At 62.9% G+C, this 224,353-nt stretch carries 220 protein-coding genes, 3 tRNA genes and 2 pseudogenes (1 of these 225 cut by a window edge); 103 read left to right on the top strand and 122 right to left on the bottom strand.

Annotated features, from left to right (window positions below; genetic code table 11):
• Positions 1–441, top strand: a pseudogene (locus NKH70_RS07595) (hypothetical protein); the annotation flags it as partial.
• Between the two features lie 115 nt (positions 442–556).
• Here NKH70_RS07595 and NKH70_RS35775 read toward each other — a convergent pair.
• The 8 genes from NKH70_RS35775 to NKH70_RS07640 all read right to left on the bottom strand — a co-directional run bounded on the left by NKH70_RS35775 (position 557) and on the right by NKH70_RS07640 (position 8,453).
• Complete coding sequence (locus NKH70_RS35775; protein WP_502908329.1) at positions 557–1,213, bottom strand: Vgb family protein; 657 nt, start codon at positions 1,211–1,213, stop codon at positions 557–559.
• Positions 1,122–1,496 carry a hypothetical protein gene (locus NKH70_RS07610; RefSeq protein ID WP_353025141.1) on the bottom strand — a complete coding sequence of 125 codons (375 nt, stop codon included), beginning with the start codon at positions 1,494–1,496 and terminating at the stop codon, positions 1,122–1,124. Before NKH70_RS07610 ends, NKH70_RS35775 begins: the two co-directional genes overlap by 92 nt.
• Positions 1,497–2,477: 981 nt before the next feature.
• The gene (locus tag NKH70_RS07615; RefSeq protein WP_353025045.1) at positions 2,478–2,984 is read right to left on the bottom strand and encodes an L-2-amino-thiazoline-4-carboxylic acid hydrolase; all 507 of its coding nucleotides are present in this window, start codon (positions 2,982–2,984) and stop codon (positions 2,478–2,480) included.
• Positions 2,981–3,772: an ATP-binding cassette domain-containing protein gene (locus tag NKH70_RS07620; protein WP_353025046.1), complete on the bottom strand. Its 792-nt coding sequence runs from the start codon at positions 3,770–3,772 to the stop codon at positions 2,981–2,983. Before NKH70_RS07620 ends, NKH70_RS07615 begins: the two co-directional genes overlap by 4 nt.
• Positions 3,769–4,755 carry an ABC transporter ATP-binding protein gene (locus NKH70_RS07625; protein WP_353025048.1) on the bottom strand — a complete coding sequence of 329 codons (987 nt, stop codon included), beginning with the start codon at positions 4,753–4,755 and terminating at the stop codon, positions 3,769–3,771. Before NKH70_RS07625 ends, NKH70_RS07620 begins: the two co-directional genes overlap by 4 nt.
• The gene (locus NKH70_RS07630; protein ID WP_353025049.1) at positions 4,752–5,582 is read right to left on the bottom strand and encodes an ABC transporter permease; all 831 of its coding nucleotides are present in this window, start codon (positions 5,580–5,582) and stop codon (positions 4,752–4,754) included. The genes NKH70_RS07625 and NKH70_RS07630 overlap by 4 nt, the downstream gene beginning before the upstream one ends.
• Positions 5,579–6,565, bottom strand: coding sequence for an ABC transporter permease (locus NKH70_RS07635; RefSeq protein ID WP_353025050.1), 987 nt, complete (start codon positions 6,563–6,565; stop codon positions 5,579–5,581). Before NKH70_RS07635 ends, NKH70_RS07630 begins: the two co-directional genes overlap by 4 nt.
• 277 nt (positions 6,566–6,842) lie before the next feature.
• Entirely contained in the window at positions 6,843–8,453 is a 1,611-nt protein-coding gene (locus NKH70_RS07640; RefSeq protein ID WP_352910506.1) for an ABC transporter substrate-binding protein, read from the bottom strand.
• 365 nt (positions 8,454–8,818) lie between these two features.
• Here NKH70_RS07640 and NKH70_RS07645 point away from each other — a divergent pair, with 365 nt between their 5' ends.
• The gene (locus tag NKH70_RS07645) at positions 8,819–10,006 is read left to right on the top strand and encodes a M24 family metallopeptidase (protein WP_352714077.1); all 1,188 of its coding nucleotides are present in this window, start codon (positions 8,819–8,821) and stop codon (positions 10,004–10,006) included.
• A gap of 11 nt (positions 10,007–10,017) precedes the next feature.
• Here the strand turns inward: NKH70_RS07645 and NKH70_RS07650 are convergent, their stop codons facing one another.
• The 3 genes from NKH70_RS07650 to NKH70_RS07660 are packed head-to-tail and all read right to left on the bottom strand — an operon-like array spanning position 10,018 to position 12,511.
• Complete coding sequence (locus NKH70_RS07650) at positions 10,018–10,437, bottom strand: cupin domain-containing protein (protein WP_353025052.1); 420 nt, start codon at positions 10,435–10,437, stop codon at positions 10,018–10,020.
• A gap of 26 nt (positions 10,438–10,463) precedes the next feature.
• Positions 10,464–11,303 carry a phosphoenolpyruvate hydrolase family protein gene (locus tag NKH70_RS07655; protein ID WP_352714075.1) on the bottom strand — a complete coding sequence of 280 codons (840 nt, stop codon included), beginning with the start codon at positions 11,301–11,303 and terminating at the stop codon, positions 10,464–10,466.
• An 11-nt stretch (positions 11,304–11,314) separates the two neighbouring features.
• Positions 11,315–12,511, bottom strand: a complete 1,197-nt coding sequence (locus NKH70_RS07660) for a Tm-1-like ATP-binding domain-containing protein (protein WP_352714073.1) — start codon at positions 12,509–12,511, stop codon at positions 11,315–11,317.
• 106 nt (positions 12,512–12,617) lie between these two features.
• On the opposite strand from NKH70_RS07660, the gene NKH70_RS07665 reads away from it, so the two are divergent.
• From NKH70_RS07665 to NKH70_RS07700, 8 genes are all read left to right on the top strand, one after another.
• Positions 12,618–13,313, top strand: a complete 696-nt coding sequence (locus NKH70_RS07665) for a TetR/AcrR family transcriptional regulator (protein WP_352714071.1) — start codon at positions 12,618–12,620, stop codon at positions 13,311–13,313.
• A 359-nt stretch (positions 13,314–13,672) separates the two neighbouring features.
• Positions 13,673–14,989 (top strand): ABC transporter substrate-binding protein, encoded by a 1,317-nt coding sequence (locus NKH70_RS07670; protein ID WP_023722314.1) that lies wholly within the window; start codon positions 13,673–13,675, stop codon positions 14,987–14,989.
• 74 nt (positions 14,990–15,063) lie between these two features.
• Entirely contained in the window at positions 15,064–15,969 is a 906-nt protein-coding gene (locus tag NKH70_RS07675) for a carbohydrate ABC transporter permease (RefSeq protein WP_023722315.1), read from the top strand.
• A gap of 1 nt (position 15,970) precedes the next feature.
• Positions 15,971–16,930 (top strand): carbohydrate ABC transporter permease, encoded by a 960-nt coding sequence (locus NKH70_RS07680; protein ID WP_352714069.1) that lies wholly within the window; start codon positions 15,971–15,973, stop codon positions 16,928–16,930.
• Positions 16,927–17,148 (top strand): hypothetical protein, encoded by a 222-nt coding sequence (locus NKH70_RS07685; RefSeq protein ID WP_352714068.1) that lies wholly within the window; start codon positions 16,927–16,929, stop codon positions 17,146–17,148. Before NKH70_RS07680 ends, NKH70_RS07685 begins: the two co-directional genes overlap by 4 nt.
• Positions 17,145–18,248, top strand: coding sequence for an ABC transporter ATP-binding protein (locus NKH70_RS07690; protein WP_352714066.1), 1,104 nt, complete (start codon positions 17,145–17,147; stop codon positions 18,246–18,248). The genes NKH70_RS07685 and NKH70_RS07690 overlap by 4 nt, the downstream gene beginning before the upstream one ends.
• A complete protein-coding gene (locus tag NKH70_RS07695; protein ID WP_352714064.1) occupies positions 18,248–19,351 on the top strand; it encodes an ABC transporter ATP-binding protein in 1,104 nt (367 codons plus the stop codon). Before NKH70_RS07690 ends, NKH70_RS07695 begins: the two co-directional genes overlap by 1 nt.
• A 129-nt stretch (positions 19,352–19,480) precedes the next feature.
• Complete coding sequence (locus tag NKH70_RS07700; protein WP_352714061.1) at positions 19,481–19,762, top strand: hypothetical protein; 282 nt, start codon at positions 19,481–19,483, stop codon at positions 19,760–19,762.
• Positions 19,763–19,774: 12 nt separating this feature from the next.
• On the opposite strand, the gene NKH70_RS07705 is transcribed toward NKH70_RS07700, so the two are convergent.
• The gene (locus NKH70_RS07705; RefSeq protein WP_352518055.1) at positions 19,775–20,755 is read right to left on the bottom strand and encodes an AraC family transcriptional regulator; all 981 of its coding nucleotides are present in this window, start codon (positions 20,753–20,755) and stop codon (positions 19,775–19,777) included.
• 90 nt (positions 20,756–20,845) lie between these two features.
• On the opposite strand from NKH70_RS07705, the gene NKH70_RS07710 reads away from it, so the two are divergent.
• On the top strand, positions 20,846–22,069 hold the full coding sequence (locus tag NKH70_RS07710) for an MFS transporter (protein WP_352469246.1): 1,224 nt from the start codon (positions 20,846–20,848) through the stop codon (positions 22,067–22,069).
• Here the strand turns inward: NKH70_RS07710 and NKH70_RS07715 are convergent.
• Entirely contained in the window at positions 22,066–22,413 is a 348-nt protein-coding gene (locus NKH70_RS07715; protein WP_352714055.1) for a GFA family protein, read from the bottom strand. The genes NKH70_RS07710 and NKH70_RS07715 overlap by 4 nt on opposite strands.
• Before the next feature lie 120 nt (positions 22,414–22,533).
• Between NKH70_RS07715 and NKH70_RS07720 the strand changes: the two genes are divergently transcribed.
• The gene (locus tag NKH70_RS07720) at positions 22,534–23,829 is read left to right on the top strand and encodes an amidase (RefSeq protein WP_352714050.1); all 1,296 of its coding nucleotides are present in this window, start codon (positions 22,534–22,536) and stop codon (positions 23,827–23,829) included.
• A 14-nt stretch (positions 23,830–23,843) separates the two neighbouring features.
• Here NKH70_RS07720 and NKH70_RS07725 read toward each other — a convergent pair whose 3' ends face one another.
• From NKH70_RS07725 to NKH70_RS07745, 5 genes are read right to left on the bottom strand one after another with little or no spacing between them, the layout of a single operon-like run.
• Positions 23,844–24,227 (bottom strand): hypothetical protein, encoded by a 384-nt coding sequence (locus NKH70_RS07725; RefSeq protein ID WP_352714048.1) that lies wholly within the window; start codon positions 24,225–24,227, stop codon positions 23,844–23,846.
• 42 nt (positions 24,228–24,269) lie between these two features.
• The gene (locus NKH70_RS07730; protein ID WP_352910517.1) at positions 24,270–25,250 is read right to left on the bottom strand and encodes a hydroxyacid dehydrogenase; all 981 of its coding nucleotides are present in this window, start codon (positions 25,248–25,250) and stop codon (positions 24,270–24,272) included.
• Between the two features lies 1 nt (position 25,251).
• Complete coding sequence (locus NKH70_RS07735) at positions 25,252–25,968, bottom strand: FadR/GntR family transcriptional regulator (RefSeq protein WP_352714040.1); 717 nt, start codon at positions 25,966–25,968, stop codon at positions 25,252–25,254.
• A 1-nt stretch (position 25,969) separates the two neighbouring features.
• Positions 25,970–27,139, bottom strand: a complete 1,170-nt coding sequence (locus NKH70_RS07740; RefSeq protein ID WP_352714036.1) for a mandelate racemase/muconate lactonizing enzyme family protein — start codon at positions 27,137–27,139, stop codon at positions 25,970–25,972.
• A gap of 55 nt (positions 27,140–27,194) precedes the next feature.
• Positions 27,195–28,082, bottom strand: a complete 888-nt coding sequence (locus tag NKH70_RS07745; RefSeq protein WP_352469252.1) for a sugar phosphate isomerase/epimerase family protein — start codon at positions 28,080–28,082, stop codon at positions 27,195–27,197.
• Positions 28,083–28,473: 391 nt separating this feature from the next.
• Here NKH70_RS07745 and NKH70_RS07750 point away from each other — a divergent pair, with 391 nt between their 5' ends.
• The 3 genes from NKH70_RS07750 to NKH70_RS07760 all read left to right on the top strand — a co-directional run bounded on the left by NKH70_RS07750 (position 28,474) and on the right by NKH70_RS07760 (position 31,950).
• A complete protein-coding gene (locus NKH70_RS07750) occupies positions 28,474–29,529 on the top strand; it encodes a sugar phosphate isomerase/epimerase family protein (RefSeq protein ID WP_352714029.1) in 1,056 nt (351 codons plus the stop codon).
• A gap of 154 nt (positions 29,530–29,683) precedes the next feature.
• On the top strand, positions 29,684–30,871 hold the full coding sequence (locus NKH70_RS07755) for a Gfo/Idh/MocA family protein (RefSeq protein ID WP_352714026.1): 1,188 nt from the start codon (positions 29,684–29,686) through the stop codon (positions 30,869–30,871).
• Between the two features lie 227 nt (positions 30,872–31,098).
• Entirely contained in the window at positions 31,099–31,950 is an 852-nt protein-coding gene (locus NKH70_RS07760; RefSeq protein WP_352714023.1) for a sugar phosphate isomerase/epimerase family protein, read from the top strand.
• 24 nt (positions 31,951–31,974) lie between these two features.
• Here the strand turns inward: NKH70_RS07760 and phnE (NKH70_RS07765) are convergent, their stop codons facing one another.
• The 12 genes from phnE (NKH70_RS07765) to phnG all read right to left on the bottom strand — a co-directional run bounded on the left by phnE (NKH70_RS07765) (position 31,975) and on the right by phnG (position 43,161).
• Positions 31,975–33,342, bottom strand: coding sequence for a phosphonate ABC transporter, permease protein PhnE (phnE, locus tag NKH70_RS07765; RefSeq protein WP_352714019.1), 1,368 nt, complete (start codon positions 33,340–33,342; stop codon positions 31,975–31,977).
• 67 nt (positions 33,343–33,409) lie between these two features.
• Complete coding sequence (gene phnE / locus NKH70_RS07770) at positions 33,410–34,366, bottom strand: phosphonate ABC transporter, permease protein PhnE (RefSeq protein WP_352714016.1); 957 nt, start codon at positions 34,364–34,366, stop codon at positions 33,410–33,412.
• Positions 34,367–34,532: 166 nt separating this feature from the next.
• On the bottom strand, positions 34,533–35,441 hold the full coding sequence (phnD, locus tag NKH70_RS07775) for a phosphonate ABC transporter substrate-binding protein (RefSeq protein ID WP_352714014.1): 909 nt from the start codon (positions 35,439–35,441) through the stop codon (positions 34,533–34,535).
• Positions 35,442–35,530: 89 nt separating this feature from the next.
• Positions 35,531–36,379, bottom strand: a complete 849-nt coding sequence (gene phnC / locus NKH70_RS07780; RefSeq protein ID WP_352714013.1) for a phosphonate ABC transporter ATP-binding protein — start codon at positions 36,377–36,379, stop codon at positions 35,531–35,533.
• Between the two features lie 119 nt (positions 36,380–36,498).
• Positions 36,499–37,209 carry a DUF1868 domain-containing protein gene (locus tag NKH70_RS07785; protein ID WP_352910531.1) on the bottom strand — a complete coding sequence of 237 codons (711 nt, stop codon included), beginning with the start codon at positions 37,207–37,209 and terminating at the stop codon, positions 36,499–36,501.
• 551 nt (positions 37,210–37,760) lie between these two features.
• The gene (locus NKH70_RS07790; protein ID WP_352714004.1) at positions 37,761–38,378 is read right to left on the bottom strand and encodes a DapH/DapD/GlmU-related protein; all 618 of its coding nucleotides are present in this window, start codon (positions 38,376–38,378) and stop codon (positions 37,761–37,763) included.
• Positions 38,375–39,082 (bottom strand): phosphonate C-P lyase system protein PhnL, encoded by a 708-nt coding sequence (gene phnL, locus NKH70_RS07795; protein WP_352910534.1) that lies wholly within the window; start codon positions 39,080–39,082, stop codon positions 38,375–38,377. The genes NKH70_RS07790 and phnL overlap by 4 nt, the downstream gene beginning before the upstream one ends.
• Before the next feature lie 211 nt (positions 39,083–39,293).
• Positions 39,294–40,070 carry a phosphonate C-P lyase system protein PhnK gene (gene phnK / locus NKH70_RS07800; protein ID WP_352713996.1) on the bottom strand — a complete coding sequence of 259 codons (777 nt, stop codon included), beginning with the start codon at positions 40,068–40,070 and terminating at the stop codon, positions 39,294–39,296.
• Positions 40,067–40,978, bottom strand: coding sequence for an alpha-D-ribose 1-methylphosphonate 5-phosphate C-P-lyase PhnJ (locus NKH70_RS07805; protein WP_352713992.1), 912 nt, complete (start codon positions 40,976–40,978; stop codon positions 40,067–40,069). Before NKH70_RS07805 ends, phnK begins: the two co-directional genes overlap by 4 nt.
• Complete coding sequence (locus NKH70_RS07810) at positions 40,975–42,087, bottom strand: carbon-phosphorus lyase complex subunit (protein ID WP_352910537.1); 1,113 nt, start codon at positions 42,085–42,087, stop codon at positions 40,975–40,977. The genes NKH70_RS07805 and NKH70_RS07810 overlap by 4 nt, the downstream gene beginning before the upstream one ends.
• A 1-nt stretch (position 42,088) precedes the next feature.
• Entirely contained in the window at positions 42,089–42,700 is a 612-nt protein-coding gene (phnH, locus tag NKH70_RS07815; protein ID WP_352713985.1) for a phosphonate C-P lyase system protein PhnH, read from the bottom strand.
• On the bottom strand, positions 42,700–43,161 hold the full coding sequence (phnG, locus tag NKH70_RS07820; RefSeq protein WP_352713981.1) for a phosphonate C-P lyase system protein PhnG: 462 nt from the start codon (positions 43,159–43,161) through the stop codon (positions 42,700–42,702). The genes phnH and phnG overlap by 1 nt, the downstream gene beginning before the upstream one ends.
• A 136-nt stretch (positions 43,162–43,297) precedes the next feature.
• Here phnG and phnF point away from each other — a divergent pair, with 136 nt between their 5' ends.
• Positions 43,298–44,041 (top strand): phosphonate metabolism transcriptional regulator PhnF, encoded by a 744-nt coding sequence (phnF, locus tag NKH70_RS07825; protein ID WP_352713977.1) that lies wholly within the window; start codon positions 43,298–43,300, stop codon positions 44,039–44,041.
• 18 nt (positions 44,042–44,059) lie between these two features.
• Here phnF and NKH70_RS07830 read toward each other — a convergent pair whose 3' ends face one another.
• The 5 genes from NKH70_RS07830 to NKH70_RS07850 form a co-directional block, all read right to left on the bottom strand.
• On the bottom strand, positions 44,060–45,076 hold the full coding sequence (locus NKH70_RS07830) for a zinc-binding alcohol dehydrogenase family protein (protein ID WP_352713974.1): 1,017 nt from the start codon (positions 45,074–45,076) through the stop codon (positions 44,060–44,062).
• Positions 45,077–45,143: 67 nt separating this feature from the next.
• Positions 45,144–46,109, bottom strand: a complete 966-nt coding sequence (locus NKH70_RS07835; protein WP_292664616.1) for an ABC transporter permease — start codon at positions 46,107–46,109, stop codon at positions 45,144–45,146.
• Positions 46,106–47,659 carry a sugar ABC transporter ATP-binding protein gene (locus NKH70_RS07840; RefSeq protein ID WP_292664617.1) on the bottom strand — a complete coding sequence of 518 codons (1,554 nt, stop codon included), beginning with the start codon at positions 47,657–47,659 and terminating at the stop codon, positions 46,106–46,108. Before NKH70_RS07840 ends, NKH70_RS07835 begins: the two co-directional genes overlap by 4 nt.
• Positions 47,660–47,763: 104 nt before the next feature.
• A complete protein-coding gene (locus NKH70_RS07845) occupies positions 47,764–48,759 on the bottom strand; it encodes an ABC transporter substrate-binding protein (RefSeq protein WP_352713967.1) in 996 nt (331 codons plus the stop codon).
• A gap of 316 nt (positions 48,760–49,075) precedes the next feature.
• Positions 49,076–50,581: a UxaA family hydrolase gene (locus NKH70_RS07850; protein WP_352713964.1), complete on the bottom strand. Its 1,506-nt coding sequence runs from the start codon at positions 50,579–50,581 to the stop codon at positions 49,076–49,078.
• 256 nt (positions 50,582–50,837) lie between these two features.
• Here NKH70_RS07850 and NKH70_RS07855 point away from each other — a divergent pair, with 256 nt between their 5' ends.
• The 7 genes from NKH70_RS07855 (at position 50,838) to NKH70_RS07885 (ending at position 57,052) form a co-directional block, all read left to right on the top strand.
• A complete protein-coding gene (locus tag NKH70_RS07855; RefSeq protein ID WP_352713961.1) occupies positions 50,838–51,740 on the top strand; it encodes a GntR family transcriptional regulator in 903 nt (300 codons plus the stop codon).
• Positions 51,741–51,859: 119 nt separating this feature from the next.
• Complete coding sequence (locus tag NKH70_RS07860; RefSeq protein ID WP_352713956.1) at positions 51,860–52,216, top strand: DUF2946 family protein; 357 nt, start codon at positions 51,860–51,862, stop codon at positions 52,214–52,216.
• Positions 52,217–52,318: 102 nt separating this feature from the next.
• Positions 52,319–52,855 (top strand): copper chaperone PCu(A)C, encoded by a 537-nt coding sequence (locus NKH70_RS07865; RefSeq protein WP_352713952.1) that lies wholly within the window; start codon positions 52,319–52,321, stop codon positions 52,853–52,855.
• Positions 52,856–52,880: 25 nt separating this feature from the next.
• Entirely contained in the window at positions 52,881–53,399 is a 519-nt protein-coding gene (locus NKH70_RS07870) for a YcnI family copper-binding membrane protein (RefSeq protein ID WP_352456800.1), read from the top strand.
• Positions 53,400–53,451: 52 nt separating this feature from the next.
• Positions 53,452–55,089, top strand: a complete 1,638-nt coding sequence (locus NKH70_RS07875) for a copper resistance CopC/CopD family protein (protein WP_353025056.1) — start codon at positions 53,452–53,454, stop codon at positions 55,087–55,089.
• A gap of 120 nt (positions 55,090–55,209) precedes the next feature.
• Entirely contained in the window at positions 55,210–56,634 is a 1,425-nt protein-coding gene (gnd, locus tag NKH70_RS07880) for an NADP-dependent phosphogluconate dehydrogenase (protein WP_352910549.1), read from the top strand.
• A gap of 187 nt (positions 56,635–56,821) precedes the next feature.
• The gene (locus tag NKH70_RS07885; protein ID WP_095488311.1) at positions 56,822–57,052 is read left to right on the top strand and encodes a hypothetical protein; all 231 of its coding nucleotides are present in this window, start codon (positions 56,822–56,824) and stop codon (positions 57,050–57,052) included.
• Positions 57,053–57,414: 362 nt separating this feature from the next.
• Here NKH70_RS07885 and NKH70_RS07890 read toward each other — a convergent pair whose 3' ends face one another.
• Complete coding sequence (locus tag NKH70_RS07890; RefSeq protein WP_352713940.1) at positions 57,415–59,088, bottom strand: winged helix-turn-helix domain-containing tetratricopeptide repeat protein; 1,674 nt, start codon at positions 59,086–59,088, stop codon at positions 57,415–57,417.
• An 88-nt stretch (positions 59,089–59,176) separates the two neighbouring features.
• Between NKH70_RS07890 and NKH70_RS07895 the strand changes: the two genes are divergently transcribed.
• Positions 59,177–59,485, top strand: coding sequence for a hypothetical protein (locus NKH70_RS07895; protein ID WP_352713936.1), 309 nt, complete (start codon positions 59,177–59,179; stop codon positions 59,483–59,485).
• A gap of 205 nt (positions 59,486–59,690) precedes the next feature.
• On the opposite strand, the gene NKH70_RS07900 is transcribed toward NKH70_RS07895, so the two are convergent.
• Both NKH70_RS07900 and NKH70_RS07905 read right to left on the bottom strand, forming a co-directional pair.
• The gene (locus tag NKH70_RS07900; RefSeq protein ID WP_352713935.1) at positions 59,691–60,119 is read right to left on the bottom strand and encodes a YybH family protein; all 429 of its coding nucleotides are present in this window, start codon (positions 60,117–60,119) and stop codon (positions 59,691–59,693) included.
• Between the two features lie 328 nt (positions 60,120–60,447).
• The gene (locus NKH70_RS07905) at positions 60,448–61,497 is read right to left on the bottom strand and encodes a LacI family transcriptional regulator (RefSeq protein ID WP_023721952.1); all 1,050 of its coding nucleotides are present in this window, start codon (positions 61,495–61,497) and stop codon (positions 60,448–60,450) included.
• Positions 61,498–61,891: 394 nt separating this feature from the next.
• Here NKH70_RS07905 and NKH70_RS07910 point away from each other — a divergent pair, with 394 nt between their 5' ends.
• The 7 genes from NKH70_RS07910 (at position 61,892) to mgrA (ending at position 69,372) form a co-directional block, all read left to right on the top strand.
• Entirely contained in the window at positions 61,892–63,130 is a 1,239-nt protein-coding gene (locus NKH70_RS07910; protein ID WP_352456792.1) for an ABC transporter substrate-binding protein, read from the top strand.
• Positions 63,131–63,239: 109 nt separating this feature from the next.
• A complete protein-coding gene (locus NKH70_RS07915; RefSeq protein WP_352910556.1) occupies positions 63,240–64,133 on the top strand; it encodes a carbohydrate ABC transporter permease in 894 nt (297 codons plus the stop codon).
• Positions 64,126–65,061 (top strand): carbohydrate ABC transporter permease, encoded by a 936-nt coding sequence (locus NKH70_RS07920; protein ID WP_352713926.1) that lies wholly within the window; start codon positions 64,126–64,128, stop codon positions 65,059–65,061. The genes NKH70_RS07915 and NKH70_RS07920 overlap by 8 nt, the downstream gene beginning before the upstream one ends.
• 5 nt (positions 65,062–65,066) lie before the next feature.
• Positions 65,067–66,197, top strand: a complete 1,131-nt coding sequence (locus NKH70_RS07925; RefSeq protein ID WP_352713924.1) for an ABC transporter ATP-binding protein — start codon at positions 65,067–65,069, stop codon at positions 66,195–66,197.
• A gap of 89 nt (positions 66,198–66,286) precedes the next feature.
• Positions 66,287–67,033, top strand: a complete 747-nt coding sequence (locus NKH70_RS07930) for a sugar phosphate isomerase/epimerase family protein (protein ID WP_352713921.1) — start codon at positions 66,287–66,289, stop codon at positions 67,031–67,033.
• 12 nt (positions 67,034–67,045) lie between these two features.
• The gene (locus NKH70_RS07935) at positions 67,046–68,194 is read left to right on the top strand and encodes a Gfo/Idh/MocA family protein (protein WP_352713919.1); all 1,149 of its coding nucleotides are present in this window, start codon (positions 67,046–67,048) and stop codon (positions 68,192–68,194) included.
• A gap of 131 nt (positions 68,195–68,325) precedes the next feature.
• Positions 68,326–69,372 (top strand): L-glyceraldehyde 3-phosphate reductase, encoded by a 1,047-nt coding sequence (gene mgrA, locus NKH70_RS07940; protein ID WP_352910564.1) that lies wholly within the window; start codon positions 68,326–68,328, stop codon positions 69,370–69,372.
• 82 nt (positions 69,373–69,454) lie between these two features.
• Here the strand turns inward: mgrA and NKH70_RS07945 are convergent, their stop codons facing one another.
• Positions 69,455–69,781 carry a DUF2934 domain-containing protein gene (locus NKH70_RS07945; RefSeq protein ID WP_352713912.1) on the bottom strand — a complete coding sequence of 109 codons (327 nt, stop codon included), beginning with the start codon at positions 69,779–69,781 and terminating at the stop codon, positions 69,455–69,457.
• A gap of 180 nt (positions 69,782–69,961) precedes the next feature.
• On the opposite strand from NKH70_RS07945, the gene NKH70_RS07950 reads away from it, so the two are divergent.
• Positions 69,962–70,312 (top strand): hypothetical protein, encoded by a 351-nt coding sequence (locus tag NKH70_RS07950; protein WP_352713911.1) that lies wholly within the window; start codon positions 69,962–69,964, stop codon positions 70,310–70,312.
• 173 nt (positions 70,313–70,485) lie between these two features.
• Here the strand turns inward: NKH70_RS07950 and NKH70_RS07955 are convergent, their stop codons facing one another.
• Positions 70,486–71,580, bottom strand: coding sequence for a S1 family serine peptidase (locus tag NKH70_RS07955; RefSeq protein ID WP_353025058.1), 1,095 nt, complete (start codon positions 71,578–71,580; stop codon positions 70,486–70,488).
• 391 nt (positions 71,581–71,971) lie between these two features.
• Here NKH70_RS07955 and NKH70_RS07960 point away from each other — a divergent pair, with 391 nt between their 5' ends.
• Positions 71,972–73,054 (top strand): trypsin-like serine peptidase, encoded by a 1,083-nt coding sequence (locus tag NKH70_RS07960; RefSeq protein ID WP_352713905.1) that lies wholly within the window; start codon positions 71,972–71,974, stop codon positions 73,052–73,054.
• 149 nt (positions 73,055–73,203) lie between these two features.
• Here NKH70_RS07960 and NKH70_RS07965 read toward each other — a convergent pair whose 3' ends face one another.
• From NKH70_RS07965 to NKH70_RS07975, 3 genes are all read right to left on the bottom strand, one after another.
• Positions 73,204–73,905 carry a DUF4760 domain-containing protein gene (locus tag NKH70_RS07965; protein WP_352713902.1) on the bottom strand — a complete coding sequence of 234 codons (702 nt, stop codon included), beginning with the start codon at positions 73,903–73,905 and terminating at the stop codon, positions 73,204–73,206.
• On the bottom strand, positions 73,902–74,282 hold the full coding sequence (locus NKH70_RS07970) for a hypothetical protein (protein ID WP_352713899.1): 381 nt from the start codon (positions 74,280–74,282) through the stop codon (positions 73,902–73,904). The genes NKH70_RS07965 and NKH70_RS07970 overlap by 4 nt, the downstream gene beginning before the upstream one ends.
• A gap of 101 nt (positions 74,283–74,383) precedes the next feature.
• On the bottom strand, positions 74,384–76,585 hold the full coding sequence (locus NKH70_RS07975) for a caspase family protein (protein WP_352713896.1): 2,202 nt from the start codon (positions 76,583–76,585) through the stop codon (positions 74,384–74,386).
• Between the two features lie 211 nt (positions 76,586–76,796).
• On the opposite strand from NKH70_RS07975, the gene NKH70_RS07980 reads away from it, so the two are divergent.
• Positions 76,797–77,201 carry a Fur family transcriptional regulator gene (locus NKH70_RS07980; RefSeq protein ID WP_023675234.1) on the top strand — a complete coding sequence of 135 codons (405 nt, stop codon included), beginning with the start codon at positions 76,797–76,799 and terminating at the stop codon, positions 77,199–77,201.
• A 142-nt stretch (positions 77,202–77,343) separates the two neighbouring features.
• Here the strand turns inward: NKH70_RS07980 and NKH70_RS07985 are convergent, their stop codons facing one another.
• The 3 genes from NKH70_RS07985 to polA all read right to left on the bottom strand — a co-directional run bounded on the left by NKH70_RS07985 (position 77,344) and on the right by polA (position 81,410).
• Positions 77,344–77,796, bottom strand: coding sequence for a hypothetical protein (locus NKH70_RS07985; protein ID WP_353025061.1), 453 nt, complete (start codon positions 77,794–77,796; stop codon positions 77,344–77,346).
• A gap of 95 nt (positions 77,797–77,891) precedes the next feature.
• On the bottom strand, positions 77,892–78,209 hold the full coding sequence (locus NKH70_RS07990) for a type II toxin-antitoxin system RelE/ParE family toxin (RefSeq protein WP_352713890.1): 318 nt from the start codon (positions 78,207–78,209) through the stop codon (positions 77,892–77,894).
• Positions 78,210–78,461: 252 nt separating this feature from the next.
• On the bottom strand, positions 78,462–81,410 hold the full coding sequence (polA, locus tag NKH70_RS07995) for a DNA polymerase I (protein WP_352714573.1): 2,949 nt from the start codon (positions 81,408–81,410) through the stop codon (positions 78,462–78,464).
• A 442-nt stretch (positions 81,411–81,852) separates the two neighbouring features.
• On the opposite strand from polA, the gene NKH70_RS08000 reads away from it, so the two are divergent.
• From NKH70_RS08000 to NKH70_RS08025, 6 genes are all read left to right on the top strand, one after another.
• Positions 81,853–83,238: a M20/M25/M40 family metallo-hydrolase gene (locus tag NKH70_RS08000; protein ID WP_352713888.1), complete on the top strand. Its 1,386-nt coding sequence runs from the start codon at positions 81,853–81,855 to the stop codon at positions 83,236–83,238.
• 103 nt (positions 83,239–83,341) lie between these two features.
• On the top strand, positions 83,342–83,962 hold the full coding sequence (locus NKH70_RS08005; RefSeq protein WP_352713886.1) for a ribonuclease D: 621 nt from the start codon (positions 83,342–83,344) through the stop codon (positions 83,960–83,962).
• A 43-nt stretch (positions 83,963–84,005) separates the two neighbouring features.
• Positions 84,006–84,257: a hypothetical protein gene (locus NKH70_RS08010; RefSeq protein WP_352713884.1), complete on the top strand. Its 252-nt coding sequence runs from the start codon at positions 84,006–84,008 to the stop codon at positions 84,255–84,257.
• Positions 84,258–84,548: 291 nt separating this feature from the next.
• Entirely contained in the window at positions 84,549–86,801 is a 2,253-nt protein-coding gene (locus NKH70_RS08015; protein ID WP_353025064.1) for a transglycosylase domain-containing protein, read from the top strand.
• 35 nt (positions 86,802–86,836) lie between these two features.
• Entirely contained in the window at positions 86,837–87,241 is a 405-nt protein-coding gene (locus NKH70_RS08020; protein ID WP_352713880.1) for a hypothetical protein, read from the top strand.
• A gap of 157 nt (positions 87,242–87,398) precedes the next feature.
• Positions 87,399–88,151 (top strand): SDR family NAD(P)-dependent oxidoreductase, encoded by a 753-nt coding sequence (locus tag NKH70_RS08025; protein WP_254816795.1) that lies wholly within the window; start codon positions 87,399–87,401, stop codon positions 88,149–88,151.
• A 36-nt stretch (positions 88,152–88,187) separates the two neighbouring features.
• Here the strand turns inward: NKH70_RS08025 and NKH70_RS08030 are convergent, their stop codons facing one another.
• Both NKH70_RS08030 and NKH70_RS08035 read right to left on the bottom strand, forming a co-directional pair.
• Entirely contained in the window at positions 88,188–89,990 is a 1,803-nt protein-coding gene (locus NKH70_RS08030) for a cation:proton antiporter domain-containing protein (protein WP_353025065.1), read from the bottom strand.
• Between the two features lie 225 nt (positions 89,991–90,215).
• Positions 90,216–90,665: a baeRF12 domain-containing protein gene (locus tag NKH70_RS08035; RefSeq protein ID WP_352468331.1), complete on the bottom strand. Its 450-nt coding sequence runs from the start codon at positions 90,663–90,665 to the stop codon at positions 90,216–90,218.
• Between the two features lie 441 nt (positions 90,666–91,106).
• Here NKH70_RS08035 and cysG point away from each other — a divergent pair, with 441 nt between their 5' ends.
• The 6 genes from cysG (at position 91,107) to NKH70_RS08065 (ending at position 96,888) form a co-directional block, all read left to right on the top strand.
• Entirely contained in the window at positions 91,107–92,558 is a 1,452-nt protein-coding gene (gene cysG, locus NKH70_RS08040) for a siroheme synthase CysG (protein ID WP_353025066.1), read from the top strand.
• A complete protein-coding gene (locus NKH70_RS08045) occupies positions 92,555–92,860 on the top strand; it encodes a DUF2849 domain-containing protein (RefSeq protein ID WP_352713876.1) in 306 nt (101 codons plus the stop codon). Before cysG ends, NKH70_RS08045 begins: the two co-directional genes overlap by 4 nt.
• Before the next feature lie 73 nt (positions 92,861–92,933).
• Positions 92,934–94,604: a nitrite/sulfite reductase gene (locus NKH70_RS08050; RefSeq protein ID WP_353025069.1), complete on the top strand. Its 1,671-nt coding sequence runs from the start codon at positions 92,934–92,936 to the stop codon at positions 94,602–94,604.
• Positions 94,579–95,343 carry a phosphoadenylyl-sulfate reductase gene (locus NKH70_RS08055; RefSeq protein ID WP_292664601.1) on the top strand — a complete coding sequence of 255 codons (765 nt, stop codon included), beginning with the start codon at positions 94,579–94,581 and terminating at the stop codon, positions 95,341–95,343. Before NKH70_RS08050 ends, NKH70_RS08055 begins: the two co-directional genes overlap by 26 nt.
• Positions 95,344–95,594: 251 nt before the next feature.
• The gene (locus NKH70_RS08060; RefSeq protein ID WP_352713871.1) at positions 95,595–96,131 is read left to right on the top strand and encodes a DUF934 domain-containing protein; all 537 of its coding nucleotides are present in this window, start codon (positions 95,595–95,597) and stop codon (positions 96,129–96,131) included.
• Between the two features lie 136 nt (positions 96,132–96,267).
• Positions 96,268–96,888: a DJ-1/PfpI family protein gene (locus tag NKH70_RS08065; protein WP_352713867.1), complete on the top strand. Its 621-nt coding sequence runs from the start codon at positions 96,268–96,270 to the stop codon at positions 96,886–96,888.
• Between the two features lie 44 nt (positions 96,889–96,932).
• Here the strand turns inward: NKH70_RS08065 and NKH70_RS08070 are convergent, their stop codons facing one another.
• Positions 96,933–97,955: a fatty acid desaturase gene (locus NKH70_RS08070; RefSeq protein WP_352713863.1), complete on the bottom strand. Its 1,023-nt coding sequence runs from the start codon at positions 97,953–97,955 to the stop codon at positions 96,933–96,935.
• Positions 97,956–98,081: 126 nt separating this feature from the next.
• Complete coding sequence (locus NKH70_RS08075; protein WP_023675249.1) at positions 98,082–98,285, bottom strand: hypothetical protein; 204 nt, start codon at positions 98,283–98,285, stop codon at positions 98,082–98,084.
• Between the two features lie 237 nt (positions 98,286–98,522).
• Between NKH70_RS08075 and grpE the strand changes: the two genes are divergently transcribed.
• Complete coding sequence (gene grpE / locus NKH70_RS08080; RefSeq protein ID WP_023675250.1) at positions 98,523–99,158, top strand: nucleotide exchange factor GrpE; 636 nt, start codon at positions 98,523–98,525, stop codon at positions 99,156–99,158.
• Positions 99,159–99,301: 143 nt separating this feature from the next.
• Here grpE and olsB read toward each other — a convergent pair whose 3' ends face one another.
• From olsB to NKH70_RS08115, 7 genes are all read right to left on the bottom strand, one after another.
• A complete protein-coding gene (olsB, locus tag NKH70_RS08085) occupies positions 99,302–100,177 on the bottom strand; it encodes a l-ornithine N(alpha)-acyltransferase (protein WP_292664606.1) in 876 nt (291 codons plus the stop codon).
• Between the two features lie 149 nt (positions 100,178–100,326).
• Positions 100,327–102,615 carry a PAS domain-containing hybrid sensor histidine kinase/response regulator gene (locus tag NKH70_RS08090; RefSeq protein WP_353025071.1) on the bottom strand — a complete coding sequence of 763 codons (2,289 nt, stop codon included), beginning with the start codon at positions 102,613–102,615 and terminating at the stop codon, positions 100,327–100,329.
• Positions 102,616–102,703: 88 nt separating this feature from the next.
• Positions 102,704–103,693, bottom strand: a complete 990-nt coding sequence (acuI, locus tag NKH70_RS08095) for an acrylyl-CoA reductase (NADPH) (RefSeq protein ID WP_352713854.1) — start codon at positions 103,691–103,693, stop codon at positions 102,704–102,706.
• A gap of 51 nt (positions 103,694–103,744) precedes the next feature.
• On the bottom strand, positions 103,745–104,221 hold the full coding sequence (gene lspA, locus NKH70_RS08100) for a signal peptidase II (protein ID WP_352468343.1): 477 nt from the start codon (positions 104,219–104,221) through the stop codon (positions 103,745–103,747).
• Positions 104,222–104,247: 26 nt separating this feature from the next.
• Positions 104,248–105,111, bottom strand: a complete 864-nt coding sequence (locus NKH70_RS08105; RefSeq protein WP_352713849.1) for a TrmH family RNA methyltransferase — start codon at positions 105,109–105,111, stop codon at positions 104,248–104,250.
• A complete protein-coding gene (locus NKH70_RS08110) occupies positions 105,112–106,173 on the bottom strand; it encodes an RsmD family RNA methyltransferase (protein WP_352713844.1) in 1,062 nt (353 codons plus the stop codon). It abuts the gene before it with no gap.
• Positions 106,174–106,262: 89 nt separating this feature from the next.
• Positions 106,263–106,748: an anthrone oxygenase family protein gene (locus NKH70_RS08115; RefSeq protein WP_352713838.1), complete on the bottom strand. Its 486-nt coding sequence runs from the start codon at positions 106,746–106,748 to the stop codon at positions 106,263–106,265.
• 124 nt (positions 106,749–106,872) lie between these two features.
• Between NKH70_RS08115 and NKH70_RS08120 the strand changes: the two genes are divergently transcribed.
• Both NKH70_RS08120 and NKH70_RS08125 read left to right on the top strand, forming a co-directional pair.
• Positions 106,873–107,556, top strand: a complete 684-nt coding sequence (locus NKH70_RS08120; protein WP_352713833.1) for a helix-turn-helix transcriptional regulator — start codon at positions 106,873–106,875, stop codon at positions 107,554–107,556.
• An 86-nt stretch (positions 107,557–107,642) separates the two neighbouring features.
• Complete coding sequence (locus NKH70_RS08125; RefSeq protein ID WP_353025073.1) at positions 107,643–108,011, top strand: VOC family protein; 369 nt, start codon at positions 107,643–107,645, stop codon at positions 108,009–108,011.
• A 168-nt stretch (positions 108,012–108,179) separates the two neighbouring features.
• Here the strand turns inward: NKH70_RS08125 and lhpI are convergent, their stop codons facing one another.
• From lhpI to sppA, 4 genes are all read right to left on the bottom strand, one after another.
• On the bottom strand, positions 108,180–109,148 hold the full coding sequence (lhpI, locus tag NKH70_RS08130; RefSeq protein WP_352713827.1) for a bifunctional Delta(1)-pyrroline-2-carboxylate/Delta(1)-piperideine-2-carboxylate reductase: 969 nt from the start codon (positions 109,146–109,148) through the stop codon (positions 108,180–108,182).
• Between the two features lie 52 nt (positions 109,149–109,200).
• Complete coding sequence (locus tag NKH70_RS08135; RefSeq protein ID WP_292664966.1) at positions 109,201–109,533, bottom strand: DUF1049 domain-containing protein; 333 nt, start codon at positions 109,531–109,533, stop codon at positions 109,201–109,203.
• A 47-nt stretch (positions 109,534–109,580) separates the two neighbouring features.
• A complete protein-coding gene (locus NKH70_RS08140) occupies positions 109,581–109,865 on the bottom strand; it encodes an integration host factor subunit beta (RefSeq protein WP_023675261.1) in 285 nt (94 codons plus the stop codon).
• A gap of 81 nt (positions 109,866–109,946) precedes the next feature.
• Positions 109,947–110,903, bottom strand: a complete 957-nt coding sequence (gene sppA / locus NKH70_RS08145; RefSeq protein ID WP_352713823.1) for a signal peptide peptidase SppA — start codon at positions 110,901–110,903, stop codon at positions 109,947–109,949.
• A 307-nt stretch (positions 110,904–111,210) separates the two neighbouring features.
• On the opposite strand from sppA, the gene lptC reads away from it, so the two are divergent.
• The 6 genes from lptC to ptsN all read left to right on the top strand — a co-directional run bounded on the left by lptC (position 111,211) and on the right by ptsN (position 116,461).
• A complete protein-coding gene (lptC, locus tag NKH70_RS08150) occupies positions 111,211–111,924 on the top strand; it encodes an LPS export ABC transporter periplasmic protein LptC (protein WP_352713821.1) in 714 nt (237 codons plus the stop codon).
• On the top strand, positions 111,911–112,519 hold the full coding sequence (locus NKH70_RS08155; protein ID WP_292664963.1) for an LptA/OstA family protein: 609 nt from the start codon (positions 111,911–111,913) through the stop codon (positions 112,517–112,519). The genes lptC and NKH70_RS08155 overlap by 14 nt, the downstream gene beginning before the upstream one ends.
• Positions 112,519–113,337 carry an LPS export ABC transporter ATP-binding protein gene (gene lptB / locus NKH70_RS08160; protein WP_352713819.1) on the top strand — a complete coding sequence of 273 codons (819 nt, stop codon included), beginning with the start codon at positions 112,519–112,521 and terminating at the stop codon, positions 113,335–113,337. Before NKH70_RS08155 ends, lptB begins: the two co-directional genes overlap by 1 nt.
• Before the next feature lie 197 nt (positions 113,338–113,534).
• On the top strand, positions 113,535–115,061 hold the full coding sequence (gene rpoN / locus NKH70_RS08165) for an RNA polymerase factor sigma-54 (RefSeq protein WP_352713817.1): 1,527 nt from the start codon (positions 113,535–113,537) through the stop codon (positions 115,059–115,061).
• Between the two features lie 291 nt (positions 115,062–115,352).
• Entirely contained in the window at positions 115,353–115,937 is a 585-nt protein-coding gene (gene hpf / locus NKH70_RS08170; protein WP_023675267.1) for a ribosome hibernation-promoting factor, HPF/YfiA family, read from the top strand.
• A 59-nt stretch (positions 115,938–115,996) separates the two neighbouring features.
• Positions 115,997–116,461, top strand: a complete 465-nt coding sequence (gene ptsN / locus NKH70_RS08175) for a PTS IIA-like nitrogen regulatory protein PtsN (RefSeq protein WP_292663270.1) — start codon at positions 115,997–115,999, stop codon at positions 116,459–116,461.
• A gap of 92 nt (positions 116,462–116,553) precedes the next feature.
• Here ptsN and NKH70_RS08180 read toward each other — a convergent pair whose 3' ends face one another.
• Positions 116,554–116,811, bottom strand: coding sequence for a BQ00720 family protein (locus tag NKH70_RS08180; protein WP_352713815.1), 258 nt, complete (start codon positions 116,809–116,811; stop codon positions 116,554–116,556).
• A 63-nt stretch (positions 116,812–116,874) separates the two neighbouring features.
• Positions 116,875–117,300: an Hsp20 family protein gene (locus NKH70_RS08185; RefSeq protein WP_023675270.1), complete on the bottom strand. Its 426-nt coding sequence runs from the start codon at positions 117,298–117,300 to the stop codon at positions 116,875–116,877.
• A gap of 144 nt (positions 117,301–117,444) precedes the next feature.
• Here NKH70_RS08185 and NKH70_RS08190 point away from each other — a divergent pair, with 144 nt between their 5' ends.
• Complete coding sequence (locus NKH70_RS08190; protein ID WP_352713814.1) at positions 117,445–118,386, top strand: nucleoside hydrolase; 942 nt, start codon at positions 117,445–117,447, stop codon at positions 118,384–118,386.
• 9 nt (positions 118,387–118,395) lie between these two features.
• Here the strand turns inward: NKH70_RS08190 and NKH70_RS08195 are convergent, their stop codons facing one another.
• The 6 genes from NKH70_RS08195 to NKH70_RS08220 all read right to left on the bottom strand — a co-directional run bounded on the left by NKH70_RS08195 (position 118,396) and on the right by NKH70_RS08220 (position 123,295).
• Positions 118,396–118,767, bottom strand: a complete 372-nt coding sequence (locus NKH70_RS08195) for a hypothetical protein (RefSeq protein ID WP_352713812.1) — start codon at positions 118,765–118,767, stop codon at positions 118,396–118,398.
• 3 nt (positions 118,768–118,770) lie between these two features.
• Positions 118,771–119,112 carry a hypothetical protein gene (locus NKH70_RS08200; protein WP_353025075.1) on the bottom strand — a complete coding sequence of 114 codons (342 nt, stop codon included), beginning with the start codon at positions 119,110–119,112 and terminating at the stop codon, positions 118,771–118,773.
• A 78-nt stretch (positions 119,113–119,190) separates the two neighbouring features.
• Positions 119,191–119,805 carry a LysE family translocator gene (locus NKH70_RS08205; protein WP_352713808.1) on the bottom strand — a complete coding sequence of 205 codons (615 nt, stop codon included), beginning with the start codon at positions 119,803–119,805 and terminating at the stop codon, positions 119,191–119,193.
• A gap of 104 nt (positions 119,806–119,909) precedes the next feature.
• Positions 119,910–121,370 carry an amidase gene (locus tag NKH70_RS08210; RefSeq protein ID WP_352713806.1) on the bottom strand — a complete coding sequence of 487 codons (1,461 nt, stop codon included), beginning with the start codon at positions 121,368–121,370 and terminating at the stop codon, positions 119,910–119,912.
• A gap of 6 nt (positions 121,371–121,376) precedes the next feature.
• On the bottom strand, positions 121,377–122,285 hold the full coding sequence (locus tag NKH70_RS08215; RefSeq protein ID WP_353025076.1) for a ribokinase: 909 nt from the start codon (positions 122,283–122,285) through the stop codon (positions 121,377–121,379).
• 116 nt (positions 122,286–122,401) lie between these two features.
• A complete protein-coding gene (locus tag NKH70_RS08220) occupies positions 122,402–123,295 on the bottom strand; it encodes a methylated-DNA--[protein]-cysteine S-methyltransferase (protein WP_352713802.1) in 894 nt (297 codons plus the stop codon).
• A gap of 113 nt (positions 123,296–123,408) precedes the next feature.
• Here NKH70_RS08220 and NKH70_RS08225 point away from each other — a divergent pair, with 113 nt between their 5' ends.
• Complete coding sequence (locus NKH70_RS08225; RefSeq protein ID WP_352713800.1) at positions 123,409–124,224, top strand: class I SAM-dependent methyltransferase; 816 nt, start codon at positions 123,409–123,411, stop codon at positions 124,222–124,224.
• 3 nt (positions 124,225–124,227) lie between these two features.
• On the opposite strand, the gene NKH70_RS08230 is transcribed toward NKH70_RS08225, so the two are convergent.
• On the bottom strand, positions 124,228–124,722 hold the full coding sequence (locus tag NKH70_RS08230; protein ID WP_352713797.1) for a DUF2244 domain-containing protein: 495 nt from the start codon (positions 124,720–124,722) through the stop codon (positions 124,228–124,230).
• Between the two features lie 22 nt (positions 124,723–124,744).
• Between NKH70_RS08230 and nth the strand changes: the two genes are divergently transcribed.
• Complete coding sequence (nth, locus tag NKH70_RS08235; protein ID WP_352713794.1) at positions 124,745–125,566, top strand: endonuclease III; 822 nt, start codon at positions 124,745–124,747, stop codon at positions 125,564–125,566.
• Between the two features lie 34 nt (positions 125,567–125,600).
• Here the strand turns inward: nth and NKH70_RS08240 are convergent, their stop codons facing one another.
• The 3 genes and pseudogenes from NKH70_RS08240 to NKH70_RS08250 form a co-directional block, all read right to left on the bottom strand.
• Positions 125,601–127,112 (bottom strand): tripartite tricarboxylate transporter permease, encoded by a 1,512-nt coding sequence (locus NKH70_RS08240; protein ID WP_353025077.1) that lies wholly within the window; start codon positions 127,110–127,112, stop codon positions 125,601–125,603.
• 9 nt (positions 127,113–127,121) lie between these two features.
• Positions 127,122–127,589, bottom strand: a complete 468-nt coding sequence (locus NKH70_RS08245) for a tripartite tricarboxylate transporter TctB family protein (protein ID WP_353025078.1) — start codon at positions 127,587–127,589, stop codon at positions 127,122–127,124.
• 78 nt (positions 127,590–127,667) lie between these two features.
• Positions 127,668–127,766: pseudogene (locus NKH70_RS08250) on the bottom strand (tripartite tricarboxylate transporter substrate binding protein BugD); the annotation flags it as partial.
• Positions 127,767–127,798: 32 nt separating this feature from the next.
• On the opposite strand from NKH70_RS08250, the gene NKH70_RS08255 reads away from it, so the two are divergent.
• Positions 127,799–128,938, top strand: coding sequence for a CaiB/BaiF CoA transferase family protein (locus NKH70_RS08255; protein WP_353025079.1), 1,140 nt, complete (start codon positions 127,799–127,801; stop codon positions 128,936–128,938).
• An 18-nt stretch (positions 128,939–128,956) separates the two neighbouring features.
• On the top strand, positions 128,957–129,808 hold the full coding sequence (locus NKH70_RS08260; protein ID WP_352713771.1) for a citryl-CoA lyase: 852 nt from the start codon (positions 128,957–128,959) through the stop codon (positions 129,806–129,808).
• A 79-nt stretch (positions 129,809–129,887) separates the two neighbouring features.
• Here NKH70_RS08260 and NKH70_RS08265 read toward each other — a convergent pair whose 3' ends face one another.
• The 14 genes from NKH70_RS08265 to NKH70_RS08330 all read right to left on the bottom strand — a co-directional run bounded on the left by NKH70_RS08265 (position 129,888) and on the right by NKH70_RS08330 (position 142,743).
• Positions 129,888–130,397, bottom strand: a complete 510-nt coding sequence (locus NKH70_RS08265) for an NUDIX hydrolase (protein ID WP_352713768.1) — start codon at positions 130,395–130,397, stop codon at positions 129,888–129,890.
• 130 nt (positions 130,398–130,527) lie between these two features.
• Complete coding sequence (locus NKH70_RS08270; protein ID WP_352713765.1) at positions 130,528–130,833, bottom strand: hypothetical protein; 306 nt, start codon at positions 130,831–130,833, stop codon at positions 130,528–130,530.
• 121 nt (positions 130,834–130,954) lie between these two features.
• Positions 130,955–131,647: a response regulator transcription factor gene (locus NKH70_RS08275; protein WP_352713763.1), complete on the bottom strand. Its 693-nt coding sequence runs from the start codon at positions 131,645–131,647 to the stop codon at positions 130,955–130,957.
• The gene (locus tag NKH70_RS08280) at positions 131,644–134,385 is read right to left on the bottom strand and encodes a DUF4118 domain-containing protein (RefSeq protein WP_352713760.1); all 2,742 of its coding nucleotides are present in this window, start codon (positions 134,383–134,385) and stop codon (positions 131,644–131,646) included. The genes NKH70_RS08275 and NKH70_RS08280 overlap by 4 nt, the downstream gene beginning before the upstream one ends.
• A 52-nt stretch (positions 134,386–134,437) precedes the next feature.
• Positions 134,438–135,007 carry a potassium-transporting ATPase subunit KdpC gene (gene kdpC, locus NKH70_RS08285; protein WP_352713758.1) on the bottom strand — a complete coding sequence of 190 codons (570 nt, stop codon included), beginning with the start codon at positions 135,005–135,007 and terminating at the stop codon, positions 134,438–134,440.
• A gap of 12 nt (positions 135,008–135,019) precedes the next feature.
• Positions 135,020–137,113, bottom strand: a complete 2,094-nt coding sequence (gene kdpB, locus NKH70_RS08290) for a potassium-transporting ATPase subunit KdpB (protein WP_352713755.1) — start codon at positions 137,111–137,113, stop codon at positions 135,020–135,022.
• Between the two features lie 213 nt (positions 137,114–137,326).
• The gene (gene kdpA / locus NKH70_RS08295; protein WP_352713753.1) at positions 137,327–139,030 is read right to left on the bottom strand and encodes a potassium-transporting ATPase subunit KdpA; all 1,704 of its coding nucleotides are present in this window, start codon (positions 139,028–139,030) and stop codon (positions 137,327–137,329) included.
• Positions 139,031–139,055: 25 nt separating this feature from the next.
• Entirely contained in the window at positions 139,056–139,145 is a 90-nt protein-coding gene (locus tag NKH70_RS08300; RefSeq protein WP_023675300.1) for a K(+)-transporting ATPase subunit F, read from the bottom strand.
• 17 nt (positions 139,146–139,162) lie between these two features.
• The gene (locus tag NKH70_RS08305; protein ID WP_352713751.1) at positions 139,163–139,432 is read right to left on the bottom strand and encodes a hypothetical protein; all 270 of its coding nucleotides are present in this window, start codon (positions 139,430–139,432) and stop codon (positions 139,163–139,165) included.
• 44 nt (positions 139,433–139,476) lie between these two features.
• Positions 139,477–140,958 carry a hypothetical protein gene (locus NKH70_RS08310; RefSeq protein ID WP_352713748.1) on the bottom strand — a complete coding sequence of 494 codons (1,482 nt, stop codon included), beginning with the start codon at positions 140,956–140,958 and terminating at the stop codon, positions 139,477–139,479.
• A gap of 113 nt (positions 140,959–141,071) precedes the next feature.
• A complete protein-coding gene (locus NKH70_RS08315; RefSeq protein ID WP_352516894.1) occupies positions 141,072–141,254 on the bottom strand; it encodes a hypothetical protein in 183 nt (60 codons plus the stop codon).
• A complete protein-coding gene (locus tag NKH70_RS08320) occupies positions 141,254–141,442 on the bottom strand; it encodes a DUF3606 domain-containing protein (protein ID WP_292657372.1) in 189 nt (62 codons plus the stop codon). The genes NKH70_RS08315 and NKH70_RS08320 overlap by 1 nt, the downstream gene beginning before the upstream one ends.
• A gap of 228 nt (positions 141,443–141,670) precedes the next feature.
• Entirely contained in the window at positions 141,671–141,901 is a 231-nt protein-coding gene (locus NKH70_RS08325; protein ID WP_352713745.1) for a hypothetical protein, read from the bottom strand.
• Between the two features lie 407 nt (positions 141,902–142,308).
• Positions 142,309–142,743, bottom strand: a complete 435-nt coding sequence (locus NKH70_RS08330) for a DUF3597 domain-containing protein (RefSeq protein WP_352713743.1) — start codon at positions 142,741–142,743, stop codon at positions 142,309–142,311.
• A gap of 523 nt (positions 142,744–143,266) precedes the next feature.
• Here NKH70_RS08330 and NKH70_RS08335 point away from each other — a divergent pair.
• From NKH70_RS08335 to NKH70_RS08345, 3 genes are all read left to right on the top strand, one after another.
• Complete coding sequence (locus NKH70_RS08335; protein WP_352713740.1) at positions 143,267–143,875, top strand: YdeI/OmpD-associated family protein; 609 nt, start codon at positions 143,267–143,269, stop codon at positions 143,873–143,875.
• 454 nt (positions 143,876–144,329) lie between these two features.
• Positions 144,330–144,602 carry a hypothetical protein gene (locus tag NKH70_RS08340; protein WP_352516899.1) on the top strand — a complete coding sequence of 91 codons (273 nt, stop codon included), beginning with the start codon at positions 144,330–144,332 and terminating at the stop codon, positions 144,600–144,602.
• 272 nt (positions 144,603–144,874) lie between these two features.
• Positions 144,875–145,282: a hypothetical protein gene (locus NKH70_RS08345; protein WP_352713737.1), complete on the top strand. Its 408-nt coding sequence runs from the start codon at positions 144,875–144,877 to the stop codon at positions 145,280–145,282.
• Between the two features lie 210 nt (positions 145,283–145,492).
• On the opposite strand, the gene NKH70_RS08350 is transcribed toward NKH70_RS08345, so the two are convergent.
• A tRNA-Ser gene (locus NKH70_RS08350) sits at positions 145,493–145,582 on the bottom strand.
• Positions 145,583–145,930: 348 nt separating this feature from the next.
• On the opposite strand from NKH70_RS08350, the gene NKH70_RS08355 reads away from it, so the two are divergent.
• A complete protein-coding gene (locus NKH70_RS08355) occupies positions 145,931–148,366 on the top strand; it encodes a hypothetical protein (protein ID WP_353025081.1) in 2,436 nt (811 codons plus the stop codon).
• Positions 148,367–148,539: 173 nt separating this feature from the next.
• Here NKH70_RS08355 and NKH70_RS08360 read toward each other — a convergent pair.
• Positions 148,540–148,629: transfer RNA gene (locus NKH70_RS08360), tRNA-Ser, on the bottom strand.
• Between the two features lie 428 nt (positions 148,630–149,057).
• Here NKH70_RS08360 and NKH70_RS08365 point away from each other — a divergent pair.
• The 3 genes from NKH70_RS08365 (at position 149,058) to NKH70_RS08375 (ending at position 151,315) form a co-directional block, all read left to right on the top strand.
• On the top strand, positions 149,058–149,381 hold the full coding sequence (locus tag NKH70_RS08365; RefSeq protein WP_352713682.1) for a hypothetical protein: 324 nt from the start codon (positions 149,058–149,060) through the stop codon (positions 149,379–149,381).
• 65 nt (positions 149,382–149,446) lie between these two features.
• Positions 149,447–150,109, top strand: coding sequence for a peptide-methionine (S)-S-oxide reductase MsrA (gene msrA, locus NKH70_RS08370; RefSeq protein ID WP_352709271.1), 663 nt, complete (start codon positions 149,447–149,449; stop codon positions 150,107–150,109).
• 216 nt (positions 150,110–150,325) lie between these two features.
• On the top strand, positions 150,326–151,315 hold the full coding sequence (locus tag NKH70_RS08375; protein WP_292657345.1) for a BMP family lipoprotein: 990 nt from the start codon (positions 150,326–150,328) through the stop codon (positions 151,313–151,315).
• Between the two features lie 83 nt (positions 151,316–151,398).
• Here the strand turns inward: NKH70_RS08375 and NKH70_RS08380 are convergent, their stop codons facing one another.
• Positions 151,399–151,608: a SlyX family protein gene (locus NKH70_RS08380; RefSeq protein ID WP_031211352.1), complete on the bottom strand. Its 210-nt coding sequence runs from the start codon at positions 151,606–151,608 to the stop codon at positions 151,399–151,401.
• A 182-nt stretch (positions 151,609–151,790) separates the two neighbouring features.
• Here NKH70_RS08380 and NKH70_RS08385 point away from each other — a divergent pair, with 182 nt between their 5' ends.
• The 6 genes from NKH70_RS08385 to deoA are packed head-to-tail and all read left to right on the top strand — an operon-like array spanning position 151,791 to position 157,965.
• Complete coding sequence (locus tag NKH70_RS08385) at positions 151,791–153,323, top strand: ABC transporter ATP-binding protein (protein WP_352713676.1); 1,533 nt, start codon at positions 151,791–151,793, stop codon at positions 153,321–153,323.
• Positions 153,320–154,459 (top strand): ABC transporter permease, encoded by a 1,140-nt coding sequence (locus NKH70_RS08390; RefSeq protein WP_352465913.1) that lies wholly within the window; start codon positions 153,320–153,322, stop codon positions 154,457–154,459. Before NKH70_RS08385 ends, NKH70_RS08390 begins: the two co-directional genes overlap by 4 nt.
• Before the next feature lies 1 nt (position 154,460).
• Positions 154,461–155,432 (top strand): ABC transporter permease, encoded by a 972-nt coding sequence (locus NKH70_RS08395; RefSeq protein WP_352516902.1) that lies wholly within the window; start codon positions 154,461–154,463, stop codon positions 155,430–155,432.
• A 6-nt stretch (positions 155,433–155,438) separates the two neighbouring features.
• Positions 155,439–155,831, top strand: coding sequence for a cytidine deaminase (cdd, locus tag NKH70_RS08400; RefSeq protein ID WP_352713673.1), 393 nt, complete (start codon positions 155,439–155,441; stop codon positions 155,829–155,831).
• The gene (locus tag NKH70_RS08405) at positions 155,828–156,646 is read left to right on the top strand and encodes a purine-nucleoside phosphorylase (RefSeq protein WP_352713670.1); all 819 of its coding nucleotides are present in this window, start codon (positions 155,828–155,830) and stop codon (positions 156,644–156,646) included. The genes cdd and NKH70_RS08405 overlap by 4 nt, the downstream gene beginning before the upstream one ends.
• Positions 156,646–157,965, top strand: a complete 1,320-nt coding sequence (gene deoA, locus NKH70_RS08410; RefSeq protein WP_352713667.1) for a thymidine phosphorylase — start codon at positions 156,646–156,648, stop codon at positions 157,963–157,965. Before NKH70_RS08405 ends, deoA begins: the two co-directional genes overlap by 1 nt.
• 110 nt (positions 157,966–158,075) lie before the next feature.
• Here deoA and NKH70_RS08415 read toward each other — a convergent pair whose 3' ends face one another.
• The 3 genes from NKH70_RS08415 to NKH70_RS08425 form a co-directional block, all read right to left on the bottom strand.
• On the bottom strand, positions 158,076–158,636 hold the full coding sequence (locus NKH70_RS08415; protein ID WP_352713664.1) for a TIGR02281 family clan AA aspartic protease: 561 nt from the start codon (positions 158,634–158,636) through the stop codon (positions 158,076–158,078).
• Between the two features lie 100 nt (positions 158,637–158,736).
• Positions 158,737–159,366, bottom strand: coding sequence for a uracil phosphoribosyltransferase (gene upp, locus NKH70_RS08420; RefSeq protein WP_353025082.1), 630 nt, complete (start codon positions 159,364–159,366; stop codon positions 158,737–158,739).
• A gap of 143 nt (positions 159,367–159,509) precedes the next feature.
• Positions 159,510–160,484 (bottom strand): adenosine deaminase, encoded by a 975-nt coding sequence (locus NKH70_RS08425; protein WP_352713663.1) that lies wholly within the window; start codon positions 160,482–160,484, stop codon positions 159,510–159,512.
• Between the two features lie 167 nt (positions 160,485–160,651).
• Between NKH70_RS08425 and ubiE the strand changes: the two genes are divergently transcribed.
• The 3 genes from ubiE to coaBC all read left to right on the top strand — a co-directional run bounded on the left by ubiE (position 160,652) and on the right by coaBC (position 164,603).
• Entirely contained in the window at positions 160,652–161,428 is a 777-nt protein-coding gene (gene ubiE / locus NKH70_RS08430; protein ID WP_352713661.1) for a bifunctional demethylmenaquinone methyltransferase/2-methoxy-6-polyprenyl-1,4-benzoquinol methylase UbiE, read from the top strand.
• Between the two features lie 70 nt (positions 161,429–161,498).
• Positions 161,499–163,073, top strand: coding sequence for a 2-polyprenylphenol 6-hydroxylase (gene ubiB, locus NKH70_RS08435; RefSeq protein ID WP_352713659.1), 1,575 nt, complete (start codon positions 161,499–161,501; stop codon positions 163,071–163,073).
• Positions 163,074–163,139: 66 nt separating this feature from the next.
• Positions 163,140–164,603, top strand: a complete 1,464-nt coding sequence (gene coaBC / locus NKH70_RS08440; protein ID WP_352979049.1) for a bifunctional phosphopantothenoylcysteine decarboxylase/phosphopantothenate--cysteine ligase CoaBC — start codon at positions 163,140–163,142, stop codon at positions 164,601–164,603.
• Here coaBC and NKH70_RS08445 read toward each other — a convergent pair whose 3' ends face one another.
• The 6 genes from NKH70_RS08445 to NKH70_RS08470 all read right to left on the bottom strand — a co-directional run bounded on the left by NKH70_RS08445 (position 164,604) and on the right by NKH70_RS08470 (position 169,877).
• The gene (locus NKH70_RS08445; protein WP_353025083.1) at positions 164,604–166,055 is read right to left on the bottom strand and encodes an MFS transporter; all 1,452 of its coding nucleotides are present in this window, start codon (positions 166,053–166,055) and stop codon (positions 164,604–164,606) included.
• 412 nt (positions 166,056–166,467) lie between these two features.
• The gene (locus NKH70_RS08450) at positions 166,468–166,941 is read right to left on the bottom strand and encodes a DUF992 domain-containing protein (RefSeq protein ID WP_352713651.1); all 474 of its coding nucleotides are present in this window, start codon (positions 166,939–166,941) and stop codon (positions 166,468–166,470) included.
• Between the two features lie 136 nt (positions 166,942–167,077).
• Positions 167,078–167,923 (bottom strand): tetratricopeptide repeat protein, encoded by an 846-nt coding sequence (locus tag NKH70_RS08455; RefSeq protein ID WP_292657303.1) that lies wholly within the window; start codon positions 167,921–167,923, stop codon positions 167,078–167,080.
• Between the two features lie 161 nt (positions 167,924–168,084).
• On the bottom strand, positions 168,085–168,357 hold the full coding sequence (rpsU, locus tag NKH70_RS08460; protein WP_023675331.1) for a 30S ribosomal protein S21: 273 nt from the start codon (positions 168,355–168,357) through the stop codon (positions 168,085–168,087).
• Between the two features lie 265 nt (positions 168,358–168,622).
• Entirely contained in the window at positions 168,623–169,009 is a 387-nt protein-coding gene (locus NKH70_RS08465; protein WP_352713648.1) for an SET domain-containing protein, read from the bottom strand.
• A 109-nt stretch (positions 169,010–169,118) separates the two neighbouring features.
• Entirely contained in the window at positions 169,119–169,877 is a 759-nt protein-coding gene (locus NKH70_RS08470) for an SDR family oxidoreductase (protein WP_352713645.1), read from the bottom strand.
• A gap of 197 nt (positions 169,878–170,074) precedes the next feature.
• On the opposite strand from NKH70_RS08470, the gene NKH70_RS08475 reads away from it, so the two are divergent.
• The 7 genes from NKH70_RS08475 (at position 170,075) to NKH70_RS08505 (ending at position 176,763) form a co-directional block, all read left to right on the top strand.
• Entirely contained in the window at positions 170,075–170,815 is a 741-nt protein-coding gene (locus NKH70_RS08475; protein ID WP_352713642.1) for a hypothetical protein, read from the top strand.
• 128 nt (positions 170,816–170,943) lie between these two features.
• Complete coding sequence (locus tag NKH70_RS08480; protein WP_352709259.1) at positions 170,944–172,197, top strand: sarcosine oxidase subunit beta; 1,254 nt, start codon at positions 170,944–170,946, stop codon at positions 172,195–172,197.
• A complete protein-coding gene (locus NKH70_RS08485; protein WP_352713640.1) occupies positions 172,197–172,619 on the top strand; it encodes a hypothetical protein in 423 nt (140 codons plus the stop codon). The genes NKH70_RS08480 and NKH70_RS08485 overlap by 1 nt, the downstream gene beginning before the upstream one ends.
• Positions 172,620–172,627: 8 nt before the next feature.
• A complete protein-coding gene (locus tag NKH70_RS08490) occupies positions 172,628–172,924 on the top strand; it encodes a sarcosine oxidase subunit delta (protein WP_352713637.1) in 297 nt (98 codons plus the stop codon).
• Positions 172,921–175,914 (top strand): sarcosine oxidase subunit alpha, encoded by a 2,994-nt coding sequence (locus tag NKH70_RS08495; RefSeq protein WP_352713634.1) that lies wholly within the window; start codon positions 172,921–172,923, stop codon positions 175,912–175,914. The genes NKH70_RS08490 and NKH70_RS08495 overlap by 4 nt, the downstream gene beginning before the upstream one ends.
• On the top strand, positions 175,907–176,485 hold the full coding sequence (locus NKH70_RS08500) for a sarcosine oxidase subunit gamma (RefSeq protein WP_352910706.1): 579 nt from the start codon (positions 175,907–175,909) through the stop codon (positions 176,483–176,485). Before NKH70_RS08495 ends, NKH70_RS08500 begins: the two co-directional genes overlap by 8 nt.
• Before the next feature lie 53 nt (positions 176,486–176,538).
• Positions 176,539–176,763: a hypothetical protein gene (locus NKH70_RS08505; protein ID WP_352713630.1), complete on the top strand. Its 225-nt coding sequence runs from the start codon at positions 176,539–176,541 to the stop codon at positions 176,761–176,763.
• Positions 176,764–177,232: 469 nt separating this feature from the next.
• Here the strand turns inward: NKH70_RS08505 and NKH70_RS08510 are convergent, their stop codons facing one another.
• Positions 177,233–177,472 carry a DUF680 domain-containing protein gene (locus NKH70_RS08510; RefSeq protein ID WP_352713628.1) on the bottom strand — a complete coding sequence of 80 codons (240 nt, stop codon included), beginning with the start codon at positions 177,470–177,472 and terminating at the stop codon, positions 177,233–177,235.
• A 188-nt stretch (positions 177,473–177,660) separates the two neighbouring features.
• Positions 177,661–178,302 (bottom strand): TetR/AcrR family transcriptional regulator, encoded by a 642-nt coding sequence (locus NKH70_RS08515; protein ID WP_352910707.1) that lies wholly within the window; start codon positions 178,300–178,302, stop codon positions 177,661–177,663.
• Positions 178,303–178,495: 193 nt separating this feature from the next.
• Here NKH70_RS08515 and NKH70_RS08520 point away from each other — a divergent pair, with 193 nt between their 5' ends.
• Positions 178,496–179,197, top strand: coding sequence for a hypothetical protein (locus tag NKH70_RS08520; protein WP_352713623.1), 702 nt, complete (start codon positions 178,496–178,498; stop codon positions 179,195–179,197).
• Between the two features lie 129 nt (positions 179,198–179,326).
• Here the strand turns inward: NKH70_RS08520 and NKH70_RS08525 are convergent, their stop codons facing one another.
• From NKH70_RS08525 to NKH70_RS08535, 3 genes are all read right to left on the bottom strand, one after another.
• Positions 179,327–179,821, bottom strand: a complete 495-nt coding sequence (locus NKH70_RS08525; protein ID WP_352714571.1) for a MaoC family dehydratase — start codon at positions 179,819–179,821, stop codon at positions 179,327–179,329.
• Between the two features lie 39 nt (positions 179,822–179,860).
• Complete coding sequence (locus NKH70_RS08530; RefSeq protein ID WP_352713620.1) at positions 179,861–180,676, bottom strand: SDR family oxidoreductase; 816 nt, start codon at positions 180,674–180,676, stop codon at positions 179,861–179,863.
• A gap of 522 nt (positions 180,677–181,198) precedes the next feature.
• On the bottom strand, positions 181,199–182,026 hold the full coding sequence (locus NKH70_RS08535) for a MurR/RpiR family transcriptional regulator (protein WP_352713618.1): 828 nt from the start codon (positions 182,024–182,026) through the stop codon (positions 181,199–181,201).
• Between the two features lie 145 nt (positions 182,027–182,171).
• Here NKH70_RS08535 and NKH70_RS08540 point away from each other — a divergent pair, with 145 nt between their 5' ends.
• From NKH70_RS08540 to NKH70_RS08600, 13 genes are all read left to right on the top strand, one after another.
• Entirely contained in the window at positions 182,172–182,996 is an 825-nt protein-coding gene (locus tag NKH70_RS08540) for an N-formylglutamate amidohydrolase (protein WP_352713615.1), read from the top strand.
• 22 nt (positions 182,997–183,018) lie between these two features.
• Positions 183,019–184,581, top strand: a complete 1,563-nt coding sequence (locus NKH70_RS08545; protein WP_352713612.1) for an amino acid permease — start codon at positions 183,019–183,021, stop codon at positions 184,579–184,581.
• An 85-nt stretch (positions 184,582–184,666) separates the two neighbouring features.
• Positions 184,667–186,037: a glutamine synthetase family protein gene (locus NKH70_RS08550; RefSeq protein WP_352713609.1), complete on the top strand. Its 1,371-nt coding sequence runs from the start codon at positions 184,667–184,669 to the stop codon at positions 186,035–186,037.
• Between the two features lie 183 nt (positions 186,038–186,220).
• Positions 186,221–187,609: an aldehyde dehydrogenase family protein gene (locus tag NKH70_RS08555; RefSeq protein WP_352713606.1), complete on the top strand. Its 1,389-nt coding sequence runs from the start codon at positions 186,221–186,223 to the stop codon at positions 187,607–187,609.
• A 42-nt stretch (positions 187,610–187,651) separates the two neighbouring features.
• The gene (locus NKH70_RS08560; RefSeq protein WP_352713603.1) at positions 187,652–188,137 is read left to right on the top strand and encodes a DUF2569 domain-containing protein; all 486 of its coding nucleotides are present in this window, start codon (positions 187,652–187,654) and stop codon (positions 188,135–188,137) included.
• A gap of 38 nt (positions 188,138–188,175) precedes the next feature.
• The gene (locus NKH70_RS08565; protein WP_352713600.1) at positions 188,176–189,348 is read left to right on the top strand and encodes an iron-containing alcohol dehydrogenase; all 1,173 of its coding nucleotides are present in this window, start codon (positions 188,176–188,178) and stop codon (positions 189,346–189,348) included.
• A gap of 242 nt (positions 189,349–189,590) precedes the next feature.
• The gene (locus NKH70_RS08570) at positions 189,591–190,697 is read left to right on the top strand and encodes an ABC transporter substrate-binding protein (protein WP_352713598.1); all 1,107 of its coding nucleotides are present in this window, start codon (positions 189,591–189,593) and stop codon (positions 190,695–190,697) included.
• Positions 190,698–190,761: 64 nt separating this feature from the next.
• On the top strand, positions 190,762–191,676 hold the full coding sequence (locus NKH70_RS08575) for an ABC transporter permease (protein WP_352713597.1): 915 nt from the start codon (positions 190,762–190,764) through the stop codon (positions 191,674–191,676).
• Complete coding sequence (locus NKH70_RS08580) at positions 191,673–192,464, top strand: ABC transporter permease (protein ID WP_352568166.1); 792 nt, start codon at positions 191,673–191,675, stop codon at positions 192,462–192,464. The genes NKH70_RS08575 and NKH70_RS08580 overlap by 4 nt, the downstream gene beginning before the upstream one ends.
• 16 nt (positions 192,465–192,480) lie before the next feature.
• Positions 192,481–193,545: an ABC transporter ATP-binding protein gene (locus NKH70_RS08585; RefSeq protein ID WP_023675358.1), complete on the top strand. Its 1,065-nt coding sequence runs from the start codon at positions 192,481–192,483 to the stop codon at positions 193,543–193,545.
• Between the two features lie 161 nt (positions 193,546–193,706).
• Positions 193,707–195,257: a cation:proton antiporter gene (locus tag NKH70_RS08590; RefSeq protein ID WP_353025089.1), complete on the top strand. Its 1,551-nt coding sequence runs from the start codon at positions 193,707–193,709 to the stop codon at positions 195,255–195,257.
• Positions 195,258–195,346: 89 nt separating this feature from the next.
• On the top strand, positions 195,347–196,261 hold the full coding sequence (locus NKH70_RS08595; RefSeq protein WP_353025091.1) for an endonuclease/exonuclease/phosphatase family protein: 915 nt from the start codon (positions 195,347–195,349) through the stop codon (positions 196,259–196,261).
• A 7-nt stretch (positions 196,262–196,268) separates the two neighbouring features.
• The gene (locus NKH70_RS08600) at positions 196,269–197,114 is read left to right on the top strand and encodes an EamA family transporter (RefSeq protein ID WP_352465875.1); all 846 of its coding nucleotides are present in this window, start codon (positions 196,269–196,271) and stop codon (positions 197,112–197,114) included.
• Here the strand turns inward: NKH70_RS08600 and NKH70_RS08605 are convergent, their stop codons facing one another.
• From NKH70_RS08605 to NKH70_RS08665, 13 genes are all read right to left on the bottom strand, one after another.
• Entirely contained in the window at positions 197,115–197,426 is a 312-nt protein-coding gene (locus NKH70_RS08605) for a Dabb family protein (RefSeq protein WP_352910721.1), read from the bottom strand.
• A gap of 10 nt (positions 197,427–197,436) precedes the next feature.
• Positions 197,437–199,065, bottom strand: coding sequence for a GMC family oxidoreductase (locus NKH70_RS08610; protein ID WP_352713590.1), 1,629 nt, complete (start codon positions 199,063–199,065; stop codon positions 197,437–197,439).
• Between the two features lie 46 nt (positions 199,066–199,111).
• Positions 199,112–199,873: a 3-ketoacyl-ACP reductase gene (locus NKH70_RS08615; protein ID WP_353025094.1), complete on the bottom strand. Its 762-nt coding sequence runs from the start codon at positions 199,871–199,873 to the stop codon at positions 199,112–199,114.
• Complete coding sequence (locus NKH70_RS08620) at positions 199,870–201,384, bottom strand: FAD-dependent oxidoreductase (RefSeq protein ID WP_352713584.1); 1,515 nt, start codon at positions 201,382–201,384, stop codon at positions 199,870–199,872. Before NKH70_RS08620 ends, NKH70_RS08615 begins: the two co-directional genes overlap by 4 nt.
• A gap of 5 nt (positions 201,385–201,389) precedes the next feature.
• Positions 201,390–202,505, bottom strand: a complete 1,116-nt coding sequence (locus NKH70_RS08625) for an ABC transporter ATP-binding protein (protein ID WP_352713581.1) — start codon at positions 202,503–202,505, stop codon at positions 201,390–201,392.
• A gap of 4 nt (positions 202,506–202,509) precedes the next feature.
• Positions 202,510–203,454, bottom strand: coding sequence for a carbohydrate ABC transporter permease (locus NKH70_RS08630; protein ID WP_352713578.1), 945 nt, complete (start codon positions 203,452–203,454; stop codon positions 202,510–202,512).
• Positions 203,451–204,410, bottom strand: coding sequence for a carbohydrate ABC transporter permease (locus NKH70_RS08635; protein WP_352713576.1), 960 nt, complete (start codon positions 204,408–204,410; stop codon positions 203,451–203,453). The genes NKH70_RS08630 and NKH70_RS08635 overlap by 4 nt, the downstream gene beginning before the upstream one ends.
• A 143-nt stretch (positions 204,411–204,553) precedes the next feature.
• Positions 204,554–205,807: an ABC transporter substrate-binding protein gene (locus NKH70_RS08640; protein WP_352713573.1), complete on the bottom strand. Its 1,254-nt coding sequence runs from the start codon at positions 205,805–205,807 to the stop codon at positions 204,554–204,556.
• Positions 205,808–205,866: 59 nt separating this feature from the next.
• Complete coding sequence (locus NKH70_RS08645; protein WP_352910728.1) at positions 205,867–207,378, bottom strand: aldehyde dehydrogenase family protein; 1,512 nt, start codon at positions 207,376–207,378, stop codon at positions 205,867–205,869.
• A 15-nt stretch (positions 207,379–207,393) separates the two neighbouring features.
• Complete coding sequence (locus NKH70_RS08650; protein ID WP_353025096.1) at positions 207,394–208,170, bottom strand: enoyl-CoA hydratase/isomerase family protein; 777 nt, start codon at positions 208,168–208,170, stop codon at positions 207,394–207,396.
• Positions 208,163–209,764, bottom strand: a complete 1,602-nt coding sequence (locus tag NKH70_RS08655; RefSeq protein ID WP_352713564.1) for an acyl CoA:acetate/3-ketoacid CoA transferase — start codon at positions 209,762–209,764, stop codon at positions 208,163–208,165. The genes NKH70_RS08650 and NKH70_RS08655 overlap by 8 nt, the downstream gene beginning before the upstream one ends.
• A complete protein-coding gene (locus NKH70_RS08660) occupies positions 209,761–210,777 on the bottom strand; it encodes a Gfo/Idh/MocA family protein (protein ID WP_353025097.1) in 1,017 nt (338 codons plus the stop codon). Before NKH70_RS08660 ends, NKH70_RS08655 begins: the two co-directional genes overlap by 4 nt.
• On the bottom strand, positions 210,774–211,829 hold the full coding sequence (locus NKH70_RS08665; protein WP_352465863.1) for a LacI family DNA-binding transcriptional regulator: 1,056 nt from the start codon (positions 211,827–211,829) through the stop codon (positions 210,774–210,776). Before NKH70_RS08665 ends, NKH70_RS08660 begins: the two co-directional genes overlap by 4 nt.
• A 242-nt stretch (positions 211,830–212,071) precedes the next feature.
• Between NKH70_RS08665 and NKH70_RS08670 the strand changes: the two genes are divergently transcribed.
• Both NKH70_RS08670 and fcl read left to right on the top strand, forming a co-directional pair.
• Positions 212,072–213,226: a dihydrodipicolinate synthase family protein gene (locus tag NKH70_RS08670; protein WP_352713558.1), complete on the top strand. Its 1,155-nt coding sequence runs from the start codon at positions 212,072–212,074 to the stop codon at positions 213,224–213,226.
• A gap of 162 nt (positions 213,227–213,388) precedes the next feature.
• A complete protein-coding gene (gene fcl, locus NKH70_RS08675) occupies positions 213,389–214,351 on the top strand; it encodes a GDP-L-fucose synthase (RefSeq protein ID WP_352713556.1) in 963 nt (320 codons plus the stop codon).
• A 92-nt stretch (positions 214,352–214,443) separates the two neighbouring features.
• On the opposite strand, the gene NKH70_RS08680 is transcribed toward fcl, so the two are convergent.
• Positions 214,444–214,518: transfer RNA gene (locus NKH70_RS08680), tRNA-Val, on the bottom strand.
• A 104-nt stretch (positions 214,519–214,622) separates the two neighbouring features.
• The gene (gene cpdR / locus NKH70_RS08685; protein WP_006199474.1) at positions 214,623–214,985 is read right to left on the bottom strand and encodes a cell cycle two-component system response regulator CpdR; all 363 of its coding nucleotides are present in this window, start codon (positions 214,983–214,985) and stop codon (positions 214,623–214,625) included.
• 139 nt (positions 214,986–215,124) lie between these two features.
• Here cpdR and NKH70_RS08690 point away from each other — a divergent pair, with 139 nt between their 5' ends.
• Both NKH70_RS08690 and hisN read left to right on the top strand, forming a co-directional pair.
• On the top strand, positions 215,125–216,081 hold the full coding sequence (locus tag NKH70_RS08690) for an N-formylglutamate amidohydrolase (protein WP_352713553.1): 957 nt from the start codon (positions 215,125–215,127) through the stop codon (positions 216,079–216,081).
• Positions 216,082–216,428: 347 nt separating this feature from the next.
• Positions 216,429–217,202 (top strand): histidinol-phosphatase, encoded by a 774-nt coding sequence (hisN, locus tag NKH70_RS08695; RefSeq protein WP_352713552.1) that lies wholly within the window; start codon positions 216,429–216,431, stop codon positions 217,200–217,202.
• Between the two features lie 60 nt (positions 217,203–217,262).
• Here the strand turns inward: hisN and NKH70_RS08700 are convergent, their stop codons facing one another.
• Together NKH70_RS08700 and NKH70_RS08705 are read right to left on the bottom strand one after the other, a co-directional pair.
• Positions 217,263–217,721: a styrene oxide isomerase gene (locus NKH70_RS08700; protein ID WP_352713549.1), complete on the bottom strand. Its 459-nt coding sequence runs from the start codon at positions 217,719–217,721 to the stop codon at positions 217,263–217,265.
• Between the two features lie 138 nt (positions 217,722–217,859).
• Complete coding sequence (locus NKH70_RS08705; RefSeq protein WP_352713546.1) at positions 217,860–218,834, bottom strand: alpha/beta fold hydrolase; 975 nt, start codon at positions 218,832–218,834, stop codon at positions 217,860–217,862.
• A 472-nt stretch (positions 218,835–219,306) separates the two neighbouring features.
• Here NKH70_RS08705 and NKH70_RS08710 point away from each other — a divergent pair, with 472 nt between their 5' ends.
• A complete protein-coding gene (locus NKH70_RS08710) occupies positions 219,307–219,771 on the top strand; it encodes an Hsp20 family protein (RefSeq protein ID WP_023675381.1) in 465 nt (154 codons plus the stop codon).
• A gap of 93 nt (positions 219,772–219,864) precedes the next feature.
• Here the strand turns inward: NKH70_RS08710 and NKH70_RS08715 are convergent, their stop codons facing one another.
• A complete protein-coding gene (locus NKH70_RS08715) occupies positions 219,865–220,917 on the bottom strand; it encodes a threonine aldolase family protein (RefSeq protein WP_352713545.1) in 1,053 nt (350 codons plus the stop codon).
• 476 nt (positions 220,918–221,393) lie between these two features.
• Here NKH70_RS08715 and gltB point away from each other — a divergent pair, with 476 nt between their 5' ends.
• Positions 221,394–224,353, top strand: the 5' portion of a protein-coding gene (gltB, locus tag NKH70_RS08720; RefSeq protein ID WP_352713543.1) for a glutamate synthase large subunit. 1,771 nt of this gene lie beyond the right edge of the window; the window shows 2,960 of its 4,731 coding nt (coding positions 1–2,960); its start codon is at positions 221,394–221,396; the stop codon falls past the right edge of the window.

A 224,353-nucleotide genomic window follows, 5' to 3' on the forward strand; every position in this document is an offset into this window, starting at 1 on the left:
AAGCTCCTCGGCTCCTTGCTTCAGTGTCAGTATGTCTCGCTCATCACCTCAAGCCGCGCCAGATGGGGTCAGCTTGGCGCTTACGGTAGCCCTACGGCGCCGGGTTTTTGTTTTGGGGCGTGCTGCCAAACACCGGAGAGCACCGCGGGCGGGACGGAGTTTCACGTCCTCGCCGGCACCCGAATGTGCTGCATGGATACAGCTCTCTTCTCGTCGATCCATCCTGATTTTGCAGACGCACACGAGGCCGCCAACCGATGGACCTATCCTTTTGCGTGCTGCAAGGGCGATCCTGAGGATGGAGACCGCCAAAGAATTCCTTACGCTGCAGTGAAGACTCGACCGAACGGCTTCGTGGTAACTCTCTACCCTGGCGACCACCACCGGATCACCACGGAGGAAGACGTGAACTGCTTTTTCGCTCCTCCTGAAGGAGTTTGATTTCTAAAGCGGAAGGTCCGGAAGGGGTCGATAGTGTTGAAACCCCATCGGTTATCCGCCAATAACGGACAGAATCGAGTTCGCGCCAAAAGCTCAAGAGCCACGCGGCAACGAACTATTCCGGCGGCTTGATGCGGAAGATCGAGTTGCCGGAGATCCATAGCGAACCATCTCCATAACGGATACCGTCGCCTAGGTACACTCCGAATGGGCGCTTGAACTTGCCACTGAACGAGTTCGTATTCGGGTCAATGCGAATGACCGGGACGAGTATCGTTGATACCCAGACAAAGCCGCCTCCGGCTGCTATATCTCCGCCCTTTCCGGCGGCGTCAGCCTCGATGGTGGCGAGAAGCTCACCGGTTTTGCCATCGATCCGCTGGACGGTTCCGTCGCCCTGATTGAGGACCCAGATCGATCCTTCGCCGGACGTCAGGAACCGCGGCTCTGGGTTGAGAGCAGTTGTCGTAACGATCTGATTCGTTTTCGGATCGACACGGTACAATTCACTCTTCGCAGTTCCTGTAACCCAGACGGACCCGAAGTCTGCGACTACGCCGGAGCTGGCAGATGGCAGCGGTACCTTCGCGACCTCGTTCCCAGTCTGAGCATCATAGCGAGCCAGGATCTGGCCATTGCTACCGGTGACGGCCCATACGGCACCTTCACCGACTCCGATGCTACCTTCGCTGTCGAATAGGAGGGACGGTATTTGCAGGACGATTTTGTTTGCGTGCGGGTCTACCTTGTAAGATTGTCTTGCTGCCGACATCCGGCACCCAGACGGCGCCCTCGCCGACGGAAATCCCGCGGTAACTGCCGACAGCCCCCTCAATGGGAATGTCGGCAACAGAGTTGTCGTCTGGATTGATCCGAACAAGCTTACGGCCACTCATCATCCAGAGAGAGTCAAAACCGAAGGCTAAGAAATCGCCGCCACGCTCTATTGTCGCTTCTATGAGCACCTCAGGGGGTTTTTCGGGAGCTGCCGGAGTTGCCCAAGCCGAAGCTGCTATCGAAAAAGCGATTGCGTATGTTGCTGTTTGGATTCCCATTTGCCCCTCCATCAGGGGAATTCCACCTCGCCGTACTGGCTCTGGTCATTCCAAGTAGCGGCCAACCGCAAGCCCCCCTGGCATCACGGCTACGATGGTTGTGTTCAAGCGTCTTTCGCTTGGTGCGGCCGGCTAGCTAGATCATATACTTTGGACGGCAGCACCGGAAGCCGAAACGCTCCGAGGCCTTGCGGAGGGATCCGACAGCATCCAGCTCTCAGGCGCCAGGACTTTCGAACTCTTTCGGTTTGGAAAGACGCTCCTTCTTGGAAATGAGCATACGTCGCACGCCCTTAGCCAGGCCACTCGGCGGCTGGTTCATAGTACACGTACCGACATCGCCGCTGCTGAAATGAGTGTAAGAAGTACGCGAGAGAGAAGCTCAGCATTTCTTGTCGGTATCTCTTCAGCCGCGCAGTTCCCGATGAGGATCATGGCGCCGATCGCTACCGTGCTTTCAGCCCGGCTTAACGGGCTTACCAAAGGCAGGCCCTCCTTGCTTCTTCTCGCCACCGCTCATCCCTTCCTTTTGAGAGCGAGCGGTGGCTCCAGACGAAGCAGGCGGTGAAGAATTCGGGAGACTTCCGAACGGCGGGAGGAGGGGACTTGTAAACTTCTTTAGGAATCAAGTGGTTACATGGTATAAGAAAACGTGCGTTGGCCACGAATCAGGCGCACAAACTCGCACAAATCTTCGCACAAATATTATGACTACCGATCTTTTGATTTAAATTTCAATTACTTAAGTAATTGGCTGTCCGACTCATAACCTGAAGGTCACGGGTTCAAATCCTGTCCCCGCAACCAAATACGAAAACGGCCCGCCTTGTGCGGGCCGTTTTCGTTTTGATATCGAACCCCGGTAGCCCTACGGCGCCGGGGTTTTTGTTTTGGGGCGTGCTGCCAAACACCGGAGCAGCGCGCGCGGGGACGGAATTCCACAATCTCGCCGACACCTGAATGTGCTGCATGGATGCGGCTCTAGCCGGCATCCCGGTTGGTCAAGGCGATGTGGCAGCAACCGGAACCGTGGCCCGGCGTCCAGGTGACGTTGTCGAAGCGCACTCCGGTGGCTTCGAACATGCCACGGTCGAAGGCGCCGGCGATGCGGCAGAGCGTGGCGAGCTTCTCGTCGCCGACGCCGGCTTCGACCCAAGCGTCCTTCAGCGGACAGCGCCTGACCTTGAAGACGATGCGGTCCGGACCGCGTTCTACGTCGGTCGGATACATGCGGCCGCCATCCGGGCTGACGGCGAGGAACGCCTCGCCGATCGCCGGTGCGTCGTTTGGGCCGAAATCGGCGAAGGCCGCCGCCGCAACCTCCTTGCCGCGCCGTTCGATGGTGCTGATCATGATCGCCTCAGCCTTTTCCGCGCCAACTTCCGCGGTTAGCTCGTCGAGCAACAGACGATAGAGATCGGCGCGGTTGCGGAAGGCGGAATCGAGTTCGCGCGACAGTTTTTCGGCTCGGGCTTCGGCGTCGGTCATGATGCGTCCTGTTCGATCCTCGCCAGTCTTGGCGCCGCCGCCACCAGTGCCTTGCCGATCGCGGATTGCGGCGCGTCGATGATGCTGCGGGCATCGCCGCTCTCGGCAATGCGCCCGGCGTCCAGAATGGCGACGCGGTGGGCTATGGCACGGACGACAGCGAGATCGTGCGAAATGAACAGATAGGCGATGCGCTCCTCGCGTTGAAGGTCGAGCAGCAGCCGCAGGATCTGCGCGCGCACCGAAACGTCGAGCGCCGACACGGCCTCGTCGAGCACGACCAGCGACGGTTTCGTGGCGATGGCGCGGGCGATTGCAATGCGCTGGCGCTGACCGCCGGAAATTTCGTGAATGGCGCGGCCGGCGAGACCGGAGCTCAGGCCGACGCGTTCCAGCAGAGCTGCAATACGGCGCGGGCGCTCGGGGCCAGAGGCAATATGATGGATGCGCAAGGGGTCGTCGAGTACACGCGCCACTGTGGCGCGCGGGTTCAAGGCGGCGAGCGGATCCTGAAACACCATCTGCAGACGGCCGCGCCGGCCGCGCAAGGCAGCGCCGTTCAGCGACAGGAAATCGCTGCCTTCAAATTCGACCTGGCCAGCGTCGGCGTCGATGAGCCGCAGTATGAGCCGAGCTATCGTCGACTTGCCGCTGCCGGAAGGTCCGGCCAGCGCCAGCGTCTCGCCGGGTTCGATGTGGAAGGAAACGTCGTCGACCGCGGCGATGATCTTGCCGCCGCGACTGTATCGTTTGGTCAGGCCGGAAACGGCGAGCAGCGGGTTGGTCATGTTCGCCGCAACAGCGGCTCGGCGTCGAGGCCGAGATGAGCGCCAAGCAGCACACGAGTGTATGCGTGACGCGGCGCACTGACGATTTGGGCGGTCGAACCGAGCTCGAGCAGCTCGCCATGCCGGAATACCGCGATGCGCTCTGCCAGCTCGGCGGCCAGCGCGATGTCGTGGCTGACGAACAGCAGCGTCATGCCGTCCTCGGACACAAGTCGCCGGATCAGCCCGACGATCTCGGCCTGCACGATCGTATCCAGCGCGCTGGTCGCCTCGTCGGCGATCAGCAGTTTCGGACCGGCAGCAATCGCCGCGGCGATCGCCACGCGCTGCTTCTGGCCGCCTGAGAGCTGGTGCGGGAAGGCGCGCAGGGCAGCGTCCGGATCGGGCAGGCGGACGCGCTCGAGCAGGGTTTTTGCCTTGGCATAGGCGTCTCGCCAACTGAGGCCGAGATGGGTGTAGGCGACTTCCGCGATCTGCTTGCCTATTGGCATCACCGGATCGAGACTTGCGGATGGGTCCTGGAAAATGAAGCCGATGTCCAGGCCGCCGAGGGGACCGAATTTAGGTTGGCGTCCCGTCGCACCCCCCTCTGTCCTGCCGGACATCTCCCCCTCAAGGGGGGAGATCGGCAGTTCCGCAGCCGGTTCCTTTCGGCCTGCTTCGGTGATTGGCGAAGGCAGATATGAAAGCGCAATCTCCCCCCTTGAGGGGGAGATGTCCGGCAGGACAGAGGGGGGTGCCTTGGCACCAAACATTGGCGGCGGGCGCAAGAGCCAATCGATGCGGCCTTCGATCCTGGCGGTGGCCGGCAGCAGCCCGGCAATGGTCAGCGCCAGCGTGCTCTTGCCCGAGCCGCTCTCGCCGATGATGGCGAAGCGCTCGCCGGCGGCGACGTCGAAGCTGATATGTCTTAGCGCCGCCACCTCGCTGCCATCGCGGCGATAGGTCACCGTCAAATCGCGGATCGAAAGCAGCGCCGTCACGACAGGCTCCTTCTCACCGCGGTCGTCTCGACGACGCCTTCGCCGGCGAGATAGACGCCGAGCACGGTCAGCACGAGCGCTACGCCGGGAATGATCGACAGGAAGGGCGCCGTGCGCAGCACGGCGCGGCCTTCGGCAATCATGCCGCCCCAGGTCACGCGGTTGGGGTCGCCGAGGCCGAGAAACGAAAGTGCCGCCTCGGTGAGGATCGCGGCAGCGACGATCACCGACGACAATGCCAGCACCGGCGGCAATGCGTTGGGCAGCACTTCGCGAAAGGCGATCTCCAGCGGATGCATGCCGATGACACGGGCGCCGGCGACAAAATCGCGCTCGCGGATCGACAGCACTTCGGCGCGGGCGACGCGCGCCGGTCCGGTCCATGCGCCAAGCGCGATCGCCGCGACGACGACGCCGAGCGACGGCCCGACGACACTGACGAAGGCCAGCGCCAGCAGGAAGCTCGGCACGGTCTGGAAGGCGTCGGTGACGCGCATAAGCACTTCGTCGACGAGGCCGCCGGCAAAGCCGGCCAGCGTGCCGACTATCGCGCCTACGGCAAGGGCTGCGGCTGCCGCCGCCAGCCCGACCGCCAGCGAGGTGCGGGCGCCGTGGAAAAGCTCGGCCAGCACGTCGCGGCCGAGCCGGTCGGTGCCGAGTGGCAGCGACCAGTCCTGGAACGGCGGCAGCAATGCCGGCCCGGCAATCGCCTGCGGATCGCCGGGAAAGAACAAAGGTGCGGCAAGCGCCACGGCAAACAGTGCCGCCAGGATAATCGCGCCGGCGATCGCTTCCCACGTCCGAAGAAAGCGGCGAAGCGGGTTCACGCGCCGGCCTCACTGGCCCCGACGCGCGGATCGAGGAAGGCGTAGGCGATGTCGACGAGAAGGTTGATGATGACGACCAGAACGGCGCTGACGAGAATGATACCGAGCAGCAACGGCGTGTCGCGCGCGGCCACTGCTTCCTGCGCCAGCCGGCCAAGGCCTGGCACGGAAAAGACGCCTTCGATGACGACGCTGCCGCCCAGCATTTGCGCGGACTGCAGGCCGAACATGGTCACCAGCGGCAACAACGCGTTGCTGGCGACATGGGCGAGCACGATGCGTCGGCGGGAAAGTCCCCTGGCGCGAGCGGCGAGGACAAAATCCTGTCGCCAGACCTCGGCCATGCCGGCGCGCATCATGCGCAGATAGAGCGCGAGATAAATGAAGCCGAGCGCCGAAGCCGGCAGGACGAGATGGCGGGCGATATCGGCGGTGCGATCGAGGCCGGTCTTGGCCGAGGCGATACTCTCGATGCCGCCGATCGGAAACCAGCGCAGGTCGACGGCGAAGACAATGATCAGCACAAGCCCGAGCCAGAAGCCCGGCACGGCATAGAGCGCCAGCGAACCGATGGAGAGGAAGCGATCGCGGAAGCTGCCGGGCCTGGCACCGGCATAGATGCCGAGCGCCGAGCCGAGACCGAAGGAGAGCGCGGTGGCGCTGCCCATCAACAGCAGCGTGTTGGGCAGGCGCTCGAGGATGACATCGCGGATCGGCCGCGAAAAGGTGACCGATTGGCCGAGATCGAGATGCAGCAGCGCCCAGAGGTAGTTGGCCAGTCGCGTCAGCTCGGACTGGTCGAGGCCCCAGCGATGGCGCAGCAGTTCGATCATGCCGGCGTCGCCGCCGGTCGACACGATATAGGCATCGACCGCGTCGCCGGGAGCGGCTTCGAGCAACAGGAAGGTGCCGATGACGACAATCAGCAGCACGAAGATGCTGCCGACGAGACGGCGGCGAAGGAAGATGACAGCGCGGGTCATGGCGGCGCCGTCTGCTTAGCGATGCGCCGATCAAGAGAAATGCCGCGCCTGAACACCCCCCTCTGTCCTGCCGGACATCTCCCCCTCAAGGGGGGAGATCGGTAGTCACTCGCCGTGGCGCCAATCGCAAACATCGTTGACGGAAGGGCCAGCGTCAAAGCAAACCAATCTCCCCCCTTGAGGGGGAGATGTCCGGCAGGACAGAGGGGGGTATCGTCGAGCACGGACATTACCAACTTCACCTATTGGCGAAGGTCAATCTCAATCTACCCGCAGCTTACCCCTCCAGCCAAGTGTCCGCCCAGTTCGATACCGCCCAGCGCGGGTTGTTGGCGATGTTCTTGACCGTGTCACGTGCGACGCTGATGAAGCTCCATTCGGCGACGTTGATCAGTGGCAGGTCGGCGGCGACTTTTCTTTGGAACTCCTTGTAGAGTTCGGTGCGGGCGGCGGTGTCGAGCGTCTCCGATGCCTTGGCGATCAGGGCGTCGAGATCGACGTTCTTGTAGCCACCCTGGTTGGAGAAGGGCACGCCGTCGGGAATGCCGCTCTGCACCAGGATGGTGGTCGAGATCGCCGGATCGCCGCGGAACACCGGCGGCCCGACCGCAAGGTCGAAGGCGTGGTCGGTGTAAACAGCCTTGATATGCGCGGCCGAGTCGTTGTTGACCAGCTGGGCGTCGATGCCGATGGCGGCGAGCGCCTGGCGCAGATAGTCGCCGAACTGCTTGGTCTCGTTGAAATAGGGCGCCGGCAGCAGTTTCAGCGAAAAGCGCTTGCCGTCATCGCCTCGGCTGTAGCCGGCCTCGTCAAGCAAGGCGTTGGCCTTGGCGACGTCGAAGGCGTAGGTCGGCACGTCGGCGGTGTAGAACTGCGGGTCGTTTTTCGGCACCGGGCCAGTGGCGGTCGCGGCATAGCCAAGGAATACCGTCTTGACGACGAAATCCTTGTCGATGGCGTGAGCGATCGCCTGGCGTACTTTCAGGTCGGCCAGCTCCTTGCGGCGATGATTGATCTCGACGACGAGCTGATAGGTCAGCCCTTCATAACCCTTGGTGATCACCTTGAGACCGGGCACTTTGGAGATGCGGTCGAGATCGGCCAGGGGCACGGCGGAGAAGGCGGCGAGCTGGATCTCTTCGGCTTCCAGGGCGCTGGCCGCCGACGTGCGGTCCGGCAGCACCTGATAGATGATCTCGTCGAGATAGGGCTCGTCCTTGCCCCAATAGTCGGTGTTCTTCTCCAGCCGGTAATATTCGCCGGGCTTGTATTCGGCAAATTTGAACGGTCCGGTGCCGACCGGGGCGTTGTTGGCCGGGTTGTCCTCGATCTTTCCGGTCTCGTAGATGTGCTTGGGCACCACGCTGCTCAGCGCCGGCAAGGCGTTGCGGATCAGCTGGAACGGGGTCGGCTTGGCGAATTTGAACACGGCGGTGACTTCGTCCGGCGTGTCGACTGCCTCCAGATCCTTGAACACGGTGCGGCCGAGATTCTGCAGCGGCTTCCAGACCTGCAGCGCCGAGAAGGCGACATCGGCTGAGGTGAAGGGCTTGCCGTCATGCCATTTGACGCCCTCGCGCAGTTTGAACGTCACCGACAGGCCGTCGGCGGCACCTTCCCAGCTGAGCGCCAGCCGTGGCTCGAGCCCGTCCTTGCCGCCGAAGGAGGCCTCGGCCAAGGTTTCCACGATCTTGCTCGAAATGAAGAAGACGCCGTTCGAGGCGACAATCGCCGGATTGAGATTGCGCGGCTCGGAATCAGCGGCGACAACCAGTCGTCCGCCCTTTCTCGGCGTCTGCGCCGAGCCGATCGTCGGCATGGCGGTAGAGGCCAGCAGCAATGCCGAACCGGCCAGCATCGTACGTCTGGAAATGGTGAACTCTGGCATGATCGAACTCCGTCCTCTCCGCGGACCCGGCCGGGTCCGCCGTACCCCTCGGACGCTCGTAAGCATCCTGCAAAGCTGATTATGGGCCTTGTCCGGGGTTTCGCCAGAGACGGAATTGGCGCATCCCCACGTGGCTTTGAAATTTCCGTCCGCTGGACCAGTTATACAGAAACGGTTCGATGCGCGGTTCTGGCAAGACCAGACTGGAGTAAAGTGCAGCAGGTGGAGCAGCTTTTGGGGCTGGTTCGCCCGTTCTGGCTGGACCAGATCGGGCAAAATGATGCAGATTTAAGCATAGCCGAGGATCAGAGCCGGAAAAGCCGGTGCCGGCGAGCGGCCGGCTAAGGGATTTCAGGGAGAGAGACATGAACATTGCCCCAGGCAAGAATGCCGTCGGCAGCGTGCCGTTCGACCAGGCCAGGGTGGACGGGCTGATGGAGGAAGCCGGCATCGACGTGCTGCTCGCCACCTCCAAGCACAACACGCAATATCTGCTTGGCGGCTACAAGTTCATCTTCTTCGCCGCCATGGATGCAATCGGCCACAGCCGTTATCTGCCTGTCGTCGTCTATGAGAAAGGCGGGCCGGAGCATGCCGCCTATATCGGCAACCGCATGGAGGGCGGCGAGCACCAGAACCATCCGTTCTGGACGCCGACACTGCATGCCGCCTGCTGGGGTACGCTCGATGCCGCCAATCTGGCGGTCGAGCATTTGCGAAAGATCGGCAAAGACAATGCCCGCATCGGCATCGAGCCCGCCTTCTTGCCGTCCGACGCCTATATGCTGATCCGCAAGGCGCTGCCGGATGCCAAGCTGATCGACGCGACTGATATGCTGGAGCGCATGCGGGCAATCAAAACCGAGGCGGAGCTGGAGAAGCTGCGCATCGCCTCCGAGCTGATCACCGATTCTATGCTGGCGACCATTGGCTGGGCACGCGAAGGCACGACGAAGAGCGAGATCATCGAACAGCTTAGGCGCGAGGAAACCAATCGCGGCGCGCATTTCGAATATTGCCTGCTGACGCTAGGCTCCAGTCACAACCGTGCCGCCTCGCCGCAGGCGTGGAAGAAGGGCGAGGTGATGTCGATCGACTCCGGCGGCAACTACCACGGCTATATCGGCGACCTCTGCCGCATGGGCGTGCTGGGTGAGCCTGACGCCGAACTCGAGGATCTACTAGCCGAGATCGAGACAGTGCAGCAGGCGGCCTTCTCCAAGGTCAAGGCGGGCACGCTGGGCGGTGACATGATTTCTCATGCCGAAGGCGTGCTGAAGAAATCCAAGGTTGCGGCCTACACTGATTTCTTCGCGCATGGCATGGGGCTGATCACGCATGAAGCGCCGTTCCTGATGACCAACCATCCGGTGACCTATGAAGGCACCTATGCCGCAAAGCCGCTGGAGAAAAACATGGTGCTTTCGGTTGAGACGACCATGCTCCACCCGACGCGCGGCTTCATCAAGCTGGAGGATACGGTGGCGGTGATCGATGCCGGTTACGTCATGTTCGGCGATCGGGGCAGGAGCTGGAACAGGGGCGGGGGTTAGGCGCTTCTATCTCACTTCCCGCCCGGCGGGATCAACCCGAAATCCGGCAACTCCCGCAAGGCCAGTTCCGGCCCGGCCGGCGAGTAAACGACGAAAAGCTGCATCGGCCCGTCGCCGGTATTGAGCGTCGAATGGAAGCGGCTTTCCGGCACATAGATGGTGCAGCCGGGGCCGACCTTCTCGACGACCGGGTTGCCCTTCTCGTCTTCAACCATCTGCTCGCCATTGCCTGAGATGACAAAGATGATCTCCTCGGCACCCGGATGGTTATGACGCGTATGGCCCTTGCCTGACGGCAGGTCGACGACACCACCGGAAAATCGCTTTGCGCCGTTCACTTCGGGAGCGACCGTCAGCGACAGCCTGCCCCAGTCTAAGCCGAAGGCGCTGACATCTTTTGGGTATACGAATACCTTGCTGTTGTCGGTCATCGTCCCACCCTTCTTTTTGCTGGTCTCTACGCAGCGCCGAACGTGACGGCCTTGAAATCCGCCGTCTGCCTGGCGATCGAGGCTTCCGCCGGCAGCCGCTCCATCGAACTGGCGCCATAGAACCCGTGCAGGCCCTTGCAGCGCTCCAGAATATATCTGGCGTCGTCCGGCATCGAGATCGGCCCGCCATGGCAAAGCAGGATTATATCCTCGCGCACTGAGCGTGCCGCTTTGGCGATGGCGTCGATCTCGCTGACACAGTCGTCCAGCGATTTAGCCGATGTCGCGCCGATCGAGCCGCCGGTGGTCACCCCCATATGGGCGACGACGATGTCGGCGCCGGCTTTTGTCATGGCGCGCGCCTCATCGGGGTTGAAGACATAGGGCGTGGTCAACAGGTCGAGTTTGTGCGCTTCGGCAATCATGTCGACCTCGAGCCCGAAGCCCATGCCGGTTTCTTCAAAACTCTGCCGCATCTGGCCGTCGAACAGTCCGATGGTCGGAAAGTTCTGCACGCCGGAAAAGCCCATCGTCTTCAACTCGGCCAAAAGCAGCGGCATGATGACGAAGGGATCGGTGCCGTTGACGCCGGCCAGCACCGGCGTCTTCTTCACTACCGGCAGCACTTCGTAGGCCATTTCCTTGACGATCTCGTTGGCGTTGCCATAGGCGAGCAGGCCGGCGGCCGAGCCGCGCCCGGCCATGCGGTAGCGGCCGGAATTGTAGATGATGATCAGGTCGATGCCGCCGGCTTCCTCTGCCTTGGCCGACAGGCCGGTGCCGGCACCGCCGCCGACGATCGGAACGCCGTCCGCGATCATCTTACGGAATTTCTCCAGGATTTTCTTGCGCGGTATGGCGGTCATGTCTTGGTGTCTCACTGTCTGGCGATGTCGAGGAAGGCCGTTGTGGCAGCCCAGGCGAATTCGGGGTCGTTGATGTGCAGCGGCAGGCGCAGCACGCTCCGCGTTTTGGCGGGTTTGATGGTACGCTCGATCGCCTCGAACAAAGCTGCATCGGCTTCAGGGTCGAAGAAGGCGCCGCCTTCGATGTCGAGCGCCGACACGCCTTTCTCCGGAATGAGGAAACGGACCGGACCCTGGCAGAGGCTCAGCCTTGTACCGATCCATTCGCCGATCGTTCTGCTTTCGTCGGCAGTGGTGCGCATCAGTGTGACGTTTGGATTGTGCTCATAGAACAGCCGGCCGCGATAGCGTTCCGGAATTGTCGGCGGCGCCCAGAAATTGACCATGTCGAGCGCGCCGACCGAGCCGACATAAGGCAGCCCGGTGCGGGCGATGGCACCAAATCGATCTTCGGTCGCCGGCAGCACGCCGCCAAACAGCAAGTCGCAGACTTCGGTCGTTGTGATGTCGATGACGCCGGACAACAGGCCGCTGTCGGCCAATTTTTCCATGGTGCGGCCGCCGGTTCCGGTGGCATGAAAGACCATGCAGTCATAGGTGGAACGAAGCTCATCGGCGATCGCGGTCACGCATGGCGTGGTGACGCCGAACATGGTCAGGCCGATCGAGGGTCTGCCGTCGGCCGGCGGCGCCGGCTTTGCCGCCATGCCTGATATCGCCTGGGCGGCATTGTGCAGCACGACACGCGAAAGCCGGTTGAGGCCGGCCATGTCGGTCACCGACGGCATCATGACGATGTCGGAGACGTCGACGTAAGGCGCGGTGTCGCCGGAGGCCAAGGTCGAAACCATGATCTTGGGCAGACCGAGCGGCAGCGTGCGCATGCCTGCAGTGATGATCGAGGTGCCGCCGCCGCCGCCGATGCCGATAATCCCGGCAATATCGCCGCGCGATTGAACAAACCGGGCAAAGGCGGTGGTCATCGCCGCCACCGCGGTGCCGCGATCGTCGATGCCGAGCACGGCACCGCGACCCTCGGGATGGTGGCTGGCGACCTCGCCTGCCGAAACATCGACCGGCACGGTCGCGCCGCGTGTTCCGATGTCGACGCGGACAATCGAAGCGCCGGTAGCCGCGACCGCATCGGACAGAAATGCGAGTTCCTCACCCTTGGTGTCGGCGGTGCCCACCACATAGATGCGCTTCATCGCGTTTCCCCGGTCTTGGGCGTGCTCGGCGCTGCCGCCCCTTTGCCCGGCCGTTCGACGGGCGAAGGGCCATTGCAATTTTTTGAGACGCGCGTATCGTATTGACATGGATGTCTCACGTCAACAAGCGACAGTGAACGACGACGCCGGCCAAGGGCCGAACCCGCGGGTAGAGCGCGGGGCCCGCGCGCGCACCAGGCGTCTCATGCTGGAGACGGCGACAAAGCTGATGCAGGCGGGCGCCACGCCCTCCGTCAGCGAGGTGGCGGAGGCAGCGGAAGTCTCCCGCGCCACCGCCTATCGGTATTTTCCGAGCCAGGCGGCGCTGGTGCAGGCGGTGGTCGATGAGGGGCTTGGGCCGATCCTTACCTGGAAATCGAGCTCTGCCGATCCCGAGCGCCGGGTCGCCGAGCTGTTCGAGACCGCCATGCCGCGCATCGAGGTCTTCGAAGCGACGTTCAAGGCGGCGCTGAAACTGTCGCTCGACCAGTGGGCGCAGCGACAGGCAGGCACGCTTGACGGCGAACCTGCCTTCACGCGCGGCCATCGCGTCGATCTTTTGAAAGATGCGATCGCGCCACTCAAAGGCCGGTTGCCGCCGCGCGAATTCAAGCGGCTCGCGCAGGCGCTGTCATTGATCTTCGGTGTTGAGATGCTGATCGTATTGAAGGATATATGGGGATTGGATAGCCGCAGTATGATGTCGGTTGCGCAATGGGCGGCCGGCGCTCTGGTGCGCGCGGCTATGACCGAATCGATGATTGAAGGAGATGGGATCGCGCCGACGTCGGCCGCTAGATAACGCCAATCTGGTTCGACCAGATTTTCAACCTGACTATTCATACTACTAGCGATGCAGCGGCCCAAGCAAGGCATTCATGTATCAAGGAGTAGGAAAATTCAGAGAAAACAGGCAGATATCGCAGAAACCAACTTGTCTGCGTGTCCGCCACCGTCCAAGAAAGGGCTTGACGTTCGTCTGAAATTGGTAATACCAGATCAGGGCAAATAAAGCGGATCAAAGGGTGAAGGCTAAGATCCGTTTCGGTCGAACGAGGAGGCTCAAAAACCGGAACGGTGCCGTCACGGGAGGACTACCAGGGCCGGCCTCGCCGCCGGCTCGCATGACGCGGTAGAATGCGCACAAGGGAGGAAATCATTATGCGCAAGACAATGACCAGCTTGCTTGCTGGTATCGGCCTAGTGCTCGCCTGCGGAACGTCCGTCTACGCGCAGGAAAAGGAACTTACAATCTTCTGGGCGGAATGGGATCCGGCCAATTACCTGCAGGAACTCGGCAACGAGTACGAGAAGGAAACCGGCGTCAAGATCACGGTGGAAACCACACCGTGGCCCGACTTCCAGACCAAGGCCTTCACCGAGTTCAACGCCCATGGCGACGCCTATGATATGGTCGTCGGCGACTCGCAATGGCTCGGTGCCGGCTCGACCGGTGGCCACTATGTCGACCTGACCGACTTCTTCAATAAGCACAAGGTCGGCGACGTGATGGCACCGGCGACGGTGAAGTACTACGCCGAATATCCGGGCGGCAGCAGCAAGTACTGGGCCATTCCACTTGAAGGCGACGCCGTCGGCTGGTCCTACCGCAAGGACTGGTTCGAGGATCCGAAGGAAAAGGAAGCCTTCAAGGCCAAGTATGGCTACGATCTCGACGTGCCGAAGGATTTCAAGGCGCTGCGCGACATCGCCGAGTTCTTCTACCGGCCGGACCAGAAAAAATACGGCATCGCCATCTACACCGACAATTCGTATGACGCGATGGCGATGGGCTTCGAAAACGCGCTGTTTTCCTTTGGCGGCGAGCTGGGTGATTATAAGACCTACAAGGTCGACGGCTTCATCAACTCCGACAAGGCGATCGCGGCGCTCGACGCCTACAAGGAACTCTACAAGTTCACGCCTCCGGGCTGGGCCAAGTCGTTCTTCGTCGAGGACAACCAGGCGATCACTGAAAACCTGGCCGCGATGAGCATGAACTACTTCGCGTTCTTCCCCTCGCTGATCAACGAGGCGTCGAACCCGAATGCCAAGAACACCGGTTTCTTCGCCAATCCTCCCGGCCCGAACGGCGACCAGTTCGCCGCACTCGGCGGTCAGGGCATCTCCATCGTTTCATACTCGCAGAAGCAGGAAGAGGCGACGAAGTTCCTGGAATGGTTCATCAAGGACGAGACCCAGAAGAAATGGGCAGCGCTTGGCGGCTACACCTGCAGTGCCGCCGTGCTCAAGTCGCCCGAATTCCAGAACGCCACGCCCTACAACAAGGCGTTCTACGAGACCATGTTCAAGGTCAAGGACTTCTGGGCGGTTCCGGAATATGCGGAACTGCTGCAGCAGCTCAACCAGCGCATCTATCCCTACATGATCGGCGGCGAAGGCACCGCCAAGGAGACGCTGGACGCACTGGCAGCCGACTGGAACGCGACCTTCAAGAAATACGGCCGCGGCCAATAAGTTTGAAGTTTCACGGAGGGGGCGTTCGTGCCTCCTCCGTTTCTTTTTCTGATTTTTGAACCGGGAGCAGGGTCTTGGCGACCACGATGATCACCACGCTGGACAGGTCTTCGCGGGCCGCCGCTCGCGGTCTAAGCGACATTTCGATCCGCAATCTCTTCATCATCCCGACGATCCTGTTTCTGATCGTCTTCAACATCTTCCCGCTGATCTATTCGCTGGGCTATTCGTTCACCGATTTCCGCGCCTCGACCAGCGCGGCGGCGAATTTCGTCGGGCTGCAAAACTATCGCGACCTGCTCAGCGATCCCTATGTCTGGTCCAACTTCGCCATCACCGCAAAATACGTCATCATCTCGGTCGCCGGCCAGCTGCTCGTCGGCTTCGGCGTGGCCATGCTGCTCAACCGCGACATTCCGCTCAAGGGCCTGCTGACGACGCTCCTGTTGTTGCCGATGATGCTGTCGATGGCCGTCGTCGGCCTGTTCTGGAAGCTGCTCTACGATCCGTCCTTCGGCATCATCAATTATGCGCTGGGCCTCGGCACCTTCGAATGGCTGTCGGATCCGAAAATGGCGCTCTATGCGGTCGCGCTGACCGACATCTGGATGTGGTCGCCCTTCGTCATGCTGTTGTCGCTGGCCGGCCTGTCGGCCGTGCCCAAGCATCTCTACGAGGCAGCCGCGATCGACAGGGCCGGGCCGTTCTACACCTTCTTCCGCATAACGCTGCCGCTGGTTGCGCCGATCCTGATGATCGCGGTCATCTTCCGCACCATGGAGGCGTTCAAGACCTTCGACCTCGCCTACATCCTGACCAGCCAGCCGACGGCCGAGCTGATCTCGATCCGGCTCTACAAGATGGCGTTCCAGGAATGGCAGACCGGGCGTTCCTGCGCGCTCGCCTACATCGTGCTGATCATGGTGCTGGCGATCACCAACATCTATGTCAAATACCTCAACAAGGTGAAGGAGCGCTGAGATGGCCGCAGTCCGCACTTCTTCCGAAATCAGCTTCAACCGGGTCGCTATCGTCGCTGTTCTGCTGGTGACGATCATCTTCCTGGCGCCGATCTACTGGATCGCCTCGACGGCGTTCAAGCCGCGCAACCTCGCCACCACCATTCCGCCGACGGTGGTTTTCCAGCCGGAGATATCGCCCTTCGTCAAGTTGTTCACCAAGCGTTCGCAGCTGCGCAGTCCGCCGTCGCCGGAGGAGTACGCGGCCGCGCCGTGGTGGGAGCGCGTCGTCTTCAATGGCGGCGAAAAGATCGTGCGCGACGGCAAGGGCCAGGTGCAGTGGTCGGGCTATCCGAGCCGTTTCATGAACTCGCTGATCGTTGCCATAACCTCGACCGTCCTGGCCGTCGGCATGGGCACCTTCACCGCCTATGGGTTCTCGCGCTTCAAGGTAAAAGGCGAGGCGGACCTACTGTTCTTCATCCTGTCGACACGCATGCTGCCGCCGGTGGTCGTCGCCATTCCGATGTTCCTGATGTACCGGGCGGTCGGCCTCAACGATTCCCATATCGGCCTGATCATCCTTTACACTGCCTTCAACCTGTCCTTCTCGGTGTGGCTGATGAAAGGCTTCATGGACGAGATCCCCAAGGAGTATGAGGAGGCGGCCCTCGTCGACGGCTATACGCGCATGGAGGCCTTCTTCAAGATCGTGCTGCCCGAGGCCGCCACCGGCATCGCCGCCACCGCCGTGTTCTGCTTTATCACGGCGTGGAACGAATATGCCTTCGCACTGATCATGACCAGCCGCCGTGCCCAGACAGCACCGCCCTTCATCCCCAGCCAGGTCGGTTCCGGCCTGCCGGACTGGACGGTGATTGCCGCCGGAACCTTCCTGTTCCTGCTGCCGGTGGCGATCTTCACCTTCCTGCTCCGCAACCATCTGCTGCGCGGCATGTCGTTTGGAGCGATCCGCAAATGAGCTTTCGTGCCATCAACCAGAAATATCTCGAACCAGGCTCTCAAGTGCTGATGGTGCTCGGTATCATCGCGCTCTGCCAGCCGTGGAACATGCTGCTGCACAGCTATGGCGTGACCATCATCCTGATCGGCCTGATCGGCTTCAACATCACCTCCAAGATCGCGCCGGAGGAGAAGGCCAGCACCGGGCAAGGGGCAAATCCGGGGGCACAGCATTGACCCAGATCGAGCTTCGCGGCGTCCAGAAATATTTCGGCGCCGTCCAGGTCATCAAGGACCTCAACCTGAAGATCGACGATAACGAGTTCATCGTGCTGCTCGGCCAGTCGGGCTGCGGCAAGACGACGACGCTCAGGGCGATTGCCGGGCTGGAGACGATCGACGGCGGCGACATCCTCATCGACGGCAAGCCGGTCCAGCACCTCAAGGCCGCCGACCGTGACATCGCCATGGTCTTCCAGTCGTTCTCGCTCTATCCGCATATGAGCGTCTATGAGAACATCGCCTTTCCGCTGAGAGCGACGCGCAAGAGCAAGGCCGAGATCGACAGCGAGGTGCGCTCGGTCGCCAAGACGCTGCAGATCAGCGATCTCCTCGCCAAGAAGCCGTCGGCGCTGTCGGGCGGCGACATGCAGCGCGTGGCGATCGGCCGAGCCTTGGTGCGGCGGCCGAAGGCGATGCTGATGGACGAGCCGATCGGGGCGCTCGATGCCAAGCTGCGCGAGGAGATGCGGGCCGAGATCAAGCGGCTGCACATCAAGCAGGGCTCGACCAGCATCTACGTTACCCACGACCAGATCGAGGCGATGAGCCTCGCCGACCGCATCGTCATCATGCATGAAGGTGTGCTGCAGCAGGTCGGCTCGCCGGACGAGGTCTATTCGCATCCAGCGAATCTTTTCGTCGCGCAGTTTGTCGGCAGCCCGGTGATGAACGTCGCCGACGCTTCGGTGACCGAGAAAGCCTCATCGGCCTCGGTCACGGTCGGCGATGCGGCCGCCGGTTTCGAATTCCCGCGCGCCTTGCTGTCGAAGCTCAACGGCCATGCCGGCAGCCAACTCGCGCTCGGCATCCGGCCGGAAGGCGTCCTCGTCCGCCGCGAAGCCGCCGAGGGATTCTTGCCGGTGGAGACGCAGATCGTCGAGCCGCTCGGGTCCTTCGACATCGTCGACCTCAAGGTCGGCTCCAAGATGCTGCGTGCGCGCACCAAGAGCGGCTTTATCGGCGGCCCCGGCGAAAGGGTCTTCGTCAGAATCGATCCCAGCCAGGCGCATTTCTTCGACACGGCGAGCGGCAAATCGCTGGGAGTGAGACTCTGATGGCCCACATCCAGCTCAAGAACATCTCGAAGAAGTTCGGCAACCACACCGCCTTGACCGGGCTTGATCTCGACATCGCCGATGGCGAGTTCTTCGTCCTGCTTGGCGAGACCGGCGCCGGCAAGACGACGACGCTGCGCATGATTGCCGGCCTGGAAAAACCGAGCGAAGGTCAGGTCTTCATCGACGGCGTCGATGTCGCAGACTGGGGTGCGGCCGAGCGCGACGTGGCGCTGGTGTTGCAGCAATATTCGCTTTATCCGCGCTATACGGTGCGCGAAAACCTCGAATTTCCGCTGAAGCCGAAGATCCGCCGGCTGCCCGATGCCGAGATCAAGGATCGTGTCGACCGCGCCGCCAGGACGCTGCGGATCGAGCATCTGCTCGACCGCAAGACCGACAGGCTTTCAGGCGGCGAGATGCAGCGCGTCTCGATCGGTCGCGCCATCGTGCGCAAGCCGCGGGTATTCCTGATGGACGAGCCGTTGTCGGCGCTCGACGCCAAGTTGCGCGAGGCGCTACGCACCGAATTGAAGAACCTGCAGATGCAGCTTGGCGCCACCTTCCTGTTCGTGACGCACGATCAGATCGAGGCGATGTCGATGGGGGACAAGGTCGGCGTGCTCAACCATGGCCGCATCGTCCAGACCGGCACGCCGTACGAGATCTACAACAATCCGCGCGACACCTACGTGGCGAGCTTCGTCGGCTCGCCGCCGATGAATCTCATCGACGGCAAGCTTGTCAACGGACGTGCGGTGATGGCGCCGCTCAATTTCGAATTGCCGTTTGCGGGGGGTGCCAAGACTCCGGGGGGTGCCAAGACGGGCGCGGCGACCGACGGTCGCCCGCTCGTCTTCGGTATTCGTCCCGAGGACGTCTATCTCGAGACCGGCGCGCCGGTCGAGGCGCGGGTCCATGACGTCGAGAACCATGGCGTCGAGAAGATCCTGACGCTGCGGGTCGGCGACGCCATGCTGCGCGCCACCGTGCCGGCCAGGACCGACGTCCAGATAGAGCAGCCGGTGCGCTTTGCCTGGAACCCGGACAAGGTGGTGCTGTTCGACAAGGGCAGCGGAATAAGCCTGCGTCACGCCAGCTAAATGCCCTGGGCCATCCGCATCCCCCGTACGGGGGATGCGGATGCTCCGATTTGTCGAGTAGGCTGATCCTTCGGTCCCAAAAAGGGATTTGCACGCCCAATTTGGAGACCCAAATACGGAGGGTTGGCTATGGGAAATCTGTTACGCAGTTTTGCGACGATCCTGCTTGTCGCCGGTATGGGATTGTCGGCCGCGCATCTGGGCGAGGCGCAGGCAGCCAAGAAAGTTGTCGCCGGCGCGCAGGTCGACGCCAAGAAGATCAAGGACCTCAGCGGCGCGGTCAATCTGTCCACCAGTGACTGCAAACTGTTGTTGAGCGGTACCGTCGTCGAAGTCTCGGATGGCAGGTGCGGGGCTTCCGGCAAATATTGCAAGAGTAGCGCCGGCTCGGCCTGCATCACCGAGCAATAACCCGGCCAATGTTTAGCCGGCCTGGCGGATCTCCGCCTGTTCCTCGGCCCGAAAATGGCTGGGCGGCGATCCGATGACCCGCTTGAAGGCGCGGCTGAAGGAGGCGTCGGATTCGTAGCCGAGGCGCGCCGCGACGACGGAAATCTTGAGCCGGTCACGGACCAGCCATTGCCTCGCCTGGTGCATCCGCACCTGCGTGACGTACTTTGCCGGTGTTTCGCCGACAATGGTCGCGAAGCGCTCGGCGAAACCTGATCGCGAGGCACCCATCATCTTCGCCAGAGCCTCCACCGTCCAGTCGCGGTTCGGTTCGAGATGGATTGCGGCCAGCACCCGGCCGATCTCGCGGTCCCTGACCGCCGCGATCCATCCGGAAGAGTCGCCGCAGCCGCGCTCGACCCATGAGCGGATGACGGTTGCGGCAAGCACATCGGCCAGCCGCGCCAGGATGCCGCCGGAGCCGACGCGTTCCATCGTCACCTCGCGGGCCATCGCCTCCAGCAAATGCGGGATACCTGGCTCATAGACCTCCAACTCATGTGCGCGCATCACGTCCGGCATCATGCCGAGCAAGGGGTGCAAGCCATCGAGATTGAAATACATGCTGCCGAAAAACAGCAAGGTGCCCGGACGGCAGCCGGGCACGCCGTCATTCGACATGCAATAGACATCCTTGCAGATTTCCTCGACCTCATAGCCGTGGATCGGCGCCGCCTCGATACCCGGCTCACTCGCCAGCGTGTGGGCTGAACCGCGTGGCAACAAGGCAGCGTCGCCCGCCTTGAGTTCCACCCATTCGCCGGACGGTTGCAGCAACCAGCAGCCTTTGCGGCCGATGAAATGAAACCGTGCCGCCGCCTGAGCCGGAAAATGGATGCCCCAAGGTTCCTTCATCTCGCAACGGCCGTAATCGACACCTTCGAGACGCAATCCGCGCAATATGTCCGTCAGCGGATCGCCGGTGAGGGGAATTTTGGACGAACTGTCAAACATAATGGTGTTTCTAGCATGGAAACTCCAGCTAGTCACTCCCTATGTTGCATTGCAGCTAGATGCTGCGCTGCAACAGACCGGAGATCCCTCATGACCGAACCCGCGACAGGCGTCATGGACGCCGTTCTCGACCCATCGGAAACCGGCGAACGGTCCGAACCGGCATGGGGGGCGGTGGTCTCCCTGGCGCTCGGAGTCTTCGGCCTGGTGACCGCGGAATTCCTGCCCGCCAGCCTGCTGACGCCGCTTGCGCAGGATCTCGGCATCACCGAAGGCGCCGCCGGGCAGGCGGTAACGGCCACCGCCGTCATTGGCGCGATCGCGGCGCCGACCATGGCCATTGTCACCAAGCGGCTGGACCGCAGGCTGGTCATGTGGGCGCTGACGGTGCTGCTTGTGCTGTCAAACCTGGTGGCCGCGTTTGCATCGTCGCTTCCCGTTCTTCTGATCGCCCGCATCATGCTCGGGATCAGTCTTGGCGGCTTCTGGTCGATGTCGGCAGCCATGGCGATGCGGCTCGTTCCGATGCGGCTGATGCCGCGTGCCATGTCGATCATCCTCACCGGCGTCTCGGTGGCGACGGTCTGTGCGGCTCCGGTCGGCGCCTATGTCGGCGACATCTGGGGATGGCGGACAGCGTTCATGATCGCTGCCGTGGTCGGCGCGCTGGCGCTGCTGGTGCAGGTGGCTACCATTCCGAAGCTGCCGCCGGCAGGTACGGCAGGTTTTCGCACGCTGCTGGAGGTGATGAAGCGGCCGATGATCAGGGTGGCACTGCTGGTGGTGTTGCTGGTCGCCTCGGGACACTTTGCCGGCTTCACTTATGTCCGCCCGTTTCTCGAGAAGGTGCCCACGCTGGACATCGAGACGATCTCGCTTGTGCTGCTCGCCTACGGCATTGGTGGCTTTTTCGGCAATTTCGCCGGCGGCTTTATCGCCGAACGCAGCCTCAAGGCAGCCGTCAGCCTGGCGCCTCTGCTGATCGCGTTTTCGGCGGTGTTGCTGCTGGTGGTCGGAGCCTCACCCGTGGTGGCTGCAATAGCAGTGGCCAGCTGGGGCTTTGCCTTCGGCGCGGTGCCGGTCGGGCTGCAGACCTGGCTGGTGCGGGCCGCCCCCGATCAGGCGGAAAGCGCCGGCGGGCTGATGGTTATGACATTTCAGGTCGCCATCGCGTTGGGCGCCGTCTTCGGCGGCCTGCTGGTCGACAATGCCGGCGTTGCCAGCGCCTTCGCCTATTGCGCGGCGGCGACGTTGCTTGCCGCCCTGGCGGCGTTCTTCCTTGGCCCGAAGCCGATCGACGATCCCAAGGCCTAAACTGAACGGCCGTCGAAGTCGAAGACCGGCACGGCGGCGACGTCCAACGCCTCGATGCAATGAATATTGATATAGGCACTTCGCCCGCTCCCTTCGCCGACATCCTCGGCGAAGGGGTGAATGCCGCAGCTGCGGCAGAAGCGGTGGGCGATGACATGGTTGCCGAAGCTGTAGCGGCCGAGATCATCGCCCCAGGCAAGTACCCGCATGCTCTCATGCGGCACTGCCCATAGCAGTGCACTCTTGCGCGAGCAGATCGAGCAATTGCACCGAACGGCTCCGGTCAACTCGCCTTCGACCTCGAACGCGACCTTGCCGCAGTGGCAGCTGCCTTGGTAGAGCATCGGGCCTTCCTCCTTCGGTTCGACAGGTGCAAATCCGACCGTGCCGGGCTATGTCTCCTGCGGCCAGCTAGTGGCTGCTACCTTAAGACGTTGCAAGTGGGCGGAGTCCGACACCGAAAAATGCAATCAGCCCGTGATCGCCTCGAAGCAATTCTTTCGCGTCTTGCCGCTCGCGTGGGCGATGAGAGCGTTTTCGTAAAGCTCTACCCGGAAGCCGCACGGGCGGCGGCGGACGCCGCCGATGCGCGGCGAAAAGCCGGCGTCACACTCGGGCTGCTCGATGGGGCGACCGTCTCGATCAAGGATCTGTTCGATGTCGCCGGCGAGCCGACCACGGCGGGCTCTCTGCTGCTCGCCACCGCAGCGCCGGCGCTGCGGGATGCCATTGTCGTGCGACGGCTGCGCCAGGCCGGTGCAGTCATCCTCGGCAAGACCAACATGACCGAGTTCGCCTTCACTGCGATCGGCGTCAACCCACATTACGGTACGCCCGGCAATGCAAGCGATGCCAGCCGTATCCCGGGCGGCTCGTCCTCAGGCGCCGCGGTTTCGGTCGGCGAAGGTACCAGCGAAATCTCCATCGGTTCCGATACCGGCGGTTCGGTACGCATTCCGGCATCGTTGAATGGCGTCGTCGGTTTCAAGCCGACGGCGCGGCGCGTGCCGCTCGCGGGTGCGTTTCCGCTGTCGGCCACGCTGGACTCGATCGGTCCGCTGGCCCGCACCGTCGCCGAATGTGCGGCGGCCGATGCAGTGATGTCGGGCGAAAACCTGGCGGCATTGTTGCCGCTGCCGCTGGACGGCCTGCGCATCGGTATTGCGCGCGGCGTGCTGTTCGATGATACGCAGGAAGAGGTCGCGACGACGTTCGACCGGTGTCTGCGCAAGATGGAGCTTAGCGGCGCACGGCTTGCGGAACTGTCGATCGACGACCTGCTTGCCGATCTGCGCGCGGCAACCAAGCGCGCGTCGATCGCGGCGATGGAAGGGGCGGAGATCCATGCCGACCGGCTGGCGACCGGAGTGGCGACGCCGGTCGACCCGCGGGTAAGCGGACCATTGTCGCGCGCCGCCGCCATTCCGGCCACGGTCTATATCAGGGCAATGCGCTGCCGCACGGCGCTGGCCGCCGCAATGGACGACCGACTGGCAGCGGTCGACGCGCTGGCCCTGCCGACCACGCCGGTGACGGCGCCGACGATCGTCTCGATGACCGACGACGAGGCTCTGTGGAACAGGACGGAAGGCCTTCTGCTGCGCAACACGCAGGTCGCCAACCAGTTCGATCTGTCAGCCATCTCGCTGCCGATGCCGGGAATGACGCGCCCGGCCGGGCTGATGCTGGTGGCGCGCAATGGCCATGACCACCACCTGCTGCGCATCGCAGCGGGCGTGGAGGCGCTGCTTGCAAATTGATCCGATAGCGCGTGTCAGCGCGACGAGCAGTGGCCGCGTTCGCTGTCCTTGGCGGCGCGTTCGATGCTGGTGGCAATCAGCCAAGGCAGGGTGTACCGCTTGCCGTTAAAGGTCCGGGTGCGGTTCTCGATCGATCCGACAACAACGACCTTGCCGGCATAGAGTTTGTCCGAAAGATCCAGCGCCTTGTCTCGCTGCGGTAGGCGATCGATGTCGATCGAAACACCTTTGATAAGCTTACCAGTAGCGAGGTCGAGTGCGCTGTTCGATGGACAGGGTGCCGCCACGCAGCGCAAGCCGTTGTCGCAGAACACGTAGCTGCCCTGTCCGTTGGCGAAGGCTTGCGCCGTCGCCACGCAGAAGCCGGCGGTCAGCAGGAATTTTGTGACGTGTGCCATGCCGGTACCGTCGCCGGCGAATTCGGGAAAATTAGGGCGCTCTCAGAAATCGGCAGGGAACCGCCGCCGGTAGTGCTCGACCACTTCGGGGTTGCGCAGATTGACCGGCAATCTGTTGGCCAGCACCAGCAAGGCTTCGCCAGCCGCGCCGACGCCCATGCGCATCATCGACTGTTCGGTGATCCCGGCCATGTGCGGGGTGACGATGACATTGTCGAAGCCGAAATAAGGATGGTTGGGCGGCAGCGGTTGTGTTGCAAAAACATCGAGCGCAGCGCCGCCGATGCGGCCCTTCTGCAAGGCCTCGATCAGCGCGTCGTCATCGATCACCGGCCCGCGCGAAACATTGATCAGCAGCGCATCCGGCTTCATCCGGTCAATGCGCTCGCGGCTGATGAGCCCCCGTGTTTCGGGCGTCAGCGGGCAGCACAGAACGATGATGTCGCTCTGCTCGATCAGCGCATCGATCGACAGGAAGCCGACCTTGTCCGGCGCCGGCCGCATGCTGCGCGTCGTCGCCACCACATTCAGATCGAACCCATGGGCCGCGATATGGCCAACCGCCTGGCCGATCGCGCCGAGGCCGACAATGCCGATCGTCTTGCCCGCTAGCTCACTGGCCACGACGGTGTGTTCGCGGCCGGCCAGCCAACCCTTCGCGCGCAAGTCGCGGTCCAACACACGAAAGCGCCTAAGCAGTGCCAGCGCCGCGAACATTACATATTCGGCGACGGATCGCGCGTTCACCCCCGGCACGTTCGCCACCAACACGCCGGCCGCATTGGCCGCTTCCATCGGTACCATGTCCAGCCCGGCGCCGTGGCGGATCGCGGCCCTGAGCTTCAACGCGCCTTCGAAAAGCGCCGCAGGCAAGGGAGCGCGAACGATGATGACATCGGCGTCCCTTGCCTCGGCGGCCAGCGTGTGCGCGTCGAGGGCGGAAGCAACGACGAGTTCGCCGGCCCCTGTCAGCATGGAAGAGGCACGGGGGTGCAGTCTGTGTGTCGACAGGATCTTGGGCATTTCAGGCCTTTTCGAGCGCTGGGCTTTCGGGTTCCGCCCCACGCCCCTCGATCAGCCCCTTCCAGTAGCTTTCCGCGCCTTGCAGGTGGGCGCTCATCAGCGCCTGGGCGAGATTGCCGTCGCGGCGCAGCAGCGCCTCGTAGATCTGGATATGCTCGGCATGGGAGCGCACGCTGCGTTCGGGATCGTTGAAATAGATCGGCAGGCGCAGCTCACCCATCATGTAGTAGACGCTGCAGATATTGTGGAAGACGCTGTTCTTGGTCGCCCGCACGATCTCGAGGTGGAACTCGCGGTCTTCCCGGGCAAGGCCTTCACCGGCGGCGATGCGATCCTCGGAGGCCTTCAGGATCTCGCGCAGCCGCTCGAAATTCTCCTCGGTGGCGCGTGAACAGGCAAGTTCGGCGGCCTTGATCTCGTGGATCTTGCGCAACTCGACCGTCTCGTAGATCTGGATGGGATCGAGCGGCAGGCCGGCGCGGGCGAACAGCGCCATCGCCTCGACGCTCGCCTGCTTCGTATCGATGTAGATGCCGGATTTCGCCCGTCGCTCGACGATGCGCATGGCCTCGAGAATGGCCAGCGCCTCGCGGATCTGGCCGCGGCTGACGCTGAAATGCTCTGCCAGTTCGCGCTCCGACGGCGTGCGGCCCGTCTCCTTGTCCGAATGGGAGAACAGATAGGCGGCGAGTTCCGCGAGAAGGTTCTTTTCTTTCATGTCAGCCGTGTTGCGCGTGCGCCTCCAGGAACCGCTCCGAAATGGTGAATCCCAGCCCGGGTCTATCAGGGATCGCTACCATACCGTCCTTTGCTTCGACAGTCTCTTCGATCAGATCGTGGATCATCGGATTGGCGCCGAGCGAATATTCGACGGTGAAGCTCGCCGGCGAAGCAGCGCAGACATGCAGCCCGGCAAAGAAGCAGGGCGCACCCGCCCAAAGGTGCGGCGCAAAGCGCAGATTAAAGGCGCTGGCGATGGTGCCGATCTTCATCGCCTCGCTGATTCCACCGCAAAAGGCCGGATCCGGCTGGAAGATATCGGCGGATTTGAGTACGGCGAGGTCGCGGAAGGCATAGCGCGTCGCCTCGCTTTCGCCGGTGGCGATCGGGATCGAGCCGCAGGCGCGCACCTCGGCCATGCCGGGCTTGTCGTCGGCGATCACCGGCTCCTCGAACCAGGCGAGATCGAGGTCGCCGGCGAGATGGATGAAGCGCTTGGCTTCGGCCACCGTGTAAGTGCCGTGCGCGTCGACCATCAGGTCGATATCGGGACCGAGCGCCTGTCTTGCGGCGCGAACGCGAGCGGCCGAGATATGTGGGGCGCCGTCCATGGCGCCGACGCGCATCTTCAGCGCCTTGAAGCCGCCGTTGGCGATGTAGGACTGCAGCTGGTCGCCGATGGCTTCCGCAGTGGCCCAGCCGCCGGAAGCATAGGCCGGCATGCGGTCCAGCTTGCGGCCGCCGAGCAGCCGCCAGACCGGAACGCCGAGCGACTTGCCAAGAATGTCCCACAATGCGATGTCGACGGCGCTGATGGCGGCGATGCTCATGCCCCGTCGTGCCAATTGCGGCATGGCATGGCCGGCGCGAGCGGCGCTGTCGTGGCGCGTGCCATTATAGAGCATCTCCCATATGACGCCGATGTCGGCCGGGTCGCGGCCAACCAGCTGCGGGCCGACCTCGTAGTTTAGCAAATGGACGAGAGCGCCGTAGCTGCCGGCGCTGCCGGCGGCATTCTTGCCTTCGCCCCAGCCGACCAGACCGTCGTCGGTTTCGATGCGCAGGATGGCGGCGTCGAATGTCGCCACCTGACCGAAGTCGCTGCGGTGTTGCTTCGCGGCTTCGATCGGTATGCGAACCCACCAGGCTTGGACCGTCTTGATGCGCATGTTCATCCTCGGCCCGGCCGCGGTGAGGCGGAAGGGCTTTTTCCAAACGGCTCAGCTACTTGATCAGCGGCAGCAGCGTTTCCGCATTGATGCGCATCTGGTCGGTGTAGAATTTTTCCGTAAGCACGCTGGAGCCGTGGTCCTGAATGAATTTCAACTGCTCCGGCGAGATGTCGACGGGGTTGCGTTCGACCATGTCGGGATAGGGGGCAGCCGGCGTGCGGTCGACGGGGGCGACGAATTCATTGGTCAGCGCGCCGTCATAGCCGATCTCCTTCAGCGTGCCGACGATCTTCGGCCAGTCGATCTGCCCGAGGCCGGCGGCGAAGCGGTTGTTGTCGGCGACATGGAAGTCGTATAGGCGCTTGCCGACCTGCCGGATGGCGTCATAGACGTTAAATTCTTCCATGTGGATGTGGTAGGCGTCGAGGCAGACGCCGCATTCGGGGCTGACCGCATCGGCCAGCGCCAGTGCCTGGGCGCCGCGGTTGAACAGATAGGTTTCAAAGCGGTTGAGCGGCTCGACCGCGATCTTGACGCCGACCTTCTTGGCGTGGGTGAAGCATTCCCGGGTGGCGTCGACCACCCATTTCCATTCCTCTTCCTCGGTGCCGTCCGGCACCACCTTGCCGACGGTGGCGGGAACCAGCGTGATGATCTCGCCATCAAGTTCGCTGACCATGGTCAGCACGTCCTTGACGTATTGCACGGAGCGCTCGCGCTGGCCCTGGTTCTTGGCGGCGAGATTGCGCTCGCCCAGCATCAGCGTCACCGCTCCCCAGCAGCGAATGCCGTGCTCCTTCAACAGCGCGCGCGTCTCCTTGGGCTTGTATTGTTCGGGTTCGCCGGAAATCTCGATCGACTCATAGCCGAATTTCTTGATGCGCTTGAGCGTCGTTTCCAGCGGCTCCGCCCGCATCCAATTGTGTGTCGAAAGATGCATGGTCTATCCTTCCCAGAATCGCCTGTACCAGTCGCCTGCGGCGCACTCTGCCGAAGCCTGCCGCATGATTCCTCCCCAAGGCGTCCCAGCATTTTTAGCAAACTGGTTCGACCAATTGGGCTTAATGGGAGGTCTACAGTAATTTCATCTGGACGGCAAGAAGTGCTGCCATCAAGCGTTGGCTCATGACTATGCTATTGATTATACTTAAACATGTGGCTTAACTCGGCATGGTTGCAGGGCTGCGGCAGCGCGTCAAACGGCTTGACCAGATTTCGGCATTTGGTAATACCAGAATAGCGGCGCCGAGCGCGCTGTGCAAAGAGACCAAAGAAGCTGGCCCTGTTTTCAATCGGCGCTATGCTTGGTCGTGAAACATAGGGAGATGCCGATGCCGACGACGATGAAGGGGCCTGGTCTGTTCCTGGCGCAGTTTGCGGGCGACGCCGCTCCGTTCAATTCGCTGGCCTCGATCACCGAATGGGCGGCTGGTCTGGGCTACAAGGGCGTGCAGATCCCGACATGGGACGCCCGACTGTTCGATCTCGAGAAGGCAGCCTCCTCCAAGGCCTATTGCGACGAGGTGAAGGGCGTCTGCGCCGATGCCGGCGTCGAGATCACCGAATTGTCGACGCATCTGCAGGGGCAGCTGGTGGCGGTGCATCCGGCCTACGATGCACAGTTCGACGGCTTCGCGCCGGCTGCGGTGCACAACAATCCAAAGGCCAGGCAGCAATGGGCGGTCGAACAGATGAAGTTCGCCGCCAAGGCGTCGAAGAATCTCGGGCTCAAGGCGTCGGTGTCGTTTTGCGGCGCCCTGGCCTTCCCATACCTCTACCCCTGGCCGCAGCGGCCGGCGGGATTGATCGAGGAAGCGTTTGCCGAACTCGGCAAACGCTGGAAGCCGATCCTCGACGTCTATGACGAGAACGGCGTCGATATCGGCTACGAAATCCATCCGGGCGAGGACGTGTTCGACGGCGCGACGTTCGAAATGTTCCTCGATGCGGTCGGCGGCCACAAGCGCTGCAACATCAACTACGACCCGTCGCACTTCCTGCTGCAGCAGCTCGATTATCTCGAATTCATCGACATCTACCACGAGCGGATCAAGGCGTTCCACGTCAAGGACGCCGAATTCAATCCGACCGGGCGGCAAGGCGTCTATTCCGGCTACCAGAGCTGGACCAACCGCGCCGGGCGTTTCCGCTCGCTCGGCGACGGGCAGGTGGATTTCGGCGGCATCTTCTCCAAGCTCACCCAATACAATTACGATTCATGGGCGGTGCTGGAATGGGAATGCTGCCTCAAGCACCCGGAGGATGGTGCGGCCGAAGGCGCTCCCTTCATCCAGCACCACATCATCAGGGTTACGGAAAAAGCGTTCGACGATTTCGCCGGCGGCACGACCGATAAAAAGGTGCTGCGCGGGATGATGGGGATCTAGCACAGATATCCCTCCCCCTCGAGGGGAGGGTGGCCCGGAGGGCCGGATGGGGTCGGTCCATGCCGAGCTTCATGCCCGGCGACCCCACCCCGACGCTACGCGTCGACCCTCCCCTCAAGGGGGAGGGGTATCTCAGATAACGAGGGAGAAAATCATGGTTGGTGCATCGAAGGCGGAAACGGGGGGCGGTCCGATCCGCTACGGCATGGTCGGCGGCGGACAAGGCGCCTTTATCGGCGCGGTGCACCGCATCGCAGCGCGCATGGATAACGAGTTCGTGCTGGTCGCCGGCGCCTTGTCGTCGGATCCGGAGCGCGCTAAGGCCTCGGCCGCCGAGCTTGGGCTCGATCCCGCACGCAGCTACGGCTCTTATGCCGAGATGGCCAAGGCGGAGGCCAAGCGGCCGGACGGCATCGAGGCGGTGGCCATCGTCACGCCGAACAATGTGCACGTGCCGGCTGCCAAGGCTTTTCTCGAGGCCGGCATCCACGTCATCTGCGACAAGCCGCTGGCGACGACGCTGGCCGAGGCAAAGAAGCTGGCGGCGCTGGTCGAAAAGACCGGCAAGGTGTTCGTGCTGACGCATAACTACACCGCCTATCCGATGGTGCGGCAGGCACGCGAGATGGTGGCCAAGGGACAGCTCGGCGATATCCGCATCGTGCAGTCGGAATATCCGCAGGACTGGCTGACCGAAGATCTGGCCGCCACCGGCCAGAAGCAGGCTGCGTGGCGCTCAGACCCCAAGCAGGCCGGTGCCGGCGGCGCGCTGGGCGACATTGGCACGCACGCCTACAACCTTGCCCGTTTCGTATCCGGGCTGGAGCTCGATTCGTTGTCGGCCGATCTCGATGCCTTCGTGCCGGGGAGGCTGCTCGACGACAACATCAATGTGCTGCTGCGCTTTAGGCCGGTCGGCGGGTCGCACCCCGCCAAGGGCATGATCTGGGCAAGCCAAGTGGCGCCCGGCCACGAGAACGGGCTGAAATTGCGCATCTACGGCTCGAAGGGCGGGCTCGAATGGGTGCAGGCCGACCCGAACTATCTCTGGTACACGCCGTTCGGCCAGCCGAAGCAGTTGATCACCCGAAACGGCGCCGGCGCGCTCCCCGTCGCCGGGCGCGTCAGCCGCGTTCCGCCAGGGCATCCGGAAGGCTATCTCGAAGGCTTTGCCAATATCTACCAGGAAGCCGCGCGGGCTATTCGTGCGGCGCGCCAGAAGGGCGGCAAGCCGGCCAAGGATGTCGTCTTCCCGACCGTGGAGGACGGCGTCGAGGGCATGGCCTTCATTGAGGCCTGCGTGAAGTCGTCGAAGAAGAATGGGGCGTGGACGAAACTTTAATCGCTGCGTCCGGTTAACGGGAAGCCCCCCTCACCCGGATTGCCAGCCGAATTGCAAGGGCAATTCGGGGCAATCCGACCTCTCCCCGAGGGGAGAGGAGATCGCCAGCGTTGGCGTCTGCTTCTTCTCCCCAGCGGGGAGAAGGTGGCCGCGAAGCGGCCGGATGAGGGGGCTTGTGGCGAAGTCGCCAGAGGAGCAAGCCCGGCCGTCAAAGGGAGGGGGCGTCGATGAAAATCGGCATGTGCATGTTGTTGTGGACGACCAGTGTCTCGAAAAAACACGAGCCGCTACTCAGGGACATCAAGGCGACCGGCTTCGACGGCGTCGAAATACCGGTCTTCTCCGGCACGCCGGACGACTACAGGAAACTCGGCGAGCTGCTCGACCGTATCGGGCTGCAACGCACCGCCGTCTCGGCGATGGGCGATCCGGCGATGAACCTGATCTCGCCGGATGCCTCGACGCGCAAGGCCGGCATCGACTACATGAAGTCGGCGATCGACTGCGCTCAGGCGCTTGGCGCGAACACGTTGAGCGGCCCGCTGCATTCGACACTCGGGGCCTTCTCCGGCAGCGGGCCGACGGCGGCCGAGAAAAAACGTTCGATCGCTTCGCAGCGCGCCATCGGTGACCATGCCGGCAACAAGGGTGTCACCATCGGGCTGGAGGCGCTCAACCGCTTCGAATGCTATCTGCTCAACACGATGGACGATTTGTCGGAGCATATCGACGCGATCGACCGGCCGCACATCAAGGCGATGTACGACACCTTCCATGCCAACATCGAAGAGGCCGACCCGATCGGCGCCTATTCGCGCAACCGCAAGAACGTCGTCCATATCCATATTTCGGAGAATGATCGCGGCGTGCCGGGCCGCGGCCACATCCCCTGGAAGGAGACTTTCTCAGCCATTCGCAACAGCGGCTATGACGATTGGCTGACAATCGAGGCGTTCGGCCGCTCGCTGAAGGATTTGGCCGGGGCCACCAAGGTGTGGCGCGACTTTTCCGAAAGCCCGGAAGCCGTCTACCGCGACGGCTACAAGCATATCAGGAATGGATGGAGGAAGGCGCCCTAACCGCACGCCTGCGCAACGCCCCCGTTAATCCTGGCCGGCCTGGATCCGGTTGTAGTCGTGGATCGTCCTGCTCAAGCGGCGGCGCAGGAAATTGGAAATGTTGTCGAAGATGAAAACGACGAGCAGGACCAAGAGCACCATGTAGAAGACATTGGCCCAGTTGGAATTGGTGCGCATCGCCTCCCAGAGCTTCAGGCCGATGCCACCGGCACCGACGGCGCCGATGATCGTCGCGCCCCTGGTGTTGGATTCCCACTGATAGAGTGTCTGGCTGATGAAGACCGGGATCACTTCCGGCAGCACGCCATAGCGCTGCACCAGCAAGCCGTTGGCGCCGGTCGACTGGATGCCCTCGCGTGGCTTGTCGTCGATGTTCTCGAGGCCTTCCGAATAGACTTTGCCGAGCGTGCCGATCTCGGTGAAGAAAATCGCGGCGCTGCCGGCAAGCGGACCCGGGCCGAAGGCGCGGGTGAAGAACAGCGCCCAGATCAGCATGTCGACCGAACGCATGAAATCGAAGAACCGCTTGAGCACCTGGCTAAGCAGGCCGCTCGGGGTGATGTTGCGTGCGGCGAAGAAGGCAAGCGGGAAGGCAACGATGCCGCCGAGCAAGGTGCCGAGAAACGCCATGACGATGGTCTGGAACAGCTTCGTCCAGACATCGCCATGCTGCCACTGGGCGTTGTTCCAGATGTTGTCGCCGGCCAGTGCCAGATTGGATGTGCCCGGCTTGAGCTGGGGTCCGGACATCAGCAACGAGACCACGTCGCCGGGTGACTTGCCGAAGAAGGGCGAGCGTGTGTCGAAGACGAAATTCGCCCAGCCAAGGAAGCGCTTGCGGACCTTGACGCGATCGACGGTCATACGGACCTCGCCGGCAAAGCCCATCCTGGCGACGATTTCGTCGTCATGCACGGTGATCCACTCCGGCACCGGGCCGGATATTACCGGTTTGCCGCTGGCCAACGACACCGGCACCGTCCGGCCAAAGGCGACAAGCGTCGCCTCGGCCTTGTCGAAGGTGACGGATTTGGCTCGGCCGTCGATCAGGATGGTGTAGGAGCCGTTGGCATTGGTGATGACCCAATCGGGATGCGGGTCTTCGCCAAGCGCCGAAAAACGCGGGTATCTGGGTGTGATCTGAGGCTGGTCGAGACGGAATTCCGGCTGCAGATCGTAGCTGATCCATTGCGTCAGGAAGAGCGGCAGGCGCTCCCAGTGCGATTCCCTCAGCACTTGCGGCAGGCTGAAGAACCACAAGGCGTAGAGGAGGTAGAGCAGGATGCCGGTGAACAGGACCAGCGGGCCGAAGCGTTTGTACAGGGGCCGCCGGAACACTTGGGGAAAGCGCTCCTCGATCGACTGCATCTCATCGGCGGTCATTGCGGCCATGGGCAGTCTTCTTGTTGATTTGCCATGATCTTTTCCAAAAACCGGAATCCACTTTTTGGGATCATGGTCAGGCGCCCATCATGAATGCCTGCTCACCGACGAGCTTGCGGCGTAGCCAGGCGGAAAACTGGTCGACGAGGAAGATCGTCGTGAACAGCAGCAGCACCAATGCCAGCGTCTTGGCGCCGAAACCGCGCGAGATGGAGAGCTTCAGTTCCTCGCCGATGCCGCCACCACCGACCGCGCCGATAATGGTCGAGATACGCACATTGATCTCGATCCTGAGCAGCGTGTAGGACATGAAATTGGGCAGCACTTGCGGCAGGCCGGCAAAGCGCACGCGCTCGAACCAGTTGGCGCCGACCGCGCGCAGGCCTTCTTCGGCGCGCATGTCGATGTTTTCATTGATCTCGTAGAAGAGCTTGCCGAGGGCGCCGATCGAATGCAGGCCGATGGCGATGATGGCCGCGACCGGGCCGGTCGAGAGGATGGCTGCGAACAGGCCGGCAATGACGATCTCCGGGAAGGCGCGAAGCAGTTCCATGAAGCGCTTGACGACGAGCCTGAGCACCGGACTGGGCGTCAAGTTGCGCGCGGCGATGAAGGAAAAGGGCACCGCAAAGACAAAGCCGATGAAAGTGGAAACCAGCGCCACGTTAAGCGTGGTGAGCATCAGCTCGAAATATTCGGGTAGATAAAAGCCGCCCCAGAGATAGACGCGACCAAGCGGGAAATTGAACTCCTGGCTGCCCTTGTCGTGCGGCGATGCGATGTCGAACAGCGCCCGCCAGACGTCGTTCCAGTCCTTGGGAACAAGCCAACTAAGGAAATCCAGTATGTGCGGTAGCCGATCGAAGAAATGCCCCGCATTGGCCTCGTCGGCGAACCACATGGCTGTGCACATGGCGACAAGCAGTAAGCCGATGCCGAGCGCCGTGTAGAACCGGCGCAAGGACGTCTGGCGTCGCCAGGCGTCTGCTGCCTGCCGGACCGCGTCTGAACGAATTGTAGCGGCGAAGGTCATACGGGGTCACGAGCGGACACGCAAAAAGGGCGGCGACCGCATCGGCCCGAAAGTCGAAGTTCGACTTTCGGAAAGCACGATGCGGCATCTAAGTGTTAGAGCGTACTTTGTGCGTCCAAGTGGACGCACGTCGCTCTAATGGACGCCGCCCTTTCCGCAATTGTCGTCAGCCGCCGATCGCGGCTTTGCGGGCTTCGACGATGACGCTGTAGAAGTCCGGCTTCACCGGAACGTAGCCGGTGAAATCGCCGCCTTCGATGGCCTCGAAGCAGGGCTTGTCCTTGGCCGGCAGGCTGGTGAAGAAGTTGGCGAGCTTGGCGGTCATATCGCCGCCGAGCGCGGTGCGCACGACCAGCGGGCCGTTCGGGATCAGGCCAGAACGCCAGACTTCGACGAAGTCGTTGGGGTCGACGGCGCCCTTGGCGACTTCCTTGTGGAAGGTGCCGGACGTGTAACCGTTCTTGAAGTCGCCGATGCCGGAAGAATCGTCAACCGCCACGTCGACCTTGCCGTCGCGGACGGCGAGAACGTTGTTCTCGTGACCGCCATTGAACTGCGTCGAGGCGAAGAAGGTTTCGTTCGAAGCGCCGGTGTCCTTCGGGATCTGGGTCAGCGGGATCAGATAGCCGGAGGTCGAATCCGGGTCGGCATAGCCGAGCTTCTTGCCCTTTGCCGACTTGATGTCGGTGATGCCGGACGACTTCAGCGCCAGGCCAATCGAATAATAACCGGTCGCGCCGTCGGTCTGCTGGGTGGTGAGGATCGGGGTGACGGCGTTCGGATCCTTGAGATAGACGCTGGCATAGCCTGACGCGCCAAGCTCGGCGAAATCGAGCGTGCCGCCGAGCAGGCCCTGGATGACGCCATCATAGTCGGCAGCCGGGAACAGCGAGACCTTTTCGAAACCGAATTCGGTCTTCAGATGATCGGCGAGGCACTGAAAGTTGCGCAGCCGGTCCGCTTCGTTCTCGCCGCCGAGAATGCCGACGCGGAATTCCTTGATATCCTGGGCGTGAGCAGCACTTGCTGCGATGGCGAGCAATGAAACCGCACCGAAAACCATCTTCCTGAACATTATCTCTCTCCTGTTGGTCCCGGCCTCGCGCCGGTAGCGTTCGAATTTTTGACGGGTGCCTTTGACGCGGGCGAGCGATCAGGCCGTTCTCAGCAACCAGGAAACGCTGGCTCGAGCGGTCCGGCGGATGCAGCGATCTTCTGTTTGACGGCGACAATGGTCGAGGTGATGGCCTCGGAGATTTCGGCGCCATTGCTGTCGGCGCCGTAGACCATGCGCACGGCCTCGCGGTTGAGGTCTTCGGGCGGGCCGTCGAAGACCACCTTGCCGGCGGCCATGCCGACGATGCGGTTGCAATAGTTGCGGGCCGTATCAAGCGTATGGAGATTTGTGATGACGGTGATGCCTTCGCGCAAATTGATGTCCTGCAGCGAATCCATCACCACCTTGGCGTTGAGCGGGTCGAGCGAGGCAATCGGCTCGTCGGCGAGCAACACCTTCGGCTGTTGCATCATGGCACGCGCAATCGCAACGCGCTGCTGCTGGCCGCCGGAAAGGGTGCCAGCAGGCTGCAGCGCGGTGCGGGCGATGTCGAGGCGCTCGAGAGCTGCAACCGCCTCGGCGCATTCGCCGCGGGAAAACATGCCGAACAGGTTGGACAGGGTCGAACGGTGGTTGAGCCGGCCGAGCAGCACATTGGTCAGCACGTCGAGGCGCGGCACCAGGTTGAATTGCTGGAAGATCATGGCGCAGTCGCGCTGCCAGCGCCGGAGCGGCGAGCCGCGCAACCCGGAGACCTCGACGCCGTCGAACAGGATGGATCCCTGGCTCGGATCGATGAGGCGGTTGATCATGCGCAGAAGCGTCGATTTGCCGGCGCCGGAGCGGCCGATGATGCCGACCATCTGGCCTTGCGGAATGGAGATGTGAACATTGCTGACGGCGGTGTTCTTGCCGAACCGTCGGGTGACGCCGCGGATTTCGAGCGTAGCTGACATGGTGCAGGCTCCAGTCCAGTCGCAATTGAAGGTCTGTTAACTCTCGCTAGCGCAGCCGCATGAACCTGCGGTGTCGGATTGATGTCAGTTTTGTTACCGCCCACAGCCTCGCAGCGCGATCAACCCAGCACAACAAGCTCCTCGAAATGCTTCATGTCGCTGAAGCTGCAGAAAGCCGGTGGTCGCAGCTCGATCACCGGTGCCTGATGCGCAAGGAGCGACAGGCAGTCATCGAACAGATCCTGCCATGCGGATGCCCGGTCGTCGTCCAGGCGCCGAATCGGGTAGGCGAAGGTGATGTGGAACACATAGTTGTCGTGGTCGGGATGCCGGTATCCGAACGGCACCGACAGGGCATCGCGCCAGGAACGCATAACGCGCCGGTCCTCGGTGGAAGCGCCGGCGACGGTCAGGCCAGTCGGTACGATTTCAACGACCCTGACGTTGAAAGCACCGCAGCCTTTGAAGCCGTTCAGGCGTTCCAGATAGAGGCGGGTCATGGCGTCGATGCTGGTGTCGAGGGGCACGTCCTGCGGCCAGTAGGGAAGGCGGCGGCGATGTTCGATGATGCCCTGGAAGAGCGTCATGTGCAGGCTGGAGACCGGCGTGAAGGCCAGCCGGTCGGCATCGGGCATCGCGCGCATCCGCTCACGCACCTCGATGACCCCCGCTTCTGAAGCCGAGCCATTGACGAGATGGCAGACGACCGTGTTGCCGGGCTCGTTGAGAAAATTACCAGAGGTGTCGTAGCGCCTGCCGAGATGCAGCGGAGGGGTCGGGTTGGTGCCGGCAAAGAATCCGGCGAGCGAAGGTTTGACTGAAACAGGCATTGCGATCTCCAGAGGAAAGGCCGCGTCCTGCCCCGACGATGTGTCAGGGACATGAAAACCGTGCCAAGAAGTAGAATATCAAAGGCAGGATTCGCCAAGCGATTCTGCCGGGGTTGCACATCATCAAGATTGAAATAAAGATTCAAATCCGTATCAAAGAGAGGCTTCCTAATTGCTACGTTGGCGCCAGTGGTTGCGGCTGTATGCTGCAGGGGTAGTCGCTGCGATAAGTTTCACAGTGGCCCTGGTTTTGATGTCCGTATATCGGGTTGGTAGCTTGAACCATCCAATATCGGGATACTTGTACAATTATGGAAATGGGCGCGACGCGGCCATTATTCTAATGATTCTCATTTTTTTAATCGCGTTAGTTACGATAAATTTCGCAAATAAGATTGAAGAAAAACAAAAATCACTTGTAGATATTGGTTATGACAAAAAATTTATAGAACTTATCAGGTTAAATCAGACTGGTGTTGCTATTCTAATCACGTTAGGATTTCTTTCTATTATTTTGGACATTTGCCTGAGCGGCTGACTTATTCGGGGCGTCAACCCCCATGCTTCTCCAAAAACTGATTGGCCGACAGTTCCCGAAAATCGTCGAGCGTGGCGCGCAGCCGGGCGTGATCCCAGTCCCACCAGGCGAGCGCCTGGTAGCGTTCCGCAGTGCGGCGGTCGAAGCGTTCGCGGATCGGCTTGGCCGGTACGCCGCCGACAATGGTGTAGGGGGCCACATCCTTCGAGACGACCGCCCCGGCACCGACCGCCGCGCCATCGCCGACGGTGACGCCGGGCAGGATGGTCGAGCCGTGACCGAGCCAGGTGTCGTGGCCGATGGTGACGCGTTTGGCGCGGCGCTGAGCGAAGAATTCGCTCTCGTGCTCGGCGTCGTCCCAATAGTCGGAGGCGCGATAGGTGAAATGGTGTAGCGTCGGCCGCCAGGTCGGATGATTGGTGGCATTGATGCGCACGCTAGCGGCGATGTTGGCGAATTTGCCAATCGTCGCGCACCAGACGGCGCAGTCCTGCATCATGTAGGAATAGTCGCCGAGAATGCTCTCGGAGACCCGGCTGCGTTCGGCGATCTCGGTCCAGCGGCCAAGCGTCGAGCTCTCGATCTCCGCCGTCTCGTGGACCAGCGGCGCCTCCGACAATTTCCTCGTCATGCCGCGATTTTCCCCGCGGCGAAGGCGGTCACGTCGATGATGCGATCGGCCACAGCCTCGCGCACGTCGTGATCGTGGAAGATGCCGAGCAAAGCGACGCCCGCCGCCTTCTTCGCGGCGATCAGGGAAATCACCACGTCGCGGTTCCTGGCATCGAGCGAGGCGGTCGGCTCGTCGAGCAGCAGGATCGGGTGCTCGGTGATGAAGCCGCGCGCGATGTTGACGCGCTGCTGTTCGCCCCCGGAGAACGTCGCCGGCGGCAGCGCCCAGAGCTTCTCCGGCAGGTTCAACTGCGCCAGCAAGGCGCGCGCCTTACCGCGCGCTACTTCGCGCTCTTCGCCGCGCTCGACCAGCGGTTCGGCCACGACATCGAGCGCCGAGACGCGCGGTACAGTGCGCAGGAACTGGCTGACATAACCGATCGTGAGCCGGCGCACAGCTAGCACGGTGCGCGGGCTGGCCGAAGCCAGGTCAATCAGCCCGTCCTCGTGCTGGACGATGATCTGGCCTGCGTCGACGGCATAATTGCCGTAGAGCATTTTCAGGATCGAGCTCTTGCCGGCGCCGGACGGGCCGCCGAGCACGGAGCATTCGCCGGCCCTGATCGCGAACGAGACACCGGCGACCACCGGCAGTTTGATGCCGTCGCGCAGATGCATGGTGAAGCTCTTGGCGACATCGGAGACAACGAGCGGGGTCGGCATCAGAAGGTTCTCCAATCGTCGTTCGTTTGCGGGCCAGCACCCCCCTCTGCCTTGCCAGGCATCTCCCCCTCAAGGGGGGAGATCGGCAGCCTTTTCGTTGCGCCTGTTCTGCAACGTTGAAGAGTGGCGAAACCGAGAGCGACAGCCAATCTCCCCCCTTGAGGGGGAGATGGCCGGCAGGCCAGAGGGGGGTACGGCGGAGCAATCATCTTCAGACCTGTAGAATCGAGGAAACAAGCAATTGCGTGTAGGGCGCGCGCGGATCGTCGAGGACGCGGTCGGTGAGGCCGCTTTCGACGACGCGGCCGTCCTTCATCACCATCATGCGCTGCGACAACAGCCGCGCCACCGCGAGGTCGTGGGTGACGACGATGGCTGCCAGGCCAAGGTCGGTGACCAGCCCGCGCAACAGATCGAGCAGGCGCGCCTGCACCGAGACGTCGAGGCCGCCGGTCGGCTCGTCCATGAACACCAGCCGTGGGCCGGTAACGAGGTTGCGGGCGATCTGCAGGCGCTGGCGCATGCCGCCGGAAAAGGCGCGCGGCTCGTCGTCGATGCGGTCTTCGTCGATCTCGACACGCGACAACCAGTCGACCGCCGTCGCACGGATTCTGCCATAGTGACGGTCGCCGACCGCCATCAGCCGCTCGCCGACATTGGCGCCGGCCGACACCGTCATGCGCAGCCCGTCGGCGGGGTTCTGATGGACAAAGCCCCAATCGGTGCGCATCAGGAAGCGGCGTTCGGCCTCGCTCATGCGATAGAGTTCGCGGAACTGGCCGTCGCGCATCCGATAGCTGGCGGCGCCTGAAGAGGGCAGCAGCCGCGTCGACAGGCAGTTGAGCAGCGTCGTCTTGCCGGAACCGGATTCGCCGACCACCGCCAGCACCTCGCCCGGCCACAAATCGAAGGTGACGTTTTCACAGCCGACGCGCGAGCCGTAGAATTTGGACAGCGCCGAGACGCGCAGCAGCGGTTCGTCGGTCATTGCGCCGGCTCCGTTTTTTCCAGGGCAAGAGGGGTTTCAGGCGCAAGGTGGCCGCGATGGCCTTGTTCGCGCCGCTTCTCGCAATGATCGGTATCGGAGCAGACGAACATGTGGCCGCCATGGTCGTCGAGGATGACCTCGTCGAGATAAACGTTCTCGGCCCCGCACAGTGCGCAGGGCTGGTCGAAGGTCTGTACCTCGAACGGATGATCCTCGAAGTCGAGACTGACCACATCGGTGAAGGGCGGCAGTGCATAGATGCGCTTTTCGCGGCCGGCGCCGAACAATTGCAAAGCCGGCGAACGGTGCATCTTCGGATTGTCGAACTTCGGTGTCGGCGAGGGATCCATCACATAGCGGCCCTCGACCTTGACCGGATAGGCATAGGTCGTGGCGATGCGGCCGTGCCTGGCGATATCCTCGTAGAGTTTTACATGCATCAGACCATACTCCTCCAGCGCATGCATTTTGCGCGTCTCCGTCTCGCGTGGCTCGAGGAAGCGCAGCGGTTCGGGGATCGGCACCTGGTAGACCAGCACCTGACCGGCCGCCAAAGGGTGTTCGGGGATACGGTGGCGGGTCTGGATGACGGTCGCCTTGGCCGTCTCGGTGGTGACGGCGACATTGGCGACCTTCTTGAAGAAGGCGCGGATCGAAACCGCATTGGTGGTGTCGTCGGCGCCCTGGTCGATGACCTTGAGCACATCATCCGGGCCGATGATCGAAGCGGTGACCTGGACGCCGCCGGTGCCCCAGCCATAGGGCATCGGCATTTCGCGCGAGGCGAACGGCACCTGATAGCCAGGAATGGCGATGCCCTTGAGGATGGCGCGGCGGATCATCCGCTTGGTCTGCTCGTCGAGATAGGCGAAGTTGTAGGTGGCTATATCCGCTGGTTGTGCACTCATTCCGCTGCCTCCCTCTTCTCTTCGCCCTTGCCGGCGTTTTCGCGGGCATCATGCTCGGCGCGCATGCGGCGCACGAGGTCGAGCTCGGCCTGGAAGTCGACATAGTGCGGCAGCTTCAGATGCTCGACGAAGCCGGTCGCCTGGACATTGTCGGAATGCGAGATGACGAACTCCTCGTCCTGCGCGGCGGAGACGACGTCCTCGCCGAGTTCCGAGGCGCGTAGAGCGCGGTCACATAGCGCCATGGCCATCGCCTTGCGCTCGCTCTGGCCGAAGACGAGGCCGTAGCCGCGGGTGAATTGCGGCGGCGCCTTGGCCGAGCCCTTGAACTGGTTGACCATCTGGCATTCGGTGACGCGGATGCTGCCGAGCGGCACGGCAAAGGGCAGTTCCGGCACGTCCAGTTCCAGTTCGACCTCGCCGATGCGAACCTCGCCGACGAAGGGATGGTTGCGCGCGTAGCCGCGCTGGGTGGAATAGCCGAGCGCCAGCAGAAACCCCTCGTCGCCGCGCGACAACGCCTGCAGGCGGATGTCACGCGCCATCGGGAATTCGAGCGGCTCGCGGGTGATGTCGCCGGGGACATGATCCCCAGGCATGTCGCCGTCGGGCTCGATCAGGCCTTCGCGGGCGAGGATGGCCGAGACGCGCGGCATCGCCTCCGCTTCGCCTGCACGCTGTTCCGGTTCGGCGACATCGCCGCCGGCGGCAAGCTCGGGATCGAGCAGCCGGTGGGTGTAGTCGAAGGTCGGGCCGAGCAGCTGGCCGCCGGGCAGGTCCTTGTAGGTCGCCGACACGCGCCGCTCGACCAGCATCGTGCCGGTGTCGATCGCCCTGGTGTAGCCGAAACGCGGCAGCGTGGTGCGATAGGCGCGAACCAGGAAGATCGCCTCGATCATGTCGCCGCGCGCCTGGACGATGGCGAGTGCCGCCAGTTCGCGATCATAAAGCGAACCTTCGCTTATCACTCGGTCGACGCCGAGCGCCAGCTGCTCGACGATCTGGTCGAGCCGAAGTGCGGGCACCGAACGATCGCCGCGCCGGCGGTCGGCGAGCAGTTTGTGAGCATTGCGAATGGCCGCTTCGCCACCCTTTACCGCGACGTACATGCTACGCCTCCATGATCTTGATGCGCGTCGTACGCGGCAGGCAGGCAATTGCGTCGGTGGTGGCGAGGATGACGTCGACGCCACGCGGAAAGCGCTGGTTGTTCTGCTTCCATTGCTCGACGAAATGACGCGGCATTTGCGCCGGCGCGATCGTCGCCGTCGTCTCGATGCCGGGGCCTTCGAGCAGCAGCGGAGCGCCGGAGACGAGATCGCCGACCTCGAGGATCAGCGTCGTGGAGCGATCGGGATAATCCTGGGTGCCTTGCGAAAAGCCGTCGAGCGCCATCATCTCGGCCGGCGTGGCGATCAGCGCGAAATGCGCGTCGGCCGGGGTGTTGGCCAGCGGCGCGCCGGTATGGAAGCCAAGCCAGGATTTCATCGCCGCCGACCCCTGCAAAACCAGGTCGAGCCAGAGCGGCGTGTCGTTGTCGCACAGCGCCAGCGCAATGGCGCCGGCGGTGACCGATAGCGGCGCCGGCGGCTGGGCGAGGGCCGGCAGCGGCTGCACGCTGCCCGGGCGCACCATCGCGTCCATGACGACACGGAATACGGTCTGGGCGTTGAACACCGGGTCGGCAAAGCCGCCTTCGATCGATTGCACAGCAGCGTCCATCAGTCTTCTCCGCGCACCATGGTGAAGAAATCGACCTTGGTCGCCGCCGTCTCGGCGCGGCGCTGGTCACGCGCCTTGGCCAGTGCCGCTTGCAAGGGCGCGACGATCCTGGTCTCGACCTCGTTGCGGTAGGCAGGATCCTGCCAGAGCGCGTCGGCGATTGCCGCCAGCCTTGCCTTCTGCTTGTCGCGGCCGAGCGCATAGCAGTGGCCGACATGGCCGGACGCAAGCCGCACCGTGGCGCGGGTGACCGTCGCCTCGCCAACATTGAAGGGCGCGCCGCCGCCGCCAATGCTGCCACGCACGGTAACCAAGCCGGTTTCGGGGCCACGCAGAAGTTCCGCCTCAGAAGGCAGGCCGGCTTCGTCCCAGAGGCGGACGATATCGTCGCCGGCCGATTGGGCCAGCGTCGCCATCAAGGCCTTGCGCTCGGCCTGCTCTCGCACTTCCCGTCCTCGTATGGCCGGTGCTCCTCGTCTGCGTTCATTTGTCTATTGATATAGACAATTATACAAATTATATCTATTTTCTAATGCGTGTCCATGACGAGTGCATGACACGAGGAAAATGTCTGGGGCAAAAAGATCGGGGGCGGAAATGATCGGGCAGCCCAGCAGCATCGAGCGGCGCAGCGGTGTCGCGCTGTGGCGGCAGATCGCCGACCAGATCCTGCATTCGATCGCCGTCGGCGATTTTCCCGAGAATGCCGCGCTGCCGCCCGAGATCGCGTTGGCCGAACGCTATGGCGTCAACCGCCATACGGTGCGCAGCGCCATCGCAGCGCTGGTGCAGGAGGGTGTGCTCAGGGCGGAGCAGGGGCGCGGCACCTTCGTGCTTTCGCGCAGGCGGCTGTCCTATCCGATCGGCGCGCGCACCCGCTTTTCGGAGGGATTGCAAGGACAGGCGTCCGAGCGGCATATCACCTTGCTCGCGTCATCGGTCGAGCCGGCCAACCGTCGTGTCGCAGAGGGCTTAGGCCTTGCGAAGGGGGCCGATGTGATACGCCTGGAAACGCGCGGCGAAGCCGATGGAATGCCGGTGTCCCGCGCTGCCGGCTGGTTCGATGCCAGGCGCTTTGCCGGCATCGATGCCGCCATGGCGGAAACCGGTTCGATCACGGCATCGCTGGCACGTTTCGGCATCGACGACTATCTCCGGCAATCGACAGTGCTGTCGGCGCGCCATGCGGATGCCGCCGACCTTGCCGACCTCGAGCTGCAGCCCGGCGCCATCGTGCTGGTGACGGTCGCCGTCAACGTCACGCCCGACGGTCAGCCGATACAGTTTTCGGAGTCGCGCTTCCCGGCCGAGCGGATCGAGCTCAAACTGTCGGCGCTCTGAGATGCGCCAGCCCTGGCATCATCCGACCTGAATGACAGCCTTGATCAGGCCGGACTTCTCATGCGCCCAGCGGGCGAGGTCACGCGGCGTCTCGCCAAGCGTGGTGCGGTGGGTGACCAGCTTTGCCAGCGGCACCGCGCCGTTGCGGATCGAGGCGGCGACATGGTCGAAATCGGCACGCAGGGCGTTGCGGCTGCCGATCAGCATCATCTCGCGCTTGTGGAATTCGGGATCGGAAAAGGCGATGTCGTCCTTGACGACGCTGACCAGGACCAGCGCCCCGCCATGCGCGACATGGGCGAAGGCCGACTGCACCGACCGGGTGCTGCCGGTGGCGTCGAAGACCACATCGAAGCCGTCGCCGCCGGTTGCTTCCCGCACCAGGTCGGCAGCGGTGCCTCGCGAGCCGTCGAGGGTCGCGAAGCCGAGTTCGCTTTCGGCGAAACCCAGCCTCTCCGCACTCATGTCGAGCAGCGTCACGTCGAGCCCGGCGATGCGGGCGAACAGCGCCGTGCCGAGCCCGATCGGGCCGGCGCCGATGACCAGCGTGCGCGCACCTGGATCAACCAGCGAGCGCCGCACGGCATGGGCGCCGATCGCCAGGAATTCGACGGCGGCGGCATCGGCCAGCGACAGGCCGTTTGCCGGATAAAGATTTTGCGCCGGCACCAGGAGCTGCTCGCACATGGCGCCGTCGCGGTGGACGCCGAGCACCTCGATCCTGATGCAGCAATTGGGCTTGCCTTGCCGGCAGGCGATGCATTTGCCGCAGGCGAGATAGGGATTGACGATCACCGCTTCGCCGACGGCGAGATCGACGTCCTCGCCAACCTCGATCACGGTGCCGGAAACCTCGTGGCCCATGATGCGGGGATAGGCGAGGAACGGGTGCTTGCCTTCGAAGATGTGATAGTCGGTGCCGCAGATGCCGACATGGCTGACGGCGACCAGCGCCCAGCCGGCGGGCGGCGCGCCAGGCGCCGGGCGATCTTCGAGGACAAGTTCGCCGGGCGAGCGGCAGACGACGGCTTTCATGCTTCAATCCAGTCGGTTCATGGCACCGCCGGCTCTGCTGTCGCGAGGCCGGCTGTTGGGAGGCGATCTATTTGCCGCGGCGGCGCAGCCCGTCGAAATAGACTATGACGATGATCAGCACGCCGGTGATGATGCGCTGCCAGAAGGCGTTGACGTTAAGCAGATTGGCGCCGTTGTTGATGGTGGCAAGGATGAAGGCGCCGAGCAGCGGCCCGTGCACGGAGCCGACAGCGCCGAACAACGAGGTGCCGCCGATCACCGAGGAGGCGATCGCCTGCAATTCCCAGCCCTCGGCCTGCGTCGGATTGCCGATGCCGATGCGCGAGGCAAGCAGCACGCCGACGAAGGCCGCGCACAGCCCGGACAGCGTGTAGGCCATGTAGATGGTGCGCTGGACGTTGACGCCCGACAGACGCGACGCCTCGGCGTTGGAGCCGACCGAGAACAGATAGCGGCCCCAGCGGCTGTGGTGCAGGAAGATGTAGGCCGGGATGCCGACCAGGATCACCATCCAGAACAGATTGGGGACGCCGACGAAGGAACTGCGCGAGAACGTCTGGAAGGCGTCGTTGTTGATCGAGATCGAGTTGCCGTTGGTCATCAACAGGCCGATGCCGCGCAGCGAGGTCAGCGTTGCCAGGGTGATGATGAAGGGCGGCAGGCCCATCTTGACGATGCCGAAGCCATGGAACATGCCGATGGCGACGCCGACCAGCAAGGTGATCAGGATGGCGAGGAAAACCGGTGTGCCGGCGTTGATCAGCATCGCGACGATGACGGTGGCGAAGCCGACCACGGCGCCGACGGAAAGGTCGATGCCGCCGGTGATGATGACGAAGGTCTGGCCGACCGCCAGGATGGCGATCATCGACCCTTGCCGCAACAGGTTGGAGATGTTGTTGGCGGAGGCGAAGCTCGGCGTCGCCACCGACAGGATGACCCACAAAAGAACCAGCAGCGCCAGCAGTGTCAGCCCGAACAGGGCGTTGTAATTGCGTTTCGGCCTTTCGACAGCGATCGCCTCGGTGCTCATATCCGTCCTCCCGGTTTTTCTTGTTTCTCGGCCAGCGCCTGGGTGAGGATCTCCTCGTGGTCAGCGGTACGAAACCCATGCGTGGCCACCAGCTTGCCGCGCCGGAACACGTGCAGCGTGTCGGCGAGCTCATAGACCTCCGGCAGGTAGGACGAGATCAGGATGATGCCGGCTCCCTTGGACAGCAGCGCGCCAAACAGGCGGTAGATCTCGGCCTTGGTGCCGACATCGACGCCGACAGTCGGCTCGTCGAAGATGAACAGCTTGGCGCCATGGGCGAGCCATTTGCCGATGACGATCTTCTGCTGGTTGCCGCCGGACAGGCTGGAGGCCAGCGCGCCGCGCGTCGGCGTCTTGATGCGCAGGTCGGCGATCTGGCGATCGGCTTGCGCCTTTTCCTGCGCGCGGGAGATCAGCAGATTATTCGAGATGCGCTTGTAAATCGGCAGATTGAGGTTGAGCCCGACCGGCAGGTTGAGGCAGAGGCCCTGGTCGCGGCGGCTTTCCGGGGCCAGCGCCATGCCGAGCCTGATCGCGTCATGTTCGGAATTGACCTTGACCTCCTTGCCCTCCCACAGGATCTGGCCGGCCGATTTGCGGTGCCGGCCATAGAGCGTGGTGACGAACTCGCTGCGGCCGGCGCCGATCAGGCCGTAGAGGCCGACGATCTCGCCGGCGCGGACGGACATCGAGACATTTTCGAAACCCTTGCCGGACAGGTTCCTGGTTTCTACAAGCATCGCGCCGGGGGTGAAATGCTCCTTGTGGTAGACCTGCTCGATCGAGCGGTTGATCATCATCTTGACCAGCTCGGCGTCATTGGTCTCGGCGATATTCCTGGTGCCGACCAGCGTGCCGTCGCGCAGCACCGAGACGCGGTCGGCGAGCTCGAACACTTCTTCCATGCGATGGCTGATGTAGATGATGGTGACGCCTTCGCCCTTCAGCCGGCGGATCAGCGTGAACAGCTGGTCGGCCTCCTTGCGGGTGAGGTAGGCGGTCGGTTCGTCGAAGATCAGGAATTTGGTGCCGCGCACGGTGGCGCGGGCGGCGGCGATCAGTTGCTGCTGGCCGATGGTCAGGTCACCCAGCATGACATGCGCCGGCAGGTCGAAGCCGAGATCGTCGATGATCTTCTGCGCCTGCCTGACCATCGCCCGCTGCTGCAGGATGCCGAAACGTGCATCCTCCTCGCCGAGGAACATGTTGGCGGCGACGGTGAGATGGCGGCACAGGACGACTTCCTGATGCACGGCATTGATGCCGAGCGCCATCGCCTCATGCGGCGTTGCCAATGCGGCAGGCTTGCCCTCCCAGATGACGTCGCCGGAGGTGCGCGGCATGACGCCGGTCAGAAGCTTGATCAGGGTGGATTTGCCGGCGCCGTTCTCGCCGACGATGGCGTGGATCTCGCCGGCCTTGAAGGCGAGGTCGACAGGCTTCAGCGCGTGGGTGCCGGGATAGCGCTTTTCCAGCCCTTGCAGTTCGAGAATGGTCCTGCCCGGTTCCAGCGTTGGGGCCGGATGGAGTTCCTGCGCCGTCGACATCATGACAATCCTCCCAGATTGGCCCCCAAAGATTGGCCTCGCGATTGGCACGAGTGGGATGTTTCCGGGGCGAAAAGGCCCCGGAAACAGTTCACTTGCGGCGATCCTCAGTCGAGCTTCGGATTGAGCAGCGCGTCGATCTTCGGATCCTTCATGTTGGCCTTGGTGACCAAATTGGCGCCGGTGTCGACATTGGCCTCGACCTTCTCGCCTTTCGAGGCGGCGAGCGCCGTCTTGATGCCGTCATAGCCCATCCGGTACGGATCCTGGACGACGAGAGCCGAAATGACGCCGTCGTTGAGGAATTTGATCAGCTTCTCGTCGCTGTCGAAGCCGACCAGCCCGACCTTGCCTGCGAGGCTGTTCTCGGCGATCGCCTGACCGACGCCCTGCGCCATGATCAGGTTGGAGGCGAAAATGCCCTTGAGGTTGGGGTTGGCGGTGATCAGGTCGGTGGCGATGTTGAGGCCGGTGGTGGCCTGGCCGTCGGCGTATTTGTCGGCGACCAGCTTGAGGCCCGGATATTTGGCGGCGAGCTGTTCCTTGAAGCCCTGGGCACGCTGTTCGAGCGAGCCGGCGCCCGGAAGCGCGGTGATCAGGGCGACGTCGCCCTCAATCTTGCCGCCATTGGCTTCGCCGATGGCTGCGGCAAGGCCGTCAGCGGCGACGCGGCCGCCCTGGATGTTGTCGGTGGTCAGGAACGAGGTGAAGGCCTTGGAGTCGGCGCCGGAGTCGATACCGATGATCTTGACCTTGGTGGCGGCCTCGTCGATCGGCTTGCCGAGCGCCTTGGCTTCGGTCGGCGCGATGACGACGGCGGCCGGGTTGCCGGCGACGGCATTTTCGAGGATCGAAATCTGGCCGTTGACGTCGGTCTCGGCCTGGGCGCCGAGTTCCGGCACGTTGACGCCGAGATCCTTGCCGGCCTTACGGGCGCCGGCCAGAACGATCTGCCAGTAGAAGGACGTAGTATCCTTGACGATGATCGGAATGGTCGCGTCAGCCGCGGATGCCGGTGCCGAATGCATCACGCCGGCAAGCATCGAGGCGGCCGTGAGTGCCACGAAGGCGCGGCGATTGAGAATGCTGGTCACGAATTTCATTAGGAGTCCTCCCTAAGTCGCCCGGTGAATGTTACGGAAGCTCCATTCGGATGGCGCGGCCCAAACGGAACTTTATCAATAAAAAACATTTACCGCATTTTGATAGTGCATCATCTCGGTCGGCGCAAGCGATGTTTGATGGCCGCTTCGAATGGCTCGGCGGGAAAGCTTGCTCTGTCGGAACTCCGCTGCCAATCTCCTCCAATATGCTGCATGGAATATTAATTCCATCACTCAGTCAATATGGAATGTTCATTCTTTTTTGGGGTGTACGAACTGTGACACCTGGCGATCACGTCAGGTGTCTGCGACTGGCTTAGAGCGTCGCTCCGAGGTGCCACGGCACGAACTCGTTGTCGCCGTAGCCGAACTCCTCGCTCTTGGTCTTGCGGCCCGAAGCCGTCTCGACGATCAGCTCGAAGATCTCGCGGCCCATGCCGGCGATGGTCTTTTCGCCCGAGGCGATGACTCCGCAATTCACGTCCATGTCCTCTTCCATGGTGTGGTACATGGTCGAGTTGCTGGCGACCTTGATCGACGGCGTCGGCCGGCAGCCGAAGCAGGAGCCGCGGCCGGTGGTGAAGACGATGACATTGGCGCCGCCCGCCACCTGGCCGGTGGCCGAGACCGGGTCGTAGCCGGGCGTGTCCATGAACACCAGCCCGTGCCCGGTGACCTTTTCGGCATAGCCGAAGACGCCGTTGAGCGGCGTCTGGCCGCCCTTGGCGACCGCGCCGAGCGACTTCTCCAGGATGGTGGTCAGGCCGCCGCGCTTGTTGCCCGGTGAGGGATTGTTGTCGATGGATGCGCCATGCTTGGCGACGTGGTCTTCCCACCATTTCACGTAGCCGTCGAGCTTGGCGGCGATCTCGGGTGTTGCGGCGCGATAGGCAAGCAGGTGCTCGGCGCCGTAGATCTCCGTCGTCTCGGAAAGGATGCCGATGCCGCCGACGCCGGCCAGGATGTCGACCGCGGCACCCAGCGCCGGATTGGCGGTGATGCCGGACATACCGTCGGAGCCGCCGCATTGCAGGCCGACGACGATCTCGCTGACCGGGATCGGCTCACGCTGAAGCTTGCCGACCTCTTCGGCAATCTCGGCCAGCACGACCAACGCCTTCTCGACCGATTTGCGCGAGCCGCCGGCTTCCTGGATGTTGAAATGGCGTTTTCCCGCCGCAACGCCCTTCTGGCCATAGAGGGTGAGCTGGTTGACCTCGCAGCCGAGCCCGACCATCAGCACACCGCCAAAATTCGGATGACGGGCGTAGCCGGCCAGCGTGCGGTGCAGCACCATCATGCCGTCGCCGGTGGCGCTCATGCCGCAGCCCTGGCCGTGGACGATCGGGACGAAGCCGTCGATGCCGGGATATTGCGGCAGAAGCGTGCGGTTCGCCGCGTCAGCGATGGCGTGGCAGACGGTGGCCGAGCAATTGACGCTGGCGAGAATGCCGACGAAGTTGCGCGTGCCGGCGCGGCCGTCGGCGCGGCGGTAGCCCATGAAGGTGCGGGCGCGGTCGGCCTCGGTCGCATGCACCGCTTCGCTCGGCGGCACCACGGGCAAACGGCCGCTTTCGAAAACCAGATTGTGCGAATGGACATGCTCGCCGGGCGCGATGTCCTGCGTGGCGCGGCCGATCGCCTGGGCGTATTTGACCACGGCCTCGCCGGCCGCAATCGGCTTGATCGCCACTTTGTGGCCCGGCTCGATCACTGCGGCGGCGACGGCGCCGCCCGGCAGCACGGTGCCGATCTCGATGCGGCCATTGGCGACCGCGACATTGTCGGCGGGAGACAGAAGAATGCTGTTTGCGGCGTTCACGGGAGCTTCCTGGGTGTGTTCCTGGGTGCGCGAGCGGATTGACACGCGGCTCTTAACATATAATGTCTTTTATCGTGAAAAAACATTTTTGCGTCAATTGTTTTTTCGCCAGAGCGCGACGCGTCTTTTGGATGCGTGAAGTAGGCTCTACAGCCAAAACTAGCGTTGCGCATGATGTTTTCCGAAGCGGTACCGGTTTCATGCACGAGAAACGCTTCACGTCGGACGCAAACGGCGGCGCGCCACGGGGCAGGGGATGTCGAAGAGCAACAACGTTTACAAGGATGCCTATAATCGCGGTCTGAGGCTGCTCGACGAAACCAGGAGCCTGCCTTCGGAGCCGGAGCTGGGCACGCTGCTCGGCGTCAGCCGCACGACGGTCCGCACCATCCTTGCGCGCATGGAAGAAACCGGGCTGATCGACTGGAACAAGCGCAGCAAGACGGTTCTGCGCGAACCGCGGCCGGACGATTTCTTCCCTGAGGAAGAAACCGACACGCTGGCCGAGATCATCGAGCGCTCCTTCATGCGGCGGCTGCTTGCCAGCGGTGCCGAAGCCGGCATGCAGATCAACGAGCTCGAACTGGCGCGCGAGATCGGCGTCGGCACCACCAGCGTGCGCGAATTCCTGATCCGCTTCTCGCGCTTTGGGCTGATCGAGAAGCGCCGCAACAGCCACTGGGTGCTGAAAGGCTTTACCCGCGCCTTCGCGCTGGAGCTGACCGAAATCCGCGAGATGTTCGAACTGCGCTCGGCCGCAGCCTTTGCCGCTCTGCCCGAGGATAGCCCGGTGTGGGCCGACCTCGACCGCCTGGAAGACGAGCATCACCGGCTGGCACGGGAGATTGCCGTGCGTTTCAACGAATTCTCCGAGCTTGACGAGCGCTTTCACCGGCTGATCCACCGGGCGTCGCACAACCGCTTCATCGTCGATTTCTACGATGTCATCGCCATGATCTTCCACTACCACTACCAGTGGAACAAGGCGCAGGAGCGTGAGCGCAACGAAGTCGCGGTCCAGGAGCATCTCGCCTATATCGCTGCGCTCAAGTCGCGCGATCTCGCCAAGGTCGACGCCGCCTGCCGCAAGCACCTGAAATCGGCCCGCCACACGCTGCTAACGTCGATCCCGGAGGGCAGGCAGCCGCTGCGCGCGTGATTGTGTTGCGTTGCCGCAGCAACGTTTTGGCGATTTTCCGGCCGCCGGCTCCGTGCTAGAGAGCTGACGTTGCTGCGTGAAGAGGCTGGTTCTTGACCATACGCCGGAGACGATGGAGCATGCCGGTCGCATTCGCCGCGGCGTGGCTTTTCGTGCTCCAGTCGATGTTCGGCGCGTTTGCTTCCGGCGTCGAGCCGAACGCCTCGCAATTCGATGCTTTCGGCAACACGATCTGCACCCATGACGGCGCGGCGCAACTCCCCGCCGGCGATCCGCATCAGCAGCACATGCCGGCTTGCTGCATGCTTGGTTGCAACCTCGTCTCGGCGATCTACGCGCCGCCCGGTGCCGCCGGGAGCCTGGCTCGCAGCCTTTCCGTCGAAACCATCGCCTTTGTCCTGCCGGCCTTCCGGCATCGCGATTTCGCCCGCGCCCGCACTCCGTCCAATCCGCGCGCACCACCGGCGACGGCCTGATCCGTTCTGGTTGGCGCCGCGCAACGCTTTGCCGGCGCGTTTATCGACATCGTTCGCGACCGGCCATCGGCGCGATCCCCCATTAAAGTCCACGGAGCAATCATGTCTCACTCTTTTCGCGCTGCCGCATCCAGCCGCAGGCGCTTCGCACTGGGTGGTTTCGAGCAGCGTCTCGGCGTCGCCCTTTGCGTTATTGCCCTCCTGTTCGCCAGCGCCCAGACGGTGTTGGCACATGAGTTCAAGCTTGGCGATCTCGAGATCGGGCACCCCTGGTCGCGCGCCACACCAGCCGGTGCCAAGGTAGCCGGCGGCTACTTCACCATCACCAACACCGGCAGTGCGCCGGATCGCCTGCTGTCGATCACCTCCGACATCTCGGCCAAGGCCGAACTGCACGAGATGGGCGTCAGCAATGGCGTCATGACCATGCGGCCGGTCACCGGCGGCCTCGAAATCCCGGCCGGCGGCAAGGTCGCATTGGCGCCCAACGGCTATCATTTGATGTTCAGGGATTTGAAGCGGCAGCCCAAGGAGGGCGAAATGTTCTCCGCCACGCTGACCTTCGAAAAAGCCGGGCCCGTGCAGATTGAATTCGCCGTGCAAGGCATCGGCAGCGCGGCGCCCCAGGACGACGACTGACTTGGCCGCTTCGAGAGGTAGCATCATGAAGAAATCGCTTTTGCCCGGCTGCGTGCTTCTTGTCCTCGGGACCAGCGCGGCCTTTGCCCACATCACGCTCGAAACGCCGGAGGCGGCGGTGGGCTCGACCTACAAGGCGGTTCTTCGGGTGCCGCATGGCTGCGAGGGCAAGGCAACGACCGCCTTGCGCGTGCAGATCCCGGAAGGGGTGCTTTCGGTCAAACCGATGCCGAAGCCAGGCTGGACGCTGCAGGTCAAGAACGGCAAATACGAGAAGTCCTACCAGCTCTACGGCCAGGCAGTGACCAGCGGCGTTAAGGAGATCGACTGGAGCGCCGGCAGCCTGCCGGACGAGTTCTACGACGAATTCGTCTTTCGCGCGACGCTGGCGTCCGACCTGCCGGCAGGCCAGACGCTGCATTTCCCGGTGGTGCAGGAATGTGACGGCGTTGCCGATCGCTGGATCGAGATCCCGGCGGCCGGGCAGGCTGAGGACGCGCTGGAATTTCCGGCGCCCGGCCTCAAGCTGCTGCCGAAGAAGTGAGCTCCGGCGGCGCGCTTTGGCGGATGAGCGCGCCGCTGCTCTTGGCGGTGAGATGAGCGCGGCATCCTTCCTGCGGCAAGCTTGCATGGCCGGCAACTATTCTGGCCGGCTTGTGGCTGGCCTGCTTGCCGCCATCGTGCTGCTCGCCGTAATTGCCATGCCTGGTCCGGCCTTCGCCCATGCGGCGCTGATCAAGGCCGAGCCGGCTGATGGTGCGGTGCTGGCGCAGAGCCCGTCGCAGATGTCGCTGACCTTCAGCGAACCGGTTTCGCCGCTGGTGCTGACGCTGGTGCGGCCCGACGGCACGTCGATCCCGCTGACCTCCTTCCGGCTCAGCGGCCAGACCGTCGAGATCGACAATCCGCAGGCGCTGAAATCCGGCACGCATGTGCTGAGCTGGCGGGTGATTTCCGCCGACGGGCATCCGGTCGGCGGCTCGGTGCTGTTCTCGGTCGGTGCACCGAGTGCCGCGCCGGCCGCCTCCGAAGCCGTCGACCGGACGCTTCGAACCGCGATCTGGATCGGCAAGGTCTTTCTGTATATCGGCCTGTTTTTCGGCGTCGGCGGTGCCTTTGCGCTGGCCTGGCTGGCGCAAGGCGGGCGACCCGGCCAGCGCCTGATCGTCGCTGCGATCCTGTGCGGGCTGGCCGCCGCACCCCTGTCGCTCGGTTTCCAGGGGCTGGATGCACTCGGTGCGCCGCTTGCCCGGCTGGCGCAGCCGATCATCTGGCAGACCGGGCTCGGCACCAGCTTCGGCTGGACGGTGCTGATCGCGCTGATGGCGCTCGGCCTTGGCCTGTTATCGCTGGTGGTGCCGCACGCCGACGCAAAGCCGCTGGCCTTGGCCGGACTGGTTGGCGTCGGCGCAGCACTTGCCGCCAGCGGCCATGCCAGTGCCGCCGAGCCGCAATGGCTGACCCGGCCGATGGTGTTTCTGCATGCCACTGGTATCGCGATCTGGGCCGGGGCGCTGGCGCCGCTCGGTCTTGCCTTGAAACGGCAGCCGCACAAAGCCGGGCCGTTGCTGCGCCGGTTTTCGCGAGCGATCCTGTTCGTCGTGGCCGTGCTTGCGGCAGCCGGCATCGTGCTCGCCGTCATCCAGGTGCAAACGCCGTCGGCGCTTGTCCATACCGCTTACGGCCGGCTGCTGCTGCTCAAGCTGGTGCTGCTCGTCTTCCTGTTCACGCTCGCCGCCGTCAATCGCCTCAAGCTTACGGCCCCGGCTGAGGCGGGCGAAACGGAAGTCCAGCGGCGGCTGGCCCGCTCGATCGCCATCGAGGTGCTGATCGTGCTGGCGATCTTCGGCGTTGCCGCCGGATGGCGCTTCACGCCGCCGCCGCGCGCGCTGGCGATCGCCGCGGCACAGCCGGCATCGGTGCATATCCACACGCTGCAGGCGATGGCCGAGCTCAGCATTGTGCCCGGCCATGCCGGGCCTGTTGCCGCTTCGATCTTCATCATGACCGGCGATTTCGGCCCGCTCGACGCAAAGCAGGTGACGCTGGTGCTATCAAAGCCCGATTCCGGCATCGAACCCATCAAGCGCCCGGCGACGAGGCTTGGCGACGGCACCTGGCGCGTCGACGATCTCGTCATTCCGGTCGCCGGCCGGTGGACGGCGCGGCTCGATATCCTGGTCTCGGATTTCGAGATGGTGAAGATAGAGGCGCCGATCGACATCAGGCCGTGACGAGAGCGCCGGTCCACGCAACACAATTCGGCGAGGCGGTTGACGCGGCATTGAAGGCCCGTCAATCATCGTCATCAATCGCGGCTCAAAGCAACAAGATCCGAAAGCAGGGAAGAAACAATGGAAAAAGCCGAAATCGGCCTGATCGGCCTTGGCACGATGGGCTCCAACCTGGCGCTCAATATCGCCGAGAAGGGGCACCGCATCGCCGTCTTCAATCGCACCGCGGCGCGCACCGATGCCTTTGTCGAAAATGCCGGCGCGCTCAGGGATAGGGTGGTGCCTTGCTATAGCCTCGAGGAACTGGCCGCCGCGATCCGGCCGCCGCGGCCGATCATCATCATGGTGCTGGCCGGCAAGCCGGTCGACGAGCAGATCGCGGCATTGCGCGGCGTGCTGTCGGCCAACGACATCGTCATCGACGCCGGCAATGCCAATTTCCGCGACACGATGCGGCGCTTCTCGGAGCTTACCGATTCGGGCCTGACCTTCATCGGCATGGGCGTGTCCGGCGGCGAGGAGGGCGCCCGCCACGGTCCCTCGATCATGGTCGGCGGCACCGAAGAGTCCTGGAAGCGCGTCGAAAAGGTGCTGACCGCGATCTCGGCCAAGTTCAAGGGCGAGCCTTGCGCGGCGTGGCTTGGCACCGACGGCGCCGGCCATTTCGTGAAGACCATCCACAACGGCATCGAATATGCCGACATGCAGATGATCGCCGAGATCTACGGCATCTTGCGCGACGGGCTAGGCACGGGGCCGAAAGAAATCGCCGAGGTGTTTTCGCAGTGGAACACGGGCCGGCTCAATTCGTACCTGATCGAGATCACCGCCAAGGTGCTGGCTGCCGACGATCCCAAGACCGGCAAACCGGTGGTCGACATCATCCTCGACCGCGCCGGCCAGAAAGGCACCGGCAAATGGTCGGTGATCGAGGCGCAGCAGCTCGGCATCCCGGCCACCGCGATCGAAGCGGCTGTGGCGGCACGCGTGCTATCGTCGATCAAGGACGAGCGGCTTGCCGCCGAAAAGGTTTATGGCGGCGGCGTGAGCAAGATTTCCGGAGATAGGGACGCCCTGCTCGGCGATCTCGAACTGGCGCTGTTTGCCGGCAAGATCGCCGCCTACGCGCAAGGCTTCGCGGTGATGAGCGGCGCATCGCAGGAATTCAAGTGGAACCTGCCGATGCCGGTCATCGCCAAGATCTGGCGGGCCGGCTGCATCATCCGCTCGCAATTGCTCGATACGATGGCGGAGGCCTTCGGCGCCGGCGGCGCAGCCACCAACCTGCTGATGGCGCCGGCTTTCGTCTCGTTGATGCAGGAGGCACATCCGTCGCTTCGCCGTGTCGTGGCAAGGGCGGCCGAAGCCGGCTCGCCGGTGCCGGCCCTGTCATCTGCGCTTGCCTATTTCGACAGTTACCGGCAGGGCCGCGGCACTTCGAACCTGATCCAGGCGCAGCGCGATTTCTTCGGCGCGCACGGCTTCGAGCGCATCGATGGGCAGGGCGCTTTCCATGGGCCCTGGGGGAATGGGGCGGCGGGGTAGCGCCTGAACTTGGACGCAGAGCCCAATTTTGCGGTTGCCAGAAAGCAGATATCTCCAGCGACCAACTGGGTGTCGGGTCGCGCCAGGAACCTGCTATGCCGGTAGAGACGATTGACGGTCTCATCGGCATCGGCGGAGCCGCGAATCTGTGGTAAGCCGCCGCTCAACCAACCAAAGGACGACACCTGTGAGCGAACCGACCGTGGCCCAGGCGACCGAAAGTATCTATGCCTCCCTCCGGGCGGACAATGCCGACATCGACGCACATATCGCGACGCTTAAAGCAGCGCTGACACGAGAAGGGATAAAACAGGCGGTGTTCGATCCGACCAAGTTGGCGCAGAACAACCGCTCGGGGCGCAAGTTGATGCAGGCCTATTTTCGGCAGCGCGGCGTGAGCGTGAGGTTTTCGGACTAGTAGAGCCGCGCTCGGGTGATCTCAAGCGCGCCGTTGGGAGTTCTCGGGCCGGTCCGGCGGTTCGCCATCTGGACATCGGGACTGCGCCTCATGTCGGCCATTGAGGTGACTGTTGCCACTGCCTGAGAGCAGACATTGTTGGCGACCATTTTGGAGGTCGCGGTTGCGCCATCTGCGGAAGTTCGAGGCATCGCCGATGAACGGCAGCCGTCGGCCCCGTTCCAGAAGTTGGGGTGCGAGCGCACCTCCAATATTCTTGCGAAGGATGATCCTGCTTTGAGGGCAACCAGCGCCCACAACACAAAGGCTTCAACGGTTTTTTGCGGCCAATTGGCTTCTGCCGGGCCGCATACGGTCAGCCGTCACTCCGGCAAGCCCGCGAACCGCATGTGTCCGATCCAGCGCTCGAGGGGTCCGGGGGCGGTCCAGTTCTTCTCCCACTGCTTGCGTTGTTTGCTGATGGAGTCGCCGGGCGAGTCTTTGAGGAAAACCGCAAGCGCTTCCTTTGCCTCCCGCTGGTTTCCCAGACAAGCGTAGATCCCCGCAAGCATTCGGTGTGCGCCGATCGGGATTGGGGACATTTTCCGCATCGCCGTTAGCGCAGCCCCGCAATCGTTCTTTTCATAGAGCGCCCAGCCCATGTCCCAGTTGTACCAGTCGGGGTAGAAGGGATCGATGCCTTTGGCCTGCTCGATCCGATCGATCGCTTCGTCGGTGCGGCCGGCAAAGAGCAGCGGGGCCGCACTGCCCTCGAGGATATTCGAGGCGCTGGGGTTCAGGGCGATCGCCTGATCGAACTGCGCAATGGCCTGCTCGATCTCGCCGGCTTCACTATGGATTTGGGCGCGGATTTGATGCGCGTTGGCATCGTCCGGAGCGAGCAGGATGGCCTTGTCGGCGTACTCTGCGGCCCGCTTCAACGCCTCGTCGGGGTTGTTTTCCTGCTTGTGCCAGAATACCGAGTCAAAGCGATAGGACCAGGCCAGCCCGATAAAGCCGAATTGGGAGTTCGGATCCGCTTCAATCGCCTTGAGGCTGAGCTGCCGCAGCAGTTCGTTCCCCGCGGCAGAAAAATCCTTTTTGTTCGCGGCAGACCCCATCATGAGATAACTGAGCGCGCTAACCCGGGCGGCGTCGCTCTGTGGCAAGGGTCGCTCGATCCTTTGCCCGACCCGAGCCGCAAGCGTGCGGATGATCTCCTCCTGGACGACGAAAAGATCGCCGATCTCCCGGTTGTAGGTGTTGGCCCAGACATGCGATCCGTCATGCGCATTCAGCAACTGGGCGGTCACTTTCAGCCGGTCTCCGGCCTTCTGCTGGCTGCCTTCGAGCAGGTAGTCGACGCCGAGTTCATCTCCGATCTGCCTGGTGTCGATGGGCTTATCGCGGTACCTGAAGCTCGAGTTCCGCGCGATGACGGCATAAGTCTTGCTCCGCGCCAGCTCGGTGATGATCCCCTCGGCAACGGCATCGCTGAGATATCCCTTATCCGCACCGGCACTCATGTCGTCGAAGGGAAGGACCGCAATCCTGGGCATGTCGCTCGAACGAACGGGAGCGGCTCGCCATACTTCCGCGCCGTAGTATGCGCCGATCGCCGCCGCAACGAGAGCGAGTGCAGCAAGAATGAAGCCGCGCTGCGAGAATCGTGTCTTGGCACGTTCCATGCCGGCTGCGGCGTTTGGGTCCGCCGCGTCCGACGGATCGGCATTCAGTCGGTAGCCTCTCCGAGGCACGGTTTCCACGATCACGTGCGCGTCGTCCGCCAATGCGCGGCGAATATCGGCAATGCATTGAGTGAGGCTGTCTTCGGTCACGAAGGTATCGGGCCAAACCGCCTGCATCATCGCATCCTTGGACACGATTTCGCCTGGTCGCGCCGCGAGCACGGAGAGCACTTCGACGGACTGGCTGCGAAGATTGACCGCTTTGCCTTCCACGGTTCGGAGTTCGTTGCTGTTCGCAAGAAAAACAAAACCGCGGAACGTGACCGTTTCAGCAGATTTCAGGTCAATTTCAGGGGCCGTTCGGGACATTTCACCCTCTTGGCGCGCCTCCTAGCATAGCCCATTCGGCCGTCGCCTCCAAGCGATCCTGGCGGCACCGGATGAAACGGAGGACGACATGAATCGCACCAAGCTCATCATCGCTCTGGCTCTTTTCTTGACAGTGTCAACGGCTGCGAAAGCAGAGCCTCAATCTCTAAATGCAACCGCGCATATAATTTCTCTTGTATTTGTCGATGGCCGCATCGATGAACGCCGAGAACAAAAATCTTTCGACACGATCAAAATCTGCTTCGCATGGAAGCACCAGGGGGAATTTCTTCCGCCGCAACCGGGTTCTTTTGCTTCTTCCACGTTCTGTGAGCTGACTAACTTTGATCCTACTCCGACGGCTAGTATCTCCCAAGTTGCCCAGGAGGGTCAGTGAGGGCGATCCTCGATCGCCCCTCGACAGCTTCATCTCGCATGCGACCGACCACGGTCCGTATTGAAGACTTGCAGTCTTAACCTGCAGGTCCGCTCTCGGCGCCAAGGCTGACTGTCAGCAACGGGCCGCCAAATCGACCGTTCACCTACGAACCCTTGCCGCGTGAAAGCCGACATCCCTGTTGAGGACGTTAGGCGTTCCGGAACTACGGCAAGAGATCCGTCACAGCGCGCCCACTTCCGTCCATTGCCATAGGGAAGCTGGCATGTTCGTGGATGATTTTCCAAGAACCGCCGATGCGCCTTAGCACGATGGTTCGCCGGCTCCAGGAGTCGACCTTTGTGCCATCGGTCTTAATGCCAGTCATGCGCGACAGCCCGAAGGCCACTGCAAGATCGCCGTCGATCATGAGCTGCGGGTCAGCCATGTGAACGGTGACGCCGTTGCGCCAAGTTGCAAACCAAGCATCTATCCCTTCGATGTCGCGCGCCTGTTCGCCTCGAAAGGCAAGCGGCGGCGGCAGATCGAAAACCACGACATCCGGGTCCATGGCATCGACGTTGGCGCGGGCGTCCCCCTTGGCAGTTGCGTCTTCCTGGCCCCGGATGACAGACAAGATTTCCTTTTCAGACATATCGTTGCTCCTTCATTTTCTGGAACGACGAGACCGGGGCGATCAATCCGACATCGACACCATTCGTAACAAATATGGCCGGTCCTAGCTGCTGTTGCATCGTGGTATCAAGAGTGATGAGCCCCTTAATCCCGAAACGTGACTGCCGCGTGCTCCTACGGCCGCTTTATGGTGATCTCGTCCCCATATCGGACGGACAGCTTTCGGCCCCAAGCTGCCAGTCAGCAGCGCGCATTTTGCAGCCAAGTGGAACCATTTGGCGTCGCAGAAATGTGGCTAAGACAGTTAGATGGAGCCGGATGCCAGTTCAATTTGAACATACCCCGCTTTAGTCGGGGCGGCGATAGGCCTGCACTTCGCCCGGCTCGCTCAGGCTTTGCAGGGTGCCGGGTGCGGCGCCGCCGATCCAGCCCAGCACCGAGCGGGCGAGCTCGGCGCCGGCCAGCCGGAAGTTCTCGTTGACGACCAGCAATTCGCTGCGAAACAGGTGCAGAAGCTCCGACGATTGTTTGGATACCACATCGACATCGCGGCCAAGCTTGAGGCCGGCGTCTTCGATGCCGGCGACGATGGCGAGCGTCGCGGCGGCGGCGCTGCTGATGAAACCGTCCGGCCTGACATCGCGGCGCATCAGCTGCGCGGTCCGCATTCTGATCTGCTCGATCGAATGATCGATCGAAACGGTGTTGAACGGGATCTCGCTGGCGCCGACCTCGCTCAGCGCATCGGCAAAGCCGGCGAGCGTGTGGCCGTGATAGGTCAGCTCGACAGGCGGCGCCAGCAGAGCCAGCCGGCGGCGGCCGAGGCCGGCCAGATGGCGCACTGCCTCGGCTGCGAAAGCGTAATTGTCGAAATCATGATAAGGATGGATCAGCCCCATATCGGTGCGACCGTGCGTGGCAAAGGGGATGCCGCGCTCCAGCATATAACGGGCCCTCGGATCGTTTGGCTGTGTGCGCGAAATGATGACGCCGTCGGCTGACCCGGTTTCCACGAGGTAGCGGATCGGGTCGAGCGGATCCTGCGAGCGCGAATAGGGCGTCACGATCAAATGATAGGGCGTGTCGGCAATGACTTCGGAAACGCCGTAGATGATATCCGAGACAAAGCTCATGATCTCGTGCTCGGTGTTGAGCACCAGGCTGATGACATTGGTCTTGCCGGTGCGCAGGCGTACGCCGGCACGGTTGGGCCGATAACCGATCTGCTTGGCGACAAGCTGGACACGCCGCCTGGTCTCGGCGCCGATCTCGGGCGCGTCCTTCAGCGCACGCGACACAGTGGTGACGCCCAGCCCGGTCATGAAGGCGAGCGTCTTCAGTGTCGGCCGGCCCTGGCCCGACGCTTCGTCGGCCTTCTCTTTTTGATGCCTGTTCATTCATCCCGCCCCGTCAGGCGCATACCAGTTGCCGGACAGGCCGGCAATCGGCCGGCCGCGGGTTCGCCGCGGGCCTTCACCGAATGAAACCGCTATATACTGAAACGTTACAGATTGTCACGACCATCGCCATATCACTGGCGACAGATGCAGAACGAGCGGTGCTGCAATCGGTGCAAAACCGTGATTGGAACGGGCTTTTTCCGATTTTTTGGCATCGCAGCATTCCATTTTGCAGTGCAACCCCTCTTGTTGCGATGCGGTAGGCCGGCGAGCCGCGCGATTTTATTCGTGCTTCGAAAAAACTTGATGCCACCTTCGCCTGAGGGGTTGCGCGCCTCAAGCAATTGCCGTATCGAAAATCTGTAACGTTTCAGATTCTGGGAGGAACGAAATGCGATACCAACTCATGACTGCTGCGCTGGCTGCGACGGTCGCGCTGCAATTCGCCGGCCCGGCGGCCGCGACGGATCTGGAAGTCACCCATTGGTGGACCTCCGGCGGCGAGGCGGCAGCGGTCGCCGAACTCGCCAAGGCTTTCGACGCAACCGGCAATCATTGGGTGGACGGCGCTATCGCCGGTTCCGGCGGCACGGCGCGGCCGATCATGATCAGCCGCATCACCGGCGGCGATCCGATGGGCGCGACCCAGTTCAATCACGGCCGGCAGGCGGAAGAATTGGTGCAGGCCGGGCTGATGCGCGACCTCACCGATCTCGCCACCAAGGAAAAGTGGACGGAAATCGTGCAGCCGAAGAGCCTGCTCGACGGCTGTACCCTCGATGGCAAGATCTATTGCGTGCCGGTCAATATCCACTCCTGGCAGTGGCTGTGGCTGTCGAACGCCGCCTTCGAAAAAGCCGGCGTGCCGGTGCCGAAGAACTGGAACGAATATGTCGCTGCGGCGCCCGCTCTTGAAAAAGCAGGCATCCAGCCGCTCGCGGTCGGCGGCCAGCCCTGGCAAGCCTCGGGCGCTTTCGACGTGCTGCTTGCGGCGGTCGGCGGCACCGACGCCTTCCTCAAGGTCTACAAGGACAAGGACGCGGAATTCGCCGCCGGGCCCGAGGTCGCCAAGGTCTTCAAGGCCGCGGACGACGCTCGCAAGATGGCGAAGAACACCAATGTGCAGGACTGGAACCAGGCCACCAATCTGGTCATCACCGGCAAGGCGGGCGGCCAGATCATGGGTGACTGGGCGCAGGGCGAGTTCCAGGTTGCCGGCCAGACCGCCGGCAAGGACTATACTTGCCTTCCGGGCCTCGGTCTCAACGAGGTCATCGCCACCGGCGGCGACGCTTTCTACTTCCCGCTGCTGAAGGATCCCGAAAAATCGAAGGCACAGGAAGTGCTGGCCCACACGCTGCTCGATCCCAAGACGCAGGTCGCCTTCAATCTCAAGAAAGGTTCGCTGCCGGTGCGCGGCGACGTCGACCTCAAGGCGGCGAACGACTGCATGAAGAAGGGCCTCGAAATTCTCGCCAAGGGCAATGTCATGCCCTGGACCGACCAGCTGCTTTCGCAGGATACGCAGAAGCAGAAGGAGGATCTGTTCTCCGAGTTCTTCGCCAAGCAGGACATGACCGTGGAAGATGCGCAGAAGCGCTTCGCCGCTATCGTGGGTTCGGCCGATTGAGCGATCGACCAACCGTGTCTCACTCCCGCCCCCGCAAACGCAGGGTCGGGAGCTCGGGTCAAGACCTCTTGACCCTCCGGCCCTTACCCGATCCAGCGCGGCTGTGCAGATGAGCAAGAGCGAACGCCCTAGCCAACTCTTTCGCAACCTCAATGCGAAAATTGCCTCGATCCCAATGATCTTCACCGCGCTGGTGATTTTTGTCGGCGGCACTGTCTGGACGGTGCTGTATTCCTTCACAAATTCCAAGCTGCTGCCGCGGCTGCACTTCGTCGGGCTCGACCAGTACTACCGGCTGTGGGCAACCCCGCGCTGGCTGATCTCGATCGAGAACCTGCTGATCTACGGCGTGCTGTCGCTGGTGTTCTCGCTGGTCATCGGCTTCCTGCTTGCTGCCCTGCTCGACCAGAAGATACGGTTCGAGGACACGTTCCGGACCATTTTCCTCTATCCCTTCGCCCTGTCCTTCATCGTCACCGGTCTCGTCTGGCAGTGGCTGCTCAACCCGGAATTCGGTGTCCAGGGAGTGGTGCGCAGCCTCGGCTGGACGAGCTTCAGCTTCAATCCGCTCTATGATTCCAGCATCGTCATCTACGGTATATTGATCGCCGCTCTCTGGCAGGGCACCGGGCTCATCATGTGCCTGATGCTTGCCGGCCTGCGCGGCATCGACGAGGATATCTGGAAGGCTGCGCGGGTCGACGGGATACCGACCTGGAAGACCTATCTGTTCATCATCATACCGATGATGCGGCCGGTCTTCATCACCACGCTGGTCATCGTCGCCTCCAACATCGTTCGCGTCTACGACCTTGTCGTCGCCCAGACCAGCGGCGGGCCCGGCATCGCCTCCGAAGTCCCGGCCAAATATGTCTATGATTATATGTTCTTCGCCCAGAACCTCGGTCAGGGGTTCGCCGCCTCGACGATGATGCTGCTGTCGGTGATCATCGTCATCGTGCCGTGGGCCTATCTCGAGTTCGGAGGCAAGAAGCGTGTCTGACCATACCGTTTCATTGCCTGCCATTGCCGGCCCCGGCGGGCTCGAAGCCTACGGGCCGAGCGGGCCGAAGCCGCGCCACACATTCTCGCGCCGCAACATCTTCCTCTACGGCACGCTGATCGTGGTGGCGCTTTACTATCTTTTGCCGCTCTACGTGATGGTGGTGACATCGCTCAAAGGCATGCCCGAGATACGTCTCGGCAACATCTTCTCGCCGCCGATGGAGATCACCTTCGAGCCGTGGGTCAAGGCCTGGTCGAGCGCCTGCACCGGGCTCAACTGCGACGGGCTGTCGCGTGGTTTCTGGAATTCGGTGCGCATCACCATCCCGTCGGTGATCCTGTCGATCGCGCTCGCCTCGGTGAACGGCTATGCGCTTGCCAACTGGCGCTTCAAAGGCGCCGACACTTTCTTCATCATCCTGATCGTCGGCGCCTTCATCCCTTATCAGGTGATGATCTATCCGATCGTCATCATCCTGCGCGAGGTCGGCCTTTACGGCAGCCTCAGCGGCCTGGTGATCGTCCATTCAATCTTCGGCATGCCGATCCTCACACTCTTGTTCCGCAACTACTTTACTTCCATGCCGGAGGAGCTGTTCCGGGCAGCGCGTGTCGATGGCGCCGGCTTCTGGGGCATTTATTTCCGCATCATGCTGCCGATGTCGCTGCCGATCTTCGTCGTCGCCATCATCCTGCAGGTGACCGGCATCTGGAACGACTTCCTGTTCGGCGTCGTCTACACCCGCCCCGACACCTATCCGATGACGGTGCAGCTCAACAACATCGTCAACTCGGTGCAAGGCGTGAAGGAATACAACGTCAACATGGCAGCCACCATCCTGACCGGCCTCGTGCCGCTGATCGTCTATTTCCTGTCCGGAAAATTGTTTGTGCGCGGCATCGCCGCCGGCGCCGTGAAAGGATGATGGCGATGAACGCAAACGGCAGCATTGAGGTAAACGGCAGCAAGGGGGCAAACGGCACCAGTGTCTCGATCCAGAACCTGTCGCTGAATTTCGGCGCGATATCGGTGCTGCAGACGCTCAATCTCGATGTCGCCGAAGGCGAGTTCATCGTGCTGCTCGGCCCGTCCGGCTGCGGCAAGTCGACCTTGCTCAACTGCATTGCCGGGCTGCTCGACGTTTCCGAAGGCCGCATCTTCATCAAGGGCAAGAACGTCACCTGGGAAGAGCCCAAGGATCGCGGCATCGGCATGGTGTTCCAGTCCTACGCGCTCTATCCGCAGATGACGGTGGAGAAGAACCTGTCGTTCGGGCTGCGCGTTGCCGGCCTCGCCAAGGACGAGATCGCCAAGCGCATCGCCCGGGCCGCCGAGATCCTGCAGATCGAACCGCTTTTGCATCGCAAGCCGGCGGCCCTGTCCGGCGGCCAGCGCCAGCGCGTGGCGATCGGGCGCGCACTTGTCCGTGACGTCGATGTCTTTCTGTTCGACGAGCCGCTCTCCAACCTCGACGCCAAGCTGCGCGCAGAATTGCGCGTCGAGATCAAGCTGCTGCATCGCAAGCTTGAGAACACCATGATCTACGTCACTCACGACCAGATCGAGGCGATGACGCTGGCCGACCGCATCGCGGTGATGAAGGGCGGCGTCATCCAGCAGCTCGATGCACCGCAGACCATCTATAACCGGCCGGTCAACCGGTTTGTCGCCGGCTTCCTCGGCTCGCCGGCAATGAACTTTCTCGACGGCAGACTGGAGCAGGCGTCAGGCGACTGGCATTTTGTCGCCGAGGATGTGCGGATCCCGCTTGCCACCTATGCTTTCGAGAAGGACCCGGTGCCGGGGCCGGCCGTGTTCGGCATCCGCCCCGAGCATGTGGCGTTCAACAGCGGCACGGGATGGCCGTTCGCAGCCACGGCAAATGTCGAAGTCGTCGAGCCCATGGGTTCCGACACGCTGGTCTGGCTGAAGCTCGGTGGCCAGAATTTCACGGTACGGGTGACAGCCGAGCGCACGCCAAACAACGCGGAGGCCGTTGGCATCGGTTTTGATCCGATGCGCGCTTCGCTGTTCGACGCCGCCACCGGCAGCCGCCTCTAGAGCATGATTTAGCCCCCCAAGATTCTTCCATTTCCCCCCAAGATCCCATCCCCCAAGACTAACCATCCACAAGAAAACGGACAGAGACGATGAACTGGTCATTCCAACTTTACAGCGCTCGCAATTTCCAGCCCTGGGAGGGTGTGCTCAAAATGCTGGGCGAGCTTGGTTACAGCCAAGTCGAAGGATTCGGCGGCGTCTATGACGATCCCAAGGCGTTCCGTGTCGAGCTCGGCAAGAACGGCCTTGCCATGCCGACCGGGCACTTCTCGATCGACGCGCTCGAGAAGGATTTCGACGGCGTGCGCAGGACGGCCGACGCGCTCGGCATCACGCTGCTCATCTGCCCCTTCCTGAACGCCGAGTTCAGGCCGGCCGACGCTGCCGGCTGGCGCGGCTTCGGCGAACGCCTGGCCAAGGTCGGCGAGACGGCCAAGAAAGCCGGCTATGGCTTTGCCTGGCACAACCATGATTTCGAGTTCAAGGCGCTTGCCGACGGCTCGGTGCCGCAGGACCATATCCTGTCTTCCGCGCCCGACATTGGCTGGGAGATGGATGTCGCCTGGGTGGTGCGCGGCGGCGTCGATCCGCTGCCCTGGATCGAGAAGCACGGCAAGCGCATCGTCGCCGTCCACGTCAAGGATATGGCCAAGCCGGGCGAGGGCCTCGACGAGGACGGCTGGTCGGATGTCGGCCACGGCACCATCGACTGGCCCGGCCTGATCAAGGCGCTGCGCGCCAAAAGCGCTGCAAAATACTACGTCATGGAACAGGACAATCCCAACGACATCGAGCGCTTCGCCCGCCGCTCGATCGCAGCTGCCAAGACCTATTAGGAGCACACCAGCATGGCAACAAAACTTGGCATCGGCGTCATCGGCTGCGGCAACATCTCGAAGGCGTATTTCTCGCTGGCGCCGCTGTTTCGCGGCATCGAGATGCGCGCCTGCGCCGACATCAACATGGAAGCGGCGAAAGCGCGGGCAAAAGAGTTCAAGCTGCGCGCCGAGACCGTCGAGGGGCTGCTCAAGGCCGACGATATCGACATCATCGTCAACCTGACCATTCCGGCGGTGCATTACGAAGTGTCGAAGCAGATCCTCGATGCCGGCAAGCACGTCTATTCGGAGAAGCCCTTCGTGCTGTCGGTCAAGGAAGGGCTCGACCTGAAGAAACGGGCGGAAAACAAGGGGCTGCGCATCGGCTCTGCCCCCGACACCTTCCTCGGCGGCGCGCACCAGCTTGTCCGCGACCTGATCGACACCGGCAGGCTCGGCAGGATCACCAGCGGCACCTGTCATGTGATGAGCCATGGCATGGAGCACTGGCACCCCAATCCGGACTTCTTCTTCCAGCCGGGCGCCGGGCCGGTGCTCGACATCGGACCCTATTACATCACCAACCTGATCCAGCTGATCGGGCCGGTGAAGCAGGTCGCGGCTTTTGCTTCGATCCCGATGACGGAACGCATCATCAGCTCGAAGCCGCGTGCCGGCGAAAAGATCCCGGTCTCCACGCCGACGACGATCCATGGCGTGCTGGAATTCGAGAACGGCGCCGTGGTGACGCTCAACACCAGCTGGGATGTCTGGAGCCACGGCCACGCGCCGATGGAACTCTATGGCGAGGCAGGCACGGTGTTCGTGCCGGATCCGAACTTCTTCGGCGGCGAGGTGCGCTACACCGAAGCCGCCAAGCCGGTGAAGAAGCTGCCGAAATGGCGGCATCCGTTCGGCGTGCCCAACGAGATGCATTCGCACGGCATGATGGCCAACTACCGCACCGCCGGCCTTGCCGACATGGCGATCGCGATCAGGGAAGGCCGGCCGCATCGCTGCTCGATGGAACTGGCGCTGCATGCCGTCGACGTCATGACCGGCCTGTTGCGCTCGGGCGAGACCGGAAAGTTCGTTGTCATGCAGACCAGCTGCGAGCGGCCCGCAGCACTCGGCGTCAAGGCAGCGAAGGAGCTGCTGGCGAAGAAGAAAACGAAGTAGGCGGCGCACCTCCCAAGCACCGCAAAAGCCTCTCCCCGTTTGCGCGGGGAGAGGCTAAGGGTGGGGCCGAAGTCGACTTGCCCGTCATCGCGGCGGCAGCCGTCGGGCTCGTTTCGATATGAGGATTTTCCATGCCCTATGTTCCCGCCGAAAACCGCTACGAAAAGATGGTCTACAATCGCTGCGGGCGCTCCGGCCTGAAGCTGCCGGCGATCTCGCTTGGGCTGTGGCACAATTTCGGCGACGACACGCCGCATAGAACCAAGCAGGCGATCACGCGCAGGGCGTTTGATCTCGGTATCACGCATTTCGACCTCGCCAACAATTACGGCCCGCCGCCCGGCTCGGCGGAGCGGGCCTTCGGCGAAATCCTGCGGACGGACCTTGCCGGCTATCGCGACGAGCTGATCATCTCGACCAAGGCCGGCTACGAAATGTGGGCAGGACCTTATGGCGAATGGGGCGGCCGCAAATATGTGCTGGCCAGCCTCGACCAGAGCCTGAAGCGGATGCGCCTCGACTATGTCGACATCTTCTATTCGCACCGCTTCGACCCCGACACCCCGTTGGAAGAAACGATGGGCGCGCTCGATCACGCGGTGCGCTCGGGCAAGGCACTTTATGCCGGCATTTCCTCCTATAATTCGCAGAGAACCCGCGAAGCCGCCGACATATTGAAGCAGCTCGGCACGCCTTGCGTGATCCATCAGCCGAGCTATTCGATGCTCAACCGCTGGGTCGAGGACGACGGCCTGCTCGACACGCTGGAGGGACTTGGCGTCGGCTCGATCGTGTTCTCGCCGCTGGCGCAAGGCATGCTGACCGATAAATATCTCGGCGGCATCCCCGATGGCAGCCGCGCCAGCCAGGGCAAGTCGCTGCGCCCGGCATTCATCAACGACAAATCGATCGCCAATATCGAGGCGCTGAACGTCATCGCCCGTCGCCGCGGCCAGACGCTGGCGCAGATGGCGCTGGCCTGGGTGCTGCGCAGGGGCAGGGTCACATCGGCGCTGATCGGCGCCAGCCGGCCGGAACAGGTCGAGGATTGCGTCGGCGCGCTTGAAGCGCTCGACTTCAGCGATGCCGAGCTCGCCGAGATCGACACCTTTGCCCGCGAGTCGGATATCAACCTCTGGGCGGCGTCGGCCGAGCGTAAGGGGCCGCCACGGAAGTAGGCGACGACGGTCTGCGGTCCGTTTTCATCGAAAAGAGCCGGCAGCGCAAATTGGTAGCTGTCTTCGACACGGTGGCCAGCGGCTAACTTTCGGCTGCCTTGAGGTTCCGCGCGGCTTCCTCGAGCGTCGCTCTGTCGTTGCCAAGCCTGTCGATCAGCTCTTGCGCCTGATCACCGGTTATCCCGGTGCGCATCGCCAGCGCCTCGACGGTCAGAACGTCGGAACTGGCGATCGTTCCAGTGGGACCGCGGTCTGTCGCGCCATCTGCCGGCACGGTTGTCGCGTCGTCGAGGTCCAGCTCATGTTTCGCCTGCTGCCAATGACGCTCATGTGCGCCGTGCGGGCGGCCCTCGCGCACCCAGATCTCATAGGCTCGCTGCCGAATTTTTTCATGCAGATCGTCATCCATGGCGGTTCCTCCCTTGTGGCGTTTTCACCAACGCGGGGAGCGCCGGAACGATCCGATGTTCAAGCCGATTTCGTAGGCAAAGCCGCGCTTTCAACGAACAAACACCGGACAGACGCGTTTTGCGGAGGAACCTAGATAGCGGGCCGGCCGTTGAGCCGAACCTGAGCAAAGGAGATTACCATGGCCGACGAACCGAACGAATCCGCAACACCGAAGATGACTCAACGTGAAGCTCAGGAAGCCCTGGAGAAGCAGGTCGCGCAGCTGAGGCGCGAGATCAGCAAGATCAATCGGACCTTGGCCGAACGCGCGGAAGAGGCGATCGAAGACGCCGGCGGCTGGTATGACAACGCTGCTGAGCGCGCCTCCCGGACGGCACAAGCCCTCCGCAACAGGGCGCAGACGGTGTCCGGGGTCGTCCAGGAGAATCCTGGCACAATATCGTCCGCATTCATACTCGGAGCGGCAGTAGGGGCGCTACTGGGCCTCACCTTGGCCGCCACAGACCAGCGCCGCGATCGCTGGTTCTGATGCATGTCGCGCAAAAGTGTGCAGCGGTTTTGCGATAACGACATGCATTGAAACAAGAACCTAAAGTGCGTCGCATGAGGCCGGTCGGACGCGACGCGCTTTAGCCCCGACCAAAAGTTTCCGGGCAGAAACGGCGGGATTGCTCCCGCCGTACATTCAGCAGGCGGAAGCGGTCAGGGCGTGGCCGGCTTCTGAGCCGTGCCGAGGGCTTTGGGCGCTGCGGCTACGGGCGCTGCCGTCTTCATCTTCTCCTCGATCCAGCCGGTGTAATTGGCCAGCCGCGTGTAGATGCCGTAGGCGTTCTTGTGGCCGCAGGCGGTGCTGCCGTCGGCCGGCCCTTCGCCCCAGCTGACGACGCCGACCTGCACCGGACCATCGGCGCCGGTCATGAACAGCGGTCCGCCGCTGTCGCCATTGCAGGCGTCGCGCTCGCCGCTTGCGGTGCCGGCGCAGATCATGTTGCCGGTCAGCGGATCGGCCATGTCGGCTGCAATCGCGTTGGCGGCCGCCTCGATGCCCCTTTCCGAATAACGCATGCGGCGGGCGAGCTCGCCGAGCGCTGCGTTCAAATCATGCGCATAAATCGCCTTGATGCCGCTGTTGCAGGTTGCGTTCGGCTGGAGGTCCAGGTCGGCGACCATCAGCGCGGTGGGAAATGTTCCGTCCTGCATCTTGCCCCAACCGGTGACCATCGTTTTGCCAGCGTCGGGGGTCGGCTCACGGGCAATTTTGATGGTCGGGGCATCGGCCGGCTCGGCCAGCCGGATCAAGCCGAGATCGTTGTCCAGCGTCTGCTCGCTATAGCCCTCGTTGACGATGATCTCCACCGCCTTGTAGCGCTTGCCCTCGCTGAGATCGGTGGCGCCGGTGAGCACGGTGACTACATCAGGCGGAATCGGCTCGCCGTCGTCATTGAGGCAGTGCGCCGCCGTCAGCACCCATTGCGGCGCGATCAGGCTGCCGCCGCAGAACTGCGCATTCGCCTGCGAGGCCGGGCTTTTGTCCAGTTTGCCGGTGGTCAGCAACGCCACCTGGAACGGGTAAGCGCCCTTCTCGGCCTCTTTGCCGCCGTAGACGCGATCGGCGCCGTCGGGGTTCTCCGCCCTGGCCTTTGCCCTGGCCTCGGCCACGCGTTTCATCGGCGAGATCGCCGCCTCCGGCCGGGCGGCCGTGTTCCCGGCATGAACGGAATTGACGACCGGCACGGCCGCCGCGATGCCAAGCAGCGCGGCGGCGGCAATCGGTCTGAATCTATGGATGATCTTCACCTCGAACCCCCTGAGACGATGTTCCCGACAGGTTAGTCGCCGACGCATGATCCACTGAAATGGAACCGGCCGGTGAGATCATGCTCCACGGCGAAGCACGATCCGTCACAAAGCCGAGCACCATTTCTGCTAATCGTGCTGTCGAGCCAAACCCGCCCAAAATCCTATAGCCCCCCACGGGCTATGTGGAAGCAATTTGTCGTTGCCAATGTTGGATTATTTTAGGCAGTATACCGTTGCAGGCATTTTTGGCGGGGACCTAAACTGGCTGCACTGAATAATGGCCCGGTAAAGGCACCGGTAACCAATTTCATTTTTCTGCGCCACCACGATCTCGACAATATTTCTGTATCTTGATCCAGTCCTTGCTGACTTTTGGGAGAGTCTCACCATGACAAAACTGACACATAGCATTATTGCGTCCGCGTTGCTTTCCACCGCAATGTGGGCGGTTCCTGCCTTGGCTGCCGATCCAGGTTCCGCCAATGCCGGCAACGGCGAAAGCATGCGGGACGTGACATCGGGCGATTACAAGCCCGGCCGGGCGAAGCCGATCGCCCCGCCGAAATTGACCGACGACGAGGCCAACCGCGCCGCGCCACTCACCGACGAAGCAACGGCCGTCAAATCCTACGGCATCGTCGGCCGCTCCGCCGATGGCAAGGACATCAAGATCGACCCGAACGAGACGCTGAAGGACCTTGTCATCAAGGAAATGAACGCGCCCGCCGACGGGCAGAAGTCCGATAATTCCGGACTGAGCGGAGGCGAAGAGGCCGGCCGCCAGGTGTTCGGGACGGACGACCGCGAGCAGATCAAGAATACCAAAACCTACCCGTTCACCGCGATAGGCTATCTCGAAGGCAAATCGAAGAGCGGCAGCTACGGCAGCTGCTCGGCGACGCTGATCGGCCCGCGCACGGTGCTCACCGCGGCGCACTGCCTCTACAGCCACGAAGACAAGGCCTGGCTGGACGACATCCTGTTCGTCCCGGCTCTCAACGGCAAGACCGCCGACGACGCACCGTTCGGCGCCTTCACCTATGAAAGCGCCTATATCGTCCAGGGCTTCATCGACAATTACCAGGGCTTTTACGGCTCCGTCGTGCCGTGGGATCTCGGCATCGTTACTCTGAAACAGGATGTCGGCACCAATCTCGGCTGGCTGGGCTATGCCAATTACGTGGATCTCGGCGATTTCACTGCCAACATCATCGGCTATCCCGGCGACAAGCCGATGGGCACGATGTGGAAGGCGACCTGCGAAGTGCGCGCCGAAAACATCGCCACCGAGTATTTCCAGTACGACTGTGACACGTATCCAGGATCGAGCGGCAGCTCGGTCTATGCCTATGACAATGGCTCCAAGCAGCGCGTCATCACCGGCGTGAACGTGGCCGAGAGCCCGGATGCCAATACCGCCGTGCGCCTGAACGCCATCAACGTCCAGTGGATCAACAGCCTGTACAAATAGGCGTGCAGAATTTCGGCCGCGATCATCGGGGCGGGTTATCTATTTAGCCGCATTTCTGCGACGCCAAGTGTGATCACACTTGGCTGCAAAATGCTCCAACCAAAGCCGGCGGAGGAGCATTTCCGTCGCCGGCTTTCGCATTTGGGGGATTATCTGGACTGGGCCGGAGGTGGCGCCTGGCGCACATAGTTCTCGATCGGCAGGGCAAAAGTCGGCGAGCCGGCCTTGCGCTCCTTGTCGATATAGCCGGCAAAATAGCTCCAGAACGAAGCGGCGTAGTCGCGGAAATAGGAGTCGGCGACCTCGCGCGAGCACAGCCTGCCTTCGACGCAGAAGGAAAGGCGGTTGAGGAAATAGACGATGCGGTCGAAATTATCGCTGAACTCGGCAAGCGGCATGTCGCCGCCAGTAGCGCTCATCGCCTCGATGCCGATGCGCTGTCTGAACACCTGTTCCTCGGTCGGCGTCGGATTGGCGCTGAGCAGATTGCCGTATTTGGCGTTGAGCGCCGCCAGACGTTGCTTGAGGGCCCGTTGTGCCTGCTGGTAATCCTTGCTTTCCCAGAGCTCGACCAACGACATCGTCTGTTCGACGCGCTTTTGCTCCTGGTTCGCCAGGAACTGGTAGACCGAAAAGATCAAGGTGAAGATGATTGCCAGGCGTACCAGCAGTCCGGACCAGGCATAGACGAGCATGCGCCAGTCGCGATCGGTGAACGGGTTGGCCTCCTTCTTGACCTCGTGATTGCTTACCCACGGCAGGCCTTCGACGGTTTCCGGCAGTGACACCGGCTTCTTTTGCGGTACCGGCGCCGCTGCCTGCTGCGTTGCGTTGCCCCCCGCTCTCGTCATCCGCAGCTGTCCAGTTCTATGGTGGCGGACGGGTCGAGCACGATGCCCGGCGTCTCCAGCTTCTTCTTCAGGCAATCCAGCTGCGTGCGCGAAACGATGAACTGCACGTCAGGCTCCACCTGAGCCTTGCCTGGCGACGGCAACGGTTCGACCACGCCGCGTGAGGTGCAGCTGCTGAGATCGACGACGACGGCGGTGTTGCCGGTCTTGGCTATCTGGTCGTACTGGTCGAGAAAGCAGCTCGCCAGTTCGGAGTTGATGACGACCTCCTTGGCGCAGAGGCCGCAAGCCTCGTCCGCCGAAGCATTGGCGGCCAACAATAGCCCGGCGACAAGGCCGGCGGCTGTTGCGCGCCACGAAAATACGATCCTGTTCACGAACGCCCTCATCCGTTCCGTTCGGCCGCCGACAGCGGCGGTCGAAGAATGTTCATTATCAGCCGATTAGGCAAGAGGCCCGGCCGGGCGCTGATCCCGCCTCAGGCGCGCGGCACCGTCTCCATCGGGAAGATCATCACGGCGCCCTTCGACCCCTTGTCGTCGGTGAGCCGCATGGCCGACCGCGTCGCCGGCGCCATGCCGATATCGGCCAGCATGTCGGAGAAACTTGGCTGTCCCAGTCCGCGCGTTACCGAGACAACCCCGTCTTGCGCCAGGAAACTCAGATCCTGCTTCTCGCTCTGCGGCGGCGCTTCGGTCAAGACGGCGATCATGCGCTCCATGCCGAAGCTGGTGTCGGTGAATTTGAACAGGCCTTCCTCGAGCACGGCGCCTTCGGTAAGGCGCTCGGCAAGAAAATGCTGGATGGAATAGTCGGAGCCGACATAGAGCACGTTGATGTCGACCAGGTTGGTCGAGCTGTTCCTGGCCAGCACGTGCACCTGATCATCGGGAGAAACACGCGGCACCGTCGACGGTTCGATCGGCTGCAGCGTGTCACTGTCAAAACGCTTGATCCGGAACTCGACACTGACTTCTTCCGGCCGATAATCGGAAGCGGCGGCCAACCGCGACAGGCCGATGGCGCGGAAGATTTTCGTCAGAGTCCCTGCCGCGGCGTCGATCAACTTTTCGCGGCCATCCGGATGAATGACGATCATCGGCGGCTTGTTGCCGTCCTTCAGCGTCATGTCGCCCGAAGCCGGCAGGAACCACAGCGCCGGCGCGTCGGTGGCATCTTCTGCGGCGCCGGCAATGGCATTCTCGCGCAGCACGGCGAGACGCAGATCTGCGCTCTTGCCGGGCTCGACCAGCGCGATGTGGAACCCCGAGTTCTCCCTGGCCGCCAGTTCGTCGAGAACCGAATTGGCCAGCGCGGCCTCCTTCTCCAGGCCTTTGATCGCCGCCGGCCGCGCGACCACGAGCTTGTAGTCGACGGCGAGCTCGGCCAGCCGGGCATAGGCATTGGCGGGGATGTCGGCCAGCTTGAGCGCCGGCTTGCCGCCGAACTCGACCGGCTTGACCCGGCTTTCCAGGTTTTTCGCCGACTGCACCTGGAGATAGCCAAGCGCCTCGGACAGCGGCGACAACGCCGAGGGCAATACTGCGAGGCTGCTGCCGGGGGTGAGCCGATGCAGCAGTCCGGCGCCGATCGTGGCTTTGTCGTTCTCGATGACGATCGGCCATTGCATGACCGCGTCGGTCCGGTCGGTGCCGAAGACGCGTGCGTCGAGTTCTCCCTCGAATAGCGGCGTCGGCCGGGTGCGGCCGTCGGCCGAATATTGCTGCAGCACGGCCTGGCCGAGCTGGCGGTAAGTGATGTTGGGGTTCTCGGCCAGTTTCGACAGGATGGTGAAGGTGAACAGCCCGAAACGCGGCGCATCGGCCGTGCCCTTGGGCAGTGGCATCTCAGGTGTCGTCTCCACCGTCTGCGCCGCGTAGAAGGCGACCAATTTACCCTTGGTGGTCGGCTCGGCGCCGGTCGGCGTCAGCTTGAAGGCCGGCTTGCGCTGCCCGTCCTCGTCAAAGCCGCGCGGCGCGGCCGACGCAATCTCGTCATAGGCTTTCACCGCAGCCGCCCTGGCAGCGTCGTCGCCGCCGACCAGATCGGCGAACTCGACCTTGCGTTCCAGCTCGTCGTCGACCGCGGCGGCGCGCGTCGCGGTGCCGGAATGGCAGCAGTCGAACACGGCCCAGATAAAGGCGCCCTTGTCGCGGATGGCGTCGAGCGCGGTGCCGATCTCGTTGTCGACCAGCGCATTGGGCACGCCTTGTTCGCGGTTCACCCATTTGTCGATGTCGGACGGCAAGAAAATCTCGTCGAGGCCGTCGGTCTCGTCGCCCTTGCTCGCCGCCGGCTGTTGCGCGCCGTGACCGGACAAATGCAGGTAGACGAAATCGTCGCGCTGGACCTTGGCGGCAAGGTCGGCCAACGCCGCCTTGATCGCCGCATGTGTCGGCGGTCCGTTGGCGCCTTCGACATCCTTGGCGAGCAGCGTGACGTTTTCGGCTGAAAACTTCACCGGCGCGGGCGTGTTCTTCAAGAGGTAATCGCGCACCAGGCCGGCGTCGTTCTTCGGTCCGATCAGCCAGTTTTTCTTCGGCAGGTTCGGGTAATCGGTGCAGGCAACAAGCAGCGCGTGATAGGTGCGCGCCGCTGCGAATGCCCGAAACGGCACCAGGCCGGCAGCGGCCAGCGCGGACGTGCCGGCAAGCAGCGTCCGCCGCGTCACTTTGATCATGATTGCTTCCCCAAGCCCGATCGAATTTCCAAGCACGGCCAGCCTGGCCGACGATTTTGTCAGTATTTTGAATATGGCGCCGCCGGCCAGCCGACCACCGGCTGCGAATAGAAACAGTAGCAAAAATGGCAGTTCGTCGCTATCTCAGTGGAAGTGGTCCGATCGCATGCGAAATGGCAGTGATCGGCACGAAGCGGGTTGGAACAGGATCATGGCGGCAAGGGATGTACTGACGAAGAACCAGCTTTGCGTTCTCGAGAAACTCGAAGCCGCCAGCGGACCGCTCAGCGCCTATACGTTGCTCGACCAACTGCGCGAGCGCGGTTTTCGCGCGCCGCTGCAGGTCTATCGCGCGCTCGACACGCTGGTGAAGTCCGGCTTCGTGCATAGGCTCGAAAGCCTCAATTCCTTCGTCGCCTGTGCGGAGCCGCACGACCACAGCCATTCGATGACGGCGTTTGCCATCTGCGACACCTGCGGCCAGGTGACCGAGTTCTCCGACCACGATGTCGGCCACCGGCTCGACGAATGGGTACGCTCGACCGGCTTCGCCGCCAAGAAGGCGGTTATCGAATTCCGCGGGACTTGTGCGAAGTGTTTGGCCGAGGCGGCTTAGCAAGCCCGAAGGCAACACTTCGAAGGCGGCGGAGCAGTATTCACGCCTCGCCGGTGGGCTCACGATGGTTCCTATGCCTTGGCGATAGCCTCCATGAGGGCGGAAGCCGCCAGTCGACAAACGACCCGTTGCAGACATTCGGCTATGAAAGTGCAGTCCAAACTACCCTCTCAAGATCGGGAGAGTAGCGTGCGATGATAGCCTCTTGATCATTTTCCTGCGTGAGAATTATCTGCTTCCCAGTAGCGTCACCGAGCAATCGCATAAAGCGGTCAAGGTGCTCAACCTCGGTTTTTCCTCTGACTTGCCTTGGATCGAAGTCGAACTCAATTTCGACAGCGCTGAAGAAGTGACATGCAAGCTGAATTGGCCCGACGTTAAAAGACAGTAAGCTGCCTGTTTCGCTTTCCAGGGCCGCTTCGACGCCCAATGGCATCGACTCGATCTTGCCGGAGACACTGAAACTAGCAGGCGGGGTCCATTCGAGGAGGATGTTCCAGACGCTCTGCCAATCTGCCTCAGACGTGTTCAGAACGTAGATGTCTCGCCAGTAGCCGTCCCAAGCGAAATCCGATGCTATCAGTTCCCAATTCATGCATGAACCATTCTCGATGACTGCGGTTCTAGCATGACATACGCCATGAGTGCTTTCCACAAATCCCCAAGTCCGCTTTCCACCTAGTTTACGGCCTAGCCAACCGGCTTCTTTGAGGTATGCCGGATGTGCAGGATTTCGATTGCATCGGAACGGGCCCGATAGAAAACCTTGTAGGGATAGCGACCTATGAAGAGAACGCGAACGCCAGGGATGTCGGTCGCGTGACCACTTTCAGGAAACTCGGCAAGTCGCGAAATTCCAGCGTGGATCCGAGAAATGACCGAAAGGGCGCCCTGAGGCCCCCGCTCTTCGAGGTAGTTGAAAATCGCCTCGCGTTCGGCAAAGGCTGCCGCGTAAATCGGACCTTCATAGTCTGCGGCGGGTGTCTGCCGCGCGAACCGTATCCTCATCTACGAAAGTGCCGTGGTCGGCTTCTGCGAGTCCCGTTGTGATGGCGCTGCGCTCTGATTCCGACGTGGCATACACTCCGGTTCGCCGCGCCTCGATGACGTGGGCATACTCGGCAAGCTCCTCCTGGTCTTCGCGAGGCCAAGCTTCCGCGTGCCTTACCAGATTCTCAAGTGCCTTGGTGATCATACGGGCACTATAGCATACCGCTGCTTCTCGTGAACCTTGAACCGAATATGGCTCTGTGGCCCGCCTTAATGCGCCTCTTCCCAATTGTTGGCGGCGCGGGCGTCGACGTGCAGCGGCACCGACATTGATACCGCGGGCATGGCGGCGTTCTCCATGACGTGGCAGACGACGGGAATCGTCGCCTCGACCTCGGCTTCGACGGTCTCGAAAACCAGCTCGTCATGCACCTGCAGCAGCATGCGGGCGGAAAGCTTGGCCTTTTCCAGCGCCTCGTCCATGCGGATCATGGCGCGGCGGATGATGTCGGCGGCGGTGCCCTGCAGGCGTGCGTTGATCGAGGCGCGCTCGTTGAACGCGCGGACCGACGGGTTTGACGATCTGATCTCCGGATAGTGGATGCGGCGGCCAAAAATGGTTTCGACGAAGCCGTGCTCGCGGGCATAGGCCTTGGTCGCATCGATATAGTCGCGGATGCCGGGGAAACGCTCGAAATATTTCTTGATGTAGTCGCCGGCTTCTTCGCGCGCGATCGACAGCTGGTTGGCGAGGCCGAAGGCCGAAATGCCGTAGATGATGCCGAAATTGATCGCCTTGGCGCGGCGGCGCACTTCCGAAGGCATGCCCTCGACCGGCACGTTGAACATTTCCGAGGCGGTGATGGCGTGGATGTCGGCGCCGTCGGCGAAGGCCTGCTTGAGCTGCGGGATTTCGGCGACGTGGGCGAGCACGCGCAATTCGATCTGGCTGTAGTCGGCGGAAACCAGCTTGTTGCCCTTGTCGGCGATGAAGGCCGTCCTGATCTTTCGGCCCTCGACGGTGCGCACCGGAATGTTCTGCAGATTGGGATCCGAGGACGACAGCCGTCCGGTCGTCGTCGCGGCAAGCGCGTAGGAGGTGTGGACGCGCTTGGTGTCGGGATGGATGAAGCCGGGCAAGGCATCGGTATAGGTCGATTTCAATTTGGTCAGCTGGCGCCAGTCGACGATCTTGCGCGGCAATTCGTGGCCCTCGGCGGCGAGGTCTTCGAGAAGCTGCGCCGAGGTCGACCACTGGCCGGTCTTGGTTTTAGAACCACCGGGCAGGCCCATCCTGCCGAACAGGATGTCGCCGAGCTGTTTTGGCGAACCGATGTTGATGCGTTCGCCGACCAGCTGATAGATCTCGTCCTCGAGCCGTGCGGCACCCTGTGCCAGTTCGCCGGAGAGCCGCGACAGGATCTGCCGGTCGACAGAGATGCCGCGCTGCTCCATCCGTGCCAGCACCGGCACCAGTGGCCGTTCCAGCCGTTCATAGACCGAGACCAGGCCCTTGGCGGCAAGCCGCGGCTTCAGCACCTGCCAGAGCCTGAGCGCGACATCGGCGTGCTCGGCGCCGTAAGCCGTCGCCTTGCCGAGGTCGGCCTGATCGAGGCCGACAAAGCTTCTTCCCGAACCGGCCAGTTCCTTCAGCGGAATGGTCGCGTGGCCGAGCCATTTATCGGCCAGCGCCTCCAGGCCATGGCCACCATGGGTGCCGGCCTCAAGCACGTAGGAGATCAGCATGGTGTCGTCATAGGGGCCGATCTCGATGCCGTGACGGCTCATGACGACAAGGCGGTATTTCATGTCGTGCACGATCTTGAGGACGGATTTGTCCTCGAGCAGCGGCTTGAGCAACGCCAGAGCGTCGCGGATCGGGATCTGGTTTTCGACCGCGCCGCCGCCGAGCAGGTCGCCATTGCCGTTCTTATGGGCAAGCGGCACATAGGCGGCATGGCCGGGCGCGACGGCCATGGCAAGGCCGATCACTTCGGCCCGCATCGGATCCGGCGAGGAGGTTTTAACGTCGAAGGCGACGATGCCTCTCTCCATCGCCTCGGCGATCCAGGCCTTCAGCGTCGCGGCGTCGCGGATGCAGGCGTAAGCGCCGGTGTCGATCTTGCGGGCGGTGGCAGCCTCCAGGCGAAGCGCCGAAAGCAGGGATGGGGTGTCGCCTTGCCTGGCTGCGGCCGGGGCTTCGAGTGCCGCTTCGTCCGACGGCGGTGCGCTCTCGGCGGCCGCGGGCACGCCAAAACCCATATCGGGGCCATGCGCGGTATCGGCACGCTCTATCGTGACGGGAGTGGCCGCAACGTCACCCGCGTCCGTTCCGGTCGCTTCGGCCACGCGGCGGGTCAGCGTCGAGAATTCCATGGTCTTGAGAAAGCCGATCAGCCTGGGGCCGTCCGGCTCGTGCAACACGAACTCGTCGAGCCCCTCGGTCACCGGCACGTCGTTCTTCAGCGTCACCAGGTCACGCGAGATGCGCGCCTTGTCGGCATTGGCGATGATCGATTCGCGCCGCTTGTCCTGCTTGATCTCGCCGGCGCGGGCGAGCAGCGTATCGAGGTCGCCGAACTGTTCGAGCAATTGCGCCGCCGTCTTCGGCCCGATGCCGGGCACGCCCGGCACATTGTCGACCGAATCGCCGGTCAGCGCCTGCAGGTCGATCATTTTCTGCGGCGGCACGCCCCATTTGTCGATCACCTCGGGAACGCCGATCTGGCGGTCCTTCATCGGGTCGTACATGGCAACCGTTGGGCCGACCAGTTGCATCAGATCCTTGTCGGAAGAGATGATGGTGGTGTCGGCGCCGGCTTCGCAGGCAAGCCGGCAATAGGTGGCGATCAAATCGTCGGCCTCGTAGCCTTCCGTCTCAAGGCATGGCAGGTTGAAGGCCCTGGTCGCCTGGCGGATCAGGCCGAATTGTGGGATCAAATCTTCCGGCGGCGCCGAGCGGTTGGCCTTGTATTCGGGGTAGAGGTCGTTGCGGAAGGTTTTCGACGAATAGTCGAAAATCACGGCGAAATGCGTCGGCACGATGCCGACATCGGTATTGCGGGCGTCCTGCGTCAGCTTCCAGACCATGTTGCAGAAGCCGAGCACGGCACTGGTCGGCAGCCCGTCGGACTTGCGGGACAGTGGCGGGAGCGCGTGATAGGCACGGAAGATGTAGCCGGAGCCGTCGACAAGGAAGAGATGATCGCCTTTTTTCATGGCACGAGGGATAGCGCGGCGCAGCGCCGCGGTCCATGCCAAAGGCGGCTTCCGCCAAGGGTTCCGGCAACACCCTGACAAATGGCGTGCGGGCTTGGCCGGCCATGGCGGCTTGGCCGGAGCTTTGTTCGCTCACGCCTATGTTACAAAAGTGTAATTTTTGTGCCCTTGAATCGCCACGTTCGCAGACACAAATAAACGCCATCGGCAGTTTTCGCCGAAGTCCGGAGCAAGGCCCGTCCCCCGCCTATCCCGGACACTTGCGGCAGCCTATCCCCCCTCTCCGGGCTGCCGCATCGTTTCGAGTAAGGCCGCCGTGGTTCCCCTCCACCACGGCGGCATTTTTTTGCCTTTGGACAGGAAGCTGTGGCCCAACGATCGCGGGCTTTCCGTTTCGCCGCATGGGCTCTAGATTCGCCGCCAGAATCGAAAGGCCCGCCAGATGTCCGCAGTTTCCCCTGTCCTCGACCGCCTCGACAAGAACTTCGACCAGAGCCTCGAACGCCTGTTCGGCCTGCTCGGCATCAAGTCGATCTCCACCGATCCGGACTACGCCGCCGACTGCCGCAAGGCCGCCGAATGGCTGGTTGCCGAGCTCAAGCTGATCGGCTTCGACGCCAGCGTGCGCGACACGCCGGGGCATCCGATGGTGGTCGCGCATCACGATGGGCCGGCGGGCGCGCCGCATCTGTTGTTTTACGGCCATTACGACGTCCAGCCGGTCGATCCGATCGAGCTGTGGGAAAGCGACCCGTTCGCGCCGGCGGTCAAGGAGATCGAGCCCGGCCACAAGGTGATCACCGGCCGCGGCGCGGCCGACGACAAGGGCCAACTGATGACCTTCGTCGAGGCCTGCCGCGCGTGGAAGCAGGTGCATGGCGGATTGCCGTGCCGCATCACGATCCTGTTCGAGGGCGAGGAGGAGTCCGGATCGCCGTCGCTGAAACCGTTTCTCGAGGCGAATGCGGATGAGCTGAGGGCCGATTTCGCGCTGGTCTGCGACACCGGCATGTGGGACCGCGATACGCCGTCGATCTGCGTCTCGCTGCGCGGGCTGGTCGGCGAGGAGGTCACGGTGACGGCTGCCGACCGCGACCTGCATTCCGGGCTCTATGGCGGTGCGGCCGCCAATCCGATCCGCATCCTGGCAAAAATCCTGGCCGACATCCACGATGCGGACGGCCACGTCACCATTCCGGGTTTCTATGACGGCGTCGAGGAAACGCCGTCGCAGATATTGCAGTCGTGGCTGTCGCTCGGCGAGACGGCCGAGACCTTCCTCGGACCGATAGGCCTGTCGATTCCGTCCGGCGAAAAGGGCCGCTCGGTGCTCGAACTGACCTGGGCGCGGCCGACGGCCGAGTTCAACGGCATTATCGGCGGCTATACCGGCAAGGGCTTCAAGACGGTGATCGCCGCGCAGGCCTCGGCGAAAGTCTCCTTCCGCCTCGTTCACAAACAGGATCCGGAAAAAATCCGCGCCGCCTTCCAGGCATTTGTCAGGCAGCGGGTTCCGGCCGACTGCTCGGTCGAATTCCATCCGCATGGTGGCTCGCCGGCGATCCAGCTTTCCTACGACTCGCCCTTCCTGGCCAAGGCCAAGCAGGCGCTGTCCGACGAATGGCCGAAACCGGCGGTGGTGACCGGCGGCGGCGGCTCGATCCCGGTGGTCGGCGATTTCCAGAACTATCTCGGCATGGAATCGCTGCTGGTCGGTTTCGGCCTCGACGACGACCGCATCCACTCGCCGAACGAGAAGTACGAGATGAACTCCTTCCACAAGGGCCAGCGCTCCTGGGCGCGCATTCTCGACGCGCTGACACGCTGAAATCGCGCCAGACTCAAGTTTTTGTTGATTTTTCGCCGGATCGCGGCAAGGACGGGCATGGTCCGTCGCGCATCGCTGCACGGGGCCGCGACCGGAGAAGACGATGAGCGACATACGTTTCCATAAAAACGATTTGCCCGGCCTGCTGCATTACGATGTCGGGGCGGTCGCCATCGACACCGAGACGCTGGGGCTGAACCCGCATCGCGACCGGCTCTGCGTCGTGCAGATCTCGCCGGGCGACGGCTCGGCCGACGTCATCCAGATCGCGCCCGGCCAGAAGAAGGCGCCGAACCTCGTCAGCCTGCTCAAGAACCGCAGCATCACCAAGCTTTTTCATTACGGCCGCTTCGATCTCGCCGTGCTCTACAACGCCTTTGGCGTCATGCCGGAGCCGGTGTTCTGCACCAAGATCGCGTCGCGGCTGACGCGCACCTACACCGACCGGCACGGGCTGAAGGACATCTGCTTCGAGCTTCTCGGGGTCGGCCTGTCGAAGGCGCAGCAATCATCGGACTGGGCCGCCGAGACGCTGTCGCCCGAGCAGCTCGAATATGCCGCCTCCGACGTGCTCTACCTGCACCGGCTGCGCGACGTGCTGAGCGCGCGGCTGGCTCGCGACAACCGGACCAAGGAGGCCGATGCCTGCTTCCGCTTCCTGCCGACGCGTGCGAAACTCGACCTGATGGGCTGGGATGAGGAGGATATCTTCGCCCACAGCTAATGGCCTTCTGGCACCTTAATGCCGTTGGCCGGGAGGAATTGAAATGGCTGCGCGAAAACCAATCGAAACGGCACCGAAGGACGGCTCCAAGGTCACCGTCTACTGGCAGGACAGCGACGGCGTGATGAACGAGAGCATCGCGCAATACCGTTCGCTCGACCGGCTGAAGGCGGCCGGCGGCGACTGGGACGAAAGCGATGCCGGCTGGTGGGCCTATACGGACGGCCATACGCAAAAGAAGATCGAACCAATCAGCTGGCGGCCGGCCTCCGACGATCCGGACGCGGACGACTGAGGGCTGACGCAACCGCCGACCTGAAGCGATTATTCTGAGGCAAAGCATATTTTGTTCTTGCTTTGTGCCGGCAGCTATGCTACTAATTTCGCTATGGTGCTCATTGGCTCCAACGACCCGCCCGCCGAGGCGGGTTTTTCATTTCGGGCTTTGGCACTGTCGCGGGCCGCGCCGGCTCGGCAAGCGATTGAATACACTTTACTTCGATTTTTCCCGACTTAACCCGCCCTTAAATCGCCGCATCTAGTCTTCAACCCGAACGCCATAGGCATGGGGAAGACAGCACAGCGCATGGCGAACCGGAAAGACAGCCGCATCGAGCCCAGCTTCGAGGCATCGCCGGGGGCGAGATCCTCGGCCGGCTTTTCGGTGAGCGAGGAGGACCGCGTCGTGCCGAGCAATCGCAAAGCCGCTGCAAAGCGCAAATCGACCAAGGCCAAGCCGTCACGCGGCGGGCGCGGCAAAAGCCGGCGCGGGCTGTTCGGCGTGCTTGGCCGGCTGTTCTACTGGTGCTTCGTGCTGGCCATCTGGGGCGGTATCGCCACTGCCGGCATCGTCGTCTATTACGGCGCAAAGATGCCGGCGGCCACCACCTGGGCCATTCCCGACCGCGCCCCCAACATCAAGATCGTCTCGGTCGATGGCCAGCTGCTTGGCAATCGCGGCATGAGCGGCGGCGAGGCCGTCGGCCTGCACGAAATGTCGCCCTATATTCCCGAGGCCGTCATCGCCATCGAGGACCGCCGCTTCTATTCGCATTTCGGCATCGATCCGATCGGCCTTTCCCGGGCCATGGTGACCAATGTTCTGGGCGGGCATTTTTCGCAGGGTGGTTCGACGCTGACCCAGCAGCTGGCCAAGAACCTGTTCCTGACGCCGGACCGCACGCTGGAACGCAAGGTGCAGGAAGTGCTCTTGGCGTTGTGGCTCGAGCACAAGCATACGAAGGACCAGATCCTCGAAATGTACCTCAACCGGGTCTATTTCGGCTCCGGCGCCTATGGCGTCGAAGCGGCCTCGCGCCGCTATTTCGGCAAGAGCGCGCGCGATGTCACGCTGTCGGAGGCGGCACTTCTCGCCGGCCTGCTCAAGGCGCCGTCGCGGCTGTCGCCGGCGCGCGACCCGAAGGCGGCCGAACAGCGTTCGCAGCTGGTGCTCGCCGCGATGCGCGACGAGGGCAAGATCAGCGCCAAGGAGATGACCACGGCGATGAGCGCGCCGGCGACGCGCGCGCCGTCCTACTGGACCGGCTCGGAAAACTATGTCGCCGACACGATCATGGAAGAACTGCCCGACCTGATCGGCGATGTGCGCCGCGATATCGTCGTCGACGCGACGGTCGATCTGACGCTGCAGAAGCTCGCCGAGCAATCGATCCGCCGGCTGATCGACCAGAGCGGCAAGAAGCTCAATGTCAGCCAGGGCGCGCTGGTGTCGATCGACAATTCCGGCGCGGTGCGCGCCATGGTCGGCGGTTATGATTATTCGACCAGCCAGTTCGACCGCGCCTCGGAAGCGCGCCGCCAGCCGGGCTCGGCATTCAAGCCGTTCGTCTATATGGCGGCGCTGGAATCCGGCCGTACGCCCGACAGCGTGCGCAACGACGCGCCGATCAGGATCGGCAACTGGACGCCCGACAATTACGGCGGCAAATATTTCGGCAAGGTGACGCTGGCGACGGCGCTGGCAAAATCGCTGAATTCGGTGGCCGCGCAGCTGACCATGGAAGTCGGACCGAATGCGGTGGTCGAGGCGGCGCACCGCATGGGCATCCAGTCCGAGCTGACGGCCAACACCTCGATAGCGCTTGGCACCTCGGAAGTGACGCCGCTGGAACTGACCTCGGCCTATGTTCCCTTCGCCAATGGCGGCTTTAAGCCCGACATCCATTTCATCCGCCGCGTCACGACGAGCGACGGCAAGGTGCTCTACGAGAACAATGGCGGCGGCGCGCCGCGGGTCGTCAAGCCGGATGTTGTCGGCATGATGAACTCGATGATGACAGGCACGGTCGAGATCGGCACGGCCAGGAAGGCGGCGTTCGCCTGGCCGGCCGCCGGCAAGACCGGCACCAGCCAGAACTCGCGCGACGCCTGGTTCATCGGCTATACAGCCAACCTGACCACCGGCGTCTGGTTCGGCAATGATGACGGCAGCGCGATGAAGAAGGTCACCGGCGGCGCATTGCCGGCGCAGGCCTGGCACGAGTTCATGGTCGCCGCGCATGAGGGCGTGCCGGTGCGGCCGCTGCCCGGAACCTGGAAGTCGACGCCGCCCGACACCATCGTCCCGGACGACATACCGTCCGACACGGCACCGCCGGCGCCGGTCGCTTCCGTTGGCCAATCGGCGCCGCCTGCAGCAGCCACCCAGTCGGCTTCGCGTCCCGTGCGTCCTGCCGAGACGGTCGATGCCGGCGGCCTGGCCATGCCGGGCGTCGACAGTGCCACCGGATCGATCAAGCATCCGGTGCCGCCCGGCAATGTCGGCGGCCCGGTCAAGAAGCGGCAGACCTCGATCCTTGACATTCTGACTGGGGGCTGACGCACCCGTATTTGACGGCGCAACACGCTAGTCCAATGTCGACAGTCGCGGAGCGCATTACCCACTTGCCTTCCGCTTTGACCAAGTTCAATCTTGTCGTGGACGGGCAGGTCGAAATGGATGGTCTAAACAGGCGCAGATTCAATAGCTTAAGCTGGTGGCAATGGCTCCTCTTGCTGTCGATGCTGGTGTGCGTCGTGGTGTTGAGGCATTTGCCGTATCTGCATATTTCCGATCCGGCCTATCTGTTCAATGAGAGGCTGGGCGCGATAATAGCTTCAGTCGTTTTGATGCTCGTCGTGCCGTATGGTATTGCGTGGGGTATTGGGCGCCTCGCGGATAGATCGCGCGGCGGCTTCCTGTGGGTTCTATGGTCGCTGGCGACCATAATGTTTATCCTCAATCTCGGCCTGCTCGCCACTTGTCCTACCTGCTTATGAGCAAGGTCTAGCAGCGGTCGCTTCTTGCGGCAGCACAAGGCAATGGTCGCGCGCGCGTCGATCGATGGGTGCCTGCACGGTCGATCCTCGCCAAAACCCGAACGACCCTCGCCACGGTTCGCACATTCGGCTAGATGTCGTCGTCGGAGTGACAGACATGGCTGAACTCGACACCAGAAAGACGATCGTGCTGACCGGCGCCAGCCGTGGCATCGGCCATGCCACGGTCAAGCGCTTTTCACGCGAAGGCTGGCGCGTCATCACCTGCTCGCGCCAGGCTTTTGCCGAGGACTGCCCGTGGCCGGCCGGCCCGGAAGACCACATCAAGGTCGACCTCGCCGACCAGGAGGACGTCGGCATCGCCATCTCCGAGATCCGCCACCGGCTGGAGGCGCATGGCGGGCAGCTGCATGCGCTGGTCAACAATGCCGGCATCTCGCCGAAGCTCAAGGACGGCAACAGCCGCATGAACTCGATCGACACGCCGATGCATGTCTGGCGCGACGTCTTCCAGGTGAATTTCTTCGCCCCGATCATGCTGGCGCGCGGACTGTTCAAGGAGCTGGCATCGGCCAAGGGCTCGATCGTCAACGTCACCTCGATCGCCGGCACCCGCGTGCATCCTTTCGCCGGCACCGCGTACGCGACCTCGAAGGCGGCACTCGGCTCGCTGACCCGCGAGATGGCGCATGATTTCGGCCCGCACGGCATTCGCGTCAACGCCATTGCGCCGGGCGAGATCGACACCGCGATCCTGTCGCCGGGCACGGAAAAAATCGTCGAGACCATCCCGCTGAGGCGCCTGGGCACCACCGCGGAAGTCGCCGACATCATTTTCTTCCTGTGCTCGCAGCAGGCGTCTTACGTGACCGGCTCGGAAATCCACATCAACGGCGGCCAGCACGTTTGAGCGGCTGAGTTTTTATGGATCGTTGACGCTGCCTCTTCACGGTAGGGGTGAGGGGCGGCGCAGGCTTAGGCCGCCGGGGGCGCTTTCCGGTGCTGCCAAAACTTCCTCGACGATCCCGCGGGCGATCTCCCGTTCGCCCATGATGACGGTGTCGGCACCAAGGCCCTTGAGGTGCTCGACCTCGGCATCGGAATGGGCGCGGGCGATGATCTCGATTGTCGGATTGGCGGCGCGGGCGCGCAGCACGACCTGCCCGGCCTCGAAGGCGTTGGGAATGGCCAGGATCAGCCGCTTCGCGCCCTCGGGGTTCGATGCGGCGAACACGTCGCCATTCGCCGCGTTGCCGGCCACGGTTTCGATGCCGTCGGCCTTGAGCTTCGCCAACGTCTTGTCGGCATCCTCGATGACGAGGAAGGGCAGGGCGGCCTGCCTCAGCGCCGTGCCGACGAGGCTGCCGACGCGGCCGTAGCCGATCAGGATGGTGTGGCCGGTCAGCCTCGTCCTGGGCGGTGGGCCATCCTCCTTCGCAGGCGCCGCGACCGAAGCCACCTGGCCGGGCTCGGTCGCCGGGCCGATCGGCCTTGCTTCGCCGGGCGCCGCCGTCCCGCCGGCGCGTGCTTCCAGCCAGGGTTTCATCCGGTCGACGGCAAGAAACATCAGCGGATTGAGGACGATCGACAGGATGGCGCCGGCGAGGATGAGGTCGCGGCCTTGTTCGGGCAGCAGCTTCAGCCCGACACCGAGTTCGGCAAGGATGAACGAGAATTCGCCGATCTGGGCAAGGCTTGCCGAAATCATCAACGCGGTTGCGATCGGATAGCGGAAAACGACGACGATGACGAAGGCTGCCAGCGACTTGCCGATAACGATGATGGCCAGCGTCGCCAGGATCGGCCAGCCATTGCTGATCAGGCTGAACGGGTCGAACAACATGCCGACCGAGACGAAGAACAGCACGGAAAAAGCGTCGCGCAGCGGCAGCGATTCCTCGGCCGCGCGGTGGCTGAGCTCGGATTCGCTCATGATCATGCCTGCGAAGAAAGCGCCGAGAGCCAGCGACACGCCGAACAGCTTGGCCGCGCCGAAGGCGACGCCAAGCGCAATCGCAATCACCGCCAGCCGGAACAGTTCGCGCGATCCGGTATGGGCGACGTAGTGCAGGATCCAGGGGATAAGCCGGCGGCCGACCACCAGCATGACCACGACAAAGGCCACGACCTTGGCCAGTGTGATGCCGACGACGCCCCAGACGCCGTAGCTCGTCGGCAGCGACAGCAGACCGCTGGAGTGCACCTCCACCTGCTCTTGGCCGCCGAGCACGCCGGCCAATGCCGGCAAAAGCACCAGCGCCAGCACCATGGCGAGATCCTCGACGATCAGCCAGCCGACGGCGATGCGGCCGCGCTCGGTCTCGATCAGCCGCCGCTCCTGCAGGGCGCGCAACAGCACCACGGTCGAGGCCACGGAAAGCGCCAGGCCGAAGACCAGCCCCGCGCCCATCGACCAGCCGAGCATCCAGGCAAGGCCGGCGCCGAGGGCTGTCGCGAAGCCGATCTGCACGATGGCGCCGGGCACGGCGATGGCGCGAACCGACAACAGGTCCTTCAGCGAGAAATGCAGGCCGACGCCGAACATTAGCAGGATGACGCCGATCTCGGCCAGTTCATTGGCGAGGCCGGCATCGGCAACGAAACCCGGCGTGTTCGGTCCAACCAGAACGCCGGCGACGAGATAGCCTACCAGCGGCGGGACACGGAAGCGGTTGGCAAGTGCGCCGAAGATGAAAGCCAGCCCCAGACCGGCGACGATGGTGGCGATAAGGGGCGTGTCATGCGGCATTGTCTATGGAGCGCCTTCAGGAATTGCGATGTCGGATGTGCGCCGCCCAAAAGCCGCCGCCTTGGCAGTATGGAGGCTGGGACAGTCGCGAGACAACCCGCAATCCCCATGAAATCGATGACAAAGCAGCAAAAGGCGGAGAGCCGGCAAGCGTTGCCACCCGGCGGCCTGCTCCAGGCAGGCGATTGCTACGGCAACGAAAGTTGCGCGCCGCCGATGCCCCGATCAGGTTGCCTGCAGCAGGCTCTCGATATCGGGTATGCTGTGGTTGGTCAGCGTCTTTGGAATTTCGGCCGTTATCTTGTCGGTGACCTCCTTGTGCAGCTTCCTGCGCATGTCGCCCAGCACCGCCGGCGGCGCGATCAGCACGATCTCCTTGAACGTGCCGCGATGCGCGAGCTTGTAGAGCCTGTCGGCAATCTCTTCGGCAAAACGCTCCTTGCCGAGACGGTGCCAGTCGGTGTCCTCGACCGCACTGCGGTGGACGGAAGGGCCGTCGCTGTAGCGGCCGGGGCGGTCCGTGCCTTGTTCTCGGGTTGCCGGATTTTCCTGCTCCATCTCGTGCACGACCTGAAGGTCGGGATATTGGACGTCTCCACGATTCTCGAGGAACAGCGCCTTTTCGCCATCTGCCACCACGATCCACAGTCCGCGTTTCAGTCTGACGTTGCTCATGGGGCGCTCCTTTTTTGATTTTTCGAGCCCATCGCCAAGCCTTTGCCGCAGGGGCATGACCGGGCCTGGGCCCATAGGGCAAACGCGTGCCGAGGCGGGAATGTTCCGGTACTCGGACCGGTATTCCGACAGAGGCCGGCGAGAGCGCCGGGCTGCCTTTGATGGCTCGTTTGGCATCCGGCGGCTTTAATCTACTAAATTGGTAGAATTTAGAAAAATCTGTTTTGTGGCCGGCTCTGGCAGCCGCTAGAAAGGCAGCGGATCAAGGGCCGCAACAGCAGCTTCAATCCGCTCCGCATTTGAATGTGGAATATTTTTCTCTTGGCCTTCATGCTTGCAGAAAAGAGATTGCCTGCTACGAAGCGATGCGCGAGTGGGTGCCTTCTGGTTTTTCGCGCCCCCGCGTAGAACTGGCAAACGGTTCCAAGGATTCCGCTCGTCATGCCGCAAGCCACGCCCAAGCTCAATGCCTTTCCCGTCTTCATGCGGGTCGAGGGCGAAGCCGTAGCCATCGTCGGCGGCGGCGAGGAGGCGCTGGCCAAGGCGCGGCTGCTCGCTCAGTCGAGCGCTGTGCTGCGCATCGTCAGCGATGCCGCAAGCGCCGATCTGCTGGCCTTTATCGCCGAGACGGGGGCCACCTACATTGCCGACGCCTACGATGCAGCACATCTCGCCGGTGCGGTGATGGTGTTTGCCGCCAGCGGCAATGAGGCGCTCGACCGCCGCGTTGCCGGGGATGCGCGCCGGCTGGGCATTCCGGTCAATGCCGTCGACCGGCCGGAGCTTTGCGATTTCTTCACGCCGGCGCTGGTCAACCGCGCGCCGGTCGCCATCGCCATCGGCACCGAAGGCGCCGGCCCGGTGCTGGCGCAGATGCTGCGCAGCCGCATAGACCGCATGCTGGCGCCCTCGCTCGGGCCGCTCGCAGCCCTTGCCGCATCGTTTCGCGGCGCCGCCGAAAAACTGCTGCCGAAAGGCAATGCCCGCCGCCGCTTCTGGAGCGATTTCTTTGGCGGCGCGCCGGCCCGTGCCGTGGAGGCCGGCGAGCTTTCGCAGGCGCATGATGCCGCCGTCGGCCTGCTGCTTTCGAACGAACCGGCATCGGGCCATATCGCGCTTGTAGGCGCCGGTCCCGGCGCCGAGGACCTTTTGACGCTGCGCGCCCATCGCCTGCTGATGGAAGCCGACGTGATCGTCCATGACGCGCTGGTGCCGGAGGCGATCGTCGCCATGGGCCGCCGCGATGCCGAGCGCCTGCCGGTCGGCAAGCGCAAGGGCTGCCATTCCAAGAGCCAGGCCGAGATCAATACGCTGCTGGTCGAGCTTGGCCACGCCGGCAAGCGCGTCGTGCGGCTGAAGTCCGGCGACCCGCTGGTGTTCGGACGGGCCGGCGAGGAGATGGCGGCACTTCGCGATGCCGGCGTCGCCTACGAAGTGGTTCCGGGCGTCACCGCGGCCTTCGCCGCCGCCGCCGATTTCGAACTGCCGCTGACGCTGCGCGGCGTGTCGTCGTCGATGGTGTTCACCACCGGCCACGACCTCAAGGGAAATTCGCTGCCCGACTGGGCAAAGCTCGCCATTTCCGGCGCGACGGTCGCCGTCTATATGGGGCGCTCGGTCGCCGCCGAGGTCGCCGGCCGGCTGATCGAAGCCGGCCTGTCGCCGGATACCGCCGTCGCCGTGGTCGAGAATGCCAGCCTTGCCAACCGCCGCCGTTTCCACGGCACGCTGGCCGACCTGCCATCGCTGGAGGCACGCGCCGACCTCAGCGGCCCGGTGATGACCATCATCGGCGACGCGGTCGCCGGCGCCAATTTCGAACGGTCCGAGCCGCTGGCGGCACACAGGCAGGAAAGCGTGGCCCGTGCTGCCGCGCAAGGAGTGAGCCAATGAAAGTCCTGACCGCGAACCGCCTCGCCGACGGCATAGCCGTCTGGTACGCCAATGGCGGCTGGGCCGAGACCATCGACCATGCCGACATCGCCCATGACAAGGCGGCCGAGGACCGGCTGGAGGCGATCGGCGCCAAGGCCTCCGCCAACAACGAAGTGGTCGACGTCAATCTGATCGACGTGACCGTGGTCAACGGCACGGTCGAGGCGGTCCGGTTGCGTGAAAAGATCCGTGCCGCCGGCCCGACGACCCGCAACGATCTGGGAAAGCAGGCCCGTCCGCAGGCCGCACGCGCGGCATAGATGACACAAGCATGATCCCGATCATGCTCGAACGAAGAAAATAACGGGCGGACGCGCCCGGAAAGACCTGGATATGTACCGTTACGATGAGTTCGACCACGATTTCGTCAAGGCCCGCGTCGCCGAGTTCAGCGATCAGGTCGCGCGGCGGCTTGCCGGCGAGATCACCGAGGACCAGTTCCGGCCGCTTCGGCTGATGAATGGCGTCTATCTGCAGCTGCATGCCTATATGCTGCGCATCGCGGTGCCCTACGGCACTCTGAACAGCAAGCAGCTGCGCATGCTCGGCCATATCGCCCGCAAATACGACAAGGGTTATGGCCATTTCACGACGCGCCAGAACATCCAGTTCAACTGGCCGGCGCTGTCGGACATTCCGGCGATCCTGGCGGATCTGGCAAGCGTCGAGATGCACGCCATCCAGACCAGCGGCAACTGCATTCGCAACGTCACCGCCGACCACTTCGCCGGCGCCGCCGCCGACGAGGTTGCCGATCCGCGCCCCTATGCCGAAATCCTGCGGCAATGGTCGTCGGTGCATCCGGAATTCTCGTTCCTGCCGCGAAAGTTCAAGATCGCGGTGACCGGTGCTGAGCGCGACCGCGCCGCCATCCAGACGCACGACATCGGCCTGCACCTGAAGAAGAACGCTGCCGGCGAGCTCGGTTTCGCCGTCTATGTCGGCGGCGGCCAGGGCCGCACGCCGATGATCGCCAAGAAGATCCGCGACTTCCTCCCCGAAGCGGATCTGTTGTCCTATTGCACGGCGATCCTGCGCGTTTACAACCTCTACGGCCGTCGCGACAACAAGTTCAAGGCGCGCATCAAGATCCTGGTCCATGAGACCGGTGTCGAGGAGATTACCCGCCAGGTCGAGGCCGAATGGCAGGAGTTGAAGGACGCCGAGCTGAGGCTGCCGGAAGCCGACATCCGTGCCATCGGCGCCTATTTCGCGCCGCCGGCGCTTGTCGACCGGCCGGAAGGCGACGAGGCGGTCAAGCTTGCCCGGCTCGACTCCAAGAGCTTTTCCGAATGGCTGGACCAGAATGTGGTCACCCATCGCCATCCCGACTACGCGGCGGTGACGATCTCGCTCAAGGGCATCGGCGAGACGCCGGGCGACGCCTCCGACAGCCAGATGGAAGCGGTCGCCGACATTGCCGAAAAATATTCCTTCGACGAGCTGCGCGTCAGTCACGAGCAGAACCTGATTCTGCCGCATGTGGCGCGGACCGACCTCAAGGCGGTCTATGACGCGCTTGTCGATATCGGGCTGGCGACGGCCAATTCCAACCTGATCAGCGACATCATCTCCTGCCCCGGCCTCGATTATTGTGCGCTGGCGACGGCGCGCTCGATTCCCGTGGCGCAGGAAATCTCGCGGCGCTTCGCCTCGCTGGAGCGCCAGCGCGAGATCGGTGAATTGAAGCTGAAGATTTCCGGCTGCATCAATGCCTGCGGCCATCACCATGTCGGCCATATCGGCATCCTCGGCGTCGAGAAGAAAGGCGCCGAGCTCTACCAGGTGACGCTCGGCGGCTCGGCCGACGAGAACACCTCGGTCGGCGAGATCATCGGCCGCGGCTTCAGCTCGGAAGAGATCACCGACGCCATCGAGCAGATCGTCGAGACCTATCTCGGGCTTCGGCTGGACAGAAACGAACGATTCATCGACGCCTACCGCCGAGTCGGTCCCGCGCCGTTCAAGGAGGCGCTCTATGCTGGCGAAACCAAGGCCGCTTGACCGGATCGTCGACGTCGAGGCCGGCATCGCCGCCGAAGCGGCGGGCCTCGACGCGCTCTATGGCCACCTGAAGCCGCTGGAGATCATCGAGCGGTCGGCCCGGGAATTCTTTCACGGCGAAATCGCCGCCGTCTCGTCCTTCGGCGCGGATTCGGCGGTGCTGCTGCACATGATCGCCGAGATCGACCGTACGTTGCCGGTGATCTTTCTCGACACCGGCAAGCATTTCGAGGAGACGCTCGGCTATCGTGACGCGCTGGTCGCCGATTTCGGGCTAACCGATATCCGGGTGATCAGGCCCGACGATGCGGCGCTGGCAAGGATCGACCCGACCGGCAATCTGAACGAGACCGATACCGACGCCTGCTGCGACGTGCGCAAGGTCGAGCCGCTGGCGCGCGGCGTCGAGCCGTTCCGCGCATGGTTCACCGGCCGCAAGCGCTTCCAGGCGGCGACCCGGGCAGCGCTTCCGGTGTTCGAGGCGGTCGGTTCGCGCATCCGCATCAATCCGCTGGCGCACTGGACGACATCAGACCAGGCCGGCTACATGCGCGCGCATGCGCTGCGTGAAAACCCGCTGGTCGCCTATGGCTATCTGTCGATCGGCTGCTTCCCATGCACGCAGCCGGTGCAGCCGGGCGACGACGCGCGCAGCGGCCGCTGGGCCGGGCACGCCAAGACCGAATGCGGCATTCATTTGTCGGGGCTGGAAAGGTCGCTGACCGACGCCTCGCTTTAGGGTATGTTGATATTCAGGTGATGCCGGCGTGCAAACGGCGGCTTCCTGCGCTTCCGGCCTTCGCCGGCCGAAGCATTCATGATAGTGACGAAGGAGTTAAGGCTACGGCCGGCATAGGCCGGTGCTCACGTACCAAAAGTACGCTCCGCTCCGGTTCTCGGAAGCCACCATTTTCGGCTCGGCCTGACCTGAATCTCAACACACCCTGAGGTGTTTTGCACTTTAGAATCTTTGGACTTGGGAATTTCTTGATGAGCGACTTGATAGCCGAAAACGCCACGCGGCTGTGGACACCGAATGGGTTCCGCGAGGACGAGTGGGTTCATGCCGAAAGCGCCGAGGCGCTGGTCGGCAATGGCCGCTTCATCCTGCCGCTGCAGGCGTTTCTCGGCCTCGATCCGGCGGTGCGGCGGTCGGCGAAGGAACGCATCGGCGTGCTGCTGCAGCCCGGCGACCAGCTCGAAAAGATCGCCGGCCTGCTCGATCAGCTGTCGCTGGTGGCGCTGGCCTTCCCGGCGTTCAATGACGGCCGCTCGTTCTCCAAGGGCGAATTGCTGCGCAGCCGTTATCACTTCACCGGCGCCATGCGCGCCACCGGGCAAGTGCTGGTCGACCAGCTGCCGCATATGCTGCGCCTCGGCTTCGACGAATTCGAGATCTCGCACCCGGTGCTGCTGAAGCGGCTCGAGCAAGGCCGCACCGGCGGACTGCCGCTATTCTATCAGCCGGCGGTGAAGCCGGAGGCCAAAGGCCCGAAATATTCCTGGCGGCGGGTGCGCGCCGGCTGATCTGCTCCAGGGGCCAGAAGCCCTATCTGGTCGGACCACATTCCCGATTCAGCCTTTTATTTTGCGCCTCTCCGCCTTAGGATAGGCCCATTATTTCGCGATCCGAATAAATGTGGCCACAAGGGAGGAACCGGGTATGGCTGGCAAGAAGATATTGATGCTCGTTGGCGAGTTCAGCGAGGAATATGAGATTTTCGTCTTTGAACAGGCCATGCATGCGGTGGGCCACACCGTCCACGTCGTCTGTCCGGACAAGAAGGCCGGCGATGTCCTGAAGACCTCGCTGCACGACTTCGAAGGACACCAGACCTATACGGAAAAGCTCGGTCATGACTACATCCTCAACAAGACGTTTTCCGAGGTCAATCCTGCCGAATACGACGCCGTCTACGCGGCGGGCGGGCGCGGGCCGGAATATATCCGTATCGACAAGCGCGTGCAGGCGCTGGTGCGGCATTTCCATGAGACGGGAAAACCGATCTTCACCATCTGCCACGGCGTGCAGATCCTGATCGCGGTCGACGGCGTGGTGCGCGGCCGCGAGGTTGCGGCGCTGCAATATTGCGAGCCGGAAGTCACGCTGGCCGGCGGCATCTATATCGATGTTGCGCCGACCGGCGCCCATGTCGACGGCAATCTTGTGTCGGCCAAGGGCTGGCCGGGCCTTGCAGCGTTCATGCGCGAATGCCTGAAAGTGCTGGGCACCGAGATCCGCCAGGGCGAGATCCTGATGCGCGACCAACGCCGGGCGGCTTGAGGTGGAATTTTGGAGCCCGCCGCACCAGTGGTGCGGCGGTGCGTCTACACGCCCATCCGCGCTTCGCGGAACGATACCAGCTTGCTGCGGCTCTCGTCCCACAGCGCCAGCTTGACGCAGCGCAGGCTGTCGAGAAGCGTGACGCGGCCGATCTCACGCAGTTCCGGATAGTCCCTCAGCACTTCCGGAAGCCGGTAGCATGGCACCTTGGCCGAGAGGTGGTGCACGTGGTGGACGCCGATATTGCCGGTAATCCAGTTCAGCACCGGCGGCAGGTCGTAATAGGACGAGCCGTGCAGGGCTGCGTGCTGGAATTCCCACTCGGAGTCCTTTGTCCACTCCGTCTCCTCGAACTGGTGCTGGACATAAAACAGCCAGATGCCGGCCGATCCGGCGAGGATGACGATTGGCAAATGCACGACCAGGAACGCGCCGGGGCCAACGAACCAGATGAGCAGCGCGGCGATGACCGCGATAGCGAGATTGGTCGACATCGACGACACCCAGGGGGTGAGGCCGCCCCGCATCATGCCCAACGGCAATCTCTGCTCGAAAATGAAGATCCATATCGGGCCAAGGCCAAACATCACCAGCGGATGGCGATAGAGGCGATAGGCGAGCCGGCCCCGCCACGACAGTTGCCGGTATTCGGCGACGGTCAGTGTCTTGATGTCGCCGGTGCCGCGCTCGTCGAGATTGCCGGCGCTGGCGTGATGGGTTGCGTGGGCGCGGCGCCAGCAATCGTAGGGCGTCAGCGTCAGCACGCCAAGCACGCGGCCGATCCAGTCGTCGGCATAGCGGTTGGCAAAGAAGGAACCGTGGCCGCAATCGTGCTGGATCATGAAGATCCGCACCAGAAAGCCGGCTGCCGGAAGGATGAGGACCAGACCCCACCAATGGCCATAGGCATAGGCGGCCGAGGACAGTGCCCACAGCGTGGCGAAGGGGATGAGGGTGATGGCGAGTTCGACGGCGCTGCGACGCCTGTCGGGCTTTTTATAGCGCGACAGGATTTTCAACCAGGCGCGCTTGCTGTTTGCCACAGCTTCGGGGGAAATCATGTTCATCATGAAACATAGGCGGAGCGGCGCGCTGCCGCAAGGCGGAGATCACGCGAAGTTACTGCGCGTAAATGTCGCGCGATGGCGAGGAATTCCGGTGGCAATCGCCGGGCGCGTCGCCGGCAACGACGCCTACCGACGGCGCCCGCCTGCGACCACCTTGGCTTCCACGCCGTCCAGGCGGTCGAGCAATTCCTTCAGACGGTCGGGAATATCCGACTCCGTGCGGAAGGCCGGCAAGGTGCGCAGAAAGCGCTTGGTCGCCTCGGTGCCGAGCTGGCGCCGGATATCGGCTGCGAGCCCGTCGCGTTTTTCGCCATTCCTGCGGGGCATCATCTCAAAATCCTGTGTCGGCTTCGAAACTCTTCCACGGGAGGAATGGTTCCCGCATTGTAGTAGCCTGGCAAGCAAAGCCGGCGGGTACGGTAAAGTTTGAATTAAAATCGAAAGGTTTGCGCCGTCGGCCATCAAGCCACGACAGCGGCTAGAGTATCGCTTGCCCCTTGATTTTTGGCCGCTAAACCTCGATATCGGGCGCAAATCCACACCATTCGAAAATGACGGGAAACGGCGATGAGCGACCAGGCAAAAGACGAACGCGCGCCCGATGAAGCCGAGAAGACCGAGGCTGCCGCGGAGCCAAGGGAAGGCGGCGTCGACGGCGACTATGAAGCGCTTGTGCGGCTTCTGAAGGAAAACGAAGAGCTGAAGGATCGCGCGCTGCGCGTGGCGGCCGACATGGAGAATTTGCGCCGCCGCACGGCCCGAGACGTCCACGATGCGCGCGCCTATGCGGTTGCCAACTTTGCCCGCGACATGCTTTCGGTATCAGACAATCTGCGCCGTGCGCTGGATGCCATCCCGGAAGAGGCCAAGGCTTCGGGCGATGCCGGGTTCAAAGCGCTGATCGACGGCGTCGAGATCACCGAGCGCGCCATGCTGTCGGCGCTGGAACGTCACGGCGTGAAGAAGCTCGAACCCGAGGGCGAGAAATTCGATCCGAATTTCCACCAGGCGATGTTCGAGGTGCCCAATCCCGACGTACCGGCCAACACGGTCGTGCAGGTCGTGCAGCCCGGCTATTCGATCGGCGAGCGCGTGTTGCGGCCGGCCATGGTCGGCGTGGCCAAGGGCGGCCCCAAGCATGTAGCAAGCGAAGCGCCGGTCGAGCCGGGGCCGGTCAACGAGCAGGCTGAGAAGGATGCGTAAGTTAGGGGAGTAGGGGAATAGGGCAGTGCGGGAGTAGGGAATAACGCTACGCGGGTAAAGTAGAGCAATTGCCTACTCCGGCCGTTGCCTTCTCTCCGCCTACTCCCCTACTGCCTTATTCCCCTACTGCCCTACTGCCCTACTCAGGCAGCGAAGCGCTGCGCTTCCCCGCCATAATAATTGACGTAGCGGGCGCCGATCTCCTTGACCGGCATCACCACGAACACGTCGACCGTCGAGAATTCACGGTCGATGACGCAGCCGTCGCCGATGCGCGCGCCGACGCGCAGATAGCCCTTGACCAGCGGCGGCATCGCGGCGATCGCTGCCTTGGCATTGACGGCCTCGATCGGCATCAGATCCATGGAACAATAGCGCCCTGCGACGGCACGCACGTCCCACGATGAATTCGTCCGGCAGTGGTGGGCAAGATAGGTCAGCGCCTCGGCATGTGCGGCCGGCACGGTGCCGTGGAACGACGCGCAGCCGGTCATCACGCCGATGCCGTAATGGTTGATATAGGCCCAGATGCCTTGCCACAGCGCCTCGATGGTGCGCTTCGAGCGGTATTCCGGCAGAACGCAGGAGCGGCCGAGCTCGAGGAAGCGCTGGCCGGGATGCCGCGCGATCAGCTTGGTCAGCTCGAATTCGCCTTCGGAATAGAAGCCGCCGGCGGCCGCGGCAATCTCCTGCCGCAGCAGGCGGTAGGTGCCGACGATGCGGCGGTGCTCGGGGCCGGAAAGCGAAGTGTCGAAGACCAGCAGATGGTCGCAGAGGGGATCGAAGCGATCGGCATCGCGGCGGTCCTGCATCTGGAACAGGTCCTTCCTGGCACCAAGCTCGTCGTAGAACACCCGGTAGCGCACTTCCTGCGCGGCAGCGATCTCGGCCTCGTTGCGGGCGAGCCGCACTTCGAGATTGCCGATGCGGCCGAGCGATGCGCCTTTTATGACGGCATCGGCGTTCCGGCCGACGAGCAAAGGCCCGCTGGCGTTCGGCCGAGCATCACATTCCGGCATGACTGTATGCACGAGTGATTCTCCTTCGAGCCATCCCTCTTGGCACGGGGATACGTTGTAGGTGCAACAGGATTGTGACAGTACCGTGATACGGCTCTGCGGGCAATACTTCGTCGGCTGGGTAATCTATCAACCGTCTATGTTGTGCCTCAGGCGGCCACTTGCCCCTCGACCGCATGAACCAGGGCATCGGGGTCGAGCGGCTTGGTGACGAAGCCGCTGGCACCGTGAGCGAGCACGGCGTGGCGGGTCTTTTCCTGGCTGTCGGCCGACAGCACCATGATCGGCACCGGCGGCACCGCGGTCTCCTCCTCATGGCGGCGGATGGCGGCGATGGCGTCCAGACCGTCCATGACAGGCATGTGCAAGTCCATCAGCACCACGTCGTAGCGGTGCTTGTGGCCGGAGCTGATGACCGCCTCGACGGCGGCTTTGCCGTTGCCGACCACTTTCACGCGATGCCCGGCCTTCAGCAGCGTGGCGCGAGCCAGCATGGCGTTGATGTCGTTGTCCTCGGCGATCAGCACCGACAGGCCCTGCTGGCGGCCGCCAATGGCGTGCCCAGCCTGCGCGCCGCGCTTTTGCGGTTGTGGCTCTGCGATGACCGGCGCATGGCTGGTCAAAAGCACGCGCAGCAATGTCTCGCCGCGCACTGGCCTCGCCAGGAAGGTGGCGTAACCGTTGGCACGGAATTCGCCAAGCATGCCGCGGTCGGTCGGCGCGATCAGCGTCACCGCCTCGCAATCGGCAAATCCGCCCTGGCGCAGGCGCCTGAGCAGCCTGCCGTCGCTTTGCTCCATGGCAGCATCGATCAGAAGCAGGTCGCAGTTCTCGGCGAAAGGGGTGGCCTGGGCGGCGGTGGTGGCCAGATCGACCGTGCCGCCATTGGCGCGAATGGTGCGGGCGATGGCTTCGGCCTCGACCAGGTTCTTCGACACGATCACCGCATGCCGGCCCGACAGCGGGTCCTGCCGGATCTGCGCCGCCTCGACGGCGGAAATAGCGGGAATATCGAAGACGAATTCGGACCCCTGGCCAAGCCGGCTCGACACGGAGATGGTGCCGCCCATGGCGGTCACCAGGCGCTTGGAAATGGCAAGACCGAGGCCGGCACCGCCATGCGCACGGGTCGAGGTGCCGTCAGCCTGTTCGAAGTCCTCGAAGATGCGCTCCATGTCCTCCTCGCGCAGACCGGGGCCGGTGTCGGTGATGGTGAAGCGGATGCGGTCGGTGGTTTCGGTGCGGACGCGGGCGATGCTTGCCAGGACGCCGCCGCTGTCGGTGAACTTGACGGCGTTGCCGATCAGGTTGAGCAGCACCTGCCTGACCCTGCCGGGGTCGGCGGTGATCAGCTGCGGCACGTCGGGTTCGACATGACAGCCGAGGCCGATATCCTTGGCAAAAGCCCGCGCCGCCAAAAGCTCGATGACATTGTCGGCGATCTCGCGCACCGACATCGGCTGCGGTTCGGGATCGAAGCGGCCGGCCTCGATCTTGGAGTAGTCGAGCAGGTCCTCGATCAGCGCCAGCAGCGCGCTGGCCGAGGTCGAGATGGCGCCGACATAGGTCCGCTGCTCGGCCGAAAGGCTGGTGTCGGCGAGAAGCCGGGCCATGCCCATGATGCCGTTCATCGGCGTGCGGATCTCGTGGCTGACGGTGGCGAGGAAGCGCGATTTGGCCTGGCTCGCATGTTCGGCCCGCTCGCGGGCGGTGATCAGCGAGGATTCGGCGCGTTTGCGGGCAGTGATGTCACGGGCGATGGCGCGATGCGAAACGGCGCCGCTGTCCTTGTCGCGCACCGACAGCTCGATCCACGAGAACCAGCGTGGGCCGTCCGGCGTGCGAATGGCGACATCGGTGGAACTCAGGCATTCATGGTCGGAAAAGGCGGCGTCGGGAACGATGCCGACATCGATGCCTAGTTCGGCCAGGGTCTTGCCGGCGAGGTCGCGCTGGTCGGTTTCGACAAGGTCGGCGAAAACCTTGTTGGCGTAGACAATATGGCCGTCGCGGTCGCGGTGGACGACGAGATCGCCGAGTGCATCGATCAGACCGTGAAAGCGCTCCTCGCTCTCCTGCATCTCCCACATGCGGTCGGCCAGCGTCTCGATTTCGGCGCGGCTGCGGGCGGTCGTGGCATCGAGCAGGGCCACTGCGCGACGCTGGGTGCGCCTGTTGCGCAGATGCATGGCGAGCCCGGCGATGGCTGTCGCCAAAAGGCCGATGGTGATGAAGATCGGCGCTCCGGTCAGATGCGACAGGCCCGCCAGCACGACGATGGCGACGAGCGTCAGGAAGGGCAGGCCTTCGCGGTTGGCGGCCGGCAGTTCCGGCGCCAGCGGCGGCGCGGCGACAAGCTGCCGTCCTGGCACCTCGGGGGCCGTCCCGTCGGCTCGTTCGGCTGGTTCCGCCTCTCTGATGCCGGGTTCCGCAATCATACGGAACTCCTGCCAGACAGAGCTTATCGAAGGTTGTGGTTGATCGTTCGAATTTTAGCGGTCGCGCTCTTTTTTGTCCCTTTGGGGCTCACATATCCACCACCACGCGGCCGCGGATCTTGCCCTCGACGATGTCATGCGCGGCGCCGATGATGCCGTCGAAGCCGATGCTCGTCGACAGGCTGGCAAGCTTTGCGTGATCGAGATCGGCGCCGATGCGGCGCCAGGCCTCGAGGCGGACCGCCTTGGGCGCCATCACCGAATCGATGCCGAGCAGCGAGACGCCGCGCAGGATGAACGGAGCGACGCTTGCCGGCAGGTCCATGCCGCCGGCGAGGCCGCAAGCGGCGACGGCGCCGCCATAGGAGGTCATCGACAGAACGTTGGCCAGCGTATGACTGCCGACAGCATCGATGCCGCCGGCCCAGCGTTCCTTGGCGAGTGGTTTTGCCGGCTGGGCAAGCTCGTCGCGTGAAATCACTTCCGCGGCGCCAAGATCTATCAGATAGGGGCTTTCGGCAGCGCGGCCGGTCGAGGCAATGACGTGATAGCCGAGGCTGGACAGGATCGAGACCGCGACCGAGCCGACGCCACCGGCAGCGCCGGTCACCACCACCGGGCCGCGATCGGGAACGATGCCGTGGCGCTCCAGCGCGATGACGCAAAGCATGGCGGTGTAGCCGGCGGTGCCGACCGCCATCGCATCATGCGGGCTCATGCCGTCCGGCAGCGGCACCAGCCAGTCGCCTTTGACGCGGGCGCGTCCGGCAAAGGCGCCGAAATGCGTTTCGCCGACGCCCCAGCCGTTCAATATGACCTTGTCACCCTTGCGCCAGTCGGGACTGGAAGACGAGATGACGGTGCCGGCGAAATCGATGCCCGGCACCAGCGGCCAGCGGCGGATCACCGGCGCCTTGCCGGTAATCGCAAGGCCGTCCTTGTAGTTCACCGTCGTCGCCTCGACCGCGACGGTGACGTCGCCCTCCATCAGGTCTGCCTCGGTAAGCTCGGTCACCGCGACCGACTGGTTTTTCTCGGCGTCGCGCGAAACGAGGATGGCTTTGAAGGTTTTGGGCATTTTTTCTCCTCGGGCTTGCAGATCAGAATGTGCGGCGCCAGGCGAGTGAGGTCAATCGCTCGACGTTCCGCGCCGCCAGCCAATGAGTTCGTCGAAGACGACCAGCACGGCACCGACCGAAATGAAGGCGTCGGCGAGGTTGAAGACGGCGAAGGACCAGACCGGCGTATGAAACAGGATATAGTCGATGACGTGGCCATAGGCAGCGCGGTCGATCAGGTTGCCGAGCGCGCCGCCGACGATCAGTGCGAAGCCGATGCGGGCAAGCAGGTGGCCGGGCGGCGTGCGGGCCGCAAGATAGAGCACGAAAGCGACCACCAGAACCGCGACGACCACCAGGCCGGTGTCGCCGAAGGACGAAAACAGCGAGAACGCGATGCCGGTGTTGTAGGTGCGGTACAGCGCCAGGAACGGCAGCAGGTCGAGCCGTTCCTGAAAGGCAAGGCCGGTTTCGACCAGATATTTCAGCCACTGGTCGAGCGCTATCGCGGCGACGACCAGAAGAGCATAGGGCCTCCAGGACTTCATGGTTTGCAGTTTCACGGTTTGGGATGTCACGATCTGGCGTCCTCCGGGCCGAGCTTCAGCGTGCCGCGCCGGATCTCGAACAGCATGACGCCGGTGGCCACCGCAAGGTTGAGCGAATCGGCGCGGCCGGCCTGCGGTATCCGCAGCAGCTTGTCGCAGCTTGCGGCAAGCTCGTCAGGCAGGCCTTGCTGCTCGTTGCCCATCATCAAAAGCACCGGGCCTTTTGAAAAATCGACCGAGCGGTAGTCGACCGCACCCTTCAGATGGGTGCCGGCGACAAGGCCGGGAAAGCTCTTTCGCCAGGCGAGAAAAGCCTCGGGCGTCGCCTTGGCGACCGGCACGGCGAAAATCGAGCCCATGGTGGCGCGCACCGTCTCGACCGAAAAGGGATCGGTGGTCTCGCCGACCAGTATGACGCCCCTGGCGCCGACGGCGTCGACCGTGCGGATGACGGTACCGAGATTGCCGGGGTCGCGGACGCGGTCGAGCGCCACCCAGACGTCGCCGTCACGGGCGCGGATATCTTTCAGCGGCAGCAATTTCTGCGAGAACACGCCGACGACCATTTGCGGATTGTCGCGGCGGGTGATGGCGACCAGCACCTTTTCCGAGACTTCAAGTACGGTGCCGCCGGCGGCGACCGTGCGCGCCGCGACCTTTTCGACCGCCGCATTGCCGCGCCCGGCCTTGGCGAAGACCAGCGTCCTGATCGACCAGCCGAGATCGAGCGCGTCAATAACCAGCTTCAGGCCTTCGGCCATGAAGGCATTCTGCTGGTCGCGGAATTTCTTCAGCGCGAGCGCCTTGATGTCCTTGATCAGCGGATTGGCGAGGCTGGTGACTTCCTTCACCTGCCCTGGCGCGCCTGCATGCCGTTCGTACGCACTCATTCAGGCCACCCAGCGTGAGAACAGCGAGGTCGAAAGCGCCCGACCGGCAGATTTCTCGCGGATGATCAATTCGCCCGATTCGACCGTGCCGCCCATGCCGGCGAAGGTGTCGCGCATCAGGGCATGGATGGCGAAAAAGGAGGCGCGGATCGAATAGGCGGTCAGTACCACGGCGAGCGGCTTCGGCGTCAGGATCGCGCGGCAGATATCGGTCAGCGCCGGCAGGTCCTCGAACAGCTGCCAGACCTCGCCTTTCGGTCCGCGGCCATAGGCGGGCGGGTCGAACAGGATGATGTCGTAGCGGCTGCCGCGGCGCTCCTCGCGTTCGGCGAATTTCACGGCATCGTCGACGATCCAGCGGATCGGCTTTTGCGACAGGCCCGCCATCTCCTGGTTCTCGCGCGCCCAGCCGATCGCCTTCTTGGAAGCATCGACATGCGTGACCTCGGCGCCGGCACGCGCCGCCACCAGCGAGGCAAGGCCGGTGTAACCGAACAGGTTCAGCACCTTCACAGGCCGTTTTGCCGCCGCGATCAGTCCGGCCATGTGGTCCCAGTGCGAGGCCTGCTCGGGAAAGACGCCGACATGGCGAAACGAAGTGAAGCGGCCGAGATAGTCTATGCCGTCATGCTTCATCGGCCAGGTCTCGCCGAGCGGCGTCTTGGGGAAGCGCCAGCGGCCGATGCCTTCCTCGTCGGTATCGCCGGTGAAAATGGCGTCGGCGCGCTCCCAGTCCCTGGCCGGCAAAGCCTTTTGCCAGATCGCCTGGCCTTCCGGCCGAACGATGCGGTAGGGACCGTATTGCTCGAGTTTTTCTCCGGCGCCGCTGTCGAGCAGCGCGTAGTCCTGATTGGGGCCGACCTCGAGGATCAGCGGCAGATGTTCGGCAGGCAGCGCGCCATCGCGGCGCGAGAGCAGGCGTGGCGCGGCTTTCGGCTCGGACCGGTCCTGCAGTTTAGGCTCCGAACCGGCGGTCAGGCCGGCGTCGCGCCGCCGCGGCTGCTCCGCCCCGCCCTTCGCGGACGGGCGGCTGTCGCGGCGTTTGTCGCGAAAAGGTTTCAAGAAGGCGCATCTCCGGACGGCGGCTTGGCCGCTTCTGCCACAGCACATTGACCGGCGCAACAAAAGGGCTGCCGACGTGTGCAACCGGATCAGCCGCGCCTGATCGACAGCAGGCCGATTGCGAGCGCTATGAAACCAACGGCCTTGAAGCCGGTGACGACCATATGGCCGGTTTCCCAGCGGCTCCGGATAGTTTCGAAATTGTCCGGGATCGGTCCAGGCACCCAGGTGGCCAGGACATCGTTTGCCGGTTTGACCAGGGTAAACCACGCCACGAGGGCCATCAGATAAAGCACGGTGGCCGCCAAGACCCACCAGAATACCGGGCGATCGCTGCGCAGCATCCAGGCGAGGAGGCCCGGACAGACGATCGCCGCCACGTCCAGCGGCGCGCCGACAATCGCGAAGAATTGGAACTGAGCATTGAAGACAGTGGTTTCACGCCAGAGCGAAGGCGACCATCTGGTCAGCCGCGGCACCGATTCCAGCACGTGGGCGAAGGACGGCCCAAGGCTGAGCGCAGCGACGATGGCGCTCAAAACCGACCAGAACAACAGAAAACCGCGTATATCCATAATGGCCAGACAACGGCGTCAGACCGCAGACGTTCCGGTCGGCGATCATCTCGCTTGCCGCCGAAACCGCAGGCGCACTATCGTCCATTCAAATTGGGCATCCATCCAAACCGGGTTGCGATCCATGTCCCGCGCCGAACGCCTGCTCGACCTGATCCAGATCCTGCGCCGGCATCGCCGGCCGGTCAGCGGCCGCAGCCTTGCGGGCGAAATGGGTGTGTCGATCCGCACGCTCTATCGCGATATCGCCACGCTGCAGGGGCAGGGCGCGCCGATCGAGGGCGAGGCGGGGCTGGGCTACGTGCTCAGGCCTGGCTTCATGCTGCCGCCCTTGATGTTCACCGATGAGGAGATCGAGGCGATCGTGCTCGGTTCGCGCTGGGTGGCCAAGCAGCCGGACTGGCGGCTTGCCAACGCCGCCACCGACGCGCTGGCCAAGATCGCCGCGGTGCTGCCGGACGATTTGCGCGAAGAGCTCGACGCCTCGACGCTGCTGGTCGGGTCGCGCACCGAGGTCACCGAAGGCATCGATCTCGGCGTGGTGCGGCAGGCCATCCGGGAGGAGCGCAAGCTGAGCTTTGTTTATCGCGACGCCGGCGGCGCTGCCTCCGAGCGCACCGTCTGGCCGTTCGCACTCGGCTTCTTCGACAAGGTGCGCGTCGTCGCGGCCTGGTGCGAGATGCGCCAGGATTTCAGGCACTTTCGCGCCGATCGGATATCCGGCCTCAACGCCACCGAGATGCGCTATCCGCGCCGCCGTCAAGTGCTGCTCAAAGAATGGCGGGCGACGCTCGACAAGCCAAGCTAAGGCTGCTGCTCAGTTAAGACTGCTGCCAGAATCTGGCAGTGGCGTACGCTATGCTCCTCCAGTCGAAACCATCTGGAGAGCAATTCATGACACCGCCCAATTTCGTCATCCTCTATGTCGACAAGCCTGAGCAAAGCGGCGCCTTCTACAGCGCGCTGCTTGGGCGGCAGCCGGTCGAGACCTCGCCGACCTTCGTGCTATTCGTGCTCGACAACGGCTTCAAGCTCGGCCTCTGGTCGCGTCACACCGTGGAGCCGGCCGCCGCGGCAGCAGGCGGCGGCGCCGAGATCGTCTTTGCACTGGACACGCCGGATGCCGTCGACGCCACCCATGCCGAGTGGGCCGGCCGCGGGCTGAAAATTCTGCAGACGCCGACCGACATGGATTTCGGCCGCACCTTCGTCGCGCTTGATCCCGACAGCCACCGGCTGCGGGCTTATTGGCAAAGGGAGTAAGGGAGGAGGGGAGTAGTGGAATACGGGAGTAAGGGAGTAGGGCAGTAAGGCAGCAAGGGAGTACGTGACAGGAAATATAGCTGGCGCGGCGCCGCACCATCAGTACGGTTTCCTACTCCCCTACTCCCCTACTCCCCTACTCCCCTACTCCCCTACTCCCCTACTCCCCTACTCCCCTACGCTTGCCCGATACACGGCAATGCCGGCGGCGAGGTCCTCGAGGGCTGCGCCGACCGACTTGAACAGCGTGATCTCGTCGTCGTTCTGCCGGCCTTTTTTCTGGCTGCGTGCCAGTTCATAGAGATCGGCGACGATGGCTTCCGGCTTCAACACGCCGGAGGCCAGCGGCTGAACGATATCGCCGGCTTCCTTGGTGGCGCCGGCGCGGGTGTCGACATAGACGCCGGCGCGTGCAATCGCGTCGTCGTCGCTTTCGCGCATCGCCGGCGTGAAGCCGCCGACCAGATCGACATGGGTTCCGGGCTTCAAGAGTGCGCCCTTGATCAGTGGCGTGGTGGTGATGGTCGCCGACGATACGATATCGGCCTTTCCGAGTTCGGCGTCGAGATCGCCTGCTGCTTCGGCCGAAAAACCCTCGGCACGCAATTTTGCCGCGACCTTTTCGGCATTCGCCGGCGTGCGGTTCCAGATGCGGATGTTCTTGATCGGACGCACCGCCGAATGCGCCTTTGCAAGGAATGGCGACAGCGCGCCGGCGCCGACCACCAGCAGCCGCGATGCGTCCTCACGGGCCAGATAGGAGGCGGCCAGCGCCGAGGCGCAGGCCGTGCGCCACTGCGTCAGCCTCTGGCCATCGATCAACGCCTGCGGCTCGCCGGTGGCACCGTCGAGCAACAGGTAAAGCCCCATCACCGCGGGCTTGCCGACGGCATTGTTGTCGGGCGACACCGTGACGATCTTGACGCCGATATGGCCATCGGCCGAGGTGCCGGCTGCGTTGAAGTCGGTCCAGGCCGGCATCAAAAGCAGCGTCGAGGCGGCGCCATCGGGCCGCTCGACCGTGTGATGGTGCCTGACCGGCTGCACGGCGCCGTCGCGAAAAGCGGCGCGCAACGTCTCGACCAGCCCGGAAAAGGTCAGCGCGCGGTCGACCTCGGCGGCGGAAATCGTCAGCATGAAAGGCTCCGTAGAGAAATAGGCCAGCTGCGCTTCAGGCCCGAGCCGTGGCTCAGTTCGTCGGCTTCGGCAAGGCCTGGCCCTGCGACGCGGTGGGCGCGCGGCTGACCGCCTGGCGCAGGTTCTCGGCCTCGGCGCCGCGCTGGCGCGCCAGCTTGCGGTAGCGGCCCTGCTTGATCCAGGTCGCCAGGCTGCCGACGATCATACCGATGGCCAGCGCCAGGAACAAGAAAATGAAGAGCGGCACGGTGAGCGTCAGCGCCGGATTGCCGGGATTGAACGGATCGAGCGTGAAGGCGACCGGTTCGCGGTTGGCGACGGCCAAGGCAATCAGGATGACGGCCAGCGGCACGAAAACCACGATGAGGAGAAAGCGATTGAACATGTTTTTCCGTTCGGAAGAAAAGGCAGGAGCGGTGGCGGGTGCCGCGCCTATTTGCCTCCGTTCAGCCTTTCACGCAATTCCTTGCCGGTCTTGAAGAACGGTACCCATTTCTCCTCGACCTCTACGGATTCGCCGGTGCGCGGGTTGCGGCCGGTGCGGGCAGGGCGGTTTTTCACCGAAAACGCGCCGAAGCCGCGCAACTCGACCCGGTTGCCCTCGGCAAGCGCGTCGGTGATTTCATCGAAGATGGCGCTGACAATATTTTCGACGTCGCGCAGGAAAAGATGCGGATTGCGCGTGGCGATGATCTGCACAAGTTCGGATTTGATCATGAAAAGGCTCCCCGTGAAAGCAGTGCCGCCGAAATTATCAGAATGATTTTATTTGCTTTTTCACTCGTCCCAAGCGGTTCCTCAAGGGTGCCAGACGGAAACGAGACCGTCAAGAAACAAGCGGTCCACTCCAATTTCGTGAAGGACGTCGCCGCCATGGCCGGGCAGGCCAAGCGCAGCGCCGACGGTCTGCGCCATCGCCTTGGAGAACAGAAAACCACTGGGTTTTTCCGTGTCCTTCCATTCCACCACCTTGAGCTTGGCATCGACACCCTTGCCTGCAAGCCAGTCGATCGCTTCGGCCTCGCCGCCGACCGCGTCGATCAATTTGTTGGTGACCGCCTGCCGGCCGGTGAAGATCGACCCGTCTGCGAGCGCCAGCGCCTCCGGCTTGGTCATGTTGCGGCGCTCGGCGACGATGCCGACGAACCAGTCGTAGCTGTCGAGGATGAGCTTGCGGACCATGGCGCGCTCATCGTCATTGGTCGGCTTGAAGGGAGAAGGCGAGGCCTTCAAGGGCGAGGATTTCACCTCCTCCAGCTTGACGCCGAGCTTGTCCATGAGGCCGCTGACGTCCGGGTACTGGATCAGCACGCCGATCGACCCGACGATCGAGGATTTGCGTGCGACAATATGGTCGGCCGCAGTGGCGATCATGTAGCCCGCCGAAGCCGCGAGCGTGCCGACCTCGGCCACCACCGGCTTGTCGGCGGCGAGCTTGCGCACTGCCTCGTAGATCGACTCGCCACCGACGGTGGTGCCCCCGGGTGAATCGATCGACAGGATCACAGCCTTGACGCGCGGCGACTGACGGATGGCCTCCAGCCGCTTGATCAGTTCTTCGTCTTCGGTGATGGTGCCTTCGATCTTGACCTTGGCGATGTGGTCGACAGCCGCGCCGGTGAAGTCGTCACCATAGATCCACGCCGAAAAGGCGATCAGCCCGGCTGCGGCGACAATAATCGCCGCAACACGCCAGAATGTCAGCTTGCGGCGCAAGCGGCGGCGGTCGATCAGGTCGTCGGCTCTCAATGCCATGGTCAGCCTCATAGTCGGTGGGAGCAGATGCTTTTAAAGCAACCATTCGCGCCCGGCTACCGTTTCCTGACGGCCTTGCGCCAAAGGCGTCTTGGGCATTCGCGGCAAGCCTCAACCTGTCACGTTCCACAGGCTCTAACACTGTGCGCCCATATCTGGTATGAGGTACAGGCTGCGCTGGGGCCATTTTCATTGTACAGGGGCGGCTGTCACATTTTTGCGGTTTTCCTCGGCTTGTGCTTGCTTGAGGGCGCCGGCACCCCACCTATAGGGCGGCCTGGCGGGCAGGGGTTTAGAAGAAGCAGTCATGTTAGCGGGACCAATCGAACCGACCAACACCGAGACGGAGTTGGCTCCCAAGGCCGCAGGCCGGGCGCGGGTCGACGCGTTTGACATTGCGCGGCGTCATTCGCGCCGGGTCCGGATCCTCAAGCTGGCCGTGCCGCTGGTCGCTGCCGTGATCGCGGTCGCGTTTCCGGTCTATTCCTATCTCATGGCTCCCGCTGCAATCGAGGTGCAGGCCGACGGCGGCGCCTTTGCCGATGGCAAGCTGGTGATGGCCAACCCCAAGCTCAACGGCTTCACCAAGCAGGACCTGCCCTATTCGATGACAGCGCTGCGCGCGATACAGGACGTCAGCAAACAAGGCATCATCGATCTGGAAGGTATCAAGGCCAAGCTGCCGATTGCGGCCGACAACACGGCCGCCATAAATGCCACGCACGGCACCTACGATCGCGACGGCAACACGCTCAGCCTGACCAGCGACGTGACCGTGTCGACCACGGATGGTGTGGTGGCAAAATTCAAATCAGTCTATCTCGACATGGGCGAAGGCACTATGAAGACAAGCGAGCCCGTCGATGTCAGCCGCGGCGGGTCGCGGATCAGGGCGGATTCGATGTCGGTCCAGGACAATGGCAAGGTCCTGGTTTTCGAGAACAAGGTGCGCGTCGACATCGATCCCGCCAGTTTGAAGGCGGCAGAGGCAAAGAGCGGAGAGACCAATGCGGTTCAGTAGTTCGGCACGGCGCCTCGCCGCGATTTCGGCGTTGACGCTTGGGTTGCCCTTGGGGCTGACCTTCGGGACGGCGCCGTCGCTGGCGCAATCCAGTGCCACCAGCCAAATGTCCGGCCTCAGGCTGTCGGGCGACAAGCCTATCCAGATCGAAAGCGACAAGCTCGAGGTGCGCCAGGCGGAAAGCGTCGCCGTCTTCACCGGCAACGTCAACGTCGTCCAGGGTCCAACCGTGCTCAAGGCCGGCAAAATGACGGTCTATTACGTCAGGGATGCAGGCGCCGCTAAAGGCGCCCAGCCCGCGGGTGCCGCGGCAATGACCGGATCCGCCAACATCGACCATCTCGAGGTCGACGACAAGGTCTACATCAAATCGGACAATCAGGTTGCCACTGGCGACCGCGGCACCTTCGACATGAAGACCGAAGTGCTGGTGCTTTCGGGCAGCAAGGTCGTGCTCTCGCAAGGCGACAACGTGCTTGTCGGCTGCAAGCTTACCGTGCAGATGAAGAGCGGCCTTGCCCAGGTCGACGCTTGCGGCGGCCGCGTCATGATGTCGATCACGCCGCCGGCGAAGTCTGGAGCAGCGAAACCCTGATGACCGGCATATCGTCGCTGCTGGCGCGTCTTCCAGCGCGCGCCGCCAGCAAACTTGCGGCACCGGCCAGGATCACCGTCGAAGCGGCAAAGTTCAAGGGAACCTTGATCGCCAAAGGGCTGACCAAAAGCTACAAGGGCCGCAAAGTCGTCAGCGGCGTGACGCTGGGCGTGCGCGCCGGCGAGGCGGTTGGGCTGCTCGGCCCCAACGGCGCCGGCAAGACGACCTGTTTCTACATGGTGACCGGCCTGGTGCCGGTCGATGAAGGCACGATCGAAATTGACGGTTTCGACGTCACGTCGATGCCGATGTATCGCCGCGCTCGTCTCGGCATCGGCTATCTGCCGCAGGAAGCCTCGATTTTTCGCGGCCTGAATGTCGAGCAAAACATCCGGGCCGTGCTCGAAGTGGTCGAAAAGAGCCGCAAGGAGCGTGAGCGCCTGCTCGACGAATTGCTCGAGGAATTCCATATTAGCCATCTGCGCAAGGCTCCGTCGCTGTCGCTCTCCGGCGGTGAGCGGCGACGCCTCGAAATTGCTCGTGCGTTGGCAACCCGCCCTGCCTACATGCTGCTCGACGAACCTTTCGCCGGCATCGATCCGATCGCCGTCGCCGACATCCAGCAGCTCGTGCGCCACTTGACGGCACGTGGCATCGGCGTGCTGATCACCGACCATAATGTCCGCGAGACGCTTGGCCTGATCGACCGCGCCTACATCATCCATGCCGGCCAGGTGCTGACCCATGGGCGTGCCGACGAAGTGGTGGCAAATGCCGATGTGCGGCGGCTTTATCTCGGCGAGGGATTTACGCTCTAAGTGCGAAATTCCGGTTCGAGCGGGATTTCCGGCGTAGTCCAGCAGCTTTTTCTTCAATTTTCTGCCTGAAAACGCGCCGGCAGGCGAGTTTTACCGCTCCTCGCCTTGACAAGCAAAAGCCGGGCCAGTTTCTATGCTGGCCTGGAAAATTCCTTCCAGCAGTGCGGGTGCGTAGACGGAGCGTTTGAAACCGAACCATGGCGTTGGCGGCAAAACTACAGCTACGACAGTCGCAGTCGCTGGTGATGACGCCGCAGCTGATGCAGTCGATCCGCCTGCTGCAGTTCACCCATCTCGAGCTGGAACGCTTCATCGACGACGAGATCGAACGCAATCCCCTGCTGGAACGCGCCGAACCGCAGGAGGACGCCGCCAGCGACCAGGCGCAGAAGGGCGACGCTGCACCGGAACCGGCTGCCGACGGCGACTGGTTCGAAGCGGAGACGGCGTGGAGCGCCGAGGCGATCTCGGAAAAGCTCGATACGTCGCTGGAAAACCTGTTTCCCGACGATCCTGGTACGAGCGAGCGGCTCGGGCCCGACCTGACGGCGCAATGGAAATCGGCGTCCGGCAACGGTTCCACCTCTTCCTCCGACGGCTTCGACGTCGCGGATATGGCGGCGGCTGCCATCACGCTGCGCGACCATGTCGGCGAGCAGGTGGCGCTCGCCTTTGCCGATCCGGCGACGCGCCTGATCGCTAGCGAGCTTGCCGACGGCCTCGACGAGGCCGGCTACATGCGTGCCGACATGGCCGAGATCGCGGCCCGCCTCGGCGCGGACGCCACGGCGGTGGCAAAGGTCCTGGCGGTCTGCCAGACATTCGAGCCGGCCGGCATCTTCGCCCGCGACCTCGCCGAATGCCTGTTGCTGCAGCTTGCCGTGCGCGACCGGCTCGATCCGGCGATGAAGGCGCTGATCGCCAATCTCGAACTTCTGGCACGTCGCGATTTCCAGACGCTGAAGCGGATTTGCGGTGTCGACGAGGAGGATCTGCTCGACATGCTGGCTGAGATCCGGGCGCTCGACCCGCGGCCGGGAATGGCGTTTTCGCGCGGTGCCAGCGATGCGATCGTGGCCGACGTTGAGGTGCGCGCAGCCAATGACGGCAGCTGGACGGTCGAACTCAATGCCGAGACGCTGCCGCGTGTACTGGTCGATCACATCTATTTCGCCCAGGTCACGCCGCATGCGAAAAACCAGGCCGAAAAGGATTTCCTCGCCGAATGCCTGCAGAACGCCAACTGGCTCACGCGCAGCCTCGACCAGCGGGCGAAGACCATTCTCAAGGTGGCCTCCGAGATCGTGCGCCAGCAGGACGCTTTTCTCGTCCACGGCGTGCGGCACCTGAAGCCGCTCAACCTGCGCACGGTGGCGGACGCCATCGGCATGCACGAATCAACGGTCAGCCGGGTCACGGCAAACAAATACATGCTGACACCGCGCGGTGTGTTCGAGCTGCGCTATTTCTTCACCGCCTCGATCGCTTCGTCTGGTGGCGGCGATGCGCATTCGTCGGAAGCGGTGCGCGACCGCATAAAGCAGTTGATCGACGAGGAGAAAGCCGTCGATGTGCTTTCCGACGATGCCATCGTGGACATGCTGCGGGAAAGCGGCGTCGACATCGCCAGGCGCACGGTGGCCAAATACCGGGAAGGCATGAACATACCCTCTTCGGTGCAGCGGCGGCGCGAAAAACGCGCTTTGGCCAGCGCCGGCCGTTGAGCTCCGGCGGAATTTCCACGGCTTTCGCCCTTCATTGACAAGCGGCAACGAAGTGGCTAGAAGCCCGCCCGCATGAGACGGGCTGGCGAGTGGATTTGAGTTCGCTGATGCCCGCACGAGAGATGGTCCGTCACGACGTAGGCCACGGGACGGCCAAGAAGGCGGCTTGTGATCAACCGGAAAGTTCGGATCTAAAATCGGCGCAAGTGACGCCGCAAAAGCTTGTGCGCACGGACCACGAGTATAAACTCGGGACAGTTTGAAGCCTGAGCAAGGAAGGTCAGTTTTCAGATGACACTGCGCATATCGGGAAAACACATGGATATCGGCGATGCGTTCCGTACGCGCATCAACGACCGTGTCGGCGAAGTGATCGGGAAATATTTCGATCGGGGCTTTTCAGGGCAAATCGTAGTCGTCAAATCGGGGTCGCGCTACACGGCCGATTGCATGATCCGGCTGGATTCCGGTGCTTCGCTGCAGGCGACCGGCGATGCCCAGGATCCAACGCTTGCCTTCGATACCGCGGCAGACCGTCTGGAAACACGCCTCAGGCGCTACAAGCGCCGGCTGAAGTCGCACAATTCAGGCAACAGCAACGGCGAGCTCACCGACGTCGCCTATACGGTGATGGCGCCGCTTGCCGACGACGAGGAGGACATACCGGAGAATTTCGCGCCGGCCATCGTCGCCGAATCGACCATGACGCTGCGGACCATGTCGGTGGCGTCAGCAGTGATCGAACTCGACACCAAGGACAGCCCGGTCCTGGTCTTCCGCAATGCCGGAAACGACCATCTCAACATCGTCTATCGCCGGCCGGACGGGAATATTGGCTGGATTGACCCGTCCACGGCCAAGGTCGCGCAGGGGTAAAAACCAGCCGCACGCGAGCGTGGGGACTGGCGACGGCAGGCGAACAAGGGATTTCAAGCATGGATCTGAGCGATCTCGTCAGCGTTCCGGCAATCATGCCGACGTTGAAGGCGAACTCCAAAAAGCAGCTGCTGCAACTGCTGTCCGAAAGGGCGGCGGCGATTTCCGGCATTCCGGAGCGAGAGGTGTTCGATACCATCCTGCAACGCGAGCGGCTCGGCTCGACCGGCGTCGGCAACGGCATCGCCATTCCGCACGGCAAGCTGGCCGGGGTGAAGCGGATCGCCGGCGTTTTTGCCCGGCTGGAGACACCGGTGGACTTCGAGGCCCTCGATGATCAGCCGGTCGACCTGGTGTTTCTGCTTTTGGCTCCCGAAGGTGCCGGCGCCGACCACCTCAAGGCGCTGTCGCGCATCGCGCGGGTGCTGCGCGATGCCGACACGGTTGCCAAGATCAGGGGCACGCGTGACGCCGTAGCCATCCACGCGCTGCTGTCGGACACGCAGGCCTCGCACGCCGCCTGAGGTTTTGATCAAATCCGTTGAAGGGCCGCCGTGAGCGGCCCTGTCCGTTTCCAACCAGATCGCTGCGCCGTATTTGTCAGTGGATAGCGACGTTAGTGGATAGCGACCGGGGTCAGATCGTTTTCCAGCGCGCCAGCCAGTGCCCGGTCGCGAGCGTCCGAAAGCAGGATCGGCTGGCCATTGGCGGCAAACAGGGCCCACAGTTCGAGCCCGGAGGCGATTTCGCCGAGACCCGGGAAACGGCCGCGCAGATCGTCGCTCGACACTTTCCTGAGATAGGCGACCGAACCTTCGCCGAGATGGGCGAATTCGCCGCTGGTCATGATGATATTTTCGTTAGTTCTGGTCATTTCAAGCCTCCTTGCCGCGAGACGCCGCTCAAGGCCATCCCGCATGAGAGCTATCGGCAAAAATCAGTCTTTCACCGATATGTTTATTTTTCGTACCAGCCGTTCGGATTCCGGCCGATCGAGATCGATCGACAGAAGGCCGTTCTTCAATTCCGCCGCAATCACCCGCATGCCGTCGGCCAGCACGAAGCAGCGCTGGAACTGGCGCGCGGCGATGCCGCGGTGGAGGAATTCGCGCTCGGTGTCGTCGTTCTGACGGCCGCGCACGACCAACTGGTTCTCCTCCGTTGTGACATCGAGATCGCTTTCCGCGAAACCGGCGACAGCGAGCGTGATACGCAGCCTTTCGGTTTTGCCGTCGGCACCGCTGAGGCGCTCGATGTTGTAGGGAGGATAGCTATCGCCGGACTTTGCCAACCGCTCCAGCGTCTTTTCCATGGAATCGAAACCGAGGAGAAGCGGGCTGGAAAAAGGCGTCATTCGGCTCATGTTACAGTGTCCTCTCAAGAGCGACATAAAGTGGAAAAACCCGGATGGCATTTTTCCCGATGGTCTTGATATGGTCCGCCGCCCGGCAGACTTCAAGCCGTCACACGTCCCGCCCAAAAAGACTTGCCAAAACAAGGAATTGAAATGCCCCAATCCCGCAGGATCATCATCGACACTGACCCCGGCCAGGACGATGCCGTCGCCATATTACTGGCGCTCGGCAGCGCCGAGCTGGAGATCGTCGGCATCACCGCGGTGGCCGGCAACGTGCCGTTGAAACTTACCGAAAAAAACGCCCGCAAGATCTGCGAGCTGGCCGGCCGGCCGGACGTCAAGGTCTATGCAGGCGCCATCCGGCCGCTGGCGCGCGAACTGGTCACCGCCGAGGAAGTGCATGGCAAGACCGGCCTCAACGGACCACAACTGCCCGAACCAAAGATGAAGCTGCAGGACGAGTATGCGGTCGATTTCATCGTCGAGACGCTGATGAGGGAGGAGAGCGGCACGATCACGCTTTGCGCGCTCGGGCCGCTCACCAACGTTGCGCTGGCGCTGATCCGCGAGCCGAAAATCGCGCCGCGCATCAAGGAGATCGTGCTGATGGGCGGCGGCTTCTTCGAGGGCGGCAATGTCACGCCGACCGCCGAATTCAACATCTATGTCGACCCGCATGCCGCCGATGTCGTGTTCAAATCGGGCATTCCGATCGTGATGATGCCGCTCGACGTCACCCACAAGGCGCTGACCACCGCCAAGCGCACGAAGGCCTTCCGCAAGCTCGGCACCAGGGTCGGCACGGCCACCGCGGACATGCTGGAATTCTTCGAACGTTTCGACGAGGAAAAATACGGCACCGATGGCGGCCCGCTGCACGATCCTTGCGTCATCGCCTATCTGTTGAAGCCGAAGCTGTTCAAGGGCCGCAACTGCAATGTCAGCGTGGAAACCGCCTCGGAGCTCACCATGGGCATGACGGTTATCGACTGGTGGGGAGTGACCAAGCGGCCGAAGAACGCGATGGTGATGCGTGACATCGACCATGATGCGTTTTTCGAGCTGTTGCTGGAAAGGCTGGGGCGGCTTTAGGGCCGTCTTTCATTCCCGAAGCAGACGATACGTTTCGGTTTCGTTCACGCGACGCTGTCGCTCAATCAAAACTTGCGAGCCGATGGCGCGCGGCGCGCTCGGGTCGCCATATACGAACACCAAGAGATTATTTTCTTCGAGGCGGATTCCGTAGAGATAGCGGAATCCGTCACCGACCGCACCTTCGGGATTTGGGGAAGCGTTGAGGACGTTAACCACAGTGCCTGGCACGCGCTCCACATCGATGATGGGGCTGCTCCGCCTTGCAATCAGTGCGCCGATTGCCAAAATGCAGACGCCCACCACAAGGCTGGTGGTGATGATGCCCCGGAGGTTTTCCCGCAGTATCAGCAAGGTGAAGGCCAGCCGCGCTCTTGTCATGGTTCAATTTGCAAACCGGTAAAAGACGAAGCCATTGTCGCGCGTTACCCGCTCGATGCCGACGCGCGAGTCGATCAGATGCGGGAGGTCGTCGTAAACCAGGACCGTCGAACCGTTCTCAAGGACCAGCAGATATTGGATATTCTGCCCTTTACCCTGTCCACTTTTGATCGTTGCATCGACCGGGTCGACCGACCGGATCGGACTTGCGTCATTCGCCCATTTGTTCAGAACCGACGGAACCATCGCCGCGAACAAAGCGATGAACAGAATCACGCCAAACGCGTTCCTTTTCAAATCCGCATAAGTCCACGGCATAGACATGAATCCCCACTGTTGATTCATGTGGTGGCCTGAAGGCCGACTTTCAATCGGCCTTCCTATTCCAGGATGTTGCTGTTGGCGTCGCCGGACTCGCGGCCGTTACTTCGCCTTGGAAAACGCCAGCCAAAGGCCGCCGCCGACCAGGAAGCTGCCGCTGATTCGCGACAGCAGCCTGACGCGGCCGGCCGACAGCAGGCGTCCGGCGCGGCCGGCGGCCAGCGCGTAGGTCGAATCCGAGACGGCGGCGAAGATCATGGCGGTGAGACCCATGACGCCGATCTGTAATGCGTAATTGCCTTCAGGCGCGATGAACTGCGGAAAGAAGGCGCCGAAGAACACCAGCGTCTTCGGATTGCTGATCGCCACCAGCAGCCCCTGCAAAAAGAAGCCGCCGCGCGGTCTTTTTGCCGATCCGTCGGCGTTCAGCTTGCCTTTCGAGCGAAACATCTGCACGCCCATCCAGATCAGGTAGGCAGCGCCAATCAGCCGGACCCATTCGAACCAGTGGCCCATGCCGGCGATCAGCGATGTCAGCCCGATGCCGACGATGGCGATCATGATGGCCAGTCCGGCCTGGGTGCCGGCGACATTGGCGAGCCCGGCGCGCGAGCCGTGGCGGATGCTGTTGGCGATGATCAGCGTCACCGTCGGCCCCGGCACCAGGATGATGACGATGCAGGCGACGACATAGGTGGCGTAGAGTTCCAGCGACATTTTTTCCCTCCGCAGAATGCCGCTCGTGCGGCGCGCTGTTGCGATCAATGCATGGCGATGAGTTGCGTGCAAGTCGGCGAGGCGCCGACAATGCGGAGCTGATGTCAGCAGGCGCCGGCCTGCCACGGCAGTGTTGCCTCATAGGCGGCAGCCGCCATCAGCACCGAGAGGTCACCGCGCGGCCGCCCGATCAATTGCATGCCCATTGGCCTGCCCCTGGCGTCGAAGCCCACCGGCACGTTGACCGCCGGGCAGCCGCCCAGCGTGGCGAGCGCTGAGACCTGCATCCAGCGATGATAGCTGTCCATGGCACGCCCCGCCACTTCCCTTGGCCAGTGGGTGACGACATCGAAGGGAAAGACCTGTGCGGCTGGCAGCGCAATCAGGTCGAAACGCTCGAAGAGCGATAGCAGCATTCGATGCCAGGACGAGCGCCTCACCGTTGCGGCGTGGATCTGTGGCGCGGTGAGGCGCAGTGCATGTTCCACCTCCCACACGGCCTCCGGCTTCAGCAGACTGCGTTTCAAGGGATCGTCGTAATGCGCCTTGAGCGCACAACCGCTGCTCGCCTGGCGAAGCGTTACAAAGGCCTGCCACAGCGCTTCGAAGTCGAATTCCGGCATCAGCGGCTCGGCCTCGAAGGATACATCCGCGAATCGACCGAGTGCGGCCTCGCAAAGCTGTAGAATGCCTGCTTCAACCGGCAGGTGGCCGTCAAGATCGCCGAGCCAGGCGATGCGCCCGCCGGCCGCCGGTGCTTCCAGCCCTTCGAGGAACGAGCCTGGCCTATCATGCGACAGCGGCGCGCGAGGATGATAGCCGGCCTGAACGTCGAGCAGCAACGCCATGTCGCGCACGTTGCGTCCCATCGGCCCTTCGACGCCCATCTGCGCCTGAAACACATCAAGGTCAGGGCCAGCCGGCACCAATCCCTGCGATGGGCGGAAGCCATAGACATTGTTGTAGGCAGCGGGATTACGCAGCGAACCGCCAAAATCGCTGCCATCGGCAACGGGAACCATGTCGAGCGCCAGCGCGACGGCCGCGCCGCCGCTCGAGCCGCCGGCGGTCAGCGCCGGGTCGAACGCGTTGAGCGTCTGTCCGAACACGGTGTTGTAGGTGTTGGAGCCAAGTCCGAATTCGGGAACGTTGGTCTTGCCGATGATGATGGCGCCGGCTTTGCGGACGCGCTCGACGAAGAAGTCGTCTTCCTCAGGCACGAAATCGGCGAAGATCGGCGAGCCGAAGGTGGTTCTCAGGCCTTTTGTCAGCGCAAGGTCCTTAATCGCGATCGGCAGGCCGAACAGCGATCCGGTATCTCCTCCTCGCGCCAGATGGGTGTCAGCGCTGTCGGCCTCGTGCAGGATGTCGGCACGCTCACGCAATGAAACGATAGCGTTGACCAGCGGGTTCACCGCCTCGATCCTGTCGAGGAATACCGCGATCACTTCGCACACCGAAAGTTGCCGGCGCCTGATCTTCTCGGCAAGCTCCACGGCAGACAGGCGGCAGATGTCGCCGGGGGGCGGCACCGCATGCTTCGTGGTCGGGCGCACGGCTGTCATCCCGCTTTAGCCTGCAGATTTCTGCAAGGCGGCATCGACGTCCCTGGCCAGCGGGATGGCCGGCTGTGCACCGGCTTTCAGGCAGGCCAGCGAACCGGCTGCGGCAGCGCGGGCAAGCGCCTGGTCGAGCGGCAGGCCGGCTGCCAGCCCGGCAGCAAAATAGCCGCAGAACGTGTCCCCGGCGCCGACCGTGTCGAGCGGGGTGATCTGCAGCGCCGGAACCATCAGAAGATCGTCCGGCATTGCCGCCAGAACGCCGTCCGGGCCAAGCGTGACGACGATGGTGCGGCCGGTTCTCGCGGCATAGTCGCGCATCCGTGCCGGGCGGTCGCGGCCGCTCAATGACAGCGCCTCGCCATAGAGGTCGAACTCGGTTTCGTTGGCGACGAGATAGTCGGCCTTGCCGAGGAAGCCGGCCGCGTCACTATGGAAAGGTGCGGTGTTGAGCACGGTGATCGCGCCGGCCGTCCTTGCCGCGTCGAGTGCTGCCTCGACGGTCTGCAGCGGGATCTCCAGTTGCAGCAGCACGACGTCGCCGTTTTTCAGGAAAGCTTTGGAAAGGTCACCCGGCACGACCGAATCATTGGCGCCCGCCACAACGGCGATCACGTTCTCGCCGTCGGCGCCGACCATGATCAGCGCAGTACCGGTCGAGGCAAAGGTCTCGCCGACGCCGGACAGGTCGATCTTGCCGTCGCGCAGCAGCGCCAGAGCGTCGCTGGCGAAGCTGTCCTTGCCGACTGCGCCGACCATGCGCACCTTGGCGCCGGCGCGGGCGGCGGCCAGCGCCTGGTTGGCGCCTTTGCCGCCGGGGGCAGTGGCGAAACCGGAGCCGCGCACGGTCTCGCCGGGACCGGGCAAGCGGTCGACACTGGCGATGAGGTCGAGATTGATGGAGCCGATGACGACGATCAAGAAGTGCCTCCCGCTAGCGCATATCACTCTAATTGCGCGGGAAGCTACTCCGTAAGATCGCTGCTTGTCACCCTAGCGGTCCTTGCATCGCTCCTGTCGTTCCATTCGTTGGCTATTCAAGAAGAGACCTGTCCCGCCTCCCAGCCGAGGATGGCGCGTTTGCGCGTCAGGCCCCAATGGTAGCCGGTGAGCGCGCCGGACTTGCCGAGAGCCCGGTGGCACGGCACGACGAAGGACATCGGATTGGCACCGACCGCGGCACCGACAGCCCGGCTGGCGCTCGGTGCGCCGATGCGCGCGGCGATCGAGGAATAGGTGCAGGCCTGGCCCATCGGAATACGCAGCAAGGCCTCCCAGACACGGACCTGGAAGTCAGTGCCGATCATGACGACGCGCAGCGGCTGGTCGGCGCGCCACAGCGACGGATCGAAGATGCGCGCGGCATAGGGCGCCGTCGCCGCCATGTCCTCGACATAGGTCGCATTCGGCCAGCGGCTGGACATGTCGGCAAAGGCCGCACGCTCGCCGCCGGGGTCGTTGAAGGCGAGGCCGGCAAGGCCGCGGTCCGTCACCATGATCAGCGCGATGCCGAAAGGCGAGATATGATAGCCGTAGCGGATGGTGAGCCCGGCGCCGCGGGTCTTGTAGTCGCCCGGCGACATCGCTTCGTGGGTGACGAACAGATCGTGCAGCCGGCCTGGGCCGGACATGCCGAGTTCGAACGAGGTTTCAAGCAGCGGCATGCCGGCATCGAGCAGTTTGCGCGCATGATCGAGGGTGACGGCCTGCAGAAAAGCCTTGGGCGACAGGCCGGCCCAGCGGGTGAACAGCTTCTGCAGCCCGGTCGGCGTATCGCCGACCTCCTCGGCCAGCACTTCCAACGAAGGCTGGTCGCGATAGTCGAGGCTGATCTTTTCGATGGCACGACGGACGATTTCGTAGTCGCCGCCTTCAGGCGTGATGTCTTTCTGAAGGATTGCTGTCGTTTTGAGAGGCATTTGGGCGTTCATGGCAGTATCTCCTTGAGTGCGAATATCGTCTTTCGCGGCGCCGATCACCACCCGAAACTTGCTTTCCCGCGGCATGTACCCAGATAGAGCTGGCTTTGAATGGGAGGACAATCATGGCCGGCGAGAAGGTGCAGCTGACCAAGGAAAAAGAAACGCTGCTGATCACCGTTTATGGCAAGGCGCTGGAAAGCCGGCTTCCCAACTCGCTGCTGAAAGACCGCTTCGCGGACGAGGCGGTTCGCCGCATCGACTACGACTTCTCGCGGCTCAAGGTCGACAACAATCTCGGCGTCGGTCTGGCGATCCGGGCCAAGACGCTGGACGACTGGGTTTCGGTTTTTCTGGCGAACAACCCGAACGCCATTGTCCTGCATCTCGGCTGCGGGCTGGACACGCGAATATTCCGCATCGATCCGCCGCCCGGCGTGGACTGGTTCGACGTCGATTATGCCGAAGTCATCGAGCTCAGGCGCAAGCTCTATCCGATGCGCGAGCATTATCACCTGATCGGATCATCCGTCACCGAGCCTGGCTGGCTGGACGAAGTGCCCGGCGATCGCCCGGCGATGGTCGTGGCGGAGGGCCTGACACCCTACCTTGCCGCTGACGAGGGCCCAAGGCTGGTTTCGCGGCTTGTGTCGCATCTGGCCAGCGGCGAACTTGTCTGCGATGCCTACAGCGACCTGGGTCTAAAGCTCGTGCGCCTCAACCCGTCGTGCCGCGCCACTGGCGCCGAACTCCACTGGGCCATCAACGATCCGCGCGACTTGGAACGGTCAGTGCCCGGCCTGCGGTTGGTCGAGGAAACCATGGCTTACAAACCCGAACATGCCGCCCGTGTGAGCTGGTTCGCCGGACTGGTCTTTCGCCTCTGGAGCCACATTCCGGCTCTTCGGAGGGTCGGCAGGCTATTGAGATTTCGGTTCTGATCGTCAGCGCGCCTTGGCGGTCGCCAGAGCGCGCGAAAATGCGGCGGCAAAACTCTCGCGGTCGTCGGGGTTGAGAAAGCCGCCGATCGAGACGGTTTTTCCTTGCGCCTCGACCGCCATTCTGGTGATGCCGATCTCGGCGTGGCGGGCGATCGAAAAGCGTGCCCAGAATGGATTGAAGCGATGTGCTTCCGATTTGCCTGACGGGGCAGTCTTGCGGATGTCGAGGCTGGTGCGCGACACCGACACCTCCTCGCGAGCCCGGGCGGCACGATAATTGGCGCGGAAGGCGATATAGACGGCAATAACGTCGAGGCCGAAGAAGCCGAACACCGGCCAGGCGCCGCGCGACAGAAAAAACGCTCCGGTCACCAGCCACCCGAACAGCAGGGCGCCCATCAGGATGGCAAAGCCGGTTTTACCCAGCGACCGGTGCGGTGTCAGCAGCGCCTGGAAGAATGGCTCGTCGGCCTGAAATGAGGCGTTTGTGTCGCTCATTGCAGAATATTATAGGAAGGCAATGACAAGCCCCAAGCCCAAAAACTCTTCGGCGCTAAAAAAAGACCTGTTGCCCGGCCGCCGCGACGGCTCGAACGTCAAGCCGCGTCCGCGGCCGGCAAGATCCCGGGCGCTTTACAGCCTCGCCGAGGTGCATGAGATTTTCCGGCGCTTTTCCGTTCAGCGGCCGGAGCCGAAAGGCGAGCTCGAACATATCAACGCCTTCACGCTGTTGGTGGCGGTGGTGCTTTCGGCGCAAGCGACGGATGCCGGCGTCAACAAGGCGACGCGGGCGCTGTTCAAAATCGCCGACACGCCGCAGAAAATGCTGGCGCTGGGCGAGACCAGGCTCGGCGACCATATCCGCACCATCGGGCTGTGGCGCAACAAGGCCAAGAACGTCATCGCGCTGTCCGAGGCGCTGATCCGTGACCATGGCGGCGAGGTGCCTGAGGATCGCGATCAACTGGTCGAGCTGCCGGGTGTCGGCCGCAAGACCGCCAATGTCGTGCTGAACGTAGCCTTCGGGCAGCATACGATGGCGGTCGACACGCACATCTTCCGCATCGGAAACAGGCTCGGGCTGGCGCCGGGCAAGACGCCGGAACAGGTGGAGCACGGGTTCCTGAAGATCATTCCGGACGAATATATGCGGCATGCCCATCATTGGCTGATCCTGCACGGCCGCTATGTCTGCAAGGCGCGCAAGCCGGATTGCCCAGCCTGCGTCATCGCCGATATCTGCAAGGCCAAGGAAAAGACGACCAGCGTGCCTGCACCGCTGGTCGAGATCGCGCCGCTCGGGTCAGTAGAAGCGGCTGCTGAATCAGTGCCCGCCAAGTGACTCTGAAGTTCCTCCTATGTGGCGCCGTCCACGTTCAGGAACTCTCTTCGACGAACACCTCCTCGCGCTTCTTCCTGACCGCGGGGAGAAACACGATGACGAGCACCGCAAGCGCGATGAGGAGCAGGCTGGCGCTGATCGGCCGCGTCACGAAGGTGCTCGGATCGCCGCGCGAGAGAATCATGGCGCGGCGCAGGTTTTCCTCGAGCAGCGGGCCGAGCACGAAGCCGAGCAGCAGCGGCGCAGGTTCGCAGCGCAGCTTGGTCAGGAGGTAGCCAAGCAAGCCGAAGAAGGCGACGGCATAGAGGTCGTAGACGTTGGTGTTGACGCTGTAAACGCCGATCGAGCAGAACGCCATGATGATCGGGAAGAGCACATAGTAGGGGATCGTAAGAAGTTTCACCCAAAGCCCGATCAGCGGCAGGTTCAAGACAGTCAACATCAGATTGCCGATCCACATCGAGGTGATGATACCCCAAAACAGCGCAGGCTGTTCGATGGCGACATTGGGGCCGGGCACGATGCCCTGGATGATCATCGCGCCGATCATCAGCGCCATTACCGGGTTGGCCGGAATGCCGAGCGTCAGCATCGGGATGAAGGAGGTCTGCGCGCCGGCATTGTTGGCCGATTCCGGCCCGGCGACCCCTTCGATGGCGCCCTTGCCGAATTCGCCCGGATTGTTCGAGACACGTTTTTCGACGGTGTATGAGGCAAAGGCGGCAAGGATCGCGCCGCCTCCCGGCAGGATGCCGAGCGCCGAACCGATGATCGTTCCGCGCACGATTGGAGCCGCCATGCGCCGAAAATCGTCGCGGGTCGGCATAAGGCCGGAGATCTTTCGAATCAGCACGGAACGCTCATGCTCGTTTTCGAGGTTGCGCAGTATCTCGGCGACGCCGAAGACGCCGACCGCCACTGCGACGAAATTCAGCCCGTCGGCATATTCGCGGATGCCGAGCGTGAAGCGGGGCGTACCGGTGTAAATATCCGTGCCGACAAGTCCCAGCAGCAGGCCGAGCACGACCATGGCCAGCGCCTTGACGATCGAGCCGTGGGCGAGCGCGACGGACGAGACCAGGCCGACGATCATCAGCGAAAAATATTCGGCCGCGCCGAATCTCAGTGCTATCGCCGTCAGCGGTGGGGCAAAGATGGCGACGAGGAAGGTCGACACCGTGCCGGCAAAGAACGAGCCTATCGCCGCGGTCGCCAGAGCTGCTCCGGCGCGGCCGTTCCTGGCCATCTGGTAGCCGTCGATTGCGGTGACGGCCGACGAGGATTCGCCGGGCATGTTGATGAGAATGGCGGTGGTCGAGCCGCCATACTGCGCGCCGTAATAGATGCCGGCGAGCATGATGAGAGAGGAAACCGGGTCGCCGATCTGGAAGGTGATCGGCAACAGCATGGCGATGGTAGCGGTGGCGCCGATGCCGGGCAGGACGCCAATCAGCGTGCCGAGAAGGACGCCGATCAGGCAGAAACCGAGGTTTGCCAAAGATGTGGCTGTCGAAAAGCCGAGTGCGAGGTTGTTGAGGAGTTCCATTTCATCTCCTCACAACGATAGTGGCAGCCATGGGCCGAAACGCCGGAACGGCAGGCCGAGTGCGTAGTTGAAGACGACGAATGCGAACAGCGTCAGGCCGGCTGACAGGACGAGTGCAGTCAGTGGCTTCATACGGCCGCTACCGAACGATGCGATCAGCGCCGTCAGGAAGATCGACGGGATGAAGCCGAGGCCGCGCACCGTCAGGCCGAAGAAGATCGGAGCAGGCAGGATGAACAACATGCCGCGCCACGCAATGTAACCGATCGGCTCGCTCTCGAAACGCACCGCTTGGACGAGGATAGCAGCGCCAAGCAGGATCAGCACGATCGCCAGCACCAGCGGGAAATAGCCCGGCCCCATGCGAAAGGCGGTGCCGATTTCGAGGCCCAGTGACTGCAGCGCGAAAAAGGCGCCAATAAAGATCAACAGCGCGGCGCATATGCCGTTGGTTCTGTCGATTGCGAAAGGTTTCATGGCGTCCTCCCGGCCCGCCTCAGGGGCGTGCCGATGCCGGTGTAAAAACGGGGCGCTGGCGGCGCCCCGTTAAAATCTTTAGTCGGCGTACTGGCCGGCCGCTTCGATGATCGGCTTCCAGCGCACGATCTCACTTTCCAGCTTGGCCTTGAGCGCGGCCGGCGTGGCATCGGCCTCGGGCCGGCATCCGCATCCTTGACCTGACCAATGTGCTGGCCGGCCCCTATTGCGCCTACCAGCTGGCGTTGCTCGGGGCCGACGTCATCAAGGTCGAGACGCCGCAAGGCGGTGATCTGGCGCGCCAGCTCGGCGCCTCTCCGGAGCTCAACCGGGCGGGCATGGGCGCTTCGTTCCTGGCGCAGAATGCCGGCAAACGCTCGGTGGCGCTCGATCTCAAGCAGGAGGCCGACCGCGAACGCTTTCTCGATCTGGTCGCTTCGGCCGACGCGCTGGTCGAGAATTTCCGCCCCGGCGTAATGGACCGGCTGGGGCTTGGCCATGCCAGGCTGAAAGAGGTCCGGCCAAGCCTTGTCTATTGTGCGATATCGGGCTTCGGCCAGACCGGGCCGATGCGCGACAATCCAGCCTACGACCAAATCATCCAGGGTCTTTCCGGCATTATGAGCATCACCGGTACACCGGAAACGGCGCCGCTGCGTGTCGGCTATCCCGTCGCCGATACGCTTGGCGGGCTGGTCGGGGCATTCGCCATTACCGCCGCATTGGTCAAGCAGAAGACGACAGGCGAGGGCGCGTTCCTCGACGTCTCGATGCTCGAATGCACGCTTTCTGCGCTCGGCTGGCCGGTGTCGAACTATCTAACGGCGGAAGTCGAGCCGCAGCCGATGGGCAATGAAAACATGACGGCCGCACCGTCTGGCGCGTTTCGCACCGGCGACGGCTTGCTCAACATCGCCGCCAACAAGCAGGAGCAGTTCGTCACACTGTGCCGGTTGATCGGTCGACCGGAGCTGGCGTCGGATGTCCGCTTTGCCGAGCGAGAAACGCGCAAGCAGAACCGCATTGCATTGAAAGCGCTGATCGAGGATGCCTTGGCGAGCGGCTCGGCCGCCGCCTGGGAGGAGACGTTCAATCGCGCCGGCCTGCCGGCAGGCCGGGTACTGACAATCCCGCAGGTCCTGCAAGAGCGACAGGTGATCGAGCGCGGCATGACGGCGCGCTTCCCGGCTGTGTCCGGCATGGACAGGCCGCTGACCGTGGTGCGCGGCGGCTTCATGGTCGATGGCGAGGCACCTTTGCCGAGCAGGCCGCCGCCGGGGCTGGGCGAGCATATGGACGAGGTTTTTGCCAACCTGCCGCCACGCGCCAAGAAAAGAGCGAAGGCATGAGCGGCACGGAAAGAAGACATGAGCGACACGGAAAACAAGACTGGCCGCGCGCGCGGCGAGGAATGGTGGCAGACCGGCATCATCGAGATGCGGCCCGGCGTCATCCGGCTGCGCGGCTATGAAATCCAGAATCTGATCGGCCGCGTCAGCTTTCCGGCAATGATCTGGCTGATGCTGCGCGGCGAACTGCCAAGCGAGGAGCAGGCGGCGCTGCTTGGCATCGCGCTGGGTGCCGCCGTCGACCACGGGCCGCAGGCGCCGTCCATCGCCATCGCCCGCATGGCGATCACGTGCGGTGTCGGCATCAACAGCGCCATGGCGTCGGCCGTCAACGTGCTTGGCGACGTGCATGGAGGCGCCGGCGAACAGGCGCTCTCCTTCTACGGAGACATCGCCGCCGAACTGGACGCCGGCGTGCCGCTCGCGGACGCGGTGTCGGCGCGGGTTGATCGTGTCCTTGCTGGGGAAGACGGCTATGTGCCGGGGCTGGGCCACCGCTTCCACCCGGTCGACCCGCGGGCGCCGCGCCTCATCGAACTGACCCGCGACTTTGCCGCGCGCGGCGTCGTCAGCGGGCGCTTCGCCGACATCGCCGAGATGGTCGAGGCGGAAGTTGCGCGGCGCAAGGGCAAAAAAATCCCGCTCAATATAGACGGTGCGACGGCCATCATCTACGGCGAGCTCGGCTTCCCGCCGCCGCTGACGCGCGGCCTTTTCGTGCTGTCGCGCTCGGTCGGCATCCTCGCACATGCGTGGGAACAGTCGCAGGAAAGCGACCGCAACAAAGGGCCACTGCCGCGCGAATGGCTGTGGGCCTATACCGGCACGCCGGCGCGGCCTCTGCCCGAGGAAGACGATGGCAGTCAGTGAGGCATCGGTTCAAGAGACGGCGGCGGGCGCTGGAACCAATTCCATCCCGACACACACAGTCGGGGCAGGCCCCCATCTTTTATCGAGTGTGATCTTTTCCGAACGCCGGATTCTGCTTTTTGGGATTGTGCTCCAGTTCGGCAATCCTGATGTTCCTCACTAGCGTCGAAAGATCCGGCTCGTCGATCAGCAACGCCGCGTCGGTCGGCGTCAGCCATGCCCGCTGCCGTCTCTCGGCTTCTTGCCAATTGGCAAGTTCCTCGGTTACTTCCAGCAAATAGACGACGACGTCGACGCGAACGAACCGGTTCGCCAGCCGCTTCCAGTAGTGATAGGTACCGGCCGGCTGTTTCAGTGTCTTGCCGAGAACACCGGCTTCTTCCTGTGCTTCGATGGTGGCTGCCTTGCGGCCGCTCTTGCCCTTCATCGGCCAGCCCTTCGGTACGATGAAGCGCCTCGTCGTTCGCGATGTGACCAGCATCACCTCGACATCGCCATGCTCGTTCAGCCGAAAGGGAATCGCCGCGACCTGGCGAACCCCGTCGCCCTTCCTTGCCTTGCGTACGACCTTCTTCTTGCTGGCTGCCATTCGATAATCCAGTCGAAGCGGTGCCCAGACGGCAAGGGCAGCGTTGCAAAGTCGGCCGCCCTCAATGGGGCGCAAGCGGAGCGGTTTCCCCAGTATATAAGTCGGCTAAATAAATGAAAGGGGCCGGTCGTCAGCGGCAGGTGCTGACAAAGCCGCTCCCCGACGGCAGCAACTGGCAAGTTGGCCTCATCTGCGGTACCTCCTGCCGTTGCGGTATTGGGATTTGGCGATCCTGGGCACGGTACTGCTGTTGCTGCTGCTGGTATTGCTGCCGCCGCAGCCTGTTCTCCAACATCTGCAACTGGTCTTGCTGGATCAACACGTTGCGATCGGCGGGGCTGACGACCTGTGCCGATGCAGCAGGATTTACGCCCCACAGCATCGCCGCAGTCAGCATTGCCGACCCAAAAAACTGCAGTAGGAGAAGCCGTGGCATCCGTTCATTCCCGCACAAATCCGTTCTTGCCTCAATATAGGGCTTTTGTCGGACGACGCCATGGCCGCCGCTGATTTGAAGCGGATTGGAAGAGGCATTTCGGCTTCGGACGCCCGTCGCGTCAATCGACTTCGCGCAGCCGGTATCCGACGCCGGTCTCGGTGGTGATATAGCGGGGCTGGTCGGGCGTTTTTTCGATCTTTTGCCTGATCTGCCGGACGTAGACTCTGAGATATTGAACGTCGGTGGAATCGCCCCAGACCTGCTTCAGCAGGAACTGGTGGGTGAGAACCTTGCCGGCGTGCTGCACCAAGGTGCGAAGAATGTCGTATTCCTTCGGCGAGAGCTTTATCTCCCTGTCCTCGACCTTGACGATGCGCTTCACCAGATCGACGGAGAGGTCGCCGGTTTCGAACACCGGTCTCTCACCCTGCTTCTGGAACTTGTGGCGAAGCGCTACGCGGATGCGTGCGACAAGCTCGTTCATACCGAACGGCTTGGTGATATAATCGTCGGCGCCGAGTTCGAGGGCCGAGACGATGCCGGCCTCGTCGGTGCGGCTGGAGAGGATGACCACGGGAATATCGAGGCCGTCGTCGCGCCATTTGCGCAGCAAATCATGACCGCTCATGCCGGGCAGTCCGAGATCGAGCAGGATCAGGTCCGGTTTTTCCGCCTCCATGAGTTCGATCGCCACGTTGGCGTTCGGCGCCTCGCTGATGGCATAGCCCTGGCTGCCGAGCCCGACGCGAAGCAGTTTTCGGATCGGCGGTTCGTCGTCGACCACCAATATCCTGACGTCCAGGCTCGTCATGCCACATCGTCCATATTCTGATGGCCTGCATCGGGTTCGCCGAGGTTGGGCAGCTCTGCCGGCACCACCTGCATCCTGATGGTGAAAACCGCACCCGAGCGGTCGGTTCTGTTTGCCGCCGAGAGAGTCCCGCCCATCGCTTCGATGAAGCCACGGCAAATCGACAATCCGAGCCCGGTGCCGGCACGCACCTGGTCACCCTTGCGCACACGGTAGAAAGTGTCGAACACGCGCTCTAGATCCGCCGGCGGAATGCCTGGTCCCTCATCCATGATCTGCAGGATGACGAAGCCATGGTCGGCCCAGGCTTGCAGGCGGATCGTCGAACCTGGCGGCGCGTATTTTGCAGCGTTGTCGAGGAGGTTGAACAGCACCTGTTCGAACAGAACGGGGTCGAGCCGCAACATCGGCAGATCCGATGGGATATCGATCTCAGTCTTGTGCTCGCCGACGATTTTGCGGGCCCGATGCAGGGCTGAGCCGACAATGTCGCCGACATAGTGGAACGCATAATTCGGCTCCATCGTGCCGGATTCTATCTTGGTCATGTCGAGCAGATTGGCGATGAAGCGGTTCAGCCTTTCCGATTCATCAAGCACGGTCGACAGCAGTTCCGCCCGGTCCTGCTCGGGAAGTGCGGCCTCGAATTCCCTGAGTGTTCCGGCCGCGCCCATGATGGCGGCAAGCGGCGTCTTCAAATCGTGGGAAATGGAGGTGAGCAAGGCCGAGCGCAGACGGTCTGCCTCGGCCGCAAGCTTGGCCCGGTCAACATCGGCGACGAGCTGGATACGCTCGATGGCGACCGCCGCCTGGTCGGCGAGCGCATCGAGCAGACGCTGTTGCTCGGGGGTTAGCAGCGGACCTTGCTTGTCGTTGTCGAGGCCGACAACGCCCACCGCCGTGCGTCCGGTCCGCAGGGGCAGATAGAGGCGTTTTGCTCCGGGCAGGGTGTCGGCGCCGCGCCCGGCGGCGCGGTTATGCTCCCACGCCCAGCGGGCTGCTGCGATGTCGGCCTCGGCCAGCGTGTCGTCGGGTGGGTAGCCGGCTTTGACCGCGATTGTGCCGTCCTCCGGCAAAAGCAGCACCACGCGCAGCTTCAGCATCAAGGCGATCTGGAAGGCAGTGGCCCATAGCACGTCGTCCAGGGTACCGGCGCCGGCGAGCTTCTTTGAAAACTGATAGATGTCTTCCGTGGCGCGCGCCCGTGAGCTGGCGGCGATCGCCTGACGCTGCACCCGCGCCGTCAGATTGCTGGCGATAACGGCGACAACAAGGAACACGGCAAGCGCAACGATGCTCTCCGGATCCCTGATCGTCAGTGTGTAGCGCGGCTCTAGGAAAAAGTAGTTGAATGCAAGGGCGCTGACGACACAGGCGTACAACGCTGTCCAGAGCCCGCCCGTTACAGCCGATGTGAGCACCGCCAGCAAAAAGACAATGGCCAGATTGCGAACGTCGAGAAACTGGTCGAGAACAGTGCTGAAGGCGAGGGAGCCCATGACATAGGCTGTGGCTAGCAGGTGGGGCCTAACCTGAAACTGCTTCTGCTCGGTTGCCGCGCTGACATTTTTCGAGGGTGCGTCGGTGCCCTGGTCGGTTCCCGAAATTACATGGACGCTGATGTTGCCGGCGTCGCGGATGAGATCATAGGTGAGCGAGCCTTCGATCAATTCGCGCCAGCGCGATCGGGTCGGCCTGCCGATCACGATATGGGTGAAGTTGTTCGCCGTCGCGTGGCGAACGATGTCTTGCGCGACATTCTGACCCGGAATGGTCGTCGCCTCGGCACCGAGCTGCTCGGCAAGGCGCAGCTGCGTCGCCAGCCGATCCTTGTCCTCCTCGGGCATGGCGGCTGAGCGAGGGGTGTCCACATGAAGCGCCGTCCAGGGGGCGCGGAGCCGGTCGGCCAGCCTGCGTGCATAGCGGATGCGAGCCGCTCCGCCCGGACGTGCGTCGACGCAGACGAGAACCCTTTCTCCGGCCGCCCACGGTCCCGGGATCGCGTGGGCCTGCATATGGTTGAGCAACTGCTCGTCGACACGCTGGGCGGTGCGGCGGAGCGCCAACTCCCTGAGGGCCGTCAGATTGCCCGGCGAGAAGTAGTTCTCGATGGCGCGCTGGGCGGTGTTGGGGAAGTAGACCTTGCCTTCCTCCAGCCGCTTGATCAGGTCGTCGGGGGTGAGGTCGATGATCTCGATGTCGTCGGCCTGGTCGATGATCGAGTCTGGAACCGTCTCGCGCACCCTGACGCGCGTGATCTGCGCCACGACGTCGTTCAGGCTTTCGACGTGCTGGATGTTCAGTGTCGTGTAGACATCGATGCCGTGCGTCAGGATTTCCTGGACGTCGAGATAGCGCTTGGGGTGACGGCTGCCGGCGACGTTGGTGTGGGCGAGTTCGTCGACCAGAACCAGCGCCGGGTGCCGGGCGAGGATGGCGTCGAGATCCATCTCCTCGAGGATCCGCCCCTTATAATCGATCTCAAGGCGAGGAATGACCTCGTAGCCTTCGACCAGCGTCTGGGTTTCCTTGCGGCCGTGCGTCTCGACGATGCCGATCACCACGTCGACCCCGTCGGCCAGCCTGGCGCGGCCCGACATCAACATCTCGTAGGTCTTGCCGACACCGGGGGCGGCGCCGAGAAATATCCTCAGGCGACCGCGCTCCTCCCGCTCGGCATGCGCGAGCAGCGCGTCGGGAGACGGCCTGGTTTCGGCGGTGCGGCTGTCGTCTGGCATAAGGGTCAATCATGAACGGCGCCGGCTTCGGTGTCGATCCCGGCGCCGCCTTTCATTGTTTCATCGCATCGTCCAGCGTAAGGTTGAGGGCCAGCACATTGACCACCGGCTCGCCGATGAAACCCAACTCGCGATCCTCGACTTGGCTGTCGACAACCGATTTGATCCTGGATTCATCGACGCCCCTGGCCTTGGCCACCCTGGCAACCTGAAAATAGGCCGCATCGGGGCTGATATGCGGATCGAGCCCGCTGCCGGACGTGGTGACCAGATCCATCGGCACCGGCTGGTTCGGGTTTTCTGCTCTCAACTTTTCGGCGTCGCTCTTGATACGGTCGATGAGCTTCGGGTTGGTTGGGCCGAGATTCGAGCCGCCCGAGGCGGCGGCATTGTAGCCGTCGCCGGCAGCCGACGGACGGCCATGGAAATAGCGGTCGCTGGTGAAGGCCTGGCCGATCAGCTCGGAACCGACGAGCTTGCCGTCCTTCTCGATCAGGCTGCCATTGGCCTGGCGCGAAAACAGCGCCTGGGCAATGCCGGTCATGCCGATCGGATAGACCAAACCCGTCAGAACGGTGAAGAAGACGATCATGACGATCGCGGGCCTGATTTGATTGAGCATCGACGTGGTTCCTTATGCGAGACCGAGAGCAGTGATAGCCATGTCGATCACCTTGATGCCGACGAAGGGGACGACGACGCCGCCGAGACCATAGACAATGAGATTGCGGCTGAGCAGCGCACCGGCGCCGACCGCGCGGTATTTGACGCCCCTTAGCGACAGCGGGATCAGCGCGATGATGATCAGCGCGTTGAAGATGATGGCCGAGAGGATAGCGCTCTGCGGCGTCGCCAGATGCATGACGTTGAGCGCTTGCAGCGGCCCGGCGGTCTGGCCCGGGGCGATGTAGAAGACGGCGAATATTGCCGGGATGATGGCAAAATACTTGGCCACGTCGTTGGCGATGGAGAAGGTGGTCAGCGAACCACGCGTCATCAGCAGCGCCTTGCCGATTTCGACGATCTCGATCAGCTTGGTCGGATCGCTGTCAAGATCGACCATGTTGCCGGCCTCGCGCGCCGCGACCGTGCCGGTGTTCATGGCAACGCCGACATCGGCCTGCGCAAGGGCCGGCGCATCGTTGGTGCCATCGCCGCACATCGCGACCAGCTTGCCTTTGGCCTGCTCGTCGCGGATCAGCTTCAACTTGTCCTCGGGCGTCGCCTGGGCAAGGAAGTCGTCGACGCCGGCTTCCGCCGCGATCGCCGCCGCGGTCATCGGATTATCACCGGTGATCATCACCGTGCGGATGCCCATGCGGCGCAATTCGGCAAAGCGTTCTGCGATGCCGCCCTTGACGATGTCCTTCAGATGGACGACGCCGAGCAGGCGCCCGTCGCGCTCGACCGCCAGTGGGGTGCCACCCGATTTGGCGATCTCGGCGGCGATCCCCTGGAGGTCGCGGACGGTGTCGCTGCCGGGGCGCGTACTGCCTGTGGCAACGGTCGAGAGGTTGACGTGGGCAAGCACCGCATCGACTGCGCCCTTGCGGACCGAGGAGCCTTCCAGATCGACGCCGCTCATGCGGGTTTGCGCGGTGAAGGGCACGAAAGTCGCGTGCAGGCTTGCCATGTCGCGGGCGCGGATGGCGTATTTTTCCTTCGCCAGGACGACGATCGAGCGGCCTTCCGGCGTTTCGTCGGCAAGCGAGGCAAGCTGGGCCGCGTCGGCCAGTTCCTGTTCGGTGACGCCCTTGACCGGACGAAATGCCGTCGCCTGACGGTTGCCCAGCGTGATGGTTCCGGTCTTGTCGAGCAGCAGCGTGTCGACATCGCCGGCCGCCTCGACGGCGCGGCCCGACATGGCGAGTACGTTGAAGCGCACCAGGCGGTCCATGCCGGCAATGCCGATGGCCGACAGCAGGGCGCCAATTGTGGTCGGGATCAGGGTAACGAACAGGGCGACCAGCACGGTCACCGAGATATAGCCGCCCGAATACGAGGCGAAGCTCGGGATCGTCGCCGTCGCCAGCACGAAGATCAGCGTCATGCCGACGAGCAGGATGTTAAGCGCGATCTCGTTGGGTGTCTTCTGGCGCTCGGCGCCCTCGACCAACGAGATCATGCGGTCGAGGAACGTATGGCCGGCAGCCGCAGTGATGCGCACGCGGATCCAGTCGGACAAGACCTGCGTGCCGCCGGTCACCGCCGAACGATCGCCTCCGGATTCGCGAATGACCGGTGCGGATTCGCCGGTGATGGCCGCCTCGTTGACTGAAGCCACGCCTTCGACCACCTCGCCGTCCGAGGGGATGATGTCGCCGGCTTCGACCAGCACGATGTCGCCGACCTTCAGGCTGGTGCCGGGCACCAGTTTGAACTTGCTGCGGTCGCCACCGTTCAACAGCTTGGCCTGCGTCTCGGTGCGCGCCCGGCGCAGCGAGTCTGCCTGCGCCTTGCCGCGGCCTTCGGCCACCGCTTCGGCGAAATTGGCGAAGAGCACGGTGAACCACAGCCAGATGATGATCTGCAGCGTGAAGCCAAGATCGCCGCCGCCGGTAACGAGATCCTTGACGAACAGCACGGTGGTGAGCGCCGAGACGACGGCGACGACGAACATCACCGGGTTCCGCATCAAGGTGCGCGGGTTCAGTTTTCTGAAGGAACCGCCGATAGCGGGCCACAGAATGCGGGTATCCATGATGCTCACGGATTTCGACGGGCTCATTTGGTGGCTCCAGTGTCGATGTTGTTGACCGGTCGATCGTGTGCCGAACGAAGGTGCGGCGGCCCGTAAGCCAGCAGCCAGATCATGATCAAGGCTGCCGCAATAGCGAGGAATGTGGACAGCGTCGGGAAAGGAGGGGGCGTTTTCTCCCCCTCCGGCTCGGGGCGATGCCGGACCTTTCGAGGTATGATCTTGAACCAGGGCATCGCCGTTTCAGAATGTCTGACCGTGAATCATCGCCAGGTGCTCGACGATCGGTCCGACCGCCAGGGCAGGGAAGAAGGTCAGGCCACCGACGATCAGGATGACACCGGCCAGCAGTCCGACGAACAGCGGACCGTCCGTCGGGAAGGTGCCGGCGGAGGCAGGGACGGTCTTCTTCGCAACCAGCGAGCCAGCAATCGCCAACGCCGGAATGATGACCAGGAAGCGGCCCATCAGCATGCCGATGCCGAGCGTTATGTTGTACCAGGGCGTGTTGCCGCTGAGACCGCCAAAGGCGGAGCCATTGTTCGCCGCGGCCGAGGTGTAGGCATAGAGAACCTCGGAGAAGCCGTGTGGACCGGCGTTGGCGATGGAAGCAACGCCGGTCGGCAGCACCACCGCGATAGCGGTGAAGATCAGCATTGCCAGCGGCAGGCAGAGCACGGCCAGCATAGCCATCTTGACCTCCTTGGCCTCGATCTTCTTGCCGAGATATTCGGGCGTGCGTCCGACCATCAACCCGGCGACGAAAACGGCAATGACGATGAACATCAGGATACCGTAGAAGCCGGCGCCGACGCCGCCGACAATGACCTCGCCGAGCTGCATGTTGATGATGGGGATCATGCCGCCGAGTGCGGTGAAGCTGTCATGCATGGCATTGACCGCGCCGCAGGACGCGGCCGTGGTGATGACGGCAAACAGTGCCGACAGGGCGATGCCGAAGCGGCTCTCCTTGCCCTCCATGTTGCCGCCGTCGATGCCGAGGGCATGGACCAGAGGATTGCCGGCGGCCTCGGCCCAGTAGCAGACGGCAACGCCGGCGATGAACAGCACGCCCATAGCCGACAGAATTGCCCAGCCCTGGCGCTGGTTGCCGACCATGCGGCCGAAGACATTGGTCAGCGCCGCGCCGAGGGCAAAGATCGTCACCATCTGGATCAGGTTGGAGATTGCATCGGGATTTTCGAAGGGATGCGCGGCATTGGCGTTGAAGAAACCGCCGCCATTGGTGCCGAGCATCTTGATGGCGATCTGCGATGCGACCGGCCCGACCGCGATGGTCTGTTGCGCGCCTTCGAGCGTCGTCGCGTTGACGTAGGCAGCGAGCGTCTGTGGCATGCCGAGATAGACATAGACGAGCGTCAGGACGATGCAGAACGGCAAAAGCAGATAGAGCGTGCAGCGGGTCATATCGACCCAGAAATTGCCGATGGATTTGCCTGAGGCCCTGGCAAAGCCGCGGATCAGTGCGACCGCAATGGCGATGCCGGTCGCCGCCGACAGAAAATTCTGCACGGTCAAGCCGGCCATCTGCACGAGATAGGACATCGTGCTTTCGCCGCCGTAGTTCTGCCAGTTGGTGTTGGTCATGAAGCTGGCGGCGGTGTTGAAGGCCAGCCCAGGTTCGACGGCGGTCATGCCGGCCGGATTGTAGGGCAGGCCGCCTTGCAGCCGTTGCAGCAAATAGAGCACCAGGAAGCCGGCCAGGTTAAAGAACAGCAGGGCCGCCGCATAGGAGGTCCAGTGCTGCTCCTCGCGCTCGCTGGTCCCTGATATGCGGTAGAGCCCGCGCTCGAGCGGGGCCAGAATTGACGATAGGAATGTGCGCTCGCCGCTGAAAACGCGATGCATGTAGCCGCCGAGCGGCTTGGCCAGCAAAACTACGATCCCGCAATAGACGAGGATCTGCAGCCATCCGTTGATTGTCATGGGGTTGGCTCCTTGCCAGCGGAGATCAGAAGCGTTCCGGGCGAACGAGGGCGTATGTCAGGTAAGCGAGAAGAAACAAGGTCACGGCGCCGCCGAGGATATAGTCGAAAAGCATGTTGCGATCCCCTAAACTTACAGCTTGTCGCAGGCTTTGATGTAGCCGAAGCATAGAGCAAAGAACGCGATTCCAATCCCGACAACAACGATGTCCATCGTGCATTTTCCTTGGTGTTTGTTCTTTTCAACTTGGACAAAACTATCCGAGCCTGTCGCCGCATCACATCGGCGGCCGGATACATCGCTTCGGCGAATATGGATCAAAGTGCCATAAAGGTTCGAGACGGGACGCGGAGCAAAGAAATCAAAATCCCATAAGGATTTCGCCGCCTCGGCACTGACCACAGCTTCAGGAGGGAGGTGCGCACCGGCGCGCGAAGCTGCCGGGATCAGTCGCGGCGGGTATAGATCACCGCGTAATCGTCCGCATAGGCCCGCTTCCAGCCCAGTTCCTCGAAGAACGGAATGCGGCTGTCGTCGGCGGTCAACAATGCCCAGCCTACCGTATATTTCTCGAGTTGGGCTTTCAGGATCGGCTTGCCCCGGCTGTGCCCAGTCTGCTCATCCGTTTCCGTAAAGCCATTCAGGAAGAGCTGATCCGCGCGGCCGTCGATAAACGTCCTGATGCCATGGAAAATCAGCGTGCCGCCGAAATTGTAGGAGTTCAGCAGATTGCCCGACAGTTTATGGGTTTGGGCGAATGCCAGCGCGTCCCTCGCCGAGGTCTTCTGGCTCGGCACCACCGGATACGCCATGAACGCCGCAGCCGCCGAAACCACCAAAACGGCAAGTCCAGCGCAAATCCTGGAAAATTGCCGCGCGAAAAATTGCTCGAGTCCGTCGCGCTTTTCAGCCGCCCATTTTGCGGCTGAAAGCGCTGGATATTGTTGCGCGACCTCGACGGCAAGGACGACCGGGACAAGAAGAAATAACAGGTACATGAACCGTATGTGGGTGAGATAGACGTGCAACGTGAAGACAAGGAACAGCGCCTTGGCCCAGCCAATGCGCAATCTCGACACGAGCAGCCCGAAAAACGCCACCAGCAGGGCCACCTCCTGGAGGGTATGCCGCGAGGCGTCGAACGGCTGCCACTCCGCAATGTAAGGCACCGCCTCATTGCCATAGGCCACGGTGAATGTGGCGAGTATGGCCTTGACGCCATAGGGATTGAGCAGGCTGATCAGCGGGCAAAGCAGCCCGAAAGCGATCCACTTGGCCAGCAGCCGGGGGTTCGACAAGCGCGTGCGCATGACGAGGTCGAGGCCGGCGAAGGCGGCGATGACGAAACCGAAGGTGAAGGTGGCGTGGAGATTGGCCCACAGGCAAAGCAGCGCCAGCTGCCACAAAGGCGGCGCTTTCTCGTTGCGTGCGGCTTCGAAAAGACCGGCGGTCCAGACGACGATGATGGGCAAGGTAAAGATGTGCGGCCGGGCGACATAGATCGGCCCGATCAACAGCGCGAGAACCAGCGTCAGTCCTATCGCCAGCGTCGGCTTCAACCACGCGCTGAGATACCACGACGTCAAGAAGGCCGTCAGCGCGATTACTGCAGTCGCCAGCAGCACCACGCCGTTCCAGCCGCCGGCTTCAAAGGCAATTGCAAGGAGAACCTGGCTAAGCCATTCCTTGGCGATCCATGGCTGGCCGGCAAAAGTGTAGGAATAGATGTCGACGGTGGGGAATGTGCGGCTTGCCAGCATATCCATGCCGACCTTGATGTGCCACCAGCTATCGGGATCCTGCAGGAGGGAGGTGGCAAAGGCGAGGAGCGCCGCCGCCATCACGACCGCCGCCAGCAGGCAAAACACCAGCCTCACATGCCGTATGTCGTCTATCGACGGCCTGGCCTCACCAGATATCCCGTGCATATGGCATCCCTGAGCCGCGATAGCGGAAGGGATAGGCCGAATTTGTTAGAAAACCGATAAGCTGGAGGATTGCGGCCACAACCCTGTGCCGCGCGTCCAACCGGCTCGGCGGCTCAGCCCTCGGCCTTGAAGTTCTTGGCCTCCTTCTCGACCTTCGGGCTGTCCTTGCCGTGCTTGCGCATCAGATCCTTCGCCTGCTTCGGCGAAACGTCGGTGGTTTCGGCCAGACGCAGAGCCTCCTTTTCGTCCGCATCGCGCGTCTTGCGGTCGGCCGTTGCGGTTTTCTTGTCAGCCATTACGACGCTCTTATGCTCTCGGCGATTTCGTTCAGCACCTTGCGGTCGGTGCCGTGGCGCTTGATCAGCGTGCGTGCCTGATCCGGGGTAATGCCCGCTTCCTCGGCGAAGTGACGTACCTCGTAATCCTCGCCGCCCGCCACTCGTGAGCGGTCGCGACTGTCGGTCTTGGTTTTGTCGTCGGCCATGGCAGCTCTCCTCATCTCAACGAGAGCATAACGGGCAAGATTTCAGCGAGTTCCTTCGAGCGTGTCGCCCAATTACCGCCCTCGGGCATGACCCGGCATGAGCAGCGGTTTTGCTCAAAGCAATTGCTTGGTGCCAGGCCGACCTTCACGCACAAACAGGCTGGCTTCTTTGGCGGCGCTGCCAACCGCCCGCCACTGCTCCTGCAGCCTGATATTCGTTCCGGATTGCTAATAGGAGCGATGGTCGAACACGACGCCCATGGTCCTACCAACGGCCGTCATGACGATAAGCTCGACCAGATCGTCGTCACTGTTGCCGCAGGCCGGAGCCGTCCTGCGAAGGATGTCCAGCATCGCCCTCGTCGATATGGTGTCGCCGGCACCGAACCGTGAAAGCGCAGATGAAACAAGCTCTTGGGCCGTCAAGTCGGCGACAGGCACCCTCTGCACCACGTTCATTGGCTTCCTCCCACCATGAACCCTCTCCCGGGAGAATGATACGCCGAACGTCGCGTTTCGCCAGCGAAATGGTGGTCCTACCAGCGTGCGGGCAGCGACCGAAAATCGTCGGTTTGCGTGAGGCAATCCGGGCGCGAGGCGGCAGCGCTTTTGTGCCATGCGACTTCGCCATAGACCCAATCCCAGCGGCCGGGATCGGTCTAAATTTTATTTACTTGGCAGTCTGATGCTTGGCAGTGTGGTCTGCTCGGTTGCGGCCGAAGCCAGCGCAGCAAGAACCACGGTGCGGGCAGGACCAGGACGGTTCGTCGTTTCATGGAAACGCCGAACCGGTCTGTTTTTTTGTTTGACGCAATTCCGGACGGAAAACCGTTCACACGTTTTCCTGGAATTGCTTGTCTTATGACCTAGGCGGCCAGGTCGCTCGGAAGCTTGCCGCCATTTTCGGCCAGCTTTTTCATCAGTGCATCATGCAGCCACAGATTCATCGTTACGGTGTCGTTCATGTCGCCGGTGTAGTTCAGCTCGTGAGCAAGCTCCTTGCGGGCGCCGAGGCTGCTGTCGATATTCAGAGCCTTCATCAGATCGACAATCGAATTCTTCCAGTTGAGCTTTTGCCCCTTCGCGGCCACCGCCTTGTCGAGAATGGCAGCGATGTCCGGAGCAGGGGACGGCGCGGCCGGCGCTGCCGGGGCCGGGGTTGCAGCCGGGACGGATCGGGTAGGCGCCGTCGGCTGGGTGGCCGTGCTCGAAGCAGGCGCGGGAGACGGTTGCGCCGGCTGCGCTTCGGCCGCAACCGCGTTTCCGAAAATCGCACCTTTGATACTGTCGAAAATGCCCATTGTTATCTCCTGTGTGCCTTGACGGTGGTGTTGCCTTGGCGGTCGGTGAGGCGACCGTTGCCGAATGCCGCATTGAGCGCCCTGGTTGTACCGGGCCACGAACGCGACGCGGCGGCAACTCCAAACTGGCTGAAAGGTAAAGGCTTGGTTGCGTTAGAAAATCGACCGAGACGGCAGCAGTTCGGGCTAGAGACAGCTCGAGAGACCGTCAAGTGCAATGGGTGGCGGCCTAATTGAAGGCTCTCAGCATGCATCCAGATAAATTAGAAGTTGCAAATAAATCTGCGGAATGCCGAGCGGTTCCGTACGAGTAAGATCAGTGTCAGTGGCCAATGGAGGCATTGGAGCGGTACCTGGAGGGAGACGCTCTTGATGATGAAAGCAGAAAGATCGTCTAGGTTACGTATTCGCATCGTTGAGGGGAGCGAACCATGATCCCGGTTGTCGGAGCTGATATGAGCGCGCGCGCGGCCCGCAAGCGGTTCGGCGTCGTTACGCGCCTGCGTCACGGGCGGACCGGCTGATGGCGCCTGTCAAGGTCGACCCCGCCAAGGTGCGCGAGTTCAGGGATGCCGAAAGCTTCCATGCCTGGCTTGGCGAGCATCACGACAGCGAGGACGAAGTCTGGATCAAGATCCATAAGCTCGATTCGGGGCTGCCGTCGATTACGCCGAAGCAAGCCATCGACGTGGCGTTGTGCTGGGGCTGGATCGATGCGGTGCGAAAGGCGTTGGACGGCAAAAGCTACCTGCAGCGCTACACCCCGCGCGGCAAGAAGAGCACCTGGAGCCAGATCAATGTCGACAATGTCGCCCGGCTGATTGAGGAGGGCCGGATGACCGAGCACGGGCTGAAGCAAGTCGAGGCAGCCAAGGCCGATGGCCGCTGGGCGCCCGCTTACAAGAGCGGTAAGGAGATGAAGATCCCCGACGATCTCCAGGCGGCAATAGACGCCGAGCCCAGGGCGAAAGAGATGCTGGCAAAGCTCAGCGGGCAAAACCGCTTCGCGCTCGCCTTCCGCATCCACAACATGAAGACCGAAGCCGGACGCAAGAGGAAGATCGCGGCGTTCGTGGAGATGCTGAAGCGCGGCGAGACCATCTATCCGCAACGAAATCGCGGTTCTGGATGAACATTTGGCTGCTTGTCTCCGGCATCTTGTGCTTGTCCCTGTCGGCGAGCCCCGAATGCTGCCGGATCGCTGCTCAGGCGCACCTTCGATTCTGGCGATGTCGCCGACGATTTGTTTTCGACGAGCGTCGCCTGCCATTTCGACACCAGCTCTCATTCGTTTAGTTGATGCAGGAAAAAAGTCCCGTCCTCACAGTCGGCATAGTATATTAGCAGGCGCTGTTATGAGGTTTTTGCCCGTTCAGGAGCCGACTGGCACGTGGGCCGTGTTTGATGCGACCGTGGACGTGCCTGCGGATTTCGCTGGCAGTTGCCTTATCGGCTTGCCGCGGGAGCGGGCGGAGTGGCTCGCAGCAAGAGCCAATCGAGATGCTGCAAAAGGCACTTCGATTTGCCAGTTGTCAGCTGCCGGACCGGCACAAGTTCTTAGACTTAGACCGTTAGGAGAGATTTCGATGATGCACGAACAGGTAATGGAAGCTGCGTTGGCAGCCAGAAATCAGGAAGTGGATATTTGTGGTGTCTTCGACATCACCAACAAAACCGATGCGCCAATTGGCTCTCGCCGATTGGGCGAGGCTATCCACTTTGTCGCCAATGCACCTATCGTTGGCTATGATGTTCACGCCGCCGTCATCAGATATGGCCCACTCGGAACCCCCAGCCTCAGAGCAACAGATTGCGCACAGCTGTGGGAGAAGTTTGGCGAGGCCTTGCTGCAACAGTGACGGGCAGATCTTCGGCGCGTATGGCACCAAGATCGTGCAGGACACTTCCCTGGGCGAGAAACGACATGGAAGCCTGGCGGGTAATGTTGCAATTAAATTAGCGTGAGTGCATATTTTTTGCCGGCTGGTCTCGCGAACCGGCCAGGCCCGGCGGCCGGCCGCCGATGGGCTGTCAGGCCGGCGATAAATGGTTCCGCAGGCCCGACGGTCCCCTTGGCAGGTCGCTGGAACCAAAGCATGATGCGGCGGCAAAAACGGTTTGGGGGAATGACATGCCTAAGGTTTCGGAACTCTTTTTCAAGACAGCCATCGTCTTTCTAATTCTGGGAATTGCAGCTGGCCTGCAGATGGCAATTTCAGGCGATCACGGCGCGTTTCCGGCTCACGCGCACATCAACCTGCTGGGATGGGTCACCAGTGCAATATTCGGCGGCTACTATGCGTTGAACCCGGCGAAGGCCGCCCGCAGGAGCGCGATGATCCACTACGGCGTGTACAATCTCGGCCTGGTCGTGATGCTGCCGGCCCTTTACCTAATGCTGCAGGGAAATCCGGCGCTCGAGCCGATTGTCGCCACCGGCTCAATGATTGTCGCTGTCGCCGTGCTGATCTTTGCCTTCGTGGTGTTCTCCGGCGAAACAGAGCGCTCGGTCTCGGGGATACAAGCGGTTCCGCGCTAGACGGGGCGGCGACAGTGCCGAGTCGACCAAAGCCCGTGCTTCTGGTGAAGCGCGGCCGATTGGTTGTGGGCTGATCTGAAGTAAGGGTGCGGCGAAGATGAAAGCCGCTCAGTAGCCTTCGCGCCCCCGCTGCCTGCCTCAAGATACTGCATCGCAGCGGCAGTCGCCGTCCAGTGTCCCTTCAGGCTCGGCGAGCCGGTGTGATTTAGCTGGCGGAGAGAGCGGGATTCGAACCCGCGTTACGGTCTCCCGTAAACACACTTTCCAGGCGTGCGCCTTCAACCACTCGGCCACCTCTCCGTTCTGGCACGTCGTGCGGTTGGGAAAATGCATTTCTCTCCCGTTACGATTGCTTTCTAGTGGCTCTTAAGCGCACAATCGAGAGGTTGTTGCCGGTGAATTATTATAGTGCGCGAGCAAACGGCCAACCCGATGAGGGTGGCCCGTTTCGACAACGTTTACCTAAGCATAACCTAGAGCTCGCCGGAATACTTCTGTTGGTATAGTGTAATAATATTGACGAATCGGAGGATTCAGGTGAAAGCGTTTTTATCTCACAGTAGCAAAGATAAACTATTTGTTGGAAGAGTTGCGGAGTTACTCGGCCCGTTGCAGGTCGAATATGACGAGAAAACCTTCTAGTTCACGATGAATGTCGCAGCAATACGAGAAGCACTTAAGAGATCAGATATCTTTGTATACTTTCTTTCTCACCATTCGGTAACATCAAAATTCGTTGGGGAAGAAATTCGCGCTGCGCTTGAGAGTCGCGGAAAGGGGCTCATTAAACGCGTATATGTCTTCGCCTTGGATGATGTGTCCTACAAGTCACTTCCCGAGTGGCTTCAGGAAATCAACGTAGCCAAAAAGATCGCGTCTCCAAAGCTATGCGCCCGGCGTATCCAAGCATCACTGCTTGAATTAGCCGCCGAAGATGACCCGGGGATAGGGTTGTATCTCGGTAGGGACGCCGATCAGGCCGACCTTCGAAAAGCTATTGCTGTGCCACCTTCAAAGACACCGATCTTCCTGCACGCGGTAGGTCACCATGGAATTGGCCGAAGGTCCTTTTTGACCAATAGCCTAAAGTCTCTCTTCCCACGGCTATTTAATACCTTTGTCGAAGTAACTCTTGGAAACTATGAGGGGACAGAGGAATTGTATCGGCAGTTATTCTCCTTAAATCACGTCTGCTCGATTGAGACGATGACCAAGGAGTTCGACTCCTATTCTAGATTGGACGTCAGGGCTCAGGCCGCTAGTATCTCCGACATACTAATGGAAATGTCCGAAAATGGGGAATTTGTTATTGTTGTTGATGAGGGCGGCGTCTATAATGACGAAGGTCAATTTCAGCCATTTCTGTCTAGCTTGCTCAAACAGCTTTTGGATCGAGGCAGGCCCAGTCTTGGGTTCGTTCAAACAAGAATGATGCCCCTTCGCTTGAAAGCTGAAAATTCGCGAACCTATCATCGATATCTTCAGCCATTAAGCGACGAGGTTGTCGCTGAGATTTTGAGCTTAACACTTAAAGAATTTGCAATTGAATATACGGAGATACAAATTGGCCTAGTTGTCGGACACATAGACGGTCACCCATACAACATACAATTTGCGCTGCAATATATTTTGAATTATGGAATTGATTCTATCATAAATGATCCCACTGAACTAATAGAATGGAAGAATAGACGGGCTGCCGATTTCTTGAATAAGATTCAGTTCAACGAAATGGAGGTCGAAATAGTCGCTCTTCTCTCAGAATATCACTTTCTTGATGCCGAGACAATAATAGGGATTGTGGTCGGCTCCGCCGAAGAAATCACCCAAAGCGTTCGTCGGCTGCAAGACCACTGCTGTATCGAAAGACGCGATCGGCATTTCCACATCGCCGCGCCAATCCGAGATGGGGTGCGTCGGGATGGTCGCTTTGATAGGTCAGGCGAATGGAAACAGAAGGTTGCCATCAGGATTTGTGAGCTTGTTTCGGAATACGAGAACGAAGATCAAGTCCCAATGTCCATCATCGGGGCCGCAACTCTGGCGTCCGCAAAAGCCAAAACTCCTCCGGCGTTCCTGTCTCATCTTATTCTGCCCTCTCATCTATTGAGGATTGCCAGAGAGCACTACGACGACGGGCGGCGTGGCCAGTGCATGGAATTCTGCCAGAGGGCTTTCGCAATGAAGGATCGCTTGCCGGAGGATGGGCAAGTTGAGGTTCTGAGACTGTGGGGTTTATCGGCCATAAGATCAGGCGATGAGAGGGTATTTTCTGAAGCTGTCGAACAGTTACGACGCTATAGGTCTCGGGTCGCACAGAGGATGGTTCTCTTTCTTGAAGGGTTTTCGTTGCGGCGTAAAGGGCACCTAGATCTTGCGGAGGACAAATTTCTTCAAGCTTGGAGGCTTGCGAAATCGAACCAAAGCTTGAATCGTGAACTTGCAAGTCTCTATTGCAAGCAGCGTCGGTACGCAGAAGCGGAGGCCCATGCTCGTGCCGCCTATAAGGACGCACCGACTAACCCGTTTATTATCGACATTTTTGCGGAGACGCTGCTTGGAAAAGAAAGCGCCGGACTAAGCGTTAATGCGACCGAGCTCGCGGAAGGGATGTCGAAGCTAAGTGTTTATGGCGATGCACCGGGCTCATCATTTTATTTAGTCAGGATCGCCCAAGGCCATTTGCGACGCAAGGACTACCCTAAAGCGCTTGCAGCGGCCAATCGTGCGATAGAACGTACGCCGTCACTTCTTGCTCCATATTTCCAGCGTGCTGAGGTTTACCTCGCAAGTGCCGACCCGGACCGTGTCGATGCCGACCTTGAAAAGATTGGTCTATTGTTAACCGATGCCGGCGGGTTTTCCGAAGGAGATGAGACTAGGTTGTCTGAGCTTCAAGTTAGGTTGATGATCGAGCGGCGGCAATTTAAAATGGCAAAAAATAAAATTGATAGTGACGCGTTCCTTTCGACAAACGTTAAATCCAGGCTTTTAAATCAGCTGGCACGCGCGGTATCATTCGACCCTGCCAACGCGGACGCAGAACTTCGTGAATGGTCAAAAGTAAAGCTTATAAAGAAATAGTATGTGGGATCAGAGAGATTCGAAGCCACAGGAACGAGAGGCGTACTTTACGGCTGTGTCCAAATGCTTAGATATGGAAGCCGTCAATTCCAACCGGTGGCGCGAGGTTTACTAATTTGTGGGGCGCCCGCCATGGAGCGCCGTGTATTTTATGTCATGGAACTTTAGAGAAATGGCGGAGAGAGCGGGATTCGAACCCGCGTTACGGTCTCCCGTAAACACACTTTCCAGGCGTGCGCCTTCAACCACTCGGCCACCTCTCCGTCCTTTTAGCATTTTCGACGCGGTCGGTTTCGCCGCGCGGGTTGGGGAGATGCATCTCCCTTGGGATTCCGGCCCGGAATTCCGGCCGTGGGCGCCGTCAACCAGCGGATACCCTTTCCCCGCACCTGAGCCGTCAAAGCAACAGGCGCGGGGCTCATCTAGTCGATCCGGTGCCGAATGCCAAGACATAACGACAGTCTATTCGCTTTGCCGGATACGGATGCTCACCCCATGTTACCGGAGCACCCGTTGGGAGCCTATCGAAAGGGGCGGCGGAGGTGTGCTCGCCGTCCGGCGCGCCACCGGTTCCGGCGAACCGGCGGTCGCGGGTTCAACTTCGCGTGTCGCGATTGCAGGCGAAGCAAGTAGATCCTATCTAACAGTCCGATACGACATTCTGATAATCTCCTGGGGAGGAAGGGTCTGGATGTTCCGCTTCGTCTTTCGTCTCGCTGCAATGGTCGCGCTGTCGGTTTCGGTCATCATGGCCGTGCTCGATGCGACCCGGTCGGTGGCGGCTTCGGCGCTGGTGATGACCCCGCTTAATACCAGCTGGCTCGCGGTCTCGCCGGATACGCGCAGCGCCTTCGAAAGCTTCGTCCGCGACAAGGTCAATCCGCTGCTGTGGGACGGTGCCATCGCCTGGGTGCTCAGCCAGTCCGGCTTCGCCGTGTTCGCGGTGCTGGCGTTCATTCTTTACGCCATCGGCTACAGGCGGCAGCGCCCCAGCGGGCGGTTCGCCGCGACCTGAAATTCCAGCCTGACCCGGTGTTCCCGTACCGGGGAGGCTCAACCAAGAAGAAAAGGAACCCACACATGTTTCTCAGCGACATGCTGAACAAGAAGCTCAACCTGCCGAAACCCTCCGAGGCGCTGCCCGGCCGCGACCGGCCGATCCCGACGGCATCGAAGCATTTTGTCTCGAACAGGCCGCTCAAGGGTCCCTATCCCGAAGGGCTGGAGACGGCGATGTTCGGCCTGGGCTGCTTCTGGGGCGCCGAGCGCCTGTTCTGGCAGGTCGAGGGCGTCTGGGTCACGGCGGCCGGCTATGCCGGCGGCGTCACGCCCAACCCGACCTATCAGGAAACCTGCACCGGGCTTACCGGCCATGCCGAAGTCGTGCTCGTCGTCTACGATCCGAAGATCGTGTCCTATGCCGAGCTTTTGAAGCTGTTCTGGGAAAGTCACGACCCGACCCAAGGCATGCGCCAGGGCAATGACGTCGGCACCACCTACCGTTCGGCGATCTACACGTTCAACGACGCGCAGTACCAGGCTGCGATCGCCTCGCGCGATGCCTACGAGGCTTCGCTGCGCGGCGCCGGACGCGGCAAGATCACCACGGAGATCGCACCGGCGCCGGAATTCTACTTCGCCGAGGAAGACCACCAGCAATATCTGGCGAAGAACCCCTATGGCTATTGCGGCCTGCAGGGAACCGGCGTCTCCTGCGCCATTCCGGCTGCCGTCTCCGCCTGATTTTGCGCCCCTGACGCAAGGAATGTGCTGTGGCGCAGCGATGCGGCGCCACGCTTTTCCAAAGGGTCAAAATTCCACGTGAATTTTGTTTCGGGCCGTGCCAGATTGGCCCGAAGCGGGAGGAAGACACTCCTGCCTGACGCCGCGTGCCTGCCGGAGAACCGGGCCGGCATTAGGGTGCATAATGGACAAATAACCGACAGGGGTGTGGATCACATGAAACGTATCGTTCTCGGCCTTATGGCCGCAGCTGCAATGGTTCTTCCGGCCTTCGCCGCGGACATTCAACCCGCGATCCTCTACGATCTCGGCGGCAAGTTCGACAAGTCGTTCAACGAGGCGTCCTTCCACGGCGCCGAAAAGTTCAAGACCGAGACCGGCATCCCCTATGTGGAATTCGAGGTCAGCAACGCCACCCAGCGCGAGCAGGCGCTGCGCCGTTTCGCCGAGGACGGCCGCAATCCGATCGTCATGGCGGGCTTTTCCTGGGCGGACGCGCTGGACAAGATCGCCACCGAGTTCCCCGACACCAAATTCGCCATCATCGACATGGTCGTCGACAAGCCCAATGTCCGCTCCCTTGTCTACAAGGAGCAGGAAGGCTCCTACCTCGTCGGCGTGATGGCGGCGATGGCTTCCAAGACCAAGAAGGTCGGCTTCGTCGGCGGCATGGACATTCCGCTGATCCGCAGGTTTGGCTGCGGCTATGTCGGCGGCGCCAAGGCGGCCGGCGCCACTGACGTCATCCAGAACATGACCGGCGATACGCCGGCAGCCTGGAACGATCCGGCCAAGGGCGGCGAGATCGCCAAGACGCAGATCGACCAGGGCGCCGACGTGGTCTACGCAGCGGCAGGCGGCACCGGTGTCGGTGTGCTGCAGGCAGCGGCCGACGCCGGCAAACTCGGCATCGGCGTCGATTCCAATCAGAACGGCCTGCAGCCCGGCAAGGTGCTGACCTCGATGGTCAAGCGCGTCGACGTTGCCGTCTACAACACCTTCATGGATGCCAAGGACGGCAAGTTCACGGCCGGCGTCAACGATCTCGGCCTCAAGGAAGGCGGCGTCGACTACGCCATGGACGACAACAACAAGGCGCTTGTCGACGACGCGATGAAGGCAGCGGTCGAAAAGGCCAAGGCCGACATCATCGCCGGCACCATCAAGGTGCACGACTACATGTCGGACAATGCCTGCCCGTATTGATCGATTGCCCTTATTGATCGACTAGCACTGCTGAACTGACGAGCCGCCGGGTGAAAGCCCGGCGGTTTTGCATTGTCAGCCGCTCACCAGTGCGGCGGCTTGGTTACCGGCACGTCGGGTGCGGCCTGTTCCTCCAGCGCCAGGAAGCGCTCGGCCAGCGCGTCGAGCTTGCGCTGCATGCGCTCGATCACCTTCCACTGTTCGGCGATCTGGCCGGACAGTTCCTCAATGGTCTTCTCCTGCTCGGCGGCGCGGATTTCCAGCGTCGTCAGCCGGTCCTCGGGCATGGTCATTTGAAATCCTCGATCAGGCGATTGTGCAGGCTGCGGCCACGTTGGAAATTGACAAGCATGGCGGGATTTGTCGAGAGTGAACCCTGCTCCGGCCAATTGGCACAGACCCAATTGGCACAGACTGGGCGTCATGCTAGGCGTTTGACCAAGCGGTAAAAAAAATAACAGTGGGAACAGGCTGCATGGCGCAAGCCGCAATCGAGCTGATCGGCATCGACAAGAGCTTTGGCGCCGTGCGCGCCAACCGCGACATCAATCTGGAGATCATGCGCGGTACCATCCATGGCATCGTCGGCGAGAACGGTGCCGGCAAGTCGACGCTGATGTCGATCCTCTATGGTTTCTACCAGGCCGATGCCGGCGAAATCCGTGTCGGCGGCCAGCCGGCATCGATCAAGACACCAAACGATGCAATCGCGCTCGGCATCGGCATGGTGCATCAGCACTTCATGCTGGTCGACAACTTCTCGGTCTTGGAAAACGTCATTCTCGGCGCCGAAAGCGATGCGCTGCTGAAGAAGAGCATCGCCAAGGCTCGTTCCGAGCTGGAGCGGCTCGAGCGCGAATACGGGCTCGAAGTCGATCCCGACGCGATCATCGAGGAATTGCCGGTCGGCCTGCAGCAACGCGTCGAAATCCTCAAGGCGCTCTATCGCGGCGCCGAGATCCTGATCCTCGACGAACCGACGGGCGTGCTGACGCCGGCCGAGGCCGACCATCTGTTCCGCATCCTCAGGCAGCTGAAGGAGCAGGGCAAGACGATCGTACTGATCACCCACAAGCTGCGCGAGATCATGGCGATCACCGACACGGTCTCGGTGATGCGCCAGGGCACGATGGTGGCGACACGCGAAACCAGGAAGACCACGGTCGAGGAGTTGGCCGAGCTGATGGTCGGCCGGCGCGTGCTGCTGCGCGTCGAGAAGGGCGAGGCGAAGGCCGGCGGCGTCAAGCTCGCGGTCAAGAACCTGACGGTCAAGGATTCCCGCGGCGTCACCATGGTCGACGACGTCTCCTTCGACGTACACGCCGGCGAGATCGTCGGCATTGCCGGCGTCGCCGGCAACGGACAATCCGAACTGCTCGAGGCGATTTCCGGCATCAGGCATGCCGTGTCGGGCTCGGTTATGCTGGACGGAAAGCCGATCGACCTGACCGGCGCCGCCGACCCTGGCGAGCTGCGCGAGCGCGGCCTTGCCCATGTGCCGGAGGACCGCCACCATGTCGGCTTGGTGTTGGCCTTCGAGGAGAACGAGAATTCGATCCTCGGCTACCAGGACGACGAGCGCTATCTGAAGGGGCCGTTCCTCGACATCGACGCCATCCGTAACGATGCCAGGGACAAGATCGTCAAATACGACATCCGCCCGGCCGACTGCCGCCTCAAGACCGCCAATTTCTCCGGCGGCAACCAGCAGAAGATCGTGCTCGCGCGGGAAATGGAGCAGGATCCCGGCGTGTTGATCGTCGGCCAGCCGACGCGCGGCGTCGATGTCGGCGCCATCGAATTCATCCACAAGCGCCTCATCGCGATGCGCGACCAGGGCAAAGCGGTGCTGGTGGTTTCGGTCGAGCTCGACGAGATCCGTTCGCTTTCCGACCGCATTCTGGTGATGTTTGCCGGCCGCATCGTCGGCGAGCGCGGCCCCGACGCGACCGAGGGCGAACTCGGTCTGCTGATGGCCGGCGTCGAGCACCGGGAGGCGGCCGAGTGAGCACTCCCTATGCCAAGCTGCCGGCCTGGGCCGATTACGTGCTGATCCCGCTGATCAATCTGTTCGTCGCCTTCGTCGTTGCCGGCTTCGTCGTCATATTGGTTGGCGAGAACCCGCTGCGCGCAGCCGTCGTCCTGGTCGAGGGCGCCTTCGGTCGCGGCCAAGGCATCGCGTTCACGCTTTTCTATGCCACCACCTTCATCTTCAGCGGGCTTTCGGTGGCGGTTGCGGCGCATTGCGGCCTGTTCAACATCGGTGGCGAGGGCCAGGGCTATATCGCCGGTCTCGGCATCGGCATCGTTTGCCTGGCCTTCGACAGCGTGCTGCCCTGGTGGCTGACCTTCCCGATTGCCATTGTCGCCGCAGCGGCGATGGGCGCGCTGTGGGCGCTGATCCCGGCCTATCTGCAGGCCAAGCGCGGCTCGCACATCGTCATCACCACCATCATGTTCAATTTCATCGCCGCCAGCGTCATGGTCTATGCGCTGGTGGGCATGCTGAAGCCGCCCGGCTCGATGGCGCCGCAGACGCGCACCTTCCTCGAAGGCGCACAATTGCCGAAGCTCAACTGGATCATCGAATTGTTCGGCGCCAAAATCCGTTCGGCGCCGTTCAACGTCAGCTCGCTGCTGGCGCTGGCCATGGCCTTTCTCGTGTGGGTGCTGATCTGGCGCACCAAGCTGGGCTACGAGATGCGCACCTATGGCCATAGCCCGAAAGCGGCGCGCTATGCCGGCATTTCGGAGATCCGCATCATCATCATCGCGATGATGATCTCGGGCGCACTGGCCGGCATGATGGCGCTCAATCCGACGATGGGCGACCAGCATAATGTCGCGCTCGAATTCGTTTCGGGCGCCGGTTTCGTCGGCATCGCAGTGGCGTTGATGGGCCGCCTGCACCCGGTCGGCATCGTGCTTGCCGCAATACTGTTCGGCATGCTCTACCAGGGCGGCGCCGAGCTCGCCTTCGAGATGCCGGCGATCAGCCGCGACATGATCGTCATCATCCAGGGCCTCGTCATCCTGTTCGCCGGCGCGCTCGAGCATATGTTCCGGCCCTACGTCCAGGCGCTGTTCGCCTCGCTCAGCCCGAGATCGGTTGGTATGGAAGCGGTCAAGGGGAAGGGTGCCTGAGATGGATTTCTTCAATGCCATCGTGCAGGTCCTGGACTCGACCATCCGCCTGTCGGTTCCCTTGCTGCTCGCCTGCCTCGCCGGCCTCTATTCGGAGCGCGCCGGCGTCTTCGACATCGGGCTCGAGGGCAAGATGCTTGTCGGCGCCTTCGCCGGTGCCGCCGCCGCCTCGGTCTTCCACTCGGCCTATCTCGGGCTCGGCATGGCCATCCTCATCTCGGTTGCCTTCGCGCTGATCCACGGCTTTGCCTCGATCACCCATCGCGGCAACCAGATCGTCTCCGGCGTCGCGATCAATTTCATTGCGGCCGGATCGACGATCATGCTCGGCCAGGCCTGGTTCCAGCAAGGCGGGCGCACGCCAGCGCTGGCCGCCGGCGAGCGCTTCGAGGCAATCATCTGGCCGGGCGCGGATGCGCTCAGGAGCGTTCCGATCCTCGGGCCGATCTATTCGGAACTCATCTCCGGCCACTCCGTGCTGGTCTATCTCGCCTTCCTGGCCGTGCCGTTCACCTGGTGGGTGCTGTTTCGCACCCGCTTCGGCTTGCGCCTGCGCGCCGTCGGCGAGAACCCGGCCGCGGTCGATACCGCCGGAATATCCGTCGCCTGGCTGCGCTACCGGGCGCTGATCTGCACCGGCGTGCTCACCGGCATTGCCGGCGCCTATCTGTCGATGGTGCAGAATGGCGGCTTCGTGAAGGACATGACCGCCGGCAAGGGCTACATCGCGCTGGCCGCGCTGATCTTCGCCAAATGGAAACCGGTCAACGCCATGTTCGCCTGCCTGCTGTTCGGCTTCCTCGACGCGGCGTCGATCCGCCTGCAAGGCACGCCGCTGCCGCTGATCGGCAAGGTGCCGGTGCAATTCATGCAGGCGCTGCCCTATGTCCTGACGGTCATCCTGCTTGCCGGCTTCATCGGCAAGGCAATCCCGCCGCGCGCCGGCGGCGTGCCTTATGTCAAGGAACGCTGATCTATCATGGCTCATGATCTGTTCGAAGCGGCGAAAGCCGCCATGGCCAAGGCCTATGCGCCCTATTCGAAATTTCCGGTCGGCGCGGCGTTGCGCACCGAGGACGGCCGTGTCTTCACTGGCGCCAATGTCGAGATCGCGTCCTATCCGGAGGGCTGGTGCGCTGAAACCACCGCACTTGCCAACTACATCATGGGCGGCGGCGGCAAGATCACGGAAGTCGCCGTGATCGCCGAACGCGTGGCAAAATGCTCGCCCTGCGGCGGCTGCCGGCAGCGGCTGGCGGAATTCTGCCGGCCGGAAACGAAGTTCTATCTCTGCGATGACAGTGGCGTGGTCGAGACCGTGACCATGGGCGAGTTGCTGCCATACGGATTCCAGGGCGATGTGCTGAAATGAAAGAAGCGCTCGATCACCTCGTCGAAAGGCTGGACGGGCTGGCGCCGACCACCGCTTTGGTGCTGGGATCGGGGCTTGGCGGGCTTGTCGACAAGGTCGAGGATGCAGTGCGCATTTCCTACGCCGACTTGCCGGGGTTTCCCAGAAGCGGCGTCAGCGGCCATGCCGGCGAGGTGGTGGCGGGGCTCTTTGCCGGCACGCCGGTGCTGATGCTGTCCGGCCGCGCACACTACTACGAGCACGGCAACGCGGCGGCGATGCGGCCGGCACTCGAGGTGCTTGCCGGCCTCGGCATCTCCAAACTGATCCTCACCAACGCCGCCGGTTCGGTCGATCCGGGGATGGGGCCGGGCTCGGTGATGCTGATCACGGACCACATCAATTTCTCGGGCTCCAACCCGCTGATAGGCGAGCCGAGCGACCGCCGTTTCGTCGGCCTGACCGAAGCCTATGACGCCGGTCTCCGCTCCGCCATCGAGCAGGCGGCGAAGGCCACCGGTACCACGCTGCACAAGGGCGTCTATATGTGGTTCTCCGGCCCATGCTTCGAGACGCCCGCCGAGATCCGCATGGCGCGCGTCATGGGCGCCAACGCGGTCGGCATGTCGACGGTGCCGGAGGTCATTCTCGCCCGCTTCCTCGGCCTGCGCGTCGCCGCCTGCTCTGTCGTCACCAACCTTGCCGCCGGCATGACCGGAGCCGAGCTGTCGCACCAGGAGACCAAGGACATGGCGCCGGTCGGCGGCGCGCGGCTGGCGACCATCCTGCAGCGCGTTTTTCAGGACGGGCTTCCGGAGCACAGGGTCGACGCCTGATGCTTCCCCAGGAAATCATCCGCCGCAAGCGCGATGGCCAGAAGCTCTCGGCTGAGGAGATCGCGTTCTTTATCGAGGGCCTGACCGCCGGCACCGTTACCGACGCGCAGGTCGGCGCCTTCGCCATGGCGGTGTTCTTCAACGGCATGAGCCGCGACGAGGCGGTGGCGCTGACAATAGCGATGCGCGATTCCGGCGATGTGCTCGACTGGTCGGATCTGCCTGGGCCGGTCACCGACAAGCATTCGACGGGCGGCGTCGGCGACAATGTCTCCTTGATGCTGGCACCGATCGTCGCTGCCTGTGGCGCCTATGTGCCGATGATTTCCGGCAGGGGTCTGGGCCATACCGGCGGCACGCTGGACAAGATGGATGCCATCCCCGGCTATATCAGCCAGCCGGACATTGCACGCTTCCGCAAGACGGTGCTGGAAACCGGCTGCGCCATCATCGGCCAGACCGCCGATCTGGCACCCGCCGACGCCAGGCTCTACGCCATCCGCGATGTGACGGGAACAGTGGAATCGGTGCCGCTGATCACCGCCTCGATCCTATCGAAGAAGCTGGCCGCCGGCCTCAATTCGCTAGTGCTGGACGTCAAGGTCGGCAACGGCGCCTTCATGGAGAAATCGCGCGATGCAACCGCGCTGGCCAACAGCCTGGTCGACGTCGCCAATGGCGCCGGCCTTAAGGCCTCGGCGCTGGTCACCGGCATGAACGAGCCGCTGGCATCCGCCGCCGGCAATGCGGTCGAGGTGCGCAACGCCGTCGATTTTCTCACCGGCCGCTTTCGCGACCGGCGGCTGGAGGACGTGACGCTGGCGCTGGCCGCCGAAATGCTGCAATCGGCAGGCCTGGTGTCGTCCAACCAGAACGGCCTGCGCCGCGCCGCCGAGACGCTGGCCGGCGGCCGCGCCGCTTCCATCTTCGCGCGCATGGTGGCGGCACTTGGCGGTCCCGCCGACTTCATCGAAAATCCGGAAAAATATCTGCCGAAAACGGCAACGGAATTTGCCGTCAAGGCGAGCGCGAACGGCTTTGTCACCGGCATCGCGACCCGCGAGATCGGGCTTGCGGTGGTCGGGCTTGGCGGCGGGCGGACGCGGCCGGACGACAGGATCGATCACGCCGTCGGCATCACCAGGCTGTTGCCAGTCGGCGCTGAAGTGCGGACCGGCGAAGCGCTGGCGCTGGTCCATGCCCGCAATACCGGGGATGCCGAAGCGGCCGCCGCCGCCGTGCTTTCGGCCTATACGATCGGCACTTCCAAACCGGCCACGGAGAAAACCGTCATCCGGCGGATCCTGCCGCGCGGGTAGAGCCCATTCCGATGGGTATCGGATGGGCTCTATCTCTCTTGGACCATGATCTTGTCCGAAAACCGGTTCCCTCTTTTCGCTGGCGCGGACCTGCGGTTCGGGATCACGGTCTACTGAACCAGCAGCAGCGTGCCGTCTTCGACCTGGTATTTTTCGAGCCGCTGCAGAAAGCTCATGCCGATCAGGTTGGTGTGCAGCGCCCTGTCGTCGAGCACGACGGCCTCGACGCCCTCGACTGTGATCCTGCCGATCTGCAGGCGGTCGATCGTCACCACGGCGGCCTTGATCGCACCGTTGGCGGTGTTGACCTGATGGCTGAAGTCCGACGAATTGAGCGAGATGCCGATCCTGCGTGCGGTCGAGCTGTTGATGGCGACGAGCGTCGCGCCGGTATCGATCATGCCGTCGATCTGGCGGCCGTTCAACTTGAAGGCCGACATGAAATGCCCGCGCGCGTCCGCGGTGACGACGACCTTGCGGCCGAGCGGCTGCGGCGTCGCCGGCCTGTCCGGAACGGCGGCGAGGTTCAGGTCGGTTTGTGTGTCGGCCGGCTTGGTTCCGACGGCGGATTTCAACAGCCGCTCGATTACCTGTGGATTCGACTGATAGACGATCGGCAGCGATGCCGACGTTCCGGCAAATACGCCAAGGATGAGAAGCTTGCGCAGCATGGACCGGCCTTTGTGGTTGCCGATCCTTAGTCCGATATGGTGTTTGCCGCTTTAACGAATGCGGAAACCAGCCGTTTGCGTAAACAATCGGTAAACGGACCTATTTGGTGCCGTACATGCGGTCGCCGGCATCGCCGAGACCGGGCATGATGTAGCCCTTCTCGTTGAGTTGGCGGTCGATGGAAGCGGTGAAGACCGGAATATCGGGATGCGCCTGGGTAAACCGCTCGAGGCCCTCTGGTGCCGCCAACAGGCAGAGGAAGCGGATGTTGGTGGCGCCGCGGCCTTTCAGCTTGTCGATCGCCGCGATCGCCGAATTGGCGGTCGCCAGCATCGGGTCGACGACGATCACCAGCCGGTCGGCGAGGTCGCCCGGCGCCTTGAAGAAATATTCGACAGCCTCCAGCGTCTCATGGTCGCGGTAGAGGCCGATATGGGCGACACGCGCCGCCGGCACCAGATCGAGCAAGCCTTCAAGCAAGCCGTTGCCGGCGCGCAGCACCGAGGCGAAGACCAGTTTCTTGCCCTCCAGCGTCGGCGCCTCCATCGTCTCGATCGGCGTCTCGATCGTCGTCGTCGTCAGTTCGAGATTGCGGGTGACCTCGTAGCCGAGCAATAGCGAGATCTCGCGCAGCAGCCGCCGGAAACCGGCCGTCGAGGTTTCCTTCTTGCGCATGATGGTCAGCTTGTGCTGGACAAGCGGATGGTCGACGACGGTGACGCCCTTCATGGTGTTCTCCGAACTGCGCAGGTGAATAGTGGATGGTGAATGGTGAATAGTGAATAGTGAACTGGTTTGCGAGTCCTTGGTTGCGCGGAAAAACTCGCGGTTGATGGACCGAAGCGCCGGGTGAACCATTCACTATTCACCATTCACCTGCCCTTGGCGCCGAGCCTGCCCAGCAGCGCCGCCCTGGTCTTCCTGTCGACGAAGGCTGCCTCGATGGCCGTCCTGGTGACGGCGGTGAGCGCCTTGTCATCCATGGCAAAATGCTCGGCGGCGATGTCGTATTCGCGTTTCAGCGAGGTCCAGAAATAGGGCGGGTCATCGGAGTTGAGCGTCACCTTGCAGCCCGCCGCGCGCAAGGCGGGAAAGGGATGGTCGGCGAAGCTGTCGAAGATTTTCAGGGCGATATTGGAGCCGGGGCAGCATTCGAGCACCACGCCTTCGTCGGCGATGCGCCGCACAAGCTCGGGGTTCTCGATGGCGCGCACGCCATGGCCGATGCGAGACGGGCGGATGTGGTCGAGTGCCGCCTCGACGCTTTCCCAGCCCAACAACTCGCCGGCATGAACGGTGATGCCGAGGCCGGCCTCGCGGGCGATCTCGAAGGCCCTGACATAGTCTTCCAGGTCGCCTATCCGCTCGTCGCCGGCGACGCCGAAGCCGGTGACCAGCGGATGTCCGCTGCGGGCGGCGAAACGTGCCGCCCGCTCGATCGATTCGACGCCGAAATTGCGCACGCCGGTGACGATCATCCGGCCTTCGATGCCGGTCTTTGCCTTGGCGCGGGCCATGCCTTCGCCGAGCGCGTCGGTATAGGCCTTTGGCGACAGCCCGGCCTTGCTGGCATGGTCGGGCGAGGTGAAAACCTCGGAATAGATGGCGCCGTCGCGGGCAAGGCTGGTCAGGTAGTGATCGGCCAGTCGCGCATAATCTTCTTCGGTGCGGAACAGGTCGGACGAGAAGTCGTAGGCGGCGAGGAAAGAGGTGAAATCGTGCCAGACGAAGGAGCCGTCCTGGATATAGGGCGAGGCATCCTTGCCGTATTTCTCAGCCTGGCGGAGGACGAGTTCAGGCGCCGCTGCCCCTTCGATGTGGCAGTGCAGTTCTGCTTTCAAAGGCATTCGATTATCCCGTCAGGCTTTTTCTTATGACGCAAGTTCTTGCCGGAAAACCGTGTGACACTTTTCCGGCACCTGCTTCGAAGCGCGGCCGAACACCGCGCCTTAAACAATAGCGCCCGCACCATCGATCGGCTATGGTCCCGCCGATTTTATGGCGGATCAAAACGATGTCGGTTGAAAGAACCACAGCTGCGGGCGGCATGGAAACCTCCTATGGTTTCAAGCGGGTAGGACCAGGCGACAAGCAGTCCCTGGTCAATGATGTTTTCCACAAGGTGGCGAACCGCTACGACCTGATGAACGACCTGATGTCGGCCGGGTTGCATCGGTTGTGGAAGGACGCCATGGTCGCCTGGCTCAATCCACCGAAGCGGCCGGGCTGGAGCGTTCTCGACGTTGCCGGCGGCACCGGCGATGTCGCCTTCCGCATCGTCGAGGCGAGCGGCAGGCATGCCCATGCGACGGTGCTCGACATCAATGGCTCGATGCTCGCCGTCGGCCGCGACCGGGCCGAGAAAAAGGGCCTGTCGGCAAATACCGATTTCGTCGAAGCCAATGCCGAGGAACTGCCTTTTGCCGACGCTGCTTTCGATGCCTACACCATCGCTTTCGGCATCCGCAACGTGCCGCGCATCGATGTGGCGCTTGCCGAAGCCTATCGCGTGCTGAGGCCTGGCGGGCGCTTTCTCTGCCTTGAATTTTCCGAGGTCGAGATGCCGCTGCTCGACAAGGTCTATGAAGCGTGGTCGTTCAACGCCATCCCGCGGATCGGCAAGGTGGTGACCGGCGATGGCGAGCCATACTCCTATCTGGTCGAATCGATCCGCAAATTTCCCAATCAGCAGAATTTCGCGGCGATGATTTCTCGCGCGGGCTTCGACCGCGCCTCATTCCGCAATTATTCCGGCGGGATCGCCGCGCTTCATTCGGGCTGGAAGCTTTGAGGCTGGCCCGCATTTTCATAGCCCGACGTGCCTTTCGCCAGTTCGGGAAACCGGCAGGGCAAAGCCAGCCATGAGCAGCATCGGCGCTGGTTTCAGGCTCGTGCGGGCCGGCTGGGTGCTGGTCCGCGAAGGGGTCATCGCGGCTTTGCCTGGCGACGAACTCTTCGGCCTGCCGAAATTCGGCTGGCGCATGGCCCGGTTGTTCACCCGCCGGCGCGCGCTTGCCTATGAGCGCGGCGACAGGCTGGCCAAGGCGGTCGTGCGGCTCGGCCCGTCCTACGTCAAGCTCGGCCAGTTCCTGGCGACACGGCCAGACGTCGTCGGCAACGATATCGCGCTTGATCTCGCCATGCTGCAGGACAAGATGCAGACCTTTCCCAAGGCCGAGGCCATAGCGGCGATAGAAGCATCGCTCGGACGCAAGGTCGGTGAGCTCTATGCCAGTTTTGGCGAGGCCGTCGCCGCCGCCTCGATCGCGCAGGTCCATACCGCCGAAACGATGCAGGACGGCGTCGTTAGGCGAGTGGCGGTGAAGGTCATCCGGCCGGGCGTGCGCCGCCGCTTCTTTCGCGATCTCGAGAGCTATTTCCTCGCCGCCCGGCTGCAGGAAAAGTACATCCCGTCGTCGCGCCGGCTGCGGCCGGTCGAGGTGACGGAGACGCTGGCCCAGACCACCAAGATCGAAATGGATTTGAGGCTGGAGGCGGCGGCTTTTTCGGAGCTCGGCGAGAACACCAAGGACGATCCCGGCTTTCGCGTGCCGTCGGTCGACTGGGAGCGCACCGGTCGTGACGTGCTGACCATGGAATGGGTCGACGGCATCAAGTTGAACGATATTGCCGGCCTCGCCGCCGCCGGCCACGACCTGAAGGCGATTGCCGCCAACCTGGTCCAGTCGTTCCTGCGCCATACGCTGCGTGACGGTTTCTTCCATGCCGACATGCATCCGGGCAACTTGTTCGTCGAGGCCGACGGCACCATCGTCGCTGTCGATCTCGGCATTGCCGGCCGGCTCGGCAGGAAGGAGCGCCGCTTCCTCGCTGAAATCCTCTACGGCTTCATCACGCGCGATTACCAGCGCGTCGCCGAGGTGCATTTCGAGGCCGGCTACGTGCCGCGCCAGCACAATGTCGCAGCCTTTGCCCAGGCGATCCGGGCGATCGGCGAACCGATCCACGGCCAGCCGGCTGAGACCATCTCGATGGCCAAGCTTTTGACGCTGCTGTTCGAGGTGACCGACCTCTTCGACATGGCGACGCGATCCGAGCTGGTGCTGCTGCAGAAGACCATGGTCGTCGTCGAAGGCGTCGCCCGCACCCTCGACCCGGCCTTCAACATGTGGAAGACGTCGGAACCTGTGGTGAGCGGCTGGATTACGCGCAATCTCGGCCCGCGCGCTTTACTGGCCGATGCGCGCGACGGCGCCAACGCGCTGCTGGCGCTGGCCCGCCAGGCGCCGGACCTCGCTGCCCGCACCGAGCGGCTGTCGCGTGAGATCGACCTGATGGCCGAACACGGCCTGCGCTTCGACGAAAGGACCGCGCACGCAATCGGCAGGGCCGAGGCGCGCTACACCCGCTCCGGCCGGCTGGCGCTGTGGGTAATCGCATTGACGCTGGTGTATATCGCCTGGAAGCTGCTCTAACGCCTTGTTGTCGATTGATTGCATTGCTATCATTGCCTTCGGCGATTTCGGATAAAGTGCAATCACATGGCCAGCATCACGATCCGCAACCTTGATGACGAGGTCAAGGATATGCTGCGCCGATTGGCTGCGGAGAATGGCCGGTCAATGGAAGACCAGGCGCGGGTCATGATCCGCGCAGCGGTCGAAGGTCAACTCGGTTCGTCCGGCCGCATCGACCAGATCGAGAAAACGTTGCGCGAACTGATAAGCTTGCAGAATCCTGCAGCTCCGGTGGTCGCGGTCCCCAGCCAAGTCGCGCGAGGTGTCCTCTCCGGCAAGCGCATCCTGCTCATCATCGGCGGAGGCATCGCTGCCTACAAAGCGCTCGACCTGATCCGCCGGCTGCGCGAGCGTGGTGCTTCGGTGCGCGTGGTGATGACCGCGGCGGCGCAGGAATTCGTCACCACGCTGTCGGTCGGGGCGCTGTCCGCCGATCATGTCTTCATCGATTTGTTCGACCGCCAGGACGAGCACGATGTCGGCCACATCCGCCTGTCGCGCGAGGCCGACCTTATCGTCGTGGCGCCGGCCACCGCCGACCTGATGGCGAAGCTCGCCAACGGCCACGCCAATGATCTTGCCTCCACCGTGCTCATCGCCACCGACAAGCAGGTTTTAATGGCGCCCGCCATGAACCCGAAGATGTGGGCGCATCCGGCGACCCGGCGCAACCGCTCGACGTTGCAGAAGGACGGCATCGCATTTATCGGCCCGTCGAAGGGCGAGATGGCCGAGAGCAACGAGGCGGGCGAGGGCCGCATGGCCGAGCCGCTGGAGATCGTCGCCGCGATCGAGGCGCTGCTCGACAGCCGGCCAAAGCCGCTGGCGGGAAGAAAGATCATCGTCACTTCCGGACCGACGCATGAACCGATCGACCCGGTGCGCTACATCGCCAACCGCTCGTCGGGCAAGCAGGGCCATGCGATCGCGGCGGCGCTGGCCAGGCTTGGCGCCGACGTGCGTCTCGTCTCCGGTCCGGTCGGCGTTGCCGATCCGGCCGGCGTCGCCACGCTGCATGTCGAAACTGCCGTCGAGATGAAGGATGCGGTCGAACAGCTGCTGCCGGCCGACGCGGCAGTGTTCGTCGCGGCTGTCGCCGACTGGCGCGCTCAAAGCTCGGCCGGGGAAAAGATCAAGAAGGTGGCGGGCGAGGGTCCGCCGGTGCTGCAGATGGTGGAAAATCCCGATATTCTTGCCGGTGTCGGGCATCACAAAAAGCGGCCGATGCTGGTGGTCGGTTTCGCCGCGGAGACGCAGGACCTGGTCAGGAATGCCGAGGCCAAGCTTGCGAAAAAGGGTGCCGATCTTATCGTCGCCAATGATGTCTCGCATGAAGGCGGTTCTCCGGGCGTGATGGGCGGCGACCGCAACAAGGTGCGGATCGTCTCAAAGGCCGGCGTCGAGGAATGGCCGGAGATGAGCAAGGACGAGGTGGCGACGCGGCTCGCGGCACTGATCGCCGACCGGCTGAAGACGGTCGTGGTCTAGTCAATCCCCGACGGAGATTGGCAGCTTCGCCGGCTGCGCGTCGCTCGTCCCCGATATCCGCAAGGCGGCGAGGCATCCCAGGATTCCGAGCGGGATGAAGGCGAGGAACAGCCAGGCGGCGACATTTGCCGCGGCCTCGCGGTTCAGACCTTCGGAAAAGCCGCTGGCATTGGCGACGATGCCGGTCAGTGCCGCACCCACGGCATAGCCGATGCGCTGCATGGTCGGCACGGCGGCCGAGGCGACCGTCTGCTCGCCTTCCCGCGCCGATGCCACGATGACACGCGTGACGAACGGCCAGGCGATGCCGAAACCGCCGCCTTGCAGCAAGGCGCAAAGCAGGATCAACGGGATCGAGCCCGCCGGCACCGTATAGGCGAAACCGGCGATGCCCGTGGCGATCATCAGCGCTCCGCCGACGATGATCAGCCGCTCGCGCTCCGGCGGCGCATTGGCGACGAGGATCGACAGGATCGACCAGGCGATCGATTCGGCGGCGATGATGTAGCCGGTGGTGAGGATCGGAATGCCGTGCAGGCTGGTCAGGAGCAGTGGCCCGTAGACCGCGAACGAGCAGGTCGCCACCGAGAACGCCGCGACCATGGTCATGCCCGCGCCGACCGGCGAGCGCCATGAGAACAGCCGCGACGGGAACAGGCGCGAGCGCGGCTTCAGCGCGTCGATATGGATAAACAGCGCCAGGCCGATCAGGCCGAGGGTGAGCAGCAGCGACGAGCGCAGCAGGGCGATGTCGACGCCGGCGGTGGCGATCAGCACGACGCTGACGGCAAGGCAGCCAAGTGCTGCAAACGGGAAAGGCGGCGCTGAGCCGCCGGTCGCCTGCGGCCTTGTTGCTTCAGGCGTATCGAGCACGATGAAGCTTGCCAGGGCCATGGCCGTGCCGCCGAGGGTGAAGACGCCGAAGGCCCAGCGCCAGGACAGCAATTCGGTCATGACCGCGCCGAGCACCGGCCCGCTGAAGGCGGCGACACCCCAGATCGCCGACATGACGCCGAAAAGCTGCGGCCAGATCGCGCGGGCAAACAGCCGCTCGACCGAGACGAAGGCCAGCGACACCAGCGCGCCGCCGCCGAGCCCCTCGATCAGGCGGCCGCTGAGGAACAGCGGCATCGAAGGCGCGGTGGCGCAGACCAGCGCGCCGCCGGCATAGAGCATTGCGGCAACCATCATGTTGGTACGCAGCGCGACATAGCTCACCAGCCGTCCGGCGGCCGCACCGGCAACGATGGCGCCGAGCTCGTAGATCGCCAGCGACCAGCCGACCAGTTGCACACCGGCGAGCTCGCCGACCATGGCCGGCATGACCGTTGCCACCATCGTTTCGTTGGTGGCGTGCAGCAGGATGCCGAGGCTGATGAAGCAGAAGCGCGCCAGGTCGCCGCTCGCCCACAGCGCGCGCCAGTCAACTCTATTTGTGCTTGTTTTGGTCACCCCGTCCTCCCGAATTTTCTTGGGCGCCGATCTAAGATACTGAGCATTCGTCGCGTCGAAATGGACGCGCGCCGCCTCGCGGGAGGGCTTGTAGAACCTCAACCACAGTTGAGATCAAGCGGTTTTGATCGCCGTTGTCGTGGCGGATGTCAAAATTGTGCGATGGGGGGACGATCACGAGGCATTGAGATTCTGGTCAGACCGAAGACGAGCAATATTGGATCGCCGCAATCTTCGGTCACGGTAACGGCATGAACACAGTTGCCATGCCGTGATCTTCGAGCGCTGCAACTTTGAACATCAGGGCGGCCCATCCTCTGCGGAGTGGGCCTGCCGGAATCCATGAGCTTTCGGCAGCTATTCGCAGGCCGACACCTACGCTCCCCGCCGCTCGGGGAGCCATGCTACGCCGTTACTTGAACGAGTGGATCAGGTCCAGCGACGTGACGGCGACCGCCAGGTTGACGCCGGTCTGTGCCTGGACGCTGAGCGGCTGCAGCGAAAAGGCGCTGTCGAGGCCGCCGACCAAGAGATTGGCGCCGCCACCGGTGACCACGCTGGCCTCGGCATTCACGCCATAGTAGCTGCCGGCAAGGTCGCCCTCATCGTGGTTGCGGGTCGCCGCCAGAACCGCCCATACCAGCTGGCCCTGGTGCGTCCGGCCGACATCGACGCCGAGCTTGGAAATCACCCCGGTATAGACTTCGGAGGGACCGCCACGATGCGGACGAAAGACACAGGAAACATCCTTGTTGGAGGTGACGAGATAGGCCGTGCCGCCGTCGATGGTGCAGTCGAGCACGCCGAGCTGGAGCTTGCTGGCGCTGGCGGGAGCGACAACGACGGTCGTCGCCAGAGCGGCGGCACAGGCGAGTTTCTTGATCATGGCAGGGTCCTTTCCAATGGCTTTGTACAAACGGCTGAGCACGCCGAGCGTTCCGCCGAAAACTTGGCGCCAGCAAGGCAAGGGTAAACGCAGGGTTGTCGGGGTGCGGAAAGGGCGGCCCGATAAACCGGCCCGCTCAGCCGGCGCTGGTGCGAGCCAGGCCGTCCTTGGCCGGCTGGTAGGTCGGATTGAGGTGCACGGCCTCGCGGTAGGATTTCGCGGCCCTGACCTTGTCGCCGCGCCGTTCGTAGATTAGCGCCTGGTTGGACCAGGCCTCGGCGTTCTTGCCGTCGAGCTTTATGGCCATGTTGAAGTCGGCGAAGGCGTTGTCCTCGTCGTTCATGGCAAGGTAGGAGAGGCCGCGTCCGTTGTAAGGCTCGGAAGCATCCGGCGCTAGCGAAATGGCGGTCGAGAAATCCTCGATGGCAAAGGCGTGCTGGCCCTGGCTCTGGTAGATCAGGCCGCGATTGTGATAGGCGCGCGCGTCGGTCGTGTCGAGCTGGATGGCCTTCTGGAAATCGTTGAAGGCTTCCTGGATCCGGCCGGCCCTGCGGTAGAGATTGCCGCGGCCGATATAGGCGGCGTCATAATTGGAATTGATCTGGATCGAGCGGTTGTAGTCGGCCAGCGCGCTTGCCTGGTCACCGAGGAAGCGCTGGATGAGCGCCCGGTTCGAATAGGCCTGGTAGAAATTCGGATTGAGCTGGATGGCGGTGTCGAAGTCCTTCAGCGCCGCCTGGTACTGGCCGCCGCGGCCATAGGCCGAGCCTCGCACATTGTAGGCTTCCGGATCCTGGGGGTTGCGCTGGATCACCGCCGACAGCGAGGAGATGTTCTCGCTCGAGGCTTGCGCCTTGTCGATGTTGTTGAACTCGCCGGTTGGAACGCTCTGGCAGCTGGCAAGCGCCATCCCGGAAAGCAGGGCTGCCGTCAGGGCGAGGCCGCGCCACGCGGTTCTGCGCTCTACGGTGATTGCGTCCATGTCTGCCCTGTCCTTACTGCGCCGTCTGGTCCGTGGCCCCTCCGAACCGGCATCTCTCCCAACCGGTCCTCTCGGACCGGGTCGAACTCACAACAAAAAGGTGGCGGCGATTCCGCATCGCGCCACCTTGGATATCCTTGGAAAAGGACGAAAAATTGACGTCAGAACCGCGGCGGACGCGGAGCACCGGCACCGGCAGCACCGGCCGCGACCGGACGCGGCGTCATCGGCAGCAGGCCTTCGCGCTGGGCGCGCTTGCGGGCCAGCTTGCGGGCACGGCGCACGGCTTCCGCCTTTTCACGGGCGCGCTTCTCGGAGGGCTTCTCGTAATGTCCGCGCATCTTCATTTCGCGGAAGATGCCTTCGCGCTGCATCTTTTTCTTGAGCGCGCGAAGCGCCTGATCAACATTGTTGTCGCGGACGAGTACCTGCACGTGCAATCCTGTCTTTCGGTTTGAAATCAACAGGCAAGCGGCCATAGCCACAAGCCTCCGCGGCGCGTTACACCACGAATTGGGGCGGCTGATAGCAGAATCAAGGGGCGCTGTCCACAGCCGATTGAGAGACGGTGCCGACCCCGAAACGAAAAACCCGCCTCGGCGGCGGGTCTTCGGTGTGAATCAGCACCATATCGAAATTAATAGCATAGCTGCCGGCACAAAGCAAGAACAAAATTCACCTTGGACCAGATAGGCGCCGCTACGCTGTGGCCAGGTGGAGCTGCTCGAAACCCTCGAAGAATTCGCCGTAGTCGCAGGTTATCTCCTCGCCGGCGGCGATGTCGCGGGTCGCGGTGGCCCCGCCATGCTGCGAAAAGTCGGTGTTCGGCTTGTCGGCGTGGTTCATGAAACGGCCATTGTCGACCTCATAGACCATGAAGCCCGGCCGGTCCGGACTGGGATAGGCATATCTGTCGAGCAATTCCTTGAGGTGCGGCGGCGCAGTCTCGTATCTTTCGACCGGGATCAGCCGGTCGAAGTCCGGATCGAGACGCCAGATCTGCGCGCCTTTGCGGACCGGCTCGGCGGCGAACACGCCGACGCCTTCGATTGCGCTTGCGGCGATATAGGTTCTGATCAGCAGCATGTTTCCAATCCGTCTTCGAGGAGAAGACGGAATCGTCAAATCGCCGGAAAAAGCAAGACCGGTTTTTCTGACGTTGGCTTGCGCGCCGATGCGCCGACCGCGAAACGCTTCACGTCCGGGTGATCGAGACGCCGCCGTCGGCGAACAGTGCCGTGCCGGTGGTGAAGCTCGATGCATCGGAAGCCAGGTAAAGCGCCGAGCGGGCGATCTCCTCAGGCTCGGCGACGCGCTTCAAGGCATGCAGGTTTTCGACGAAGGCTCGCGATTCAGGTGTCTTGAACGTTGCCGAAGGCGTGTCGGTGCCGCCTGGCAGCAGCGCGTTGATCCGGACGCCTTTCGGGCCATATTCGGCGGCCAGCACCTGCGTCAATCCGATCAGACCGGCCTTGCTTGCGGCATAGCTGGTCATGCCGGGCATGCCGACCGTGTAGCCGACGAAGGTGGAGGTGAAGATCAACGAGCCGCCGCCGCGATCGATCATCGCCGGCACCTGGTATTTTGCGCCGAGAAAGGCGCTGGTCAGATTGGTATCGAGCGTCTCGCGCCAGCCCTCCAGCGACAGCTCCGAGACCGGCCCCATCCTACCGACCGAGCCGGCATTGTTGAAGGCGATGTCCAGCCCGCCGAATTTCCCGACCGCCAGGTCGACGAGGGCTTTTGCGTAGGCTTCGTCGCGGACATCGCCGGCAAGAGCGACGGCGGTGCCGTCGGCGTCTTCGATTTCGGCAACCAGCGCATCGAGCTCCGCCTGGCGACGGGCTGCGACGACCACCTTGGCGCCTTCCTCCGCAAACACCTTGGCCGTGGCGCGGCCGATGCCGGAGCTGGCGCCGGTGACGATGGCAACTTTGTTGGCAAGTGCGAGCATTTTTTGCATCCTTCTTTCGCGCCGGCCCTTGCCGGCAATCGGGATGCTTGGTCGCAAATCGGGGCGGTGCGAACCACCCGATACCTGCGCTGTTTTCAACAGCGCTTCTTGACCTCCGCTGGCCACCAAGCTACGGGTCCTCATCCAAAACTCGCGGGTGGACGCGCCACCCATTTGCAATGACCCCCCAAGACATGATGAGCAAGTTGCTGGAGCCCGGCTACGAGGGCGACGGCAAACTGGCGAACGATCTCCTTTCGTATTTCCAAAAGGGCTTTCCGATCGAGAATCTGCGGCCGTTACTGACATCCAGTAATAGTTATACGCAGGGCACGGCGGCATTTCTGGTAGCTGAAATAAGGCCAACACTTAGCTTCAAGATGAATTGCGTCGTCGAGGAGATAGCCAACCTGCTCGACAGCAAACATTGGCGTACTCGGTTCGATGCAATCGAGGCGCTGTGGAGTTGCACCACGCCAGCTGATGGAGTCGTTCTCGGCCGCATTTTTCTGAGGCTGGATGACGAACATGCGGGCGTTCGATGGAAGGTCGTCCAGTTCATTTGCCTCGCGCAGCGTTGGCAGTTGAGGCTTGCGGTGGAAAATGCCGCCGCTCTGCGCCCGGACTCGATTTTTGGGACGCTGGTAAGTCCTCGCGGTCATTATTTCATGCCGAGCGCCGAGGACCTGCCCCGGTTGCTCGATCATCCTGATGCTGTGTTGCGGCGCTTTGCCGCCGCAGTGGCTATCAGGCAGCGCGAGGTGATCGTTGAGCGTTTCGTGGCCATGGCGGAGCAGTCGGGCGATGCAGAGGTTCGTAAAATCGCCGCCGATTGTCGCCGGGGCTTTTTACGGCCGACCTATGCAATCGGGCCGTCTATCCTGAAGCGTGCGTCGGCTGAAACGTCAAAACGCGAAGCTCACAACAGCGGCCGTTGAAGGCACGGCGCAAAACGGCAAGCGCCGTCGCAAACAGTGCAAGGCTGGCAGCACGGTTTCGCTAGTGATACAGCTCGCGCGCCGGGGTTGTCTGATCTGCCCGGCCGTCATTTGCGAGGCCTGCAACGTTGAAGAAATACTCGGTATTCGCCATCGCCCGCGAGGCCATGCGCGGTCATAGGGGCTGGGAGGAACAGTGGTCCTCGCCGGAGCCGAAGAAGGAGTACGACGTCGTCATCGTCGGCGCCGGCGGCCATGGCCTGGCCACCGCCTATTATCTCGCCACCGTGCACGGCATCACCAACGTCGCGGTATTGGAAAAAGGCTGGCTCGGCGGCGGCAATACCGGCCGCAATACCACCATCATCCGCTCCAACTATCTCTATGACGAAAGCGCCGGCATCTACGACCATGCGCTGAAGCTGTGGGACGGGCTCAGCCAGGAGCTCAACTACAACGTCATGTATTCGCCGCGGGGCGTCATGATGCTCGCCCACAACATCCACGACATCCAGGTGCTGAAGCGGCACGTCCACGCCAACCGGCTGAACGGCATCGACAATGAATGGCTGACGCCGGAACAGGCCAAGGAATTCTGCCCGCCGCTCAACATTTCGCGCGATGCGCGCTACCCGGTTATGGGTGCTGCCCTGCAGCGCCGCGGCGGCACGGCGCGCCACGATGCCGTCGCCTGGGGCTATGCGCGCGGCGCTTCGGCGCGCGGCGTCCACATCATCCAGAATTGCGAGGTCACCGGCGTCAAGCGGGCGCCGAACGGCGCGGTTACCGGCGTCGAGACGACGCGCGGCTTCATCGGCGCCAGGAAGGTCGGCGTGGTCGCCGCCGGCCATTCCTCGGTGATCATGAACATGGCCGGCGTGCGCATGCCGCTGGAAAGCTATCCACTGCAGGCGCTGGTATCGGAGCCGGTCAAGCCGGTGGTGCCTTGCGTGGTGATGTCGAACACGGTGCATGCCTATATCTCGCAGTCCGACAAGGGCGAGCTGGTCATCGGCGCCGGCACCGACCAATATGTCTCCTATTCGCAGACCGGCGGCCTGCACATCCTGCAGCATACGCTCGACGCGATCTGCGAGATGTTTCCGATCTTCACGCGCATGAAGATGCTGCGCTCATGGGGCGGCATCGTCGACGTGACGCCGGACCGTTCGCCGATCCTGGCCAAGACGCCGGTGCCCGGCCTCTATGTCAATTGCGGCTGGGGCACGGGCGGCTTCAAGGCGACGCCGGGTTCGGGCCATGTCTTTGCCCATACGATCGCCAGGGACGATCCGCACCCGATCAACGCGCCCTTCACCATAGAGCGCTTCCGCACCGGCCGGCTGATCGACGAGGCGGCGGCGGCAGCGGTGGCGCACTGATGGTGACCGAGATGGCCGTCGCCATGCCGCTGATGCTCGCCGGCGAGCAAGGCCTGTTTCATATCCCGACGCCAGAGGAGGTGCGCCTGCAGCCCATCAGCCGCGCCGGCAATGAAGCGGATTGGCCGTTTTCCGTCGACGAGGGTGTACTCGCCTGCGCCTGGAGCGCCGGTCAGAGAGTGGTCACCTTTATGGAGAACCGGCCAGCCGATCTCGAGGAAGGCGAAAAATTCGAGCGGCGCTACGTCATCGTGACGACCGAACCGATGACGCTTTCGGTCGGCAATATGGCGTATCGCGACCTTTTCCGCCCGGTAGCCAGCATCGAGGAGCGCATCCGGCTGGTCGCGCCCTTCGTGACGATGGGCCAGAGGCTTTGCGACCAACCTGCCGGCGCTCGCGTCGGCCACGGCGAACTGTAGGACCAACCATGCTTCTCATCCGCTGCCCCTATTGCGAGGAAGAGCGTCCGGAGCTCGAATTCCGCAACGCCGGCGAGGCGCATATTGCGCGTTCCCCAAACATCGCCGGCGAGAGCGACGACGATTTCGAAAGGTTCTTCTTCATCCGCTCCAATCCCAAGGGGATCATCTATGAGCGCTGGCGGCACATGCATGGCTGCGCGCGGTTCTTCAACGCCGTGCGCGACACCGTCAGCGACAGGTTCCTGATGACCTACAAGGCCGGCGAGCCGAAGCCCACGAAGCTGCCGGGAGCCGCCAAATGAGCGCCACGTTCCGCATTGCCGGCGCTGGGCGGCTCAAGCAGGCAAAGATAGCTGGCTTCAGCTTCGACGGCCGCCCCTATACCGGGATCGAGGGCGACACGCTGGCCTCGGCGCTGCTTGCCAATGGCGTCCACCTTGTCGGCCGCTCGTTCAAGTACCACCGGCCGCGCGGCTTCCTGTCGGCAGGCGCCGAAGAGCCGAACGCGCTGGTCGAGATCAAGCGCGACCAGGCACGCAAGACACCGAACGTCCGCGCCACGGTGCAGGAACTCTATGACGGGCTGACCGCACAGTCGCAGAACCGCTGGCCGTCGCTCGCTTTCGACATCGGTGCAGTCAGCAGCATCGCCTCGCCGATGCTTTCGGCCGGCTTCTACTACAAGACCTTCATGTGGCCGAAGGCTGCGTGGAAAAACCTCTACGAGCCCAAGATCCGGGCCGCCGCCGGTCTCGGCGTCGCCCCCAACCAGCCGGATCCCGACCATTATTCGGCGCGCTTCGCCCATTGCGAGGTGCTGGTGCTTGGCGGCGGTGCCGCGGGCATCGCCGCGGCATTGGCCGCGGCCGAGACCGGCGCGCGTGTCATCCTTGCCGACGAGCAGGCGGAATTCGGTGGCAGCCTGCGCTTCGAGAGCGGCGCGAAGATTGAAGGCCAGGACGGCTTTCCCTGGGCGCAATCCGCTGTCGCCAAGTTGAGGGCGATGGACAATGTCCGCGTGCTGCCGCGCACCACCGCCTTCGGCTATTACGCGCAGAATTTCGTCGGGCTGGTCGAGCGCGTCAGCGACCATCTGCAGAACCCCGGCCGCGACCTGCCCCGCGAGCGGCTGTGGCAGGTTCGCGCCAAACGCGTGGTGCTGGCGACCGGCGCCATCGAGCGCCACATGGTGTTTGCCGACAACGACCGGCCGGGCATCATACTGGCATCGGCGGCGCGCACCTATCTCAACCATTACGGTGTCGCCGTCGGCAGGAATGTCGGCGTCTACACCGCGAACGATTCCGCCTATGCGGCGGCGATCGACCTGAAAAAGGCCGGCATCAACGTGGCGGCCATCGTCGACCTGCGCGACAACCCGACCGGGCCGGTGATCGACGAGGCGAGGGCGCTCGGCATCGAGGTCAATTTCGGCCGCGCCGTGATCCGCGCCGGCGGCAAGCTGCGGGTGTCGTCGATGACCGTGCAGCCGAAGAATGGCGGCGGCGAGCGCACCATCCCGGTTGACGCGATTCTGATGTCGGCCGGCTGGACGCCATCGGTGCATCTGTTCTCGCAATCGCGCGGCAAGGTCGCCTTCAATGACGAGACCAAGCGCTTCGTGCCCGGCATCTACGCGCAGGACTGCGTCTCCGTCGGCGCCTGCAACGGTACGGACGGGCTGTCGGCGACGATCGAGGAGGCCTATGCAGCGGGTGCCAAGGCGGCCAAGGACGCCGGCAGCAAGCCAGCCAAGGGCACGAAGCCGAAGGTCGATGCCGGCGAGAGCTGGTCACGCGGCATGCTGGGTGCGGCACCCGGCGCCGGCGCGGATACGACGGTAAAGGCGTTCGTCGACTTCCAGAACGACGTCACCGCCAAGGACATCCGCCAGGCGGTGCATGAAGGCATGCGCTCGATCGAGCACGTCAAGCGCTTCACCACCAACGGCATGGCGACCGACCAAGGCAAGACCTCCAACATGCACGGCCTGGCGATTGCCGCCGAGACGTTGGGCAAGCCGATCCCGCAGGTCGGGCTGACGACGTTCCGTGCGCCCTATACGCCGGTGACATTCGGCTCGATCGTCGGGCACGCGCGCGGTCCCCTGTTCGACCCGACCCGCAAGACGGCGATCCATCCCTGGGCAGAGCGCCAGGGCGCGATGTTCGAGGATGTCGGCCAGTGGAAGCGCGCCTGGTACTTCCCGAAGCCGGGCGAGGACATACATGCGGCCGTCGACCGCGAATGCGTCACGGTGCGCAAGACGGCCGGCCTGTTCGACGCCTCGACGCTGGGCAAGATCGAGGTGGTCGGGCCGGATGCGGCCAAATTCATGGAACTGCTCTACACCAATCCATGGGAGAAACTGGAGCCCGGTCGCTGCCGCTACGGCATCATGCTGCGCGAGGACGGTTTCATCTATGACGACGGCGTGGTGGGAAGACTGGCTGCCGACCGTTTCCACGTGACGACGACGACCGGCGGCGCGCCGCGCGTCATGAACCATATGGAGGATTATCTCCAGACCGAGTTCCCGCATCTCAACGTCTGGCTGACCTCGATCACCGAGCAGTGGGCGGTGATCGCCGTGCAGGGACCGAAGTCTCGCGACATCATCGCGCCGCTGGTCGAGGGCATCGACATGTCGGATGAAGCGCTGCCGCATATGTCGGTGCGCGAAGGCCGGATCTGCGGCGTTCCGACAAGGCTGTTTCGCATGTCGTTCAGCGGTGAGCGCGGCTTCGAGGTCAACGTGCCGGCCGATTACGGCGAGGCGGTCTGGGAAGCGCTATGGGCCGAGAGCCAGAAGCATGGCGCCTGTGCTTACGGCACCGAGTCGATGCATGTGCTGCGCGCCGAAAAGGGCTACATCATCGTCGGCCAGGATACCGACGGCACGGTGACGCCGAACGACGCCGGGCTCGACTGGGCGGTCGGCAAGAAGAAGACCGACTTCGTCGGCATTCGCGGCATGGCGCGGCCGGACCTGGTCGCCAAGGGCCGCAAGCAGCTTGTCGGCCTGAAGACCAGGGATCCCAAGGTGGTGCTGGAGGAGGGCGCGCAGGTCGTCGCGGACCCGAAGCAGGCAATCCCGATGAAGATGATCGGCCATGTCACCTCGAGCTATTGGTCGCAAAATTGCGGCCGCTCGATCGCGCTGGGGCTGGTCGCCGGCGGCCGCGATCGCATGGGCGAGACGCTCTACGTGCCGATGCCGGACGGGGTGGTCGAGGTGGAGGTCACCGGCATGGTGTTCTTCGACGAGAAGGGAGAGCGCCTCAATGGCTAAGGCCGCTTTGAAAACTGCCGCCGCCGGACCCTCGGTCGAACGCCGTCCGGCGCTCGCCGGCCAGTCGCTTTCCGGCGCCGGCGTCACACTTGCCGTGCTGCCGCCGGCCGAGCGCATATCGCTGCGCGCGCCGGACACCTCGATCGCGGCACTTTCGAAAGCGCTCGGCGTCGTCCTGCCGCAGAGACCGAAAACCTCGGCGGCAAAGGCCGGACGCACGGCCTTGTGGCTCGGGCCGGACGAGTGGCTGGTCATCGATGAGAGCGGCAAAGACCCGCTCGCCGATTGCGCCAGGGTTTCCGCGCTGCATTCGGCGGTCGGCATCTCGCACCGCAACGTCGCCATATCGGTCACCGGTCCGGCTGCCGCGGCGACGATCAATGCCGGCTGCCCGCAGGATTTGTCGCTCGACGCCTTTCCGGTCGGGGCGGCGTCGCGTACCATTCTCGGCAAGGTCGAAATCGTGCTGTTGCGCACCGCGGCCGACGCGTTCCGCGTCGAATGCTGGCGTTCGTTCTCCGATTATGTCTTTACTTTTCTGTCGGAGGCAGCGCGCGACGCGGCAGCATAGGCATGTTCGCCGTGCCCGACCGTTCTGCGACAGCGAGCCGAGGGAGAATGCAAATGCCGTCGAACTCCGCGCCGAAGTCGCCGGCCAAGACGCCGGCCGTGCGCTCTTTCGAAGGCGAGCAGCGCACTGGGACGGATATTGAAGAGGAACTCGAGGAAGGCCTCGAGGATACATTCCCGGCCAGCGATCCGGTGTCGATCACCGGAACGGCCATTCCCGGCGCACCCGCAAGACCCGGCAAGCCCAAAAGCGTGGCGGGACAGAAGCGCAAGAGATAATTTCTATCGGCCCGGCGGAGCCGGCCTCGACCAGCAGGTTTGCGCGGTTCCATGTGGATATGCGTTCCAGCGTCGATGATTGGCGAAAGCCCGAACGAGGGCGATCTCCCACGCAAGGGCAGGCCTATCGCAGGTGGAAAGCCGAGGCTTTCACTCTACGATGTACCCCCACCCCAACCCCTCCCCCACAAGGGGGAGGGAGACTTCTGTTGGCGCTAACCTCGGGCAAATGGCCTGCCTTTCGGCGCCAAAGCGGAAGGAAAGGCGCGCGGCAGCGTTCCCTCCCCCTTGTGGGGAGGGTTAGGGTGGGGTCCATCTTCGCAAGAATCCAAATGCGATTGCCCAGCCTGCAAGTGGGGAGATCGGCAGCTTCGCCGATGGCGCCCATTTCGGTGCCGGCATCGACCAGCCACGAGGACGGGCAATCAGGATATCCTGCCGCTCCTCATCTTCATGCCGCTCGAAGTCCTCAGAAGCTGCTTGGCACGATCCACGGGTCAATGCCGATGCCGAGCCTCGGGCCCTTGGTGTCGGCCTTGTGGGTCGCGGCATCCACCTTCTCAAGCGATCCGGTCGGCGCGCAATCGAGCTTCACATCGGTCTTGGTGCCGATGCAGGTCGCTTCCTGCTTGGCTGGCTGACTGCCGCCGGCAAATGCGGCGCCAGAGAGCGCCAGCAGGGCGGCGAGCGTGAGGATTGCCTTCTTCATGGTCTGTCTCCGGTCCAGTTATTGGATTCGTACATGTACGGCATTGCGTACAGATACGCCCAGGACTTAGGGAGTTCAAGCAAAATCGTACATGTACGGAGAAGTTGAGCGCAGGAATTGCCGAACGCTCGGCGCCGGAGCGCGGATCGTTCGGAGAAGATCCTACAGATCGGGAGAAGCGCCGCTCTTCAGCAGTTGACCGGCGGCGTGAGCGGCGCGATCTCGTGCGCGGCGATGGCTTCGAGCATGATGTCGCCGATCCGTGTGATGAACGTCTTTTGGTCGCCGAACGGGTAGAACGGGAAGGTGATCAGCAGCGAGATGGCGCCGTGGCCGACTGCCCACAACATGGTGGCGATGGCGCGTGGATCGCCTTTGAGTCTGCCGGCGGCAACGCAGGCTTCGACCCTCTCGATCAGCACTTTCATCGCCGGGTTGCCGCTCTCCATATCGGCGAACGTCTTTCCGGCTGGCGGCCTGACTTTTTCGGTCATGAAAACGGTGCGGTATTCGTTGGGATTTTCCAGCCCGAAGGCAGCGTATTCGACAAGCACCGCCTTGAGCGCCTCGATCGGGTCGTCGGCCGTGTGACGTTCGATGCGCCTGGCCAAGGTCTCGAACGCGTCCTCGGCCAAGGCGAACAGGATATCCTGCTTGTCGGCGAAATAGGAATAGACCGACATCGGCGCATAGCCGACGCGCTTGGCGAGCTTGCGGATGGTGAGGCCGTCATAGCCTTCTTCCTGGACAAGCTTGTGCGCGGCGTCGACAAGTTCGGAACGCAGTTCGGCCTTTTGTTTTTCGCGGCGCTCCTGGACGCTTAGCTGCAATTGTTCGACTGCCTTAAATGAATGATGGCTGGATGCAGCATATATACGCTGTACGGCGTCGGGCAAGGTGGCACGAAGCAGAAGCTTGACTGTCACAAAACGATGTAACCCGGCAATAAAGCCGGCAACATCGGACTGTTACAGACAAAGACTAATTCGCGGCTCTGCAACAATTGTGATCTGGGAGGCCAACATGGCCCCGACTGAGCTTTCGTCCGGCGTGCCGGACGTGGACCCGCTTTCCCATCGCGCCAGGATGGCGCTCAGGCGCGTCGTCATGGTTGCATGGCTGGCGATCGCGCTCGGCTTCGCCATGGAAGCTCTCATTCTGACCGTCAGATTTGCGGCAGGTGCCTATCCGGCGACGACACAGGTTCTGATCGAACTGGCGCAAGGCGTGACCTGGTCGTTCTTCGTCTGCGCCGGCGTCAGCCTCGGCACGGCGCTCACCAAGGTGCGAGCCTCGTTCGGCGGCTTAGTCAGCGCGATTTCGGCGCCACTGGCGATGGGCATCGCCAAAGGGACGCAAAAGGTGATGGTCAGCGCGCTCGATGCGGCCGCGAAGCCGGCCATCCTGTCGCTCACCACGCTGGGCGTGCTGCGTGCGATCGAATACGGGCTGCTCGGCTGGATACTGGCGTCGCTGGCATCGAAGGAAGAACCGCGTCCGCTTCATTTCGCGCTGGCGGGCGCCCTGATAGGTGCGGTATTCGGCGGCGGCATCACGGTGCTGACGATCGAGACGGCCGCGGCGAACGACGCTGCTCTCGCAATGCCACAGGCGATCGCAACCGGCCTCAACGAGATCGTGTTCCCAATCGGTTGTTCACTGGTCGTCTACATTGCGCTGCAGGTCAGCCGCCACATGAAGTACGTCGCGGCCGAAGCCAAATAGACTTAGAGCGGTTCATCGTTTCACGGAAACGCTGAACCGCTCTATCTCTTTGTTTTTGCGCAATTCCGGACAGAAAACCGCTTCACACTTTTCCTGGAATTGCTCTAGGTCCCCAGGCTCGGATGCCAGTCAAACCGCTTCCGGCTGGCGTTCGATCAGCGTCAGGGTCAGCCAGCGGGCAGTCAGCGCCGGTTTTTTCGAGCCCTCGATCTCGATCGTCACGTCGTGCGCCGTCTGCACCCAGCCCGACGGCCTGACCTTGACGTCGGCCAGCACGAAGCGCGTGCGGATGCGCGAGCCGGTCTTCACAGGCGCCAGGAAGCGCAGCGAATCGAAGCCGTGATTGACGCCCATCTTGCTGTTTTCCAGCGGCGGCATGGTTTCGAAGGTCATCGCCGACAACAGCGAAAGCGACAGGAAGCCATGCGCGATGGTGCCGCCGAACGGCGTCTCGCGGCTGGCGCGTTCCGGATCGCAATGGATGAACTGATGGTCGTCGGTGGCATCGGCGAACTGGTCGATCATGCGCTGGGTGACCACCCGCCATGGCGACACGCCGACTTCCTTGCCGACATTGGCCAGAAGCACATCGAGACTGATCGGTTTCACGCTGATGTCCTCCATCTTCACCCCCGGCATTTCACTCGCCGGATGGCGTGCGTCTCATTCCTTGAACAATGTCAGCCCGTGTTGCACCGACTGCCCGCCATCGATCGGCAGGATGGCGCCGGTGACATAGCTGCCGGCACGGCTGCACAAATAGAGCGTTGCGCCGGCAATGTCATCCGGCGCGCCGATGCGGCCGATCGGTACATGGTTGCCGATATGTCTTGCCTGGTCCTCGGTGCCGGTGGCGAAGGCCGTCATCCGGCTCTGGAAAGGGCCGGGCGCAAAGGCGTTGACGGTGATGCGGCGGCCGGCGAGCTCGATCGCCAGGATGCGCGTCAGGTGGTGAACCGCAGCCTTCGAGGCAGAGTAGGAGTAGGCATCTTCGGCCAAAGGCTGCGTGCCCATTACCGATCCGAGATTGATCACCCGTGCCGGGTCGGCATCGCTGGCGGCGGCTTCGAGCAGAGGCAGCAATTCGCGCGTCAGGTGGAAGACCGCGGCAACGTTGACGCCGAACACCTTGGCCCAGGCATGGTAGGGAAAACTTTCCAGCGGCGAGCCCCAGGAGATGCCGGCATTGTTGACCAGGATATGCAGCCGCTCGGTCCGTGTCCTGACCTCGGCTACGAGCGCCGCAATGCCGGCCTCACTGGAGACGTCGGCGGAGAAACCCTCGGCCCGGCCGGAGGCGCCAAGGCCGTTCAACTCGCCGGCTACCCTGACGCAATCCTCGCCCTTGCGCGAGGCGATCATCACCGAAGCGCCGGCCTTGACCAGAGCGGTCGCCGCCATGCGGCCGATGCCGGTCGCGGCGCCGGTGACCAGCGCCGTCTTGCCGGCGACGGAAAACAGTTCGTCCAGATAGCTCATCGAATTCCTCCGCGCAGTTCACCGCGCTTTGACTGGTGGTTCAAGGAAGCGGCTTCAAGTCGACAAGGCTAGCCGAACTACGATCATCCTTGCCACGGCTAAAGTACCCGGACTGGGGCGATGGCAGGGTTTGCGGCTGAATTGGTTAGGCGCCAGCGGCAAGGTGTTCATTCGGCCGTGACATGGGTCGGATGAATGATGCGGCCATCCCCGTTAGCGAGCACCTTGGTAAGCTGTTCATTTCGCGCGTGAACCAGTCGTCATTACTCCTCCGCCCAAGCCGCAGGCGGGTCTTGAGGAGTCGGGAGGGTGGCCGAGCAGTGGGGCGAGACTGACGTTCGTATTCGTGGACGGGGACTATGCTTTCAAGGCGAAAGCTATGGGTAAGAAACAACGCACCGTCCTGCTGGCAGCGGTCTTTGCGTCTGTCTTTGGCGTTTTTTTGCTGATCCTGATTCTGCAGATGGTCAGCCTTTTGGTTGACTAGCCCAGCCAGCAAGCGTGCCTTTCCGAAAGCCTGTGCTACCGCAGGCTTTCCAGTTCGCGGATGCGTTTGGCGCCGTCGGCCTCGAGCTGCCTTGTGACGGCGCCGATCAGCGTTTCGGCAACGACGAAAAGTGCGGCGGATGAGTCCCAGGCCGAAGGCACGGCGGTGCGCCCGGCGATGACGTGGCGGGCGAAGCGGGCGATCGGCGACAGCCACTGGTCGGTGAACAGCACGATCTGCACGCCGCGCTGGTTGGCAGTCTCGGCGAAACGGACCAGGCTGTCCTGGTAGCGCCTGATGTCGAAGATCACCAGCACGTCGCGCTTGCCCATGTCGATCAGCCGGTCGCGCCAGACGCTTTCCTGGCCGGCGAGATGGAAGACATTGGGTTGGATGATAGCGAGGTGGGCGGCCATGTAGCGCGCCAGCGGGTCGGTGAAGCGGCCGCCGATCAGGAATGTCTTGCCGCGCCGGTCGGCAAGCTTGGCGACGATGTCGGCAAGCTGCTTGTCCGAGAGATGCCGGAATGTCTCGCGCATATTGTCGAGCGTCGCCTCCAGCATCGGCGAGACGGCGCTGCTGCCCTGCGATGGGGGATTGAGCGTGCGCGAGGCCGGCGACTGCAATTGCGCCGCCAGCTCGTCCTGCAGCGCCGACTGGAATTCCGGGTAGTTCTGGAAGCCGAGCCGGGCGACGAAACGCAGGATCGTCGGCGACGATACGCCGGCCGTGGTCGAGAATTCGGCGACCGTCTTCAGCCCGATCAGCGGATAGCTGGCGATCAGCGTTTGCGCTGCGCGCCGTTCGCCGGCCGGCATGGTGCCGATGCGGTCGGAGATCAGTTCGGCAATGCTCGAAACCATGTTTTTCCCCACCCTGGCCGGGCCGTTACCGCGTTATCGAAATCGCGTTTGACAAAGCCGGCCAAACTGTATGAAATCATCCGCAGGGACGCAATGAGGCAAAATACGTAACATACGGTACAGCGCTCCCCGGGGACAGCAGACAATGGAGACAGCACGGCCCGCCAGCCTTGCATCGCCTGAAACCGTAAGGGTGACGAACCCCGACGGATCAAGCCCTTTCGTGCTGACCTGCGACCACGCCTCCAACTTCCTGCCGCCGGAATTCGGAACGCTCGGCCTTGCCGCCGAGGAGCTTTCCCGCCACATCGCCTGGGATCCCGGCGCCTTGCCGGTGGCGCGCCGCATGGCCGAGGTGCTCGATGCGACGCTGGTCGAGACCTGCATTTCGCGGCTCGTCATCGACTGCAACCGACCGCTCGACGCGCCGGACCTGATAGTGACGATCAGCGCCAGCGAAAAAACCGTTGTCCCGGCCAACCAGGGGCTTTCCGCCGACGAGCGGGAGGCGCGCATCGCGCTGGCTTGGCGGCCGTTCCACGACCGGATCGCGACGATCATCGACGAGCGCCTGGCGGCCGGGCGGGAGACGCGGCTGGTGTCCATCCATTCCTTCACGCCGGTGTACAAGGGCAAGTGCCGGCCCTGGCACATCGGCATCATCCATGACGAGGACCGCCGGCTGGCGGCGCCACTGATCGCGGCGCTGCAGCAGCTTGCCGGTGTCACCGTCGGCGTCAATGAACCCTATTCGCCGGCCGACCGCGTCTATTTCACGCTGGAACGTCATGCCCGCTCGCGCGGGCTGCCCTGCGCGATGATCGAAATCCGCAACGACGAGATTTCCGGCGCAGCCGGGCAACGGAAATGGGCGGATCTGCTCACGGGTATTTTTCTCAATCTGGAGCCCGAAGCGGCCAAGGCCTCCAGACCAAGCGCAGTCGGAAAGTCAGTTCAATCGGCCAGCTAAGAAACCAAAAGGGGACTTCAAAATGGTAGCACCGGGTTACAGCGAAGGTGACAAGAAGGAGGACCTGAAAGTTCTCCACGGAATGGGCTATGCTCAGGAACTGTCGCGAAGCATGAGCCGCTTCTCGAATTTCGCGATCTCGTTCTCGATCATCTGCATCCTCTCAGGCGGCATCAATTCCTTCGCGCAGGCGACGTCGTCCATCGGTGGCGCCGGCGCCGGTATCGGCTGGATCGTCGGGTGCATGGTTTCGGGATTTTTCGCGCTCGCCATGGCCCAGATCGCCTCGGCATTTCCGACCGCCGGCGGCCTCTATCACTGGGCGTCGATCCTCGGCAATCGTTTCACCGGCTGGCTGACCGCCTGGCTCAACCTGCTCGGCCTGATCACCGTTCTGGGCGCCATCAATATCGGTACCGCATTCTTCTTCGTTGGAACGTTCGGGAGCTGGTTCGGCATTACTGGTACTCCGGGCGAAATTGTCGGATTTGTTGCCGTCATCACTGTGATCCAGGCGCTCTGCAATCACTTCGGCATCAAGCTGACCGCCATGCTGACTGACGCTTCCGGCTTCCTGATCCTTGGCGCAACAGCTGTGCTGATCGTTGCCTGCCTAGTGTTTGCGCCTGCGATCGACATCACGCGGCTTTGGACCTTCACCAACTATTCAGGTGATGCCGGGGGCGGTGTCTTCCCACAGTCGGATTCCATGAGCTACCTGTTCCTGCTCTGCCTGCTGCTGCCGGTCTACACCATCACCGGATACGATGCGTCGGCGCATACTTCGGAAGAAACGCTGAAGGCAGCGCATTCCGTTCCGCGGGCGATCATTTCGTCCGTGCTCTGGTCGTCGCTGATCGGCTGGGCGATGGTCTGCGCGATCGTTCTGGCAATTCCGGACCTGGCTGCCGGCGCCAAGCAGGGCTGGAGCGTATTCTTCTCGACAATGGATGCAATCCTACCGGGCTGGCTGAAAGAACTGCTCTATCTGGCCATCCTGATCTCGCAGTTCCTCTGCGGCCTCGCCACGGTGACCTCGGCCTCGCGCATGCTGTTTGCCTTCTCTCGCGACGGCGGCATGCCGGTCGGTTCGGCCGGGCTCGCCAAAGTCAGCCCAACCTGGCGCACGCCGGTCAACGCCATCTGGACCGCTGCGATCCTCGAGATCATCTATGTCTTTCTTGCCCAGTTCATTTCGATCGGCGGCACCAACATCTATACCATCGTCGTCAATTCGACGCTGGTGTTCCTGTTCCTGTCCTTCACGATTCCGATCGCGCTCGGCATGATGGCTTTCGGAACGGCGAAATGGCCGAATCCCGGCCCGTGGAATCTCGGCGCAGGACTGTTCAAGCTGTTTTGCGTCCTGTCGGTCATCGGCATGGCGATCATCTTCTACATCGCCATCCAGCCGCCGAACGACAAAGTGCTCTATATCACCCTGGGCTTCATTGTACTGACCGCGGTCCTTTGGTTCGGTTTCGAGAACCGCCGCTTCCAGGGTCCGCCCATCGGCGACCAGATCGCAAAGCGCCAGGCGGCGATCAAGGCAGCCGAGATAGCCGTCGGCGAAGCCGGCGCCTGACGCTCTCTCGTGACCATGGCCGGCATCGCGCCGGCCATGGTTTTCATTCCCTTTTCAAAACGACAAACGCTGGAGTGCCGTAAGAATGGCCGGAAATTTCTCGTTCGATCAGTTGAAGCAAGCGGTCTCCAGCGGCGAGGTCGACACGGTGCTGGCCTGCATCGTCGACATGCAGGGGCGGCTTGCGGGAAAGCGGTTCCTGGCCCGGTACTTCGTCGATTCCGCGCATGACGAGACGCATGGCTGCAACTACCTGCTGGCCGCCGACATCGATATGGAACCGGTGCCCGGCTACAAGGCGGCGAGCTGGTCGAAGGGCTATGGCGATTTCGTCATGAAGCCGGACCTTGCGACGCTGCGGCTCGTTCCGTGGCTGGAGAAGACGGCGCTGGTGATTTGCGACGTGCTCGACCACCATACCCATGACGACCTGGCGCATTCGCCGCGCGCCATACTGAAGAAGCAGGTCAAGCGGCTGCAGGAACGCGGCTATATCGGCTATTTCGCTTCCGAGCTCGAATTCTATCTGTTCAGCGAAACCTACGATTCCGCCCGCAAGAAGCACTGGCAGGGCCTCGAGACGGCATCGCCCTACATCGGCGACTACCAGATCGGCATCACCACCAAGGAAGAAGGCGTCATGCGCCGGCTGCGCAACGAGATGGAGGCGGCCGGCATCCCGATCGAGAATTCGAAGGGCGAGTGGGGTCCCGGCCAGGAAGAGATCAATGTCCGCTACGCCGAGGCGCTCGACATGGCCGACCGCCACGTCATCCTGAAGAACGGCGCCAAGGAAATCGCCGAGTCCGAAGGCAAGGCGATCTCGTTCATGGCCAAGTACAATTACGGGCTCGCCGGCAATTCCAGCCACATCCATAATTCGCTGTGGAGCGCCGACGGCAAGACGCCATTGTTCTACGACAAAAATGCCGAGTGGACGCTGTCTACGCTCGGCCAGCAATGGGCGGCCGGCCAGCTCAAATATGCCAAGGAATTCACCTGGTTCCTGGCGCCCTACATCAACTCCTACAAGCGCTTCCAGGCCGGCACCTTTGCGCCGACCAAGATCATGTGGAGCGAGGACAACCGCACCGCCGGTTTCCGTCTTTGCGGCGAGGGCACCAAGGGCATTCGCATGGAATGCCGCATCGGCGGCGCCGATTTGAACCCCTATCTGGCTTTCGCCGCTCTGATCGCGGCCGGGCTTGCCGGCATCGATGAAAAGCTTGAACTGCAGAAGCCTTTCATCGGTGACGCCTACCAGGCCTCGCAGCTGCCTGAAATTCCAAAGACATTGCGCGATGCCACGGCGACGCTGGCGGAATCGAAGATGCTGAGGCAGGCGCTCGGCGACGATGTGCTGGAACATTACGTCCACACGGCACACTGGGAACAGTTCGAGTACGACCGCCGGATTACGGACTGGGAACTGCACAGAGGGTTCGAGCGGTATTAGATGACCTGGCAATGTCAGCACCGCCCGCCCCTCACCTCTACCCTCTCGTGAAGAACGGGGAGAGGGGGGTCGCCAGCGCTGGAGCTTGTCCCTTCTCCGTCACTATAGGCGGAAAGGTGCCGGCAGGCGGATGAGGGGCGGCGTGACCAACGAGAATTATTGTAGAATGCGAGGACCCAAGGCATGACCGAAACGGTCAAGATAAAATCCCCCGTCGACGGTTCGATCTATGCCGAACGGCCTCTGGCGACGGACCAGGCGATCGGTGCCGCGGTCGAGCGCGCCAAGGCGGCGCAGGAGAAGTGGGCGCAGACGCCGGTCGTCGAGCGCGGCAAGTACATGCTTGCCATGCTGGAAGCGCTGGTCGCCATGACAGACGAGATCGTGCCGGAGATCGCCTGGCAGATGGGTCGGCCGGTGCGTTATGGCGGCGAGTTCGGCGGCGTCAGAGAGCGCGTCTCCTACATGGTCGAGATCGCCGAGGCGGCACTGAAGCCGGTCATGGCCTCTAATCCGAAGGACGGCTTTCGCCGCTATGTGAAAAAAGTGCCACTCGGCGTGGTCATGGTGATCGCGCCGTGGAACTATCCCTATCTCACCGCCGTCAACACCATCGTGCCGGCGCTGATGGCGGGCAGCGCCGTCATCCTCAAGCACGCGGCACAGACATTGTTGGTCGGCGAACGTTTTCAGCAGGCGTTCGACAGAGCCGGCCTGCCCAAGGGCCTGTTCCAGAACCTCGTCCTGAACCATGCGCAGACCGAAAGGCTGCTCGGCTCCGGCAAGATCGACCATGTCAACTTTACCGGCTCGGTCGCCGGCGGCCGCGCCATCGAAAAGGCGGCGGCGGGCACCTTCATGACGCTCGGCCTCGAGCTTGGCGGCAAGGATCCGGCCTATGTGCTGCCGGATGCCACGATGGACCATGCCGTTGCCAATCTGGTCGACGGCGCCTTCTTCAATTCCGGCCAGTGCTGCTGCGGCATCGAGCGCGTCTATGTCCACGAGAAGGTCTACGACGAATTCGTCGAAGGCTTCATCGCCGAGACCAGGAACTACGTCATCGGCAATCCACTCGACCAGGCGACCACCATGGGGCCGATGGCGCAGGCGCGCTTCGCCGACCTGATCCGTGAGCAGAAGGCCGAGGCGCTGCGCAAGGGCGCCAAGGCGCACATCAATATGAAGGTGGCCAACGACAGGCAAGGTTCGCCCTATCTGGCGCCGGAAGTGCTGACCCAGGTCGACCACCAGATGAGCGTCATGCGCGAGGAAAGCTTTGGCCCGATCGTCGGCATCATGAAGGTGCGCAACGATGAGGAGGCGATCGCGCTGATGAACGACAGCCCCTATGGGCTGACCGCCTCGATCTGGACGCGCGACACGGACCATGCAGCGGCGATCGGCGATCGCGTCGAGACCGGCACCGTGTTCATGAACCGCTGCGACTATCTCGATCCGGCGCTGGTCTGGACCGGCGTCAAGGACACCGGCAAGGGCGCGGCACTGTCGGCCATCGGCTACGACAATCTGACCAGGCCGAAATCATACCATCTACGCGAAGCGATCTAAGGTGGCGATCGACAAGCATACGATCGCTGTTGAGGGGGAGTAATGGCGGATACGCAACAATCGGCCCTGCCAGATCGTGAAGGTCCCGAGGGTATCGGCGGATGGCTTGTCCTGCCGATGCTCGGGTTGATGCTCACGCCGATACTGGGGCTGATGCAAATGTTTGGTGTCGACTATCTCGGCTTCGACTGGCAGGCCTTCAGTTTTTCTCAAGGTGCGCTGCTCGTTGCCGAACTGGTGACAGCAGGCGTTCTAAGCTTTACAGCCCCGGCCCTGTTGTTGTTCTTCATGTTCAAGCGCTGGGAGATATTCCCCGGCTGGTACATGATTTGGGCAGTCGCGATGCCGGTATATGCCATCCTCGACCCATGGGCCGCGCATCTGGTTTTTCCCGAGACCTTTCCAACCTTGGCTGATGCGTTCGACACGGAAACGATGCGCGGAATTTACCGCTCCGTCTGGGCCGCAGCCATCTGGATTCCGTACATGATGCGCTCAGACCGTGTGGCCAATACCTTTGCGAATTAACGACATCCGAGAGCATGAAAGCAGTCAAGAAGGTCGAAATGACAAAACTCGTTTCCAAATGGAATTACCCGACGACCGTCCGCTTCGGCGCCGGGCGCATCAAGGAGCTGCCGGAGGTGCTGGCGGCGACCGGCATCAAGCGGCCGCTGTTCGTCACCGATCCAGGACTGGCCAAGCTGCCGGTGGTGGCCTCGACGCTGAAGATCCTCGACGACGCCAAGGTGCCGTATGGCGTGTTTTCGGAGGTCAAGCCGAACCCGGTGGATTCCAACCTGACCGCCGGCATTGCCGTGTTCAAGAAGGGCAAGCATGACGGCGTCATCGCCTTTGGTGGCGGCTCGGCGCTCGACCTCGGCAAGCTGATCGCCTTCCAGGCCGGGCAGACACGTCCGGTCTGGGATTTCGAGGATGTCGGCGACTGGTGGACGCGCGCCGATGCCGATGCGATCGCGCCGATCATCGCGGTGCCGACCACGGCCGGCACCGGCTCGGAGGTCGGCCGCGCCGGCGTCATCACCAATGAAGCGACCCATACCAAGAAGGTCATCTTCCATCCGAAACTTTTGCCGGCGATCGTCATTGCCGATCCGGAACTGTCGGTCGGCATGCCCGGCTTCATCACCGCCGGCACCGGCATGGATGCGCTTGCCCATTGCCTCGAAGCCTATTGCGCGCCGGGCTATCACCCGATGGCCGACGGCATTGCCGTGGAAGGCATCAGGCTGGTCTTCGAAAACCTGCCGAAAGCCTATGCCAACGGCAAGGATCTGGTCGCCCGGGCCAACATGATGAGTGCCGCCGCGATGGGGGCCGCCGCCTTCCAGAAAGGGCTTGGCGCGATTCATTCGCTGTCGCATCCGATCGGCGCGCTCTACGACACCCACCACGGCATGACCAACGCCGTGTTCATGCCCTATGTGCTGGCCTTCAACCGCGAGGCGATCGAGCCGCGCATCGCCCGGCTCGCCGCCTATTGCGGCATCAAGGGCGGCTTCGACGGCTTTGCCAAGGCGATCATCAAGCTGCGCAAGGAGCTCAAGGTGCCGCACGCGCTGCCCGACCTGATCAAGGGGCTCGACATGGACAAGAAGCGCAAGGGCCTGATCGCCGACATGGCGGTGGTCGACCCGACCGCCGGCGGCAACCCGGTCAAGCTGACCAAGAAGGCGGCGCTGACGCTGCTCGAAAATGCCATCGCCGGCGCCGTCTAAGACAACTTCAGCATTGGAAATCCACTTGGGAAAAGAGGCGAAGAAAGGGGGAAAGGATGAAAGGCAAGGCCGAAACTAGTTAGCCGGAAAAATAACGGCGCAGCGATTGCTACAGCCGGTTAAAAAGAGTTTACTTTTTCGTACTGCAGGGCGTCGCTTTCACAAAGCTTTCATCTGGCTGTCACACGAAAACGATACCGCATCGCAGGCGTCCAACGGCGTCAGTTCAACGGAGAGAACACATGTTCAAATTCACGGGAAAACTGTTTTCCCTTTCGGCCGTCGCCCTGATGGCGACCTCTGCCATCTCGTCGGCCCAGTCCATGGATGAACTGGTCGCCGCAGCCAAGGCTGAAGGCCAGCTCACGGTCATCGCGCTGCCGCATGACTGGTGCGGCTACGGCGCGGTCATCGACGGCTTCAAGGCGAAATATCCGGAACTCACCATCAACGAACTCAACCCCGATGCCGGCTCCGGTGACGAGGTCGAGGCGATCAAGGCCAACAAGGACAACAAGGGCCCGCAGGCGCCCGACGTCATCGACGTCGGCCTGTCGTTCGGCCCCACCGCAAAGAAGGATGGCCTGATCCAGGCTTACAAAGTATCAACCTGGGACTCGATCCCGGACAGCGCCAAAGATGCCGATGGCTTCTGGACCGGCGACTATTACGGCGTGCTTTCGTTCCTGGTGAACAAGGACCTAGTCAAGGAAGCGCCGGCCGACTGGGCCGACCTGCTGAAGCCGGAATTCGCCAATACCGTTGCGCTCGCCGGTGACCCGCGCGCTTCGAACCAGGCCATCCAGGCCGTCTATGCCGCCGGCCTTTCCGGCGGTGCGGCTGCCGGCGAAGCCGCCGGCACGGCTGGTCTCGACTTCTTCAAGAAGCTCAACGCCGCCGGCAATTTCGTGCCGGTCATCGGCAAGCCCGCGACGCTTGCCCAAGGCCAGACGCCAATCCTGGTGACCTGGGATTATAACGCGCTTGCCGGCCGCGATACGCTGAAGGGCAATCCGCCGGTCGACGTCGTCGTGCCGAAGACCGGTGTCGTCGCCGGCGTCTATGTTCAGGCGATTAGTGCCTACGCGCCGCACCCGAATGCTGCCAAGCTATGGCTGGAATATCTCTATTCGGACGAAGGCCAGATCGGCTGGCTGAAGGGCTATTGTCACCCGATCCGCTTCAACGACCTCGCCAAGAATGGCAAGCTCCCGGCTGACGTGATGGCCAAGCTGCCGCCGGCCGAGTCCTATGCAGCCGCGGTGTTCCCGACGCTCGACGAGCAGGGCAAGGCCAAGGAAGCCATCACCAAGAACTGGGATGCCGTCGTCGGCGCCAACGTCAAGTAAGACTTGAGATCAGCCGGGCGGCTTAGATCGCCGCCCGGCATACCTCCAGGACGGTAGCCGGCGCATGACCGATATCTCGTTGTCCGATCACGCTGTTGCCGGGAAGACCGCGCCTCCTGCCGACGCCCGCAGCATGAGGCTGCCGACGCAATGGCTTGGCGTTGCGCCTTTCTTCATCTTCGCCATCATGTTCCTGATCCTGCCCACGCTCTATCTGATGCTGGGCGCATTCCGGAACGATGCCGGCGAATTCACTTTCGAAAACATAGCGGCCTTGGCGCAGCCGTCGATCGTTGCCGCCTACTGGATCTCAATCAAGGTCAGCCTCGCCTCGTCGCTGATCGGTGCTTTCGCGGGGCTTGCCATTGCCATCGCCATCGTGCGCGGCGGGCTGCCGGACTGGATACGCTCGGCGACGCTGACCTTCTCCGGCGTGGCCTCCAATTTTGCCGGCGTGCCGCTGGCCTTCGCCTTTCTCGCGACGCTCGGCCGGCTCGGGCTCGCCACGGTGCTGCTCAACGTCTTGGTCGGCTTCAACATTTATGCCCATGGTTTCAACATCCTGTCGTTCTGGGGCCTGACGCTGACCTATGTCTATTTCCAGATCCCGCTGATGGTGGTGATCATCGTGCCGGCGATCGATGGGCTGAAGAAGGAATGGGGCGAAGCGGCGGCAACGCTTGGCGCGACCCAGGCGCAGTTCTGGCGCTTGGTCGTCATTCCGGTGATCTGGCCAAGCTTCCTCGGCACCGTCATCCTCTTGTTCGCCAACGCCTTCGGTGCCATCGCCACCGCTTACGCTCTGACCGGCTCCTCGCTTAATATCGTTCCTATCCTGCTCTACGCGCAGATCCGCGGTGACGTGCTGCACAATGCCCATCTCGGCTACGCCATCGCCTTCGGCATGATCGTCATCACCGGGCTGGCCAATGTCTTCTACATCTGGTTCCGGACGCGCTCTGAGAGGTGGCTCAAATGAAGTCCGGCAGATTCTGGGCCTGGATCGTCTTCGCGCTGGGCGCTGCCTATTTCTTCATTCCGCTCATCGCGACCGTGGAATTCTCCATGCGCATGCGGCGCGGCGCCTATTCCTTCGATGCCTATCAGGTCGTGCTCGGCGATCCCCGCTTCCAGGCGACCTTCATCTATTCGGTGGTCGCCGCCATCTTCACCATCGTCCTTGGCGTGCTGGTGGTGGTGCCGGCGGCGTACTGGATTCGTCTGCGGCTGCCGCAGCTAAGGCCCGTCGTCGAGTTCATCACGCTGTTGCCGCTGGTCATCCCGGCCATCGTCATCGTCTTCGGCTACATCAGAATGTACGGGTCGAATTCACCGCTGCCGTTCCTGGCCAGCGACACAGGAGCCAATGCCTTGCTGGTCATCGGTTATGCGACACTGGCGCTGCCCTATATGTATCGCGCCGTCGACACCGGGCTTCGCACCATCGACGTGCGGACACTGACCGAGGCGGCGCAGATCCTCGGCGCCGGCTGGGGCACGATCATCACCCGGGTCATCCTGCCCAACGTGCTGATCGCGGTGCTGTCGGGCGCCTTCCTGACCTTCGCCATCGTCATCGGTGAATTTACCATGGCCAGCCTGCTCAACCGGCCTGCCTTCGGACCCTATCTGCAGAACGTCGGCGCCAACCGCGCCTACGAGCCGGCGGCGCTTGCCATCATCGCCTTCGCCATCACCTGGGGCTGCATGTCGCTGATCCAGATCCTGTCGCGTTTCGCGCCGCGATCGGCGAACCGTCCGAACTGACCCGAAGGAAAAAGCCATGACCGAGCCCTTCCTCTCAATCCAGCATGTGCGAAAATCCTTCGGCCCCATCACCGTGGTGCAGGATTTCAACCTCGACGTCGAGCCAGGCGAATTCGTCTCCTTCCTCGGGCCATCGGGCTGCGGCAAGACGACGGTGCTGCGCATGGTCGCCGGTTTCGAGGAGCCGTCCGCCGGCAAGATCGTCGTGGCCGGCAAGGACATCACCCGGCTGAAGCCCAATCAGCGCAATGTCGGCATGGTGTTCCAGGCCTATGCGCTGTTTCCGAACCTCACCGTGGCGCAGAATATCGGCTTCGGGCTGAAGGTCGCCGGTATGCCGAAAGCCGATGCCGACAGGCGCGTGGCCGAAATGCTCGACATCATCAAGCTGCCGCAGATGGGCGACCGCTATCCCTATCAGCTTTCCGGCGGCCAGCAGCAGCGCATCGCGCTGGCGCGGGCGATTGCGCCCAAGCCGAAGCTGTTGTTGCTCGACGAGCCGCTGTCGGCGCTCGACGCCAAGGTGCGCGTGTCGCTACGCGAGGAAATCCGCTCGATCCAGAAGAAGCTCGGCATCACCACCATCTTCGTCACCCACGACCAGGAAGAGGCGCTGTCGATCTCCGACCGCATTGCTGTCATGTATGGCGGCAAGGCCGAGCAAGTCGGCACGCCGTTCGAGATCTACAACCGGCCGGCAACCAAATTCGTCGCCAATTTCGTCGGCACGCTGAACGTGCTCGAAGGCACGGTCACCGACGCGGCTTCGGGCAAGGTTCGCGTCAACTCGCAAGAGGTCTCGCTCAAGGGCAAGCTCAACGGCTCGAAGTCCGGCGACACGCTGTCGCTGGCGTTGCGGCCCGAGGCGATCTCGCTCGGCCGCCACCCCGGTCGCGATTCCAGCCTTTCGGGCGAAATCGCCGAGGTGCATTTCCTCGGCTCGGTCATCCGGGTGCGCGTCGGCATCGGCGGCAGCACGGTCTCGCTCGACACGTTCAACAGTCCGGCCACACCGCCACCCGCTGTCGGCGAAAAGGCCGAGATTTCGTTCTCGTCGGGCGACATGCTGGTGCTGCATTAGGGAATAGTGAATAGTGAATAGTGAATAGTAAGAGGGCACTTTACGCGCCGAAATTTCTCTGCAAGCAACCATTCACCATTCACCATTCACCATTCACCAGCAGCCAAAGCCGTGGCCGTTTTTGCAGTGCCAATCGCCCGGCTTCACCGCTACGATAGGACATGGCGCTTTTTGAACTCACCCTTGTCCTGCTTCTCATCGCGGTCGCCCTGACCGCGCTGTCGCGGCGTCTGCAGATTCCCTATCCGTCATTGCTGGCGCTGGCCGGCGCCGGTATCGCCTTCCTGCCGTTTGCACCGACCATCGAGATCGACCCGGAACTGGCACTCGCTCTGTTCATCGCGCCGGTTCTGCTCGACGCGGCCTACGACACGTCGCTGCGCGATCTCAACCGCTACAAGGTTTCGCTCATCCTGCTGGCGCTTGGCGCCGTCATCTTCACCACCGTGACGGTCGCGCTGGTCGGCTGGACGATGGCAGGCCTGCCCATTGCCGCCGCCATAGCGCTTGGCGCGATCGTAGCGCCGCCCGATGCCGTGGCAGCCGCGGCCGTACTCGGACAATTCAAGGTGCCGCACCGCATCACCGCCATCCTGGAAGGCGAGAGCCTTCTCAACGACGCCACGGCGCTGTTGATCTACAGGATGTCGGTTTCCGCAGCCGCCGGCTCCATCCTGTTGAGCAGTGCCGTTCCAATGATCCTGCTGTCGACGGTCGGCAGCCTTGCCGCAGGCTATGTGCTCGGCCGGTTGTCTCTCGCGATACTCGGCCGCATCGACGATCCGGCGAGCGGCACAGTGGTTCAATTCGCCTCAACCTTCGGTGTCTGGATCCTGGCCGACAGGATAGGGCTTTCCGCCATCATCACGATCGTCGTCTATGCCATGACGATCGCACGTACGTCGCCGCGCCGCATGCCGGCAAGGAATCGTGTCAGCTCCTACTCGGTCTGGGAGACGGCGGTGTTCGTGCTCAACGTCCTGGCCTTCGTCCTGATGGGCCTGCAAGCGCGATCGATCGTCGGCCGACTTGCCGAACAAGGGCAAAGCGAGGCGTTCGTCTTTGCCCTGGCCGTGCTGGCCGTCGTCATCGTATCGCGGCTTGTCTGGGTGCTGGGCTGCGGCGCGATCCTCAGACAGCTGGCACGTCTGGGCGACGAGGACAGGCGGAAGGACGCACCGACATTCCGCGGCGGCGTGCTCATCGGCTGGTGCGGCATGCGCGGCCTGGTGACGCTTGCGGCAGCCTTCGCCTTGCCGGCCGACTTTCCGGGCCGTGATCCGATCGTGCTCGCCGCTTTCACGGTCGTGCTCGGCACATTGGTGCTGCAAGGCGTCAGCCTGAAACCGTTGCTGCTTCTGCTCAATCTCGACCTCGACCGGACGGTCGACCGGGAGGTGGCGCAGGCGCGCGTCGCCATCATGCAGGCGGCGCTCGACGTGCTCAGCGGCAAGACATCGAGCGCGGCAGGGGCGGTGCGAGAGCAATATGCCGCCCAGCGCGCCATCGCCGAAAACCCGGAGAATGCCCAGGCGGCGACCGAGTATGACAGACTGCGTCTTTATGCCATCAAGAGCCAGCGCGATGCGCTGGAGCGCTTGCGCATCGACGGAACGATCGGCGACGCGGCCTACCACCGCCTCGAGGAAGAGATCGACTGGTCGGAACTGGCAGCATCCCCGCCCGGTCGGTTCCAGCCGCTGACCACTTAGCATCTGGCCCAAGCTGCCTCTGTCCGGCTGCACATTGCAACCAATCCAGCGAACGGCTACTGCCAGCAAGAAATTGAGCCGGATAAGCAATGAAGCTGGTCAGCTATAACATCCAGTACGGCTTCGGCAGCGATGGCCGCTACGACCTGGCGCGCTGTGCCAATGTCCTGGCCGGTGCCGACATTATCGCCTTGCAGGAAGTGGAGCGGCACTGGCGGCGCAGCAACGAGGACGACCAGCCGGAACTTCTTTCGCAATTGCTGCCCGACTACCATTGGGTCTACGGTCCGGCCTTCGACATGGATGCCAGCGAGCGGCGTGACGGCCGCGTCGCCAACCGGCGGCGGCAATTCGGCACCATGGTTCTGTCGAAGCTGCCGATCGTCTGGTCGCGGCTGCATACGCTGCCGCTCAGGCGCACGCTGCGTCCGCTCAACACCCGCAACGCGGCACTCGAATGCATGATCCGCACCCCTGCCGGCCCGGTGCGGGTGCTGTCGCTGCATCTCGCGCATATCGCCGCCGAGGAGCGGCTGGAGCAGATCGAATACCTGCTCGCCGAGCATCGCCGTACGCCCTCCGAGGGCGGGCCATGGAGCGGCGCCGACGACGAGCCGGCGCGCAACTGGAGCAATGGCGAACAGGAGCCGGAAAACCCCGTGGCGGCGATCTGGATGGGCGACTTCAACATGGAGCCGGGCAGCGCCGAGTACCGGCGCATCGTCGGCAGCACGCCCTATCATCGCGGTGCCGCCTATCTCGACGGTTTTGTCGATGCCGCCGCCGTCGCCAGCGAACCGACGTCGGACTTTCATACCCATGTGAAGACCATCGACGGCAGGATCGCAAGGCGCCGGCTTGACCATTGCTTCGTCGGCGGCATGTTTGCGGGGCGCGTGCGCTCGGTCAGCGCCGATATCGGCCAAATCGCCTCCGACCATTTTCCGCTCTGGGTGGATATCGACCTGGAGACGCCGATCGCCATCGGAACGGGCGGCGGATGAACCGACGATGAGCCTGTTTGTCTTTTTCGCGGTGCTCGCCGCCGCTTCCATGCATGCGATCTGGAACGCGCTGGTCAAGGTCCATCTCGACCGTTTCCTGTCGATCACGCTGATGACGCTCGGCATGGGTGCCGCGGCGCTGGTGACGTTGCCCTTTGTCGAGGTGCCGAAGCCGGAAGTGTGGCCGTACATCCTCGCCTCGGTTGTCTTCCACATGGGCTACAGGACGTTCCTGATCGGCGCCTACAAGGCCGGCGATTTCGCCCAGACCTATCCTCTGGCGCGCGGCACCGCGCCGTTGCTGGCCGCTTTGGGGGGCATTGTGGTGGTTGCCGAGATGCCGGCGCCGCTCGCCATCGTCGGCATCCTCTTGTTGTCGGCGGGCACGCTGGTGCTGTCGTTTCGCGGCGGCGCGCATCTGGAGAAATTGAACCTGCGCGCCGTCGGCTTCGCGCTGGGCACATCGATCTTCATCGCCAGCTACACGCTGTCGGACGGCAGCGGCGCGCGGCTGGCCGCCACCGCGTCGAGTTATGCGGCCTGGCTGTTCGTCTGCGATGCGCTGTGGGCGCTGGTGCTGTGCGTCGTCTTTCGCGGCCCACAGGCGCTGCCGGTGCTGGCGCGCGACTGGAAGGCGGGAATCTATACCGGCGTGCTCAGCGGCGGCGCCTACTGGATCGTCATGTGGGCGATGACCAAGGCGCCGATCGCCTCGGTGGCGTCGCTGCGAGAAACATCGATCCTGTTCGCCATGATGATCTCGGTGTTCGCACTCGGCGAGAAGATGACGGCATGGCGAGGTGCCGCGGTGCTTAGCATCGTCGCCGGCGTTGTTGCGCTGAGAATGGGATAGTCACACGATCTCCAGGTCGAACACCATCAGCCCGTCGATGCCGCCTTCGAGCGCCGCGACCAGTCTTGCGCCGGCTCGCTGATGCGCTTCATGCTCGAGATAGCCATCGCGTGCCGCAGCGTCGCGAAAGTCGATGGTGAAGCCGTGTGTGAAGCCGCGAGCGAAGGGTTCCGGGCTGGTATTGGCGCTGAATTCGACCTTGCCCATGCCGTCGATCACCGACCGCAACGCTTCGAGATCGGCATGGATTGCCGCGCGCTCGGCGTTGGCGACATCGTCGCGGAATCTGACGAAGACACAGTGCCTGATCATTCCTTGTCCTTCATGCCGCTCGGTTGGTGGAAAACACTGCCGGCGGCAGCGGCTCGCGGCCAAGGATCAGATCGGCGCCCTTTTCGCCGACCATGATCGTCGGCGCATTGGTGTTGGAGGAGGGGATGCGCGGCATCACCGAGGCGTCGCAGACGCGCAGGCCCTCGATACCGCGCAGCCTGAGATCGGGCGTCACCACGCTCATCGCATCGTGGCCCATGCGGCAGGTGCCGACCGGGTGGTGGTCGGTCTTGGAACTGCGGCAGGCGTAGTCGAACAACTCGTCGCCGCTCTGCAGGTCAGGTCCCGGCAGTACCTCGCGCAGCACATAGGGCTGCAGCGCCTTCTGCCGCATGATCTCGCGCGCCAGCCTCAGCCCCTTGATCGACATGTCGCGGTCATAGGGATCGGACCAATAGTTCGGATCGATCAGCGGGCGGTCGGCCGGGTCGGCACTGTTCAGCCGCACCGTGCCGCGCGAGCGCGGGCGCAGGAAGGCCGAGTTCAATGTCACGCCCGGATTGTTCAACTTCTCGACGCCGGCCTCGATGCCGGAGCCGAGGCCGAGATGCAGCTGGATGTCGGGAGAGGCGGCGGTCGGATCGGCGTACCAGAAGCCGCCAGTCTCAAACAGGCTGGAAGCCACCGGGCCTTTCTTCAGGAGCAGATACTGCAGGCCGGCCCAAGCCGTCCAGTGCAGCTTGGCGTAGTTGTCGTAGGTGTGATCGCCGGTGCATTCGGCGATGACGAACAGGTCGAGATGATCCTGCAGGTTGGAGCCGACGCCGCGCAGATCGTGCACCGGTGTGACGCCGACCGCCTTCAGATGGTCGGCCGGGCCGATGCCCGACTGCATCAGAAGCTTCGGCGAGCCGATGGCGCCGGACGAGACGATCACCTCGCGCTCGGCGCGCAGGATCGTTGGCTGGCCGCCCGGCCTGTCGACGATCTCGACGCCGATGGCGCGGCCCTTGTCGACGACGATGCGCGTCACCAGAACGCCGGTCCTGACGGTGAGATTCTTGCGCTCGCGGATCGGCCGGAGATAGGCGACCGAGGCGGAGGAGCGCTTCGCGTCCTTCTGCGTCAGCTGATAGTAACCGACGCCCTCCTGGGCTACCCCGTTGAAGTCGGGATTGAAGGGCATGCCCATCTCTTGTCCCGCGCGAAAATAGGCCTCGCAGATCGGCAGCGGCGCGATCGGGTTCGACACGCCGAGCGGGCCCTGGTCGCCGTGAAAATCGTTGGCATAGCGTTGGTTGTTCTCGGCGCGCTTGAAATAGGGCAGCACGTCACGATAGCCCCAGCCGGCAAGGCCTTCTTCCTTCTCCCAGGCATCGTAGTCGCGGGCGTTGCCGCGCGTGTAGATCTGGGCGTTGATCGACGAGCCGCCGCCTATCACCTTGGCCTGCGTGTATCGGAAGACGCGGTCGTTCATGTGCTTTTGCGGCACCGTCGACCAGCCCCAGGCGGCGATGCCCTTGGTCATCTTGGCAAAACCGGCCGGCATATGGATCAGCGGATGCCAGTCCTTGCCGCCGGCTTCGAGCAGCAGCACCTGATGCGACGGATCTTCGCTCAGCCGGTTGGCGAGTACGCAGCCGGCCGGGCCGGCGCCAACGATTATGTAGTCGGTCATGGGATGTAGCCAGTCATGGGATGTAGTCCGTCATGGCGTCACCTGTTCATAGCCTCGGCACCGACAGCGCGCCGTCGACATTGATGACCGAGCCGGTCGAAAAGCCGAGCCTGCCACCGGCGAGCGCCGCCACGGCGGCACCGATATCTTCGCTCTCGCCCCAGCGCATCGCCGGCACCAACCCGCCGTCGATCAGCCCGTCATATTTGGCGGTGACACTTGCGGTCATGTCGGTGCGGATGATGCCCGGCCGCACCTCGAACACGGCGATGTTTTCGGTGGCAAGCCGCAGCGCCAGGTTCTTCACCCACATCGAAAGCCCGGCCTTGGAAATGCAGTAATCGGCACGTTCCGGCGAGGCCATGGCGGCGCTGACCGAGGTGATGGTGATGATCGATCTCGCACCATCGCTCGGCAGGCCGAGCATCGCTTTGGCAACGGCCTGGCCGAGGAATACGGTGCCGCGCAGATTGATGCCGAGCACCCGGTCGAAATTTTCCGGCTTGAGCTCGAGCAGGTCGCCGCGCAGGACGGCGCCGATGCCGGCATTGTTGACCAGGCAGTCGATGCGGCCGAAGGCATTCAATGCAGCATCGACAAGTGCCGCATGGCCGCCGAGATCGGCGATGTCGCTGCTGGCATAGGCGAATTTCGCGCCGCGCCCGGTGATGTCGGCGGCGAGCCCGTCGGCGGCTTCGTCGGCAAGGTCGGCGACGAGGATGTCGAAGCCGGAATCTGCGAGCGCTTCGGCGCAGGCAAGGCCGATGCCGCGCGCGCCGCCGGTGACGATCGCTGCCGGGCGGCTCATGTTGCAAGCTCCGTCTTGCGGATATGATCGGCGACGCGCAGCGCCTGTGCGGCGATCGACAGAGCCGGATTGACGGCGGCCGAATTCGGCAGGAAGCCGGCATCGACGACGAACAAATTGCTGTGGTCGAAGGAGCGGCAGAACGGGTCGAGCGGCGAGGTCGCCGGATCGTTGCCCATCTTCACCGTGCCGCACTGATGCGAGGGCGTGCGCTTGTCGAACGGCCGCGACAGGACGATCGGATAGCCGCAGGCGCGGAAATTCTCGCGCATCACCTTGGTCAGTCCGTCGAGCGACTGCATGTTGGAGCGCCGCCACTGCATGACGATGTCCTTGCCGTCGACCATGATGCGGCTCTCGGGATCGGGCAGGTCTTCGCACATCAGATACCAGTCGACGGCGTGGCCGGCCATGAAATCGAGCGCGAATTTGGGCGCGCGCCTGACATTGGCCTTGAGGATGTTGCCGTCGATCTTGCCGAGGAGCTGGACGTTGCCGAGCGGCTTGCCGCCCTTGCCGTCGGACAGATAATAATCGTTCAGCATCAGCGTCTTCTGGTAGACGGATTTGTTCCGGCGGCGTGGATCGATCGCCAGCATGGCGCTCGAATTGTGGTTCATGAAGTTGCGGCCGACCTGGTCGGAGCGGTTGGCCAGGCCTTTGCCACCGCCTTTGCCCTCAGGGGTGGGCGAGCGCAGCAGGATGGCGGCGGAATTGACCGCGCCGGCCGATAGGATGACCAGTTTCGGCGCGACTTTCTTCAGCGTACCGTTCTGTCGATAATGGACGGCGGCGATTGTCCTCGCATCCGGCGATGCCTCGAGATGTTCGACATGGGCGCCGGTCTCGAGCTTGATGTTCTGGTCGGCAAGTGCGGCGGCCAGCGGTCCCGTTTGGGCGTCGACCTTGCCGGCGCCTGTGTTGGGAAACGCGTCCCACGGCGTGCTGCCGTCCTTCAGCCAGGCTTCGATGTCGACGCCGAGCGGCAGCGATGCCGGGTGCAGGCCTAGGCTCCTGAGCTCGGCGCGCGCTCGCGCGATCGGCGGCTCGTCGGGCACCGGCCCGAAAGGGTAGGGCATCGAGTGGAACGGCTCGGTCGGGTCTTCGCCGAGTGCACCGCGCACGCGGAAAAGCTGCTCGGCCCTGGAATACCAGGGTTCGAATTCCTCATAGGAAAACGGCCAGGCCGGCGAGATGCCGCCATAGTGCTCCATCTCCGAAAAGTCTTGCCCGCGGTAGCGGATCAGCACGGCGCCGTAGAATTTCGAATTGCCGCCGACATAGTAGTAATTGCCCGGGTTGAAAGGCGCTCCGCCGGCCTCGAGCCACATCTCCTTCGGCCGATAGTGACCATCGACGAAGATAGCTCGCGTGTCGCGTGAGTGCGGCGTTGCCGGCAGTGGTTCGCCACGCTCCAGCATCAGGATCGAGGCGCCACTGCCGGCAAGGCCGGAGGCGATCGTGGCGCCGCCAATGCCGGAGCCGATAATGACTATGTCGGGATTTGTCATAGCCGTCAGACAATGCGTTTCTCGGTCGCCGGATCGAAGAACACCGCCTTGGTCAGGTTGAAGGCGAGCGGGGTGACCGTGCCGGGCTGGATGTTGGCATCGGCGCGCAGCCGCGCCACCACCGCCTTGCCGCCGAGATTGGTGACCGCGAACGTATCCGAACCGGCCGGCTCGATGACCTCGATGTGACAGTCGGCGCGGGCGATGTTCGAGGCGTTGCGTTCGGCGCCCTCTGGATCGGTCAGTGCTTCCGGGCGGACGCCGAAGATGATCGGTTTGCCCTGGAATGCCGAAAGACCGACCGGCGCATTGGCCAGCGGCAACGAAATCGGCTGGCGCGCCTCGCGCTCCATGACGACGGAGAAGCCGCTGCCGTTGCTGCCGATCGTCGCCGGGATCAGGTTCATCGCCGGCGAGCCCATGAAGTCGGCAACAAACAGGTTGGTCGGATTGTTATAGATTTCGGCCGGCGTGCCGAATTGCTGCACCTCGCCGTCGCGCATCACCGCGATCTTGGTGGCCAGCGTCATCGCCTCGATCTGGTCGTGCGTGACGTAGACGATGGTGGTGCCGGTGGTGGCGTGCAGGCGCTTGATCTCGATGCGCATGTCGACGCGCAGCTTGGCATCGAGGTTCGACAAAGGCTCGTCGAACAGGAACAGCTTGGGATCGCGCACCAGCGCCCGGCCCATGGCGACGCGCTGGCGCTGGCCGCCGGAAAGCTGGCTTGGCTTGCGCTTCAGCAAATGGCCGATCTGCAGGACCTTCGCCACCTTGTCGATCGCCTTCTGGCGCTCGCCGACCGGCACGCCGCGCATCTCCATGCCGAAGGCAATATTCCCGGCGACCGTCATGTTCGGATAGAGCGCGTAGCTCTGGAAGACCATCGCGATGTCGCGCTTGGAGGGGTGGAGATCGTTGATCGTGCGTCCGTCTACACGGATTTCGCCTTCGGTGATGGTTTCCAGGCCGGCAATGGTGTTGAGCAGCGTGGACTTGCCGCAACCGGACGGCCCGACCAGCACGAGGAAGCCGCCCTTTTCGAGATCGAGGTCGATGCCTTTCAGGATCTCGACCGATCCGAAACGCTTCTTCAACCCGTCAATTTCCAGAAAAGCCATCCGATTATCCTTTGACGGCGCCGGCCATCAGGCCGCGCACGAAATAGCGGCCGGCGAGCACATAGACGAGGAGCGTCGGCAGCGCGGCGATCATCGCCGCCGCCATGTTGACGTTGTATTCGACGACGCCGGTCGAGGTGTTGACGACGTTGTTCAGCGCCACCGTCATCGGCATGACGTCGCCTGAGCCGGCATAGGCGGAGGCGAAGAGGAAATCGTTCCAGATGTTGGTGAACTGGTAGATGACCGTCACCACGATGATCGGCAGCGAGTTGGGCAGCATGATGCGCCGGAAGATCTGGAAGAAGCTGGCGCCGTCGATCTGCGCCGCCTTCACCAATTCGTTCGGAAACGCCTCGTAATAATTGCGGAAGAACAGGGTGGTGAAGCCGATGCCGTAGACGACGTGGACGAATACCAGGTTCACCGTCGGATTGCCGAAGCCGAAGGTGAGGCCGGTCGCGTTCTGCAGCTTGACGCCGAACCGGCCGAGGCTGCCGAGGATCGTTGCCATGGGCAAGAGGACGGACTGGAACGGGATAAAGCAGGCAAACAGCATCAGCCCGAATACCAGCGTCGCCCCGCGAAAGCGCCACTTCGTCAGCACATAGCCGTTGAGTGCGCCGAGCAGGGTCGAGATGACGACGGCCGGAACCACCATCTTGATCGAATTCCAGAAATAACCCTTCATGCCGACGCAGGTGAGACCCGAGCAAACTTCGCTCCATGCCCTTATCCAGGGTGCGAAGGTCGGCGCCTGCGGCAGCGCCAGCATGTTGCCGTTCTGGATTTCGTCCATGGTCTTGAACGAGGTCACCAGCATGACGAACAGCGGCATCAGGTAGAACAGCGCGAACAGCGCCAGCAGCCCGTAAATGACGATACGGTTGACCGTCCTGGCGCTGATACCGCCAGTGCTCTGGCGAGCAGGAGTGGCTATAGCGCTCATCGCGGCTTCTCCCGAAGCTCGGAATAGAGATAGGGAACGATGATCGCGGTGATGGTCATCAGCATGATCACGGCGCTGGCCGAGCCGACGGCCATCTCGTTGCGCTTGAAGGTGTACTCATACATGAAATTGGACGGCAGCCAGGCCGAACCGCCCGGCCCGCCGCTGGTCAGCGCGACGACCAGATCGTAGGACTTGATGGCGAGATGCGCGAGCACGATCAAGGCCGAGAGAAAGATCGGCCGCAGCAGCGGGATAACGATGCGGCGGTAGAGCTGGAAGGTGGTGGCGCCGTCGATCTGCGCCGCCTTCAGGATCTCGCCGTCAATGCCGCGCAGGCCGGCCAGGAACATCGCCATGATGAAGCCCGACGCCTGCCAGACGCCGGCGATGACCACCGTGTAGATGACAAAATCCTTGTTCTTGATCCAGTCGAAATGGAAGCTCGTCCAGCCCCATTGGTGCAGCGTCTGCTCGAGGCCGAGGCCGGGGTCGAGAAACCATTTCCAGGCAACGCCGGTGACGATGAACGACAGTGCCATCGGGTAGAGATAGATCGGCCGCAGCACACCTTCGCCGCGGATCTTCTGGTCGAGCAGGATCGCCAGGAACAGGCCGAGCGCCAGACAGATGGAAATGTAGAGGAAGCCGAAAATCCCCATATTGGTGATCGACGTGTACCAGCTGGACGGCGGGTCGCTTTCGAAGGTCCAGCGCCAGAGCCGCTGATAGGCGCGTGGCCCGGTGATCGCATAGGACGGGAAGGTCTTGGAATTGGTGAAGGACAGATAGATCGTCCACAGGATGAAGCCGTAGACGAAGACGACGGTGGCGGCAAAGCTTGGCGCCAGCACGAGCTTCGGCAGCGCGTCCTGAAGGCGCGAGCGCACCGAGGCGCCCGGACGGGCACCGTGCTCCGGCGTCAGCGTGATACTGGTTTCAGCAACTGTGCTCATCTGTCCATTCCGTATCGCGGGTCCGGAATTCTGTCGTCGCGGCCTCTGCGGCACGAAAGCGTGCCGGTCGGCGCAACCGCAAACCCCACCGCAGAGGACTCTCCCCGGCTTGCGCCGGGGAGATCATTCACATCGGCGGGCGCTTACTTGGCGTCTTCGATCGCGCTGACCAGTTGGGTCACGGCCTCGTCCGAGGTCTTGATCTGGCCGTGGACGAATTTCGAGACGACATCCTTGTAGGCGTTGGCAACCGCCGGAGGCGCGCCATAGCCCTGCGCCAGAGAGCCGAACAGCGTGCCGCCTTCATTGGCGGCCTTCAGGTCAGCCATGCCCTTCTTGCCGCAAGCGTCGAAATCGGTATCCGGCACGTCGGTGCGGGCCGGAACAGAGCCCTTCACGACGTTGAAGGCCGACTGGAAGCTCTTCGACAGCGTGGCGGTGGCCAGGGCGATCTGGGCGGCCTTGCGGTCCTCCGGAACGTTGAACATGCCGAACATGTCGGAGTTGTAGACGACGCTGCCGTCGGTGCCGGGGAAGCGGTAGCACAGGAAGTCGGTGCCCGGGACCTTCTTGGCGGCGTTGAATTCGCCCTTGGCCCAGTCACCCATCACCTGCACCAGCGCATCGCCCTTGATGACCATGGCGGTGGCGAGGTTCCAGTCCCGGCCCGAGAAGTTCGGGTCGACATAGGTGACGAGCTTGGCGAGATTGTCGAACGACTTCTTCATCGTGTCGGACTTCAGCGACTCCTCGTCGAGGTCGTTGAAGGCCTTCTTGTAGAACTCAGGCCCGCCCGTCGACAGCACGACCGAGTCGAACATGGTCGCTTCCTGCCAGTTCTGGCCGCCCAGCGCGAGCGGGACGACGCCCGCCGCCTTGGCCTTGTCGAGCAACGCGATGAAGTCGTCGAAGGTCTTGGGCTCGGTGCCGCCGATCTTGTCCATCACCGCCTTGTTGATCCACAGCCAGTTGACCGAGTGGACGTTGACCGGAGCCGCGACCCACTTGCCGTCATAGACGGAGAATTTCTGCAGGGCCGCGGGAACGGACTTGTCCCAGCCTTCCTTTATCGCCGTCTCGGTCAGATCGCCCATGACGCCGGCTGCGGCATAGTCGAGCACGGTGTAGCCAAGCATTTGCGAGGCGGTCGGGTAGTTGCCGGCCGCCACCATCGCCTTCAGCGCGGTCATGGCGGCGTCGCCGCCGCCGCCGGCCACCGGCACGTCCTTCCAGGCAAAGCCTTCCTTGGCCAGATCCTGCTTGAGCACGTTCAGAGCGGCAGCTTCACCGCCCGACGTCCACCAATGCAGCATCTGGACTTCCTTGACGTCCTCGGCATGGGCCGCGAACGCAACGCCTGATGCGAGAGCCGTCCCGATAAGCAGTTTGCGCAACATGTACTTCCTCCCTTGTTGAACCTACACGACCGGCGGATGCCCGCCGGGTTCTTCCCAACTCAGCCGACCCACCATCCGGTGCGCTGGCCGCGATGAAACTGGATTGTCTTTTCCTCGGTATAATCCTCGACGGCGCGCTTGCCGAGTTCGCGTCCGAGACCGGACTGCTTGTAGCCGCCGAAAGGCAGTTCGGGGTAACCCTCCATGAACGTGTTCACCCAAACGGTTCCCGAACGCACATTCCGCGCCACCGACATGCAGGTATCGATGCTGGCGCTCCACACGCCCGCCGACAGACCATAGGGCGTGTTGTTGGCGATGTGCAACGCCCTTTCAATCGACTCAAAAGTCAGCACCGAGAGCACCGGCCCGAACACTTCCTCGCGCGCAATGGCCATGTCTTCGGTGACGTCGCCAACGATGGTCGGATCAAGATACTGGCCGGCGCTCGAAGCAAGCTGCTTGCCGCCGCAATAGATCCGGCTGCCGCCGCTCTCCGCTGCCGTCACGTAGCCGGTAACCTTGGCCACATGGTCGGTGGAGATCATCGCGCCGACCTTGGTGCGGTCGTCGAGCGGGTCACCGACAGTCACCTTGGCGGTGAGTGCTTTGACGGCGCCGAGGAACTCGCCGGCGATCGCCTCATGGACGATCAGCCGGCTGCCGGCATTGCAGCATTCGCCGGCATTGAAGAAGCCGCCGAAAACCGCCGCGTCGGCGGCGGCCTCGAGGTCGGCGTCGGGAAAGACGATCTGGCCGTTCTTGCCGCCGAGCTCCATCGCGACTTTTTTCAGCGAGTTGGCGGCAGACGCCATGGTCATCTTGCCGACGCGGGTGGAGCCGGTGAACGACACCATCTCGACCAGCGGATGGCTGACCATCGGTGCGCCGACATCGGCGCCCAGCCCGGCAAGGATGTTGACGACGCCATCCGGCAGGCCGGCCTGCATCAGGATCTCGCCGAGTACGAAAGTCGAGGCCGAGGTCATCTCGCTCGGCTTGACCACTGCCGTGCAGCCGGCGGCGAGCGCGAAGGGCAGCTTCTGGCTGACGATCAGGAAGGGAAAATTCCACGGCGTGATGATCGAGACGACGCCGATCGGTTCGCGCAGCACGACGCCGAGCATGGCGTCGCCGAGATTGGCGTAGCTTTCGCCGTGAAGCGTCCGCGCAAGTGCCGCGGCATAGCGCCAGATGTCGACGGCGCCGCCGATCTCGCCGCGCGCCTGGGCAATCGGCTTGCCGGATTCCAGTGCGTCGAGCCGGGCAATCTCGTCCAGCCGCGCCTCGATCAGGTCAGCCGTCCTGAGCAGGATCGCGGCGCGCTCGGCGGCCTTCATGCGCGGCCACGGGCCGGTCTCGAAGGCCTTGTGCGCGGCCTGTACCGCCGCCTCCACGTCCGCCGCGCCGGCCTGTGCATAGCGCGAGACGGTGAAGCCGTGGCCGGGGCTGCTGCGCTCCAGTGTGCGGCCGTCCTGGGCGTCGATGAACTTGCCGCCGATCAGCAGCCGGTAGCTTTTCGGCGCTGCGGCTGCCTCGGCGGGCATGGCGATGTTGAGAGGTGCGTTCATGTGAGTTTCAGGTTCCTAAGATCTTGAGAACGCCGGCTTCTGCTTGGCCTTGAAAGCCTCGACGCCGGCCCTGAGATCGCTTGTCAGCGCGATGAAGCCGCTGGCCAGCGCTTCGGTCGCGGCAGCACTCTCTTCGCCCTCGGCGATGGCAATCATCAGCTTGGCGGCTTCGGTCGCGAGCGGCCCGCGCTCGGCGATCTTGCCGGCCCAGGCCTTGGCTTCGGCGAACGCCTTACCGGTCTCGACCACCCGGTCGACAATCCCCAGAGCAAGAGCCTCGGTCGCCAGAAACACCTCGCCGCCGAGCGCCATCCGCCGCACCGCCTGCGCACCGAAGCGGCGCACGGCGCGCTGTGTGCCGGACCAGCCGGGAACGACACCGATCGAGGTCTCCGGGAACCCAAGCTTCACCTGCGTTTCCGCCACGCGAAAGTCGCAAGCCGCCGCCAGTTCCAGCCCACCACCCAGCGCATGGCCGGCAAGAATGGCGATCGTCGGCTGCCGCAGCCGCGCCAGCCGATCAAAGATGCGGTGGCCGTAGCGAACCCATTGCACCTGGAAATCGGCGGCGCTCATTTCTGCCCATGCCTCGACGTCGCCGCCGGCGCAAAAGCCCTTGCCTTCGCCGCAGATCAGCACGACGCGGACGCCGTCCGCCGCCTCGGCCTCATCGAGTGCTGCTTCCAGCGCCCGCAGCATCGGAATGTCGAGGGCGTTGAATTTCTCCGGCCGGCGCAGCGTGACAATGCCGATGGCGCCGTCGGTTTCAAAGGTGACGAGGCGCTCAGCCATGGGCGCCTCCAAGCGAGGCGCCGCCATTGAGCGACAGGCCGATCGGCCGGTCCCTGTAGAGCGCATCCGGCGTCACTTTGAGATCGTTGGCTACGGCGAGCGGGATCTCGGCCTGCGCCAGCACATCGCGCTCCAGGTCGATGCCCGGCGCCAGCTCCGTCACCATCAGCCCTGCTGGCGTCAGCTTCATCACGCAGCGCTCGGTGACATAGGTGATATCCTGTCCCTGCGCGACGGCACGCTTGCCCGAGAAGGAGATATGCTCAACCTCGCCGACGACTTTCTTGACCTTGCCCTCCTGGTCGATGCGGATGCCGCCATCAGCAAGCGACAGCTTGGCGCCGGCATTGAAGAAACCTGAAAAGACGATCTTCTTCGCCCGCGCGGTGATGTCGACGAAGCCGCCGGCGCCGGCGGTGACGTGGGGCCGCGCCGAAAGCTTCGACACGTTGACAGAACCATGGCGGTCGATCTGCAGGAAGGACAGCAGCGAGGCGTCGAAGCCGCCGGCCTGGAAATAGATGAACTGGTGCGGCGAGGGCATGAAGGCGTCGGCGTTCGACGAGCAGCCGAACTTGAAGTCGAGCAGCGGCACGCCGCCGACCGCGCCCTGTTCGATGACCCAGGTGACCTTGCCGTGCTGGCCTTCCTCGAGCAGGATCCGCGGCACATTGGCCGAGATGCCGAAGCCGATATTGACCGCCATGTCGTCGGCAAGCTCCATGGCGACGCGGCGCGCAATGACCTTCTGGACGTTCATCTCGGCGTTGCGGAAGCTCGACAACGGCCGGAAGATCTCGCCGGAGATGGCCGGATCGTAGGGCGTCAGCGTCGTCTGCAACTGGTCGGGCGCCACCACGATATGGTCGACCAGCACGCCGGGCACGCGCACATCGTGCGGTTTCAGCGTGCCGTTCTCGACGACGCGCTTGACCTGCGCGATGACGATGCCGCCATTGTTGCGGGCGGCGAGCGCCTGTTCGAGGCCGCCGAGATAGGCACCCTCATGCTCATAGGTGAGGTTGCCGCGCTCGTCGGCCGTGGTGGCGCGGATGATCGCGACCTGCGGCACGATCGAGCGAAAATAGAGCCACTCCTCGCCGTCGAACTGCTGCACCGAAACGATCGGCTCGCTGGCGGCCGCGTTCATCGCGCAACCCTGATGGCGCGGGTCGGCAAAGGTATCGAGCCCGACCTTGGTCAGCACGCCGGGGCGCTTGGCGGCGGCCTCGCGATGCATGTCGAACAGGATGCCGGACGGCACGTTATAGGCGGCGACCGAATTGTCGCCGATCATCTTCCAGATCTGCGGCGGCTCGGAAGATGACGGCCCGGATGGATAGGAGCCGCACAAAGTGCGCTTCAACAGGCCGGGCTTGGCTAGATGGTCGATGCCCTTGATGCCGTACATGTCACCGGCGGCGATCGGGTGCAGCGTCGTGATGTCCTTGGGATGGCCTTCGGCGTCGAAGCGCTCGCCGATGGCGGCAAGCACTGCATCCGGGCAGCCGAGGCCGCTCGACGACGATACGGAAACGACCATGCCATCCCTGATCAGGCCGGCGGCCTCAGCCGCGGAGACGAGCTTGCTCACGCAGCACCCCCGAGCTTCGAGTCGATGGCGACGGCCTTGCCGGACTTGGCCGATTGCAATGCCGCCTCGGCTGCGGTCAACGACCAGACGCCGTCCTCGCCGGTGGCGGACGGCTGGCCCTCGCCACGTATCGCCGCGTGGAATTGGCGCAGCGAACGGGCATAGAGGTCTTCGCGGTCGAAGCTCAATTCCTCCTCGCCCTGTGCCGTTCGCAGCAACACCGAGCCGACCGGCTTCTGCGTCATCACATCCTTGCCGATCAGCGAGCCTTCGCTGCCATGCACCTCGAAGCCGGTGCCGGCGAATTTGGTGGTGAAGCCCTCATGCGATTGGGCAATGACCCCCGATCCGAAGCGCCAGAGGCACATGGCGCCGTCTTCCAGCCCGCCGGCGGCCATGCCGGCCGATTGCGTGAATGCCGAGATCTCGACCGGATCGTCGCCGAGCACGAAGCGCAGCGTGTCGGCATCGTGCACGGTGATGTCGAGCACCACGCCGCCGCCGGCGTCCGGCCTGGTGATGCGCCAGCCCTGCAGGTTTTCCGGCAGATAGACGGAGTGGAAGACGCGCGCAGCGATCGGCCTGCCGATGCGGCCGGCAGCGATCGCTTCGCGCATCGCCCGATGCGAGCCGGCATTGCGCAGATGGTGGTTGGTGCCGAGCACGACGCCGGCGGCCCTGGCGGCGGCGACCATCTTGCGCGCGTCGGCGCTGGTCAGCGCCAGCGGCTTTTCGCACAGCACATGCTTTCCCGCCTCGATGGCGGCGAGTGCCTGTTCGAGATGCAATTCGTTGGTGGTCGAGATGTAGACGGCGTCGATATCGGATTTGAGCAGGGCGTCCAGCGTCGAGACCGCCGCCTGAATACGGTTTTCGCTGGCATAGGCGGTGGCGCGCTTCGGGCTGGAGCTCATCACTGCGGCGATTTCGCCGTCCGGCTGCGCGCGGATGGCGCCGATCATGAACTGTCTTGCGATCGTGCTGGCGCCGATCAGCCCCCAACTGACGGTCATGCCGCGTCTCCCATTCCTGCGCAGCCATGCTCCTTGCGATCGGGGCCGCAGCTTTCCCTGACCACGAGGTTGACGGCGCCGATATGATCCTCGGCGCGCGTGGTGCGCGATTGGATCATCTTCAGCACGACATGGGCGGCGCGCTCGCCGAGGCCGGCGGTGTTCACCGACACGCTGGTCAGCGCCGGCATATAGTGCTCGGCCTCGGCCACGTCGTCGAAGCCGACGACGGCAAAGTCCGCGCCGGGTTCCAGGCCGCGCTTGCGCAGCGCCAGCAAGACGCCGAAGGCGACCGCATCGTTGAAGCAAAGGGCTGCAGTCGGCGGCGCGGCCATGGCGAGCGCGGTTTCCAGGCAGGCAATGCCGCCCTTGCGGCTGGTTTCGCCCTCGAAGACCAGCCTGTCGGCCGGTGCGATGCCGAGCGCTTCACAGGCCTCGCGAAAGCCGCCCAGCCGCTCGTGATAGACGACAAGGTCGGACGAGCCGCCGAAGAAGGCCAGCCGGCGGTGGCCCTTACCGATCAGATGGGCGGTGGCGAGATAGGCGCCGCGATGATTGTCGGGTGTGATCACCGGGATGCGGCTTTCGGGAAGGCGGCGCATGACGAAGACGACCGGAACGCCCGCGGTCTCAAGGCGGCGGAACGCGCCAGGCGTGGTGCCGCGCGCCGGCGACACGACGAGCCCGGCGACACCCTGCTCCATCAGTGATTTCAAAACCTCTTCCTGGCGCACCGGGTTTTCAGCGGTATTGGCGATGAAGGGCACGACGCCGGCCGACTGGAAGACGCGCTCCATGCCGACCGCCAGTTCGGCGAAAAACGGATTGGTGAGATCGTTGATGACCATGCCGATGACATTGGAATGGGCCTTGCGCAGATTGGCGGCGCCGCGGTTGTAGACATAGCCGACATCCTCGATCGCCTTGCGCACCTTCAGCGCGGTTTCAGGCCGGATCAGCCCGCTACCTTGCAGCACCAGCGATACCGTCGATTTGGACACGCCCGCCTCACGGGCGATGTCGAGTATCGTTGCCTTGGCCCGGCTGGCCATCCAGATCTGTCCTCCCGGTGGTTTCTTGTGCGATTTATTGGAACGATCTAATCCCTGCGGCGCATTTGAGTCAATCGCGTTTTTTCGAACCGGAGAAAAATGCGGCTCAATAGGCGCAATCCTCCAGCAAGTACGGCTTTCACCTGCTGCGATGCAGCAATTTGACCGGCGCGACGAAGGGCGGCAAAGTATCTTGATTTATTGGAACGTTCCATTTAATAGGCGCTGGGAAGGAGAGAGCCATGGACATCACCTTGCCCGGGGAAGGCGGCGGCCGTATCCGCTACCGGCTTGTCGGCCAGCCGGTGCAGCCTGTGGCCGGCGCGCGGTTCTCGCGCATCGCCTACGCCGCCGCCCATGTCGTTGCCGATCCCCTCGCCATGACCGATCCGTGGTCGAGGCCCGCGGTCGACTGGGACAAGACAATGGCGTTTCGCCGTCACCTTTGGCGGCTCGGCTTTCGCGTCGCCGAAGCGATGGACACCTCGCAGCGCGGCATGGGTTTCGACTGGGCAAATGCCAAGGAATTGATCCGCCGCTCCATTATCGAGGCGCGCAGCGTCGAGGGCGCCGATCTCGCGTCAGGCGCCGGCACCGACCATCTGGCGCCGGGGGCCGCGAGCACGCTCGACGATGTCATCGCGGCCTATGAGGAGCAGTTCGGCTTCATCGAAGGGCTTGGCGGCAAGGCGATCATGATGGCCAGCCGGGCGCTGGCGGCGATCGCCAAAAGCCCCGACGACTATGTCAGCGTCTACGACCGCATCCTGTCCCAGGCATCCGGCAAGGTCATCCTGCACTGGCTGGGTGACATGTTCGACCCGGCGCTGAAAGGCTACTGGGGCAGCAGCGATTTCGAAACCGCGCTCGAGACGGTGATCGCGATCATCGAACGCCATGCCGGCAAGGTCGAAGGCATAAAGATATCGCTGCTCGACGCCGGCAAGGAGATCGCGCTCAGGGACCGGCTGCCCGAGGGCGTGGTGATGTTCACCGGCGACGACTTCAACTACCCCGAGCTGATCGCCGGCGACGGCGACAGACATTCGCACGCGCTGCTCGGCATTTTCGATACCATCGCGCCGGTCGCCAATGCGGCGCTGGCAAAGCTGGCCGACGGCGACCGCGCCGGCTATGACGCGCTGATGGCGCCGACAGTGCCGCTGTCGCGCAAGATCTTCGAGGCGCCGACCGAATACTACAAGGCCGGCATTGTCTTCATGGCCTGGCTGAACGGCCATCAGGACCATTTTTCGATGGTCGGCGGCATGCAGTCGGCGCGCGGCATACGTCACTATGCCGATGTCTTTCGCCTTGCCGACCAGGCAGGATTGCTGGCCGAGCCGGAGCTTGCCATTGCCAGAATGACAAGCCTCTGCGCGGTAGCGGGCGTCTGATCGCAAGACATTGCAGCGTCCAATCTGCAAGCCCGGTTTCGGGTGGCTTTGCGATTTGGCTTGTCTGGGCAAATCTGTATGCGGTATGCGTCCAACAGAGAAGCCGATCCGGCGCTCTGCCGGCCAACCGGCAAAGCTGCCGTTCTGCATTGGGATAAGCTGATGACCTTCGACCTTCGGGGCAAGCGCGTTTTCGTGGCCGGACATCGCGGCATGGTCGGCTCGGCCATCCTGCGCCGATTGGCCGACGAGGATTGCGAGGTTCTGACCGCCTCGCGCGCCGAGCTCGATCTTCTCGACCAGGCCGGCGTGCGGCGCTGGATGGCCGACCGCAAGCCGGATGCAGTGGTGATGGCGGCGGCCAAGGTCGGCGGTATCCTGGCCAACAACAGGCTTCCCGTCGATTTTCTGCAGGACAATCTCGTCATGCAGAACAATGTCATCGACAGCGCCTTCCGCAACGAGGTGCAGAAGCTGCTGTTTCTCGGCTCGTCCTGCATCTATCCCAAATTCGCGGCGCAGCCGATCTCCGAGGACGCCTTGCTGACCGGCCCGCTCGAACCTACCAACGAATGGTATGCGATCGCCAAGATCGCCGGACTGAAACTGTGCCAGGCCTATCGGCGCCAATACGGTGTCGACTACATCTCGGCTATGCCGACCAATCTCTACGGCCCGGGCGATAATTTCGACCTCAATTCAAGCCATGTCGTGCCGGCCCTGATGCGCAAGGCGCACGAGGCCAGGCGCGCCGGCCGCAAGAGCCTGGAGGTGTGGGGATCGGGCACGCCGATGCGTGAATTCCTGCATGTCGACGACGCCGCCGACGCCCTGGTCTGGCTGCTGAAGAATTATTCGGGCGACAGCCACATCAATGTCGGCTCTGGGGAAGACATCACCATTGCCGATCTTGCCCGCACCATCGTGTCGGTCGCCGGCGCCGATGCGACGATCACATTCGATGCGACGAAGCCGGACGGCACGCCGCGCAAGCTGATGGACGTGTCGCGTCTGTTCGCCACCGGCTGGCGCCCGCGCTATTCGCTGCGCAGCGGATTGGAACAGACCTATGCCTGGTTTCTTGAGCACGTCGAGACCGGCGATCTGCGCCTCGGCGCAGCCTGAGGCCGGTATTGGCGAGCTCGGCATCAGGACTGGATGAGGGCGAGAACGTCAGCCGATGAAAATACCGACGGCCAAGTGAGGGATTATCTGGATGGTGGGCGTGACAGGGATTGAACCTGTGACCCCTGCAATGTCAATGCAGTGCTCTCCCGCTGAGCTACACGCCCATCCGAAGCCGCGCATACACCATTTTTGGTTCGGCACGTCAATAGCGGGAAAAGGGAAAGAATGGCTGGCTTGCCGGGCCGGTCAAGACGCGACAAAAAGCGCGTCAGGCGGCTTGCAGCATCTTTTCGACCTCGTTGACGAGGTCGCGCAGGTGGAACGGCTTCGATAGCACCTTGGCGTCTTTCGGCGCCTTGGAATCAGGGTTCAGCGCGACGGCGGCGAAGCCGGTGATGAACATCACCTTGAGGTCGGGATCGATCTCGGTGGCGCGGCGGGCGAGCTCGATGCCATCCATCTCGGGCATGACGATGTCGGTCAAAAGCAGCGAAAAAGGTTCCTCGCGCAGCCGCTCATAGGCACTGGCGCCATTGTCGAAATCGCTGACCTGATAACCGGCGCGCTCCAGCGCCTTGACGAGGAACCGGCGCATGTCGTCGTCGTCTTCCGCCAGCAGAATGCGTGCCATCTTGTCCCGTCCGAATCACCCAACCGACAATGCCGTGCGGCAAGCCCGTTAACCATGCTGTATATGAGGAGGTGACGGTAAACATCAAGTGAACGTTGGCCGCACAATCCTGATTTGGCTGGCACTTCGGCGGCTGGACATGCGGACGGCGAGGTGGCACTTTCCTTATCATGATGCATTGGTATTTCTGGGTTCGTTCAAATTGAAAACGGCAGCCGAGGATTTTTCGGTCGTTCCACCCTTCGAAATCCGATCGGGCGCCGAACAGCGCGTTCCCTTCCTCTTCAACTCGCCGCATAGCGGCCGCTACTATCCGGACCGGTTCATGGCTATGGCCAAGCTGGACCGCAACGCCATCCGCCGCTCCGAGGACTGCTATGTCGAGGAATTGTTCGGCGGTGCCGTCGCGCTCGGGGCGCCGATGCTGGCGGCAAACTTCCCGCGCGCCTATCTAGACGTCAACCGGGAGCCGTGGGAACTCGACCCGCGCATGTTTGCCGAACCGGTGCCGTCATTCTGCAACATCCGCTCGGCGCGGGTGGCCGGCGGGCTCGGCACCGTGCCCAAGCTGGTCGGCGAGGGGCTCGACATCTATTCCGGCCGCTTGCCGCTGGCGGAAGCCGTGGCGCGCATCGAAGCGGTCTACAAGCCCTATCACGAGACGCTGAAACGGCTTTTGACCAGAACCCATGCGCGCTTCGGCTACGCCGTGCTGATTGACTGCCACTCGATGCCGGCAAGCATACGGGTCGGCGACAGCGGATTGCGTCCGGATTTCATTGTCGGCGACCGGTTCGGCATTTCCGCCACGGCGGCGTTGACCGAGACGGCGATCGGCCTGCTCACCGGCATGGGCTACAGCGTCGCCCACAACAAGCCCTATGCCGGAGGCTTCATTACCGAGCACTATGGCCGCCCCGTGCGCCATCTGCATGCGCTGCAGATCGAGGTCAATCGCGGGCTCTACATGAATGAGCGGACGTTCCAGAGATCGGCTGGTTTCGACGCCCTGGCCGGCGATCTGGCGCGGTTTTCGGCCGAACTGATGGCGATGCCCGATCACAATTTCATGGATCTACCGCTGGCTGCCGAATAGCGCCGGAATCGCGGTACTCGCCGCTTATGCGGCAGCGTAAAAAAAGACCGCATCGTTTGCACGACACGGTCGAAGTCTAGGGAGGAAACGCCCAAGGAGGGCATGGACAGGAACCCCTGTCCGAGAACAAACGTATTGTGCGCTGCACAAATGTCAAGGCGCGTTCCGGCTTTTTTAATTCACTGTGAAGTGGAAACTGCATTTCCATGACGGCGGCGTTGCATTCGAGCAACAGTTGGCACCGTGCGAAAGGCTCCGAACGCGTTGTTTTGGCGCAAAACGCCTTTGTTTCGGCATAAAACCGTAGGCATACCGGCATCTCAGACATGCTGAAGCGGGAGAATCAGTTGGACATCAGCATCGAGTTCATGCGGCGCATTGCGCGTGCCGCCGCAGCCGAGACCTTGCCGCGCTTCCGCAATCAGGGCGCGGTCACCAACAAGGAGCACGGCAGCTTCGACCCGGTCACCGAGGCCGACCGTGAAGCCGAGCGCGCCATCCGGGCGGTGATCAGCGCGCAATACCCCGATCACGGCATCCTCGGCGAGGAGCATGGCAGCGAAAACATCTCCAGCCGGCATGTCTGGGTGATCGATCCGATCGACGGCACGCGCGCCTTCATTTCCGGCCTGCCGGTATGGGGCACGCTGGTCGGGCTGACGGTCGACGGCGATGCCGTCGCCGGCATGATGTCGCAGCCCTTCACCGGCGAGCTGTTCTACGCCAATGCTTCCGGCTCGCATTATGAAGGTCCGGGTGGCCCGCGAAAACTCACGACGCGCAAGACCACAAATCTCGCCGAAGCGACGCTGTTCACCACCACGCCGGCGCTGTTCAAGGGAGACGCGCGCTCACGCTACGACCTGTTCGAGAAGCAGGTCCAGCTCGCCCGCTACGGCACCGACTGCTATGCCTTCGCCATGGTGGCGGCGGGCAGCGTCGATATCGTCGCCGATCCGGGATTGAAGCCCTACGACATCGTGGCGCTGATTCCGATCATCGAGAAGGCAGGCGGCGTCGTCACCACTTTCGAGGGCGGACCGGCGGAAAACGGCGGCGACATCCTGGCGGCGGCGACACCGGAGCTGCACGCGGCGGCGATGACGGCGCTGCGCGGCTGAGCATCCGGTGCACCCAAGCGTCTGTTTTTGCGCAAATCCGACGGAAACCGCGGTTCTAAATTAGCAGTCGGCAGGCCAAGCGTCCGAGAGACGCAGGCCCCACAAAATGAGCACGAAAGAGATGAGGCCGGTCGGCGCGGACGAATACGCCACGCCTTTGATCACGGCTTCCTGAAAGGCGCTCCCGTGGACGGCTCCGGCGGCCAACGGCATTGTCTCGTTGCCGGCCCCCCAGGCGCTGGCAATCACGTAGGCGGCCAGGATCGCCAAAGCCGAATAGATCAGGAGCCAGAACGCAATCCGCGACATCGCCGCGCCGAGATTGAGCCTAGACCATGTGAGGCCTAGCGCCAGCAAAAGAACGCCCTCCAAGGCGCTGAGCGTGTGCGCGGACAGTCCGAGCCGCGGTGCGGCGAGGTACGGTATTGCAAACCCCTCGAATGACGAAAACAGCAGCAGCGCGACGCCAATCTGCAGCAGCCGATGCCCCTGACGTGACAGCGTGTTCGATGCGTTCATGGTCGTTTTTCTCCCGGCGAATGACCTCCAACCTCTTTGGCAGCAACCTAGCGCGCGATGCCTGAACGGGAATAAGGGGGCGAGCTGTGCCGGGCAAGCGACCCGCGCAGGCTTTATTGCCGGGCGCCGGCGAAGCGGTCAAACAGCGTCGCCGGTTCCTGGGATGAAGGCATCGAATGCCGCAAGCAGTTGCTCGCGATAGAGGTCGGCTTCCTGCAGGATCTCATGGCGGGCGCCGTCGATCATCACTAGCGAGCCGACGCGCAGACGCCTCGCATAGGCCTCGACTGCCCTGGTCGAGACGACCTGGTCGGCGCCGGCGGCGATCATCAGCAAGGGCACCTGGATCTTGGCCATGAAATCCGGGTTGCTGACGATCAAGGACGCCTCCGTGGCCGCCTTCAGCCAGCGGATCGTCGGTCCGCCAAGCGCCAGCTGCGGATAGGTTTCGTAGATCAGCGTGTTGCGCCGATAGCGCGCCGGGTCGCTGGTCAGCTTGTTCATGGCGAAGGGCACCGATTCCTTGGGCCGCGGCCCCCATGCGGCATAGAGCCGGCCAAGGCCGAGAAGGCAGAACAGCGAAGAGATGCGGCGGACGGTTTTTACCGAAACCGGGAGGTCCGGCACGGTGAAGAACGGTGCGATCAGCACCATGCGGCGCACGCGGTTCGCCATTGCGGGCGCGGCGAGCAGCGCAATCACCGCGCCGGCCGAGTGGGCCAGTATGTAGTAGGGCCCTCGGCAATCGGGCAGCACGATCTCCTCGAAGAACTGCTCCAGATCGCCGGTGTAGTCGAAGAAGCTCCGGACGAAGCCGCGCTGTCGGTCGCCGATCAGCCGGTCGGAAGCGCCCTGGCCGCGCCAGTCGAGGGTTGCCACGCCAAAGCCCCGGTCGGCAAGGTTGCGAATGGTCTCGAAATACTTCTCGATGCACTCGTTGCGGCCGGTCAGGACGACGACGGTGCCCTTCATCGGGCGGGTAACCGCGGCAAACAGCCCATAGCGGATCTTCTTGCCGTCGCGCGTGGTGAAGAAGCCGCCGGCCGCGTTTTCCGGCAGCGGATTGCCCGGAGTTTCGTGGAAGAGGGGGGGCTGGTGGAAAAGATCGGTCATACGGTGTTTGGTTGGTGTCGGTGCCGACGGGCGCAAATCAGGCATAAACGCCCATGCGCCAAAAGCAAAGGAATTCGGGACGTCGGGGAGGTCGACCCAGGCAGCGAACAAGAAAGGCCGGAAGCAGCCTTGGGCGTGCTTCCGGCCTCTGTCGACCGGGAGGAAGGGACGTTACACCCGGTTCGGCCTCGTCGTGTCGCCTTTTCCGGCGACCTGTTCGTGATCTCGAGAACAGTTTTAATGCCGCCTGGCTGAACGCTCGCCGAAGCCACGGTTCATCTGCCGTTCATCAACATCGGGACGTGGGCCGGGACCGGTCCCGTTCGGACGCGGGAAAATCTTGAAATGCCGTCGCCCGCTTCCCAAATTTGTCATGCGGCCGCCAATGTCGGGGTCGCTGGCCCATCCGGAACGCCGTCACGGGTTTCGCACCGGCCATACGCAACCTTGTTGCTCAACAGGAGAACACACCATGCGTCACGTTGATTTTTCCCCGCTCTACCGTTCGACCGTCGGTTTTGACCGGCTGTTCACCATGCTCGATTCGCTTGCGCAACCGGAAGGCCAGACCTACCCGCCTTACAACATCGAGCGCACGGGCGAAGATGCCTATCGCATCTCGATGGCTGTGGCCGGCTTCTCGGAAGATGAGATTTCGATCGAAGCTCACCGCAATGTGCTGACCGTCAAGGGTGAGCGCAAGGAGGAAGGCAATGGCGAAGGCTCCGAACTGCTCTATCGCGGTATCGCCAGCCGAGCCTTCGAGCGCCGCTTCCAGCTTGCCGATCACGTCGAGGTTGTCGGCGCCGCGCTGAAGAACGGCCTGCTCTTCGTCGACCTCAAGCGCAACATCCCCGAAGAGCTGAAGCCGCGCAAGATCGCGATCACCTCGGCTCCGGCCAAGGCCAAGCAGATCGAGGCCAAGACTGCCGCCTAAGCCAGGCAGCTAAACTCTCCCGGGATGCCAACTCCCCGGGAAGAAAGGGCGGTGCAGCAATGCGCCGCTCTTTTTGCTGGTGGGCAAGGCTTGCTATCCGGCGAGCAGGTAGCCGAAACGGTCGACCTCGTCGGCCGTGGTCGCGAAGCTGGTGACGAAGCGATAGAGCGCTTCGTCCTCGCCAATATGGCCGTCGTAGCCGAGCGGCCTGTGCCAGTCGTGGAAGGCCGCGCCTGCCGCTTGCATTCTTTCGGCGTCGGCCTTTTTCATGACCGCGAAGACCTCGTTCGCCTGCGGCAGCCAGGCCAGCCGGGCCGAAGGGGAATCTTCTATCGCCGCGGCAAGCCGTGCCGCCATCGCATTGGCGTGCCGTGCCGTGTCGAGCCATAGCCCACCCCTGAAATAGGCATCGAATTGCGCGGCGATGAAGCGCGATTTCGAGAACAGCTGGGCCGCGCGCTTGCGCAAAAAGGCCAATTCCTTGGCTCGCTCGAGGTCGAACAGCACGATCGCCTCGGCGCACCAACAGCCATTCTTGGTGCCGCCGAAGGAGAGGATGTCGACACCGTGCTTCCAGGTCATTTCGGCCGGCGTCGTTTCCAGCGCGACGAGCGCATTGGCAAAGCGGGCCCCGTCCATGTGCAGCGGCAATCCCCGCTGCTTTGCGATCGCCGAAATCCTGGCGATTTCGTTCAGCGTGTAGACGGTGCCAACCTCGGTCGACTGCGTGATCGAAACCGCCATCGGCCGCCCGGAATGGACGTTTTCGGGTGCGAAACGGTCCACCGCCCGTTCCAGATTGCCGGCATCGATCTTGCCGAGTGCGCCTTCGACTGTATAAAGCCGCGAACCGCCGGTGAAATATTCCGGTGCACCGCATTCGTCCTCGATGACGTGCGATTCGCGATGGCAGAAGGAAATGCCGCCTGGCTTGTTATAGGCAGTCAGCGACAGCGAATTGGCAGCGGTGCCGGTGGCGAGGAAAAACACCGCGACTTCGCATTCGAAGATTTCATTGAAGCGCTGGTAAACTGCCTTGTCGAGGAAGCCGTCGCCATACGCGGTGGAGAAGCCGTCGGCATGGGCCGAGAGGCCGGCAGCGATACGGGGATGGGCGCCTGCCCAATTGTCGGAAGCGAAAATCATGCGTCTGCCTATGCTGGGGAAAATCGGTGCGAGCTTGGCCGCTTTCGCACGCCGGCCGCAAGTGGCAGATGCAGAAAATCCGCTAAAGCCAGCGAAAGCCTGACCGTAGACGCAGCGACGGAAGGTTACGCTGTGACCGCGTTCCGCGCAATTTTCTGTCGCGAAAGCTTCAAGAATTTTGTGAATCGGTCTTGTGTGCATCCAAAATTTCTGTCATAAAAATTTAGGACAGTAGTGCTGTCTTATTTTGTCGCACAAAACTGGCCGCATTGGCATATGATTGCGCCTCTGCGGCAATTGCCGCGAGCGATAGCTAGACAGCCTGGCTCTGGCCTGTACGAATACCATATGCGAACCATGCGGAAAGCCGCACGGTCGGCAAGAATTTCGCAAGACGTGCCGCAAGATTGAAAGGGGAGCCACGCGCTTCCCGACGGAAACCAGCGCCCGAAGGGGACGGAACGGAGGACAGGACGATGATGGACATGACGCCATCTGCGACGAAGGCCGCGCAGACGAAAGCGGCAGCCGTCAAAAATCCGTCCCTGACCAATATTGGGCGAACCAGCACCGGCTATGCCGCGCACGGCCTCTACGATCCGCGCAACGAGCATGATGCCTGCGGCGTCGGCTTCATCGTCAACATGAAGGGCGTAAAGTCGCACCAGATTGTCGAGGACGGCCTTGCCGTGCTCGAAAACCTGACGCATCGCGGCGCCGTCGGCGCCGATCCGCTGATGGGCGACGGCGCCGGCGTGCTGGTGCAACTGCCGGACCGTTTCTTCCGCGAGGAGATGGCCAAGCAAGGGGTCGAACTGCCGAAGCCTGGCCACTACGCCGTCGGCCATGTATTCATGCCGCGCGACCCGGAGCTGCAGGCGCATATCGAAGGCATCATCGCCGAGGTTGCGCAGCTCGAAGGCCAGCCGCTGCTCGGTTTTCGCGACGTGCCGGTCGATAATTCGTCGCTGTCCAAGGCGCCCGACATCGCCGCTTCCGAGCCGGTGCACCGGCAGGTGTTCCTGGGCCGCGGCGCCGAGATCGAGAACGACGACGATTACGAGCGGCGGCTCTACATCCTGCGCAAGGTCATTTCCGGCCGTATCCACGAGGAGACCAAAGGCGTCGACAACGGCTTCTATGTCGTCTCGATGTCGTCGCGGACCATCGTCTACAAGGGCATGTTCCTGGCCTATCAGGTCGGCGCCTACTACAAGGACCTCACCGACCCGCGTTTCGAGACGGCGCTGATCCTGGTCCACCAGCGCTTCTCGACCAACACGTTCCCGTCGTGGAAGCTGGCGCATCCCTACCGCATGGTCGCCCACAATGGCGAGATCAACACGCTGCGCGGCAACGTCAACTGGATGGCGGCACGGCAGGCCTCGGTCGATTCCGAACTGTTCGGCAACGACATCTCGAAGCTATGGCCGATCTCCTATGAAGGGCAGTCGGACACCGCCTGCTTCGACAATGCGCTCGAATTCTTGACGCAGGGCGGCTATTCGCTCGCCCATGCCATGATGATGCTGATCCCGGAAGCCTGGGCCGGCAACAAGCTGATGGGTCAGGACCGCAAGGCCTTCTACGAGTATCACGCAGCCCTGATGGAGCCGTGGGACGGGCCGGCGGCGGTTGCCTTCACCGACGGCCGCCAGATCGGCGCCACGCTCGATCGCAATGGGCTGCGGCCGGCGCGCTACATCGTCACCGACGACGACCGCGTCATTATGGCCTCGGAAGCCGGCGTGCTGCCGGTGCCAGAGGAAAGGATCGTCAAGAAGTGGCGGCTGCAGCCCGGCCGCATGCTGCTGATCGACCTGGACAAGGGCCGCATCGTTTCCGACGAGGAGATCAAGTCGGAGATTGCGACCAGGCACCCGTACAAGAGCTGGCTCGCCAACACCCAGCTCATCCTCGAGGATCTGAACCCGGTCGAGCCGCGCGCCCTGCGCAGGGATGTCTCACTGCTCGACCGCCAGCAGGCGTTCGGCTACACCCAGGAAGACACAAAGCTGTTGATGTCGCCGATGGCGACCACCGGGCAGGAGGCGGTCGGCTCGATGGGCACCGACACGCCGATATCGGCAATGTCGGACAGATCGAAGCTGCTCTACACCTATTTCAAGCAGAACTTCGCACAGGTCACCAACCCGCCGATCGACCCGATTCGCGAGGAACTGGTGATGAGCCTCGTCTCCTTCATCGGGCCGCGGCCCAACATCTTTGATCTTGTCGGCACTTCGCGCCGCAAGCGGCTCGAAGTGCGCCAGCCGATCCTGACCAATGGCGATCTGGAGAAGCTGCGCTCGGTCGGTCACACCGAGGACCGTTTCGACACCAAGACGATCGACATCACCTATGCTTCGAATGAAGGCGCGGCCGGCATGCTGGGCGCCATCGACCGGCTGTGCGAGCGCGCCGAGGCGGCGGTCGCCGGCGGCTACAACATCATCATCCTGTCGGACCGTCAGCTCGGGCCGGACCGCATCGCCATTCCGGCGCTGCTGGCAACGGCGGCCGTGCATCATCATTTGATCCGGAAGGGATTGCGCACCTCGGTTGGGCTCGTCGTGGAATCCGGCGAGCCGCGCGAGGTGCATCATTTCTGCTGTCTCGCCGGCTACGGCGCCGAGGCGATCAATCCCTATCTCGCTTTCGACACGCTGCTCGATATGCACAAGCGTGGCGAATTGCCGGCGGAGGTCGATGCCTACGAGGTCGTCTCCCGCTACATCAAGTCAATCGGCAAGGGCATCCTCAAGGTGATGTCCAAGATGGGCATCTCCACCTACCAGTCCTATTGCGGTGCGCAGATCTTTGATGCCATCGGGCTGAAGTCGGACTTCGTGCAGAAGTACTTCACCGGCACGGCGACGCTGATCGAAGGCGTCGGGCTGGACGAGATCGCCGCCGAAACGGTCAGCCGCCACACCGACGGCTTCGGCAACGACCCGGTGCTGCGCAACAGCCTCGAGGTCGGCGGCGAATACATGTTCCGCATGCGCGGCGAGGCCCACATCTGGTCGCCCGACGCAGTGGCGACCTTGCAGCACGCCGTGCGCCAAGGCTCGTGGGAAACGTTCAAGGACTATTCCGCCCAGATCGACAGCGAGACGGCACAGGCGCAGACCATTCGCGGCCTGTTCAAGATCAGGCTGGCGCAAGAGACCGGGCGCAAGAAGGTCAAGCTCGACGAGGTGATGCCGGCCGCCGATATCGTCAAGCGCTTCTCGACCGGGGCGATGTCCTTCGGCTCGATCTCAAGGGAAGCGCACACGACACTGGCGCGCGCCATGAACGCCATCGGCGGCAAGTCGAACACCGGCGAGGGCGGCGAAGAGGCCGACCGCTATCTGCCACTGCCGGGCGGCGGCAAGAACCCCGAACGCTCGGCGATCAAGCAGGTCGCTTCGGGACGCTTTGGCGTCACGGC

The organism is Mesorhizobium sp. M0991 (genome assembly GCF_040318915.1).
Taxonomy (GTDB): Bacteria; Pseudomonadota; Alphaproteobacteria; order Rhizobiales; family Rhizobiaceae; genus Mesorhizobium.

Coding starts and splice junctions, on each gene's coding strand:
- NKH70_RS07710 (WP_352469246.1), top strand. CDS start 20,846: ATGACCGAACCCGCGACAGGCGTCATGGACGCCGTTCTCGACCCATCG.
- fcl (WP_352713556.1), top strand. CDS start 213,389: ATGACCTTCGACCTTCGGGGCAAGCGCGTTTTCGTGGCCGGACATCGC.
- NKH70_RS07785 (WP_352910531.1), bottom strand. CDS start 37,209: ATGCCTGTTTCAGTCAAACCTTCGCTCGCCGGATTCTTTGCCGGCACC.
- NKH70_RS08050 (WP_353025069.1), top strand. CDS start 92,934: ATGTACCGTTACGATGAGTTCGACCACGATTTCGTCAAGGCCCGCGTC.
- lspA (WP_352468343.1), bottom strand. CDS start 104,221: ATGAAGTCCTGGAGGCCCTATGCTCTTCTGGTCGTCGCCGCGATAGCG.
- NKH70_RS08650 (WP_353025096.1), bottom strand. CDS start 208,170: ATGGCTGAGCGCCTCGTCACCTTTGAAACCGACGGCGCCATCGGCATT.
- NKH70_RS08335 (WP_352713740.1), top strand. CDS start 143,267: ATGGCGCCTGTCAAGGTCGACCCCGCCAAGGTGCGCGAGTTCAGGGAT.
- NKH70_RS08190 (WP_352713814.1), top strand. CDS start 117,445: ATGCCCCAATCCCGCAGGATCATCATCGACACTGACCCCGGCCAGGAC.
- grpE (WP_023675250.1), top strand. CDS start 98,523: ATGAGCGACCAGGCAAAAGACGAACGCGCGCCCGATGAAGCCGAGAAG.
- NKH70_RS08380 (WP_031211352.1), bottom strand. CDS start 151,608: ATGACCATGCCCGAGGACCGGCTGACGACGCTGGAAATCCGCGCCGCC.
- NKH70_RS08465 (WP_352713648.1), bottom strand. CDS start 169,009: ATGCTGCTGATCAGAACCTATATCGCCGCAAGCGCAATCGAAGGCGTC.
- NKH70_RS08500 (WP_352910706.1), top strand. CDS start 175,907: ATGGCTAAGGCCGCTTTGAAAACTGCCGCCGCCGGACCCTCGGTCGAA.
- NKH70_RS08035 (WP_352468331.1), bottom strand. CDS start 90,665: ATGAGCAACGTCAGACTGAAACGCGGACTGTGGATCGTGGTGGCAGAT.
- NKH70_RS07745 (WP_352469252.1), bottom strand. CDS start 28,082: ATGCATCTTTCGACACACAATTGGATGCGGGCGGAGCCGCTGGAAACG.
- phnH (WP_352713985.1), bottom strand. CDS start 42,700: ATGGACGCTGCTGTGCAATCGATCGAAGGCGGCTTTGCCGACCCGGTG.
- NKH70_RS07935 (WP_352713919.1), top strand. CDS start 67,046: ATGGCAACAAAACTTGGCATCGGCGTCATCGGCTGCGGCAACATCTCG.
- NKH70_RS08485 (WP_352713640.1), top strand. CDS start 172,197: ATGGTGACCGAGATGGCCGTCGCCATGCCGCTGATGCTCGCCGGCGAG.
- NKH70_RS08610 (WP_352713590.1), bottom strand. CDS start 199,065: ATGACCGACTACATAATCGTTGGCGCCGGCCCGGCCGGCTGCGTACTC.
- lptC (WP_352713821.1), top strand. CDS start 111,211: ATGTTAGCGGGACCAATCGAACCGACCAACACCGAGACGGAGTTGGCT.
- phnE (WP_352714016.1), bottom strand. CDS start 34,366: ATGACCTTCGCCGCTACAATTCGTTCAGACGCGGTCCGGCAGGCAGCA.
- NKH70_RS08535 (WP_352713618.1), bottom strand. CDS start 182,026: ATGGTTTCGAGCATTGCCGAACTGATCTCCGACCGCATCGGCACCATG.
- NKH70_RS08330 (WP_352713743.1), bottom strand. CDS start 142,743: ATGGGCATTTTCGACAGTATCAAAGGTGCGATTTTCGGAAACGCGGTT.
- NKH70_RS07855 (WP_352713961.1), top strand. CDS start 50,838: ATGTCGAAGAGCAACAACGTTTACAAGGATGCCTATAATCGCGGTCTG.
- NKH70_RS08345 (WP_352713737.1), top strand. CDS start 144,875: ATGCCTAAGGTTTCGGAACTCTTTTTCAAGACAGCCATCGTCTTTCTA.
- NKH70_RS07790 (WP_352714004.1), bottom strand. CDS start 38,378: ATGACGAGGAAATTGTCGGAGGCGCCGCTGGTCCACGAGACGGCGGAG.
- NKH70_RS08580 (WP_352568166.1), top strand. CDS start 191,673: ATGAAGTCCGGCAGATTCTGGGCCTGGATCGTCTTCGCGCTGGGCGCT.
- NKH70_RS07845 (WP_352713967.1), bottom strand. CDS start 48,759: ATGAAATTCGTGACCAGCATTCTCAATCGCCGCGCCTTCGTGGCACTC.
- NKH70_RS08020 (WP_352713880.1), top strand. CDS start 86,837: ATGTCGACAGTCGCGGAGCGCATTACCCACTTGCCTTCCGCTTTGACC.
- NKH70_RS07715 (WP_352714055.1), bottom strand. CDS start 22,413: ATGCTCTACCAAGGCAGCTGCCACTGCGGCAAGGTCGCGTTCGAGGTC.
- NKH70_RS07915 (WP_352910556.1), top strand. CDS start 63,240: ATGAGCAAGAGCGAACGCCCTAGCCAACTCTTTCGCAACCTCAATGCG.
- NKH70_RS07680 (WP_352714069.1), top strand. CDS start 15,971: ATGGCCGCAGTCCGCACTTCTTCCGAAATCAGCTTCAACCGGGTCGCT.
- kdpA (WP_352713753.1), bottom strand. CDS start 139,030: ATGACAATCAACGGATGGCTGCAGATCCTCGTCTATTGCGGGATCGTA.
- NKH70_RS08275 (WP_352713763.1), bottom strand. CDS start 131,647: ATGACGAGCCTGGACGTCAGGATATTGGTGGTCGACGACGAACCGCCG.
- lptB (WP_352713819.1), top strand. CDS start 112,519: ATGACCGGCATATCGTCGCTGCTGGCGCGTCTTCCAGCGCGCGCCGCC.
- NKH70_RS07695 (WP_352714064.1), top strand. CDS start 18,248: ATGGCCCACATCCAGCTCAAGAACATCTCGAAGAAGTTCGGCAACCAC.
- NKH70_RS08125 (WP_353025073.1), top strand. CDS start 107,643: ATGACACCGCCCAATTTCGTCATCCTCTATGTCGACAAGCCTGAGCAA.
- NKH70_RS35775 (WP_502908329.1), bottom strand. CDS start 1,213: ATGTCGGCAGCAAGACAATCTTACAAGGTAGACCCGCACGCAAACAAA.
- NKH70_RS08055 (WP_292664601.1), top strand. CDS start 94,579: ATGCTGGCGAAACCAAGGCCGCTTGACCGGATCGTCGACGTCGAGGCC.
- NKH70_RS08065 (WP_352713867.1), top strand. CDS start 96,268: ATGGCTGGCAAGAAGATATTGATGCTCGTTGGCGAGTTCAGCGAGGAA.
- NKH70_RS08545 (WP_352713612.1), top strand. CDS start 183,019: ATGGTAGCACCGGGTTACAGCGAAGGTGACAAGAAGGAGGACCTGAAA.
- NKH70_RS07655 (WP_352714075.1), bottom strand. CDS start 11,303: ATGACCGCCATACCGCGCAAGAAAATCCTGGAGAAATTCCGTAAGATG.
- NKH70_RS08605 (WP_352910721.1), bottom strand. CDS start 197,426: ATGATCAGGCACTGTGTCTTCGTCAGATTCCGCGACGATGTCGCCAAC.
- NKH70_RS08265 (WP_352713768.1), bottom strand. CDS start 130,397: ATGGCAGCCAGCAAGAAGAAGGTCGTACGCAAGGCAAGGAAGGGCGAC.
- NKH70_RS08225 (WP_352713800.1), top strand. CDS start 123,409: ATGGCCGGCGAGAAGGTGCAGCTGACCAAGGAAAAAGAAACGCTGCTG.
- NKH70_RS07865 (WP_352713952.1), top strand. CDS start 52,319: ATGTCTCACTCTTTTCGCGCTGCCGCATCCAGCCGCAGGCGCTTCGCA.
- NKH70_RS08715 (WP_352713545.1), bottom strand. CDS start 220,917: ATGATTTTCGCTTCCGACAATTGGGCAGGCGCCCATCCCCGTATCGCT.
- NKH70_RS08555 (WP_352713606.1), top strand. CDS start 186,221: ATGACCGAAACGGTCAAGATAAAATCCCCCGTCGACGGTTCGATCTAT.
- NKH70_RS07670 (WP_023722314.1), top strand. CDS start 13,673: ATGCGCAAGACAATGACCAGCTTGCTTGCTGGTATCGGCCTAGTGCTC.
- rpoN (WP_352713817.1), top strand. CDS start 113,535: ATGGCGTTGGCGGCAAAACTACAGCTACGACAGTCGCAGTCGCTGGTG.
- NKH70_RS08365 (WP_352713682.1), top strand. CDS start 149,058: ATGTTCCGCTTCGTCTTTCGTCTCGCTGCAATGGTCGCGCTGTCGGTT.
- NKH70_RS08070 (WP_352713863.1), bottom strand. CDS start 97,955: ATGAACATGATTTCCCCCGAAGCTGTGGCAAACAGCAAGCGCGCCTGG.
- NKH70_RS08375 (WP_292657345.1), top strand. CDS start 150,326: ATGAAACGTATCGTTCTCGGCCTTATGGCCGCAGCTGCAATGGTTCTT.
- phnF (WP_352713977.1), top strand. CDS start 43,298: ATGATCGGGCAGCCCAGCAGCATCGAGCGGCGCAGCGGTGTCGCGCTG.
- NKH70_RS07965 (WP_352713902.1), bottom strand. CDS start 73,905: ATGACGAGAGCGGGGGGCAACGCAACGCAGCAGGCAGCGGCGCCGGTA.
- NKH70_RS08325 (WP_352713745.1), bottom strand. CDS start 141,901: ATGAACGTGGTGCAGAGGGTGCCTGTCGCCGACTTGACGGCCCAAGAG.
- deoA (WP_352713667.1), top strand. CDS start 156,646: ATGCTTCCCCAGGAAATCATCCGCCGCAAGCGCGATGGCCAGAAGCTC.
- NKH70_RS07905 (WP_023721952.1), bottom strand. CDS start 61,497: ATGAACAGGCATCAAAAAGAGAAGGCCGACGAAGCGTCGGGCCAGGGC.
- msrA (WP_352709271.1), top strand. CDS start 149,447: ATGTTTCTCAGCGACATGCTGAACAAGAAGCTCAACCTGCCGAAACCC.
- NKH70_RS08240 (WP_353025077.1), bottom strand. CDS start 127,112: ATGGAACTCCTCAACAACCTCGCACTCGGCTTTTCGACAGCCACATCT.
- NKH70_RS07730 (WP_352910517.1), bottom strand. CDS start 25,250: ATGCCCAAGATCCTGTCGACACACAGACTGCACCCCCGTGCCTCTTCC.
- NKH70_RS08470 (WP_352713645.1), bottom strand. CDS start 169,877: ATGCTCGCACTTGCCAACAAAGTTGCCATCGTCACCGGCGCCAGCTCC.
- NKH70_RS08640 (WP_352713573.1), bottom strand. CDS start 205,807: ATGTTGCGCAAACTGCTTATCGGGACGGCTCTCGCATCAGGCGTTGCG.
- NKH70_RS08415 (WP_352713664.1), bottom strand. CDS start 158,636: ATGCTGCGCAAGCTTCTCATCCTTGGCGTATTTGCCGGAACGTCGGCA.
- NKH70_RS08220 (WP_352713802.1), bottom strand. CDS start 123,295: ATGAACGCCCAAATGCCTCTCAAAACGACAGCAATCCTTCAGAAAGAC.
- NKH70_RS07620 (WP_353025046.1), bottom strand. CDS start 3,772: ATGACCAACCCGCTGCTCGCCGTTTCCGGCCTGACCAAACGATACAGT.
- NKH70_RS08700 (WP_352713549.1), bottom strand. CDS start 217,721: ATGAACGCATCGAACACGCTGTCACGTCAGGGGCATCGGCTGCTGCAG.
- NKH70_RS08245 (WP_353025078.1), bottom strand. CDS start 127,589: ATGAAACCTTTCGCAATCGACAGAACCAACGGCATATGCGCCGCGCTG.
- NKH70_RS07930 (WP_352713921.1), top strand. CDS start 66,287: ATGAACTGGTCATTCCAACTTTACAGCGCTCGCAATTTCCAGCCCTGG.
- kdpB (WP_352713755.1), bottom strand. CDS start 137,113: ATGAGCCCGTCGAAATCCGTGAGCATCATGGATACCCGCATTCTGTGG.
- NKH70_RS08665 (WP_352465863.1), bottom strand. CDS start 211,829: ATGGCCAGCCGGGCCAAGGCAACGATACTCGACATCGCCCGTGAGGCG.
- NKH70_RS08135 (WP_292664966.1), bottom strand. CDS start 109,533: ATGTTCAATCGCTTTCTCCTCATCGTGGTTTTCGTGCCGCTGGCCGTC.
- gnd (WP_352910549.1), top strand. CDS start 55,210: ATGGAAAAAGCCGAAATCGGCCTGATCGGCCTTGGCACGATGGGCTCC.
- phnD (WP_352714014.1), bottom strand. CDS start 35,441: ATGTTCAGGAAGATGGTTTTCGGTGCGGTTTCATTGCTCGCCATCGCA.
- NKH70_RS07840 (WP_292664617.1), bottom strand. CDS start 47,659: ATGATGTCGACGGCGCAGGAACTCCATCCGGCCCCAACGCTGGAACCG.
- NKH70_RS07705 (WP_352518055.1), bottom strand. CDS start 20,755: ATGTTTGACAGTTCGTCCAAAATTCCCCTCACCGGCGATCCGCTGACG.
- NKH70_RS08520 (WP_352713623.1), top strand. CDS start 178,496: ATGGCCCCGACTGAGCTTTCGTCCGGCGTGCCGGACGTGGACCCGCTT.
- NKH70_RS07925 (WP_352713924.1), top strand. CDS start 65,067: ATGAACGCAAACGGCAGCATTGAGGTAAACGGCAGCAAGGGGGCAAAC.
- NKH70_RS08525 (WP_352714571.1), bottom strand. CDS start 179,821: ATGGAGGACATCAGCGTGAAACCGATCAGTCTCGATGTGCTTCTGGCC.
- NKH70_RS08475 (WP_352713642.1), top strand. CDS start 170,075: ATGAGCAAGTTGCTGGAGCCCGGCTACGAGGGCGACGGCAAACTGGCG.
- NKH70_RS08550 (WP_352713609.1), top strand. CDS start 184,667: ATGGCCGGAAATTTCTCGTTCGATCAGTTGAAGCAAGCGGTCTCCAGC.
- NKH70_RS08645 (WP_352910728.1), bottom strand. CDS start 207,378: ATGAACGCACCTCTCAACATCGCCATGCCCGCCGAGGCAGCCGCAGCG.
- NKH70_RS07750 (WP_352714029.1), top strand. CDS start 28,474: ATGCCGACGACGATGAAGGGGCCTGGTCTGTTCCTGGCGCAGTTTGCG.
- NKH70_RS08105 (WP_352713849.1), bottom strand. CDS start 105,111: ATGAGTGCGTACGAACGGCATGCAGGCGCGCCAGGGCAGGTGAAGGAA.
- cysG (WP_353025066.1), top strand. CDS start 91,107: ATGCCGCAAGCCACGCCCAAGCTCAATGCCTTTCCCGTCTTCATGCGG.
- kdpC (WP_352713758.1), bottom strand. CDS start 135,007: ATGCTCAATCAAATCAGGCCCGCGATCGTCATGATCGTCTTCTTCACC.
- NKH70_RS08385 (WP_352713676.1), top strand. CDS start 151,791: ATGGCGCAAGCCGCAATCGAGCTGATCGGCATCGACAAGAGCTTTGGC.
- NKH70_RS08320 (WP_292657372.1), bottom strand. CDS start 141,442: ATGGCCGACGACAAAACCAAGACCGACAGTCGCGACCGCTCACGAGTG.
- lhpI (WP_352713827.1), bottom strand. CDS start 109,148: ATGCTGACGATTTCCGCCGCCGAGGTCGACCGCGCGCTGACCTTTTCC.
- NKH70_RS08600 (WP_352465875.1), top strand. CDS start 196,269: ATGAGCCTGTTTGTCTTTTTCGCGGTGCTCGCCGCCGCTTCCATGCAT.
- NKH70_RS07615 (WP_353025045.1), bottom strand. CDS start 2,984: ATGACCGACGCCGAAGCCCGAGCCGAAAAACTGTCGCGCGAACTCGAT.
- NKH70_RS07740 (WP_352714036.1), bottom strand. CDS start 27,139: ATGCGCATCAAGACGGTCCAAGCCTGGTGGGTTCGCATACCGATCGAA.
- ubiE (WP_352713661.1), top strand. CDS start 160,652: ATGTCGGTTGAAAGAACCACAGCTGCGGGCGGCATGGAAACCTCCTAT.
- NKH70_RS08585 (WP_023675358.1), top strand. CDS start 192,481: ATGACCGAGCCCTTCCTCTCAATCCAGCATGTGCGAAAATCCTTCGGC.
- NKH70_RS08565 (WP_352713600.1), top strand. CDS start 188,176: ATGACAAAACTCGTTTCCAAATGGAATTACCCGACGACCGTCCGCTTC.
- NKH70_RS07805 (WP_352713992.1), bottom strand. CDS start 40,978: ATGAGTGCACAACCAGCGGATATAGCCACCTACAACTTCGCCTATCTC.
- NKH70_RS07835 (WP_292664616.1), bottom strand. CDS start 46,109: ATGAGCACCGAGGCGATCGCTGTCGAAAGGCCGAAACGCAATTACAAC.
- NKH70_RS08490 (WP_352713637.1), top strand. CDS start 172,628: ATGCTTCTCATCCGCTGCCCCTATTGCGAGGAAGAGCGTCCGGAGCTC.
- NKH70_RS08530 (WP_352713620.1), bottom strand. CDS start 180,676: ATGAGCTATCTGGACGAACTGTTTTCCGTCGCCGGCAAGACGGCGCTG.
- phnK (WP_352713996.1), bottom strand. CDS start 40,070: ATGACCGACGAACCGCTGCTGCGCGTCTCGGCGCTGTCCAAATTCTAC.
- NKH70_RS07910 (WP_352456792.1), top strand. CDS start 61,892: ATGCGATACCAACTCATGACTGCTGCGCTGGCTGCGACGGTCGCGCTG.
- NKH70_RS07960 (WP_352713905.1), top strand. CDS start 71,972: ATGACAAAACTGACACATAGCATTATTGCGTCCGCGTTGCTTTCCACC.
- NKH70_RS07700 (WP_352714061.1), top strand. CDS start 19,481: ATGGGAAATCTGTTACGCAGTTTTGCGACGATCCTGCTTGTCGCCGGT.
- NKH70_RS08120 (WP_352713833.1), top strand. CDS start 106,873: ATGTCCCGCGCCGAACGCCTGCTCGACCTGATCCAGATCCTGCGCCGG.
- NKH70_RS07735 (WP_352714040.1), bottom strand. CDS start 25,968: ATGAAAGAAAAGAACCTTCTCGCGGAACTCGCCGCCTATCTGTTCTCC.
- sppA (WP_352713823.1), bottom strand. CDS start 110,903: ATGGCATTGAGAGCCGACGACCTGATCGACCGCCGCCGCTTGCGCCGC.
- NKH70_RS08625 (WP_352713581.1), bottom strand. CDS start 202,505: ATGGCTTTTCTGGAAATTGACGGGTTGAAGAAGCGTTTCGGATCGGTC.
- NKH70_RS07685 (WP_352714068.1), top strand. CDS start 16,927: ATGAGCTTTCGTGCCATCAACCAGAAATATCTCGAACCAGGCTCTCAA.
- NKH70_RS08210 (WP_352713806.1), bottom strand. CDS start 121,370: ATGACAGCCGTGCGCCCGACCACGAAGCATGCGGTGCCGCCCCCCGGC.
- NKH70_RS07810 (WP_352910537.1), bottom strand. CDS start 42,087: ATGTACGTCGCGGTAAAGGGTGGCGAAGCGGCCATTCGCAATGCTCAC.
- NKH70_RS08155 (WP_292664963.1), top strand. CDS start 111,911: ATGCGGTTCAGTAGTTCGGCACGGCGCCTCGCCGCGATTTCGGCGTTG.
- NKH70_RS08455 (WP_292657303.1), bottom strand. CDS start 167,923: ATGGACGCAATCACCGTAGAGCGCAGAACCGCGTGGCGCGGCCTCGCC.
- NKH70_RS07990 (WP_352713890.1), bottom strand. CDS start 78,209: ATGAGGATACGGTTCGCGCGGCAGACACCCGCCGCAGACTATGAAGGT.
- NKH70_RS07660 (WP_352714073.1), bottom strand. CDS start 12,511: ATGAAGCGCATCTATGTGGTGGGCACCGCCGACACCAAGGGTGAGGAA.
- NKH70_RS07890 (WP_352713940.1), bottom strand. CDS start 59,088: ATGTCCCGAACGGCCCCTGAAATTGACCTGAAATCTGCTGAAACGGTC.
- NKH70_RS08595 (WP_353025091.1), top strand. CDS start 195,347: ATGAAGCTGGTCAGCTATAACATCCAGTACGGCTTCGGCAGCGATGGC.
- NKH70_RS08575 (WP_352713597.1), top strand. CDS start 190,762: ATGACCGATATCTCGTTGTCCGATCACGCTGTTGCCGGGAAGACCGCG.
- NKH70_RS07725 (WP_352714048.1), bottom strand. CDS start 24,227: ATGGCACACGTCACAAAATTCCTGCTGACCGCCGGCTTCTGCGTGGCG.
- upp (WP_353025082.1), bottom strand. CDS start 159,366: ATGAAGGGCGTCACCGTCGTCGACCATCCGCTTGTCCAGCACAAGCTG.
- NKH70_RS08205 (WP_352713808.1), bottom strand. CDS start 119,805: ATGTCGCTGGAACTCTACGCCACCTATGTCGTCGCCTGCATCGTCATC.
- nth (WP_352713794.1), top strand. CDS start 124,745: ATGACAAGCCCCAAGCCCAAAAACTCTTCGGCGCTAAAAAAAGACCTG.
- NKH70_RS07975 (WP_352713896.1), bottom strand. CDS start 76,585: ATGATCAAAGTGACGCGGCGGACGCTGCTTGCCGGCACGTCCGCGCTG.
- NKH70_RS08185 (WP_023675270.1), bottom strand. CDS start 117,300: ATGAGCCGAATGACGCCTTTTTCCAGCCCGCTTCTCCTCGGTTTCGAT.
- hpf (WP_023675267.1), top strand. CDS start 115,353: ATGACACTGCGCATATCGGGAAAACACATGGATATCGGCGATGCGTTC.
- NKH70_RS07875 (WP_353025056.1), top strand. CDS start 53,452: ATGAGCGCGGCATCCTTCCTGCGGCAAGCTTGCATGGCCGGCAACTAT.
- NKH70_RS08025 (WP_254816795.1), top strand. CDS start 87,399: ATGGCTGAACTCGACACCAGAAAGACGATCGTGCTGACCGGCGCCAGC.
- NKH70_RS08540 (WP_352713615.1), top strand. CDS start 182,172: ATGGAGACAGCACGGCCCGCCAGCCTTGCATCGCCTGAAACCGTAAGG.
- NKH70_RS08075 (WP_023675249.1), bottom strand. CDS start 98,285: ATGATGCCCCGCAGGAATGGCGAAAAACGCGACGGGCTCGCAGCCGAT.
- NKH70_RS08280 (WP_352713760.1), bottom strand. CDS start 134,385: ATGCCAGACGACAGCCGCACCGCCGAAACCAGGCCGTCTCCCGACGCG.
- NKH70_RS08340 (WP_352516899.1), top strand. CDS start 144,330: ATGATGCACGAACAGGTAATGGAAGCTGCGTTGGCAGCCAGAAATCAG.
- NKH70_RS07665 (WP_352714071.1), top strand. CDS start 12,618: ATGGATGTCTCACGTCAACAAGCGACAGTGAACGACGACGCCGGCCAA.
- phnL (WP_352910534.1), bottom strand. CDS start 39,082: ATGCCGACCCCGCTCGTTGTCTCCGATGTCGCCAAGAGCTTCACCATG.
- NKH70_RS08005 (WP_352713886.1), top strand. CDS start 83,342: ATGAGCGACATACGTTTCCATAAAAACGATTTGCCCGGCCTGCTGCAT.
- NKH70_RS08355 (WP_353025081.1), top strand. CDS start 145,931: ATGAATGTCGCAGCAATACGAGAAGCACTTAAGAGATCAGATATCTTT.
- NKH70_RS08405 (WP_352713670.1), top strand. CDS start 155,828: ATGAAAGAAGCGCTCGATCACCTCGTCGAAAGGCTGGACGGGCTGGCG.
- NKH70_RS07895 (WP_352713936.1), top strand. CDS start 59,177: ATGAATCGCACCAAGCTCATCATCGCTCTGGCTCTTTTCTTGACAGTG.
- NKH70_RS07640 (WP_352910506.1), bottom strand. CDS start 8,453: ATGCCAGAGTTCACCATTTCCAGACGTACGATGCTGGCCGGTTCGGCA.
- NKH70_RS08270 (WP_352713765.1), bottom strand. CDS start 130,833: ATGCCACGGCTTCTCCTACTGCAGTTTTTTGGGTCGGCAATGCTGACT.
- NKH70_RS08425 (WP_352713663.1), bottom strand. CDS start 160,484: ATGCCTTTGAAAGCAGAACTGCACTGCCACATCGAAGGGGCAGCGGCG.
- NKH70_RS08260 (WP_352713771.1), top strand. CDS start 128,957: ATGAGCGACACGGAAAACAAGACTGGCCGCGCGCGCGGCGAGGAATGG.
- NKH70_RS08180 (WP_352713815.1), bottom strand. CDS start 116,811: ATGACCAGAACTAACGAAAATATCATCATGACCAGCGGCGAATTCGCC.
- NKH70_RS08315 (WP_352516894.1), bottom strand. CDS start 141,254: ATGGCTGACAAGAAAACCGCAACGGCCGACCGCAAGACGCGCGATGCG.
- NKH70_RS07945 (WP_352713912.1), bottom strand. CDS start 69,781: ATGGATGACGATCTGCATGAAAAAATTCGGCAGCGAGCCTATGAGATC.
- NKH70_RS08495 (WP_352713634.1), top strand. CDS start 172,921: ATGAGCGCCACGTTCCGCATTGCCGGCGCTGGGCGGCTCAAGCAGGCA.
- phnE (WP_352714019.1), bottom strand. CDS start 33,342: ATGGCCGCAATGACCGCCGATGAGATGCAGTCGATCGAGGAGCGCTTT.
- mgrA (WP_352910564.1), top strand. CDS start 68,326: ATGCCCTATGTTCCCGCCGAAAACCGCTACGAAAAGATGGTCTACAAT.
- NKH70_RS07720 (WP_352714050.1), top strand. CDS start 22,534: ATGCAATCAGCCCGTGATCGCCTCGAAGCAATTCTTTCGCGTCTTGCC.
- NKH70_RS08670 (WP_352713558.1), top strand. CDS start 212,072: ATGGACATCACCTTGCCCGGGGAAGGCGGCGGCCGTATCCGCTACCGG.
- NKH70_RS07985 (WP_353025061.1), bottom strand. CDS start 77,796: ATGAATTGGGAACTGATAGCATCGGATTTCGCTTGGGACGGCTACTGG.
- NKH70_RS08615 (WP_353025094.1), bottom strand. CDS start 199,873: ATGAGCCGCCCGGCAGCGATCGTCACCGGCGGCGCGCGCGGCATCGGC.
- NKH70_RS08505 (WP_352713630.1), top strand. CDS start 176,539: ATGCCGTCGAACTCCGCGCCGAAGTCGCCGGCCAAGACGCCGGCCGTG.
- NKH70_RS07860 (WP_352713956.1), top strand. CDS start 51,860: ATGCCGGTCGCATTCGCCGCGGCGTGGCTTTTCGTGCTCCAGTCGATG.
- polA (WP_352714573.1), bottom strand. CDS start 81,410: ATGAAAAAAGGCGATCATCTCTTCCTTGTCGACGGCTCCGGCTACATC.
- NKH70_RS08310 (WP_352713748.1), bottom strand. CDS start 140,958: ATGCACGGGATATCTGGTGAGGCCAGGCCGTCGATAGACGACATACGG.
- NKH70_RS08570 (WP_352713598.1), top strand. CDS start 189,591: ATGTTCAAATTCACGGGAAAACTGTTTTCCCTTTCGGCCGTCGCCCTG.
- NKH70_RS08115 (WP_352713838.1), bottom strand. CDS start 106,748: ATGGATATACGCGGTTTTCTGTTGTTCTGGTCGGTTTTGAGCGCCATC.
- NKH70_RS08630 (WP_352713578.1), bottom strand. CDS start 203,454: ATGAGCGCTATAGCCACTCCTGCTCGCCAGAGCACTGGCGGTATCAGC.
- NKH70_RS08560 (WP_352713603.1), top strand. CDS start 187,652: ATGGCGGATACGCAACAATCGGCCCTGCCAGATCGTGAAGGTCCCGAG.
- NKH70_RS08690 (WP_352713553.1), top strand. CDS start 215,125: ATGCGGACGGCGAGGTGGCACTTTCCTTATCATGATGCATTGGTATTT.
- NKH70_RS07610 (WP_353025141.1), bottom strand. CDS start 1,496: ATGGGAATCCAAACAGCAACATACGCAATCGCTTTTTCGATAGCAGCT.
- NKH70_RS08705 (WP_352713546.1), bottom strand. CDS start 218,834: ATGACCGATCTTTTCCACCAGCCCCCCCTCTTCCACGAAACTCCGGGC.
- NKH70_RS07900 (WP_352713935.1), bottom strand. CDS start 60,119: ATGTCTGAAAAGGAAATCTTGTCTGTCATCCGGGGCCAGGAAGACGCA.
- NKH70_RS07645 (WP_352714077.1), top strand. CDS start 8,819: ATGAACATTGCCCCAGGCAAGAATGCCGTCGGCAGCGTGCCGTTCGAC.
- NKH70_RS08030 (WP_353025065.1), bottom strand. CDS start 89,990: ATGCCGCATGACACGCCCCTTATCGCCACCATCGTCGCCGGTCTGGGG.
- ptsN (WP_292663270.1), top strand. CDS start 115,997: ATGGATCTGAGCGATCTCGTCAGCGTTCCGGCAATCATGCCGACGTTG.
- NKH70_RS08090 (WP_353025071.1), bottom strand. CDS start 102,615: ATGATTGCGGAACCCGGCATCAGAGAGGCGGAACCAGCCGAACGAGCC.
- NKH70_RS08200 (WP_353025075.1), bottom strand. CDS start 119,112: ATGAATCAACAGTGGGGATTCATGTCTATGCCGTGGACTTATGCGGAT.
- acuI (WP_352713854.1), bottom strand. CDS start 103,693: ATGCCCAAAACCTTCAAAGCCATCCTCGTTTCGCGCGACGCCGAGAAA.
- NKH70_RS08300 (WP_023675300.1), bottom strand. CDS start 139,145: ATGCTTTTCGACTATATCCTCGGCGGCGCCGTGACCTTGTTTCTTCTC.
- NKH70_RS07870 (WP_352456800.1), top strand. CDS start 52,881: ATGAAGAAATCGCTTTTGCCCGGCTGCGTGCTTCTTGTCCTCGGGACC.
- NKH70_RS08660 (WP_353025097.1), bottom strand. CDS start 210,777: ATGACCGTCAGTTGGGGGCTGATCGGCGCCAGCACGATCGCAAGACAG.
- NKH70_RS08015 (WP_353025064.1), top strand. CDS start 84,549: ATGGCGAACCGGAAAGACAGCCGCATCGAGCCCAGCTTCGAGGCATCG.
- phnC (WP_352714013.1), bottom strand. CDS start 36,379: ATGTCAGCTACGCTCGAAATCCGCGGCGTCACCCGACGGTTCGGCAAG.
- NKH70_RS08000 (WP_352713888.1), top strand. CDS start 81,853: ATGTCCGCAGTTTCCCCTGTCCTCGACCGCCTCGACAAGAACTTCGAC.
- NKH70_RS08710 (WP_023675381.1), top strand. CDS start 219,307: ATGCGTCACGTTGATTTTTCCCCGCTCTACCGTTCGACCGTCGGTTTT.
- NKH70_RS07755 (WP_352714026.1), top strand. CDS start 29,684: ATGGTTGGTGCATCGAAGGCGGAAACGGGGGGCGGTCCGATCCGCTAC.
- NKH70_RS08060 (WP_352713871.1), top strand. CDS start 95,595: ATGAGCGACTTGATAGCCGAAAACGCCACGCGGCTGTGGACACCGAAT.
- olsB (WP_292664606.1), bottom strand. CDS start 100,177: ATGCCGGAATGTGATGCTCGGCCGAACGCCAGCGGGCCTTTGCTCGTC.
- NKH70_RS08195 (WP_352713812.1), bottom strand. CDS start 118,767: ATGACAAGAGCGCGGCTGGCCTTCACCTTGCTGATACTGCGGGAAAAC.
- NKH70_RS07950 (WP_352713911.1), top strand. CDS start 69,962: ATGGCCGACGAACCGAACGAATCCGCAACACCGAAGATGACTCAACGT.
- coaBC (WP_352979049.1), top strand. CDS start 163,140: ATGGCCAGCATCACGATCCGCAACCTTGATGACGAGGTCAAGGATATG.
- NKH70_RS08450 (WP_352713651.1), bottom strand. CDS start 166,941: ATGATCAAGAAACTCGCCTGTGCCGCCGCTCTGGCGACGACCGTCGTT.
- NKH70_RS08620 (WP_352713584.1), bottom strand. CDS start 201,384: ATGACAAATCCCGACATAGTCATTATCGGCTCCGGCATTGGCGGCGCC.
- NKH70_RS07830 (WP_352713974.1), bottom strand. CDS start 45,076: ATGAAAGCCGTCGTCTGCCGCTCGCCCGGCGAACTTGTCCTCGAAGAT.
- NKH70_RS08395 (WP_352516902.1), top strand. CDS start 154,461: ATGGATTTCTTCAATGCCATCGTGCAGGTCCTGGACTCGACCATCCGC.
- NKH70_RS08010 (WP_352713884.1), top strand. CDS start 84,006: ATGGCTGCGCGAAAACCAATCGAAACGGCACCGAAGGACGGCTCCAAG.
- NKH70_RS08635 (WP_352713576.1), bottom strand. CDS start 204,410: ATGAGCACAGTTGCTGAAACCAGTATCACGCTGACGCCGGAGCACGGT.
- cpdR (WP_006199474.1), bottom strand. CDS start 214,985: ATGGCACGCATTCTGCTGGCGGAAGACGACGACGACATGCGCCGGTTC.
- NKH70_RS07980 (WP_023675234.1), top strand. CDS start 76,797: ATGGCGGCAAGGGATGTACTGACGAAGAACCAGCTTTGCGTTCTCGAG.
- NKH70_RS08230 (WP_352713797.1), bottom strand. CDS start 124,722: ATGAGCGACACAAACGCCTCATTTCAGGCCGACGAGCCATTCTTCCAG.
- NKH70_RS08590 (WP_353025089.1), top strand. CDS start 193,707: ATGGCGCTTTTTGAACTCACCCTTGTCCTGCTTCTCATCGCGGTCGCC.
- NKH70_RS07760 (WP_352714023.1), top strand. CDS start 31,099: ATGAAAATCGGCATGTGCATGTTGTTGTGGACGACCAGTGTCTCGAAA.
- NKH70_RS08140 (WP_023675261.1), bottom strand. CDS start 109,865: ATGATCAAATCCGAACTTGTGCAGATCATCGCCACGCGCAATCCGCAT.
- NKH70_RS08510 (WP_352713628.1), bottom strand. CDS start 177,472: ATGAAGAAGGCAATCCTCACGCTCGCCGCCCTGCTGGCGCTCTCTGGC.
- NKH70_RS07650 (WP_353025052.1), bottom strand. CDS start 10,437: ATGACCGACAACAGCAAGGTATTCGTATACCCAAAAGATGTCAGCGCC.
- NKH70_RS07635 (WP_353025050.1), bottom strand. CDS start 6,565: ATGACCCGCGCTGTCATCTTCCTTCGCCGCCGTCTCGTCGGCAGCATC.
- cdd (WP_352713673.1), top strand. CDS start 155,439: ATGGCTCATGATCTGTTCGAAGCGGCGAAAGCCGCCATGGCCAAGGCC.
- NKH70_RS08045 (WP_352713876.1), top strand. CDS start 92,555: ATGAAAGTCCTGACCGCGAACCGCCTCGCCGACGGCATAGCCGTCTGG.
- ubiB (WP_352713659.1), top strand. CDS start 161,499: ATGAGCAGCATCGGCGCTGGTTTCAGGCTCGTGCGGGCCGGCTGGGTG.